The organism is Pseudomonas sp. NPDC089422 (assembly GCF_044749405.1).
Lineage (GTDB): Bacteria > Pseudomonadota > Gammaproteobacteria > Pseudomonadales > Pseudomonadaceae > Aquipseudomonas.
The window spans coordinates 224,977-390,248 of record NZ_JBIVHW010000007.1 but is presented as its reverse complement, the minus strand read 5'-3'; the positions used below and the strand labels follow the sequence as shown (position 1 = coordinate 390,248).

The 165,272-nt window shown below is 63.9% G+C and carries 156 protein-coding genes and 2 pseudogenes (1 of these 158 running past the window's edge); 82 read left to right on the top strand and 76 right to left on the bottom strand.

The window, feature by feature from the left end:
- Positions 1-395 precede the first annotated feature (395 nt).
- The 3 genes from mrdA (at position 396) to ACIPZ8_RS16220 (ending at position 4,968) form a co-directional block, all read left to right on the top strand.
- Entirely contained in the window at positions 396-2,288 is a 1,893-nt protein-coding gene (gene mrdA / locus ACIPZ8_RS16230; RefSeq protein ID WP_400725014.1) for a penicillin-binding protein 2, read from the top strand.
- Between the two features lie 262 nt (positions 2,289-2,550).
- Complete coding sequence (gene feaR / locus ACIPZ8_RS16225) at positions 2,551-3,465, top strand: transcriptional regulator FeaR (protein WP_400725011.1); 915 nt, start codon at positions 2,551-2,553, stop codon at positions 3,463-3,465.
- 183 nt (positions 3,466-3,648) lie between these two features.
- Complete coding sequence (locus tag ACIPZ8_RS16220; protein WP_400725008.1) at positions 3,649-4,968, top strand: hypothetical protein; 1,320 nt, start codon at positions 3,649-3,651, stop codon at positions 4,966-4,968.
- A gap of 166 nt (positions 4,969-5,134) precedes the next feature.
- On the opposite strand, the gene ACIPZ8_RS16215 is transcribed toward ACIPZ8_RS16220, so the two are convergent.
- A complete protein-coding gene (locus ACIPZ8_RS16215) occupies positions 5,135-5,647 on the bottom strand; it encodes a nuclear transport factor 2 family protein (RefSeq protein WP_400725005.1) in 513 nt (170 codons plus the stop codon).
- A gap of 7 nt (positions 5,648-5,654) precedes the next feature.
- A complete protein-coding gene (locus ACIPZ8_RS16210; protein ID WP_400725002.1) occupies positions 5,655-6,764 on the bottom strand; it encodes an amidase in 1,110 nt (369 codons plus the stop codon).
- Positions 6,765-6,938: 174 nt separating this feature from the next.
- Between ACIPZ8_RS16210 and ACIPZ8_RS16205 the strand changes: the two genes are divergently transcribed.
- Positions 6,939-7,418, top strand: coding sequence for a MarR family winged helix-turn-helix transcriptional regulator (locus tag ACIPZ8_RS16205; RefSeq protein ID WP_400724999.1), 480 nt, complete (start codon positions 6,939-6,941; stop codon positions 7,416-7,418).
- A 60-nt stretch (positions 7,419-7,478) separates the two neighbouring features.
- On the opposite strand, the gene ACIPZ8_RS16200 is transcribed toward ACIPZ8_RS16205, so the two are convergent.
- Genes ACIPZ8_RS16200 through iacA form a run of 7 tightly spaced genes read right to left on the bottom strand, consistent with a single transcriptional unit; the run spans position 7,479 to position 13,062 of the window.
- On the bottom strand, positions 7,479-7,976 hold the full coding sequence (locus ACIPZ8_RS16200) for a flavin reductase (protein WP_400724996.1): 498 nt from the start codon (positions 7,974-7,976) through the stop codon (positions 7,479-7,481).
- Between the two features lie 11 nt (positions 7,977-7,987).
- Positions 7,988-8,947: a PDR/VanB family oxidoreductase gene (locus tag ACIPZ8_RS16195; RefSeq protein WP_400724993.1), complete on the bottom strand. Its 960-nt coding sequence runs from the start codon at positions 8,945-8,947 to the stop codon at positions 7,988-7,990.
- 48 nt (positions 8,948-8,995) lie between these two features.
- Positions 8,996-9,727: an SDR family NAD(P)-dependent oxidoreductase gene (locus tag ACIPZ8_RS16190; protein ID WP_400724990.1), complete on the bottom strand. Its 732-nt coding sequence runs from the start codon at positions 9,725-9,727 to the stop codon at positions 8,996-8,998.
- 10 nt (positions 9,728-9,737) lie between these two features.
- Positions 9,738-10,214, bottom strand: a complete 477-nt coding sequence (locus tag ACIPZ8_RS16185) for an aromatic-ring-hydroxylating dioxygenase subunit beta (RefSeq protein ID WP_400725039.1) — start codon at positions 10,212-10,214, stop codon at positions 9,738-9,740.
- Entirely contained in the window at positions 10,214-11,497 is a 1,284-nt protein-coding gene (locus ACIPZ8_RS16180) for a Rieske 2Fe-2S domain-containing protein (protein WP_400724987.1), read from the bottom strand. The genes ACIPZ8_RS16185 and ACIPZ8_RS16180 overlap by 1 nt, the downstream gene beginning before the upstream one ends.
- A gap of 15 nt (positions 11,498-11,512) precedes the next feature.
- The gene (locus tag ACIPZ8_RS16175) at positions 11,513-11,875 is read right to left on the bottom strand and encodes a hypothetical protein (protein WP_060513271.1); all 363 of its coding nucleotides are present in this window, start codon (positions 11,873-11,875) and stop codon (positions 11,513-11,515) included.
- Positions 11,876-11,892: 17 nt separating this feature from the next.
- Positions 11,893-13,062, bottom strand: coding sequence for an indole-3-acetate monooxygenase (gene iacA, locus ACIPZ8_RS16170; RefSeq protein WP_400724984.1), 1,170 nt, complete (start codon positions 13,060-13,062; stop codon positions 11,893-11,895).
- Between the two features lie 485 nt (positions 13,063-13,547).
- Between iacA and ACIPZ8_RS16165 the strand changes: the two genes are divergently transcribed.
- The 8 genes and pseudogenes from ACIPZ8_RS16165 to ACIPZ8_RS16130 all read left to right on the top strand — a co-directional run bounded on the left by ACIPZ8_RS16165 (position 13,548) and on the right by ACIPZ8_RS16130 (position 21,664).
- Positions 13,548-14,504, top strand: coding sequence for a LysR family transcriptional regulator (locus tag ACIPZ8_RS16165; protein ID WP_400724981.1), 957 nt, complete (start codon positions 13,548-13,550; stop codon positions 14,502-14,504).
- A 230-nt stretch (positions 14,505-14,734) separates the two neighbouring features.
- Positions 14,735-16,018, top strand: coding sequence for a Rieske 2Fe-2S domain-containing protein (locus tag ACIPZ8_RS16160; protein ID WP_400724979.1), 1,284 nt, complete (start codon positions 14,735-14,737; stop codon positions 16,016-16,018).
- On the top strand, positions 16,018-16,494 hold the full coding sequence (locus tag ACIPZ8_RS16155) for an aromatic-ring-hydroxylating dioxygenase subunit beta (RefSeq protein ID WP_400725039.1): 477 nt from the start codon (positions 16,018-16,020) through the stop codon (positions 16,492-16,494). The genes ACIPZ8_RS16160 and ACIPZ8_RS16155 overlap by 1 nt, the downstream gene beginning before the upstream one ends.
- Positions 16,495-16,667: 173 nt before the next feature.
- Positions 16,668-17,912: an OprD family outer membrane porin gene (locus ACIPZ8_RS16150; RefSeq protein ID WP_400724976.1), complete on the top strand. Its 1,245-nt coding sequence runs from the start codon at positions 16,668-16,670 to the stop codon at positions 17,910-17,912.
- A gap of 22 nt (positions 17,913-17,934) precedes the next feature.
- Positions 17,935-19,233, top strand: a complete 1,299-nt coding sequence (locus ACIPZ8_RS16145) for an MFS transporter (RefSeq protein WP_400724973.1) — start codon at positions 17,935-17,937, stop codon at positions 19,231-19,233.
- 298 nt (positions 19,234-19,531) lie between these two features.
- Positions 19,532-20,701: a cache domain-containing protein gene (locus tag ACIPZ8_RS16140; protein WP_400724970.1), complete on the top strand. Its 1,170-nt coding sequence runs from the start codon at positions 19,532-19,534 to the stop codon at positions 20,699-20,701.
- Positions 20,702-20,806 (top strand): annotated as a pseudogene (locus ACIPZ8_RS16135) (HAMP domain-containing protein); the annotation flags it as partial.
- A gap of 102 nt (positions 20,807-20,908) precedes the next feature.
- A complete protein-coding gene (locus ACIPZ8_RS16130; protein ID WP_400725036.1) occupies positions 20,909-21,664 on the top strand; it encodes a methyl-accepting chemotaxis protein in 756 nt (251 codons plus the stop codon).
- Here the strand turns inward: ACIPZ8_RS16130 and ACIPZ8_RS16125 are convergent.
- From ACIPZ8_RS16125 to ACIPZ8_RS16095, 7 genes are all read right to left on the bottom strand, one after another.
- The gene (locus tag ACIPZ8_RS16125; RefSeq protein WP_400724967.1) at positions 21,626-22,642 is read right to left on the bottom strand and encodes a 3-hydroxybutyryl-CoA dehydrogenase; all 1,017 of its coding nucleotides are present in this window, start codon (positions 22,640-22,642) and stop codon (positions 21,626-21,628) included. The two genes, ACIPZ8_RS16130 and ACIPZ8_RS16125, sit on opposite strands and share 39 nt — an antisense overlap.
- The gene (locus ACIPZ8_RS16120; RefSeq protein ID WP_400724964.1) at positions 22,639-23,739 is read right to left on the bottom strand and encodes an NAD/NADP octopine/nopaline dehydrogenase family protein; all 1,101 of its coding nucleotides are present in this window, start codon (positions 23,737-23,739) and stop codon (positions 22,639-22,641) included. Before ACIPZ8_RS16120 ends, ACIPZ8_RS16125 begins: the two co-directional genes overlap by 4 nt.
- A 97-nt stretch (positions 23,740-23,836) precedes the next feature.
- Positions 23,837-24,796 carry an AraC family transcriptional regulator gene (locus ACIPZ8_RS16115; protein ID WP_400724961.1) on the bottom strand — a complete coding sequence of 320 codons (960 nt, stop codon included), beginning with the start codon at positions 24,794-24,796 and terminating at the stop codon, positions 23,837-23,839.
- A 1-nt stretch (position 24,797) separates the two neighbouring features.
- A complete protein-coding gene (locus ACIPZ8_RS16110) occupies positions 24,798-26,156 on the bottom strand; it encodes a spinster family MFS transporter (protein WP_400724958.1) in 1,359 nt (452 codons plus the stop codon).
- 198 nt (positions 26,157-26,354) lie between these two features.
- The gene (catA, locus tag ACIPZ8_RS16105) at positions 26,355-27,290 is read right to left on the bottom strand and encodes a catechol 1,2-dioxygenase (RefSeq protein WP_400724955.1); all 936 of its coding nucleotides are present in this window, start codon (positions 27,288-27,290) and stop codon (positions 26,355-26,357) included.
- 44 nt (positions 27,291-27,334) lie between these two features.
- The gene (catC, locus tag ACIPZ8_RS16100) at positions 27,335-27,625 is read right to left on the bottom strand and encodes a muconolactone Delta-isomerase (protein WP_152957509.1); all 291 of its coding nucleotides are present in this window, start codon (positions 27,623-27,625) and stop codon (positions 27,335-27,337) included.
- Between the two features lie 18 nt (positions 27,626-27,643).
- Positions 27,644-28,765, bottom strand: coding sequence for a muconate cycloisomerase family protein (locus ACIPZ8_RS16095; RefSeq protein WP_400724953.1), 1,122 nt, complete (start codon positions 28,763-28,765; stop codon positions 27,644-27,646).
- Positions 28,766-28,899: 134 nt separating this feature from the next.
- Between ACIPZ8_RS16095 and ACIPZ8_RS16090 the strand changes: the two genes are divergently transcribed.
- A complete protein-coding gene (locus ACIPZ8_RS16090; RefSeq protein ID WP_400724950.1) occupies positions 28,900-29,775 on the top strand; it encodes a LysR family transcriptional regulator in 876 nt (291 codons plus the stop codon).
- Here the strand turns inward: ACIPZ8_RS16090 and ACIPZ8_RS16085 are convergent.
- A complete protein-coding gene (locus ACIPZ8_RS16085) occupies positions 29,772-30,674 on the bottom strand; it encodes a LysR family transcriptional regulator (protein ID WP_400724947.1) in 903 nt (300 codons plus the stop codon). The genes ACIPZ8_RS16090 and ACIPZ8_RS16085 overlap by 4 nt on opposite strands.
- Positions 30,675-30,798: 124 nt before the next feature.
- On the opposite strand from ACIPZ8_RS16085, the gene ACIPZ8_RS16080 reads away from it, so the two are divergent.
- Positions 30,799-31,857, top strand: coding sequence for an AbrB family transcriptional regulator (locus ACIPZ8_RS16080; protein WP_400724944.1), 1,059 nt, complete (start codon positions 30,799-30,801; stop codon positions 31,855-31,857).
- A gap of 290 nt (positions 31,858-32,147) precedes the next feature.
- Here the strand turns inward: ACIPZ8_RS16080 and dddP are convergent, their stop codons facing one another.
- The gene (gene dddP / locus ACIPZ8_RS16075) at positions 32,148-33,494 is read right to left on the bottom strand and encodes a dimethylsulfonioproprionate lyase DddP (RefSeq protein WP_400724941.1); all 1,347 of its coding nucleotides are present in this window, start codon (positions 33,492-33,494) and stop codon (positions 32,148-32,150) included.
- A gap of 122 nt (positions 33,495-33,616) precedes the next feature.
- A complete protein-coding gene (locus ACIPZ8_RS16070; protein ID WP_400724938.1) occupies positions 33,617-34,843 on the bottom strand; it encodes an aromatic ring-hydroxylating dioxygenase subunit alpha in 1,227 nt (408 codons plus the stop codon).
- Positions 34,844-35,003: 160 nt separating this feature from the next.
- Between ACIPZ8_RS16070 and ACIPZ8_RS16065 the strand changes: the two genes are divergently transcribed.
- Entirely contained in the window at positions 35,004-35,990 is a 987-nt protein-coding gene (locus tag ACIPZ8_RS16065) for a LysR family transcriptional regulator (RefSeq protein ID WP_400724935.1), read from the top strand.
- A gap of 6 nt (positions 35,991-35,996) precedes the next feature.
- Here the strand turns inward: ACIPZ8_RS16065 and ACIPZ8_RS16060 are convergent, their stop codons facing one another.
- A complete protein-coding gene (locus ACIPZ8_RS16060) occupies positions 35,997-36,476 on the bottom strand; it encodes a VOC family protein (RefSeq protein WP_400724932.1) in 480 nt (159 codons plus the stop codon).
- Between the two features lie 43 nt (positions 36,477-36,519).
- Complete coding sequence (locus ACIPZ8_RS16055; protein WP_400724929.1) at positions 36,520-36,720, bottom strand: DUF2388 domain-containing protein; 201 nt, start codon at positions 36,718-36,720, stop codon at positions 36,520-36,522.
- Positions 36,721-36,772: 52 nt separating this feature from the next.
- Between ACIPZ8_RS16055 and ACIPZ8_RS16050 the strand changes: the two genes are divergently transcribed.
- Entirely contained in the window at positions 36,773-38,110 is a 1,338-nt protein-coding gene (locus ACIPZ8_RS16050; protein ID WP_400724926.1) for a hypothetical protein, read from the top strand.
- A gap of 87 nt (positions 38,111-38,197) precedes the next feature.
- Positions 38,198-39,409: an MFS transporter gene (locus ACIPZ8_RS16045; protein WP_400724923.1), complete on the top strand. Its 1,212-nt coding sequence runs from the start codon at positions 38,198-38,200 to the stop codon at positions 39,407-39,409.
- Positions 39,410-40,348: 939 nt separating this feature from the next.
- Here the strand turns inward: ACIPZ8_RS16045 and ACIPZ8_RS16040 are convergent.
- Together ACIPZ8_RS16040 and ACIPZ8_RS16035 are read right to left on the bottom strand one after the other, a co-directional pair.
- Positions 40,349-40,897, bottom strand: coding sequence for a TetR/AcrR family transcriptional regulator (locus ACIPZ8_RS16040; protein WP_400724919.1), 549 nt, complete (start codon positions 40,895-40,897; stop codon positions 40,349-40,351).
- A 136-nt stretch (positions 40,898-41,033) separates the two neighbouring features.
- Positions 41,034-42,377, bottom strand: coding sequence for an OprD family porin (locus tag ACIPZ8_RS16035; RefSeq protein ID WP_400724917.1), 1,344 nt, complete (start codon positions 42,375-42,377; stop codon positions 41,034-41,036).
- 281 nt (positions 42,378-42,658) lie between these two features.
- On the opposite strand from ACIPZ8_RS16035, the gene ACIPZ8_RS16030 reads away from it, so the two are divergent.
- Positions 42,659-43,309 (top strand): TIGR04211 family SH3 domain-containing protein, encoded by a 651-nt coding sequence (locus ACIPZ8_RS16030; protein WP_400724914.1) that lies wholly within the window; start codon positions 42,659-42,661, stop codon positions 43,307-43,309.
- A gap of 60 nt (positions 43,310-43,369) precedes the next feature.
- On the opposite strand, the gene ACIPZ8_RS16025 is transcribed toward ACIPZ8_RS16030, so the two are convergent.
- Together ACIPZ8_RS16025 and ACIPZ8_RS16020 are read right to left on the bottom strand one after the other, a co-directional pair.
- Positions 43,370-43,636 carry a hypothetical protein gene (locus ACIPZ8_RS16025; RefSeq protein ID WP_400724911.1) on the bottom strand — a complete coding sequence of 89 codons (267 nt, stop codon included), beginning with the start codon at positions 43,634-43,636 and terminating at the stop codon, positions 43,370-43,372.
- A 92-nt stretch (positions 43,637-43,728) separates the two neighbouring features.
- Positions 43,729-44,649: a LysR family transcriptional regulator gene (locus ACIPZ8_RS16020; protein WP_400724908.1), complete on the bottom strand. Its 921-nt coding sequence runs from the start codon at positions 44,647-44,649 to the stop codon at positions 43,729-43,731.
- Between the two features lie 123 nt (positions 44,650-44,772).
- Here ACIPZ8_RS16020 and ACIPZ8_RS16015 point away from each other — a divergent pair, with 123 nt between their 5' ends.
- Together ACIPZ8_RS16015 and ACIPZ8_RS16010 are read left to right on the top strand one after the other, a co-directional pair.
- Positions 44,773-45,507: an SDR family NAD(P)-dependent oxidoreductase gene (locus ACIPZ8_RS16015; RefSeq protein WP_400724905.1), complete on the top strand. Its 735-nt coding sequence runs from the start codon at positions 44,773-44,775 to the stop codon at positions 45,505-45,507.
- Positions 45,508-45,525: 18 nt separating this feature from the next.
- Entirely contained in the window at positions 45,526-45,732 is a 207-nt protein-coding gene (locus tag ACIPZ8_RS16010; RefSeq protein ID WP_400724903.1) for a 4-oxalocrotonate tautomerase family protein, read from the top strand.
- 87 nt (positions 45,733-45,819) lie between these two features.
- Here the strand turns inward: ACIPZ8_RS16010 and ACIPZ8_RS16005 are convergent, their stop codons facing one another.
- Positions 45,820-46,701 (bottom strand): LysR family transcriptional regulator, encoded by an 882-nt coding sequence (locus tag ACIPZ8_RS16005; protein ID WP_400724900.1) that lies wholly within the window; start codon positions 46,699-46,701, stop codon positions 45,820-45,822.
- Between the two features lie 114 nt (positions 46,702-46,815).
- Here ACIPZ8_RS16005 and argC point away from each other — a divergent pair, with 114 nt between their 5' ends.
- On the top strand, positions 46,816-47,751 hold the full coding sequence (gene argC / locus ACIPZ8_RS16000) for an N-acetyl-gamma-glutamyl-phosphate reductase (protein WP_400724897.1): 936 nt from the start codon (positions 46,816-46,818) through the stop codon (positions 47,749-47,751).
- 73 nt (positions 47,752-47,824) lie between these two features.
- On the top strand, positions 47,825-48,511 hold the full coding sequence (locus ACIPZ8_RS15995; RefSeq protein WP_400724894.1) for a GNAT family N-acetyltransferase: 687 nt from the start codon (positions 47,825-47,827) through the stop codon (positions 48,509-48,511).
- 33 nt (positions 48,512-48,544) lie between these two features.
- Here ACIPZ8_RS15995 and ACIPZ8_RS15990 read toward each other — a convergent pair whose 3' ends face one another.
- From ACIPZ8_RS15990 to ACIPZ8_RS15970, 5 genes are read right to left on the bottom strand one after another with little or no spacing between them, the layout of a single operon-like run.
- The gene (locus ACIPZ8_RS15990) at positions 48,545-49,300 is read right to left on the bottom strand and encodes an ABC transporter permease (RefSeq protein ID WP_400724891.1); all 756 of its coding nucleotides are present in this window, start codon (positions 49,298-49,300) and stop codon (positions 48,545-48,547) included.
- Entirely contained in the window at positions 49,300-50,505 is a 1,206-nt protein-coding gene (locus tag ACIPZ8_RS15985) for an ABC transporter substrate-binding protein (RefSeq protein ID WP_400724888.1), read from the bottom strand. The genes ACIPZ8_RS15990 and ACIPZ8_RS15985 overlap by 1 nt, the downstream gene beginning before the upstream one ends.
- Complete coding sequence (locus ACIPZ8_RS15980; protein ID WP_400724885.1) at positions 50,492-51,313, bottom strand: ABC transporter ATP-binding protein; 822 nt, start codon at positions 51,311-51,313, stop codon at positions 50,492-50,494. Before ACIPZ8_RS15980 ends, ACIPZ8_RS15985 begins: the two co-directional genes overlap by 14 nt.
- Positions 51,310-52,374, bottom strand: a complete 1,065-nt coding sequence (locus ACIPZ8_RS15975; RefSeq protein WP_400724882.1) for an acyl-CoA dehydrogenase family protein — start codon at positions 52,372-52,374, stop codon at positions 51,310-51,312. Before ACIPZ8_RS15975 ends, ACIPZ8_RS15980 begins: the two co-directional genes overlap by 4 nt.
- 48 nt (positions 52,375-52,422) lie before the next feature.
- Positions 52,423-52,983: a carboxymuconolactone decarboxylase family protein gene (locus ACIPZ8_RS15970; RefSeq protein WP_400724880.1), complete on the bottom strand. Its 561-nt coding sequence runs from the start codon at positions 52,981-52,983 to the stop codon at positions 52,423-52,425.
- A 103-nt stretch (positions 52,984-53,086) separates the two neighbouring features.
- Here ACIPZ8_RS15970 and ACIPZ8_RS15965 point away from each other — a divergent pair, with 103 nt between their 5' ends.
- Positions 53,087-53,992, top strand: coding sequence for an AraC family transcriptional regulator (locus ACIPZ8_RS15965; RefSeq protein WP_400724877.1), 906 nt, complete (start codon positions 53,087-53,089; stop codon positions 53,990-53,992).
- Positions 53,993-54,111: 119 nt separating this feature from the next.
- Here ACIPZ8_RS15965 and ACIPZ8_RS15960 read toward each other — a convergent pair whose 3' ends face one another.
- Complete coding sequence (locus tag ACIPZ8_RS15960) at positions 54,112-54,651, bottom strand: RrF2 family transcriptional regulator (RefSeq protein ID WP_400724874.1); 540 nt, start codon at positions 54,649-54,651, stop codon at positions 54,112-54,114.
- 39 nt (positions 54,652-54,690) lie between these two features.
- Entirely contained in the window at positions 54,691-54,921 is a 231-nt protein-coding gene (locus tag ACIPZ8_RS15955) for a hypothetical protein (protein ID WP_400724872.1), read from the bottom strand.
- Between ACIPZ8_RS15955 and ACIPZ8_RS15950 the strand changes: the two genes are divergently transcribed.
- The gene (locus tag ACIPZ8_RS15950) at positions 54,920-56,122 is read left to right on the top strand and encodes an NAD(P)/FAD-dependent oxidoreductase (RefSeq protein WP_400724869.1); all 1,203 of its coding nucleotides are present in this window, start codon (positions 54,920-54,922) and stop codon (positions 56,120-56,122) included. The genes ACIPZ8_RS15955 and ACIPZ8_RS15950 overlap by 2 nt on opposite strands.
- A gap of 233 nt (positions 56,123-56,355) precedes the next feature.
- The gene (locus ACIPZ8_RS15945; RefSeq protein WP_400724867.1) at positions 56,356-57,981 is read left to right on the top strand and encodes a methyl-accepting chemotaxis protein; all 1,626 of its coding nucleotides are present in this window, start codon (positions 56,356-56,358) and stop codon (positions 57,979-57,981) included.
- Between the two features lie 151 nt (positions 57,982-58,132).
- Here the strand turns inward: ACIPZ8_RS15945 and ACIPZ8_RS15940 are convergent, their stop codons facing one another.
- Positions 58,133-59,539, bottom strand: coding sequence for a purine-cytosine permease family protein (locus ACIPZ8_RS15940; RefSeq protein WP_400724864.1), 1,407 nt, complete (start codon positions 59,537-59,539; stop codon positions 58,133-58,135).
- 316 nt (positions 59,540-59,855) lie between these two features.
- Between ACIPZ8_RS15940 and ACIPZ8_RS15935 the strand changes: the two genes are divergently transcribed.
- The 10 genes from ACIPZ8_RS15935 (at position 59,856) to ACIPZ8_RS15890 (ending at position 69,388) form a co-directional block, all read left to right on the top strand.
- Complete coding sequence (locus ACIPZ8_RS15935; RefSeq protein WP_294323856.1) at positions 59,856-60,341, top strand: flavin reductase family protein; 486 nt, start codon at positions 59,856-59,858, stop codon at positions 60,339-60,341.
- A gap of 75 nt (positions 60,342-60,416) precedes the next feature.
- Positions 60,417-61,457: an LLM class flavin-dependent oxidoreductase gene (locus tag ACIPZ8_RS15930; RefSeq protein WP_027918587.1), complete on the top strand. Its 1,041-nt coding sequence runs from the start codon at positions 60,417-60,419 to the stop codon at positions 61,455-61,457.
- A gap of 274 nt (positions 61,458-61,731) precedes the next feature.
- Positions 61,732-62,328, top strand: coding sequence for an amino acid synthesis family protein (locus ACIPZ8_RS15925; protein ID WP_016715710.1), 597 nt, complete (start codon positions 61,732-61,734; stop codon positions 62,326-62,328).
- A gap of 68 nt (positions 62,329-62,396) precedes the next feature.
- Positions 62,397-63,230, top strand: coding sequence for an alpha/beta fold hydrolase (locus ACIPZ8_RS15920; RefSeq protein ID WP_400724860.1), 834 nt, complete (start codon positions 62,397-62,399; stop codon positions 63,228-63,230).
- Entirely contained in the window at positions 63,227-64,708 is a 1,482-nt protein-coding gene (locus tag ACIPZ8_RS15915; RefSeq protein ID WP_400724857.1) for an aldehyde dehydrogenase, read from the top strand. The genes ACIPZ8_RS15920 and ACIPZ8_RS15915 overlap by 4 nt, the downstream gene beginning before the upstream one ends.
- A gap of 13 nt (positions 64,709-64,721) precedes the next feature.
- Positions 64,722-65,207 (top strand): flavin reductase family protein, encoded by a 486-nt coding sequence (locus ACIPZ8_RS15910; RefSeq protein WP_152957679.1) that lies wholly within the window; start codon positions 64,722-64,724, stop codon positions 65,205-65,207.
- A gap of 119 nt (positions 65,208-65,326) precedes the next feature.
- Positions 65,327-65,716 carry a carboxymuconolactone decarboxylase family protein gene (locus ACIPZ8_RS15905; protein WP_060513326.1) on the top strand — a complete coding sequence of 130 codons (390 nt, stop codon included), beginning with the start codon at positions 65,327-65,329 and terminating at the stop codon, positions 65,714-65,716.
- A gap of 88 nt (positions 65,717-65,804) precedes the next feature.
- A complete protein-coding gene (locus ACIPZ8_RS15900; RefSeq protein ID WP_159411114.1) occupies positions 65,805-66,569 on the top strand; it encodes a GntR family transcriptional regulator in 765 nt (254 codons plus the stop codon).
- 1 nt (position 66,570) lies between these two features.
- Entirely contained in the window at positions 66,571-67,134 is a 564-nt protein-coding gene (locus ACIPZ8_RS15895; protein ID WP_400724854.1) for an NUDIX hydrolase, read from the top strand.
- A gap of 85 nt (positions 67,135-67,219) precedes the next feature.
- Positions 67,220-69,388, top strand: coding sequence for an ATP-binding protein (locus ACIPZ8_RS15890; RefSeq protein ID WP_400724851.1), 2,169 nt, complete (start codon positions 67,220-67,222; stop codon positions 69,386-69,388).
- Positions 69,389-69,403: 15 nt separating this feature from the next.
- Here the strand turns inward: ACIPZ8_RS15890 and ACIPZ8_RS15885 are convergent, their stop codons facing one another.
- Positions 69,404-70,018: a LysE family translocator gene (locus ACIPZ8_RS15885; protein ID WP_400724848.1), complete on the bottom strand. Its 615-nt coding sequence runs from the start codon at positions 70,016-70,018 to the stop codon at positions 69,404-69,406.
- A 111-nt stretch (positions 70,019-70,129) separates the two neighbouring features.
- Between ACIPZ8_RS15885 and ACIPZ8_RS15880 the strand changes: the two genes are divergently transcribed.
- Positions 70,130-70,582: an Lrp/AsnC family transcriptional regulator gene (locus ACIPZ8_RS15880; RefSeq protein WP_159411118.1), complete on the top strand. Its 453-nt coding sequence runs from the start codon at positions 70,130-70,132 to the stop codon at positions 70,580-70,582.
- Positions 70,583-70,874: 292 nt separating this feature from the next.
- Positions 70,875-72,287: a purine-cytosine permease family protein gene (locus tag ACIPZ8_RS15875; protein WP_400724845.1), complete on the top strand. Its 1,413-nt coding sequence runs from the start codon at positions 70,875-70,877 to the stop codon at positions 72,285-72,287.
- 109 nt (positions 72,288-72,396) lie between these two features.
- On the opposite strand, the gene ACIPZ8_RS15870 is transcribed toward ACIPZ8_RS15875, so the two are convergent.
- The 5 genes from ACIPZ8_RS15870 to glnT form a co-directional block, all read right to left on the bottom strand.
- A complete protein-coding gene (locus ACIPZ8_RS15870; protein WP_400724842.1) occupies positions 72,397-73,701 on the bottom strand; it encodes an ammonium transporter in 1,305 nt (434 codons plus the stop codon).
- A 148-nt stretch (positions 73,702-73,849) separates the two neighbouring features.
- Positions 73,850-75,175 carry an FMN-binding glutamate synthase family protein gene (locus ACIPZ8_RS15865; protein ID WP_110634240.1) on the bottom strand — a complete coding sequence of 442 codons (1,326 nt, stop codon included), beginning with the start codon at positions 75,173-75,175 and terminating at the stop codon, positions 73,850-73,852.
- 15 nt (positions 75,176-75,190) lie between these two features.
- On the bottom strand, positions 75,191-75,865 hold the full coding sequence (locus tag ACIPZ8_RS15860; RefSeq protein ID WP_400724840.1) for a protein glxC: 675 nt from the start codon (positions 75,863-75,865) through the stop codon (positions 75,191-75,193).
- Positions 75,866-75,891: 26 nt separating this feature from the next.
- The gene (locus tag ACIPZ8_RS15855; protein ID WP_400724837.1) at positions 75,892-76,797 is read right to left on the bottom strand and encodes a glutamine amidotransferase family protein; all 906 of its coding nucleotides are present in this window, start codon (positions 76,795-76,797) and stop codon (positions 75,892-75,894) included.
- Positions 76,798-76,863: 66 nt separating this feature from the next.
- Entirely contained in the window at positions 76,864-78,198 is a 1,335-nt protein-coding gene (gene glnT / locus ACIPZ8_RS15850) for a type III glutamate--ammonia ligase (RefSeq protein ID WP_400724835.1), read from the bottom strand.
- A 345-nt stretch (positions 78,199-78,543) separates the two neighbouring features.
- On the opposite strand from glnT, the gene ACIPZ8_RS15845 reads away from it, so the two are divergent.
- Both ACIPZ8_RS15845 and ACIPZ8_RS15840 read left to right on the top strand, forming a co-directional pair.
- A complete protein-coding gene (locus ACIPZ8_RS15845; protein WP_400724832.1) occupies positions 78,544-79,137 on the top strand; it encodes a helix-turn-helix domain-containing protein in 594 nt (197 codons plus the stop codon).
- Between the two features lie 295 nt (positions 79,138-79,432).
- The gene (locus ACIPZ8_RS15840; RefSeq protein ID WP_400724829.1) at positions 79,433-80,362 is read left to right on the top strand and encodes a DMT family transporter; all 930 of its coding nucleotides are present in this window, start codon (positions 79,433-79,435) and stop codon (positions 80,360-80,362) included.
- Between the two features lie 52 nt (positions 80,363-80,414).
- Here the strand turns inward: ACIPZ8_RS15840 and ACIPZ8_RS15835 are convergent, their stop codons facing one another.
- Positions 80,415-81,119: an NrtR DNA-binding winged helix domain-containing protein gene (locus ACIPZ8_RS15835; RefSeq protein WP_400724826.1), complete on the bottom strand. Its 705-nt coding sequence runs from the start codon at positions 81,117-81,119 to the stop codon at positions 80,415-80,417.
- A gap of 137 nt (positions 81,120-81,256) precedes the next feature.
- Here ACIPZ8_RS15835 and ACIPZ8_RS15830 point away from each other — a divergent pair, with 137 nt between their 5' ends.
- Together ACIPZ8_RS15830 and pncB are read left to right on the top strand one after the other, a co-directional pair.
- The gene (locus ACIPZ8_RS15830; RefSeq protein WP_400724823.1) at positions 81,257-81,907 is read left to right on the top strand and encodes a nicotinamidase; all 651 of its coding nucleotides are present in this window, start codon (positions 81,257-81,259) and stop codon (positions 81,905-81,907) included.
- Positions 81,904-83,103 carry a nicotinate phosphoribosyltransferase gene (pncB, locus tag ACIPZ8_RS15825; protein ID WP_400724821.1) on the top strand — a complete coding sequence of 400 codons (1,200 nt, stop codon included), beginning with the start codon at positions 81,904-81,906 and terminating at the stop codon, positions 83,101-83,103. The genes ACIPZ8_RS15830 and pncB overlap by 4 nt, the downstream gene beginning before the upstream one ends.
- A 25-nt stretch (positions 83,104-83,128) precedes the next feature.
- Here pncB and ACIPZ8_RS15820 read toward each other — a convergent pair whose 3' ends face one another.
- Complete coding sequence (locus ACIPZ8_RS15820; protein WP_400724818.1) at positions 83,129-84,019, bottom strand: LysR family transcriptional regulator; 891 nt, start codon at positions 84,017-84,019, stop codon at positions 83,129-83,131.
- A 111-nt stretch (positions 84,020-84,130) separates the two neighbouring features.
- Here ACIPZ8_RS15820 and ACIPZ8_RS15815 point away from each other — a divergent pair, with 111 nt between their 5' ends.
- The gene (locus ACIPZ8_RS15815; protein WP_400724815.1) at positions 84,131-85,192 is read left to right on the top strand and encodes a YeiH family protein; all 1,062 of its coding nucleotides are present in this window, start codon (positions 84,131-84,133) and stop codon (positions 85,190-85,192) included.
- A 63-nt stretch (positions 85,193-85,255) separates the two neighbouring features.
- On the top strand, positions 85,256-86,629 hold the full coding sequence (gene ppnN / locus ACIPZ8_RS15810; protein WP_060513345.1) for a nucleotide 5'-monophosphate nucleosidase PpnN: 1,374 nt from the start codon (positions 85,256-85,258) through the stop codon (positions 86,627-86,629).
- Between the two features lie 29 nt (positions 86,630-86,658).
- Here the strand turns inward: ppnN and ACIPZ8_RS15805 are convergent, their stop codons facing one another.
- Positions 86,659-87,825 carry a GGDEF domain-containing protein gene (locus ACIPZ8_RS15805; RefSeq protein WP_400724812.1) on the bottom strand — a complete coding sequence of 389 codons (1,167 nt, stop codon included), beginning with the start codon at positions 87,823-87,825 and terminating at the stop codon, positions 86,659-86,661.
- 250 nt (positions 87,826-88,075) lie between these two features.
- Complete coding sequence (gene pssA / locus ACIPZ8_RS15800) at positions 88,076-89,404, bottom strand: CDP-diacylglycerol--serine O-phosphatidyltransferase (RefSeq protein ID WP_400724809.1); 1,329 nt, start codon at positions 89,402-89,404, stop codon at positions 88,076-88,078.
- A gap of 160 nt (positions 89,405-89,564) precedes the next feature.
- Between pssA and ACIPZ8_RS15795 the strand changes: the two genes are divergently transcribed.
- Positions 89,565-90,560, top strand: a complete 996-nt coding sequence (locus ACIPZ8_RS15795; protein ID WP_400724806.1) for a GlxA family transcriptional regulator — start codon at positions 89,565-89,567, stop codon at positions 90,558-90,560.
- Positions 90,561-90,570: 10 nt separating this feature from the next.
- Here the strand turns inward: ACIPZ8_RS15795 and ACIPZ8_RS15790 are convergent, their stop codons facing one another.
- The 3 genes from ACIPZ8_RS15790 to katG all read right to left on the bottom strand — a co-directional run bounded on the left by ACIPZ8_RS15790 (position 90,571) and on the right by katG (position 95,804).
- Complete coding sequence (locus ACIPZ8_RS15790) at positions 90,571-91,905, bottom strand: MFS transporter (RefSeq protein ID WP_400724803.1); 1,335 nt, start codon at positions 91,903-91,905, stop codon at positions 90,571-90,573.
- Positions 91,906-92,085: 180 nt separating this feature from the next.
- Positions 92,086-93,297, bottom strand: a complete 1,212-nt coding sequence (locus ACIPZ8_RS15785) for a M24 family metallopeptidase (RefSeq protein WP_294324262.1) — start codon at positions 93,295-93,297, stop codon at positions 92,086-92,088.
- Positions 93,298-93,548: 251 nt separating this feature from the next.
- Positions 93,549-95,804, bottom strand: a complete 2,256-nt coding sequence (gene katG / locus ACIPZ8_RS15780) for a catalase/peroxidase HPI (RefSeq protein ID WP_400724800.1) — start codon at positions 95,802-95,804, stop codon at positions 93,549-93,551.
- A gap of 349 nt (positions 95,805-96,153) precedes the next feature.
- Between katG and ACIPZ8_RS15775 the strand changes: the two genes are divergently transcribed.
- The 3 genes from ACIPZ8_RS15775 (at position 96,154) to ACIPZ8_RS15765 (ending at position 98,185) form a co-directional block, all read left to right on the top strand.
- Entirely contained in the window at positions 96,154-97,062 is a 909-nt protein-coding gene (locus ACIPZ8_RS15775; RefSeq protein WP_400724797.1) for a LysR family transcriptional regulator, read from the top strand.
- A gap of 101 nt (positions 97,063-97,163) precedes the next feature.
- A complete protein-coding gene (locus tag ACIPZ8_RS15770) occupies positions 97,164-97,760 on the top strand; it encodes a hypothetical protein (protein ID WP_400724794.1) in 597 nt (198 codons plus the stop codon).
- 107 nt (positions 97,761-97,867) lie between these two features.
- Positions 97,868-98,185, top strand: coding sequence for a DUF2388 domain-containing protein (locus tag ACIPZ8_RS15765; protein WP_400724792.1), 318 nt, complete (start codon positions 97,868-97,870; stop codon positions 98,183-98,185).
- 363 nt (positions 98,186-98,548) lie between these two features.
- Here ACIPZ8_RS15765 and glcC read toward each other — a convergent pair whose 3' ends face one another.
- On the bottom strand, positions 98,549-99,313 hold the full coding sequence (glcC, locus tag ACIPZ8_RS15760) for a transcriptional regulator GlcC (protein ID WP_400724789.1): 765 nt from the start codon (positions 99,311-99,313) through the stop codon (positions 98,549-98,551).
- A gap of 195 nt (positions 99,314-99,508) precedes the next feature.
- Here glcC and glcD point away from each other — a divergent pair, with 195 nt between their 5' ends.
- The 5 genes from glcD (at position 99,509) to ACIPZ8_RS15735 (ending at position 105,972) form a co-directional block, all read left to right on the top strand.
- A complete protein-coding gene (glcD, locus tag ACIPZ8_RS15755; protein WP_400724787.1) occupies positions 99,509-101,008 on the top strand; it encodes a glycolate oxidase subunit GlcD in 1,500 nt (499 codons plus the stop codon).
- Positions 101,008-102,060, top strand: coding sequence for a glycolate oxidase subunit GlcE (glcE, locus tag ACIPZ8_RS15750; RefSeq protein ID WP_400724784.1), 1,053 nt, complete (start codon positions 101,008-101,010; stop codon positions 102,058-102,060). The genes glcD and glcE overlap by 1 nt, the downstream gene beginning before the upstream one ends.
- 10 nt (positions 102,061-102,070) lie before the next feature.
- Entirely contained in the window at positions 102,071-103,306 is a 1,236-nt protein-coding gene (gene glcF / locus ACIPZ8_RS15745; RefSeq protein WP_400724781.1) for a glycolate oxidase subunit GlcF, read from the top strand.
- Positions 103,299-103,697: a heme-binding protein gene (locus tag ACIPZ8_RS15740; RefSeq protein ID WP_400724779.1), complete on the top strand. Its 399-nt coding sequence runs from the start codon at positions 103,299-103,301 to the stop codon at positions 103,695-103,697. Before glcF ends, ACIPZ8_RS15740 begins: the two co-directional genes overlap by 8 nt.
- Positions 103,698-103,803: 106 nt before the next feature.
- Positions 103,804-105,972, top strand: coding sequence for a malate synthase G (locus tag ACIPZ8_RS15735; protein ID WP_400724777.1), 2,169 nt, complete (start codon positions 103,804-103,806; stop codon positions 105,970-105,972).
- 37 nt (positions 105,973-106,009) lie between these two features.
- Here ACIPZ8_RS15735 and ACIPZ8_RS15730 read toward each other — a convergent pair whose 3' ends face one another.
- Positions 106,010-106,591, bottom strand: coding sequence for a flavin reductase family protein (locus tag ACIPZ8_RS15730; RefSeq protein ID WP_400724774.1), 582 nt, complete (start codon positions 106,589-106,591; stop codon positions 106,010-106,012).
- 172 nt (positions 106,592-106,763) lie between these two features.
- Here ACIPZ8_RS15730 and ACIPZ8_RS15725 point away from each other — a divergent pair, with 172 nt between their 5' ends.
- Both ACIPZ8_RS15725 and ACIPZ8_RS15720 read left to right on the top strand, forming a co-directional pair.
- A complete protein-coding gene (locus ACIPZ8_RS15725) occupies positions 106,764-107,102 on the top strand; it encodes a hypothetical protein (RefSeq protein ID WP_400724772.1) in 339 nt (112 codons plus the stop codon).
- 39 nt (positions 107,103-107,141) lie between these two features.
- Positions 107,142-108,575 (top strand): PLP-dependent aminotransferase family protein, encoded by a 1,434-nt coding sequence (locus tag ACIPZ8_RS15720; protein WP_400724769.1) that lies wholly within the window; start codon positions 107,142-107,144, stop codon positions 108,573-108,575.
- On the opposite strand, the gene ACIPZ8_RS15715 is transcribed toward ACIPZ8_RS15720, so the two are convergent.
- A complete protein-coding gene (locus ACIPZ8_RS15715) occupies positions 108,568-109,764 on the bottom strand; it encodes a cyanate transporter (protein WP_400724766.1) in 1,197 nt (398 codons plus the stop codon). The genes ACIPZ8_RS15720 and ACIPZ8_RS15715 overlap by 8 nt on opposite strands.
- 202 nt (positions 109,765-109,966) lie before the next feature.
- Here ACIPZ8_RS15715 and ACIPZ8_RS15710 point away from each other — a divergent pair, with 202 nt between their 5' ends.
- A complete protein-coding gene (locus tag ACIPZ8_RS15710) occupies positions 109,967-110,404 on the top strand; it encodes a carboxymuconolactone decarboxylase family protein (RefSeq protein ID WP_400725033.1) in 438 nt (145 codons plus the stop codon).
- A 106-nt stretch (positions 110,405-110,510) separates the two neighbouring features.
- Here ACIPZ8_RS15710 and ACIPZ8_RS15705 read toward each other — a convergent pair whose 3' ends face one another.
- Positions 110,511-111,236 (bottom strand): hypothetical protein, encoded by a 726-nt coding sequence (locus ACIPZ8_RS15705; RefSeq protein ID WP_400724763.1) that lies wholly within the window; start codon positions 111,234-111,236, stop codon positions 110,511-110,513.
- Positions 111,237-111,315: 79 nt separating this feature from the next.
- Positions 111,316-112,059, bottom strand: coding sequence for a sulfite exporter TauE/SafE family protein (locus ACIPZ8_RS15700; protein ID WP_400724761.1), 744 nt, complete (start codon positions 112,057-112,059; stop codon positions 111,316-111,318).
- Between the two features lie 132 nt (positions 112,060-112,191).
- On the opposite strand from ACIPZ8_RS15700, the gene ACIPZ8_RS15695 reads away from it, so the two are divergent.
- The gene (locus tag ACIPZ8_RS15695) at positions 112,192-112,815 is read left to right on the top strand and encodes a glutathione S-transferase family protein (RefSeq protein WP_400724758.1); all 624 of its coding nucleotides are present in this window, start codon (positions 112,192-112,194) and stop codon (positions 112,813-112,815) included.
- Positions 112,816-112,891: 76 nt separating this feature from the next.
- Here ACIPZ8_RS15695 and ACIPZ8_RS15690 read toward each other — a convergent pair whose 3' ends face one another.
- Positions 112,892-114,061, bottom strand: coding sequence for an MFS transporter (locus ACIPZ8_RS15690; protein WP_400724755.1), 1,170 nt, complete (start codon positions 114,059-114,061; stop codon positions 112,892-112,894).
- A 95-nt stretch (positions 114,062-114,156) separates the two neighbouring features.
- On the opposite strand from ACIPZ8_RS15690, the gene ACIPZ8_RS15685 reads away from it, so the two are divergent.
- A complete protein-coding gene (locus tag ACIPZ8_RS15685) occupies positions 114,157-115,068 on the top strand; it encodes a LysR family transcriptional regulator (protein WP_400724752.1) in 912 nt (303 codons plus the stop codon).
- Between the two features lie 20 nt (positions 115,069-115,088).
- Here ACIPZ8_RS15685 and ACIPZ8_RS15680 read toward each other — a convergent pair whose 3' ends face one another.
- A complete protein-coding gene (locus ACIPZ8_RS15680; RefSeq protein WP_400724749.1) occupies positions 115,089-115,709 on the bottom strand; it encodes a TetR/AcrR family transcriptional regulator in 621 nt (206 codons plus the stop codon).
- 123 nt (positions 115,710-115,832) lie between these two features.
- Between ACIPZ8_RS15680 and ACIPZ8_RS15675 the strand changes: the two genes are divergently transcribed.
- The 3 genes from ACIPZ8_RS15675 to ACIPZ8_RS15665 all read left to right on the top strand — a co-directional run bounded on the left by ACIPZ8_RS15675 (position 115,833) and on the right by ACIPZ8_RS15665 (position 119,856).
- On the top strand, positions 115,833-117,512 hold the full coding sequence (locus ACIPZ8_RS15675; RefSeq protein WP_400724746.1) for an amidohydrolase: 1,680 nt from the start codon (positions 115,833-115,835) through the stop codon (positions 117,510-117,512).
- A 27-nt stretch (positions 117,513-117,539) separates the two neighbouring features.
- Complete coding sequence (locus ACIPZ8_RS15670) at positions 117,540-118,694, top strand: MFS transporter (protein WP_400724743.1); 1,155 nt, start codon at positions 117,540-117,542, stop codon at positions 118,692-118,694.
- 184 nt (positions 118,695-118,878) lie between these two features.
- On the top strand, positions 118,879-119,856 hold the full coding sequence (locus tag ACIPZ8_RS15665; protein WP_400724740.1) for a D-2-hydroxyacid dehydrogenase family protein: 978 nt from the start codon (positions 118,879-118,881) through the stop codon (positions 119,854-119,856).
- A 20-nt stretch (positions 119,857-119,876) separates the two neighbouring features.
- Here the strand turns inward: ACIPZ8_RS15665 and ACIPZ8_RS15660 are convergent, their stop codons facing one another.
- From ACIPZ8_RS15660 to ACIPZ8_RS15650, 3 genes are all read right to left on the bottom strand, one after another.
- On the bottom strand, positions 119,877-120,320 hold the full coding sequence (locus ACIPZ8_RS15660; protein ID WP_400725030.1) for an acetyltransferase: 444 nt from the start codon (positions 120,318-120,320) through the stop codon (positions 119,877-119,879).
- Between the two features lie 181 nt (positions 120,321-120,501).
- Positions 120,502-121,290 carry a formate/nitrite transporter family protein gene (locus ACIPZ8_RS15655; protein WP_400724737.1) on the bottom strand — a complete coding sequence of 263 codons (789 nt, stop codon included), beginning with the start codon at positions 121,288-121,290 and terminating at the stop codon, positions 120,502-120,504.
- 293 nt (positions 121,291-121,583) lie between these two features.
- A complete protein-coding gene (locus tag ACIPZ8_RS15650) occupies positions 121,584-121,841 on the bottom strand; it encodes a hypothetical protein (RefSeq protein WP_400725041.1) in 258 nt (85 codons plus the stop codon).
- 5 nt (positions 121,842-121,846) lie between these two features.
- Between ACIPZ8_RS15650 and ACIPZ8_RS15645 the strand changes: the two are divergent.
- From ACIPZ8_RS15645 to ACIPZ8_RS15625, 5 genes and pseudogenes are all read left to right on the top strand, one after another.
- Positions 121,847-122,047, top strand: a pseudogene (locus ACIPZ8_RS15645) (transcriptional regulator); the annotation flags it as partial.
- A gap of 73 nt (positions 122,048-122,120) precedes the next feature.
- Positions 122,121-122,603 (top strand): cell division protein, encoded by a 483-nt coding sequence (locus ACIPZ8_RS15640; RefSeq protein ID WP_400724734.1) that lies wholly within the window; start codon positions 122,121-122,123, stop codon positions 122,601-122,603.
- Complete coding sequence (locus ACIPZ8_RS15635; RefSeq protein WP_400724731.1) at positions 122,596-124,038, top strand: TIGR01777 family oxidoreductase; 1,443 nt, start codon at positions 122,596-122,598, stop codon at positions 124,036-124,038. Before ACIPZ8_RS15640 ends, ACIPZ8_RS15635 begins: the two co-directional genes overlap by 8 nt.
- A gap of 9 nt (positions 124,039-124,047) precedes the next feature.
- Positions 124,048-126,492: an alpha/beta hydrolase gene (locus tag ACIPZ8_RS15630; RefSeq protein ID WP_400724728.1), complete on the top strand. Its 2,445-nt coding sequence runs from the start codon at positions 124,048-124,050 to the stop codon at positions 126,490-126,492.
- Positions 126,492-126,812: a YceK/YidQ family lipoprotein gene (locus ACIPZ8_RS15625; RefSeq protein ID WP_400724726.1), complete on the top strand. Its 321-nt coding sequence runs from the start codon at positions 126,492-126,494 to the stop codon at positions 126,810-126,812. Before ACIPZ8_RS15630 ends, ACIPZ8_RS15625 begins: the two co-directional genes overlap by 1 nt.
- Here the strand turns inward: ACIPZ8_RS15625 and ACIPZ8_RS15620 are convergent.
- A complete protein-coding gene (locus tag ACIPZ8_RS15620) occupies positions 126,799-128,490 on the bottom strand; it encodes a SulP family inorganic anion transporter (protein ID WP_400724723.1) in 1,692 nt (563 codons plus the stop codon). The genes ACIPZ8_RS15625 and ACIPZ8_RS15620 overlap by 14 nt on opposite strands.
- 165 nt (positions 128,491-128,655) lie before the next feature.
- Between ACIPZ8_RS15620 and ACIPZ8_RS15615 the strand changes: the two genes are divergently transcribed.
- The gene (locus tag ACIPZ8_RS15615) at positions 128,656-129,672 is read left to right on the top strand and encodes a 5'-nucleotidase (protein ID WP_400724720.1); all 1,017 of its coding nucleotides are present in this window, start codon (positions 128,656-128,658) and stop codon (positions 129,670-129,672) included.
- 274 nt (positions 129,673-129,946) lie between these two features.
- Here ACIPZ8_RS15615 and trbK read toward each other — a convergent pair whose 3' ends face one another.
- A complete protein-coding gene (gene trbK / locus ACIPZ8_RS15610; protein ID WP_400724717.1) occupies positions 129,947-130,126 on the bottom strand; it encodes an entry exclusion lipoprotein TrbK in 180 nt (59 codons plus the stop codon).
- Between the two features lie 127 nt (positions 130,127-130,253).
- Here trbK and ACIPZ8_RS15605 point away from each other — a divergent pair, with 127 nt between their 5' ends.
- The gene (locus tag ACIPZ8_RS15605; RefSeq protein WP_400724714.1) at positions 130,254-131,024 is read left to right on the top strand and encodes an SDR family NAD(P)-dependent oxidoreductase; all 771 of its coding nucleotides are present in this window, start codon (positions 130,254-130,256) and stop codon (positions 131,022-131,024) included.
- 328 nt (positions 131,025-131,352) lie between these two features.
- Positions 131,353-132,123, top strand: a complete 771-nt coding sequence (locus ACIPZ8_RS15600; protein WP_400724711.1) for a class I SAM-dependent methyltransferase — start codon at positions 131,353-131,355, stop codon at positions 132,121-132,123.
- Positions 132,124-132,142: 19 nt separating this feature from the next.
- Here the strand turns inward: ACIPZ8_RS15600 and ACIPZ8_RS15595 are convergent, their stop codons facing one another.
- Positions 132,143-132,520, bottom strand: coding sequence for a DUF4440 domain-containing protein (locus ACIPZ8_RS15595; protein WP_400724708.1), 378 nt, complete (start codon positions 132,518-132,520; stop codon positions 132,143-132,145).
- Positions 132,521-132,657: 137 nt separating this feature from the next.
- On the opposite strand from ACIPZ8_RS15595, the gene ACIPZ8_RS15590 reads away from it, so the two are divergent.
- Positions 132,658-133,158 carry a GNAT family N-acetyltransferase gene (locus ACIPZ8_RS15590; RefSeq protein WP_400724705.1) on the top strand — a complete coding sequence of 167 codons (501 nt, stop codon included), beginning with the start codon at positions 132,658-132,660 and terminating at the stop codon, positions 133,156-133,158.
- 74 nt (positions 133,159-133,232) lie between these two features.
- On the opposite strand, the gene ACIPZ8_RS15585 is transcribed toward ACIPZ8_RS15590, so the two are convergent.
- Genes ACIPZ8_RS15585 through ACIPZ8_RS15575 form a run of 3 tightly spaced genes read right to left on the bottom strand, consistent with a single transcriptional unit; the run spans position 133,233 to position 137,324 of the window.
- Positions 133,233-135,491 (bottom strand): GMC family oxidoreductase, encoded by a 2,259-nt coding sequence (locus ACIPZ8_RS15585; RefSeq protein ID WP_400724702.1) that lies wholly within the window; start codon positions 135,489-135,491, stop codon positions 133,233-133,235.
- Positions 135,488-135,979, bottom strand: a complete 492-nt coding sequence (locus tag ACIPZ8_RS15580) for a sorbitol dehydrogenase (protein WP_400724699.1) — start codon at positions 135,977-135,979, stop codon at positions 135,488-135,490. Before ACIPZ8_RS15580 ends, ACIPZ8_RS15585 begins: the two co-directional genes overlap by 4 nt.
- Before the next feature lie 4 nt (positions 135,980-135,983).
- Positions 135,984-137,324, bottom strand: coding sequence for a cytochrome C (locus ACIPZ8_RS15575; RefSeq protein ID WP_400724696.1), 1,341 nt, complete (start codon positions 137,322-137,324; stop codon positions 135,984-135,986).
- A gap of 221 nt (positions 137,325-137,545) precedes the next feature.
- On the opposite strand from ACIPZ8_RS15575, the gene ACIPZ8_RS15570 reads away from it, so the two are divergent.
- Positions 137,546-138,280, top strand: coding sequence for a tellurite resistance TerB family protein (locus tag ACIPZ8_RS15570; RefSeq protein WP_400724694.1), 735 nt, complete (start codon positions 137,546-137,548; stop codon positions 138,278-138,280).
- Between the two features lie 16 nt (positions 138,281-138,296).
- Here ACIPZ8_RS15570 and ACIPZ8_RS15565 read toward each other — a convergent pair whose 3' ends face one another.
- Both ACIPZ8_RS15565 and ACIPZ8_RS15560 read right to left on the bottom strand, forming a co-directional pair.
- Positions 138,297-138,677: a DUF6632 domain-containing protein gene (locus tag ACIPZ8_RS15565; RefSeq protein ID WP_400724692.1), complete on the bottom strand. Its 381-nt coding sequence runs from the start codon at positions 138,675-138,677 to the stop codon at positions 138,297-138,299.
- Positions 138,678-138,748: 71 nt separating this feature from the next.
- Positions 138,749-139,261 (bottom strand): ProQ/FinO family protein, encoded by a 513-nt coding sequence (locus tag ACIPZ8_RS15560; RefSeq protein WP_400724690.1) that lies wholly within the window; start codon positions 139,259-139,261, stop codon positions 138,749-138,751.
- Positions 139,262-139,473: 212 nt separating this feature from the next.
- Here ACIPZ8_RS15560 and glsB point away from each other — a divergent pair, with 212 nt between their 5' ends.
- From glsB to ACIPZ8_RS15530, 6 genes are all read left to right on the top strand, one after another.
- Entirely contained in the window at positions 139,474-140,382 is a 909-nt protein-coding gene (glsB, locus tag ACIPZ8_RS15555) for a glutaminase B (RefSeq protein ID WP_400724689.1), read from the top strand.
- A 140-nt stretch (positions 140,383-140,522) separates the two neighbouring features.
- Entirely contained in the window at positions 140,523-141,179 is a 657-nt protein-coding gene (locus ACIPZ8_RS15550) for a Bax inhibitor-1 family protein (RefSeq protein ID WP_400724687.1), read from the top strand.
- 319 nt (positions 141,180-141,498) lie between these two features.
- The gene (locus ACIPZ8_RS15545; protein WP_400724684.1) at positions 141,499-141,882 is read left to right on the top strand and encodes a hypothetical protein; all 384 of its coding nucleotides are present in this window, start codon (positions 141,499-141,501) and stop codon (positions 141,880-141,882) included.
- A 137-nt stretch (positions 141,883-142,019) separates the two neighbouring features.
- Positions 142,020-143,720: an FAD-dependent monooxygenase gene (locus tag ACIPZ8_RS15540; RefSeq protein ID WP_400724681.1), complete on the top strand. Its 1,701-nt coding sequence runs from the start codon at positions 142,020-142,022 to the stop codon at positions 143,718-143,720.
- An 11-nt stretch (positions 143,721-143,731) separates the two neighbouring features.
- On the top strand, positions 143,732-143,914 hold the full coding sequence (locus ACIPZ8_RS15535) for a DUF2783 domain-containing protein (protein WP_294324408.1): 183 nt from the start codon (positions 143,732-143,734) through the stop codon (positions 143,912-143,914).
- Between the two features lie 43 nt (positions 143,915-143,957).
- Positions 143,958-145,304 (top strand): MFS transporter, encoded by a 1,347-nt coding sequence (locus tag ACIPZ8_RS15530; protein ID WP_400724678.1) that lies wholly within the window; start codon positions 143,958-143,960, stop codon positions 145,302-145,304.
- A 33-nt stretch (positions 145,305-145,337) separates the two neighbouring features.
- Here ACIPZ8_RS15530 and ACIPZ8_RS15525 read toward each other — a convergent pair whose 3' ends face one another.
- Together ACIPZ8_RS15525 and ACIPZ8_RS15520 are read right to left on the bottom strand one after the other, a co-directional pair.
- Positions 145,338-146,729, bottom strand: a complete 1,392-nt coding sequence (locus ACIPZ8_RS15525) for an amino acid permease (protein WP_400724675.1) — start codon at positions 146,727-146,729, stop codon at positions 145,338-145,340.
- 80 nt (positions 146,730-146,809) lie between these two features.
- Positions 146,810-147,634 (bottom strand): phytanoyl-CoA dioxygenase family protein, encoded by an 825-nt coding sequence (locus ACIPZ8_RS15520; RefSeq protein WP_400724672.1) that lies wholly within the window; start codon positions 147,632-147,634, stop codon positions 146,810-146,812.
- Between the two features lie 215 nt (positions 147,635-147,849).
- Here ACIPZ8_RS15520 and ACIPZ8_RS15515 point away from each other — a divergent pair, with 215 nt between their 5' ends.
- The 4 genes from ACIPZ8_RS15515 (at position 147,850) to ACIPZ8_RS15500 (ending at position 150,817) form a co-directional block, all read left to right on the top strand.
- A complete protein-coding gene (locus ACIPZ8_RS15515; protein WP_400724669.1) occupies positions 147,850-148,758 on the top strand; it encodes a LysR substrate-binding domain-containing protein in 909 nt (302 codons plus the stop codon).
- A gap of 261 nt (positions 148,759-149,019) precedes the next feature.
- Entirely contained in the window at positions 149,020-149,847 is an 828-nt protein-coding gene (locus tag ACIPZ8_RS15510) for a helix-turn-helix transcriptional regulator (RefSeq protein ID WP_400724666.1), read from the top strand.
- A gap of 359 nt (positions 149,848-150,206) precedes the next feature.
- Entirely contained in the window at positions 150,207-150,449 is a 243-nt protein-coding gene (locus ACIPZ8_RS15505) for a hypothetical protein (RefSeq protein WP_159411204.1), read from the top strand.
- A gap of 101 nt (positions 150,450-150,550) precedes the next feature.
- On the top strand, positions 150,551-150,817 hold the full coding sequence (locus tag ACIPZ8_RS15500; protein WP_400724662.1) for a DUF3077 domain-containing protein: 267 nt from the start codon (positions 150,551-150,553) through the stop codon (positions 150,815-150,817).
- 114 nt (positions 150,818-150,931) lie between these two features.
- Here the strand turns inward: ACIPZ8_RS15500 and ACIPZ8_RS15495 are convergent, their stop codons facing one another.
- The gene (locus ACIPZ8_RS15495) at positions 150,932-151,759 is read right to left on the bottom strand and encodes an HNH endonuclease (protein WP_400724659.1); all 828 of its coding nucleotides are present in this window, start codon (positions 151,757-151,759) and stop codon (positions 150,932-150,934) included.
- Between the two features lie 659 nt (positions 151,760-152,418).
- Here ACIPZ8_RS15495 and ACIPZ8_RS15490 point away from each other — a divergent pair.
- A complete protein-coding gene (locus ACIPZ8_RS15490; RefSeq protein WP_400724656.1) occupies positions 152,419-153,810 on the top strand; it encodes a tyrosine-type recombinase/integrase in 1,392 nt (463 codons plus the stop codon).
- A gap of 118 nt (positions 153,811-153,928) precedes the next feature.
- On the opposite strand, the gene ACIPZ8_RS15485 is transcribed toward ACIPZ8_RS15490, so the two are convergent.
- The 6 genes from ACIPZ8_RS15485 to ACIPZ8_RS15460 all read right to left on the bottom strand — a co-directional run bounded on the left by ACIPZ8_RS15485 (position 153,929) and on the right by ACIPZ8_RS15460 (position 162,343).
- Entirely contained in the window at positions 153,929-154,663 is a 735-nt protein-coding gene (locus ACIPZ8_RS15485; protein ID WP_400724653.1) for a transporter substrate-binding domain-containing protein, read from the bottom strand.
- A 56-nt stretch (positions 154,664-154,719) separates the two neighbouring features.
- Positions 154,720-155,973 carry an OprD family porin gene (locus ACIPZ8_RS15480; RefSeq protein ID WP_400724650.1) on the bottom strand — a complete coding sequence of 418 codons (1,254 nt, stop codon included), beginning with the start codon at positions 155,971-155,973 and terminating at the stop codon, positions 154,720-154,722.
- A 95-nt stretch (positions 155,974-156,068) separates the two neighbouring features.
- Positions 156,069-157,385 carry an MFS transporter gene (locus ACIPZ8_RS15475; RefSeq protein WP_400724647.1) on the bottom strand — a complete coding sequence of 439 codons (1,317 nt, stop codon included), beginning with the start codon at positions 157,383-157,385 and terminating at the stop codon, positions 156,069-156,071.
- A gap of 62 nt (positions 157,386-157,447) precedes the next feature.
- Complete coding sequence (locus ACIPZ8_RS15470; protein WP_400724644.1) at positions 157,448-158,500, bottom strand: lactonase family protein; 1,053 nt, start codon at positions 158,498-158,500, stop codon at positions 157,448-157,450.
- Positions 158,501-158,615: 115 nt separating this feature from the next.
- Positions 158,616-161,288, bottom strand: coding sequence for an aconitate hydratase AcnA (gene acnA, locus ACIPZ8_RS15465; RefSeq protein ID WP_400724642.1), 2,673 nt, complete (start codon positions 161,286-161,288; stop codon positions 158,616-158,618).
- Between the two features lie 149 nt (positions 161,289-161,437).
- Positions 161,438-162,343: a LysR family transcriptional regulator gene (locus ACIPZ8_RS15460; protein WP_400724639.1), complete on the bottom strand. Its 906-nt coding sequence runs from the start codon at positions 162,341-162,343 to the stop codon at positions 161,438-161,440.
- Positions 162,344-162,673: 330 nt separating this feature from the next.
- Between ACIPZ8_RS15460 and ACIPZ8_RS15455 the strand changes: the two genes are divergently transcribed.
- The gene (locus ACIPZ8_RS15455) at positions 162,674-163,909 is read left to right on the top strand and encodes a lactonase family protein (RefSeq protein WP_400724636.1); all 1,236 of its coding nucleotides are present in this window, start codon (positions 162,674-162,676) and stop codon (positions 163,907-163,909) included.
- A 39-nt stretch (positions 163,910-163,948) separates the two neighbouring features.
- Here ACIPZ8_RS15455 and ACIPZ8_RS15450 read toward each other — a convergent pair whose 3' ends face one another.
- Entirely contained in the window at positions 163,949-165,133 is a 1,185-nt protein-coding gene (locus tag ACIPZ8_RS15450) for a c-type cytochrome (RefSeq protein WP_400724634.1), read from the bottom strand.
- 35 nt (positions 165,134-165,168) lie between these two features.
- On the bottom strand, positions 165,169-165,272 hold the 3' portion of the coding sequence (locus ACIPZ8_RS15445) for a GMC family oxidoreductase (protein ID WP_400724631.1). 1,660 nt of this gene lie beyond the right edge of the window; the window shows 104 of its 1,764 coding nt (coding positions 1,661-1,764); its start codon lies beyond the right edge, outside the window; the stop codon is at positions 165,169-165,171.

Below are 165,272 nucleotides of genomic sequence, written 5' to 3'. Positions count from 1 at the left end.
GGCGCCTTCCGGGCCCGCGCGGCCTACGACTTGCTGCGCAAGTCTACATCTCGCGCCTTCGGCTGCGCCGAAGGGGTGCTGCGCACCCTGGCCCTACAGACGCCTGCGTTCGGCCTCCTGAAGTCGCAATTTGTGTCGCCTGAACTATCGCGCGCTTAGAAGCAACAGCAGAGCAAGAGCAAGAGCAAGAGCAAGCGTCGGAATGGGTGCTGGCATCGTGCAGCGGGAGCATGAACAAATCTTCATGTAAGCCGTTAACGCCCTGATGATGGGGGGCATGGCCGATCCGGGCCGATGGTCGCGCCGAGCCTGCCTTGAGGCGCGGGGCCGGGTTGCGTAGCATCGCCGGCCCTTGGGGCCGCCAGGCGGCCCATTCGCTACAGTACAGAGCCCCCATGCCGCAACCGATCCCCCTCAAGGACCACGAAAAGGAAAAACACCTGGTCAATCGCCGGCTCCTGGCCTGCGCCGCCCTGGTGTTCAGCCTGTGCGCCGTCCTCGTGGGCCGGCTCTACGTACTACAGGTGCTGCAGCACGACCAGCAGAGCGCGGTTTCGGAAAACAACCGCGTACACATCCTGCCCATCGCCCCCGAACGCGGGCTGATCTACGACCGCAACGGCGTGGTGCTGGCCGACAACAAACCCAGCTTCGACCTCACCATGACCCGCGAGCGCGCCGGCGACTCGGCCAAGGTGCTCGACAGCCTGGCCGAAATCCTCAGCCTGGGTGAAGACGACCGCAAGCAGTTCGACAAGGACCTGCGCCGCGGCCGCAAACCGTTCGAGCCAGTAACCCTGATGGTCGGCCTGACCGAAGAGCAGATCGCCCTGATCGCGGTCAACCAGTTCCGCCTGCCCGGCCTGGACGTCGAACCCCAGTTCATCCGCGAATACCCACTGGCCGAACACTTCGCCCATTCGGTCGGCTACGTCGGGCGCATCAACGAAAAAGAAGCCAAGACCCTCGACAGCACCGAGTACCGTGGCACCCAGTCCATCGGCAAGACCGGCATCGAGCACTTCTACGAAGCCCAGCTGCACGGCCACGTGGGCTACGAAGAAGTCGAAACCAACGCCCAGGGCCGGGTGATGCGCGTGCTCAACCACAAGGACCCGATCCCCGGCAAGGACATCATCCTCAGCCTCGACTCGCACCTGCAGGTGGCCGCCGAAAAAGCCCTGGGCGACCGCCGCGGCGCGGTGGTGGTACTCGACCCGGCCAACGGCGACGTGCTGGCGATGGTCAGCAACCCGAGCTTCGACCCCAACCTGTTCGTCAAGGGCATCAGCTTCAAGCAGTACGCCGCGCTGCGCGACTCGATCGACCGGCCCCTGTTCAACCGCGTGCTCCGCGGCCTGTATGCGCCCGGCTCGACGGTCAAGCCGGAAGTGGCCATCGCCGGCCTCGACAGCGGCGTGATCACCCCCGGCAGCCGGGTGTTCGACCCGGGCTACTACGAACTGCCCAACTATGACCACAAGTACCGCAACTGGAACCACAGCGGCGATGGCTGGGTGGACATGTACACCGCCATCATGCGTTCCAACGACACCTACTTCTACGACCTGGCACACAAGCTCGGCATCGACCGCCTGCACGACTACATGGCCGAGTTCGGCCTGGGCCAGAAGGTCTCGCTGGACATGTTCGAGGAAGCGCCCGGGCTGATGCCTTCGCAGGCGTGGAAGCGTGCCACCCGCCGTCAGGCCTGGTTCCCGGGCGAGACGCTGATCCTCGGTATCGGCCAGGGCTACATGCAGGTCACCCCGCTGCAGCTGGCCCAGGCCACCAGCCTGCTGGCCAGCAAAGGCGTGTGGCACCGCCCGCACCTGGCCATGACCGTGGGTGGCGAAACGCCGGTCGACCCCAACCCGATGCCCGACATCGTGCTGCACGACAAGCATGCCTGGGACCAGGTCAACGTCGGCATGCAGATGGTCATGCACGACCCGCGCGGCATCGCCCGCGCCGCTGCGGCCGGTGCCCAGTACCGCATCGCCGGCAAGAGCGGCACGGCGCAGGTGGTGGCGATCAAGCAGGGTGAGCGCTACAACCGCAACAAGACCCTCGAACGGCACCGCGACAACGCCCTGTTCGTCGGTTTCGCCCCGGCCGACCACCCAAGCGTGGTGGTGGCGGTGATGATCGAGAACGGCGAGGCCGGCGGCCGCGTTGCCGGGCCGGTGGTGCGCGAAGTCATGGATGCCTACCTGCTCGATGAGCAAGGCCACCTGAAGCCTCAATATGCCGGTACTCCGGCGGCCAAGGCCGTGCCGCACACCTGAGGAGGCGGTGGGAACACTGCGGTTTCACATTGCTACATTTCGAAGCGCCATCACGGCGCTTACGGCCTGCACGGTGCGCTCCAACCTCCCCAAGCGCACTATTTACTTGTTTTATATCAATGCCTTACTTGGCAAACAGGATGATCGCGAAGGTCTTCAGGCCTGCTTTTTGCTTGAATATTCAAGTGATTTGTAATGCATAGTCCAAAGACCAGGCGTTCGCCCGAGCGATCCGCGTCAATTCCTGTTGCGTGAGGCATCCATGACATCTGCAAGCCGCGTTTCCGACGACCACTTCCAGGCCTGGCTCAGCCAGGTCAATGAAGCCTGCGGCCATTTCAACGGTCGCAAGCTCGACCCCGGCTTCGTCGGCCAGCTGGAAAAGTGCCAGGCAGGCCAGATATCCATGAGTATCGTCGACATGACCCAGGTCAACCTGTTCCGTGGCCAGCGGGAAATCCGCGCGAGCAGTGCCGACCACTATTTCGCCGTGCTGCAGATGGCCGGCACCTCGCGCATCGAGCACCAGGACGCGTGCATCGAACTGCAGGCCGGCGACCTCACCCTGATCGATGCCAGCACCCCGCTGGACATGCACTTCCACCAGCGCTCGCGCCAGCTGTCGCTGATCCTGCCGCGCAGCCAGGTGCAAAGCGGCACCCGTGGCGTCGGCGTGGCCTGCGCCAGGCGGATCGAGGCCAATACGCCCCTGGCCAGCATCGCCCGGCTGATGATGCTCGAAGCCGGCCGCACCCAGCACATGGCCAACCACGAAAGCCAGGCGGTGCTCGATGCCCTGATCGCCGTGTTACGCCCAGCCATCGCCCAGGATGCCATCCCCGGCAGCCACGAGCGCATGTTCCGCAAGGCCCTGGCACTGATCGACCAGAACATCACCTGCGAAGGCCTCAGCCCCGAGTTCATCGCCCGCGAAGTGGGGATCTCGATGCGCAGCCTGTACCGCATCTTCGCCAAGCATGAGCTGGTCATCGCCCAGTACATCCGCAACCGCCGCCTGGACTTCTGCGCCGAAAGCCTGCGCAACCCGGCCATGGACCAGAAAGTCTCGTCGCTGGGCTATGCCTGGGGCTTTTCCGACTCGAGCTACTTCAGCACCGCATTCAAGGCCCGCTTCGGCATGACACCCGGCGAGTACCGCAAGCGCCACGCCAACTGATACGCCAGGCTCGAAGCAAAAGGCCCCCGCAACGGGGCCTTTTGCGTTTGCGCCCTTTTATCAGTCTGGCACAACACCGAAAAGATCTGGCAGCCAGCACAAAAGCCGGCGCCCGGGCTTCCTGCATGATCCTTGGCATGTCTTCGGAACTTCTGCCAAACCCATAACAAAGGAAGCCAGACCATGCACCACCGTCCTTTCCGCCTCACCCTGGCCGCAGTCCTGGCCGGGGTCTCGCTTGAGGCGTCCGCCCTGGAGCTCTACGGCGATGACGAGCGCCACCTCAATGCCAACGTGGAGGCCGTGTTCGGTGTGTTCCACAGTGAAGAACGCTACGCCATCGCCCGCGACCAGCCCGGCTCCACCGCGTGGCGCGAGGGCTACGTCAAGTACGGCCTGAGCGGCGACCAGCGCCTGGGCGGCAGCGGCTCGCTGTACGGCGCCTTCGCCCTGCTCAGTTCCGGCACCTGGGGCGATGGCGACGCCGCCGGTTTCAGCGACGGCAGCGAGCGCACCACCAAGATCGAGGATGCCTACCTGGGCTGGAAGTCCGGCAACCTGGTGCCAGCACTGGGCGAGGACGGCATCGACCTGTCGTTCGGCAAGCAGATGATCGCGGTTGGCGACGGCTTCCTGATCCAGGGCGACTCGCTCAACGTGGGCCACGGCCTGGCCGATGGCCAGTTCAACCGCGGTGGCGCCTACTACCTGGCGGCGCGCAAGAGCTTCGACAAGACCGCCGTGCTGCGCCTGGGCGGCAAGCAGGGCTGGCGCAGCGACCTGATGTGGCTGCAGTCGGACAACCGCGCCCAGGCCAAGACCGAAATGCACGTCGCCACCCTGGAGCACGTGGCCGATGCCGGCACCGTCGGCCTGACCTACATCGGCACCACCCACGTTGACGAGGCGTTCGCCTCGCCCCAGCAACTGGAACGCGACGGCATGAAGACCTACAGCCTGCGCGGCCAGGGCAATGCCGGGGTGGAGAACCTGTTCCTGTCCGGCGAGTACGCCAAGCAGGACAAACCGCACACCGCCACCGAGGATGCCTGGTACCTGGAAGCCGGCTGGACCTTCGCCGACGTGCCGTGGCAACCGAACATCAGCTACCGCTACAGCCGCTTCTCCGAAGGTTATGACACCTTGTTCTACGGGCTGGGCCGCGGCCTGGGCACCTGGTTCCAGGGTGAAGTGGCCGGCAACTATGCCGGGCCGTTCAACAGCAATGCGCGCATTCAGAAAGTCGGGCTGACGGTGAGCCCGACCCAGTCGCTCAAGGTCGGGATCCTGGGCTTCAACTTCGACACCATCGACCGCAATCTGGGCAATGCCGACGGGCATGAAGTGGATCTGTATGCGGAATGGACGATCAATGAGCACCTGATGATCGTGCCGCTGGTAGGCCTGTACCAGCCTGATCACAGTGCCGAGCAAGGCGGCACGCAGCTGGGCAATGACAACCGCAACCTCTACAGCCAGGTAGTGTTCGTCAGTACCTTCTGAAGTAGCCGCCCCGGGCGGTCACTGTAGGAGCGGCCTTGTGTCGCGAAAGGGGCGCGAAGCGGCCCCAGATTTTCAGCTTCGCAACTGATATTGCCGGGGCCGCTGCGCGGCCCATTCGCGACACAAGGCCGCTCCTACCTGGACCTCCAATCGGTTGAGTGTCGGATTACTGCTCAGGCACCGGCAACGGCGCCTCACTGTTCCAGGCCGTCACCGGCCGGCTGAACAGGTTCTCGGTCTGGAAATGCGCCATCCGCCACCGCCCTTCTTCCTCGGCGAAGCGCACCGTCAGGCGCGCCGCATTCAGGTGTGAGGCGCCATCGGCAAAGGTGCTGGTCTGCAGCATCACCCAACGTCCCAGCCCCTGCCCGCCGTCCACCTCGATGACCTCGCTGGTCAGGAAGTGCACGTTCAAGGCAAAGTGCGCCGGGGTCTTCATGTAGGTGGCGAACATCGCCCGGATCGCCTCCCGCCCCCGGTAGCCGCCAAAGCTGGCAGCATACTTGGCGCCCTTGCCTTCCCACACAGCCTCGCGGGTGAACAGCCCGGCCAGCTCGTCCAGCGGGGTGCCGGCGTCGAGCTGGTCGCACAACTCCATGTAGCGGTTGATGCACACGCGAATGGCCTGCTGGTCTTCGAAGCGTTGCAGGCGGGCCTGCAGTTCATGGTTATCGGTCATCGCTACCTCAGTACAGGTTCAGCAGCAAGCGCTCGGCCACCGCCAGCAGCTTCTCGTCGGCACCCTTGGCCCCCACCAGCTGCAACCCGACCGGCAGGCCGGCTTCGCTGCCCAGCGGGATACTCAGGGCCGGGTGCCCCGACAGGTTGAATGGCCGCACCAGCGAGGTCATGCCCAGCACGGCACGGGTATCGGCGGCGTCTTCCAGGCGCAGCGGGAAGTCCGGCATGGTTGGTAGCGCCAGCACATCGTAGCTGGCCAGGGCCTGGTCGACTTCGGCGGTGAAGCGCCGGCGCACTTCTTCGGCTTCGGCCAGCGCGCTGTCGCTGGTCTGCCCTGCTGCCGCCAGGCGCCCGGCGATATCGGCACCGACCTTGCCGGTGTCCAGCAGGTGGCCACTGCCGGCGAAGGTTTCGCGGTTGATCACCACCATGCCGGCCTCGTAAGCCGCACCGAAATGCTTGAGCTCGACATTGCCCAGGGCCAGGCCGCTGGCCGTCAGGGCGCCCTGTACCACCTTGTGGATCGCCGCTTCGGCGGTGACCCGCAGCACGCCGATACGGGCCCTGGTCGGGACCTGCGCCGGAGTAAAGGTCGGGTCGATCATGGTCATTGCCCGCACCAGCATCGGCAGGCTCGCGGCAAACGGGCCGACGCAGTCGAGGCTGGTCTGTGCCGGCATCACGCCTTTGCGGCTGACCCGGCCAAAGGTTGGCTTGAGGCCGAACACGCCGCAGCAGCAGGCCGGTACACGCACCGAGCCACCGGTGTCGGTGCCCAGGCTGAAGTCGGCCAGGCCAGCAGCCACCGCTGCCGCCGAGCCACTGGACGAGCCACCCGGAATGCGCCCAGGGAAACGTGGGTTGGCCGCCGTGCCGGTGTAGTGGTTGATGCCGGTGGTGCCGAACGCCAGCTCATGCAGGCTGACCTTGCCGGTCAGCCGCGCACCGTTGGCCAGCAACTGGCTGACCACTTCGGCATGCCGTTCGGCCAGCGGCGCATGCTCCAGCGCCTGGCTGCTGGCGCGGGTCGCGGTACCGGCGACGTCGAGGGTGTCCTTGACCACGACCCGGGGGCCGCTGCCGCCCAGGTCAAGGGTTTCAACTATGATTGTCATTTTCGTGGAGCCCTATTCAAGAATGAATGCCGGACCGTGGCCCAGCCATGAACATGCGTGTCAATTACTGGAAATGTCAACTGAACATTCCCGTATTTCCTGGTGCTGTTGCGGTGGTCAAATTCACGGAAAGGTCTATGATGTCGCGACTATTTCCGCACAAGTAGTGAATCGATGAGCAACTCGAAGAACAAAGGCCACAGCCACCACGACCCGGCCAGCGATGAATTTCGCAAGGAAGATTTCCCCTTCTACTGGCTGGCCCGTGTGCACGGCCGCTACACCCAGAACATGGAACGTCTGCTCAAGAAGGTCGACCTCGACGTGCCGCGCTGGCGCGTGCTGTGGATCCTCAACGAGAACGGTGAATCGAGCATTTCCGAGATCTCCACCCACGCCATCGCCAAGCTGTCGACCATCACCAAGATCGTCTACCGCATGAAGGAAGATGGCCTGGTCGACACCGCGCCCAGCCCTGAAGACGGGCGCGTGACCCAGGTGCGCATCACCGAGGTCGGCCTGCAGAACATCGAGCGCATGCAGGATGTGACTCGCGAATTGTTCCAGCGCAGCTTCAAGGGGTTGACCGAGGCGCAGGTGCAGCGGTTGAACAAGATGCTCGAAGTGGTGTTCCACAACCTTGAGACCTTGTAACCGCCGGGGCCGCTATGCGGCCCATTCGCGGCACAAGGCCGCTCCCACAACGACCGCGTTTCAGCAGGCTTTCGAAGATTCACAGACGCGGTGATAGGCCCGGTTGAAATACACCAGGCCGTCATCGGCGCCGCCGTGGCGGATGTCCTGGATCTCGCAGTAGAAGATGCTGTGCGAACCCACTTCATGTACCTGGGCAATCCGGCAATCGAAGTTCACCAACGCTTCCTGCATCACCGGTGCGCCACTCTCCAGCACCGTCCAGCCAGTGGTCGCAAAACGCTCGTCCATGTTCAGGTTGCGGTTGGCGAAGGCCCCCGACAGCTCCTGATGGGTACCTGCCAGCACGTTCACGCACAGCGCGCCATTGGCCTTGAACTGCTCGTTGGAATACGAGGCGCGGTTCATGCACACCAGCAAGGTGGGTGGCGAATCGGTCACGCTGCACACCGCCGAGGCGGTGAAGCCGAAGCGCCCGGCCGGGCCATCGGTGGTGATGACCGATACGGCGCCACCGAGCAGCGCCATTGCGTTGCGAAATTGCGATACGTCTACCATGGTCATGCTCCTCAGATATCCAGCACCAGCTTGTTCGACTTGGCCCGCGAGCAGCACACCAGGATCTGGTCGTTCGCGGCTTTTTCTTCATCGGTCAGGTACACATCGCGGTGGTCCGGCTCGCCTTCGAGCACTTCGCACATGCAGGTGCCACACACGCCCTGCTCGCACGAGACGTCGATCTTGATCCCCACCTGCGCCAGGGCGTCGAGAATGCTCTGGCCCTCGGCGACCTGCACGGTCTTGTTGCTGCGGGCGGCAACCACTTCGAAGCCTGCGCCGCTGGCGTCGACCTCGACCTGGAAGTACTCCTTGTGGATGTGCTCTTCGCTGTAGCCTTGCTGGCGCGCGCCGCCGATCACCCAGTCCATGAAGCCCGACGGGCCGCAGGTGTACATATGGGTGCCGGGCGTGCCGCTGCCGAGCACATCCGCCAGGTTCAGGCGCTGGGCCGCCTCCTCATCGTCGAAGTGGGTGAACACCTGGGCGGCGAACGGTGCGCTGGCCAGGGCATCGAGAAAGGCGCTGCGGCTGCGCGAGCGCCCGCAGTAATGCAGTTCGAACTCGGCGCCCTGCTGGTGCAGGGCATGGGCCATGGCGATCATCGGCGTGATGCCGATGCCACCTCCCAGCAGGATTGAACGGCGGGCGTCGGCTGCCAGCGGGAACAGGTTGCGCGGGGTGCTGATCTGCACCTCGTGCCCTTCCAGCAGGGTGTCGTGCACACTCACCGAGCCGCCACGGGAGGCCGGGTCTTTCAATACGCCCAGGCGATACACCGAGGCATCGGCTGGGTCGCTGCACAGCGAATACTGACGCACCAGGCCCGGGGCGACATGGATGTCCACATGCGCGCCCGCCTCGAAGGCCGGCAGCGCCGCGCCATCGGCCCGGCCCAGGTCGAGCACGACCACGTCGGCCCCTTGGATCTCGCGCTTGCGCACGACTACGTTCAACAGTTGTTCATTCATGGCCGGTGTCCCGCCTAACAGAGGGGCGCGTGGGCGCCCCGGAAAATATCAACGCATGAACAGGCCGCCGTTCACGTCCCAGGTCGCCCCGGTGGTGAAGTAGGCCTCGGGCCGCGCCAGTTGCACGATCAGGTCGCCCAGAAAATCCGCATCGCCCAGGCGCTGCACCGGGATATTGGCCAGCAGGCCCTGCATACGCTCGGCCGGCACTGCGGCATGGACCGCAGGCGAGTCGATCGGGCCTGGGGCGATGGCATTGACGGTGACGCCACGGGCGGCGAATTCCTTGGCGAAGATCTTGGTCAGGGTGACGATCGCACCCTTGCTCGCCGCATAGTGCGCGCCGGTGGCGGTACCGCCGTTCTGCCCGGCCAGCGAGGCCATGTTGATGATCCGCCCGTAGCCGGCTTCGGCCAGGTGCGCGCCGAGCACCTGGCAGCCGAGGAACACGCTGCGCAGGTTCAGGCCCACCACGGCGTCGAACTCTTCGGGGCTGATCTGCATCAGCGGCGTGGTCCTGGTCACCGCGGCGTTGTTGACTACCACATGCAAGGCACCGAAGTGCTCCAGCACCTGGGCCAGGGCCTGCTCGAAGTCAACCTTGCTGCCGACATCGAGTTTGACTGCCAAAGTCCGGCCACCCAGCTGTTTGGCGGTGGCCTGGGCCAGCGCCAGGTCTCGGTCCGAGACCACCACATCGAAGCCTGCGGCGAGCAGCCGGGCACAGAAGCGCTGGCCGAGTCCCTGGCCGGCGCCGGTTACCAATGCGACTTGGTTCATGGCACGCTCCTCAGAGGATGTAGCCGATGCCGGCGAGGGCATCGTCACTGTTGATCAGGCTGATCACCTTGCGGTGGATCTTGAAGCCGCCCTCGGCGCGGACCAGGGTGTAGGTCAGGTCGGCGCTGTAGTGCTTGAGGCTTTCCTTGCGGAACTCGCGGATGTTCTGCGCGGCGCGTACCGTGACGTTGACGCCGTCGTCGCCCAGTACCCGGAAGCGTGAAATCGTGCGCACAGTACGTGGCTGCGGGCTGGTGGAAATCGACTCGCCACCGATCAGCCGTTGCACGCGCAAGCCACGCATGTGGTGGTCGTCATAGGCGTAGTTCAGGGTGTTTTCGTAGTCGGTTTCTTTCGGGTTGATCGGGATGATGTACGTCCCTTTCTCGGTCCACAGGTTCAGCCAGGTGTCGTACTCGCCGTGGTCGAGCATGTCGCCTTCCTGCCAGATGAACGCGGTCACTTCGTTGAGCAGATTCAGGTTCATCATTTGGCCTCCGCCGCCATCATCTTCTTCCACTGCTGGTACGCCGCACGCATGCCGGTTTCGGCACTGACGTCGGAGACCAGGCCATCTTCGCTGGGCTTCTCGCCCGGCAGGCCGCGGTTGAGCATGATCCACAGGTTCTCGCCGGCATTGGCGCCTTTCTGCACGCGCTCCCAGGCCTCGGAATCGTCCGGGGTGCCAAAGCCCATCGGGCCCTGGAAGTGCTCGTGCAGGCGCAGGCGGTAGCGGTTGGCCGCCGCCGGGCCACCGTCCATGGTGATTACCGAGTGGTGGATTTCCGTTTCCGTGACCGAGATCGGTTGCAGCACACGGAAGAACGCCATCGAGCAGGCGACGTTGGGGAACAGGTTGAGGTTGAAGCCCGAGCCACCAACGGCGCGAACGATGCGGCGCACTTGCGGCTCCTCGATGCCTTCGTCACGCAATTCAGCGGCGAGGCTTTCGAAGCGCTCGGGGATCGGCTTGTCGAGGTCGGCTTCCAGGTCCACCAGCTCGGGGATCATCACCATCACGCTGTGGCCGTTGCCCAGGTCCTCGACGTAGCCGGGGCCTTTGACGAAGTCGAACAGCTCCAGGGTCTGTTCATCCACCGAAGACAGGAAGCTCTTGTGCACCAGCGGGAAGTGGTAGGCGTCGGTGGTGTTTTCCAGCTGGATCTTCCAGTTGCCGGGGAAGCGGAAACGGTGTTCGCCCGGGACCTTGATGCCGTAGCCGGCGCCCTGCTTCATGAACAGGTCCATCCACTTCTTCGCCGCACCGAGGAAGTCTTCCAGCGGCTCGATGTCGTCCTTGAAGGTGGCGAAGACCATGCCGGCGTAGCTTTCGGTGCGCAGGCTGACCAGTGGCAGCTCAGCCTTGTCGATGCAGTCGCCGTAGCTTTCCGGGTGCGGGATGCCGCGCAGCGAACCGTCGAGGGCGTAGCCCCAGCCGTGGTACGGGCAGACGAAGCTGTTGGTCTTGCCCTTCTTGTGCTCGCACACCGTGGCGCCACGGTGGCGGCAGCGGTTGAGCAGCACGTTGATGCCCTTCTTGCGGTCGCGCACCACGATCACCGGCTGCTTGCCGACGTAGGTGGTCTTGTAGCTGCCGGCGTCGGGGACTTCGCTCTCGTGGGCGACCCAGATCCAGGTGCTGTGGAAGATCTTTTCCAGTTCGGCGTCGAACAGTGCCGGGTCGGTGTACAGGGAGGTGTGGACGCGGTCGGGCTGCACCAGCTCGGCCGGGTCGACCGTCAGGTTGACGGCGGGGATCAGGTTGGTCATGGCAGGGTCCTCGAATCAGGCGCGCTGGATGATCAGTTCGCGGCCGACACGGGCCTCGACCTTGGCATAGCGCCACAGCTTGTACGGCCCCTCGCCCACTGCGGTGGTGCGGAACAGGTTGCAGGCGGCGTGCACGGTTTCGATGTCCGGCACGTCGGCCAGCAGGTAGGTGGTCCAAGGGAAGCCGTCGGACGGGCCGACCATGCTCTGGTCGTCATCCATGTTGCCCAGCACGTCGACCCCGGCCAGGTCGTGGATGCCGTTCCACATCGCGCTGAACGCGGCCCACACCTGCAATTGCTCCTCGCGCGGGGCGTCGAAGAAGTTCTGGTTGATGCCCATGCAGAACAGCACGCGCAAGGCTTTCTTATCGCTCATGTCAGTAATCCCGAAAGTTACAGGTAGCCCGGCAGGGGCTGTTTGCCGAAGAACATTGCCCCGGCGTTCTGGTAGGTGACGTCGCCCATGAAGGCATGCTGGGTGACCACTTGCGCGTCGTTGACGCAGCGGGCCAGCGGGCTTTCGTTGTAGATGCCGGTCATGCCCGAGAGCATCTGCGCGCTGCGCGCCACTTCGGCGGCTACGCGCGCGGCATGGGTGGAAGACAGGCGCAGCAGGTTGATGACCTCGACCGGTACCGGGTCGCCGGCCAGCACGTGTTCCCAGGCCTGCTCGATGGACTCGTAAAAGAACGCCCGCGCCGAACGCAGCGCCGCTTCGGCCTTGGCCACGTCGACCTGGGCCAGCGGGCGGTCGGCCAGCGCCGGGGCGCCGGTGACCGAGATGCGCCCGCTGGCCATGCCCGACAGCTCGTCCAGCGCGGCGCGGGCAATGCCTAAGCCGACCACCGAAAGCACCTGGGTGGCGAACGACAGCGACGGGTAGCGGAAGAACGGCTCGTCGAGGTTCGGCTTGCCACCGCGGACGAAGGTCCACTGCTCGCCGACCACCACCTCCTCGACCAGCAGGTCGTGGCTGCCGGTGCCGAGCAGGCCGACGGTGTCCCAGGTTTCCTCGATGCGCGCCTGGCTGCGCGGCAGCACCGCCAGGCGCGGCAGGTCGAGCTTGTCGCCATTGCGTGGGGCGATGCCGACTCCGACGATGTCGGCGCCCATGGAGCCGCTGGAGTACTTCCAGCGGCCGTTGACCTTGAAGCCGCCAGACACGATTTCGGCCGGCTGTGGAGGGAAGATGCCACCGGCGAACACGGTGTCGGGGCTGTTACCGTAGATTTCGGCGATGGTCTCCAGCGGCAGCGCCGCCAGGTACACCGGGCTCATGCCGAAGCTGGCGACCCAGCCGGCCGAGCCGTCGGCATGGGAAATGCGCTCGATCATTTCGCAGAAGGCACCCGGCGAGCATTCCAGCCCGCCAAAGCGTTTCGGGACCAGGGCGCGGTACACGCCATGGGCCTTGAAAGCATCAATCACGTCGCGGGAAATGTGGCGCTGGCGATCGAACTCACCCAGGCGGGCACGATCACGCACCCCGTCAAGCAAGGCCTCGAAGGCAGGGCCAGAGGCGAGCGCCGACACAGGCGCGGCACGCAGGCAAAGCGAATCCATGGACATTCTCCGTCTCAGGCGCGGTTTTTGTGTTGTTTGGCAGGCGGCGAAATGGCCAGGCTCGGCAAGGGCGAGCAGCGGCCACGCAGGGGGGCAAAAGCTGGGTCGGGCGGCATGGTTCTGTCTCTCTTGTTTTAGGTGCCGGTGACAAAAATTTGCGACCGATTACGTGAATTGTCAATTGAATTTTCACGCTAAAAATCGTCATATTTGCTTAGCGATACGCCATATGAGTCAAGAAAAATAGACTTATACCGTTGATTAATATCAATTTTCATCGTGATTTAGGGTTACGAAAAAACAGCGAAAAAACTAACCCCGCACGGCGATATTCCAAAAAATTTTTAGTCGACTTTTCACATGATTCCGGCGAGGAAAAAGCTGGTGTAGGATGGCCAGGCAAGGAGCGCCACAAGGCCGGCCACCCGCGCCGGCCCCATAAAAACAACAGCAAGCGCCCCGCCAGGATCGATGGGGACACGCCAATGCCTGCCGTGATTACCCCCGAGGTCGAGGCCATGCCCACCCGCCACATCGACTTGCAGGACCATCGCCTGCGCTATCTGCACCTGAGCCACGACAAGGGCTCCATGCGCGCCGCCGCCGAAGCATTGGGCGTCGCCACCTCATCGGTCAGCCGGCAGATCGCCCGGCTGGAAGAAGAACTGGACATCGAACTGGTCCGCCCCGGCACGCACCGCATCAGCCTGACGGCTGCCGGCGAGGCTGCGGTGGATTACTACGTCGAGCGCATCCGCCAGCACGCCCAGCTGGTCGATCGCCTGGCTCAGCTGCGCGGTCAGCAGCAGGCGTCGACCGTGATCGCCATTGGCGAAGGCCTGCTCGGTGCCCGGGCGATCAATTCGCTGCAGGGCTTTCTGCATGCCCATGGCGCGCACAAGGCCGAGATCATCAGCGCCCCCTCGCTGGAGGTGCAGCGCCGGGTGCTGGCCGATGAGGCGCACCTGGGCGTGATCTTCGCCCCCAGCGCTACCGCACGCCTGACGCGCCTGTACAGCCTGGCCCAGCCGCTGCGCATGATCGTGCACCGCGACAGCCGCCTGGCCGCGCGGACCACGGTCAGCCTGGAAGACGTGGCGCGTGAATCGCTGGTGCTGCCGGGCGCCGACTTCCGCGTGCGCGAACTGGCCGATGCGGCGTGCAAGGATCAGCCATTCGCCATCGTGCCCACGCTCACTTCCAATTCGCTGGCGGTGATCCTCGACTTCGTTCGCTCCGGCCTGGGCGCCACCTTGCTGGCCGAACTGCCGATCATCGATGAGCTCAAGAACGGCACGTTCAAGGCACTGACGATCGATTGCCCGGCGATGAATGCGACCGATATCCAGATCGTCACCCGCCGCGGGCGCACGCTGGATGGGTTGAGCCGCGAGCTGGCCACGGAAATGGCCCGGGCAGTGCGCATGGCGGCTTGCGCCTGAGAACGGCTTGAGATTGCTGGGGGCGCCTTGCGCCCCTTTCGCGACACAAGGCCGCTCCTACAAGAGACCGCGTTCCCTTGTAGGAGCGGCCTTGTGTCGCGAAAGGGCTGCAAAGCAGCCCCAGCTTTTGTTGCACAAAACGCAACGACATTGCCCACCGCTGTCATTGAGCCCCTCTCCCCTGCCCTTTACGTTGCTCCCATAAGAAATCGCCCTCCATAGGTGACCCCGTGAGCAACCTGATCCCCGCCGTCAACCTGACGGTCGACCCGGCCGAGCTGGTGCAGCCCGACCGCGTCCACACCTCCCTGTACACCGACCCGGCACTGTTCGATGCCGAGCTGGAAAAGATCTTCCACAGCACCTGGATCTGGGTCGCCCATGAGAGCGAAGTCCCCGACGCCGGCAGCTACAAGACCACCTACATCGGCAAGCAGCCGGTGATCGTGGTGCGTGACCGCAAGAAGGGCATCAACGTGTTGCTCAACCGCTGCCGCCACCGCGGCGCCACGGTGTGCGAGCACAAGAAGGGCAAGACCAACAGCTTCGTCTGCCCGTACCACGGCTGGGGTTACGCCCTCGACGGTTCGCTGCGCGGCATCCCGCACCCGGAAAGCTACGGCGACTGCATCGACAAGGCTGAGCTGCCACTGGTCAGCCTGCGCACCGAAAGCTACGCCGGCATGGTCTTCGCCACCTTCAAGGACGACATCGAGCCGCTGGAAGACTTCCTCGGTGCAGCGAAGAAGTGGATGGACCTGTTCATGAAGCAGGGCGCCGGCTACGGCATCAAGGTCCCGGGCGAACACCGTTTCCGCTTCCCCGGCAACTGGAAGATCCAGCTGGAAAACACCACCGACGCCTACCACTTCCCGCTGGTGCACAAGAGCTTCCTGTCTTCGGTGGATGAACAGACCCTGGAGCTGTTCGACTTCGTCAAAGGCCCCGGCTATGTCGAAGACCTGGGCAACGGCCACAGCGTGATGGTGATGATCCCCGAGCTGGTGGACCTGGAAGCCGACCTCGACAAGCCGATTCCTGAGCGCTTCGAGTCGTTGGCTGCCAAATTGCGAGATGAGGGCATCGAGGAACAGCAGGTGCGCCGCATCGTTCGCGCCGTTGGTGGCTCGGGCTTCAACCTCAACCTGTTCCCCAACGTCGCCTGTTCGATGGCGTTCTTCCGCGTGCTGCAACCGATCTCGGTCACGGAAACGGAAATCCACCACTCGGTGATTACCATGGACGGTGGCCCGGCGGCGGCCAACCGCTACCGCCTGCGCCTGCACGAGCACTTCCAGGGCCCGATGGGCTTTGGCACCCCGGACGATTCCGAGGCCTGGGAGCGCGTGCAGAAAGGCGCCAATGCCGGCGAGAACCTGTGGATCATGCTCAACCGCGGCCTGCCGGGCGAGAAGCCCAGCGAAGATGGCCTGGTCTCCGACGTCAGTGCCGAAACCGGCATGCGTGCGGCGTACCAGCAGTGGAAGAAGATGATGGCGGCGGAGGCCAAATGATGAACCTGAATCTGCTCAACGAAGTGACCGCGTTCATCTGGCAGGAAGGCGACATGCTCGACCATGGCGAGTACGACACCTGGCTGAACCTGTGGACCGAGAAAGGGACGTACATCATCCCGATCAACCCGAAAGAAACCGACTACGAAAACACCCTGAACTACGCCTATGACGACCACCATATGCGTGGCTTGCGCGTGCAACGGCTGATCGGTGGCGAGTCGATTTCCACCAGCCCGCAGCCACGTACTGTGCGCACGATTTCACGCTTCCGGGTACTGGGCGACGACGGCGTCAACGTCACGGTACGCGCCGCGCAGAACATCCGCGAGTTCCGCAAGGAAAGCCTCAAGCACTATAGCGCCGACCTGACCTACACCCTGGTCCGCGCCGAAGGCGGCTTCAAGATCCACCGCAAGGTGATCAGCCTGATCAACAGCGACGATGCCCTCGCCGGCATCGGCTACATCCTCTGAAGCGAGGCATTCACCTTGTGCTGTTCCCAGGCGCGGCAAGCGCCTGGTGCTGGATATCTAAAAACAACAAAAACAATACGTGACAGGCAAGCGGGCCACAGACCTGCAGAGCGCCTCTGCCCAGTTGAACGACTGCCCAGACCTTGTACTGATCACATTTCCAGGATTACCCCATGGAACTCAAATGGCCGTTGCGTGCGAAAACGTTGTGCTTGTGTGTGGGCACCGTGTTACCCCTGACCAGCTTCGCCGACATGGTGGATGACAGCCACCTGTCGCTGAACTTCCGTAACCTCTACCTGAACCGTAATTTCACCAACTCCAGTGCACCGGTGTCGAAGGTCGGCAACTGGTCGCAGGGCTTCGACCTGCAGTTCGAGTCCGGCTACACCAATACCCCGCTGGCTGTCGGCCTTGATCTCAATGGCCAGTATGCCTTCCGCCTGGACTCCACCGGCAACGATGGCTCGCTGCCGTTCAGCCAGCACCGCCAGCAGGCCGCCGACGACTACAGCCGTGGCGGCGCGACACTGAAACTCAAGTACGCCAAGACCCAGGTGAAGATCGGCGACCAGAAACCGTTCTACCCAGTCGCCTCCAACGACCCCAGCCGCCAGCTCGACACCATTTACCAAGGTGCAGTGATCGAGTCTCGCGACATCGACAACCTGACCCTGGTCGGCGGGCGCTTCTGGTCGATCGTCACCCGCGAGTCGTCCAACCACGAGCGCCTGTACCGTTATGGCACCAACGACAGCCTGGACAGCGACGGCCTGGACTTCGCCGGTGCCACCTACAACTTCACCCAGGATTTGCAGGGCAGCTACTTCCATGGCGTGCTCAACGACATCTACAAGCAGGACTACGGCGGCATCAAGCACACCCTGAAGTTCGCCGACGGCTACCAGCTGAAAACCGACGTCGGTTACTTCAACAACCGCGAAGACGGCGCCGCGCGCAGCGGCCCGGTGGACAACCGCGCCTACTTCGGCCTGGTGACACTGGAAAAGAGCGGCCACATGATCGGCGCCAGTTACCAGCGCATGACCGGCGACACGGTGTTCCCGACCCTGAACGGCTACGTGCCGCAGCTGTGGCTGCCGAACTGGGCGAGTATCCCCTTCATCCGCCCGGACGAGCGCAGCTGGTCGGTGCGCTACGGCTACAACTTCGTGGCCATGGGCATTCCCGGCCTCAAGCTGTTCACCCGCTACATCAAGGGCACTGACGTCGATCGGGGCCCGGGCCTTGCACGCGACCAGGAGAGCGAGCGCGACATCATGCTCAGCTATGTGGTCCAGAGCGGCCCGCTCAAGGACCTGTCGTTCGACCTGAAGAACATGCGGACCCAGCAGAAGTACGGCAACGACTACACCGAGTACCGTTTCATCACTTCCTACACCTGGAAGTTCTGGTGAGTGGCCCGCATGGAGATGGCTCATGACTAACCTCAACACCAGCATCACCGCTGATACCGACCCGCGCACCCTGCGCCGCATCGTCATCGCCTCGGTGCTGGGCAACGCTCTGGAGTGGTACGACTTCTTCCTGTATGGCACGGCCGCAGCGCTGATCTTCGCCCCACTGTTCTTCCCCGCCGGCACCGACCCGGTGCTGGGCACCATGGCCTCGTTCGCAGGCTTTGCCGTGGGCTTTCTCGCCCGCCCGCTGGGCGGCCTGATCTTCGGCCACATCGGCGACAAGGCCGGGCGCAAGAAGGCCCTGGTGATGACCCTGGCAATCATGGGCGCGGCGACCTTCGCCATGGGCCTGCTGCCCACCTTCGATCAGGTGGGTTACCTGGCCCCGGCATGCCTGGTGATCCTGCGCGTATTGCAGGGCGTGGCCTCGGGCGGCGAATGGGGCGGCGGCGTGCTACTGCTCAGCGAGAACGCGCCGAAGGACCGTGTCGGCTTCTATGCGGCCTGGAGCCAGCTGGGCGTATCGGGTGGCTTCGTGCTGTCGGCGGCAGCCTTCTACCTGGTGCAGATGCTGCCCCATGAAGCCATGATGAGCTGGGGCTGGCGTGTGCCGTTCCTGGCCAGCATCCTGATCTTCGGCGTCGGCGTCTACATCCGCCGGCGACTGCCGGAAAGCAAGGCGTTCGTCGAGGACCAGGCGCAACAGTCGCAGCCCGAGCACATGCCAGCCATGGAAGTGCTGCGCAACCACCCCAAGGCGGTGCTGCAGGCGATGGGCATCCGCATTGCCGAGAACGGCAGCGCCTACCTGTTCCTGGCCTTTACCATCGCCTACGCCAAGTTCACCGGGCTGGACACGCAGCTTGTACTCGCGAGTGTGATGGTGGCGATGATTGTCGAGGCCGGCACCATCGTGTTCTGGGGCTGGCTGTCGGACATCATCGGCCGGCGGGTGGTGTATGCGATCGGCTCGGTCGGTTTGATGGCGCTGGCGTTCCCGTTCTTCTGGATGCTCGACACCCACTCGCCGGTGTGGGTGTACCTGGCGGCTTTGCTCGGCATGGCCTTCTGTCATGGCGCGATGATCGGCACCCAGCCGGCGCTGATGGGTGAACTGTTCCCGCCCAAGGTGCGCTATTCCGGGTTGGCCATGGGGCACGAGATTGCTTCGATCTTCTCCGGGGGATTGGCGCCATTGGCGGCGACAGCGTTGTTCAGTTTGTACAAGGATGCCTGGCCGGTGTCGGTGATGCTGGTGGTGATGGGGGCGATTACTACCCTGGCGGTGATCAGCATCAAGCCGCAGGCCAAAGCCTAGTTCTGCTCCGGTTTTGCCTGGGCCTTTCCGTGCGGGGAGGGTTCGGGCTTTTTTTTGCGTTGGGGCGGACAGGTGCCTGGTTCGGGGTTCTCTGCGCCTGTGAGATCGAGCGCCGCCCGCGCGGCGCTCGGTCTCACAGGCGCTGAATATTTTTCGGCGGACACCCGCTACCCCACCCAATTGCCCACCCGTGCCAACCTCTTGCCCCTGCCTGCCAATCCACGCCCCAGCCATTCCGCCCTGCGCCAAGCCCCGGTAGCCTGCCGCGAGCCCAACTCGCGTCGCGGAAAACAACAACATGACCAACGCCTTGAGCATCCACAACAAGATCACCCTGCTCGCCAGCCTGTGCCTGGCTGCCGTCGTCGTGCTCCTCACCGCACTGGCCCTGGCCCAGCGCCAGAGCAGTGAAGACCAGGTCGGCAGCAGCGCCAGCGACATGCTGCTGGCCGCCGCACGCAGCAACCTGCGTGCCGAGGGTCAAGCCCAGGCGCTGCAGATCCAGCAGGGCTTCAATCGCGCCTACACCTTTGCCGAAGGCGTGGGCCGCCAGGTCATGCACCTGCGCCAGCGTGCAGACATGCCCCCGGCCGAGCTGCGCCGCGACCTCACCCAGGTGCTGCGCGATGCCTTGGCCGGACGCCCGGAACTGTTGGGTCTGTTCATCACCTTCAACCGTAACGCCCTTGACGGCCACGATGCCGACTTCCCCGGCCAGCTAAACCTTGGCAGCAACGATCAGGGCCGCTTCGCCCTGTACTGGCTGCAACCGGCGCCCGGCCAGCTGCAAGCTGTGCCTGGCGACGAGAAACTGCTCGCCGACGCCTCACCGGGCCCCAGCGGCGCGCCGTTCAATGCGTTTTTCAGCTGCTCGCGTGCCAGCGCCAAACCCTGCCTGCTCGAACCCTATGTCGACAGCTCCAGTGGCACCGCGCGGCTGGTCACCAGCCTGACCTTGCCGCTGATCGACCAGGGCCGCGTAGTTGCAGTGATCGGCCTGGACATCGACCTGGCGACCCTGCAGCGTGATGCCGAGAAAGCCGCCACAGCGCTGTACGACGGCCAGGGCGATATCGCCATCGTCAGCACGGCCGGGTTGCTCGCCGGTGACAGCCACCACCCCGAACGCCTCGGTACGCTGTTCAAGGCACGCCACCCCGAGCAGGCCGTTGCCATGCTCGACGCCGCCGCCGCAGGCCGCACGCAGGCCTTCGAGGATGCCGGGTACATGCGCATGCTGGTGCCGATCCAGCCACTGCCTGAAGCCAGCCCGTGGGCCGTGCTGGTCAGCGTCGGCAAGGACGTGCTCGGCGCGCCGGTGACCGCGCTGCAGGCGCAGATGCGCACCGAGCGCCTGCGCAGCCTGGCCCTGCAGATCGGCCTGGGCCTGGGCATTGCACTGCTGGGCGTGGCGATGATGTGGCTGACCGCGCGCAGCGTCAGCCGCCCGCTGCTGCAGGTCGCCTAACTGCTGGAGGACATTGCCGAAGGCGAAGGTGACCTGACCCGCCGCCTGGCCTACCCCGGCAAGGATGAACTGGGCCGCCTGAGCCGCGCCTTCGACCGCTTCCTGGAGCGCCTGCAACCGGTGATCGCGCAGGTCCAGGGCGGTGTGCGCGATACCCGCGACACCGCCGACCAGTCGGCGCGCATCGCCAGCCAGACCAGCGCCGGCATGCAGCAGCAGTTCCGCGAAATCGAGCAGATGGCCACCGCCTTGCACGAGATGTCCGCCACCGCCCAGGCTGCGGCCCACAGCGCTGCGCAAGCCGCCGAGGCGGCGCGCCATGCCGACCAGGCGACCGGCGCCGGCGTGCAGGTGATCGAGAGCACCACCCAGGGTATCCAGGCCCTGGCCACCGGCATGAGCGAGGGCATGCAGCGCCTGCAGGCCCTGGCCGCGAGCAGCGAGCAGATCGGCGCGGTGATGGGGGTGATCCTGTCGATTGCCCGGCAGACCAACCTGCTCGCGCTCAATGCGGCGATCGAAGCCGCACGCGCCGGTGACGCCGGTCGCGGCTTTGCCGTGGTCGCCGACGAGGTCCGCGGCCTGGCCCAGCGCACCCAGGCCTCGGTGGAAGAAATTGGCACGATCATCGACAACCTGCGCAACGGCACCCATGAGGTGACCGGCGCCATGCAGCACAGCTACCAGCAGGCCCAGGCCAATGCCGAGCAGGCGCGCCAGGCCCTGCAGGCACTGGCGCAGATTCGCCAGGCGGTCAGCGTGATCACCGACATGAACGTGCAGATCGCCTGCGCCGCCGAACAGCAGAGCAGCGTTGCCGAAGAGGTCAACCGCAATGTCGAGGCGGTGCGCGATGTCACCGCCTCGCTGTCCGGCCAGGCCGAGCGCTCGGCGGGGATCAGCCAGCAGTTGAACGACCTGGCGTCAGAGCAGCAGGGGCTGATCGAGCGCTTCAAGGCCTGAGGCAAAGCGCGGCGCCAGCCCGGCCTGGTGCAGGCGCTGCACCAGGCTTGCCAGGCGCGTGTGGCGGTAGGCGTCGATGTCGGTATCGCGGTAGTCGTAGAACCCCACGCCATCGCGCAGACCGTTGCGCCCGCTGGCCATGTTGTCCAGCACTGATGCCGGCGCCTGGTAGCGTTCGCCCAGGTGACGGCTGAGGTAGCGTGAGGCGTGGTGCAGGATGTCGCCACCACCCCAGTCGATGAACTCCAGCAGGCCCAATACCGAGAAGCGCAGGCCAAAGCCGGTCCGTACGGCCAGGTCGATCTGCTCGGCGCTGGCGACGCCCTCCTCGACCATGCGCGCCGCCTCGTTCATCACCAGCGCCTGCAGGCGCGGCACGATGAAGCCGGGGGTAGCGTTGCACAGCACCGGCACCTTGCCGATGGCCTGCAAGGTGGCCAGCAGGTCGGCGACCACGGCTTCGCTGGTTGCGGCGCTGCGCGACACTTCCACCAGCGGCATCAGGTGCGCCGGGTTGAGCCAGTGGGCGTTGACCATGCGCCCGGGCACGCTGACCATGGCGGCCAGTTCGGTCACCAGGAACGTCGAGGTGGTCGAGGCGATAATCGCGTCCGCCGCCACCTGCCGGTCGATCCAGGCAAACGCCTCTTGCTTGGCCTCGAGTACTTCAGGCACCGCCTCGAACACCAGCCGGCAACCTTGCAACGCCTTGCCGCCCTCCTCGCGTGTCAGCAGTTGAACCCGCGACAACAGCTGCTCGGCTTGCTGCGCACCGATCAGTTCAAGGGCCACCAGGCTCTGCGCCTCGACAGCAAGGTTGCGCCCGACCGCCTCGAAGTAGCTGGCCTGGGCTGGTACCTGCCGCGCCTTCAGGTCGATCAGGCTGACGTGGACGCCGGCCTGGGCGAAGGCCAGGGCGATGCCCTCGCCCATCCGCCCGGCACCGACCACGGCAATGTGCCGCAGCGCCCCGCTCATGGCGCGACACCGTCACGCAGCATGGCCGCCATCTGCTCGCGGTCGAGCTCAGCCAGCCCGAGGTTTTCCAGGGTGCGGCCTTCGCCATACAAGTCACGCCCGGTCACTGCCGAGGCCAAGGCCAGCAAGCCCTGCGCCACGGGGGTCGGCACGCCGGCCCAGCGCCCGACCGAGACCAGCAGCGACAGGCCCAGGCGCGTGTCTTCGAGCATGTAGCGGTGCTGCTGCAGGTCGATCTTCTCGCGCCAGTCGCCGCTGTCGGTGAGCTTGCCATGGGCGCCGCGGCCGTACATCCACTCATCGCCCTGGTCGGTGTTGTAGTGGTCGGCCAAGGGGAAGTGCGGCGCCGGGTAGCCCAGCGCCTCGCGTACGCGCATGCGTTCGGCATCCAGCGCGTTGGTCACCCGGCGGATCGACGGTTGGGTACCTTCGTTGTGGATGTCCCACGACTCGAAGTGCTCCAGCGGCCCGGCATTCATCAGGATCAGCGGCGGGTGAATGACCGGCCCTGCGTTCATCAATGCGCCGCTCAGGGCATCTTCGATCGGCTCGACACTGGGATAGGCTTCGCGCAGCACGCTGAAGGCATGGGCCGAAAGACGACTGGGCAGCACGCCGGTGGGCAGGCGCGTGGCGTAGGCGCTAATCACCAGCTGGTCGGCACCATGCTTGCGCACCAGGTACGGCAAGGTGCCGGTTTCGGCAAAGGCCACCTCGGCGTTATTGCCACAGTCGCCCATGGCCTTGGCGAACACATAGCTGCCAAAGGTGCCTGGCGGCAGGAACACCACTTGGCCAGCGCTGAGCAATGGCGCGACTTCAGCGGCCAGGGCCGCGTGGCTGGTCGATGGCAAGGGGATGATCACCAGGTCCGCGCCCTGCAGCGCTTCGGCCAGGTCGCTGACCAGGTGCAGGTTGTCGCCAAGGGCCAGTTGGCGGGTGCCGCGATAATCGCGCACGCTGAGGCTGCCAATCGCCTGCAGGGTTTTCAGGGCCGTAGCGTCACGGCGCCACAGACGGGTGGCATGGCCGCGCTCGGCCATCTCGACAGCCGCTGCATAGCAGCCATGGCCGCCGCCAAGAACAGTGATTTGCATGGGTGGAACTCCGCGTGTGTAAGGTAGGCCGATGCTAGCCATCACGCGTTTGGCCAGCGCTGCGGATCGCGCAGGCAGGCTACCGATTGCGCAGCTTTCAGCCCCTGAGCGTGTCGGAGGGGCGGCAACCGAAACGCTGCCGGTACTGCTGGGTGAAATGCGCGGGGCTGTTGATGCCGAAGCGCAGCAGCACCTCGGTCACGCTGCCCTCACCTTGCTGCAAGGCCTGGTGCACCGCCTGCAGGCGCCGGTCGCGGATGTACTCGACCGGCGTCTGCCCGAGGAACTGGCGAAAGCCGTTCTGCAGCGTGCGCACCGAAACACCACTGAGCGCGCACAAGGTGGCCAGCGCCAGCGGCTGGTCCAGGTTGGCCTCGATATGCTCGCGCGCCCGGCGCACATGGCTGGGCAATGGGGTGCCTGCCGGTTGCAGCAGCGCGGCGGAATAGTTGTGCGGCAACTGGGTCAGCAGCAATTGCACCAGGTGATCCACCAGGCCCTGGCGCAAGGGCGCCAGGCTCAGTTGCAGGGCGAACAGCCGGCACAGGTAATCCAGGGTCAGGCCCAGGGCATGGACGCCTGGGTGGTCAGCGGCGAGCGGCACATCGAACGCCAGCGGCTGCCCCAGGCTACGCCCCAGCAGCTGCTGCAAATGCAGCTCCAGCGCCTCGCGGGGCATGCTGAGCACCGCATTGCGGCAGGCGCCGCCAGTGACGATGCGACTGCTGGCGAACGGTGAACTGACGCTCAACCCGCCCGCCGCCACGGCCGCATGCTCGCGACCGTGGCTGACTTCGCACTGCCCTTGCAAGGTGGTGCGGAACAGGTACTGCGCACCGGTGCCCTCAAGGCTGACTTCCACCGGCGCATCGTAGTGCAACTGCAGCAAGCGCACGCCGGCAAACTCGACGCCGTTGACCTGCAACTGTGGCGTAGCACCGTCAAGCACCCGCAGTCGATGCGGGCAGAGATAGCGGGCCAGCTGCACCTGCATCTCGGCCACATCCTGCGAGTGAAACAGCGGAAAGCGCTCCAGCAGCTGGATGTCCGCCAGCATCTCAGGCCTCGGCGGGGTGTTCGCGGCGCATGCTGTCACCAAAGCACTTGCAGCCCTTGGCCAGCAGCACGATGGCCAGCAGCGAGGCACCGAAGCTGACAATCGACATCGACGAACCGACCGCAGCCGGGGCGCCGAAGTAACGGTCGGTGATCAACGCCACCAGCGTGGTGCCCAGGCCCAGCCCGAGCAGGTTGCTGATCAGCAGGAACACCGCCGACACCTGGGCGCGCACCTGGTTGGGCGAGAGGATCTGCATGGCGGCGGTAGAGGCCGGCATCGGGAACGAGGCAAAGAACATGGCCGGCACCAGCAAGGTCACCGACAGCCACAGCTGGTCGACCTGGGAATACAGCACCGCCGGCACGATCATGCCCACCGCGCCGATCACCCCGGTGCGCATGGCCGCATCGCTGCGCCCGCGCTTGGCCAGGTGGTCGGTGAGCCAGCCGCCGAACACCACGCCGGTGGTGTTGGCCAGCAGCAGGATGGTGCCGAGCATGAAGCCAGCCTGTTCGGGGCTCATGCCGAACTTACGGATATACAGCGCCGGGGTCCAGCTCATCATGCAGAACAGCGCCATGGCGTAGAACGAGAAGCCCAGGTAATGGCAGCCGAAGGTCGCCCGGTGGCGGCCGATGAAGCGCAGGCCATCGCTGAGCCGGACCTTGCGTACGTTGCCGTCGGCATCCAGCTGCGCGCCCTTGCGCTGCGGGTTGCGCACGGTGAGCCAGACCAGCAGGCCGACGATCACCCCGGGCAGGCCGACGATGAAGAACGCCAGCTGCCAGGCCTTCATCGCGCCGAGGAAGGCCACCTCGATGGTCTGCGCGTCCTTGAGCAAGGTGATCACGTAGCCGCCGACCAGGAAGGCGATGCCGCCGCCGACGAACGAACCGATCGAGTAGATGCCCACGGCGCGGCCGAGCTTTTCCTTGGGGAACAGGTCGCTGAACATCGAGTAGGCCGAGGGCGACAGGGCCGCCTCGCCCACGCCCACACCGATGCGCGCCAGGAACATCTGGGTGAAGTTCTTGCTCAGGCCGCAAGCGGCGGTGGCGAAGCTCCAGAAGATCACCCCCACGGCAATGATGCGCGGGCGCGAGAAGCGGTCGGCCAGGTAGGCAATGGGCATGCCCATGAAGGCATAGAACAGCGAGAACGCCAGGCCGTGCAGCAGGCTGAACTGGGTGTCGCTCAGTTGCAGGTCGGCTTTGATCGGCTCGATCATCAGGGCCAGGATCTGCCGGTCAACGAAGGAGAAGATGTAGGCCACCATGCACAGGATGACCACGTACCATTCGTAGAAATAGCGCTTGTTGTGCTGCTTGAGGTGTTGCTCTTGAGTGAGGGTATTCATGCTCGCGAATTCCTGATTGGGCAGCCTGGAAAGGGATTACAAGGCAGTGACCTGTCAGTAACAGGCGAGCGCACGCAGGGCGGGATTACGCATGACCAAGGACCTTTATTGTTATTGGAATGGTGTATGGCGGTAGAGCAGATTCAGCTTGCACCGGCCTCATCGCCGGCAAGCCGGCGATGAGGCCATCACAGGAGATCAGGCCTGCTGCAGCGCCCGTGGCCGGTGGCTGCGTTCCTCGGCTTCTGGCGCCTTGGCGGCCTGCAGCTGGAAGTCGAACGACAGCTCGGCAAAGCGCGCGCCCTGCACGCCACGGTCACGCGCCGCAGCGGCATCGTCGACAAACCGAAGGTCGCCGATCAGGCCATCGCGAGTGGCGTAGGCGAAGTCGTCCCACAGGTACTTGTCACCGGCGAAGTTGATCTGCGTGGTCAGGTGGCGATGGCCCGGTGCCGAGATGAAGAAGTGCACGTGTGCCGGGCGCTGGCCGTGGCGGCCAAGCAGGTTCAGGCATTCCTGGGTCGGGCCCTGCGGGTCGCAGCCATAGCCGGACGGCACGATGGAGCGGGCACGGTAGCGGCCTTCGGCATCGGTGACGATGCGCCGACGCAGGTTGTAGTCGGACTGGGTAGAGTCGAAATACGAGTAGGTACCCTGGGTGTTGGCGTGCCACAGGTCGACGGTGGCGCCGGCCAGCGGCTTGCCGTCGGCATCGAACACCTGGCCCTGGAGGAACATCACCACGCCGGGGTCGGTGCCGTCGTCCATGCGCGCGTCACCCTCGGACAACGGTGCACCGGCCACGTACAACGGGCCTTCGATGGTGCGCGGGGTGCCGCCGGTCAAGCCGGCTTCGGCGTCCTTGGCATCCTGCAGCAGGTCGAGGAAGTGCTCGATGCCCAGGCCTGCCGCCAGCAGGCCAGCCTCGTTGCGCCCGCCAAGGCGGTTGAGGTAGGCGACGGCATGCCAGAACTCGTCCTCGCTGACCTCCAGGTCTTCGATCAGGCGTGCGGTGTCCTGCAGTACACGGAGCATGATCTGCTTGAAGCGCGGGTTGCCTTCGGCCTGGCCAAGGCCGGCCACTTGCTCGAAGAAGGCCTGGATATCGGCGCTGTGGGAGATCTTCACGGTCATTTCTGCTTACCTCGAATTGTTCTTGTCAGGTAGTCGTGGGTGAATCAACGGTCGTCGCTGTGGATCGACGACGGGTGGCGGCACAGGCCGTCGACCTCGATGTCCATGTACGGGAACAGCGGCAGTTGCATCAGCGTGTCGTGCAACGCCTCGACGCTGGGCACGTCGAACACGCTGTAGTTGGCGTAGTGCCCGGCGATGCGCCACAGGTGGCGCCAGGTGCCTTCGCGCTGCAGGCGCTGGGCCAGTTCCTTCTCGTCGGCCTTCAGCTGCGCGGCCTTGGCCGGGGCCATGTCGACCGGCAGCTTCACGGTCATCTTCACGTGGAACAGCATGTTGTTTTCTCCTAGGTGTCAGCGGCGGGCAAAGCGCGCCAGGCGGGTTTCGTCGAGGGTCAGGCCCAGGCCCGGGCTGCGTGGCACGTGCAGCTGGAAGTCGTGGTACTGCGGCGGCTCGTTGACGATCTCTTCGGTCAGCAGCAGCGGCCCGAACAACTCGGTGCCCCAGGTCAGCTGACGCAAGGTGAGGAAGGCATGGGCCGAGGCCAACGTGCCGATCGAGCCTTCGAGCATGGTCCCGCCGTACAGGGCGATGCCGGCCGCTTCGGCGATCTGTGCGGTGCGCAGCACGGCGCGCGGGCCGCCGTTCTTGGCGATCTTCAGGGCGAAGATGCTGGCCGCGCCGTCGGCGGCCAGGCTGAAGGCGTCCTCGACGCTCTCGATGGATTCGTCGGCCATGATCGGCGCCGGGCTGCGCTGGTTCAGGCGCACCTGGCCGCCACGGTTGATGCGCGCGATCGGTTGTTCGATCAGGTCGATGCCGTTGTCGCCGAGCACCTGGCAGGCGCGGATGGCTTGCGATTCGTCCCAGTACTGGTTGACGTCGACCCGCACGCTGGCGCGCTCGCCCAGCTCGCGCTTGATTGCCACCACGTGCTTCAAGTCCTGCTCCAGCGGGTTGGCGCCGATCTTCAGCTTGAACACACGGTGCCGGCGGATCTCCAGCATGTGCTCGGCCTCGGCGATGTCGCGGGCGGTGTCACCGCTGGCCAGGGTCCAGGCCACTTCCAGGCTGTCGCGCACGCGCCCGCCAAGCAGTTCGCTGACCGGCAGGCCAAGGCGCTTGCCCTGGGCGTCGAGCAAGGCGCTTTCGAGGCCGGACTTGGCGAAGGTGTTGCCCTTGGCCAGCTTGTCGAGCTTGAGCATGGCGGCGTTGATGTTGTCGGCTGGCAGCCCGACCAGCGCGGGCGCCAGGTGTGCGTCGATGTTGGCCTTGATGCCTTCGGGGCTCTCGTAGCCGTAGGCCAGGCCGCCAATGGTGGTGGCCTCGCCGATGCCTTCGACGCCGTCGCTGCAGCGCAGGCGCAGCACCACCAGGGTCTGCTGCTGCAGGGTGTGCATCGCCAGCTTGTGCGGGCGGATGGTCGGCAGGTCGACGATGATCGCGTCGATGCGCTCGATCAGGGCGTTTGTCATGGTTCGAAGGTCCCGTCAAATCAGGCCGCAGGCTGCAGACCCGATACTACATTTACTTGATTATTCAAGCATTGCGCGAGACCCTGAGGGCCGTCCAATATCAAATGAATCTCCCACCATACCCAGGAGGTCTGATGGAGCTGCGCCACCTTCGCTACTTCAAGGTCCTGGCCGAAACCCTGAATTTCACCCGCGCCGCCGAACTGCTGCACATCGCCCAGCCGCCGCTGAGCCGGCAGATCAGCCAGCTGGAAGAACAGCTCGGGACCGTGCTGGTGCTACGCGAACGCCCGCTACGGCTGACCGAGGCCGGCCGTTTCTTCTACGAGCAGACCTGCACCCTGCTGCAGCAACTGGAGAACATCAGCGACAACACCCGGCGCATCGGCCAGGGCCAGCGCCAGTGGCTGGGCATCGGTTTCGCCCCCTCCACCTTGTACACGGTACTGCCGGAGCTGATCCGCGAACTGCGCAAGGACAGCGAGCTGGAACTGGGCCTGAGCGAGATGACCACCCTGCAGCAGGTGGAAGCGCTGAAAAGCGGGCGCATCGACATCGCCTTCGGCCGCATCCGCATCGACGACCCGGCGATCCAGCAGCAAGTGCTGCGCGAAGACCCGCTGGTGGCGGTTTTGCCCAAGGGCCATGCCCTGGCCGGCGCGCCGCTGACCCTCGAACAACTGGCCAGGGAAGCGTTCATCCTCTACCCCGCCAACCCCAGGCCAAGCTACGCCGACCACATCCTCGCGCTGTTCGCCCACCACGGCATGAGCCTCAAGGTCAGCCAGTGGGCCAACGAACTGCAGACCGCCATCGGCCTGGTTGCCGTCGGGCTGGGCGTGACCCTGGTGCCGGAGTCGGTGCAACAACAGCACCGCACCGATATCGAGTACGCCAGCCTGCTCGACCGCAGCGCCGTCAGCCCGATCATCCTCAGCCGGCGCAAGGGCGACAGCAGCCCGATGGTGCAGCGCTGCCTGGCGCTGATTTCCCAGCAGGCAGCCAGTTAGCCACGTTCGAAAAAGCTGCTGCCCTTTTCCTTGAGCAGCGTCACCAATGCCCCTGCTGCTGGCGACAGGTAGCCGTCCGTGCGCACCGACACTGCCACGGTCCGACGCATGGTGGTCTGCTTCAGCGGCACCTCGCGCAGCCAGGACATGCCCAAGCCATGTTCGAGGGTTTCCCGGGCGGCGAAGCTGAGCAGCTGTGTACGCGCGATCAGGCGGGGCAGCAGCGAGATGGCGTTGGTCTCGATCTGCACCTGCGGCGCTGGCAGCTGGTGGGCGATGAACACGTTGTCGATCCAGCGCCGGGCGGTCACCATCGGCCCCGCCAGCACCCAGCGGTACTGGCAGAGGCGCTGCAGAGTGATGGGGCCGGCGAAGATCGGGTGTTCGGCGCTGGCCACCACGATCGCTTCATCTTCGAGGATGGGATAGGTGGTGAACTCGGGGTCCATGGCGATCTGCGGTGAAATGATCACATCCAGCCGCCCGGCGCGCAGGGATTCCTTGAGCACATCGTCCTGGGCAATGGAAAGCTTCAAGGTCACTTCCGGTGCCCGTTCCAGCAACGCTGCGGTCAGGTGCGGCAGCAGGTGATCGGCCATGCTCGCCGCACAGCCCAGGCGGATGTTGCCGACCAGCCCACTGGCGAAGTCGCGCACCTCGCGTTCGGTTTCGGCGATGTTCAGCTGCAGTTGCTTGCCGCGGGCCAGCAGCAGCTTGCCGACATCGGTGAGCTTGATGCGCCGGCCATCGCGCTGGAACAACCGGGTACCCAGCGATTCTTCCAGGCGCTGGATGCTCTTGCTCAGCGCCGGCTGGCTGCGGTTGAGCTTCTCCGCCGCCCGGCCCAGGTGCCCCAGCTCGGCGATGGTTTCGAAATAGGTAAGATCACGCAGGTCCATGATTCATGAATTTCAGTTATGGATTCATCGAAAGTAGAAAATAGACTTGATCGATTGCGCCGTCGATAATTTTCTCCGCTGGCGCTGCCAGCCCCGCGTTATCGCTGCGCAAGGAGTATCCACGTTGCAGACCGCCCTACCCGCCTCTTTCAGACCCCTCTGCCAATGGCTCGCCCTGCTGCTCTGCGCCGGTGCCTTCGGTCAGTTGCTGCATGCCCTGGCCGTACCGGCCGGGTTGTTCCTCGGCCCCATGCTGGTGGCCATCGTCTTCGGCGTCGCAGGCGCGCAACTGCACCTGCACCGCCAGGTGTTCCGCTTCGGCCAAGGTTGCGTCGGCCTGCTGGTCGCGCACTCGGTGAGCTGGGCGGTGCTGGTGTCGATGGCCCAGTCCTGGCACCTGATGTTGGTCGCCACCTTCATCACGGTGGTGCTCAGCGCCCTGGTCGGCCTGGGCACCGTGCGCTTCGGCGGCATCCCCGGCAGCACCGCCGCCTGGGGTACCGCGCCAGGCGCAGCGTCGGCGATGGTGTCGATGGCCGAGGAAAATGGCGCCGACGGCCGCGTGGTTGCGACCATGCAGTATGTGCGGGTGGTGTGCGTGGTGATGATCGGCTCGCTGGTCAGTCACCTGCTCGGCGCCACGCCGGGTGCGGTGGCTCATGCGCCGGCGATGTTGGAAGGCCCGCATCTGCTCGATACCCTGCTCAGTCTGGGCGTGGTGCTGGTTGGCATCACCCTGGGTAATCGCCTGCCGGCCGGTGCGTTGCTGACACCGCTGCTGCTAGGCGGTGCCCTGCAACTGAGCGGGCTGCTGACCATCCGCTTGCCCGAGCCCTTGCTGGCCGTTGCCTACGGCGCCATCGGCTGCTACATCGGCCTGCGTTTCGACCGGCCGACCGTGCGTTATGTGTGGAAGCGTCTGCCGACCATGATTGCCGGGGCGGTGGCGTTGATCGTGCTGTGCGCCGCGTGCGCCTACCTGCTGGCCCTGGCGATGGGCACGGACTTTCTGTCGATGTACCTGGCTACCAGCCCGGGCGGGCTGGATGCGATGGCGATCATCGCCGTCGAGACCCATGCCGATGTCGGGTTGGTGCTGGCGATGCAGACGTTGCGGTTGTTCGGGGTGATTCTGACCGGGGCCTTCTGTGCGCGGCAGATCATACGCCTGACCCGGGGGTAGGGGGTGCAAGCGCATGTCTGATGAGTTGTGCCGCCTGAGAGATCGAGCGCCGCCCGCGCGGCGCATCGCAGGCAAGCCTGCTCCTACATCTGTTTCGGGCCAGTGAAGCCTGTGCCATTGGCGCGCGTACCCTTGTAGCATGACTCGATATTGCGTCGTACAAACAAGGGGCCGCGCGCCAATGCCTCAGGAATAATTGGCCCGAAACAGATGTAGGAGCAGGCTTGCCTGCGATGCGCCGCGCGGGCGGCGCTCGATCTCCCAGGCACCACACGCCTCAAGGCAGGCACCTAATCCCGCAGGAAGCTGTCTTCGAACGGGTAATGGGTCAACAGCTCGAACCCGCTCTCGGTCACCAGCAACTGGTTCTCCAGCTTGATCCCGTCACGCCCGCCCACCTCGCCGACATAAGCCTCGACACACAGCGCCATGCCCGGCTGCAGCTCACCTTCATAGCCATAGGACTCAAGGTCTTCCGGGTAGCGAATGCTCGGGTATTCGTCGCACAGCCCCACCCCATGGAACATCACCCCATAGCGCTGCGCGCGACAGCTTTCCGGCAGGCGGTGGCCATTGCGGGTGAGTTCGGTGAAGCGCACCCCAGGCTTGACCATCTCGGCGTTGACGTGGATGTGTTCGTGGGCAATGCGATACAGACGCTTCTGCTCGTCGGTGGGCTCGACATCACCGCAGATCCAGCTGCGCGACATGTCCACGCAGAAGCCATACACACCGATCAGGTCGGTGTCGAACGACAGCAGATCACCGTCGCTCAGTACCCGTGGGCCGGACTCCTGATACCAGGGGTTGGTGCGCGGGCCCGAGCTGAGGATGCGGGTTTCGATCCACTCGCCGCCACGGCGAATGTTGCCCGCATGCAGCGCGGCCCAGACATCGTTCTCGGTAGCACCCGCGCGCATGGCCTGGCGCATCTCGGCGATCGAGGCTTCGCAGGAGGCCACCGCGCAGCGCATGGCGAGGATTTCGTCCGGCCCCTTGATCAGGCGGGCGAACTCGGTGACTTCCTGGCCGTTGTGCACCTGCACGCCCAGCGCATCGAGGGCGCGCAAGCCGGCGACTTCGATGCGGTCCACGGCCAGGCGGCGGTTGTTGCCGGCATGGGTGCGCAGCAGTTCATCGACCTGGGCGCAGAAGCGCCTGGCATGTTCCTCGGTGCGGTCGCCCGTCTCGAAATAGAAGAACGACGCACCGCTGCGCAACTCGCTGACCAGCGGCAGGTGCGCGGAAAGGTGATCGCAGCCATGGAAGTCCCACAGCACCACATGGCCGCTGGCGGCGACGAAGCAGGCGCGGGCCGGGTTGTGGGTGGTCCACAGCTGCATGTTGGTGGTGTCGGTGGCGTAGCGGATGTTCAGCGGGTCGAACAGCAGGATACCGCCGAGGTCGCGGGCGATGAGCTGCTCGCGGATGCGTTGCAGGCGGTACTCACGCATGCTCGGCAGGTGCGGTGCCTGCAGGCCGAGGTTGGCCCATTCGGCGAAGGCCAGCGGGGTCGGGCCGATTTCGGTGCGGTCGTTGTCATCGACCGAGCCATCGGCCTTGAGCGCGGCGGCGCGCTGGCGGGACGGGTCAATGCGGCGGGCCTGGGCGGGGATCGAGAACGGTGATGTCATCATGGCGTGCGGTTTTCCCTGGTCTTATTGTGTGGAAACAGCGGTATTGATGATGTGCGATTGCGGGCAGGCCAGCGCCCTCAAAGTCGTCAGGACAATGCCCGAAAGCGGCGCTGGCCCAGGGCTCATGCGAGGCGCGGCGAAACTTCGCTCAAGCGCCGGGTCATCAGCTCGCAATACCAGTCGACGAACTGGCAGACGCCGTTCTCCACCAGGCCCGAATAGGGGCCCGGCTGGTAGGCCGGCGAAGTCACACCGACCTGGGTGCCCTCCACCAGCCGGCGATCCTGGTCGTTGGTGGCCATCCACACCTTGGTCAGGCGCTCGAGGTCGTAGTCCACGCCTTCCTGGGCATCCTTGGGCACCAGCCACTTGGTGGTCACCAAGGTCTGCCCCGGCCCCTGCGGCAACACGCGGAAGCTCAGGGCGTGGTCGCCGAGAAAATGGTTCCAGGTCGAGGGGTAGTTGAAGTACAGCAGCGCGCCGATGTTGGCCACGCCGCTGCGGTCCAGGCGGCGGGCAACGGCCGGCTTGCCGTCCATGGTGTAGCTGGTTGCGCCGTTGTTGAGCGGGATGCGCGTCATGCGGTACTGGCCACCCGGGTCCATGACCAGGCGGCTGGCCATGCCGTTGGCTTCGCAGACGTTCCAGTGCGCGGCCAGTTCCGGGTCTTCCTCACCGCCAATGCCCTGCACCGATACGTTCTCGACGAACGAGTTGAGCAGCTCGGGGTGGGTACCGTCGCAGTGGTAGCACTCGCGGTTGTTCTCGAACACCAGCTTCCAGTTGCCCTGCTCCACCAGGTTGGCCTCGAAGGCGACCTTGCAGTCTTCCAGGTAGTGCGGGCCGATGAAGGGCGACACGGCGCTGCGAAACGGCTCGAAGTCTGGCGCGACCTTGGCCACGCACACATAGATGTAGCTGTGCACCACTTCGCAGTGGGCCGGCAGCAGGCCGTGCTCGGCGGTGTTGAAATCGGGGCCCATGTTGCCGGCGAACAGCAGGCGACCATCGAGCTCGAAGGTCCATTTGTGGTAAGGGCACACCAGCTTGGCGACCTTGCCCTTGGCCTCGGTGCACACCTTGGAGCCGCGGTGCCGGCAGGTATTGTGAAAGGCGCGCACCTGGCCATCGCTGCCGCGTACCACGGCCACCGGGTAATCGCCGACCTGCAGGGTGATGTACTGGCCGGGCTTTTCCAGTTCGAAGGTGTGCCCGGCAAAGATCCACTCGCGGTGCCAGATCTGCTCCAGGTCCTGCCGGTACAGACCGGCATCGCTGTAGGCGGCGCCGGGCAAGCCATGTTGGGGTTTGCGTTGCTTGATCAGGTCCAATACATCAGTGTGCTGCATTATTGTTGTTCTCCCGCGTGGGACTTCAATGCAGGGATTCGTTCGGTTAGTCTCTGAAACGAATAACAAAGCGTCATCGCTGCTGCCTGATCACAGTCTATTGCCAGTGTTTTGCCGCAAAGAATCGACATTTTCTGAGGCTAATTGATTACCAAAACGTATGGTCAAGCACACCGAACCCGATCAGACCTTGATCAAGATGCCCTCGCTGCGCGCGGTCAAGGCCTTCGTCGCCGCCGCCCGCTACCAGAACTTCACCCGTGCGGCCGAAGCGCTGTGCGTGACCCAGGCGGCGATCAGCCGGCAGATCCGCGACCTTGAGGAGCACCTGGGAGCCGAACTGTTCAACCGCGCCGGGCGTGCGGTCGAGCTGACCCCGGCCGGTTCGATCTTCTACGACGCCGTGCAGCTGTCGTTCACCAACATTGCCCAGGCCGCCGACCGCATCCGCCACAGCGAGTCGCCCAAGCAGCGCGTCACCCTGTGCTGCTCACCGGCATTCGCCAACTTCTGGCTCGGGCCGAAGTTGCCGGCATTGTTCGCCGCCTACCCCGAGATCGACCTGAACATCGTGACGATGCAGAACTTCCTGACCCTCGAAAACGGGGTCAATCCGGACATCATCATCTGCAAGATGGCCAAGAGCGGCCAGGGCTACTTCAGCCAACCGCTGGTCTGCGACGTGATCTACCCGGTGTGCTCACCGCAGTACCTGGAACAGCACCCGCAGATCTGCACGCTGGATGGCCTGCGCAACACCGCCCTGCTCAACCTCAGCCCGTTCGGCCGCTCGCAGGTGGCCGAACACGTGGACTGGAAAGTCTGGTTCGCCTATCAGGACATCGACCTCGACCGGCGCGACGCGGATGCACCGCAACTGTTCAACGCCAACGACTACAGCCTGCTGATGCAGCTGGCGCAGCACCATCAGGGCGTGGCCCTGGGCTGGCACTATCTGGTCGCGCCGCTGGTGGAACAGGGCTTGCTGGTGCGGCCGGTGAGCGACACGCTGGTCCACCGCGACACCCGCCATTACCTCAGCCTCAGCGAAGCCAAGAGCCGCGATGCCAGTTGCTGCAAGTTGCGCGACTGGTTGATCGATCAGTTCGACTGGTCGCTGCATGAAGAGGTCGACACCCAGGCGTGATCGGCCCTAGCCTTTCAATGCTGCCTCGATCTTCGCCACGTCGATCTTGCCCATGTTCATCATGGCGTCGAACGCCCGCTTGGCGGCGGCCTTGTCGGGGTTGGCGATGGCTTCGATGAGAATGCGCGGGGTGATCTGCCAGGAGATGCCCCACTTGTCCTTGCACCAGCCGCAGACGCTCTCGCTGCCGCCGTTGCTGACGATGGCATGCCAGAGCCGGTCGGTCTCGGCCTGGTCCTCGGTGCTGACCTGGAAGGAAAACGCCTCGCAGTGCTTGAACGTGGTGCCGCCATTGAGCCCCACACAGGGTATGCCCATCACGGTGAACTCGACCGTGATCACGTCTCCAGCCTTGCCCGACGGGTAGTCACCGGGTGCCGGATGCACCGCCACCACCTTGCTGTCGGGGAAGGTCCTGGCATAGAAATTCGCCGCTTCTTCGGCATCCTTGTCGAACCACAGGCAGATCGTGTTCTTGGCAGTCATGGCAAGGCTCCATGGGGGAACAGAAAGCCTTGAGTCTAGCCCTTCAGCCCTGGTTGGCGATGGCCACGGCCAGTTCAGGGTCGCTGACCGTCGATTGCAGATAGGCCTGGCGGTCGTCGCGCAGCGCCTGCTGCAGGCGCGGGCCGCACAGGCGACCATGGGTCGCGACGTAGGCCAGGGCAACGCTCAGAAGCAGCCTACCAACCGCAGAGAAATATCCTACAACCCACGGATTCCGAGGCACTGCATCATTCCTGACGAACCTCACAAGCGACTTTTCGCAGGGAGATACAGGTTTGTCGGATTTCAAATCAAGGTTACAGCACCTCAGCGCCGAACAGATCGAGGCGCTGTACAGCGAATACATCGGCGGTGAAAAGATCGCGGTACTGCTCGAACGCTACGCCATCGACATCGCCCCCAGCAGCCTGATCAAGGCTTTTCCCCCGGTGCCTTGCGCCGAACTCGAGTGCCCTTACTGCGAAGTCAGCCTGTACGAGCGGCGCAAAAGCCGCTCGGCCAACAGCTGGAACGACAACCTGGCCTACTGCCCGAACTGCGCCCACCGCCATTACTTCCCGGGGCGCAACCAATGGCAACGCGATTGCGCCTGCCAGCCCTGCCTGGCGGCACGTGAACGGGCCAGGCAGGCAAAGGCCATCGAGCAACGCAAGCGCATCAACGAGCACTGGTCATTGGCAAAGCGCCAGCCTGTGCCGTTGCACACGCTGTCGATCACCCGCCAGTTGCAGTTGCTGGCCGTGCTCGAAATACGCATGGATACGCAAAGGGATTTCATCCTCGCTGCGGAAAAAACCACCGGGGATGCGCGTGTCAGCCCATCCCTGGGCATGGATTCAACCATCCTGCTGGCGCTGCACGAGGACCAGATTCTGCTGGTCGACCCCGATTCGCCGCTGGATGCCTTCAGCGACGACCCCACACCGAAGGCCTGGCAGAACAAGGTGCGCTGGATCGCCAATGTCAGCCTGGATGATCCACAGCGGGCCGGCCTTGGCCCGCTGTATCGCGCGCTGCACAGGGCACTGTCCGAAGGCCCGCAGCCGCAATGGCATGACGAACTCGTCGCGGCCATCAAACAGCTTTGCAGCGAAGAAGTCTGCGCCTACATCGCCACCCGGAGCGCAGAACACGGCCTGCCCTTCGAGGCCAGGAAGAAAGCCGCCGAAGTCGCAGCGCAGCTGCTCGACACGCACCCCGTGCGGCACATCTGGTCGCTTGTCAATACCGCCATCCGTGGGGCGTTGTCATTCCTGGCTCGCGCCCAGGTCAACAAACTCCATGCTGCCAACACCATTCCCGGGAGCATGCTGTCGCTGAGCGAACGCGCCATCCGCGAGGACTGGCAGTTCACGGTATCGAGCTACGACACCCACGCCCCGCGCTCAGGCTTCAGCCAGGCGCTGTTCGACGTGCTGTTGCAACAGCATGATCACGGCCTGTGCCGCAAGGTCAGCGACTACATCGCCGAACTGCCGGGGCATGCCGATAGCAACGGCTGTACGCTGTTCTGCGCGATGTGCGGTTCGAACCTGGTACACGTGCAGGCAGGGCCTCGGGAAACCATCGTCAATTGCAAGGACTGCCTGGCCAGGACCTTGGTGTCGACCTGAGCGAGACCGGCAACAGGCATTGACCAATACCTCGTACGCCCGTACGATTTTTCCGTACAGCCGTACGATAAACCTGACGAGCCTCAAATGCCTGCCACCATTACCCACCGGTCCCGCCATGTGCTTTACCTGTTGTTCCTGCTCCCCGGGTTGACCCTGGCCACCTGGGTGACCCGCACCCCCGCCCTGCGTGACGGCCTGCAGGCCTCCACCGAGCAGATGGGCATGATCCTGTTCGGGTTCTCTTCGGGGGCCATGCTGGGCATCCTCAGCGCCGGTCGCATGATTGCCCGCCAGGGTGCCAACCGCACGCTTCGCCTGGGCCTGCTGGGCCTGTCGGTCGGGCTGTGCGTGTTGGCGGCGAGCAGTGACCTGAACAGTGCCTGGTGTGCCTTTGCCGGTTTGCTGGTGTTTGGCTTGGGCATGGGCTGGGCGGATATCGCAGCCAACATCGAAGGTGCTGCGGTAGAGCGCGCCATCGATGCGCCGATCATGACCACGCTGCATGGCTTCTTCAGCCTCGGTACCCTGCTCGGCGCCTTGATCGGCATGGCCATGACCGCTGCCGAAGTGCCGCTGGATGTGCATTTGCTGGCCATGGCCGGCCTGTCGGCGGTCGCTACCCTGGCGCTGATCGGGCACGCGCCCCGGGCCAGCGAAGCGTCTGGTGAACGACAGGGCAGCGGCGCTCATGGGTTGCACTGGGCGTCTTTGCTGAAGGACCGGCGTTTGCTGCTGATCTGCCTGGTGGTGCTGGCCATGGCCCTGGCTGAAGGCGCGGCCAATGACTGGCTGCCGCTGCTGATGATCGATGGCCACGGTTTTGCGCCAACCACCGGCACCTTGATCTACCTGGTATTCACCATTGGCATGACCCTTGGGCGCTTTGCCGGGGCGCCGGTGATCCGTCGTTTCGGCCGCGCCTTCACCCTGCGTGCCAGCGCGCTGATCGGTACCTTGAGCCTGGCCCTGGTGGTGTTCTGCGATGTGCAGTGGGTGGCCGCTGCCGCCGTGGTGCTCTGGGGCATCGGCGCTTCGCTGGGTTTCCCGCTGGCCATTTCGGCAGCAGGCGAAAGCGGCGCGGGCGGCGATCAACGGGTGCGCCTGGCCGCCACGGCGGGTTACCTGGCCTTCCTGGTCGGCCCGCCGCTGCTGGGCTTCATCGGCGAACATTGCGGCCTGCGCCTGGCGATGCTGCCGGTGCTGACGCTGGTGGCCGTCGCCTACGTGCTGGCCTCGTCGCTGCAGGAGCGCAATCGCCTGCAGGGAGAGACGCAAGCCAGTAACCAAGTTGGCTAACGCTGTTGCTGTTGCTGTTGCTGTTGCTGTTGCTGTTGCTGTTTGCTGTTGCTTCTAAGTGCGCGGTAGTTCAGCAAACGCCGAATGCGACTTCAGGAGGCCGAGCGCAGGCGTCTGGAGGGCCAGGGTGCGCAGCACCCCTTCGGCGCAGCCGAAGGCGCGAGATGTAGACTTGCGCAGCAAGTCGTAGGCCGCGCGGGCCCGGAAGGCGCCGGAGCGAGGGGACCCCGGAGCGCAGCGCAGGGGCCGGATGATGGGAGCCAGCGTTTTTTGGTTACTTTTTGTCGCGTTTGACAAAAAGTGACCCGCCGTAAGGGCGGAAAGGTGACTGTGCGTCGCCATCGCAAATGAATGTACTCGTCATAATTAAAACCCGCGCATTTTTGCTTTTTGCTTTTTGGAGTGGGCTTTCAAATCAGGTCTACATTCATTCGCCATGGTGGCGCTGAATCACCCTTTCGCCTTTACGGCGACCTACTTTTTGACTGGGCAAAAAGTAGGCAAAAACCCCCGCTCCCATCATCCGGCCCCTACGCTGCGCTCCGGGGTCCCCTCACTCCGGCGCCTTCCGGGCCCGCGCGGCCTACGACTTGCTGCGCAAGTCTACATCTCGCGCCTTCGGCTACGCCGAAGGGGTGCTACGCACCCTGGCCCTCCAGACGCCTGCGTTCGGCCTCCTGAAGTCGCACTCTGCGTCGCCTGAGCTACCGCGCGCTTAGAAGCAAGAGCAGAGCAGGAGCAAGAGCAGAGCAGGAGCAAGAGCAAGAGCAAGAGCAAGAGCAAGAGCAAGAGCAAGAGCAAGAGCAAGAGCAAGAGCAAGAGCAAGAGCAGTAGCAGTAGCAGTAGCAGTAGCGGTAGCAGTAGCGGTAGCAGTAGCGGTAGCAGTAGCGGTAGCAGTAGGTTGCGTGGCTGGTTCGGCTGTCGATGCCAGCGCTGTCTTTACGCAATCGCCTCGATCAACGCCAGTATGTCGGCCCGGCTGACCGTGGTCTTGCTCAGGGCATTGTGGATGGTGAAGCCTTCGATCAGCGCATCCAGCGCCCGAGCAGTCTTCTCGTCGAAATGGATCTGAAGGGCCTGGCGCGACCGGGCCATCCAGTCATCCATCACGTAGGTGTACTCGGGATTGCGCGAGACGAAGGTGTACAACTCGAAGATCAGCAGCATCTGCCCCGAGGCCTTCCACAGATCACCGCAAATCAGGTCCGCGACCAGTTCTCGGGCGTGAGCCGTATCACGGGCTTCGCCGAGCTGGCGGAAGTACTGGTCGGCGATGCCGTTGCTCATCTTCACGAAGGCCGCCGCGACTATTTCGTTGATGTTGCTGAAGTGGTAGGTCATGGTCCCAGGCGAAACCCCGGCCTGGGCAGCGATACGCCGGTAGGTCGCGCAGCCGGCACCTTCCTGGCGGATGACCTGCAACGCGGCATCGATGATCACCGCCTTGCTGTCTGCGGTGGTGAGGTCGTGCTTCTTCGGTCTTGGCATGCTCGGCTCGCTGCGGTGAGTGCCGGCGAGGATAGCAAGGTTGGGCAAGGGGCAAAAATCAAAAAAGGCGCCCCGACCGGGGCGCCAAACCATTCACCTCTTTACCAAAGGAGCTGACAAGCTTCTAAAGGTGAATTCACAGCACCGACAGCGGGTACTCGACGATCAGCCGCACTTCGTCCAGGTCCGATTCGAACGCAGTGGCCCGGGTGGTCGCCTGGCGCACCCGCAATGACAGGTCCTTGGCAGCGCCGCTCTGCACCACATACTTGACCTCGATATCCCGCTCCCAGCGCTTCTGATCGGTCAACGGGTTGCCGTCCGCGTCGCGGCGCATGTAGAAGGCGTTGGCGTTGGAGTAATCCGCATCGGTGCCTCTTGCGTACCGGGTCATGAACGACAGCCCCGGTACTCCATAGGCCGCCATGTCCAGGTCATAGCGCAGCATCCACGAGCGCTCCTTGGGCGAGTTGAAGTCGCTATACTGGATGGAGTTGTCGAGGAAGATCGAGTCGGACTGGCGCAGGTAGTCGAAGTCATCGTCACCATTGTTGCGCTGGCGGCTCAGCGCCAAGGTATGGGCGCCGAAGCGCACCCCGACTTTCGCGCTCCAGATATCGTTGTCGAACGCACCCAGCCGCTGCCGGCCTTCATCGACGGCCTTGTAGTAGTTGAGGCCACCGATCAGGGCGAGGTCATCACTCAACGGCCAGCTGGCACGGGTGCCGGCATAGTACTGGTTCCACACATCCTTGAGCCGGCTGCTGAACAGGCTGACGCTGATGTGCTCGTTGAGGTCGTAGTCGCCACCGCCATAGGCGATCCAGGGCGAGTCCACCGGGCCGCCGTAGAAGGTCACGAAGTTCTCGCGCAGGTCGCTGGAGACCGGCTGGCTCATCGCGTGCAAGCGGCCGGCCTGCAAGGTCAGACCCTTGAGGCTGGTGTTCTCCACCGTCACGCCGCGAAAGCTCTCCGGCAACAGGCGCGAATCACCCGCGGCCACGACCGGGTTGGCCGGGAACACATCGCCCACTTTCAGCACGGTATCGAACAGTCGCACCTTGGCGGCACCGCCCAGCTTGGTGTATTGGTCACGCGCCTGGCCGTCGTGGTCCACCGGCAGCACATCGAACGAACTGCGCCCGCCGTTGCGCCCACCGCCGGTGTCCAGCTTGAGGCCGAGCATGACGAAGGCGTCCAGGCCAAAACCCACCGTGCCTTGGGTGAAGCCGGATTCGTATCGGGTGATGATGGCGTGCGCCCAAGCCTCGGAATAACCATTGCTGGCCGGCTTGGTACCGTTGCGCACCGGGGCTGGCCCGTCGCGGTTGTCGCGGTTGAAGTAGAAGTTGCGGTTGAGCACGTTGAGCGTGCTGCCCTCGATAAAACCTTCGGCTGATTCTTCGGCGGCGCTTGCCAGTGCACTGACGCCAGACAGCGCCAGGCATGCAGCCAGGGACAGGGGTGCGGTTCGGGTCATCCGAAGCTCCTTGGGGGACGTTTTTGTTGTGTCAGCGGAGTCGGAGAGTGGGGCCTGGCGGATAACGCCAAGGTGATCACAGCATTACAATCGTGTCATGGGCGTGCAGCGCCTCTAGCCCGGCACTTGCAACATTCTGTAGGTAATTCCTACATCTAGCAGTGAACCTGCTTACAAAAATGCGGTCTGTCCCTGACGGTCAATTCACCGACCGGTTCGCCGGCCCCGTCGCTGATCTACAGTGACCGAGCCTATTTTTCCTGTTGCAGCGAAGACCCAACATGCCTGAATCCCGCCCAGCCTCTCTTGCCCTCCCTGCCCTGCGCGGCAGCCTGCTCGCCGCCCTGATGGTTCTTGCCATCCCCGCGCATGCCGAAGAGCCGGCCAGCGATGCGCGCTGGGTCAGCGACAGCTTGAGCACCTATGTGCGCAGTGGCCCGACCGATGGCCACCGCATCGTCGGCACGCTCAAGTCCGGGCAGAAACTTACCCTGATCGGCAGCCAGGGCAACTACAGCCAGGTGCGTGGGCAGAATGGCGACCTGGTGTGGATCCTCACCAATGACCTGCAGTCGGTACCGGGCCAGAACGAGCGCCTGCCGCAACTCGACGCCCAGGTGGCGGAGCTGTCCGGGCAGCTCAAGACCATCGATGACAGCTGGAAGAACCGCGTGCAGGGCATGCAGGAAACCCTCGACTCGCGCAAGAAGCTCATTGATGAACTGGAAGCCCGCAACCAGGCGCTCAACGAACAGCTCGACCAGAGCCAGTCGAGCCTGCGCGACACCCAGGCCCGCCTGGGCGACGAAAACAAGCAGGTGATGATGCGCTACATGGTATATGGCGGCAGCATCGCCGGCGCTGGCCTGCTGGCGGGGCTGATCCTGCCGGCGCTGACCCGTGGGCGGAAGAAGAACGACCGCTGGTTCTGAAGACGGCCATACGGGCCTCTTCGCAGACTCAACTGCGCAGAGGTCCGCATGAAAAGGGCGTTACGGGCGCGCTTTGTTATAGATACTTTTGGCCTGCTCAGCGGCGGATTGACATTCGGCCCATTTCCCCGCATCCCGAGCTTTTTTGGCTTGTTCCCATTTCACTTTGAAATCATGCGCCATACCGCCGTGCATGGCCTGACCACTGGCTTTGTGATCGGCTTCCAGTTCCTTGATCTTCGCATCACAATTGATCTTGGCCTCATCAGCGGCGTGGGCACCCAAACTCACCAGACAGGCAGCCACCAGCAGTGTCACGTATTTCATGTCGCGTTCTCCTGGGTTATCGGAATGGTCATCGAGATACATTTGGCTCGACGCAGGGAGAAGCATAGTCGGCGATCACCCCCTTTGTCGGTTCAGCTCCGCGCTCGTCCAGTCTCGGCAAACAGGAAGTCGATGAACGCCCGCACCCGCAATGGCATGTGCCGAGCCTGGGGGTAGATCAGCATGAAGGGGCGCGAGGTACCGCCGTAATCGCCCAGTACCTCGACCAGCTCACCACGGGCCAGCGCGTCCTGCACGGTGAAGCGGTAGGCCTGCATCAGGCCACCTCCATGGCACACCAGTGTCGTTGTCGCCAGAAAGTCACCCAGGCAGGTGAAGCCACCGTCGGTATCCATTTCAACCTCGCGGCCTTCGATGCGAAAACGCCAAGGCGAACGGCGACCGTTGCTGGCCAGCTCGAACTGGATGCACTCATGCCCGGCCAAATCCTGCGGCACCTTTGGCGTACCCATGCGGGCCAGGTAGCCCGGCGTCGCCACCACCACCAGTTCGGCATCCTCCAGGCGCCGCGCCACCAGCCGCGAATCGGCGGGCTCGCGGCCACGGATGGCGAGGTCGAAGGGCTCTTCGGCGAAGTCGACGTTGCGATTGCTGACATGCACGTCTACCTGCACCTGTGGATAGCGCTGGCGGAACGCCGGCAGCAACGGCAGCAGACGGTGATGCGCATAAGGGGTGGGCGCGCTGATGCGCAAGCGGCCACTGGGCACGGCTTGGCCACCGGTGGCCTGGCGCTCCGCCTCGACCAGTTGCCCGAGCGCCTGTCGGCATTGCTGGTAATAGGCCTGGCCGGCGTCGGACAGGCGCATCTGCCGTGTGGTCCGCACGAAGAGGCGCACGCCCAGGCGTTCTTCCAGGCGCGCCACGCTGCGGCTCACCGCTGCCGGCGTGACGCCGGCCTCGCTTGCTGCAGCGGTGAAGCTGCCGGTATCGGCTGCCAGGCAAAACAGTTCCAGGCTGCCCAGTTGCAGGTCGTCGAAGTGGCGGGTCATGGCAGCTCTATTGATTACATGATGTATCGATTGAAATGCCATCCGGCTCATTTTTCAAGCCGGCGTTGCGCCCTACAGTGAGTTCCACCACGAGCCACCGGCTCACTTCCGGAGAACGCAACCATGAGCAAGCCAAGAACCGTCATCATCACCGGGGCCTCCAGCGGCCTGGGTTTCGCCCTCGCCGAGGCCTTCCTCGAACGCGGCGACAACGTGGTGGGCAATGCCCGCAGCCAGGCACGCCTGGACCAGGCCGCCGCCCGCCTCGGTCATCCGCAGCGCTTCGTCGGCGTGGCCGGCGACATCGCCGAGGGCGAAACTGCCCAGCGCCTGATCGCCACGGCCCAGGCGACCTTCGGCGGCGTCGACATCCTGATCAACAACGCCGGGATCTTCATCCCCAAGCCCTTCACCGAGTACAGCGAGGCCGACGTCGACGCGCTGGTCGGCACCAACCTCAAGGGCTTTTTCTATCCGTCGCAGGCAGCGGCACGGGTGATGGCTGCGCAAGGCCATGGGCAGATCATCGCCATCACCGCGTCCATCGCCCTGCAGCCAGATACCCGCGTGCCGGCGCTGTTGCCGGTGCTGGTCAAGGGTGGGCTCAACCAGGCGGTCAAAGGCCTGGCCCTGGAGCTGGCCGCCAGCGGCGTGCAGGTCAATGCGGTGGCGCCCGGGATCATCGATACGCCGCTGCACAGTGGCAACGTCGAAGGCCTTGGCGGGCTGTCACCGAGCGGTCGCACAGGCAAGCCGCAGGATGTGGTGGATGCCGTGCTGTACCTGACCGATGCGCGCTTCGTCAGCGGCGTCATCCTGCCCGTGGACGGTGGTAGCACCGCCGGCACCTGGCACTGAACCGAGGAGCGAGCAGCCATGCCTTACGTGCATATCCGGGTGACCGATGAAGGGGTGACCCAGCAACACAAGCGCCAGCTGATCGAGGGCACCACGCAGTTGCTGCAACAGGTGCTGGGCAAGCCACCGGCCAGTACCTTTGTGGTGATCGAGGAAGTGCCGACCGACAACTGGGGGGTTGGCGGCGAGACCGTGACGGCGGTGCGCCGGCGAGAGCGGGGCTGAATTCTGGGCGGCGCTCTGCACCCCTTTCACCGGCAAGCGCGGCTCCCAAAGGTACAGTGTGGGTCTTGAGACGGGTGATAGCAGCCCCTACTGCCGCAAGCGCTCCAGCGCCTCCAGCACAAACCCGGTGGCCCGCTCCACTTCCCCCTCCCGGCAGGCAATCCCCAGCTGGCGCCACAACCCGGGGCGCAGCGGCCGGCGCGCAATGCGCCGGTCCAGTTCGGCGGCCTCACCTTCCTGCGGCAACAGCGTCGCGCCATAGCCAGCCCCCACCAGGCTCTTGATTGCATCGTTGTAGTTCAGCTCGATCCGCGGCTCGGGATACAAACCCGCCGCCGCGAACCACTCACCCGTCACCCGCGACAGCTGGGTGCTGTTGTCATTGAGGATCAACGCACGCTGCGCCAGCCAGGCGGGGGTGACCTTGGCGGGCGGCTGCCAGTCGGCCGGCACATACGCCAGGATCGGGTCACGCCGCCATGGCGTGAGCCTGACACCCTTGCCAGCCACCTGCGGCAGCGCCACCAGGCCGATATCCAGGGTGCCTTCGCGCAAACGCGCCAGGGAGGCCTGGGAGGTCAGCACCTGAACCTGCACGTCAATACCGGGGTGCGCCCCCCGCAGGTGCTCGAGGGCCTTGGGCAGCAGGTGGGCAATGGCACCCGTGGAGGCCCCCAGGCGTACTCGCCCGGTCAGGCCTTCGACCTGACGGCGCACTTCGTCCAGGGCCAGGTCGGCATCGGCCAGAAGGCGGCGGGCCCGGTTCAGCAAGGTCTCGCCGATGGTCGTGGGGCGCACCTGGTTGCGGTTACGGGTCAGCAGCGGTGCGCCGACTCGCGCCTCCAGCTCGGCCACATGCAGGCTGATGGTGGGCGGCGCCAGGTTGAGCTGGCGGGCGGCTTCGGCAAAGGAACCCTGGTCGGCGATTACCACCAGGGTGCGCAGGCGGTCGAGGCTGATTTCGCGCATGAGCAGCGATCCTTGATTCATCAGAACTGAACGTCAGCATCATGATATTCAAATTTTCTTTCTCAAGGCCACAGGCGAGCATAGGTCATCCCCTCCCCTGACCGGACCCCGACCATGCACACCCCAGTTGTCTTCATCGACGGCGACCAAGGCACCACCGGCCTGCAGATCCACGCCCGCCTGCAAGGCCGCAACGACCTGCGCCTGCTGACCCTGCCCGAAGCCGAGCGCAAGGACCCACAGCGCCGCGCCGACGCCATCAACAGCGCCGACATCGCCCTGCTGTGCCTGCCCGACGACGCCGCCCGCGAGGCCGTGACGGCCATCGCAAACCCGGCGGTGCGGGTCATCGACGCCAGTTCCGCGCACCGCACCGCGCCAGGCTGGGTCTATGGCCTGGCGGAACTGGACGGGCAGCAGGCCGAGCGTATCGCCCAGGCCAAGCGGGTCAGCAACCCTGGCTGCTACCCCACTGGCGCCATTGCCTTGCTGCGCCCGCTGGTCAAGGCCGGCCTGCTGCCGGCCGACTACCCGCTGAGCATCCATGCCATCTCCGGCTATTCCGGCGGCGGTCGCACGGCCGTCGAGCGGCACGAGACGCCGGACGCTGAACACGCCCCGACCTTGCAGTTGTATGGCCTGGAACTGGCGCACAAGCACGTGCCGGAAATCCAGCAGCACGCCGGCCTGTCGGCACGGCCGATGTTCCTGCCGGGTTACGCGGCCTATCGCCAGGGCATCGTCCTGAGCATCCCGCTGCAACTGCGCCTGCTGCCGGGCCAGGCCACCGCCGAACAGTTGCAGGCTTGCCTGGAACAGCACTATCAGGGCGCCCGCCATGTGCAGGTGATGCCCCTGCACCAGCAAGGTCCGGCCACCCCGCTCGACCCTGAGGCGCTGAACGACAGCAACGACCTGCGCCTGGCGCTGTACGCCAACCCCGAGCACGGCCAGGTAGTACTGACGGCGGTGTTCGACAACCTCGGCAAGGGGGCCTCGGGCGCGGCGGTGCAGAACCTCGACCTGATGCTCGCCGCGATGCGCGGCTAAAAAGGGTTTAGACTGTTCACCCCGCGCCAACCCGGCGCGGGGTGAGCCAACCGCAGCCGGAGCCCGTTTACCGATGTTCATCCTGAGCCGCCTCGACAGCGTGCCGCCCGAATCCTTCCAGAACCAGATCCGCGAGCTGGTAATCCACAACGTCGGCGACCTGAGCAGCGTCGCCATTCGTGCCGAAAACCCGCTGTATCCGCTGTATCAGTACGGTGTCGGCATGGAGGTGCACCAATACCTGCAGGCCATGGACGGCACCCGCGGCCTGGCCGTGGAACTGACCCTGGCCCTGGATGCCGACGCCCCCGACCAGTTGCTTGGTTTCGCCCTGACCTTGCCGGCCCAGGACAACCCCCAGGCCTGCGCCCTGGCGTTTCTGGCCGTGGCGCCCAGCCACCGCCGCCAAGGCATTGCCCGTGCCCTGCTGGGTGATGCGCAAGCGCGCCATGCCAGCGTCGAGCTGAATGCCTTTGCCAGCCAGGTGCCCTGGTTCGAAAACATGGGCATGCAGGTGGTCGCCGCCAGCGGGCCGCAGGTGCTGATGAGCAGCACTGGCCAGGCCAGTGGCGCGCTGATCGGGCGGCTGGACATTGCGCCGATCTACCAGACGGCCGAGGTGCTGCAGATTCACACCTACCTGCTCAATCAGCAGGGTGAGGATGCCATGCTCGATGCCGAGCAGCAGCGCGATGAATGGCTGGACGAGTTGACGGTGCAGGCCAAGGAATGTGCGCGGCAGCGCAAGTCGGTGCATTGATAATCTGGGGCTGCTTTGCAGCCCCGGCAATTTTCAGGCATGCACCCAGCGCCGATGCAGCCCACGGGCCAAAGCGTCGAGCATGAACCCCAGCACGCCGATCAGCAGCACCATTGCCATCAGCTCCGAGTACGCCAGGCGGTCGCGGGTATCGAGAATGAAATACCCCAGCCCCGCACTCACCCCCAGCATCTCGCACGGCACCAGCACGATCCACAGGATGCCGATGGCCAGGCGCACGCCGGTCAGCACATGGCCGATCACCCCAGGGAAGATCACCTTGCACAAGGTTTCCCAGCGCGTGGCACTGAGGCTGCGGCTCAGCTGCAGCCAGCGCGGGTCGAGCTGGCGCACGCCAGCGGCGGTGTTGAGCAGGATCGGCCACAGTGCGGCAAAGGCCAGCAGGAAGTAGATCGGCTGGTCACCCACGCCCATCAGCATCACCACCACCGGCATCCACGACAGTGGCGAAATCATCCGCAGGAACTGGAACGCCGGTGTGGTCGCCGCCTCCAGATGCCGGTAGCTGCCGACCAGCAGCCCCAGCGGCACGCCGATCAGCAGCGCCAGCAACAAGCCGACCAGAATGCGCTTGAGGCTGACCCAGACATGCCCGTAGACCTCGCCTTGGCCAAGCAGCTCGACCAAGCTGGCCAGGGTCGCCTGGGGCGAGAAGCGCGCCGACAGGCCGTCGGCCTCGCCGAACAGCCGCACACCCAGCCACCACAGCAACAGCAACCCCAGCAGGCCGGCCAACCCCAGGCCGGCATGGACGACGTGCTTGCGCATCAGACCGCGAACTCCTCGCTGCGCTGGAAGTTCTCGGCGATGCCAAACACCGAAGGCCCACCGACTGCCGCAATGGCATTGCGCACGAAGCGGTCATCGACCAGGTCGCGAGCCGTCTGCGCCGGGTCCAGATTGGCGAGGAAGCCACTTTCGCCCTCGATCAGGGTGTGCTTCAGGCGCTTGACCAGTTCCTCGGTGTAGCTGGGGTATGGGTAGGGCTGGAAGTCGATGCGCTTCTCATCCCACTGCTGATGCTGAATGGCGCCACTGGCAATGTAGCTGGCACGGTCTTCGGCGGCCGGGGCCAGAACCTTGGTCAGCACTGCCGGTTCATGCGGGGTGTACTTGTTGGGGCCCGCCTTGGACAGCAGCGCCGCCGCTTCGGCACGGTGGTCGCGGGTCCAGTGCTGGGCCTTGACGATGGCGTTGACCACCTTCTGCGACCATTCCGGGCGGTTGTTCAGGTCGTGCTCGTGCATGAACACCACGCAGCAGGCGTGGTTGCGCCAGACATCACCGGTAAAGCGCTGCACGCGGCCGACCTTGAGGTTCTCGGCCAGGGCATTGAACGGTTCGGCGACGATGTAGCCGGCAATGCGCTTGCTGGCCAGGACTGGCGGCATGTCCGAAGGCGGCAGCACCAGCAGGTTGACTTCGTTGGCCGCCAGCTGTGCATTGGCGGGCTTGGACACCGGGGTCAGGCCGTTGTCGTCGAGCATCTGCTGCAGCACCACGTTGTGGATCGAGTACCAGAACGGGATGGCCACGGTCTTGCCGCCCAGCTGCTTCATGTCGGTGATGTCCGGCGCCACGGTCAGGCCCGAACCGCCAACATGGTTCCAGGCCACCACCTTGGCCGGCACCTTGCTGCCGTAACGTGCCCAGACGGTCATCGGCGACAGCAGGTGAATGACGTTGACCTGGCCGGAGATGAACGCCTCGATCACCTGCGCCCAGCTGCGCAGCAGCACCGGGCGCTCGGCCTTGATGCCTTCGGCCTCGAACAGGCCGTTGTTGTGCGCCACCAGCAGCGGCGTGGCGTCGGTGATCGGCAGGTAGCCGATGCGCACCGGCGCGTCGGGTTCGGCGGCGGCGCGGGCCTGCAGGCTGGAAAGCAGCGGCACGGCACCGGCGGCAGTGAGCATGGCGCTGAGCTTGAGGAAATCACGACGTGAAGTGGCGGAACAGCAGTCATCCATGCACATGTGCAGGCTCCGAAGGCAACGAGGTAGGGGAAGGTTCAGCCGTGCGGCTTGCCCGCCGAAGGGTTTTCAGAATCTCGATTCGCAACGCGCCCAGCTCCTCGACCCGGTGCGTGCGCGGTTGCGGCAGGTCGATGTGCCATTGGCCAAGGATGTGCGCCGGGTGGTTGCCCAATAGCAGCACCCGGTCGGACAACAGCAGGGCTTCGTCGATATCGTGGGTAATCAGCACCGCCGCCGTGTTGTGGGTGGCGATCAGTTGCAGCAGCAATTGCTGCATGTCGGCACGGGTCACTTCATCGAGCGCACCGAACGGCTCGTCGAGCAGCAGGACTTCAGGCTGGCGCGCCAGGCAGCGAGCCAGCGCGGTGCGCTGGGCCATGCCGCCGGACAACTGCGCCGGATACTGGTTGCGCGCATGGGCCAGGCCCACCGCGCTGATGGCATGGTCGATGCGCGCACGGCGCTCGGCAGCAGCCAGCCTGGGCTGGCGGGCGAAGTCCAGGCCGAAGGCGACGTTCTTTTCCAGGCTCAGCCAGGGCAGCAGGCTCGGGTCCTGGAAGGCCACCGCCAGGCGCGGATGGGGGCCCTGCAGCGGCTCGCCGTGCAGGGTCACGCGACCGCCGCGCGGTAGCTGCAGACCGGCCAGCACCCGCAGCAGGCTGGACTTGCCTACACCACTGGGGCCGAGGATGGTCACCACCTCCCCTGGCGCCAGTTGCAGGTCGAAGCGCGCCAGCACGTCCTGCCAGCCGCCCTCGCGCGGGTAGCCCAGGCTGATCTCGCAGGCTTCGAGTAACGCCTGGCTCATGCGCTGGCGGCCTGGCGATGCAGCTCGGCGCGCAGTTGCACCAGGCTTGGGGTGACGATCGGCACGAACGCCGACTCGCGCCAGCGGCGGGCGAAGCCGGCACCGAACTCATCCAGGTATGCCTTGCCGCCGCTGGCCTGCAGCTCCAGCTGCACGGCGTCGGCCGCACTTTCGGCGAGGGTGATGCGCAACTTGAACAGTGCCGCCGGCTGGCTCTGGAAGCGCCCTTCGAGCAGGCCTTGCTTGAGCTCGGCCACGGTATTTTCCAGGCGTTCCTTGAGCACCTGGCGGTGTTCTTCGAGGAACGACAGGCGCCCGTGCAGGTGTTCGTGTACTTCGTGCAACGAGCGCCGCGCCAGGCCGATGGCCATGCCGCACTGCAGGGCGAGAAACGCCGGGCGCACCTTGGGCAGGAATTCGCGGGCGTTTTCGTGCAGCAGCCAGTCGCGGCTCAACTCGACCTGGTGGAACGCCAGCGCTGCCGTGTTGCTCGATTGCAGGCCCATCAGTTCCAGGTCGTCAGAGCGCTCCAGGCCCTGGCTGTCGGAGGGAATGGCCATCACCAAAGGCGAACCGCCGGCGTCGTCCTCGATGGCCGCTGCCACGACGAAGCCACTCTTGCGCAGGTTGGTCACCCAATGCAGGCGGCCCTCCAGTGTCCAGCCCGCCGCGCCGGGGCGGCCACGCACCTGCAAGGCCTCGATCCCGGAGAGAAACTTCATGGCGTTGGACAAACCGGTGGCACCGGCCAGTTCGCCGGTCAGCAGGCTGGGCAGCAAGCGCTCGCGCAAGGCCTGGTTGGGGCTTTGCAGCAGGTATTCGATGAATGCGCGCTGGCCCCAGCAGACGAAGGCTGCGGCCAGTGAGCGGCTGGCGATGGCGGCGATGGCTTCGACCGCATGGGTGACCGCGCCCCCGCTGCCCCCCAATGCCGGGGCGACGCCGACGCGCAGCAGCTGCGATTCGGCGATGTGCGCCAGCACCTGTTGCGGGTCGCATTGGCCCTGGTCGATTGCCTCGGCATTGGCATCCAGCCATTGACGAAATGCAGCATCAAGCATGTCCCTACTCCTTTTGAAATCGCAGGCGCCACCAGCGCCAGGCGTCAATTACGCAGTTGGCTGCCAGCGGTACTTGCTCAGCTCGTCGTTGAGCGGCGTCTGGGCGAACACATTAGCAAAGTTGCACAGGGTTGCGAGGCTCACGCCAAGAATCACTTCCAGGGCGTTGCCCTCGGTAAAACCGGCTGTGCGGAACGCCTGGTAGGTGGCGTCGCTGACATTGCCGCGGGTGGCAATGACTTCACGGGCGAATTCGGCCAGGGTCTCGAAGCGGGCATCCGGCAGTTCGCCACGGGCACGCAGGGCGTCGACCACCTCGGCGGGCAGCTTGGCCTTGTTCAGGGCCACGGCGGTATGGCCGGCGACGCAGAAGTCGCAACCGTGCTTGGTGGCGGCAATCAGTTGTACCACCTCACGCTCGGCCAGGGTCAGCTCGGATTTGCCGTTCAGGGCGGAAACGGTGACATAGGTTTCCAGCGCTGCCGGGGCGTTGGCCAGCACGCCGAGCAGGTTGGGAATGAAGCCGGAGTTCTTCTGGGCGTTTTCCAGGAATGGGCGGGCCGCTTCCGGGGCGCTCTGCAGAGTGTGTAGAGTAATGCGCGAGGACATGGAGTGGTCTCCTTTTGATGTGTGTCGCTACAGTCTGTTGGTTATAAGAATTACCCTCCATATTCATCAGTCGCCTTTCCTTGCTCCTGAGTCTTTGCATTAGATGATTTCATCCAGCCATCTTGTCGATTGGTTATTAGAAAGCCTCGAACTCGACGCCAGCCTGTTCCATGTCGGCCGCTACTGCGGCGGCTGGCATGCCAGCACCCAGGGCATGGGCCGCGCCAGCTTTCACGTGGTGGTGCAGGGCCATTGCTGGCTGCACCTCGATGGCCAGAGCGAGGCCGTGCGACTGGCAACCGGCGATGCCGTGTTTCTGCTGCGCGACCTGGGCTATCGGCTGTCCAATGACCAGGACCCGATCGCAGCCTGCGAGCAGCCACGCCAGCAGATGCAGTCGCTGGATGCGACGGCAAGCGATGGTGTGGGCCTGGTCTGCGGGTTCTTCGACTTCCGTGCCGGGTTATCGTCACTGATCGTCGAGGGGCTGGCCGACTGGATCGTGCTACGCGCCGATGAGCCGGCCGGGCATGCGGCGCGGGCGTTGTTCGGGCTGATTCTGGAGGAGTGCCAGCGCTCGCCCTCGCAAACGCTGCTGGAGCGCCTGACCCACTTGCTGTTTCTGTACGTGCTGCGCCAGCAGGCACATGGCGGGCAATTGCTGGGCGGGCTGGTCGCCCTCGCCCGCCAGCCGGCGTTTGCCGGGTTGCTGGAACAATTGATCGAACAGCCTGGGCAGGCCTGGACACTGGAGAGCATGGCAGCCTGCACCGGGTTGTCGCGTTCGGCGTTCTTCAAGCGTTTCAATGAACTGGCCGGGCAATCGCCGGGGCAGGTACTGCTGGCGCTGCGCATGCGCCATGCGTGCCGGTTGCTGCAGGCGGGCAAAACCGTGGAGCAGGTGGGGGTACAGGTGGGATACCAGTCGGTGGCTGCGTTTACCCGGGCGTTTGCCAAGGCCATGGGGGTGCAGCCTGGGGCCTATCGTCGCCAGCACGAAGGCCGTTGACCTATCCTGGCCCTTTCGCGGTGTACGACCGCTCCCACAGGTACATCACAGCTTCTGAATACTGTGCAGTCCCTGTGGGAGCTGGCTTGCCCGCGAAAGGGCCGGGACAGGCCGCAGAATCAGACCTGGCTGACCGGAATGTCCCCGGCACCCTTGCCATCACGTCGCTCGCTCATCCACTCATTGACCTGCTGCCCGAACTCGGCCGGCGCCTTGCGCCCAAACCGCCGCGACAGGTCGAGGATGGTCTGCTGCGCCAACGCCTCTTCCATGCGCTTCTGCGCCCCCAGCATCACCGCATGAATGGCGCAGGTGCCCTCGGTCGCCCAACCCGGTGCTGATCCTTCGAACAAGGTGCAACGTTCGCGGATCTCGCGACAATCGAAGATCTTCTTCGGCCCGTCGATGGCATTGACGATATCCAGCACGGTGATTTCGTCCGACGGCCGTGCCAGGCGAAAACCGCCGCGCACGCCTTCGGTGGCCACCACCAGCTTGGCCCGGGCAAGCTTGGTGAAGACCTTGGCCAGGTATTCCTGCGGCACGCCCTGCAGTTCCGCCAGGTCGCGCACGCTGGACTCACGGGTATCACCTCGTTCATCCACGAGGTACAGCAGGCAATGGATGCCGTATTCGACGCCAGCACTGTAGAGCGACATATAAATCTCCGACCAACTTTGTCGTAAATACTACGCTGATCATTGGCACAGCGCAAAGCTGCCCTGCGCCATTCGTCGCCATTTCACGCCCATGCTCTGCCCGCTAAAGCCATGAATCACAGGCATCCACCCGGTTTCTGCCGGGCGTCGACCGCTACCCGCTGAAAAAAAACACTTGCCGATTAAAACTACGATCAATACAGTCGTAGTTATTCGAGCAGCCCAACCAACGCCCTCGAAGCCCTCTTCAACCTTGCGGAGCTCTTCCATGAAATCGAACATCCTGATCATCGGTGCCGGCTTTGCCGGAGTCTGGAGCGCCCTGAGCGCCGCCCGCCTGCTCGACCAGGCCCAGCGCGACGACCTGAGCATCAGCGTGCTCGCCCCGCAACCGGAACTGCGTATTCGCCCACGCTTCTACGAGGCCGACGCGCACAACCTGAAGGCACCGGTCGGTGAACTGTTCGATGCAGTCGGTGTGCGCTTCATCACCGGCAATGCCGAAGCCATCGATGCCGAAGGCCGCAGCGTCAGCTACAGCGATGTCGATGGCCAGCGTCAGCAGATTGCCTACGACCGCCTGATCCTCGCCGCCGGCAGCCAGGTGGCGCGCCCGGCGATTCCAGGCCTGGCCGAACATGCCTTCGATGTCGACCAGATGGAGTCGGCCGTGAAGCTCGAGCAGCACCTGTTCGGCCTGGCCGCCCTGCCCGCATCAAAGGCGCGCAACACCGTGGTGGTCTGCGGCGGTGGCTTCACCGGCATCGAAACCGCCACGGAAATCCCCGTCCGCCTGCGCACCATCCTCGGCAACGACACTGAGGTACGAGTACTGGTGATCGATCGTGGCACCCGCGTCGGTGCTGCACTCGGTGCCGGCATCACCCCTTCGATCGTCGCAGCCAGTGAACAGGCTGGCGCAGAGTGGCTGACCGGCACCTCGGTGGTGGCGGTGGATGCCGGCGGCGTGACCCTGGACAGCGGTGAGTACATCGCCAGCAAGACCGTGATCTGGACCGCCGGTGTCAAGGCCAGCCCGCTGACCGCCCAGGTCGCCGGCGAGCGTGACAACTTTGGCCGCCTCAAGGTCGACGACCACCTCAAGGTAATCGGCCAGGACCACATCTATGCCACCGGCGACACCGCCTGGGCCGCCGTCGACGAACTGGGCAACCACGCCCTGATGACCTGCCAGCACGCCATCCCCATGGGCCGCCACTCCGGCAACAACGCCATGGCCGACCTGCTGGGCGTAGCACCGGTGGTCTACCGTCAACCCAAGTACGTCACCTGCCTGGACCTCGGCGAATGGGGCGCGGCCTTCAGTGAAGGCTGGGAGCGCGAGTTGAAGCTGCAGGGCCAGGAAGGCAAGGCGCTGAAGCGCCAGATCAACGGGGTATGGATCTACCCACCGGCCGCCGATCGCGCCCTGGCACTGGCTGCTGCCGACCCGCTGATCGCGATCGTTTAACTGCAAAATCCTGACAGATCCGTCAATAAATGACGGATTTGTCAGCATATGTCGTTACATTGAATGACTGGTCAATATTAATGGCCATATGGCATCATTCAAATCAAAAAACATTCAAGAGGGTGAGGCACACACTTTAATCCGCAGCGCATCGAGAGCCTGGCGCCATCCCCGGTGACCCGGCCATCCGTCCATGCTCTTGACGCCTGCACGCCAACGTCAAGGAGCATTCCATGCAGTTACGGAATATGAAGATCGGCACCCGCGCTACCAGCGTTTTCGCCCTGTTGGGCGCATTGGTCCTGGCCATGGGCCTTATCGCGATCTATGAAACCCGGCAGATGGACTCGGCCACGGACGAAATCCGTGTCACCTGGATACCCGCCGTGGTCGCCCTCAGTGAAATCAGCACCAACCTCGGCCGCGCCCGCGCCGTCACCCTGCGCGCCGCGCTGGACGACAACGCCAGCGAACGCGCACGCAACATCGAGCTGGCCAAAGGTATCAACGAGCAGCTCAACGGTGGCCTCAAGGACTACGAGGACACCATCATCGCCGCCGATGACCGAGCCCTGTTCAACGCCTTCAATGCTGCCCACCAGCAATACCTCGACCTCCAGGCACGCGTACTGCAGGACCTCGCGGCAGGTCGCATGGACGAGGCCAAGCAGCAGATCAGCGGCCCGCTCACCCAGTACGCCGACGCCATGATGAAGGCCATGGCCGCGCTTATTGCCTACAACGGCAAAGGTGCCGACGATGCCTCGCAACGCAGTAGCGATGTGGCCGATCAGGCCTTAACCGCCATCATCGCTTCGCTGGTGATCATCATGCTCGCCCTGGCCGCCATCGCCACTGTGCTCACTCGCAGTATCGTGGTGCCGCTGGCCGACGCGGTCGCCGTGGCCGAGCGTGTGGCCACAGGCGACCTGACCCAGGACATCCGTGTCGTCGGCCGTGATGAACCGGCCCTGTTGCTGCGCGCCCTGAGCCGTATGCAGAACAGCCTGCGCGAGACCATCCGCAAGATTGCCGCGTCCTCCGACCAACTGGCCTCGGCCTCGGAAGAGCTGCACACCGTCACCGAAGACACCAGCCGTGGCCTGCACCAGCAGAGCGCGGAAATCGACCAGGCCGCCACCGCCGTCAACCAGATGACCGCGGCGGTGGAAGAAGTGGCGAACAACGCGGTGAGCACGGCCGACGCCTCGAAAGGTGCCGACCAGAACACCCGCGATGGCCGTGATCAGGTCAACCAGGCCTTGGCCTCGATCCAGCATCTGGTCAACGACGTGACGGGCACCTCGACCGAGATCGAACAGCTGGCCAGCAACGCCAACGAGATCAGCCGCGTGCTGGACGTGATCGGCGCGATTGCCGGGCAGACCAACCTGCTGGCGCTCAACGCGGCGATCGAAGCGGCCCGCGCGGGTGAGGCAGGTCGCGGTTTTGCCGTGGTGGCCGATGAGGTGCGCGCCCTCGCCCACCGTACCCAGCAGTCGACGGCAGAGATCGAGCAGATGATCGCCGGGATCCAGAACGGTACCGAGCGGGCGGTGTCGGCGATGCACAGCAGCCGCGGCCGGGCCAACGGCACGCTGGAAGTGGCACAGGGTGCGGGCCAGGCGCTGGAGGTGATTGCCGAGGCGATCGCTTCGATCAACCAGCGCAACCTGGTGATCGCCAGTGCTTCCGAGGAGCAGGCGCAGGTGGCACGGGAGGTGGATCGCAACCTGGTGAACATTCGTGACCTGGCGATGCAGACGTCGGCAGGGGCAAACCAGACCAGTGCGGCGGCGCAGGACCTGTCGCGCCTTGCCGTGGACCTGAATGGCATGGTGGCGCAGTTCAAGGTCTGATCTGAAAGTGCTGGGGCCGCGTTGCGGCCCATCGCAGGCAAGCCAGCTCCCACAGGGATTGCGCAATGCCCAAGGCTTGCGCTGTACCTGTGGGAGCTGGCTTGCCTGCGATGGGCTGCAAAGCAGCCCCTGTCAAAGCAACAACAATCTATCAGTCGTTAACGCTTACCACCCGCCCCGCCCGCTCGCCAGCCTTGCCGCGAGTCGCCAGGCAGTAGTACAGCGGCACCGTCACCAGCAGGCCGAACAGCCACGACAGGTCAGCCCCTTCGACAATGTTCGAGTACGGCCCCACATACAGCGACGTGTTGGCAAACGGCAACTGCACCAGGATCCCGCAGGCATAGGCAATGATCGCGTGGTGATTGAAGCGGCCATAGATGCCGCCGTCCGCACGGAAGATCGACGCGATGTCGTACTGGCCCTTCTTGATCAGGTAGAAGTCGATCAGGTTGATCGACGCCCACGGCACCAGCACCAGCAGCAGCGCCAGGATCAGGCCGATGAACTGGCCGATGAACCCGGCCGACGCATTCAGCGCCACCATCCCGCAGCCCACCAGGATCACCGAGGCGAGGATCACCCGCACCTTGATGCTCGGCGTCCACTCGGCGACGAAGGTCTGGATCGCGGTAACGATCGACAGCACCGCGCCATACAGGTTGAGGGCGTTGTGGCTGATGATGTTGAGCAGGAACAGCACCATCAGGATCGGGCCCAGCCAGCCGGTGGCCTGCTTGACCGCATCCATCGCGTCGGTGCCGTCCGGCACGCACAGCACCGCGATCGTACCGAAGCTGAAGCACAGGATGGTGCCCAGGGTGGCGCCGAAGTAGGTGGCCCAGAACGGCTTGGCGATGCCCACTTCACGCGGCAGGTAGCGCGAGTAGTCGGAGGTGTACGGCGAGAAGCTGATCTGCCAGATGATGCCCAGCGACACCGTGGCGATGAAACCCGACAGGTTGAACGCGCCACGGCTGAAGAAGTCGGCCGGCAGCTCCTGGACGAACATCATGATGAACCCGGCCAGCAGTGCCGAACCCATCACCCAGGTACCGATGCGGTTGAGGATGTGGATGAAGCGGTAGCCGATCACGCCGATGGCCGTCGCACTCAGGGCGCCGATCACGATTGCGCCTGGCATCGGCACGCTCGGGGCGATGCCGTGGATGGTCTTGCCCGCCAGGACGATGTTGGAAATGAAGAAGCCGACATAGATCAGCGCAGTGAAGAACACGATCAACAGCGCGCCGTATCGGCCGAACTGGCCACGGCTCTGGACCATCTGCGGAATGCCCAGCTGCGGTCCCTGCGCAGAGGCCAGGGCAATGAACACGCCCCCGACAAGATGACCCAGCACGATTGCGATCAGCCCCCACAGCAGGTTCAGGTGGAACACCTGGACCACCATGGCGCCGGTGACGATAGGCAGTGGCGCGATGTTGGTACTGAACCAGAGGGTGAACAGGTCGCGCGCCTTCCCATGGCGCTCGGCAGGTGGAACGTAATCGACCGTGTGATTCTCGACAAACTGGTGTTGCGACGACGGTTGGGACATAGGATTCAGCTCGAAAGGTCGTTTTTATCTTTGTAAGGAAACCGCATCAAGGCGGCCTCTCAGCTGCGGACCATATTATGGTATTCCAAACTTTTGACAACACTGATCCGTAGGAAAAAACGCCCGCTGATCTGCTCGCACAACCCCTGCGACAAACCGTCTCACCGCTCGAACCCACGGTTTACGTGGCCTTGCGCCGTTCATCGTGAAAAACCAGGGCTGAAAATTCCGCTTGCAAAATAGGTATTACGGTATACCATCAGACACATCAACGATAAAAACCGCGGACCACCGCAGCCCTTTAGAGGTACACCAGATGATCGACGCAAGCATCTACAAGAACGTCCTGGGCTCCTTCCCGTCCGGAGTGACCGTCATCACCACCCTGGACGACGACGGCTCGGTCGTCGGCCTGACCGCCAGCGCCTTCTCCTCCCTGTCGATGGACCCACCGCTGGTGCTGTTCTGCCCCAACTACACCTCCGACTCCTACCCGGTGCTGATCAAGAACAAGCGTTTCGCCATTCACCTGCTCTCCGGTGGGCAGCAGGCCGAAGCCTACGCGTTCGCCAAGAAAGGCAAGGACAAGGCTGCCGGCATCGAATGGACCCTGAGCGAACTGGGCAACCCGATCCTGGCCGGCGCCACCGCCGTCATCGAATGCGAACTGTGGCGCGAATATGAAGGTGGCGACCACGCCATCATGGTCGGCAAGGTGCACAACCTGATCGTCCCCGAGGAAGCGCCTCGGCCGATGGTCTACTGCCGCGGCAAGATGGCCAGCCTGCCGGCCTTTGCCTGAAGCCTATTCTGAATCGAGACACCTGGCGCCTGCGCAGCCTGGCGACAGACCCTTTCAAGCGTTGAGGAAAGCCCCATGAAATTTTCGTTGTTCGTGCACATGGAACGTTGGGATGAACAGGTCAGCCACCGCCAGCTGTTCGAAGACCTGACCGAACTGACCCTGATGGCCGAGCACGGCGGTTTCAGCACCGTGTGGATCGGCGAACACCACGCCATGGAATACACCATCTCGCCAAGCCCGATGCCGCTGCTGGCCTACCTGGCTGCCCGCACCGAGAAGATCCGCCTGGGTGCCGGCACCATCATCGCGCCGTTCTGGAACCCGATCCGCGTTGCCGGTGAATGCGCCCTGCTCGACGTGATCAGCAACGGCCGCATGGAAGTTGGCCTGGCCCGCGGCGCCTACCAGTTCGAATTCGACCGCATGGCCGGTGGCATGCCGGCCACCGACGGCGGCAAGGCCCTGCGCGAAATGGTCCCGGTGGTGCGCAAGCTTTGGGAAGGCGACTACGCCCATGACGGCGAAGTCTACAAGTTCCCGACCTCCACCAGCGTACCGAAGCCGTTCAACGCCACCCCGCCGATGTGGATCGCTGCCCGCGACCCGGACTCGCACAACTTCGCCGTGGCCAACGGTTGCAACGTGATGGTCACCCCGTTGATGAAGGGCGACGAGGAAGTGCTGGACCTGAAGAACAAGTTCCAGGCCGCCCTCGACAACAACCCGGACGTGCCACGCCCGCAACTGATGGTACTGCGCCACACCCACGTGCACAGCCCGTCGGAGCCTGAAGGCTGGAAAATCGGCGCCCAGGCCATCTCGCGCTTCTACCGCACCTTCGATGCCTGGTTCGGCAACAAGACCACCCCGGTAAACGGCTTCCTGGAGCCGAGCCCGGAGTCGAAGTTTGCCGAAGTGCCGGCGTTCCAGCTGGAGAACATCCGCAAGAACACCATGATCGGCACCCCGGAAGAGATCATCGCCCGTATCAAGTACTACCAGGAACTCGGTGTCGACGAGTTCAGCTTCTGGTGCGACAACAGCCTGCCCCACGCCGAGAAGAAGAAGTCGCTCGAGCTGTTCATCAAGGAAGTGGTGCCGGCTTTCGCCTGAATTCCCATTGCCTGAGTCATTGCGGGACGCGCCCGCTCCCGTGGGCCCTCGTGGCCTGCGTGAGCGGGCTTTTTTTTAGCCTGCACCGGCCTCTTCGCGGCGGTGCGGCGATCCGACAAGCCCGCGAAGAGGCCGGTGCAGACAGCGCAAAAATCAAGGGATCAGGCCACCTTTCGTCCCCCAGCGAGAGAAATTTCAAGCCACCTCTTGCACAACAAATATTATGGTATACCATCAGACAACAAGAGCTGATAACCCTCACCAGGAGCCACCCATGAGTTTCGAAATCCGCAAGATCGTCACCTACTCCGAAGAGACCCGCATCGAAGGCGGCAAGGCCACCGACAAGCCGGTGACCATGGTCGGCCTGGCCGTCGTGATCAAGAACCCATGGGCCGGTCGCGGTTTCGTTGAAGATCTGAAGCCGGAAATCCGCGCCAACTGCTCGGACCTGGGTGCCCTGATGGTCGAGCGCCTGACCGCAGCCATCGGCGGTGCCGACAAGATCGAAGCCTACGGCAAGGCTGCAGTGGTCGGCGCCGACGGCGAGATCGAGCACGCCTCGGCAGTGATCCACACCCTGCGCTTCGGCAACCACTACCGCGAAGCGGTACAGGCCAAGAGCTACCTGAGCTTCACCAACAAGCGCGGCGGCCCAGGCACCTCGATCCAGATCCCGATGATGCAGAAGGACGACGAAGGCCTGCGTTCGCACTACATCACCCTGGAAATGCAGATCGAAGACGCCCCACGCGCCGATGAAATCGTCGTGGTCCTGGGCGCAGCCGACGGCGGCCGCCTGCACCCGCGCATCGGCAACCGCTACATCGACCTGGAAGAACTGGCTGCCGAAAAAGCCAACGCTCAATAACAACAACCAAGACGGGCCGGGGCGTGGCGTGCTTACCCGCCGCGCCCGACCTTCAAGGAGCGCCCTCCATGATTCAGCCTGTCGCTGAACGTACACCTGCCGGCACCAGCTACCTGTCCGTCGGCCAGGGCCAACCCGTGGTACTGATCCACGGCGTGGGCCTGAACAAGGAAATGTGGGGCGGTCAGATCGTTGGCCTGGCCAACGACTACCGCGTCATCACTTACGACATGCTCGGCCACGGCCAGAGCGCGTTGCCGGCCGCCGACACCGGCCTGGAAGGCTATGCCGCCCAGCTCGCCGAACTGCTCGACCACCTGCAGATTCAACAAGCCACCGTGATCGGCTTCTCCATGGGTGGCCTGGTCGCCCGTGCCTTTGCCCTCAACTACCCGCAGCGCCTGGCTGCGCTGGTCGTGCTCAACAGCGTGTTCAACCGCACCCCCGAGCAGAGTGCCGGCGTCATCGCCCGCGCCGCCCAGGCTGCGGAGCTCGGCCCCGACGCCAACGTCGACGCCGCCCTCGACCGCTGGTTCAGCCGTGAATACAAGGCTGCCAACCCGGCGCAGGTCGCCGCCATTCGCCAGGTGCTGGCGAACAACGACCCGCAGGGCTACCACACCACTTATGCGCTGTTCGCCACCCAGGACATGTACCGCGCCGGCGACCTGGGCAACATCCAGGTGCCGACGCTGATCGCCACCGGCGAACTCGACTCGGGCTCCACCCCGGCCATGACCCGCCAGCTCGCTGCCAGCATCCCTGGCGCGCAAAGCGTGGTCCTCGCCGAGCAACGGCATATGATGCCAGTGGAAGCACCGCGTGAAGTCAACAAGATGCTGCTGGACTTCCTCGCCCAAGCCCGCACCCTCACCGAATCCGCCAAGGGGATTGTTGCATGACCCTCGTTCGTTTCCAGATGTGCATCGACGGCCAATGGCTCGATGCCCAGAACGGCAAGACCTTCGACAGCCTCAACCCGGCCACTGCCCAGGCCTGGGCGCAACTGCCCGACGCCGACGAAGCCGATGTCGAGCTGGCCGTACAGGCCGCCCAGCGTGCCTTCGACAGTAAAGCGTGGCGCAGCATTACCGCCACCGCACGCGGCAAGCTGCTGCGTCGCCTGGGTGACCTGATCGCCGAGAACAAGGAACATCTGGCCCAGCTGGAAAGCCGTGACAACGGCAAGCTGATCCGCGAAACCCGCGGCCAGGTCGGCTACCTGCCGGAGTTCTTCCACTACACCGCGGGCCTGGCCGACAAGCTCGAAGGCGGCACCCTGCCCCTCGACAAGCCAGACCTGTTCGCCTACACCGTGCACGAGCCGATCGGCGTGGTGGCAGCGATCATCCCGTGGAACAGCCCGCTGTACCTGACAGCGATCAAGCTGGCGCCGGCGCTGGCCGCCGGCAACACCATCGTGATCAAGCCGTCCGAGCACGCCTCGGCAACCATCCTCGAGCTGGCTCGCCTGGCCCTGCAAGCCGGCTTCCCGGCGGGCGTGGTCAACGTGGTCACCGGCTACGGCCCAAGCACCGGCGCGGCGCTGACTCGCCACCCGCTGGTGCGCAAGATCGCCTTCACCGGCGGCGCCGCCACGGCCCGCCACGTGGTGCGCAGCAGTGCCGAGAACTTCGCCAAGCTGTCGCTGGAACTGGGCGGCAAGTCGCCGAACATCATCTTCGCCGACGCCGACCTGGACAGCGCCATCAACGGCGCCGTAGCCGGCATCTATGCCGCCTCCGGGCAGAGCTGCGTGGCCGGCTCGCGCCTGCTGGTGCAGGACGAGATCTTCGACGAATTCGTCGAGCGCCTGATCGCCCGCGCCAAGCGCATCCGCATCGGCAACCCGCAGGACGACGCCAGCGAAATGGGCCCGATGGCCACCGCACAGCAGTTGGCCGTGGTCGAAGGCCTGGTCGCTGCGGCCAAGGCCGAAGGTGCCAAGCTGCACATGGGCGGCAAGCGTGCCGACGTCGAGGGTGACGGCTGGTTCTACGAGCCGACCCTGTTCGAGTGCGACAGCAACTCGATGACCATCATGCAGGAAGAGGTGTTCGGCCCGGTCGCCGCAGTGATCCGTTTCAAGACCGAGGAAGAGGCCCTGGAAATCGCCAACGACTCGCAGTTCGGCCTTGCTGCCGGCATCTGGACCCGCGACCTGGGCCGTGCCCACCGCCTGGCCCGCGACGTGCGTTCGGGGATCATCTGGGTCAACACCTACCGCGCAGTGTCGGCCATGGCGCCGATCGGCGGTTTCAAGAACAGCGGCTACGGCCGCGAGAGCGGCATCGATTCGGTGCTGGCCTATACCGAGCTGAAGACCGTGTGGATCAACCTGTCCACCGCGCCGATGCCCGACCCGTTTGTGATGCGCTAAGAGGTAGCACGAGATGATCGAACCTGGCATCTACAAAGACGTGATGGGCTCGTTCCCGTCCGGCGTCACCGTGGTCACCACCCTGGACGCCGATGGCGGCATCGTCGGCATCACCGCCAGCGCGTTCAGCGCGCTGTCGATCGAGCCGGCGCTGGTGCTGTTCTGCCCCAACTACGCATCGGACACCTACCCGATCCTGCGGGACAGCAAGCAGTTCGCCATTCACCTGCTGTCCGCCGACCAGACCGCCGAGGCCTATGCCTTCGCCGGCAAGGGCAAGGACAAGGCCAAGGGCATCGAGTGGCAGCTCAGCGAGCTGGGCAACCCACTGCTGACCAAGGCCACGGCGATCATCGAGTGTGAACTGTGGCGCGAATACGACGGCGGTGACCACGCGATCATCGTCGGCGCGGTGAAGAACCTGGTGCTGCCGGCCGAGCCGGTGACGCCGATGGTCTATCACAAAGGCAAGCTGGGCGCCCTGCCGCCCTTGGGCTGATCTTTGAAATTTGGGGGCTGCTTTGCAGCCCCAGAACTTCAAGCAACACCCCCTTTTCAGGGGCCGCACTAATCGTCTCACCCTCGGTTGCGGCCCCTTTTTATTCCGGAGTACTGCGCATGAGCAACGAAAAGTACGAAAAAGGCCTGCAGATCCGCACCCAGGTGCTGGGCGAGGAATACGTCAACCGCTCGATCCAGAACGCCGACGACTTCACCAAGCCGCTGCAGGAACTGGTCACCGAATACTGCTGGGGCCACGTCTGGGGCCGCGAAGGCCTCTCGCTGAAAGAGCGCAGCATGATAAACTTGGCCATGATTTCCGCGCTCAACCGGCCCCACGAGCTCAAACTGCACATTCGCGGCGCATTGCGCAATGGCCTGAGCCGTGAACAGATTCGCGAGATCCTGCTCCAGGTCGGCATTTATTGCGGCGTACCCGCGGCGGTGGACAGCTTCCGCCTGGCCCGCGAGGCGTTCGCCGAAGCCGATGCGGAGTCAACCCGTTAACAACGGGCTGTTCGAACCACTGCAAGGAGTGCCTCGGTTCAGGGGGCTCCGTGATGTTGGCGCAACAGCCTCATAAAGAGCGCACCTGATGAAACGCCAGCCACTCGACGACAGCTTCAAGGTCAACCGCAACCCCGTTACCCTGCGCGAAATCGTGCTCGACAAGCTGCGCGGCGCGATCATGAACTTCCACCTGCTGCCGGGCGACCGCCTGGTCGAGCGCGACCTCTGCGACCGCCTGGGGGTCAGCCGCACCTCGGTGCGTGAAGCCCTGCGCCACCTGGAATCCGAAGGCCTGGTGGAATTCGCCGACGCCAAGGGCCCGCGCGTGGCCATCATCACCCTGGAAGACGCCCGCGACATCTACGAGCTGCGTTGCGTGCTCGAAGGCCTGATCGTGCAGCTGTTCACCCTCAATGCCAAAGCCAAGGACATCCGTGCCCTGGAGCGCGCGCTCGAGGTCAACCGCGAAGCCCTCGAAGAAGGTGAACTGCAGCAGGTGCTGGACTCGGTGCAAGGCTTCTACGACGTGCTTCTGGAAGGCTCCGGCAACCAGGTCGCCGCCCAGCAGCTGCGCCAGCTGCAGGCACGCATCAGCTACCTGCGCGCCACCTCGGTGTCGCAGGAAAACCGCCGAGGTGCCAGCAACCGTGAAATGGAAAAGATCGTCGAGGCGATCAAGGGTGGCGACCCGCTGGTGGCCCACCAGGCTTCGGTCGACCACGTCCGCGCCGCCGCCAAGGTAGCCCTGGACTACCTGCGCCAGAAGCAGGACGACAACAGCAAGGTGCGCGACATGGTCGAGCCCCTGGCCCTGAAAGAGCCACGCATAGAACCCCGCATAGGCCGCTGACATGCCCAACGCCCCGCGCTTCTGCCCGCACTGCACCACGGAACTGGCCCGGGGCGTTCCCACTGGCGACACCCACGAACGCCTGCACTGCACCGCCTGCGGCTACATCCACTACATCAACCCGAAGATCATCGCTGGCTGCATCATCGAGCGCGATGGCAAGTACCTGCTGTGCCAGCGCGCCATCCCGCCGCGCCCCGGCACCTGGACCTTGCCGGCCGGGTTCATGGAAGCCGGCGAGACCACCGAACAGGCGGCCCTGCGCGAGGTCTGGGAAGAAAGCGGCGTGCGCGCCGACATCGTCTCGCCCTACTCGATCTTCAGCGTGCCGAAGATCAGCGAGGTGTACATCATCTTCCGCGCCATCGCCACCGAGGAAACCGGGCAGTACGGGCCTGAGACCCTGGCGTACAAGTTCTTCGAACCTGAGGAAATTCCCTGGGATGAAATCTATTACCCGGCGATCCGGCAGATTCTCGAGCGCTACATCCTCGAGCGCCAGGCCGGGGTGTATGGCATCTACATGGGCAATGACGACACCGGCAAGGTGCATTTCATGCGCTGAGGCACCGTCGGCGCCGCAAGCCTCTCGCCAACCGTCTATTCTCGGTGCAATCTAGAGGCCTCAAGCAAACGGACCGGCACTGCACATGGCAAACTGGCTAGACGGCGGCGGGCTGATGGCCGAGCGCATTCGCAAACACGACTGGGCTGCCACCCCCCTGGGGCCGCTTGGCCAATGGTCTGAAACACTCAGGACCAGCGTCGCCCTGTGCCTGGACTCGCGCTTTCCCCAGGCCGTGCTCTGGGGGCCGGAGCTGATAACCCTGCACAACGACGCCTTCGCCCGGATCCTCGGCGACAAACCGTCGGCCCTGGGCAGCCCGTTCAGTGCGGTATGGCAGGAAGCCTGGCACGAGATTGGTGACATGGCCAAGCGGGCACTCGCCGGCGAGGCTGTGTTCATCGAGGACTTCCCCCTGCTGATCGACCGCAGCGGCAGCCCGGAAAAAGCCTATTTCACCTTCTGCTACAGCCCCATCCGCGGTGAGGATGGCAGTGTGCTGGGGATGCTCGACACGGTCACCGAAACCACCGCCAGCGTGGTCACCAACCAGCGCCTGAACTTTCTCGACAACCTGGGCCGCGCCGTGGCCAATGCCACCGACCCGGACCACATCATGGCGATCACCACGCGCATGCTGGTGGAGCACCTGGCGCTGTCGAGCTGCGCCTATGCCGTGATGGACGCGGACGAAGATGGCTTCACCATCTGCGGCGATTGGGTCGCACCGGGCTCGCCGCGCCTGCTCGGTCATTATCGCCTGGCCGATTTCGGTCGCCTGGCCGTCAGCCGCCTGCGCGCCGGGCTGCCCCTGGTGGTCAATGACAACCTCAACGAACTGGCCGGCGAAGAGTCTGCCACCTTCCAGGCCATCGGCATCACCGCCACCGTCTGCATGCCGCTGATCAAGAATGGCCGGCTGACAGCGCTGATGGCCATCCATGACCGTCAGCCACGGGCCTGGACACTCTACGAGCAAGCGCTGCTCAGCGAAGTCACCGAGCGCTCCTGGGCGCACATCCAGCGCATCCAGGCCCACGCCGAAGTGCGCGAGGCGATGGCCGCCCTGGAAGCGCTCAACGCCACCCTGGAACACCGGGTCGAAGAGCGTACCGCGCAGCTGCTGCACACCGAGGCCGTGCTGCGCCAGACGCAAAAGCTCGAAGCCATCGGCCAGTTGACCGGCGGCGTGGCCCACGACTTCAACAACCTGCTGACCATCATCCGTTCGTCACTGCACTTTCTGCAGCGCCCCAATCTGGACGAACAGCGCCGCGAACGCTACCTCAAGACCATGGCCGACACGGTCGACCGGGGCGCCAAGCTGACCGGTCAGCTGCTGGCCTTCGCCCGCCGCCAGGCCTTGAGCCCGCACGTGTTCGAGGCCGGCCCGCGGCTGGAGGCCATGGCCGACATGCTCGACACAGCCACGGGTGCGCGGGTCCACGTCGAGCTGCAGCTGCCGGCCACCCCGTGCCATATCCGCGCCGACCTCAGCCAGCTGGAAACCGCCGTGATCAACCTGATGCTCAACGGTCGCGATGCCATGGCCGGGGAAGGCACCTTGCGCCTGCGCCTGCAGGCCGACCAGCACATGCCCGGCCAGCCGGGAACGTTCGCGGCGATTGCCGTGTCGGACAGCGGCATCGGCATAGCCCCCGAATTGCTGGAGCGTATCTTCGATCCGTTCTTCACCACCAAGGCACCCGGCGAGGGCACCGGGCTGGGCTTGTCCCAGGTGTTCGGCTTCGCCAAGCAGTCAGGTGGCGACGTCAAGGTCAGCAGCGTGCAGGGCCAAGGCACCACGTTCACCCTGTACCTGCCGCAGGAGCCTGCGCCCCCTGCCGGGCAGCCGCAGGATGGGCCATGCGCTGGCGATACACAGCCGGCCGGCGAGCGCCGACGCATCCTTGTGGTCGAGGACAACCCCGATGTTGGCAGCTTCACCGCGCAGTTTCTTGAAGACCAGGGTTACCGGATCAGCTGGGCCAGTTCGGCTGAAGACGCACTGGCGCAGCTGAACGGCCCGAGCGGCGATTTCGACGCGGTGTTTTCCGATGTGGTGATGCCAGGCATGGGCGGCCTGGCGTTGGCCAGGGAATTGCGCCGACAACGGCCGCAATTGCCAGTGATCCTCACCTCGGGGTACAGCGAAGCGATTGCCGAAGGGGGTCACCAGGGCTTCGCCTTCCTGGCCAAACCATACTCCGCGGAGCAGGTGTGCCAGATGCTCGGCAAGGTGCTCGGCGGTTGAAGGTCGATCAACGGGTCAGACCAGTTGCCCGTAGATCAACCCTGCAGCCACCATGACCATCGCCATGCCTGACACCCGCCCTACCCATTTCGCCGCGTCCGGCCGGGTGCTGAGCACCGCCTTGGCGCCATAGCCAACCAGCGAATAGATCACCAGCGAACTGCACAGGTGCACCAGCCCCAGCAGGAGGATCTGCAGCGGTACCGGCCAGCTCGAATGCGGGTCGGTGAACTGCGGCAGCAAGGCCAGGAACAGCAGAAACACTTTCGGGTTGAGCCCGCTCACGCAAAAGCCCTTGAATGCCCAGCGCGACCCCGACTCGCCCACGCTGGCCTGCCCCGCCTCCGGCGCCGCCGGGCTCAGCAGCAGGTTGCCGCCCAACCACAGCAGGTAGACGCAGCCGGCCAGGGTCAGCAAGGTCATTGCCAGCGGATGGCCGGCCAGCAGGCTGCCCACCCCTGCCGCCACCACCAGGGTGGCAAGGAAATGCCCCGACAACATGCCCGCCACGGCAGGCATCACCCAGCGCCCGCGCATCCCTGCGGAGATGGCATAGGCCCAGTCGGCACCGGGGGTGATCACGAACAGCAACGATACGGCCCAGAACGCCGTCAGCAGGCTGATTGCCACTTGAGTCTTCCTTTCACACAGTTTGGGGGTGAAGAAAGCCTACGGATTCCGCCGGGGGATTTTCTTTCGTATATTCCCTCTCACGCCATGCCTACTGGAAGATTCTTCTCAATGGACAGAACAGACCGAAAGATCCTTGCCGAGCTGCAAAAAGACGGTCGCCTCTCGGTGACCGAACTGGCCGACCGCGTGGGCCTCAGCCTGTCGCCCTGCCATCGCCGCTTGAAGGCGCTGGAGGAGTCCGGCGCCATCCTTGGCTACCACGCACGCCTGGCCCCCAGCGCGTTGGGGCTGAACTTTGCCGCGCTGGTGTTCGTCACCCTGCGCGAAGTGACCCGCCAGCCCGTGGCGGATTTCGAGGCGGCGCTGGCGGAGATACCACAGATCGTCGAAGCCCAGCGGCTGTTCGGCGACCCGGATTACCTGCTGCATGTGGTGGCCAAGGATTTGCCGGCATTTCAGAAGCTGTATGACGAACACTTGACCAGCATTCCCAATGTGAAGCGCCTGAGCTCGACCCTGGTGATGAAAGAGGTCATTCAGGACCGGCTGCTGCCCATGTAGATTTCCAACCTGCACTGTCATTGCGCACAACGCACCAGTGCAGTCCATCTCATCCAGCCCTGCCAACAGCAACCCCCTCTAGCCCGGCCCCTCCGGCCAACTGGCACCCTCCTTGCTACCGTCCACCGCTTAAGCTTTTGTCAGCCTTAGGTTTTTTAAGGTTTATGGGCACATATTTACTAATTTCTCGTTATCCCCGCGCCCCGCATCATCGCTCCAACAAGAACGCGTCGCCCTTCGCCGGCACGCACCCGGGCAGCACCCGATGCCCCACCTTGCCTTGGAGTCAGTCATGACCAGTGCAGCCAATTCGGCACCCCTGATAGAAAAACACACGATCGGCTATGTGCCGCCGGAAGACCGCCATGGAAAGGTGAGGGATCTGTTCACACTGTGGTTCGGCGGCAATATCGCGCCGTTGCCCATCGTCACCGGCGCGCTGGGCGTGCAGCTGTTCCACCTGAACCTGGTGTGGGGCATCGTCGCCATCCTGGTCGGCCACCTGGTCGGCGGCGTGCTGATGGCGCTGCACTCGGCCCAGGGCCCGCAAATGGGCATCCCGCAGATGATCCAGAGCCGCGCCCAGTTCGGCACCCTCGGTGCGTTGCTGGTGGTGGTGATCGCCGGGGTGATGTACATCGGCTTCTTCGCCTCCAACATCGTGCTGGCCGGCAAGTCGCTGCATGGCGTGGTCGAGGCCGTTCCGGTGCCGGTGGGCATCGTCATCGGTGCGCTGGGTTCGGGCATCATCGGCATCATCGGCTACCGCTTCATCCATGTGCTCAACCGCATCGGCACCTGGGTGCTGGGCATCGGCATCGTGGTCGGCTTCGGCTACATCTTCAGCCACGTGCAAAGTGACGATTTCCTTACCCGCGGCGGCTTCAACCTGGCCGGCTGGCTGGCCACCGTGTCGCTGGCGGCGCTGTGGCAGATCGCCTTTGCCCCGTACGTGTCGGACTACTCGCGCTACCTGCCGGCCGACGTGAAAGTCAGCTCGACCTTCTGGACCACCTACCTGGGCTCGGCCCTGGGTTCGAGCCTGTCGTTCATCTTCGGCGCCGTGGCGGTGCTGGCGATCCCGGCCGGCATGGACACCATGGACGCGGTCAAGCTGGCCACCGGCACCCTCGGCCCGGTCATGCTGGTGCTGTTCCTGCTCAGCGTGATCAGCCACAACGCCCTCAACCTGTATGGCGCAGTGCTGTCGATCATCACCCTGGTGCAGACCTTCGCCTACCGCTGGATCCCGACCGCCAAGAGCCGTGCGGTGCTGTCGCTGATCGTGCTGGCGGCCTGCTGCGTGGTGGCGGTGTTCGCCTCGGCGGACTTCATCGGCCACTTCGTCGACATGGTGCTGGTGCTGCTGGTGGTGCTGGTACCGTGGACGGCGATCAACCTGATCGACTTCTATGCCATCCACAAGGGCGACTACGACATCCAGTCGATCTTCCAGGTCGATGGCGGCATCTACGGCCGTTACAACCCGCAGGCGCTGATTGCCTATGCGGTGGGTATCGTGGTGCAGATCCCGTTCATGAACACGCCGCTGTACGTCGGGCCGATCTCCGAGCACATCAACGGTGCCGACCTGTCGTGGCTGGTAGGCCTGGCGGTGACCTCGCCGCTGTACTGGTGGCTGGCCAGCCGTGACAGTGCCTACCGTCGTCGGCAGACCAGCGCCAAGCTGGCCATGGGGCACTGATCACACCTGCACCGGCCTCATCGCGGATAAATCCGCTCCTACAGGGGGATACGCGCCCCCCTGTAGGAGCGGATTTATCCGCGAGAGGCCCGCACAGGCGAAACACTTGTCAGAGGTTGTAAGCCCGCTCATTGTGCTCAGCCAGGTCCAGCCCCTGCTCTTCCTCTTCCCGACTGGCCCGCAGCCCCACGGTCAGCTTGATGGCCCCGAGAATCGCCCAGCTCACCACAAAGCAATAGACGAAGGTGAACGCCACCCCCTTGAGCTGCACCAACGCCTGCCCGATCGGCGAAGCCCCTTCCACATACCCGCCCAACGACGGCGCGGCAAACACCCCGGTCAGCACCGCCCCGACCATCCCACCCACGCCATGCAGCCCGAACACATCCAGGCTGTCGTCATACCCCAGCGCCTGCTTGAGCCGGGTGACGGCAAAGAAGCAGATTGCCCCAGTCAGCAAGCCGATCACCACCGCGCCCAACGGCCCGACGAAGGCACAAGCGGGCGTGATGCCCACCAGCCCCGCCAATGCCCCCGAAGCGGCCCCCAGAGCAGTGGGCCGGCCATGCATGACCTTCTCGGTCAGCAACCAGCCGACAACCCCGGCACACGCCGCCACCATGGTCGCCAGCATCACCACCCCTGCCCCTTCGTTGGCTGCAAGCCCGGAACCGACGTTGAAACCGAACCAGCCGACCCACAACAGCCCCGCGCCCACCAGGGTGAAGCCGAGGTTGTGCGGCGGCATGGCCGTCTGCGGGTAGCCCTTGCGCTTGCCCAGCATCAACGCCGCCGCCAGCGCTGCCACACCGGAATTGATATGCACGGCAGTGCCGCCGGCAAAGTCCAGCACGCCCCAGTTGACCATCAACGCGCCTGGCCCGCCCCAGACCATATGCGCAATCGGTGCGTACACCAGGACGAACCAGGCCGCCATGAACAGCAACGAGGCACTGAACTTCATGCGCTCGGCAAAGCCACCGGCGATCAGTGCCGGGGTGATGATCGCGAAGGTCAGCTGGAACACCGCGAACACCCCTTCCGGGATGGTGCCCACCAGGCTGTCGTGGCCGATGTTCAGCATCAGCGCCTTGTCCAGCCCGCCGATGAAGCTGTTCAAGGTCAACTGCCCTTCGACCATGCCGCTGGTATCGACCACCAGGCTGTAGCCGAACAGCACCCAGAGGATGCCGATCACCCCGGCCACGGCGAACAGCTGGGTGAATACCGAAAGGAAATTCTTCGCCCGCACCATGCCGCCATAGAACAGCGCCAGGCCCGGGATGCACATCATCAGCACGAACATCGCGGCGCAGATCATCCAGGCGGTGTTGCCGGTGTCCAGGGTGGGGCCGGCGGCATGGGCCCGGGAAGTCAGGGCTAACAACATTACAGCGAGGGTGAGATGCTTCATGGAGTCACTCCTGTGTGAATGTGGGGGGGCCCTGGGGCTGCTTTGCAGCCCTTTCGCGACACAAGGCCGCTCCTACAGGAGATCGCGGTCCCTTGTAGGAGCGGCCTTGTGTCGCGAAAGGGCCGCAAAGCGGCCCCCGATGGTTAACTCAATACTGCGCCTGGCCCGGTACCCAGGCGGTGCCGGCCAGCGGCACCCGGGCCATGGCGGCGGCCTCGACGGTCAGTGCCACCAGGTCCTCAGGGTCGAGGTTGTGCAGGTGCGACTTGCCGCAGGCGCGGGCCATGGTCTGCGCCTCCAGCACCAGCACCCGCAGGTAGTTGGCCAGGCGCCGGCCCGCCTCTTCCGGGTTCAGGCGCTTGGCCAGTTCCGGGTCCTGGGTGGTGATGCCGGCCGGGTCGCGGCCGTTCTGCCAGTCGTCGTAGAAGCCGGCGGCCGAGCCGATCTTCTTCAGCTCGCCGTCCAGCCGCGGGTGGTTGTCGCCCAGGGCGATCAGCGCCGCCGTGCCGATGGCCACCGCGTCGGCGCCCAGGGCCATGGCCTTGGCCACGTCGGCACCGTTGCGAATGCCACCGGAGACAATCAGCTGCACCTTGCGGTGCATGCCCATTTCCTGCAGCGCCTGCACCGCCTGTGGAATGGCCGGCAGAATCGGGATGCCGACATGCTCGATGAACACTTCCTGAGTGGCCGCGGTGCCACCCTGCATGCCGTCGAGCACGATCACGTCGGCACCGGCCTTCACCGCCAGCTTGACGTCGTAGTACGGGCGGCTGGCGCCGATCTTCACGTAGATCGGTTTCTCCCAGTCGGTGATCTCGCGGATCTCGGCAATCTTGATCGCCAGGTCGTCCGGGCCGGTCCAGTCCGGATGGCGACAGGCACTGCGCTGGTCGACGCCGATCGGCAAGGTGCGCATGCCGGCGACGCGCTCGGTGACCTTCATGCCCAGCAACATGCCGCCACCGCCGGGCTTGGCGCCCTGACCGAGGACGATCTCGATGGCGTCGGCCTTGCGCAGGTCATCGGGGTTCATGCCATAGCGCGACGGCAGGTACTGGTACACCAGGTGCTGCGACTGGCCGCGCTCTTCCGGGGTCATGCCGCCGTCGCCGGTGGTGGTGCTGGTACCGGCGATGGTCGCGCCACGGCCCAGGGCCTCCTTGGCGTTGGCCGACAACGCGCCGAAGCTCATGCCGGCAATGGTCACCGGGATCTTCAGGTGGATCGGCTTCTTGGCGAAGCGGTTGCCGAGTACCACGTCGGTACCGCATTTTTCGCGGTAGCCCTCCAGCGGGTAGCGCGACACACTGGCGCCGAGCAGCAGCAGGTCGTCGAAGTGCGGCACGCGGCGCTTGGTGCCGCCGCCACGGATGTCGTAGATGCCGGTTTCGGCGGCACGCTGGATTTCCTGGATGGTCAGGCGATCGAAGGTGGCCGATTCACGCAGTACCGGGGGGAATTGCTCGCTCATGGGAATGCTCCTGGATCAGTACGCGCTGGCGTTGTCGACTTTGAAGTTGTACAGCTGGCGGGCCGAGCCGTAGCGTTTGAAATCGGCGGCCTTGTGCTCCAGGCCCGCCGTGTTCAACAGCTCCTGCAGCTCTTGCAGGTGTTCGGCGCGCATCTCTTTTTCGACGCAGTCCGAGCCCAGCGACTGCACCGAACCCTTGACGTAGATGCGTACCTCGTACAGCGAATCGCCCAGTGCATCGCCGGCGTCGCCACACACCACCAGGCGCCCGGCCTGACCCATGAAGCAGCTCATGTGGCCGATGCTGCCGCCGACCACGATGTCCACGCCCTTCATCGAGATGCCACAACGCGCGCCAGCATCACCCTCGATCACCAGCAAGCCACCATGGGCGGTGGCGCCAGCGGCCTGGGATGCGCTGCCCTTGACCCGCACCGAGCCGGACATCATGTTCTCGGCCACGCCCACGCCGACGTTACCGTGCACGGTGACGCTGGCCTGCTGGTTCATGCCGGCGCAGTAGTAGCCGGCATGGCCTTCGATATCCACCGACACGGCGGCGTTGATGCCCACCGCCAGGTTGTGCTTGCCGTCGGGGTGGGTCACCCGCCATTCAAGGTCTTGCACCTCGCCATGCAGGGACTGGTTGAGTACGCGCACCGAGGCGCTGGAAAGGTCGATCGTCTTCATGAATGTCTCCAGTGATTCGGTGGGGGTCAGGCGCTTTCGCGCTCCCAGACGTACAGAGTGGCCGGCGCCGGTTCCCAGACCTTGGCCTTTTCGATACCTGGCAGGCTGGCCAGGGCCTGGTATTCGGAGGCCATGGCCACGTAGTCGTCGGTCTCGGCCAGCACAGCCGGTTTGCAGGCGATCGGGTCACGGATCACGGCAAAGCCGTTGCGGGTGCCGATGGCGAAAGTGAAGAAGCCGTCCAGGTCTTGCAGCGCGCCATCCAGGGCCTGGGCCAGGGTGTCGCCCTGTTGCAGGCGCCAGGTCAGGTAGCCGGCCGCCACCTCGGTGTCGTTGTCGGTCTCGAAGCTGATGCCTTCACGCTTGAGTGCCTGGCGCAGGCGGAAGTGGTTGGACAGCGAGCCGTTGTGCACCAGGCACAGGTCGGCGCCGGTGGAAAACGGGTGGCTGCCCTCCATGGTCACGGCGCTTTCGGTGGCCATGCGGGTATGGCCGATGATGTGGCTGCCCTTCATGCCGGCCAGGCCGAAGCGGCTGGAGATTTCCGCCGGCAGGCCCATGCCCTTGAGGATCTCGATGCTCTGCCCGGCACTCATGATGCGCACGTCGGGGGCCAGCTCGGCCAGCGCGGTGCGGGCGGCAGCTTCATCGGTGTGCACCTTGAGTACCGCCGCGCTGGCGTTCTGGAACCAGTCCAGCGAGCAACCCAGGCGCCCTTCCAGCTGGCCCATCAGGGCCGCCCAGGGGTAGTTGATATCCGCGGCCTGCAGGGTCAGCTTGACCCAGCCATCGGCCACTTCGTCACCGTAGATGGCGAAGCCGGCGCTGTCCGGGCCACGGTCGGTCATGGCTTCGAGCATGGGCTCGAAGAGCTTGCCGAGCTGGTCTTGCAGCGCCGGCTTTTTCAGGTACAGACCTACGATTCCACACATGGTGATACTCCTTCTAGGCAGTGGGTAGCCGCTGCTGTTGCCGCTACCCAGGGATAGGGTTGGCGGTCAGAAGAATTCGGTGTAACGCTGGATTTCCCAGTCGGAGACGTGGCGGCAGTATTCCACCCACTCCATGCGCTTGAGCTTGATGAACTCGTCGACGATCTCGGCACCGAGCACCTCACGGAACAGCGGGTCGGCCTCCAGCGCATCGGCGGCTTCCTTGAGCGACTGCGGCAAGGTCTTGATGCCGCGTGCGGCGATCTCCTCCAGGCTCAGGTTGTAGAGGTTCTCGTTGCACATCTCGCCGGGCTCCAGCTGGCGGTCGATGCCATCGAGGCCGGCGGCGATGATCGCGGCGGTGACCAGGTACGGGTTGCAGCCGGCGTCCGGCAGGCGGAACTCCAGGCGGCCATAGGGGATGCGCACCATCGCCGAACGGTTGTTGGCGCCATAGGCGACGAAGGCCGGGGCCCAGGTGGCGCCGGACAGCGAGCGGCCGACCACCAGGCGCTTGTACGAGTTGACCGTGGGTGCGGCGAAGGCACACAGCGCCGGGCCGTGGGCCAACAGGCCGGCGGCGAAGTGGTAGGCCAGTTTCGACAGGCCCATGCCGCTGCTGTCGGAGGGGTCGTGGAACAGGTTCCTGTTGCTGCTGCTGGCCAGCGACAGGTGGAAGTGCATGCCATTGCCGGCGCGCTTGGGATCAGGCTTGGGCATGAACGAGCAGATCATGCCCAGGTCGTTGGCGATCTCGCCGGCGGCCATGCGGAAGAAGGTGAAGCGGTCGGCCGACTCCATGGCGTCGCTGTAGGTGTAGTTGATCTCGAACTGGCCGTTGGCGTCTTCATGGTCGATCTGGTAGATGTCGAAGCCGACTGGCTGCAGGGCCTCGGTAAGCCGTTCGAGAAACAGCCGCGAGCGCGACAGGCCCTTGTAGTCGTAGCAAGGCTTGTCGAGGTTGTCGGAGGCGTCCACCAGTTGCAGCTTGCCGCCTTCGTCACGGCGAAACAGGCTGAACTCGGGCTCAAGGCCGGTGTTCAGGGTCCAGCCCTTGTCGGCCAGGCGCTGCACTTGCTGCTGCAGCACGTAACGGCTGTCATAGGGCCAGGGCTGGCCGTTGACGTGGCCGACGCACACCACCCGGCCATAGCCTGGCTGCCACGGCACCGGGATCAGCGTGGACAGGTCGCCACGGGCCATGAAATCCGGGCCATGGGGCTCCATGCCCATGCCGCAGATGGCGAACCCGGCAAAGCCGGCGCCCTCTTCAGCCACCATCTTGAGGCCCGATACCGGCACCGACTTGGTCTTCGCCGAACCGTGGATATCGACGAACTGCGCCAACACATACTTGATGCCGTACTGGTCGAGGGTGCGCTGGGTTTCTGCTGGCAACATGGGTTGATCACTCCTGGGTGAGGGGCACTAATTCCACATGGGAAACTTACTTTCTTCACAGGAATGCAATGGGCTTGCCAACTTCTGATCAACCTGGGTCCTCTGGCGCCTGTGCAGGCCTCTTCGCGGCTAAAGCCGCTCCTACGGGGACCGTGCAAAGCCTTGTAGGAGCGGCTTTAGCCGCGAAGAGGCCCGCACAGACTGCACAAAACCCATGCAGGTTTTTATGCTCTATTTATGGGAAACTTGTTTTCACCTGAGGAAAGCCGCAGCCAAAGCAGCTGCGCCTCGCACTTTCACAGTGCGAAAAATTTATTCTTGAACTGAAACCGTGCAGGACATTCGATGCCAACCGAAACCCAACCGCGCCTTCGCCTGGAGCAATACCTGGGCCTGCAGATCAAGCGCCAGCGCCAGGCCCAGTCGCTCAAGCTCGCCGATGTGGCGCGCATCGCCGGCATCAGCCAGGGCATGCTCAGCAAGATCGAGAACGCCCAGGTGTCCACCAGCCTCGATACCCTGAGCCGCCTGTGCGATGTGCTGGGCATGCCGATGGCCAAGCTGTTCAGCCAGTATGACCAGCCCGATGGCAATGCCTTGCTGGTCAAGGCCGGTGAAGGGCTGGAGGTGGTGCGCCGCGGCACCGAGAAGGGCCATACCTACCATTTGCTCAATCACGCCAGGGGGCCGAAGAAGCACTTCGAGGCCTACATGGTGACCATGGACGACGCCAGCGAAGAGTTCCCGACCTTCGCCCACCCCGGTACCGAGTTCCTTCATCTGCTGGAGGGGGAACTGGTCTATCGCCATGGCAACCAGCTCTACCACATGCAGGCCGGCGACAGCCTGACCTTCGATGGCGAAACCCCGCACGGCCCCGAACAGCTGGTACAGGTGCCGATCCGCCTGCTGTCGATCATGAATTACGGTGAGGAGTAGGAAGGCGCTACAAGGCAATAACCGATGTCGCGATCAGACAAGCACACGTCGCCCGCAATCGGCTTGCAAACTGTGTCTACAAAAATAATACACACATCGACCAGCCCCGCGCCGTGGGCTGATCGGTGTGGTATTCGCGAGTAAAACAGCCTCGCTTCACAATTCCAACGCTGTGGCGCCTTTTTGCACCGGGCAGTTCGTCCGGGCTCATAACGATAAAACTCCCAGTATTAAAGACCCGCGTCGCGCTGATCGGGAGTGTTTGCGCGCGCCACATTGTGAAGACTTGACTGCCATGATCGCGACTTCAATCCCCGTAGCCGGTGCTGCCACCGGCCACCGTAACGCCCTGTGCGTTGCCCACATCGCCGCTGTGCTGTTCGGCCTGACCGGTATCCTCGGTCACCTGATCGAGGCCGACGCCAGCATCATCACCTTCGGCCGCGCCACCTTCGCCTTCATCGCCCTGGGCTTCGTCGCCGGGCTCAAGGGCACCCGCCTGCTCGACGCGCTGACCCTGCGCAACCTGCCGGTGCTGGGCCTCACCGGCGCCCTGCTGGCGACCCACTGGGTGACCTTCTTCATCGCCGTCAAGGTCGGCGGCGTGGCCGTGGCCACCCTCGGTTTTGCCAGCTTCCCGGCGTTCATCGCCATGATCGAACGCGGCGTGTTCGGCCAGCGCATCGGCGCCGTGCAAGGTTTGCTGCTGCTGATGGTGACGGCGGGCCTGGTGCTGGTGGTGCCGACATTCGACCTGCTCGACAAAGGCACCGTCGGCCTGCTCTGGGGCCTGGGCTCGGGCCTGGCGTTCGCCCTGCTGACCGTGGCCAACCGCCGCAACGGCTCGAGCATGAATGCCATGCAGGTGGCGTTCTGGCAGAACGTGGTGGTGGCTGCGCTGGTGGCGCCGTTCGCCTTCAGCCACCTGGGCAACACCAGCCTGGGCAGCAATGACTGGGTCAACCTGGCGCTGCTGGGGGTGTTCTGCACCGGGCTGTCGCAGTTCCTGTTCGTCAAGAGCCTGGAAGGGCTGGAAGCGCGGACTGCTGGCATGATCATCGCGCTGGAGCCGGTCTACGCGATCCTCGGGGCGTGGTGGCTGTTCGGTGACCAGCCTAGCCTGCGCATGGCAGCCGGTGCTGCCCTGATCGTGCTGGCGACAATTCTGGCCGCGGCGCGCAAGGCACCGGTCGAGCAAGGCGATACCAGCCGCTGCGCGCAGTGATCTGACTGAACGCGAGCGAATGGGGGAGCCGCGCCCACAAATGAAACGTCGCTCAGGCGCCTTCGGGTAGAAGGCTGCGGTCGAACATGAACACCCGCTCGCCCTGCGGCGTGTACTGATACAACTGCTGCGGCCGGCCGAGCCTCGGCTGGTTCTTCTCCCCGGTATCCCGCACCCACCCCAGCTCGCGCAAGCGTTCCAGACGCTTGCGCAGCGAGGTGTTGTTCACCGCCTGCCCCAGGCACGCCTGCACCGCCCCCAGCGCATCGAGTACGGTGAACTTCTGCGCCAGCAGGTACAGCGGCAAGCTGCTGTACACCGTCTTCGAAGCCAACCGCTCGCGCGCGCGCTCAACCAGTAGGTTGTGGTCGAACGGCAGCAGCACCTTGCGGTCAATCACGCTGTCCAGGTCGAAATACGCCAGCTGCTCACCTTCGACCTGCTGCTGCGGGTCAAGCAACGCCAGGTAGTAGGTACTCAACGACCAACCCCGCGGGTCGCGGAAAGCGTTGCCTTCGGTACCCACCTGTTCGAGGTAGCGCGGCTGCACCAAGGCTTTTTCGCGCAGGGCGCGTTCGGCAGCGCCCTCCAGGCTGGTGTCCGGGGTGCGGCCATTGACGATCACGCCGGGCAAGGCCCACTGGCCGACATGGGGCTCGCGCTCACGACGGTGCAACAACACTTGCAGATGCTGGGCATCAGGGGCCAGGCGCAGGGCGACAATATCGACACTGGCCAGGACTTCGACTGTACTCACCGGAGACTCCTTGTTCATCGGCACAATAATCCACCAGAGCTTCTAAGTATGGCAATCCACAAGTCCGTAAAAATTGTCACTTGACACACTTATTACACCAGGTGAATTATATTGCCATTCCAGCGAGGAGACCCTCCATGAAGATCGCCAGTTTCGATGTCGACGCGCAGAACGGCTTTACCGCCAACGCCCCTCAAGAGCTGCCAGTGCCGGAAGGCAACGAGATTGCGCCGGACCTCAACGCCATGGCCTTGCGCGCCGACCTGCGCCTGGGCAGCAAGGACGCCCACCCGGCCAACGCAGCCTGGGTGGTGGCCGAGCCCGGCCAGATGCTGCAACCGCTGCCCCTGGCCAACGCCGACCTGACCTGGGTCAGCCACTGCGTCCCCGGTACCCCCGGCTTCGAGCTGCTGCCCGGCCTGCCCGCCCCGATCGACTACGACTACTTCGTCTGGAAAGGCGTCGAACCCGACCTGCACCCCTACGGCGCCTGCTTCCACGACCTCGCCGAGCGCCGCTCCACCGGGGTCATCGAGTTTCTCAAGGTGCAGCAGGTCGGCGCCGTAATCGTTGGCGGCCTGGCCCTGGACTACTGCGTCAAGACCACCGCCCGGCAATTGCGCCAGGCCGGCTTCCAGGTGCTGCTGTACCTGCCGGCCTGCCGCGCCCTGACCCAGGAAGGTGCCATCAGCGCCTGCGGTGCGCTGGCCGCCGAGGGCGTGATCCTGTGCGGCGATGAAGCCGCGCTCGACTACCAGCTCTCTCTGATCAAGGAAGACCGCCCATGAGCGAAAGCGTTTTTGGCCCACGGATCATCCAGAACCTGCTGGACACCGACTTCTACAAGATCACCATGATGCAGGCCGTGCTGCACAACTACCCCAACGCCGAGGTGGAGTGGGAGTTCCGCTGCCGCAACAATGAAGACCTCTCCCCTTACCTGGCAGAGATCCGCTACCAGATCGAGCAACTGAGCGAGGTCACCGTCACCCACGACCAGCTGGCCTACCTGGAAAAGATCCCGTTCCTCAAGCCGGACTTCATCCGCTTTCTCAGCCTGTTCCGCTTCAACCTGCGCTATGTGCAGGTCGGCCTGGACGCGGCCGGGCAGTTGGCGATCCGCGTACGCGGGCCGTGGCTGCACGTGATTCTCTACGAGATCCCGCTGCTGGCGATCATCAGCGAAGTGCGCAACCGCTACCGCTATCGCGACGTGGTGATCGAACAGGTGGGCGAGCGCCTGTACCAGAAGATGGACTGGCTCAAGGCCGAGGCCAGTGCCGACGAGCTGGCCGGCTTCCAGCTGGCCGATTTCGGTACCCGGCGGCGCTTTTCCTACCGGGTGCAGGAAGAAGTGGTGTACCTCCTCAAACACGATTTCCCCGGCCGCTTCGTCGGCACCAGCAACGTGCACCTGGCACGCGAGCTCGAACTGAAGCCGCTCGGCACCATGGCCCACGAATGGTTCATGGCGCACCAGCAACTCGGCCCACGGCTGGTCGACAGCCAGGCCGCCGCACTGGAAGCCTGGGTGCGCGAGTACCGTGGTCTACTGGGCATCGCCTTGACCGACTGCATCACCATGGACGCCTTTCTGGGTGATTTCGACCTGTACTTCGCCAAGCTGTTCGACGGCCTGCGCCACGACTCAGGGGACCCGCTGGCGTGGGCGGAAAAAGCCATCGCCCACTATGAACGGCTGGGGATTGACCCGAAGGGCAAGACGCTGATCTTCTCCGACGGCCTGGATTTCGCCAAGGCGCTGGGCCTGTATCGGGCGTTGCACACGCGGATCAACGTGAGCTTCGGCATCGGTACCCGGCTGACCTGCGATATCCCGGGGGTGGAACCGATGAACATCGTGATCAAGATGACCGACTGCAATGGCGCTCCCGTGGCGAAGATCTCCGATAGCCCAGGCAAGACCCAGTGCCGGGACGAGAACTTCGTGGCCTACATGAAGCATGTGTTCAAGGTGAATTGACCCCGCCTGGGCAGGCAGGGGCGGGTTACGTGGCCCCGGTGACCTGGCCCACGCACAGCTCCATGAACCGCGCTGCCGCCCGCGACGGTGTGGCGGCATGGGGCAAGAGGATGGAAAAGCGCCGCACCAGCGGTTCAGGTGCAATTCTCAGTTGTCGCAATACGCCATCCTCGTGACGGATCGACATGGCCGAGACAAAGCCAATCCCCATCCCGGCCCGCACCGCCTCCTTCACCCCTTCCACGCCGGCAATCTCCAGCGCCACGCGCATGGCCACACCGTGCCGGGCAAAGGCCCGCTCGACGATCTGGCGCACCCCCGAACCACTCTCACGCAGCACCAACGGGTAAGCCCCCAACGCCTGCAAGCCTTGCTGCTCGGCTCCGGCCAATGGATGGTCGCGCGGCACGATGGCCACGATCTCGTCCTCGCGCCACGCCGTCACCCCGGTGCCCAAGGGCAACTCCTGCCCTGGCGGGCCTTCGATCAGGGCAATATCGACGCTGTCCAGCGCCGCGATGATCTCCGCCGTGTTGCCGTGGGACGTGGTCACCAGCACCTCCGGATAACGCCCATGGAAGTCGGCAATCAGGTACGGCAGCAGGTAGCTGGCCGGCGTGGTGCTGGCGCCGATGCGCAAGGTGCCGCGCTCCAGCCCGCGCATGGCCTCGCACAGGGCCTGGGCCTGGTAAAAGGTGTCCCGCAGGCGCTGGGCATGGGCCAGCAGTTGCTCGCCGGCAGCGGTCAGGCGCACGCCACGGCCGGCACGCTGGTACAGGGGTTCGCCAAAGTCTTCCTGCAGCAACTTGAGCTGGCCGGACACCGCCGGTTGCGACAGGTGCAGGGCCTGGGCCGCATGGCTGATGTTGCCGTGCTCGGCCACGGTGGCGAAGGTTATCAGCTGTTCTGGGGTCATTTGTTGAAAGTATCAGCTAAACGGATATTTTCCATCCTAAATTACGATTTTTTATAAGCTTATAACCAGATTAACGTAGGCCATGTCGAAACACTTTCCCGGAGGACTCACATGGCCACGGCAACGTCCAACCCCGCGCTAGCGCCCACCCTCTCCACCCGAGGGCGGCTCAACGGCATCCTGTTCGTCGCGCTGTTCGCGCTCGCCGTCACCCAGCTGGCGGCCCTGCCCGCCATCGCCAACCTGGGCATCAGCCCGCTGATCGTCGGCATCGTCGCCGGCGCCCTGTACGGCAACGCCCTGCGCGATGGCGTGCCAGCCAGCTGGGCGGCCGGCATCAACTTCTCGGCCCGCGGGCTGCTGCGCATTGCCGTGGCCTTCTTCGGCCTGCGCGTAAGCCTGCAGGAGATCGCCGAAGTCGGCTGGTCCGGCCTGACCGTATCGCTGCTGGTGGTGACCAGCACCTTGCTGATCGGCCTGTGGTGCGGCACCAAGCTGTTCAAGCTGGACCGCGACACCGCCCTGCTCACCGCCGCGGGCAGTGCCATCTGTGGTGCCGCCGCCGTACTGGCATTCGAATCGGCGCTGCGCAGCGCCCCGCACAAGAGCGCCATGGCCGTCGGCAGCGTGGTGCTGTTCGGTACCTTGTCGATGTTCCTCTACCCGCTGGCGATCAATGCCGGCTGGCTGCCCCTGGACACGATGGGCGCCGGCCTGTTCCTCGGTGGAACCATTCATGAAGTGGCCCAGGTGGTAGGCGCGGCCAGCAACGTCAGCCCCGAAGCCACGCACATCGCCACTATCGTCAAGATGACCCGGGTGATGCTGCTGGTACCGGTGCTGCTGGTGGTCGGCCTGTGGATCAGCCGTTCGCGCCAACCCGGCCAGGCTCAAGGCAATGGCCGCATCGCCATGCCCTGGTTCGCCTTCGGCTTCCTCGCCCTGGTGCTGGTGAACTCGCTGCAGGTGCTGCCGGGCAGCGTGACCCAGGCGGTCAACAGCCTGGACACCTTCGCCCTGACCATGGCCATGACCGCGCTGGGCATGGAAACCCGCTGGAGCCAGATCCGCCAGGCCGGGCCCAGGGCACTGATCACCGGGGCGCTGCTCAACCTGTGGCTGGTGGCTGGCGGCATGGCGATCACCCTGGGTGTGCAACGCCTTTTAGGTTGACGTGCAAGGATCGGTATGGTGTTGTCTTGCAAGGATGTTTTTACCTGCACAGGAACGACTTAGATGCCTCAACGCCATGTCATCAATGCATCCGTCAGCCCCAAAGGCAGCCTGGAGACGCTGTCGCAACGTGAAGTCCAGCAACTGAGTGAAGTCGGTACCGGTAGCCTCTACACCTTGTTCCGCCAGTGCGCCCTGGCCATTCTCAATACCGGCGCCCATGTCGACAACGCCAAGACCATTCTCGAGGCGTACAAGGACTTTGAAGTCCGTATCCATCAGCAAGACCGCGGCGTGCGCCTGGAGCTGCTGAACGCTCCCGCCGACGCCTTCGTCGATGGCGAAATGATCGCCAGCACCCGCGAGATGCTGTTCAGCGCCCTGCGCGACATCGTCTACACCGAAAGCGAGCTGGCCAGCCAGCGCATCGACCTGGAAAGCTCCCAGGGCATCACCGACTACGTCTTCCATCTGCTGCGCAACGCCCGCACCCTGCGCCCAGGCGTGGAGCCGAAGATGGTGGTGTGCTGGGGCGGCCACTCGATCAGCAGCGAGGAGTACCAGTACACCAAGAAGGTCGGCCACGAACTGGGCCTGCGCAAGCTGGACATCTGCACCGGCTGCGGCCCGGGCGTGATGAAGGGCCCGATGAAGGGCGCGACCATCGCCCATGCCAAGCAACGCATGCACGGCAGCCGCTACCTGGGCCTGACCGAACCGGGCATCATCGCCGCCGAGGCGCCGAACCCGATCGTCAACGAACTGGTGATCCTGCCGGACATCGAGAAGCGCCTGGAAGCCTTCGTCCGCGTCGGCCACGGCATCATCATCTTCCCCGGCGGCGCCGGTACTGCCGAGGAATTCCTCTACCTGCTCGGCATCCTCATGCACCCGGACAACCAGGCCCTGCCCTTCCCGGTGGTGCTCACCGGGCCACGCAGCGCCGAACCGTTCCTGCAGCAGCTGCATGCCTTCGTCGGCGCCACCCTCGGCGAGGCAGCGCAGCGTCACTATCAGATCATCATCGATGACCCGGCCGAAGTGGCCCGGCACATGGTCGAGGGGCTCAAGGAGGTCAAGCAGTTCCGCCGCGAGCGCAACGACGCCTTCCACTTCAACTGGCTGCTGAAGATCGACGGCGGCTTCCAGCACCCGTTCGACCCGACCCACGCCAACATGGCCGAACTGGCCCTGCGCCGGGATTTGCCAGCGCACGAGCTGGCGGCCAACCTGCGCCGGGCGTTTTCCGGGATCGTCGCGGGCAACGTGAAGGACAAGGGGATCCGCCTGATCGAGGAACACGGGCCGTATCAGATTCGTGGTGATGCGGCGGTGCTGGAGCCGCTGGGGCGGCTGTTGCAGGCGTTTGTCGACCAGCACCGGATGAAGTTGCCGGGTGGGGCGGCGTATGTGCCTTGCTATCAGGTTGTGACCTGAGACTGCTGGGGCCGCTTTGCGGCCCCCCGCTATTTCACTGGACTGACCAAAGTCCGGTCCACCAGGCGAATGCTGTCACGCCCGCCGCGCTTGGACTGGTACAACGCCACATCCCCCTGCTCGATCAACGCCGCCAGGCTGGCCGGCGGCTGGTCGAACAGGTTGGCGCCGATACTCAAGGTCACCGCTTGCGGGGTCGGCATCGCCTCCCGGGCAAATTGCTGGAACTGGTCGCGCAGCTGGCTGCCCAGTTCCACCACCTGCTCGCTGCTGGCATCGCTGAGCAGGATCACGAACTCATCGCCGCCCAACCGCGCGGCCAACGACCGCTCCGGCAGCACCGCGCGGATCATCTCGCTCAACGCGACAAGCAAGCGGTCACCCGCCGCATGGCCATGCAGGTCGTTGACCAGCTTGAAGTTGTCGATGTCGATCAGCAGCAGCGCCCCAGGCTGGGCCGGGCTGACCGCCTTGAACAGGTGCGTGGCCCGCACTTCCAGGGCCCGGCGGTTGTACAGCGCGGTCAGGGGATCGCGGGCGGCCAGCCGGGCAATCCGTTCTTCACGGCGATAGCGCACGGTGCCGGTCATCGACAGCGCGATCAGCATGATCGCCATCGCCCCTTCGACCAGGGAAACCTGGATGATCAGCCCGCCAAAGGTCGCCAGGTCGATCAGCGAGCCCGGCGTCACTGCCACGATCGCCTTGGCCACATAGAACAGCCCATGGATCAGCAGCACGTAACGCAGCTGCACCGCGCCCACGCTCAGCGACTTGCCATGGGGGCGCAGCAGGTAGCTGGCCTTGAGCGTGAGCAACGCCACCAGCAGCGAGTTGACCATCAGCATGACTTTCGACCACTGTGGCCCCACGGGCAGCAGCAACAAGCCGAACCATACCAGCACGATCAGCAGCCACGCCCGTGACAGCCGGACCTGGGTGAAACGCACCACGCCCAGCAGGAAGAACGCATGGGCGACCACCAGCAAGCCGTTGGCGAACCAGATGCCGATCAGCAGCAGGCCGATCCCGCGCAGCAGGGCCAGGGTCGAACCGACCGTGATGGTGGCGAAACCGGCGCTCCAGCACAGCAGTGACGATTCGCGGACACTGCGCCACTCGATCGCCAGGTACAACGCAGCCGCTGCGGCCAGGGCGATGGAGATCGTCAGCATCGTGGGTGGATCAAGCGCCATAGACGGATTGGCCTGTCTGGTTAACGTGGAAAAGGCGTGATTGTATGCGCTTGAGATGACTTTTCAGAGGGGCGAACCGTCGCGATGCATGCAAATGAATGCATCCGTTCAAGGTACGACACGCTCCGTGGTCTTCCCGGCATCCCTAAAAAACGCAATCACGCCCGGTTCTCCACCGGGTTACCCAGGTTGATGATAGCCTTTACACACTACGGCAACTGCTGTTTTTGCCCGGCAAAGGGGCCGGGGCTCAGAGCACCCGCTTGATCAACGGCTCCAGCCGGCTATAGCGCAGGCGCCGCAAAAACTTGCGCACTTCCTTGGGATGCTCGGCCTTCTCGCCCAGTTCATCCGCCGTGCCGATCTGCGGCGCATGCCGGCGAATGCCCTCCAGTTCCACCGCCCGCGGCACCAGCCACTGCCCTTGCGGGTCATCGATCAGCAGCCCGTTTTCCAGGTCCAGGTTGAACCCGCGTGGGTTGAGGTTGTTGCCGGTCAGCAGCGAATAGCGCTGGTCGACCCACACCCCCTTGGCGTGGAAGGTATGCCCTTTATCGTTCCAGATCCGTATCTGCAACTGGCCGCTGACAATGGCGGCGTGCCGCCGCCGGGCGAAGGCACGCAGGTTGTCCTCGTACAGGTAGGGCAAGGCACCACTGGCGCTGAACGGCTCGCCCGGAGCGATGTAGAAGTCGTTGGCGGTGCGGTGGCCGACAATCAGCTCGATACGCACGCCTCGGTCCAGGGCATGGTCGATCTCGCGCATCACCACCCGTGGCGGGTTGAAATACGGCGTGCTGATGATGATCTGCGCGCGTGCCGCCGCCAACAGCGCGCACAACGTGCGGTTGAGCGGGTTGCCACGGCCGACGCCGAGCAGCGGAATCACCCGCAGCCCCTGCCCCGCCATGGCGGCCGGTGCGTCATAGGCCATGCGCCGCAAGCGCGCGCGCAGGCGCCGGATATCGCCGCGCAGGCTGCGGGTGGCCGGTGGCGCGGGCAGGTCCAGGCGCGGTGTGGCGGTGTGGTGCAACAGGCGCCGGACCAGGTCGACCATGGCGTCGGCCAGGGCCGGCGACTGGAACAGGTGGTAACGGTCCAGCCGGTAGCGGTCGAAGCGGTGCAGATAGACGTTGTTCAGGCTGGCGCCGGTATAGATCACGCAATCATCGATCACGCTGCCCTTCAGGTGCAGCACGCCGAACAGCTCGCGGGTCTGCACCGGCACGCCATGGATCACCACGTCGAGCCCACGCAGCTGGCGCTGGGCCTGGTACCAGGCCGCGTTGCCCGGCTGGCGCCCGGCCCCCAGCAGGCCACGGCGGGCACGGAACCAGTCGACCACGATGACGATCTCCAGGCCCGGACGCTCGGCCTTGGCCTGGTACAGGGCATCGAGCACCTCCTGGCCGGCCTCGTCCTCCTGCAGGTACAAGGCGACGATGACGATACGCCGGGTCGCGGTGGCGATGCGTTCGAGCAGGCAGGTACGGTAGGCCGCGGCATCGGGCAGTACCTGGATCGCCTCAGGGGCGATGGCGAAACCTGGCAGCGCCGCCAGCATGGATTCGGGGTTCACGTACGATCACCTTCTTATTCTGCAATCAGGTCCATTCCTGGCCGTTGCGCCCGGGGTGTAAGATCAGCCCGGCAACGACCCATAACAACAAGAAACACGCGAGGCCTGTTTTGCCACTGCCCCTGACGAACTACGCCTCAGCTTGCACAGGAAGATCGCAATGGTCCACCCCGCCTCCATCAGCGTCACGCCTTGCCCAACCAGAACCTTCGGTTTTCTGGTGTTGCCCAACTTCACGACCATCGGCCTGGCATCGGCGGTGGAAACCCTGCGCATGGCCAACCTGGCGGCGCGCCACCCCTTGTACCGCACCGTGCTGATTGCCGCCAGCCCGGAGCCGGTGGTAGCCAGCAATGGCATGCGCGTGTTGCCCGACCACAGTATCGCCGACGCTCCGGCGCTGGACGCCCTGTTCGTGGTCGGCGCCAACCCGATCGACCGCAGCCGCGCTGGCACCCGGCCGCTGATCGACTGGCTGCGCCAACTGGCGCGCCAGCGCCTGCCACTGGGCGGGATCTGCACCGGCAGCTACCTGCTGGCCAAGGCCGAGCTGCTCAATGGCTACCGCTGCACCATCCACTGGGAAGACCTGCAGACCCTGCAGGAACACTTCCCCGACATTGTCATCTCCAGCCAGCTGTTCGAGCTGGACCGCGACCGTTTTACCTGTTCCGGCGGCGTGGCGGCCATGGACATGATGCTGCAACTGGTCGCCCGCCAGGCCGGTGGCCAGGACATCGCCGCCAAGGCCGCCGAGCTGTTGCTGTGTGACCGCGTGCGGGGTGAGCGCGAGCGCCAGCGAGTGCCGTTGCGCACCTTGCTCGGCAGTGCCCAGCCCAAGCTGAGCCAGGTGGTGGCGATCATGGAGGCGAACCTGGAGGAGCCGCTGGGGCTGGACGAGCTGGCCAGCCTCAACGAAGTGACCGTGCGCCAGCTGGAGCGTTTGTTCCATAAGTACCTGCAGCGTACCCCCAGCCAGTACTACCTGGAGTTGCGCCTGTCACGGGCACGGGAACTGCTGTTGCGCAGCGATGTGCAGGTGCGCGAGGTGGCGCTGGCCTGCGGCTTCAGCTCACCGGCGCATTTTTCCAAAAGCTACAGTCGCTTCTTCGGCCTGTCGCCGTTGGGCGAACGGCGCCAGGCCTCGTTGCATTGAAGGAAGCGGCTCAGTCCTGCAGGGCCGCATGCGCCGTTTCCCGGCACATCAGCATGGCCAGCAACGCAACCAGCGCGGCTGCCAGCAGGTAGCCCGCCGGGGCCAGCTTGCTACCCGTGGCCTGGATCAACCAGGTGGCGATGAACGGCGCGGTCCCGCCAAACAGCGCATTGGCCAGGTTGAAGCTCAAGGCAAAGCCGCTGAAACGCACCTGGGTCGGGAATATCTCCGCCAGCAGGCACGGCAAGGTACCGTCGTTCATCGCCAGCATGGCACCGAAGAGAATCTGGATGGCCAGGATCACCAGCAACGGCTGCCCGTCGAGCAATTTGAACAAGGGTACGGTCAGGCCGAGAAACAGCAACGAAGCCACCACCAGCATGGTCTTGCGGCCGAACTGGTCGGACAGCCGTCCCATCAGGAAGATCAGGCCGATGTAGGTTGCCAGCGATACCGTGGAAGCAATGAACGAGTCGCGCTCGCTCATGCCCATCTCGTTGGACAGGTAGGTCGGCATGTAGCTGAGCAGCAGGTAGAAAGCCACGGCGTTGAGGCAGGTGACGCCGAGGCCGATGGCCAGGCTGCGACGATGCCGCGCCAACAGCTCGCGGATCGGCGCCGGGGTCATGCAGGCCTTGTGTTCCAGGCGCTGCTCCATTTCCAGGAACTTCGGTGTGTCTTGCAGGCTCATGCGGATGTAACGGCCGACCAGACCGAACGGTGCGGCCAGCAGGAACGGCAGGCGCCAGCCCCAGCTGTGCAGGTCTTCGCTGCTCAGCAGCTCATGCAGCACCGCGACGAATGCCGCACCGAACAGCAGCCCGGCCGCCGTGCTGGCCGGGACGATGCTGGTGTACAGGCCACGCCGGCCGGGCGGTGCATATTCGGCAAGAAACGCAGCGGCTCCGGCATATTCACCCGAGGCGGAAAACCCCTGGACCAGGCGGATCAGCAACAGCAGGCCGGGCGCCCACAGGCCGATCTGCGCATAACCTGGCAGCAGACCGATGCAGAACGTTGAAATCGACATGATCAGGATCGACCAGGACAGGGCGTTGCGCCGGCCATGGCGGTCGCCAAAATGCCCCCAGACCACGCCGCCCAGAGGGCGGACCAGAAATGACAGGGCAAACACTGCGAAGGTCGCCAGCAGGCCGCTGGTCTTGTCGGTCTGTGGGAAGAAGGTGGCGGCAATGATGGTGGCGAGGTAGCCATAGGCGGCGTAGTCGAACCATTCGACAAAATTGCCCATGAAACTGGCGCGCGCGGCCTTGCGCAGGGCCTGGCGTTCGGCGTCGGGTGCGGCGCCGTCGAGGGAGGGAGCGTTGAAGGTGGTGCTGGACATGACGGGTACCCTCTGATTCTTCTAATTGGCGGCAGGGTCTGGTGGTCATACAGTGGTTTTTTTGTTGTCGGGGCCGGCCTCTTCGCGGCTGAAGCCGCGCCTACAGGTATTTCACCGGCCTTCAGGGTGGTGGTAACGCTGTAGGAGCGGCTTCAGCCGCGAAGCAGGCGACGCCAATGCTTATTTGCGAATGATGTTGTGCTCCGGCCCATAGGGGAACTTGGTGATGTTTTCGGCGCCGTGTTCATTGACGATCAGGATGTCATGCTCGCGGTAACCGCCCGCCCCTGGCCGCCCTTCGGGCAGCATGATCATCGGCTCGATCGACACCACCATGCCCGGCTCCAGTACCGTGTCGATGTCCTCGCGCAGTTCCAGCCCGGCTTCCCGGCCGTAGTAGTGGCTCAGGGTGCCGAACGAGTGGCCATAGCCGAACGTGCGGTACTGCAGCAGGTCGTGACGCAGGAAAATCTCGTTCAGTTCACGGGCGATGTCGCAGCAACGCATGCCCGGGCGCACCAGCTTGAGGCCCGCCTCATGCACCTCGACGTTGGCCTGCCACAGGCGCAGGTGATCGTCCGGGCAATGGTCGAGGAACAAGGTGCGCTCCAGCGCGGTGTAGTAGCCGGCGATCATCGGGAAGCAGTTGAGGCTGAGGATGTCGCCCTTGTTGACCTTGCGGCTGGTCACCGGGTTGTGCGCGCCGTCGGTGTTGAGCCCGGACTGGAACCAGGTCCAGGTGTCCATCAGTTCGCTGTCAGGGAAGCTTCTGGCGATTTCGCGGACCATCGCCTGGGTGGCATGCAGGGCCACTTCATATTCCGGCACCTGGTCGCGCAGGGCCTCGACCACCGCCGCCCCACCGATATCGGCAACCCGTGCGCCATGGCGGATCAGCGCCTGCTCCTCGGCCGACTTGATCATGCGCATGCGCATGCACGGTGCGCCGATGTCCAGCAGTTCGGCCTTGGGGTAGCAGGCCGCGAGCTTGGCGTGGTTCTGCAGGTTGAGGTGGTCGTATTCGACGCCGATGCGCGAGGCCAGTGGTAGGGCCTGCTGGATGGCGACGAAGTAGTTGTCGCGCTGCCAGTCGGTGTAGACGATGTTGTCAGTGCCCACCGTGCGCCGCCAGGGCTGGCCACCGTCGATGTTGGCGCTGATCGACACCACCTTGTCCTGGGTGACCACCAGCGCATAGGGGCGGCCGAACGAGCAGTAGAGGAAGTCGCTGTAGTAGTTGACGTTGTGGTACGAGGTGAAGATGGCCGCCTCGATATCCTGCTCGGCCATGTAGGCCCGCAGGCGGGCATGACGGGCGGCGTACTCCTGTGCGGAGAAGGTCGGCTTGACCTTGTCGCCGTTGCGGATTTTCAGGGTCTGGGGCATTTGCATGGTCGGTGTTCCTTGTCGTTGTGAGCACGCTGTTCAGGCCGGCCGCCTGAGAAGCATTGCAACAGAACGAACGAGGACGCTTTTGTATCTATCCGACCTGGAATTGGCGCTATGGCCACTGGCCGTGGGGCAGCTTTGCAGCCCTATCGCGACACAAGGCCGCTCCTACAAGTATCGCGCCGCCTGCAAAACTGGCGCTGTACCTGTAGGAGCGGCCTTGTGTCGCGAAAAGGGCGCAATGCGCCCTCAATTCACTTCAGATCAAAGCGATCGAGCTCCATGACTTTCACCCAGGCTGCGACGAAGTCTTTGACGAACTTGTCCTTGCCATCGCTGCTGCCATACACCTCGCTCAACGCCCGCAACTGCGCATGGGAGCCAAACACCAGGTCGACCCGGCTGCCCGTCCACTTCACCTGCCCGGTCTTGCGATCGCGGCCTTCGAAGCTTTCGTTGTCCGCCGAAGTCGGCCTCCACTCCACGCCCATGTCCAGCAGGTTGCGGAAGAAGTCGTTGCTCAGGGTGCCGGGCTTGTCGGTAAACACACCGTCCTTGCTGCCACCATGGTTGGCACCGAGCACGCGCAGGCCGCCGATCAGCACGGTCAGCTCGGGCGCGGTGAGGGTCAGCAGCTGGGCCTTGTCCAGCAACAGCTTCTCGGCCTTGACGCTGTAGCGGGCCTTGCTGAAGTTGCGGAAGCCATCGGCCAGCGGCTCCAGCACGGCAAACGACTCGACGTCAGTCTGCGCCTGGGAGGCATCGACCCGGCCCGGGCGGAAGCCCACGCTGACGTTATGACCGGCGTCCTTGGCGGCCTTCTCCACGGCGGCTGAGCCGGCCAGGACAATCAGGTCGGCCAGGGAGACCTTCTTGCCACCGGCGTTGAATTCGCCCTGGATCTTCTCCAGCGCCGCCAGCACTTTGCCGGTGCCCTGGTTCGCCACCCAGTCCTTCTGCGGTGCCAGGCGCAGCCGGCCGCCGTTGGCGCCACCGCGCTTGTCCGAGCCACGGAAGGTCGAGGCCGCCGCCCAAGCGGTGGAAACCAGTTCGGCGACGCTCAGGCCCGAAGCGAGAATCTTGGCCTTGAGCCCGGCGATGTCCTGCTCGCCCAGCACTGGCTGGTCGGCTTTGGGCAACGGGTCTTGCCACAGCAGTTCTTCGTTGGGCATTTCCGGGCCCAGGTAACGCGCCAGCGGGCCCATGTCACGGTGGATCAGCTTGTACCAGGCACGGGCGAAGGCGTCTGCCAACTGGTCCGGGTTGTCCTTGAAGCGCTTGGCGATCGGCCCGTAGATCGGGTCGAAACGCAGGGCCAGGTCAGAAGTGAGCATCGAGGGCGCGTGGCGCTTGCCCGCGTCATGGGCATCCGGCACGGTGCCTGCGCCCTTGCCATCCTTTGGTCGCCACTGGTGGGCGCCGGCCGGGCTCTTGGTCAGTTCCCAGTCGAAGTTGAACAGGTTGTTGAGGTACTCGTTGCTCCATTGGGTGGGCGTCGAGGTCCAGATCACTTCCAGGCCACTGGTGATGGCGTCGCCACCCTTGCCAGTGCCGAACTTGTTGGCCCAACCCAGGCCCTGCAGCTCCAGGCCGGCAGCCTCAGGCTCAGGGCCGACGTTGTCGGCCGGGCCGGCACCGTGGGTCTTGCCGAAGGCGTGGCCGCCGGCGATCAGTGCCACGGTTTCTTCGTCGTTCATGGCCATGCGGCCGAAGGTGTCGCGGATGTCCTTGCCCGACGCCACTGGGTCTGGGTTACCTTCCGGGCCTTCCGGGTTCACGTAGATCAGGCCCATCTGCACGGCGGCCAGCGGGTTTTCCAGGTTGCGCTCACCGCTGAGGTCGCGGCTTTGTTCTTCCGGGCGCTTGGCCGGCTCGGCGACCAGATCACCCTGGCCTGGCGGCTGCGCCTTGACCTGATCCTTGCCGTAGCGGGTGTCGCCACCCAGCCAGACCTTTTCCGAGCCCCAGTACACATCTTCGTCCGGTTCCCACACATCGGCGCGGCCGCCGGAGAAGCCGAAGGTCTTGAAGCCCATGGACTCCAGGGCGACGTTGCCAGTGAGCACGATCAGGTCGGCCCAGGAGATCTTGTTGCCATACTTCTGCTTGATCGGCCACAGCAGGCGCCTGGCCTTGTCCAGGCTGACGTTGTCCGGCCAGCTGTTGAGCGGCGCGAAACGCTGCTGGCCGGAGCCGGCACCGCCACGGCCATCACCGATGCGGTAGGTACCGGCGCTGTGCCAGGCCATGCGGATGAACAGCGGGCCATAGTGGCCGAAGTCGGCTGGCCACCAGTCCTGGGAGTCGGTCATCAAGGCGGTCAGGTCTTTTTTCAGGGCCTGGAAGTCGAGGCTCTTGAACGCCTTGGCATAGTCAAAGTCCGGGTCGGGGCTGGACTTCGACGAGTGTTGATGGAGAATCCTGAGGTTGAGCTGGTCAGGCCACCAGTCACGGTTGGTGGTGCCGCCACCTGCGGTTTGATGGAACGGGCATTTCGATTCGTTCGACATCTGCTGTTACCTTTGGGTCGGTTATCCAGATTTCCGGTCTATGCCAGGTGTTCTTTCAGCCGAGCACATGGGCTCATGCCTACCCCTCATCAGGTCAGGTCGGTCACGTACCGACACGGGGCTTGCGAAGCTGTCACGCCACGTGCCGCGCGGTCTTGCACCCAGGTGCTGACGCGCCGCCCGCAGCTGGATTTCGCAGGGCCAGGGGAAAGACTAGTCGAGCTTGGGCAGAGGTCTAATAGAGTGGCTCTTGCGGGCTGATAGCCCCGGCACATCCATACAAGGCACAACCGCCTGCGTCGTGCTTCAATACACCGCCAACCCCTACAGCCCCGGTGAGCCAAGCCCCATGAACCGCAACGACCTGCGCCGCGTCGACATGAACCTGCTGGTGCTTTTCGAAGCCCTGATGATCGAACGCAACCTGACCCGGGTCGGCGAAAAGCTGTTCATCACCCAGTCCACCGTCAGCGCCGCCCTCGCCCGCCTGCGCGAGCTGTTCGACGACCCGCTGCTGATCCGCAGCGGCCGGGCCATGGAACCGACGCCGCGGGCCATGCAGATCTTCGCCGAGCTGGGCCCGGCCATGGATGTGATTTCGTCCGCCATCAGCCGCGCCCGCGACTTCGACCCGGCCAGCAGTTGCAACCAGTTCCGCCTGGGCCTGTCGGACGACGCCGAGTTCGGCCTGTTCCCCGCCTTGCTGCAGGCGCTGCGCGAGGAGGCGCCGGACATCAGCGTGGTGGTACGCCGCGCCAACTTCCTGCTGATGCCGGGCCTGCTGGCCAGTGGCGAGATCTCGGTGGGCGTGAGCTACACCACCGACCTGCCGGCCACCGCCAAGCGCCGCAAGCTGCGTGATATCGGCGTGCGGGTGCTGCGCGCCGACAACCGCCCGGGCCCGCTGACCCTCGACGAGTACTGCGCCCGGCCCCATGTGATGGTGTCGTTTTCCGGTGACATGAGCGGCAACATCGACCTCGACCTCGCCCGCATCGGCCGCTGCCGCAAGGTGGTGCTGGCCGTGCCGCAGTTCGGCAGCCTGCGCGCGCTGCTGCGCAACACCGAAATGATCGCCACCGTGCCGGACTACGCCGCCTGTGCCCTGGCCGACGACGGTAGCCTGCGCGCCGACCCGGCCCCCTTCGAGATCACCGAGGCCGAACTGTCGATGGTGTGGAGCGGCGCCCACGACAACGACCCCGCCGAGCGCTGGCTGCGCGAGCGCATCCTGCAGTACATGGCCCGCCCGAGCTGATTCATCGACCTCATCGATAGCCACCATGAATGCCATCAAGTTCCGCCGCAGCCGCTGACGGCGGAACATGGCCGCATTCACTGATCGATGAGGCCCTACCCATGAAAACCGGCATGCTCGCTGCGCTGCTCGCTCTGTTCGCTGCCCTTGGCGGTTGTGCCGCGCCAGGCCAGCAGGCTGCCCAGCCCTACGGGCATTTCTACTCGGCCACCGCCCTTTCCAGCGTCGCCCTGGCCCCGGGGCAGCACGTGGCCGTGCTGCTCGGGCGCAACGCCGACAGCACCCTCAGCTACCTGCAGCAGCACCGTGGCGACGGGGTGGCCAAATCACAGCCGCGCAGCATCCCAGTGGCCACCCTGCGCGGTGGCAGCCAGGCCTACGACTGGCTGGCGCATTCACTGGCCCAGCAGTTCGCCGAGGTGACCTTCTATGAAGACCTGGACAGCCTGCTCGCCGACCATCCGGACGTGATCGTGCTGCTGGACAGCGAAAGCCGCCTGGCCACTGCGGACGTTGAAAGCCGGGTGGTGGCGCGCTTCTTCGACAGCCAGCTCACCTACATCGGTCGCGCCGAGGGGCGTGCGCGCAAGGATGTCAGCAATGTGGCGCGCATGCTCGAAGACGAACAGGCCGCCAAGGCCGATGCCCTGCGCGATTTCGACGCTTCGCTGCAGCGCTTGCTGGGCAGCAAGGTGTAAGGCGCAACGACGCTCTGGCAGAAAACAGGGAACTACCTCCACTCGCCCGCTTTCTTAAACACTGAGTGGTTTATTTCCTTGTGCTTCACGTTACTGGAGAACACGACATGCGCCACCTACTCCTCGCCCCTGCGCTGCTGCTCCTGCTGCCTGCCGGTGCGGCCCTGGCCCGCGTCGATGCGGGCGACGTCGCCACCTCGGCCGGTATCTCCGCCTCGCTGTATTCGACCTTCAAGGATGACAAACGGATCATCCCCGCTCGCGACGAGCTTTCTGCGTTCGTCGCCAGTGGCGGGACCATCCGTGGCGCCTATGTGGAGTCGGCGCTGGAACAGGCCCGCAAGGACAACCCTGGGCTGCAGGCCAGTGACGAAGAGCTGGCCCGGGCGATTTTGTCCCAGGATGATCCGGTTGCCCATCATTGAAACTGTGTATTTGTGCGAGCGCCTGTGCTGAGATTGCATGAGGGCCACCAGGTGCCAGTCACAACAGTTGTAGCGCCTGTGAGATCGAGCGCCGCCCGCGCGGCGCATCGCGGGCAAGCCCGCTCCTACATCTGTTTCGGGCCAGTCCCTCCTGTGAAGCCAACAGGGACCGCCTTGGTGCATGACAGGAGACAGGTGGAGCCCACCGAGATGTACCGCCATGCCAACAAGGCGGATCCTGTTGGCGGCACAGGAGATACTGGCCCGATACAGATGTAGGAGCGGGCTTGCCCGCGATGCGCCGCGCGGGCGGCGCTCGTTCTCATAAGCGCTGCAAGACCGCAGCCATGCACCTGTGTGCCCTCACCCCCACCCATCCATCCGCATGGTCGCCCTGACCAACCGCTGCTCTTCCTGCTCGATCTCCCGCAAACTGTCGCGAATCCCGTTGATATGCTCGCGCGCCGCCCGCTGCGCCTGCTCGGGCAACTGTTCCATCACCGCGTGATACAACCGCGCATGCTGGCGATCGATCTGGCGCTTCTGCGCCGGCCGGCAGTAGAGGTTGTTGACCGAGGCGAACACCGTGCTCAGGGTCAGGTCGCTCAGTGACTGCAAGGTATGCACCAGCACCGGGTTGTGTGACGCCTCGCTGATTGCCCGGTGGAAAGCATGGTCACGCCGGGCATGCTCGCGTGGGTCCAGCGCTTCGACAGAAGCATGGGCGTCCAGCATGTCTTCATAGCGCCGGCGGATCAGCAGGCGGTCGATATCGGTGGCTCGCAAGGCCGCAAGGCGTGCCGACTCGGCCTCCAGCAAGGCCCGCACCTCCAGCAGGTCGAACAGCGTGCGCGGCTGAGAGCTGAACAGGTGCATCAACGGCGTGGTACTGGCCTGCCCAGCAAGGTCGGCGACGAACGAGCCGCGCCCCTGCTCGGTATCGATGATGCCGCGCCCACGCAGAATGCGCAGGCCTTCACGCAGTGCCGAGCGCGAACAGCCAAGTTTTTCCACCAGGCGCCGCTCCGAGGGCAAGGCCTGGCCGACCTTGAGCACGCCTTCGACGATCAGCCGCTCGACCCGCTCGGCCACCTGGTCTGCGACCTTGGCCTTGCCTTCAATCCCCATGCACGGACTCCAACTGGTAGGACCACTGCTGTCGATGGCTCCAATCTAGCCGCTTGAACTCAGCAATAACCAGTGCTTCCCTGAAAAACTGGTAGGACCAGTGCCCCACACCCTCGACCGACCCCACTCAAGCGCGCAGTCTGCAAGGGTGATCGGTTTGCCAACAACAACAAAAACTGCCGCTGAGTGAGCCTGATGAACATCCTCTACGACGAACGTGTCGACGGCGCGCTGCCCGCCGTGGATCTGCCCGCGCTGCTGCAGGCGCTGGGTGATGCCCTCCCGGACCTTGAGGTCCTGCACCGCGCAGAAGATCTCAAGCCTTATGAATGCGACGGCCTCTCGGCCTACCGCACGGTGCCGCTGCTGGTGGTACTGCCCGAACGCCTGGAACAGGTGCAGACCTTGCTCAAGCTCTGCCACTCGCGTGGCGTGCCAGTGGTAGCGCGCGGCGCCGGTACCGGCCTGTCGGGCGGTGCGCTGCCGCTGGCCAAGGGCATCCTGCTGGTGATGGCGCGCTTCAACCGCATTCTCGAAGTCAACCCGCAAGGCCGCTTCGCCCGGGTGCAGCCCGGTGTGCGCAACCTGGCCATCTCCCAGGCCGCCGCCCCCCACGGCCTGTACTACGCACCCGACCCTTCTTCGCAGATCGCCTGCTCGATCGGCGGCAACGTCGCCGAAAACGCCGGTGGCGTGCACTGCCTGAAATACGGCCTGACCGTGCACAACCTGCTCAAGGTGGAGATCCTCACCGTCGAGGGTGAACGCCTGACCCTGGGCAGTGACGCCCTCGACAGCCCAGGCTTCGACCTGCTGGCACTGTTCACCGGCTCCGAGGGCATGCTCGGCATCGTCACCGAGGTGACCGTCAAGCTGCTGCCCAAGCCCCAGGTGGCGCGGGTGCTGCTGGCCAGCTTCGACAGCGTCGAGGATGCCGGCCGTGCGGTGGCCGAAATCATCGCCGCCGGTATCATTCCCGGCGGCCTGGAGATGATGGACAACCTGGCGATTCGCGCCGCCGAGGACTTCATCCACGCCGGCTACCCAGTCGACGCGGCCGCCATCCTGCTGTGCGAGCTGGATGGCGTCGAAGCCGATGTGCAGGATGACTGCGAACGGGTAGACGAGGTGCTCAAGCAAGCCGGCGCCCGCGAAGTGCGCCTGGCCTGTGACGAAGCCGAGCGCGTGCGCTTCTGGGCCGGGCGCAAGAACGCCTTCCCGGCGGTGGGGCGGATTTCGCCGGACTACTACTGCATGGACGGCACCATCCCGCGCCGCGAATTGCCCCGGGTGCTCAAGGGCATCAGCGAACTGAGCGAGGAATACGGCCTGCGCGTGGCCAACGTGTTCCACGCCGGCGACGGCAACATGCACCCGCTGATCCTGTTTGATGCCAACCTGCCCGGCGAACTGGAGCGCGCCGAGGCCATCGGCGGGCGCATCCTCGAACTGTGCGTGGCGGTGGGCGGCAGCATCACCGGCGAGCACGGCGTGGGGCGCGAGAAGATCAACCAGATGTGCGCGCAGTTCAACAGTGACGAAATCACCGTGTTCCATGCCGTGAAGGCGGCGTTCGACCCGCAAGGGCTGCTCAACCCGGGCAAGAACATCCCCACCCTGCACCGCTGCGCCGAGTTCGGCGCCCTGCACGTGCATCACGGGCAACTGCCCTTCCCCGAGCTGGAGCGCTTCTGATGAGCATGGACCGCGACATGAGCCAGGACCTGCTCGAACAGGTCAACCAGGCCCTGAACCTGGGCACGCCGCTGCACATCCAGGGCGGCAACAGCAAGGCCATGCTCGGCCGCCCGGTGGCCGGCGAGATCCTCGATACCCGCAACCACCGGGGCATCGTCAGCTACGACCCGACCGAGCTGGTGCTCACCGCCCGCGCCGGCACGCCGCTGCTGGAGATCGAGGCGGCGCTGCACGAGGCCGGGCAGATGCTGCCCTGCGAACCGCCGCACCTGGGTGCCGAGGCAACCCTGGGCGGCATGGTCGCGGCCGGGCTGTCCGGGCCGCGCCGGCCCTGGGCAGGGTCGGTACGTGACTACGTGCTCGGCACGCGCGTGATCACCGGGCACGGCAAGCTGCTGCGCTTTGGCGGCGAGGTGATGAAGAACGTTGCCGGCTACGACCTGTCGCGACTGATGGCCGGCAGCTTTGGCTGCCTGGGGCTGCTGACCGAGGTGTCGCTGAAGGTACTGCCGCGTCCGCGTGAGTGCCTCAGCCTGCGCCTGCCGATGGACCGCCACCAGGCCCTGGCCGAACTGGCCGAATGGGGCCAGCAACCGCTGCCGATCAGTGCCGCCTGCCATGACGGCGAAGCACTGCACCTGCGCCTGGAGGGCGGTGAAGGCTCAGTGCAGTCGGCCCGCCAGCGCCTGGGCGGCGACGTGCTCGACAGCCGTTTCTGGAGCGACCTGCGCGAACAGCGCCTGGCCTTCTTCAACGACCCGGCGCCGCTGTGGCGGCTGTCGGTGCCGACGGCCAGCGGTGAACTCGACTTGCCGGGGCAGCAACTCATCGACTGGGGTGGCGCGCAGCGCTGGCTGAAATCGACGGCACCGGCGCAGCTGATCCGCGAACAAACGGCCAGGGTTGGCGGCCACGCCACCCGCTATGCGCCCGGCGACGACAGCAGCGCGCCGCTCCCGGCGGCGCTGATGCGCTACCACCTCGCGCTCAAGCAGCAACTCGATCCCCAGGGCGTGTTCAACCCTGGCCGCCTGTACCCGGACCTGTGAGGCCACGCCCATGCAAACCAACCTGAGCGAGAGCGCCAAGCGCCTGCCCCGTGGCGAGGAAGCCGAAAGCATTCTGCGCAGCTGCGTGCACTGCGGTTTCTGCACGGCCACCTGCCCGACCTACCAACTGCTCGGCGACGAGCTGGACGGGCCACGTGGGCGCATCTACCTGATCAAGCAAGTGCTCGAAGGCGCGCCGGTCACCGCCAGCACGCAACTGCACCTGGACCGCTGCCTGACCTGCCGCAACTGCGAAACCACCTGCCCGTCGGGGGTGAAGTACCACGACCTGCTGGACATCGGCCGCGCCGTGGTCGAGCAGCAGGTACCGCGCCCGCTCGGCCAGCGCCTGCTGCGCCAGGGCTTGCGTGCCGTGGTGCCACGCCCGGCGCTGTTCAAGGCCCTGACCCGCACCGGCCAGGCCCTGCGGCCGGTACTGCCGGCCAACCTCAAGCGCAAGCTGCCGGCCCAGGTGACGCCTGCCGGCGAACGGCCCGCACCCCGCCATGCCCGGCGCATCCTGCTGCTTGAGGGTTGCGTGCAGGCTGCCTTGTCACCCAACACCAACGCCGCCACCGCGCGCCTGCTGGACCGCCTGGGGATCAGCGTGGAACCGGCGTACGAAGCCGGCTGTTGCGGCGCGGTGGATTACCACCTCAATGCCCAGAAACAGGGCCTCGATCGCGCCAGGCGCAACATCGATGCCTGGTGGCCGGCCATCGAGGCCGGTGCCGAGGCCATCGTGCAGACCGCCAGTGGCTGTGGTGCCTTTGTGCGTGACTACGGCCACCTGCTGGAAAAAGACCCGCACTACGCCGCCAAGGCCGCACGGGTCAGTGCGCTGTCGCGGGACCTGGTCGAAGTGCTGCGCGACGAACCGGTCGAACAGCTCGGCCTGTGCGCCGAACAGCGCCTGGCCTTCCATTGCCCGTGCACCCTGCAGCATGCGCTCAAGCTCGGCGGCCAGGTGGAAAGCCTGCTGACGCGCCTGGGCTTCACCCTCACCCCGGTGCCGGACGGCCACCTGTGCTGCGGCTCGGCCGGCACCTATTCGCTGACCCAACCCGAACTGTCGCGGCAATTGCGCGACAACCGCCTGAACGCGCTGGAAAGCGGCAAACCGCAGGTCATCGCCACCGCCAACATCGGTTGCCAGACCCACCTCGACGGGGCCGGGCGCACGCCGGTGCGGCACTGGATCGAAATCGTCGAAGCAGCCTTGAGCCAGGAGAACAACCATGCATAGCAAATCCGTGATCGGCCAGGCGGAAGTGACCCGCCTGCTTGCTGCCGCCCGCCAGGAAGCCCAGGCGCAACAGTGGAACGTGACCATCGCCGTGGTCGACGACGGCGGCCATCCGCTGGCCCTGGAGCGCATGGACGGCTGCGCGCCGTCCAGCGCCTACATCGCTGTGGAAAAGGCCCGCAGTGCCGCCCTGGGGCGCAAGGAAACCCGTGACTTCGAACAGATGGTCAATGGCGGGCGCACGGCCTTCGTCACCGCGCCGCTGCTGACCAGCCTGGAAGGCGGCGTGCCGGTGCTGGTCGATGGCCAGGTGGTGGGCGCCGTCGGCGTGTCCGGGGTCAAGCCCGAGCAGGATGCCCAGGTGGCCAAGGCGGGCGTGGCCGCCCTTTGAAAGGCTGCGCGGTCCCTGTAGGAGCCGCGCTTGCCGGCGCCCACAAATACAGCGCACGCCTGGACGCTGCATATTTTCTAAAACCTGAACACCGAGCGAGAAGACAATGACCCATCCCCTCAAGGTCGCCCCGATCCTGCAACGTTTCATCGAGGATGAAGTGCTGCCTGGCACCGGCATCGACGCCGCCAGCTTCTGGCAAGGCTTCAGCACCCTGGTCCACGACCTCGCCCCGCGCAACCGTGAACTGCTCGCCGAACGCGACCGCCTGCAGCACGAACTGGACGCCTGGCACCGCCAGCACCCCGGCCCGATCAGCGACATGGCCGCCTACCAGGCTTTCCTGCGCAGTATCGGCTACCTCGTTGAAGCCCCGCAGCAGGTGCGCATCAGCACCACCCAGGTCGACCGCGAAATCGCCGAGCAGGCCGGCCCGCAACTGGTGGTCCCGCTGAGCAATGCCCGCTACGCGCTGAACGCCGCCAACGCCCGCTGGGGCTCGCTGTATGACGCGCTCTACGGCACCGATGCTATCCCCGACAGTGACGGCGCCGAGCGCGGCCTAGGCTACAACCCGGTGCGCGGCGCCCGGGTGATCGCTTTCGGCCGGGACTTTCTCGACCGTTCGGCACCGCTGGCAGGCGCATCCCACACGGACGCCCAGGCCTACGCGATCCATCAGGGCAAACTGCAGGTGACCTTGAGCGATGGCCGCCAGGTCGGCCTCGCAGCGCCTGCACAACTGCGCGGCTACCAAGGCGAACCCGGCCAGCCAGCGGCCATCCTGCTGCAACACCATCGCCTGCATTTCGAACTCCAGATCGACCCGGCCAGCACCATCGGCAAGGCCGACCGCGCCGGGGTCAAGGACATCCTCATCGAAGCCGCGCTGACCACCATCATCGACTGCGAAGACTCGGTGGCGGCGGTGGATGCCGAGGACAAGGTCAACGTCTACCGCAACTGGCTGGGCCTGATGAAAGGCGACCTCAGCGAACAGGTCAGCAAGGGCGGCAAGACCTTCACCCGCGCACTGGCCAGGGACCGCGAATACCATGGCGCGAATGACCAGCCCCTGACCCTGCCCGGCCGCTCGCTGCTGTTCATCCGCAACGTCGGCCACCTGATGACCAACCCGGCGATCCACGACCGCGATGGCCGGGAGATCCCCGAAGGCATCCTCGACGCCGTGGTCACCAGCCTGATCGGCCTGCACGACCTGAAACGCCGCGGCAACTCCCGCGAGGGCAGCGTGTACATCGTCAAGCCGAAGATGCACGGGCCGGCCGAAGTGGCCTTCGCCGACCAGCTGTTCGGCCGTGTCGAGGACCTGCTCGGGCTGCCTCGACACACCTTGAAGATGGGCATCATGGACGAAGAGCGGCGCACCAGCGTCAACCTCGCAGCCTGCATCGCCAGCGCGGCAGCACGGGTAGTGTTCATCAACACCGGTTTCCTCGACCGCACCGGCGACGAAATGCACAGCGCCATGGAAGCCGGCGCCATGCTGCGCAAGGGCGACATGAAAGGCAGCGCCTGGATCCAGGCCTACGAACGCAGCAACGTACTGGTGGGCCTGGCCTGTGGCCTGCGCGGCAAGGCGCAGATCGGCAAGGGCATGTGGGCAATGCCCGACCTGATGGCGGCCATGCTCGAACAGAAGATCGCCCAGCCCCGCGCCGGCGCCAACACGGCCTGGGTGCCCTCGCCCACTGCCGCGACCTTGCATGCGCTGCATTATCATCAGGTGGACGTGCCGGCGGTGCAGGCACAATTGGAAAGCGTCGACCTGGGCGCCGAGCGCGCGCAACTGCTGCACGACCTGCTGAGCATTCCGGTGAGCCCGGACCGACCGTGGAGTGCGGACGAAATACAGGCCGAGCTGGACAACAACTGCCAGGGCATCCTGGGTTACGTGGTGCGCTGGGTGGAGCAAGGCGTCGGTTGCTCGAAGGTGCCGGACATCCATGACGTAGGGCTGATGGAGGACCGCGCCACCTTGCGCATCTCGGCCCAGCACATCGCCAACTGGCTGCACCATGGGGTGGTCACCCTTGACCAGGTCGAGGCGACCTTGCAGCGCATGGCCACGGTGGTGGACCAGCAGAATGCCGGGGATCCGGCGTACCGGCCGATGGCCGGGAATTTCGCGGGTTCGCATGCGTTCCGTGCGGCGCAGGCGCTGGTGATCAAGGGGCGTGAACAGCCTAGCGGTTATACCGAACCGTTGCTGCATGGCTGGCGCTTGAAGTTCAAGCAGGAGGTTAAACCCTGACACCGCTCCTACAGGAATGACGCCAGCACGGGCAATTTCAAGCCTGCGGGTCGACCACCACCGGCTCGCCAATCGCATAGAAATGCCCACCCGCCACATAGTGCAGGCTGCGCCACTGCGGGTCGGCATTCTCGTACGCCCAATGCCCGTCGCGGAAAACCTGGTCATCTGCCCAGGCCGCCACCACTTCACCGATGAACAGGTCATAGGTGTTCTGGTTATGCGGCTCATCGATCACCCGGCACATCAGCCAGGCCGAGCAGCCCTGCACCAGTGGCGCCACATGCCCCTCCACCCGCGCCAGCTCGACGCCGATGCTGGCCAGCTTGTCCGGCTGGTCGAACAGGCTGCGGGTACCCACCTGATGGGTCAGCAGCGCCTGGGCGGCAGTGGGTACCTGGATCACGAACCAGCCACTGCCCTCGACCAGCTGCCGGGTGCGGGCACTCTTGTCCAGCACCACGGTGACCTTGGGCGGGTCGAAGTCCAGTGCACACACCCAGGCAGCAGCCATGACGTTGTCCACCCCCTCATGACTGGCCGAGACCAGTACGGTCGGCCCATGGTTGAGCAAGCGGTAGGCCTTTTGCAGGTCGACGGCTTGGAAGTGGCTGTTCATCGGGGGCCTCGCTCAGCACAGAAATCAGGCGAAGCATTGTGCCGCATCGCTGCAACGCAAGCACCCTCCTCGTAGTTTCAGAAAATTCCCACAGCCAATTCTGACGCGTCTTACTTGCCGCCGAGGGCCAGTAAAAACAAGTATGCAAACCTGCGACCAGAGGAGGCTGCGCATGTACCCAGATACCCGAACCACCGCCGAACTGCGCAGTACCCTGCGCGAACTGCTGGCGCACGAGATCAGCAACCCGGACGACGACCCGCACCTGTCGGGCGTGCTGTTCTTCTGTGCCACCGACGAGCGTACTCGGCAACTGATCGAGCGCATCGAGCTGCTGGCCAGCGAAGTCTTCTTCGACCCGTGCGGGCGGGCCATCAGCCAGCGGATGCGCGCCATCGGCGTCAAAGGCGTGTGCATCAAGCAGAAACGCAAGGCCGCGGAAGATGAAACGGTGATCCGGATTACCCTGAACGACAAGGGCTACATCACGGTGAGCACCGCCCGGCTCTGATCCGCTATCCTCAGCACTCTTGTGCTTCGGACAGTGATCATGGAACTGCATATCCGCCTGGACGGCCGCAAAGGCCTGGCCGACCAGCTCTACCAGCAACTGCGCGCCGGCATAGACAGCGGCCACCTGGCCGCCGGCACGCAACTGCCGCCGACCCGGCTGCTGGCCGAGCAACTGGGCGTGTCACGCAAGACCGTGGCCGAAGCCTACTCGCGACTGACCTACGACAACCTGCTCAGCGGTGTGGTTGGCCGTGGCACGTTCATCACCCCGCGCCAACCGTTGCACACCGGTGAAACGCAAGCCGTGCCCCTGGCCGCTGCCGCATCACTGCAGCGCTGGCAGCAACGCGCCACGGTGCTCGCCAGGCGCACCCAGGAAGCCCCTTCGCGCTATGACTTCGTCGGCGGTGCCTCGAGCAAGGCGCAGTTCCCCTTCGACCAGTGGCGCAGCTGCCTGAACTACGCCCTGCGCCGTAGCCAGCGGCACCCCGAACGGCAGTTTGCCGCCCAGGGCCTGGCCGAACTGCGCGAGGCCATCGCCCACCACATCGCCTACGCCCGCGGCGTGCATTGCAGTGCGGCGGACGTGCTGGTGTGCAACGGCGCCCAGCAGGCCCTGGACCTGATCGCCCGGGTGCTGGTCGAGCCCGGCTGCCAGGTGGCCATGGAAGACCCCGGCTACCCGCCGGCACGCCAGCTGTTCCTCGCCTTGGGGGCAAAGTTGCAGTCAGTACCGGTGGACGATGAGGGGATGTGCGTGGCACAGATCGCCGAGGGCACCCGGCTGATCTACGTGACGCCTTCGCACCAGTTTCCGCTCGGCATGCCGATGAGCGAAGCCCGCCGCCATGCCCTGCTGGCGCGGGCCGCCGAGCTCGGCGCGTTGATCATCGAGGACGACTACGACTGCGAATTCCGCTACCAGGGCCCGGCCGCCGATGCCCTGCAGCGCCTCGACCGACAAGGGCTGGTGGCGTATGTCGGGACCTTCTCCAAGACCTTGCTGCCGGAGCTGCGCCTGGGTTACGCGGTGCTGCCACAGGCGGTGCTCAGCGCCGCCTGCGTGGCCAAGCACCTGAGCGACTGGCACAGCCCGACCTTGCTGCAGTGGGCGCTGGCGCGGTTCATTGGCGAGGGCCACCTGAACAAGCACATCCGCCGCTGCCATGACATCTACAGCGGCCGCCGCGAGCGCATCCTGGCGCGCCTGGACGGCGACCTGGCGCCCTGGTTCAGCGCCGTGCCCGCCAGTGCCGGGTTCCACCTGAGCGCCCTGGCGCGGCCAGGGGTGGACGTCGAGTTGCTGGCCAACCTCGCCCGCAAGGTCGAGGTCGGGCTGTACTCGCTGGCGCCGTTCTTCAGCGAAGCCCCCGTGCGCCAGGGCTTGCTGCTGGGCTTCGGCGCCATCGAGCTGCTGGATATCGACCCGGCGCTGGACCGGGTCCGCGATACCCTGCAACGCCTCAGTTGACCAGCGCCGCCTGGCCACCCTGCTTAGGCCGGGCGATGGCCGCTGCATAGCCGCGCGGGGCGAAACAGGCGGTCACCACCAGCATCGCCAGCACGGTGACGGTCAGCAACGTCCAGGATGCCTGGAAGTCACCGCTGACATCGCGCAGCCAACCGGTGATGTACGGGATGATGCCGGTGATGATGAAACCGATGCCCTGCACGAATGCCGCCAGGCTGCCGGCTTCAGCGGGCGTCCTGAGGTGCTCCAGGGTCAAGGTCAGGCTCAGGCTGAAGCAGGCGCCCAGGCCAAAGCCGATCATTGCGACCCACAGGCCCATGGCCAGCGTCGGCGCCAGCAGCAAGCCGAGGAAGCCCGCCAGCTGGATCGACAGCGCCAGCCACAAGCCCGGGCGACGGTCGGCCAGGCCGCGTAGCAACAGGGGCAGGCCCAAAGCACCGCAGACTTGGAAAATGGTCATCAGGCCAACCAGGTCGCCACCGCCTTGCGCGGTGCCACCGTGTTCCAGGTGGTAGGCCGGTAGCCACGCGACCATGCTGGTATAGCCGCCATTGATCAGGCCGAAGTACAGCGCCAGCAACCAGGCCCGGCGCGTGCCGAACCAATGCCCGCCAGCGGCGCCGGCCAGCTTTGGCGCAAGCTCCCGAGGGCGCAGCGCGGCCCAGGCCAGCACCGCCAGCACGGCCGGAATCGCCCACACGCCAAGCCCGGCCTGCCAGTGGCCGAAGTGCCCACTGATGTGCGGGCCGAGCACCGCCGCCAGGCCACCGCCACTCATCAGCGCCGCCGAATACAGGCCCATGGCCCCGGCCAGGCGACTGGGGAACCAGCGATTGACCAGGCCCGGCATCATGCCCTGCACCACCGCCACGCCCAACCCAGCCAGCACCGCGCTGGCGATCAGCGCCCAGGCGCTGTCCAGTTGCAGCCGCCACAGGCAGGCCAGGGCAATGGCGCCGAGGCCGCCGAGCATGCCGCCGTGCTCGCTGATCCAGCGCCGCAGCCAGGGCTGCAGCAATGGCACCAGCCCCATGCACAGCACCGGCAACGCCGTCAGCAGCGCCGCCTGCTGGTAACCCAGCCCGGTGCTCGCGCGCATCGGCTCGAGCAACGGGCCGATGCTGGTCAGGATCGGTCTCAGGTTCAATGCCAGCAAGATCACCAGCAACAGGTTCAACGCCCCTCTCATCACGAATCGATACTCCCCAGGCAAGACCCGGTCATTATCCTGTCCAGGCAGTCAGGGTAGAAATGAAGAGATTGGATGCAGGTCAGTGGCCACCTTAATGGCCCGATTGGCCTCCCGGCAAAGCGCGCGATTGGCTATCGGGCCAATGGGCGGTGGGCGCTAAGGTAGCGCCATGTCCACCACACATTCCCTGGAGCACAGCATGCACAACCGTATCGAATGGGCCAAACACTCGCCGGAAGCCTACAAGGCCATGGTCGGCCTGGAGCAGGCCCTGGCCAAGAGTGGCCTGGAAAACTCGCTGCTGGAGCTGGTGCGCCTACGGGCTTCGCAAATCAACGGCTGCGCCTACTGCGTGAACATGCATGCCAATGATGCGCGCAAGGCCGGCGAAACCGAGGCGCGCTTGCAGACCCTGTGCGTCTGGCAAGAGACGAATTACTTCACCCCCCGTGAACGTGCCGCACTGGCCTGGGTGGAGTGCCTGACCCGGCTGCCCGAGCGGGGCGCCCCGCAAGCGGAATACGAAGCGCTGCAGCAGCACTTCGAGCCGGCCGAGGTGGCCAACCTGACCTTGGCCATCGCCACCATCAATGCCTGGAACCGCTTTGGCGTGGGGTTTGCCATGGTGCCGGCGTGATCGGTGCGGTGGGCCAGATCTGAGAGTTTTGGCGCCTGTGAGATCGAGCGCCGCGCGGGCGGCGCTCGATCTCACAGGCGCTGCAAGAACAAAGACGAGCCCCAAATCAAACCACAACCCGCCGCCGGGCGAGGCAGGCGTACCCCATGCCCAGCACGGCGAGCAGCAACACCCCCAGCAGCCCCACCAGCTCGCTGCTGTAGCGCGCCACCAGCGCCGGGAACCCGGTGAACTCGCGGTAGACCCGCACATTGGCCTCGCCACCGGCAAAACTGACAGCAATGCCGCCCTGGCGAATCTGCGCATAGTCGGCGTCGAAATACACCCAGACCCTGCACTCGCCGCCCTTCTCGATGGCCGGTATTTGCACCTGCGCCGTCGCCGCCTCGTAAAGGGTGTCGTTACCTGCCGCATCGCGCACCTGCACCAGGCCCTTGGCCGGCAGGCGGATCTTCACCTCACGCACATCACTGTCGCCACGGTTGTGCAGGTCGATGAGCAAGCCGGTTCGGTGGTCCACCAAGCCGGCTTCGAAGGGCTTGGCGAACAGCTGCACATAAGGTGCCTGGGCAAGTTCGATCAGCTTGTCGACCTGATACGGGTTCAACGTCCCGCCGCTGATGGTGTTGACGCGCGGTTGCAACTGCTCGTACTTGAGCTGCTCGTTGGCCCTGCTGATGCGCTCGCTGAACTGGCTGGGATAGGTGAGGTAGGCGTAGGTCAGGGTCGCCTCGAGCCGTGGCGGGGCCTTGAGCAGCCCATAAGCCACCAGCATGACCATCAGGCCAAGCAGCATGGCGACCAGGCGTTTGCCGACTTTGTCCCAGTTCAACGGTGCAATTCCTTCTGTTACGGCACGGAAGATCGAAGCGGCGCAAAGGGTGCCAAGTTCAGGGCCGCCAGGCAAGCACTCAACGGCTCAACAACAGCGGCAATGACGCCATCAGCATGGCCACCCCCGAGGCCGTGAGCAAACCCAGCACCACCCGGCGAAACGCCAGCTCGCTGATCCCCAGGTACACCCGTGTCCCCAGCAGCGCTGGCAGTGCCATGGCCAGCAGCACCACGCCAAACGCGGGCAGCATGTCGCGAGTCACCACCCCGGTGCCAAGGTAGGTGAGCAGAGTCACCAGCAGCATCGACAGGTTGAAGTTCTGGATCACCGCACGCTGGGTGTCCCGCTGGAAGCCGCGCAAGGTACACCACAGTGTAGGCACTGTGCCGGTAAAGCCACCGATTCCGCCCAGCGCCCCACCCACCAGGCCCACCGCGCCATCGGCCAGGCGGTTGCCCGGCAGCCGTGGCAGGCGCGGCGCCAGCAGCATCAGCGGGCACCACAGCACCAGCAGCGTGCCGAACACCGCCTTGAACCAGAGCATGTCCAGGTACGGCAGCACCCACACCCCCAGCGGGATGCCGGCCAGGCCGCCGAGCACGAACGGCCACAGCAGCGCCCAGCTGAAGCCGCGCCGTACGCTGAACACGGCGATCAGCTGGCCGGCGAGGCTGCCGAACACGGTCAGCGACGCCGCCAGCCGCGGTTCCAGGCCCCAGGCCCAGAACGACATGGCGACCATGCCGAAGGCAAAGCCGGAAAGGCCCTGGACGAAACCGGCGACCATGGCGCCGAGGGCGATGAGGTAAAAGGCATCCATGGGGCGATTCGAGCCTCGCGTGTTCGGCGTTCCACCTTGCCAGAGCCGGGGGCGAATGTCTGCTTCAGATCTGGCTTGACCCAAAAGACAACGTCGTCGACGATCAGCGTTCACCCCATCAAGGACGACCGCATGTTACGGATACTCGGCAGGGCCTCTTCGATCAACGTACGCAAGGTGCTGTGGGCCTGCGCCGAACTCAACATTCCGTTCGAGCGTGAAGACTGGGGCAACGGCTTCAAGCCTACCGACGCCCCTCAATTCCTCGCGCTCAACCCCAACGCCATGGTCCCGGTAATCCAGGACGGCGACTTCACGCTGTGGGAATCCAATAGCATCATCCGCTACCTGGCGAACCGTTACGGCGATGCGGCCATCTACCCAGGCGAAGCGCAGGCACGAGCACGTATCGATCAGTGGATCGACTGGCAGGCGTCGGACCTGAACCGGGCGTGGAGCTACCCGTTCATGTCGCGGGTGCGCCAGTCGCCTGCGCACCAGGATGCCCAGGCGCTGGCCGCCGGTTGCGCAGAGTGGGCGCGCTACATGGGCATCCTCGACCGGCAACTGGCTGCGACCGGCGCGTTCGTCGCCGGGGGGCGCTTTACCTTGGCCGACATCCCCATCGGCCTGTCGGTGCAGCGCTGGTTCGCCACGCCGATAGACCACCCCCGGTTACCTGCCGTTAGCGCCTATTACGAGCGCCTCAGCCAACGCCCGGGGTACCTTGCCCACGGTCGCAACGGCCTGCCTTGATGGGGATGCAGGGTGATTGCCTTATCGGGGCTGGGCAACTCTACAGAAAGGGGGCTGCTTTGCAGCCCACTGTCAGTTATATCGCCGCCTGCTGCACCGGCACCTGCGGCCGCGTCCGCCAGACGATGGTCAGCACCAGCCCCAGCACCGCCATCCCTGCCCCGGCATACGACACTGCCGAATACCCCAACCCCGCATTGATCACTGCGCCACCCAGCGCCGCGCCAATCGCGTTGCCCAGGTTGAACGCGCCAATGTTCACCGCCGACGCCAGGTTCGGTGCGTCCTTGGCGGCTTCCATCACACGCATCTGCAGCGGTGGTACCAGGGCGAAGCTGGCGATACCCCACACCAGGATCGCCACCGCGGTCGGCAGCGCCCCGCCCAAGGTGGCCGGGAACACCAGCAGCACGGCGATCAGCACCGCCAGCGACACCATCAAGGTCCGCTCGATCGAGCGGTCCGCCGCCTTGCCACCCCACATGTTGCCCAGGGTCAAACCAATACCGAACAGCACCAGCATGGCCGTGATGAAGGTCGTCGAAGCCTGTGCCTGGGCGTGCAGGATCGGCGCGATGTAGGTGAATACGGTGAACATCGCACTGGAACCGACCACGGTCAGCGCCAGCGCCGACAATACCGGCCCCCGGCCGAGCACACGGATTTCGGCCATCGCACCGCCACTTTTAGGCAGCGGCAGGTTGGGCAGCGCGAACCACAGCGAGACCATCGCCACCAGGCCCAGGCCGGCAATACCCCAGAATGCCGTGCGCCAGCCCAACAGCTCACCGAACCAGGTCGCCAGCGGCACGCCGCCGATGGTCGCCAGGGTCAGCCCCATGAACATCGCCGCCACCGCGCCAGCCCGCTTCTCGGGTGGCACCACGCTGGCCGCGACCACCGAGCCGACGCCAAAGAACGCACCATGGTTAAGCGAGGTGACGATGCGTGCGACCATCAGGCTTTGATAATCGCTCGCCATCGCCGACATCAGGTTGCCCAGGGTAAAGATCGCCATCAGCCCGATCAGCAGGTAGCGCCGCGGGATCTTGCCGGTGGCCAGGGTCATCAGTGGGGCGCCGAGCAGCACGCCGACGGCGTAGGCGCTGACCAGCAGCCCGGCGGCAGGGATGGACACGCCGAGGTCGGCGGCGATGCTGGGCAGCATGCCCATGGGGGCAAACTCGGTGACACCGATGCCGAAGGCACCGATGGCGAGTGCCACGAGCGGGGGATTGATACGCATACAAAGGCTCCTTATCTATGACGGGAATGCTACGATCCATCTTTTGAATGCACTAGACCGGTTTTTCGGCAATCACCTTTGCGCTGGAGGCACAGATGGACTACCACGGGCGATCCGGGGAGATGGAGGTGTTTGCCAAGGTGGTGGATGAAGGCAGCCTGTCCGCCGCCGCGCGGGTGCTGGGCCTGACGCCCTCGGCGGTGAGCCGTATCATCGCCCGCGCCGAGCAGCGCCTGGGCACGCGCCTGCTGTTGCGCACCACCCGGGCGCTCACCCTCACCACCGAGGGCGAGGCCTACCTGCGCGGGGCTCGGCGCATCCTCGCGGACCTGCTCGAAGTCGAAGAGGCGATCACTGACCAGGGCGTACCGCGCGGGCGGTTGCGGGTCAGCGCGGCACTGGGGCATGGGCGACTGACGGTGGTGCCGTTGCTGACCGCGTTCAGCGCCCGTTACCCACAGGTGCTGGTCGACCTGACGCTGAGTGACGAAATCGCCGATATCCATGGCGGTCAGGCCGATGTGGCGCTGCGCTTTGGCCCACTGCCGGACAGCTCGCTGAGCGCACGCTGCATCGGCCATACCGGCCAGGTAGTGGTGGCATCGCCCGAATACCTGGCACGCTGTGGCACGCCGCAAGTGCCGGAGGACCTGGCGCAGCACAACTGCCTGCGCTTCAACTTCCGGCGGGCAGCACCGGACTGGCCGTTTCGACGGGCGGGGGAAGACTTTTCACTGAAGGTAACGGGGAATATCGAGTGCAGCAGTGGCGAGGCGCTGGCGCAACTGGCCAGGCTGGGGGCGGGGGTTGCGCGGATCGGGACCTTTACCGTAGTTGATGAGCTGAAAAACGGCCAACTAGTAGCGCTATTGGAAGACTACAACCCGGGCGACCGCGAGCCGCTGCATGCGGTGTTCGTCGGCGGGCCGGCGATGCCGGCGCGGGTGCGGGTGTTTGTGGACTTTCTGGTGGAGCATCACCAGAACTGGCCGCTCAACCAGCCCTGACACATTACCCCTGCAACCGCTTAACCCTGCATCCCGGCCAGCAGGAAACCCATGAACCGGCGCACATCTTCGCGGTGCGCCACCAGGTCCAATGGCTCGCAACTGCACAGCCGCAGCAGCTGCAGATGCCCGTAGTCGTTGATCAGAAACGCGGCATAGCCCACATCGAGATCGGCGCGCAACTTGCCGCTGTCGCACAGGTCCTGGAGCAGGTGCTTGAGCTCCTCGACCAGCGCGTCGTTGACCCGCTTGTAGGCCTCGGGCACCTCCCGCTGATGGCTGCCCAGCAACGGCAGCAAGGGCGGCAGAATCTCCCGCCACAGCGGTGCCGGCAGCACCTCGAAGGCGTAGTCGGTCAGGTGCGCTTCGTAGAAGCACAACGCATCCAGCGCCTGGTCGAATTCCGCCAGGCGCCTGCGCGCCTCCGCTACCGCGCGGTGGTCGGCCTCGCGCAGCTTCTCCAGCAGGATCTCCTGCTTGCTGCCGAAATAGGCGAACACCGTGGGCACCGACACCGCCGCCAGGCGGGCGATCTGCTCCATGGTGGTGGTCTGGAAGCCCTGGCTCTCGAACAGGCCCAACGCCGTACGGCTGATCGTCTCCCGGCGCAGCGCCTTCTGCTGCTCGCGCAATCCGCTCACTTCGCAACCCCTTGTCAAAACCGGTGGCCAGCATACAGCAAAGCCAATTCGTAAAAATATTTTATTGACTAAAACTTTTAATCGACACAAAACTAGCGCGGCATTTTACCCCAGGGAGCCGCCATGACCACCGCCGCCGATCTCATCATTCACAACGCCCGCATCTACACCGTCGACCCGCACCTGCCATGGGCCAGCGCCGTTGCCGTGCAGGGCGAGCGCATCCTCTGCGTTGGCGACCACGCCAGCGTCATGGCCCATGCCGGCCCCACCACGCGTTTGCTGGACGCCGCCGGCAAGCTGGTGCTGCCGGGTTTCGTCGAATCGCACTGGCACTTCTCCAGCACCGCCTTCGCCTTCCAGGCACTGGTCAACCATGAAGACCCGCACGAAGTGCTGGCCCTGCTCAAGCGCTACGTGGCGGCCAACCCAGGCGAAAAAGCCATCACCGGCATGGGCTGGATCCAGCCGCTGATGCCGGCCGACATACTGCGCCGCGAAGTGCTCGATGACATCTGCCCGGACAAGCCGGTATGCCTGCTGTCCACCGACTACCACACCATGTGGGTCAACACCTACGCGCTCAAGGTCGCCGGCATCGACCGCGACACCCCGGCCGTGGAAGAAGGCGCCAGCTGGTTCGAAAAGGACCCGGTCAGCGGCGAGCCCACTGGCGTGATCATCGACTGCGCGGCCTACTCGCTGCTGATGCAGCGCCTGAGCGAAGCCGGCTACCTGCCGACCGGGATCGACCTCTACCTGCGCTCGATCCCGTTCTGGCAAGAGAAGCTGGTCGCCGCCGGTATCACCACCGTGTTCGACGCCGGCTTCCTCGACCCGGCCGGCGACCAGACCTTGCTGTACGAAACCCTGCAGCAGCTGGAACGCGAACAACGCCTGAAACTGCGCGTGGTCGGCAGCTACATCAACATGGGCACCGAGGATGACCCGGTGAGTATCCTGCAAGGCATGCGCAGCCGCTATGATTCGCCGCTGGTGAAGGCGCAGACCCTCAAGCTGATGCTCGACGGCACCGAGCTCAACCACACCGCATTCCTGCTCGAACCTTACTGCGACAAGCCGCACTGCGGTTCGACGACCATGCCGGAAGCCGTCTTCGAGCACCACGTACGCCAGGCCGATGCCGCCGGTATCGATGTGATGGTGCACGCTGTGGGCGATGCCGCCGTGCGCATGGCGCTGGACGTGTTCGAACGGACCTTCGCCAGCAACCCGCCGCGTGACCGCCGCCATGTGATCACTCACGCCTTCCTCACCCACCCCGACGACATCCCGCGTTTTCGCCGCATCGGCGTCATGGCCAACACCCAGCTGCAATGGGGCGTGGTCGATGCCTACGCCGAGGCGATCCAGCAGTCGTATGGCTTCAAGCGCTGGGCTTCGATGTACAAGTTCCGCACCTTCATCGACCAGGGCGTGACCGTGTCGATCGGCATGGACGGCCTGGTCTGCCAGTGCCGCTGCCAGCACAAACCGGTGGAACACATCGAGTCGGGCCACACCCGCCAGCTCAGCGGCGAGCCGAATGCGCCGGTGATGCCCGATGCCGACGAACGCCTGAGCATCCCGCAACTGATTGCGGCCTACACCCTCAATGGCGCCTACCAGCTGGGGCTGGAAAAGGAGATTGGCTCGATCACTGCCGGCAAGCGCGCCGACATCATCATCCTCGAACAGGACCTGTTCGAGCTTGATCGCTATGAGATCGGCAAGACCGATGTGGCGCTGACCGTGATGAACGGCCGCATCACCCACGACGCAGGCACCCTCCCCCACGCCTGAACCTGAAGCGCCACCCGGGAAACTCCAATGCACAACAACAAGAACAACCTGCTATTGCGTGCCGCCCTGATCTACATCGCCGCCACGGCGCTGATCATCATTGGCGTGCAACCGATCTTCATCGGCCTGGTGGCCGAACGGTTGAACCTGGACCTGAGCCAGCAAGGCTGGATCCTGTCCAGCGAAATGACCGGGACCTTGCTCGGCAGCCTGCTGCTGCCGCTGCTGGGCCGGCGCTTCGGTGGCCGCGACCTGTACCTGGCAGGCGCGTTCGCCGCCCTGGCACTAAATGTGCTCAGTGCGACGCTGGACTCGCTGACCACGCTGGTGCTGTGTCGCCTGGCCTGCGGCATCGCCACCGGTTTGCTGTATGCCGGCGCGATCAGCGGGCTGGGGCGCTTGCCGGGGCAGGATCGCTCGTATGGTTTGTCGCTGCTGATCCAGACCGCCGTGTTCGCCCTGTACGCCACCTGCATGCCACAGCTGGCGGAGGTGCTTGGCAACCGTGGCGCCGTGGCAAGCATCGGCTTCTGGTTCGTGCTGATCGCCCTGGTCGCGCTGGCCGCTCCCCGGCGCTTGCACCACGAGGCGCCGGTACCCGTGCCCCAGAGCGGCGTCGGTTGTGCCACCCTCGGGCGTTATGCCCTGCTGGGGATGCTGTGCCTGCAACTGGCGATCTATTGCATCTGGGGCTTTGTCGACCAACTGGCCCGCGAGCGCGGCATCAGCCCGGTGGACGTGGGCTGGGCGTTCGGTCTGGGCATTCTCGGCGGCTTGCCCGGCGGGGCCTTGCCCAGCGTGCTGGGCGCACGGGTGAGGCGTGGGCCGATGATCGGCTTCGGCTCGCTGCTGGTGCTGCTATCGATCGCGCTGCTGGCGCGCCATGCACAGGATGCCGAGCAGCTGTGCGTGGCGCTGTTCCTGATGAACGTTGGCTGGGTGCTGGCGCTGACCTACTACATGGGCGCAATCGCCAGCAATGACCCGCGTGGGACGTTGACGCCGTGGGTGAGCATCCTGCAGGTGACGGCGGCGGCAGTGGCGCCGGCGTTCGTGGCCTTGCAGCAACAGAGCGCCGGGCATGAGACGATCTTCGTCAGTGCCGGGGTGGCGGTGGTGCTGGGGGTCGCGTTCAAGAGCATGGCCGGGGTGATGCGGCGCCAGACCCGGTCGATCTATTGACACACCTGCCTGTAGGAGCGGCCTTGTGTCGCGACAGGGCTGCGAAGCAGCCCCAGCAGTATCTGCTTTGTCGCCAATATTTTGGGGCTGCTTCGCAGCCCTGTCGCGACACAAGGCCGCTCCTACAAAGACCGCGTTATGCTTAGTCGCAAACTCAAGATAATCACCTCCAGAGCCGACCACCATGCGCATTGCCATTCCCGATGACTACCAGGATGTAATCCGCTCACTCGACTGCTTCAAGCGCCTGGCCGGGCACGAAGTGAGCGTGTTCCACGACAAGCAGCCCGCCTCGCTGGACGAGCTGGCCGCCCGCTTCGCCGACGCCGAAGCCCTGGTCCTCACCCGCGAACGCACGCGCATCGATGCTGCCCTGCTCGACCGGCTGCCGAACCTCAAGCTGATCAGCCAGACCGGTAAGGTCGCCGGCCACCTGGACCTTGAAGCCTGCACCGCCCGCGGCATCGTCGTCACCGAGGGCCGCGGCTCGCCGGTGGCACCGGCCGAGCTTGCCTGGACGCTGATCCTCAACGCCCGGCGCCAGCTGGTACCGGCGATCGAAGCGTTCAAGCAAGGCCAGTGGCAGGTCAACCTGGGCCAGGCGGTGGCCGGCCAGGTACTGGGGATCTGGGGCTACGGCAAGATCGGCCAGCGCCTGGCGCGCTATGCCCAGGCATTCGACATGCCGGTGCTGGTATGGGGCAGCGACGGCAGCCGGGCAGCGGCCGAGGCGGATGGGCACCGGGCGGCGACATCGCGCGAGGCGTTCTTTGCCGAAGCGGATATCGTCAGCCTTAACCTGCGGCTGTCAGATACCACACGCCATGGAGTGACCTTCGACGACTTGTCGCGGATGAAACCTGATGCCCTGCTGGTGAATGTCAGCCGCGCCGAGCTGATTGCACCCGGGGCCCTGCTGCAGGCACTCGACGCCGGCAGGCCGGGCTTCGCCGCAGTGGATGTATTCGAACAGGAGCCGGTACTCGAGCCGAACCACCCCCTGCTCACGCACCCGCGGGTGCTGAGCACGCCGCACCTGGGCTATGTGGAAAAGAACGGCTATGAGCTGTACTTCGGCGATGCCTTCGACAATGTGGTGGCCTTTGCCCAAGGCATTGCGAAGCGCGTTGCCAACCCTCAGGCGCTGACAGTGCGGCGCTGATCTGGATTGCGCGTTATTGCTTACGCCTTGTCAGGCAAAGCCATATGCAACAACGGGAACGGCCGGCCTTCGCCATCCAACGGCGAACGCCCGGTCTGCACGAAGCCGTAGTGGAGGTAAAAGCCTACTGCCTGCGGATTCTGCTCGTTCACATCGACACTGAGGGTATCGCGCGAGCCTCGGCAGAAATCCAGCAGTGCGCGGCCAATACCCTGGCCATGCAGGTCAGGGTCGATGAACAGCATTTCCACGTGGTTCTCGTTGAGCCCAATAAAGCCCAGTGGCTTGTCTTCAGCGTCAACAGCTACCCATAGCTCGACGGCATGCAGGTAGACATCGCGCAGTTGTGGCAGCAGTGCGTCGATGTCGGACGCCTGCAGGAATTGATGCGTCGCGCGCACGGCGCGCAGCCAGATGTCGAGCAGCCGAGGATGATCGGCTGCGAGCGCTTGGCGAATGATCATGGAATCATCCTGATATTTGCTTGATGACGGATTATCGGTGCGCCCTGGCAAGGCGACCATACTCATGTCGGCATCATGTATGCCCGCTTCGCGAATCAACGCCTGGGCGGTGCACGGCAGAACCGCCGTAAAGGAAGGAGGCGCCAATGCTACCCCTCCCTTGGCGGCGAGGTAAAGGCGCTTACGGCGCCGCTACCTGCTCCTGGGCCGCAGCGCCGAACGACACGTAGTACGCCAGGCCGACAAAGATCGCCCCGCCCACCGCATTGCCGAGGAACACCGCGACCAGGTTGTGGACCAACGCGCCCCAGCTCAGGAAACCGGCAAAGATCGCCGCCGGGATCAGGAACATGTTGGCCACCACGTGCTGGAAGCCGATGGCGACGAAGGCCATGATCGGGAACCAGATACCGAGGATCTTGCCGCTCATCTCACGGCTGGCAAAGGCCAGCCACACCGCCAGGCACACCAGCCAGTTGCAGCCGATGCCGGAGACGAAGGCATGGACGAAGTCGGCGCTGGCCTTGCTGGTGGCGGCGGCCACGGTCTTGTCCAGATAGGCGCCCTCGGTCAGGCCGAGCAGGTGGCCGAAGAAGTACGCCACGAACAGCGCGCCCAGCAGGTTGGCCAACGTCACCAGCAGCCAGTTGCGCGCCACGGCGGCCAGGCGAATGCGCCCGGCGAACATGGCCAGCGGCAGGCTCATCATGTTGCCGGTAAGCAACTCGCCGCCCGCCAGAATCACCAGGATCAGGCCAATCGGAAACACCGCGGCGCCCAGCAGGTTGCCCAGCGAGGCCCATTGCCCGGGAATCATCGCGCTGACATGGATGGCCAGGATGAAGCCCATCGAGATGAAGCCGCCGGCGAGGAAGCCGAGGATGAGCAGCGCGCGGGCAGGCAATTGGGCTTTCTTGGCACCGGCCTCGATGACGAGCTCGGTGATCCGGGAGGGGGCATTGACAGACATTTGAGAAACTCGAGCGCAGGGACGACAGCCATGCCCAGAGGCACGCCGGAAGTCAGGAATTTAGGGGTTGCGGGGTAATGCGGGGGGGTGTCAGGGGGAAGGCAAAACGGGTGGTCTCTGGGGCTACAACGAAGAGCCGCGCACGTTACTGAGGCAGAATGTCGCAGTCAAATTGATAGGGTGGATGGGTTGATAGATGGGGTCGATGAGGGACTGGCTTGCAACCCTTTAGCATCTGACGCGATCCCTGTGGGCGCGGGCTCGCCCACCCGTTATGAAGATCTGCTTGGGCGTCAGCGGAAGATCAAGGAGTGATGTGCCGCCAACTCGACCACGCGGCCGCTGGCGAGGGTCACATTGGCACGGTCCCCTTCCACGGCTACAACGCCTTCCCGCTCCAGCTGAGCAGCCGAAACCGCTGACTGCGTCAGCCACTGCACCGTCGGGTAAGCAAGCAGCTGGTCACGCGCCTCGTCGGCAATCGCACCGGGATTTCGGCCATCCTGGCCCAGGAAGCCATGGGAGCTGTGGGCGAAACGGCTGCGACGCACGCCATATCCATAAGGCCTTGGGCGGCGCATCGATCTTTGCCATCGGGCTGTCCACCGACCATCCGCAGTGCCTGGTGGAACAGGCGGTGAATGCGGCGCTGACCGATGCTTTCGAGGCGGCGCAGGCGTTGCTGCTGGAGCGCCTGGGGAGCGTGACGCTGGAGCAGCTGGCGAGTGACTTTGAGGGGCGCTACCAGGCGTTGTAGCCTGCCTGGTGCGCCGCTGCTTCGGCAAATCAAGGTACACTGCCGGCCGACATGGACGCCGACAGGACAGGGAATGCTCTTCTCTTCGACAGCGCACCCCGGTGTGCGCCGTGCATTAGTGCGCTGGTTGCAAGCCGCAGCGCTGATGCACTTGCTGATTGGCCTGGGCCTGACCTGGGCCGGCCATAGCCCGCTGCTGGGCAACTACCAACTGAGCATCGAGCAGGCCTTCTGGGGGCAGGCAGCGCCAGCCCCTGCCCGCGAGCAACAGGTGTGGTGGCTCGCGCTGTTCGGCGCCACCTTGCAAAGCTACTCGCTGTACATGCTCGGCCTGATCCAGATCGGCGACCGCCTGCGCAGCCACAACGCCTGGGCCTGGCTGGCATTCGGCATCGTGCTGTGGGCACCGCAGGACATGCTGGTGTCGCTGCAGGCCGGCATGTGGTCGCACCTGGTCATCGATGGCCTGGCCCTGCTCGCCCTGCTGCCGCCGTTGCTGTGGCTGTATCGCCACGACCGCCCCACCACCACTTTGAAAGGACTTGAACGTGGCTGAATTGCCGATCCTGACCTGGGCCCTGAACCTGTTGCTGATCCAAGGCCTGCTGGGCGCGCTGGACACCCTCTACCACCATGAACTGACCGTGGCCCTGCCCCAACGCTACAGCGCGCGGCTTGAGCTGGCGATCCACGCGGTGCGCTCGTGCTGCTACGGCATCCTGTTCCTGGGTATCGCCCACGTGGCCTTCCAGGGCACCTGGGCGATCATCGTGGCGGTGGTCTTCACCCTGGAAATCGGCCTGACCCTGTGGGACTTCGTGGTCGAGGACCGCAGCCGCAAGCTGCCGGCCATCGAGCGCATCATGCACACCGTGCTGGCGATCAACGCCGGCGCCTTCTTCGCCTTGTACGGCCTGCAGCTGCTGCAGTGGTCGAGCCTGCCCAGCGGGCTGGTGGCCATCGACCTCGGCTGGCGCGGCTGGCTGCTGACCCTGTTCGCCCTCGGCGTGACCGCGTCGGGCATTCGCGATGCGCTGGCGACACTGCGCATGCAGCGCCAGGGGCAGCCGGCCAACCCGTTTGCCGGGGGGGCCTACCAGCAGGTGCTGGTCACCGGTGGCACCGGTTTCATCGGCGAGACCCTGGTCAACCAGCTGCTCGATGCCGGCCACAGCGTCACCGTGCTGGCCCGTGACCCGCTGCGCGCCGCCTACCTGTTCGACGGCCGCGCCCGTTGCCTGCGCAGCCTCGACAAGCTCGGCCATGACGAGCGCTTCGACGTGGTCATCAACCTGGCCGGCGCCCCCGTCGCCGGGCCACGCTGGACACCACGCCGCAAGGCCCAGCTGCTCGCCAGCCGGGTCGGGACCACCGAGGCCTTGCTGCGCTGGATGCGTCAGGCCCGGCACAAACCGGCGCTGTGGATCCAGGCCTCGGCCATCGGCTATTACGGCGTGCGCGACGGTAACCAGCAACTGGACGAAAGTGCCAGCAAAGGCCACGGTTTCATGGCCGAGCTGTGCGACCGCTGGGAGGCCTCTGCCAGCCCGGCCAGCGCCCTCGGCGCCCGCCAGGTGGTGCTGCGCCTGGGCGTGGTGTTCGGCCCGGGCGGTGCGCTGACGCCCCTGCTGATGCCGTTTCGCCTGGGCCTGGGCGGGCGCATGGGCGATGGCCAGCAGATCATGAGCTGGGTGCACCGTGACGACGTACTGGCGGTGATGGCGTGCGCCATGGCCGACAGCGACATGCAGGGCACCTACAACCTGGTTGCCCCCGAGCCGGTCAGCCAGGCCACCTTCGCCCACAGCGTCGGCCAACTGCTCAAGCGCCCGGTGTGGCTGCATATCCCGGCTGCACCGGTACGGGCCCTGGCCGGCGAAATGGCCGAGCTGTTCTTCGATGGCCAGCGCGTGTTGCCGAGCCGTCTGGAGCAGGCCGGCTACCGCTTCCGCTACCCAACCCTGGACAGCGCGCTGCGCGACCTGGCCTGAGGAGCATCGATGAGCAAGCCTCTGCTGTACCTGCTGGCCGGCAACGGCAGCGCCGCCGACTGGTGGGACGATGCCCTGCCGCACTTCCGGCATTACCGGGTGCAGGCGCTGGAGCTGCCCGGCTTCGGCGACAACCCCACGCCGCCCTGCGCCAGCCTGGAGGAATACGCGCAAGCCCTGCTCACGCTGACCGAGCGCGGCCACGCGATCATGGCCGTGGGTGTCAGCGCGCTGATCGTCCTGCATGCCTTGCAGCGCAGCCCCGGTCACTTCAGCCGCAGCGTGCTGCTGGCCCCGGTCGGGGCCTTCCTCTGGCAACGGCGCCTGCCGGCACTAATGTCGCCGCTGCCGCTGCGCAAGGCCATCCACGGGCTGCTCAGCCACAAGCCGCACTGGTTCGCCCACAAGTTCTCCAGCCAGCGCTGGACGCCCGCGCAATACCAGCGCATGGGTGCCGGTTACGCCCGCTGCCGCGCCTTCGTGCCCTCCTGGGCGCAACTGCGCGCCGACACCGCGCTGCCACTGTTGGAGTGGGTCACCGACCCGATCGAGCTGGTGTGGGGCGACCACGACCGCCTGCTGGGGATCGCCCAGGCCGCTGCCTGGTCAGCGATCCTCGCCCGCGCCGACCTGCGCATCAGCCTGCAACCCGATTGGGGCCATTACCCCTGGATCGACGCGCCTGCGGCATTCGCCGCCTGGCTGGAGTCGGGCAGCCAAGGCTTCGTCGCCCACACCAAAGGCGGCCGCCTGCAACTGGCAGCACTGGCCGGCCAAGCCGTGCCCGAAGCCCTGAGCCTCAACGACAGTAATGACCCGCGCCTTGCAAGATTGCTTGCCTCGGCCCCGGATGCCCTATGGGCCGTGCGCTCCTCCAGCTACGCCGAAGACCAGGCCGATGCCGCCAATGCCGGCCTGAGCACCACCTACCTGCGCGTACCCAGTGGGGCCGTCGCCGGCCGCGTCAGTGAACTGCGTGCAGCCGGCGTCGAGGAAATGGTGGTGCAGCGTTTCATCCAGCCGACGGTGTCCGGCATCGCCTTCGTGCGCCATCTCTCGGTGGAGCTGGAGTGGCTCGAAGGCCACCTGGAAGCCCTGGCCGACGGCCAGGCCACACCCCAGCGTGCCACGCTGTCGCGCCTGGGCCCCGCTTGGCAAAGCGGCCAGTTCGCCGACCTGCGTGGCCTGACAGCCAAAGCGATCTGGGGCTTCCTGCAAGCCGTGCTGAAGGTGTTCCACTACGTTCCCGGCGATATCGAATGGGCCTGGGACGGCCAGCAACTGTGGCTGCTGCAGTACCGCCCGATCAGCGAGCACGGCTGGCGCCGCCACCTGACCTCGGCCAACATCGCCGAGATCCTGCCGCCGCAACCCAGCCGCTTCGTCGAATACGCCCAGCGCCGCGCCGCCGCCAGCATTCCGGCGATCATGGCGCGCTGGGACAGCCGCGTGCTGCAGGACAACGAACCGTTTACCGCCGTATTCGGCGGCGCGTCCTACATCAACAACGACCTGTTCCTCGCGCGCCTGGCCGACTGGGGCATCTCCGCTGCCAACTACGCGGGTGAAGTCGGCGGTGCCACACCCGCCCTGCCCTGGCGCCCGCTGCGCCTGCTGCGCTCGCTGCCCCGCCTGTGGCGCATGCAGCACGCCGCGCGCAGCCACCTGCAAACCCTGGCCGCGGGCCTGCAACGCTTCGACGCGGAACTGGCGCAGCTGCAGGCCGCCGGCGCCAGCGGCCAGCAACTGGCCGACTGGTTCAGCCGCTTCTACGTCTTCGTGGTGCAAGGCAACCTGTGCATCGCCACGGCCCTGGCCAGCAGCGGTGGCGCCTGGCTGGGCCGACCGCCGACCGCCTACGACAACCTGCAGCACAGCCCCCACCGCCTGCCGTGGGAAACCGACCCCGGCACACCGCGCCCGGCGCCAACCGAATTGCCCCAGCAGCCACTGCCTGCCTGGCCAGGCGCCGTCACCCTGGCACATCGCCTTGGCCTGCCCGGCTTGCGGGGTTACTACCTGCAAGTGCGCGAATGGTACCGGGACAACCTGATGCGGATTTTCTTCCGCGTGCACCACGCCATGCCTGAGGCCGAGCGCGCCCATTGGTTCGCCCCGCATCCGGATGTGCGCAGCCGCGACGGCAGCTTCTGGCAGGACGGCAGCCAGGGCTGCGAACAAGCCACCGGTTTCATGATCTACCCCGGCCAGGTGCAAGGCATCCTCGGCCAGGACATCCTCCTCGAAGACAGCCTCGACCCCGGCCGCCACGCCCACTATCAGGCCGCGCGAGCCGTGATCGCGCGCATGGGTGGGCGGTTGTCCCATGGTTCGACCTTGTTGCGCGAACTGCGCAAGCCCTCGGCGGTGCTGCCGCAGGTCAGCAGCGAGTGGCTGGGGCGCGAGGTGCAGTACCGGGATGGCGAACTGCGGCTGGTTGAAGGGCCGCGCTGATGAACGACAAGGAACGTATGACAGCGCTTGTGAAAAGGATTGCCAAGTACCTGACGCTCACGCTGCCGCTGATGCTGAGTGGCTGCTGGAGCACGCTCACTCACCTCGATGGCGAGCGCTGTGTGTATCCGGGCACGCGCTTTGGCTGGAACTTTGCCACGCAGAACGGCCCTGGGGGCTGGGTTGGCCTGATCGACGTGCCGTTCTCTCTTGCCCTGGATACGGTGCTGCTGCCTTATGACCTGACGGCGTTCCTCCCAGAGAACATGGGTGGGGATGACCGCGAGTGCAACCTGGAGGGTACGATCAAGGTGATGTAGCCCGCTCGTAGGCCGCAAGCAGATCATCCAGCTGCGGGAAGATCGCCTGCTCACCCAGCAGTTGCTTGATGTAGTAGCGGGAGTGGTGTGCCACATCCGACATGACATTGACCAGCACCAGGCGCACATCCTGGGCCTTCAACGTGGCCGCCAGGCTGCGGAGGGTTTCCGCGGCCGAGTAGTCGACATCATCGATCGCCGAGCAGTCGATACAGAACCAGCGCAAACCGGGCGTTGCCTGCTTCACCAGTTGCGTGACTTCTTCACTCAACTGGCGGGTATTGGCGTAGTAGATGCTGTGGGTGAAGCGATAGATGAGCAACCCCGGCCGCGCCTGGGCACCACTGGATAACACGGCCGGGTGCAGCTTCCCGGACTCGGCAGTGGCCAGCAGCACGTTCTTCGGGTGATAGCCCCTGCGCAGGTGGTCAATGATGGACAGCAGCATGGCCAGAATGATGCCCTCCTTCACCCCCACCAGCACCACGGTAACGAGGGTTATCAGGGCGACCCAGAACTCATTGCGGCGCTCCCTGTAGATGTTCTTCAGATGCTTGAAGTCGGTCAGTTCGATACCGATCATGAACACCACCGTAGCCAGCACCGACTCCGGCAGATAGGCAAGCGGCGCGGTGAGGAACAGCAGCACCATCAGCACGACCAGTGCGCTCACCAGCAACGACAGCTGGCTTCGCCCGCCCGAGCTGTCGACCATCTGCGTCTTGGTCGGACTGCCATTGACCACGAAGGTGCCCGACAGCGCGGCACCGACATTGGCGATGGACAAGCCGACCAGGTCGGTGTTTTCACTGAACGTCTCGTTGTAGCGGCAGGCGTAGGCGCGCGAGGTCGCCGCGCTCTGGGCCAGGATCACCACAAACATGGCAAACGCCGTAGGCAGCAACTGATTGAGCAGATCCAGGCTCCACTGCACCTTGGGCAAGCCGAAGTGCGGAAGCCCGCCGGGCACTGGGCCAAGCACCGGCATATACGCGGCAAAGTCGAGCATCCAGCTGAGCGCGATGGCGCCCACCACGGCAATCAGCGCCCCGGGTATCTTGCGCGAGCGCTTGCGGCTGGCCAGGATCACGGTCAGCACCAGCGCTGCCACGGCCATGGCATGCCAATTGAGCTGGCCCAGCCGCTGCAGCGTCGACCAGAGTTTGCCAGGCACGCCATGGCCCGCTGCTGGCAGGCCAAGCATGCCGTCCAGCTGGCCGAGGGCGACCTGGAGCCCGACGCCGGTAAGAAAGCCGACGAGCACGGTGCGTGACAGAAAGTCCGCCATGAAGCCCAGGCGCACCAGCCGGGCCAACAGCAGCAAGCCGGCAGCCATCAGGGCGAGCAGCTGGGCAAGCGCCAGGTAGTGGTCCGACCCGGTTGCAGCGACCCCGACCAATGCTGCCGAAAGAATGGCAGCGGTCGCCGAGTCGGCGCCCACCACCAGATGCCGCGATGAGCCAAAGAAAGCGAACAGCACCATGGGCACCAGCATGGTGTAGAGGCCGGTGACCACGGGTGTGCCGGAAATCTTCGTGTAACCCATCACCTCTGGGATCGCGAGTGCGGCCAGGGTGAGGCCTGCGACCACCTCAGCGGGGATCTGCTTCGGGTTCAGCGGCAGCAGGCCCTGCAGAATGGGGAGACGAAAGCGTTTGAACTTGTTGGTATTGGCCATCTTACGATCCCGTTGCAGATACACCCTTCACGCGCCCTCGATCAATGCCTTCATCGCCAACAGCGGCACCGGTTGCCATCCAGCATGACGCCTAGCGGTCTCCTGGGGTTTGGCCCGCCTGGCTATTTACCGTACATTGACCGATACCGGTTCAGGAATATAGCCATGCCCTACCCCATCGAACAGAAACTCGTCGTCGGCGTCGCCTCCAGCGCTCTGTTCGACCTGACCGTCTCCGACAACATCTACCAGGCCGAAGGCGTCGAAGCGTATCGCCTGCACCAGGAAAAGAACCTCGACGTGCCGTTCCCCCGGGGCGTGGCCTTCCCGTTCATCCGCCGCTTCCTCAGTATCAACAAGGCCTTCCCCGAGCAACTGCCGGTGGAAGTGGTGCTGCTCTCGCGCAACTCGCCGGAAACCGGGCTACGGGTGTTCCGCTCGATCAGCCATTACAACCTGGACATCACCCGCGCGGCGTTCATGTCCGGCCGTTCGCCGTACGAATACATCCCGGCGTTCAATGCCTCGCTGTTCCTCAGTGCCCATGAAGGCGACGTGCAGCGTGCGATCGACGCCGACTACCCGGCGGGCCTGGTGCTGCCGTCGAAGATCTACGATGACGAGATCGACACCGAGCTGCGGGTGGCTTTCGACTTCGATGGCGTGATTGCCGACGACGAGGCGGAGAGCGTGTATAAACAGCGCCTGAACCTGGATGAGTTCCAGGCCCATGAACGGGACCGCAAAGCCATTCCGCACCAGCCGGGGCCGCTGGCGGATCTGTACCGCAAGCTGTCGCTGATTCGCAAGCTGGAAGACCGCAAGTTGGCGCAGGACCCCGCATACAAGCGCATCCTGCGTATCGCGATCGTCACGGCGCGCAATGCACCCGCCCATGAGCGGGTGGTGACGACGCTTAAGAACTGGGGGGTTTCGCCGGATGAATCGTTCTTCCTGGGCGGGATGGAGAAAAACCGGGTGCTGCAGATTCTCAAGCCGCATATGTTTTTCGATGACCAGCGCAGTCACTTGTTCTCGGCCGCGGGGGACCTGCCGATGGTCCATGTGCCCTTTGGAATAGCGAACAAGGTGCGCACACCACAACCGGCAACGCCAGCAACAGTGAACGATGATTCGATCACAGAGGTAACACCTGAAGACCGACTGTCCGGAGAGGCATAAGCATTTGTAGGTCTGTATACACAGGGATAACTGCTGCGCCTGCTTCGCAACCAACCTCGTCCTGATCGTGCCGATGGCTGTGAAGAAAGGCTCGACACTGAGTTTTTCACGTTTGTGTGGACGTTCGCCAGAAGGTCGGGCCGCAGGTGGCGGTGCTGCATTTGCGGGGAAAACGGGAAGTCAGGGCATTTCTCGAAGGTTTACCCGTAGCCAAGTGCGCCCCGTTACCCATGCTGAAAAGCGTTTGAACATCCTGCTGCCCATCGCCGCGGTCTCATGGGGATTGTCGAGGCATGCACTTCTCGACCAGCGTATCCCGGTTGGCATTGTTGGGGAGTGTTTTCAAACGATCGGGCTGGCAGTGTTCATCAGACACCGCGTAGTGGGAGGAGTCGTCGCCACAGGCCGCCAGAAGGACAACGCTGACAATCACAAGAAGGGCTTTGCGAATCATCTGCTCACTCCATTGACGGGCGGAGGTCTGGCAAAAAAGAGTTTCCTGCCCAAAGCGTAGCGCGTCACAGGACGAGTTCAATGCCAGACTTGCACTGAGCGCCCCCTACAGCCGCATGAGGTACTGCATGAGCCTGATACCCGGCCTGAATGGCAAAGCCGAAGTCCTGATAGGCGGCGCAAGCCGAGGCATCGGCCTGGCACTGTGTGCGGCATTGCTGGCCCGCGATGATGTGGCCAAAGTCTGGGGCGTTTCACGCAATGCCAGAGGCAATGACGACCTCGCGCTACTCGTCAGGCATCACGGTGAGCGGCTGGTGCTGGTGGATTGCGACGCGCGTGATGAGCAAGCGCTCGCAGCACTGGCGGCAGAGCTCGCACAGACCTGCGCTCGCCTCCACCTGGTCATCAGCACCTTGGGCATCCTCCATCAGGATGGCGCCAAGGCAGAAAAATCTTTGTCACAGCTGGACCTGGCCGGCCTGCAGGCAAGCTTCGCGACCAATGCCTTCGCGCCAATACTGCTGCTCAAGCATCTGTTGCCCTTGCTGCGCAAGGGGCCCGCCACCTTTGCGGCGCTCTCAGCCAGGGTGGGATCGATCGGCGACAACCGCCTGGGGGGCTGGTACAGCTATCGGGCCAGCAAAGCGGCGCTCAATCAGTTGCTGCACACCGCCAGTATCGAACTGAGGCGCCTGAATCCGGCAGCCACCGTGCTGGCGCTGCATCCCGGGACCACTGACACGCAGCTGTCGCGGCCGTTTCAGGGGAATGTGCCAGCGCAGAAACTGTTTGACCCTGCCTTCGCAGCGCAATGCGTCATCGATCAGGTGGGACGGTTGGGGCCCACGGACAGCGGCGGGTTCTGGGCGTGGGATGGGCAAACGATCGAATGGTGAACGCATCACCCAACCCACTCCCCGCCAGCACCACGCTTGAGCTGGTTCAACCCGTTCAAGGGGTGGGCGTTATAACAAAAAAACCACGGGGGCAAAAAGCGCTGCGCGCCAACGCCGGTCTCTATCTAGTGGCTCGCGCCAACCTCATCCAACATAACGGAACACCGTGCCGCTACCCGATAACCCCTGGCTGTTGCTGGCGACGGTGAATCGACGATTGGGCAAACGCGCGCACATATCAATCAAGCTATCCATAACCCTCGTGCCTTCACGTGACATTCCATTTCAGACAGCCGAACATTATCCGAATCATCAGGAGCCAGCCAACATGCCACCTGTTCATGACGCCGCCCAGACCGGATACTCCCGCCAGGCCCACACCTACACCCAGGGCCGGCCAACCTACCCCGAGGCCCTGTCCACCTGGCTGCAGCAGAGGCTGATAATCGACGGGCAGACCCGTGTGGTCGATCTTGGCGCTGGCACCGGCAAGTTCACGCGCTTGCTGCTGCCGCTGACGGACCGGCTGACGGCCGTCGAGCCCGTCGATGCGATGCGCCAGGAGTTCGCCAAGTGTGTGCCCGGCATCGAGGTGCTTGCCGGCACAGCCCAGGCCATACCGTTGCCCGCTGCCAGCGCCGACGTGGTGCTGTGCGCCCAGGCCTTCCACTGGTTCGCAGACGCCCAGGCACTGGCAGAGATCCATCGGGTGCTCACGCCTGGCGGGCGCCTGGGGCTTGTGTGGAACGTACGGGATGAATCGGTCGATTGGGTGGCGGCGATTACCCGGATCATCACCCCTTACGAGGGTGATACACCGCGCTTTCATACCGGCCAATGGCGCACTGCGTTCGACGGCTCAGGCTTCTCGGCGCCTGAACTGACCTGCTTCGCGCACACTCACTGCGGCAGCGCCGAGACGGTGATCATGGACCGTATTCTGTCCGTCAGTTTCATCGCCAGCCTGCCGCCTGCGGACAAGGCCGAGGTCACCCGGCAATTGCGCGAACTGATCCAGACGCACCCGGCGCTGCGGGGCCAGGTCACCATCGCGTTTCCCTATCAGACCCAGGCGTACCTCTGCCATCGACTTGGCTGAGGCTCAGCCTGGCACCCGCTCACGCAGCCCAGGTTTCATGCAGATGACGCCATAGAACGCGATCGCCCTGAGGACTGAGCACTGCAGTCGAAATGCGTGTCTTGGCGTCCTGGCTGGGCTGCCGATGTGTCTCTCGATAGCGGACCACGGCACCCTGCGGCCATTGCGCCAAGGTTTCCAGCCCGGTGAGTTCGATGGTCAACCCTGGCTGGCTACCTGCGCGCGTTGCGAACAGGGTGGCGACATCCTGCAGGCACACCTGAACGCCAGTCGGCGTGATCATGGAGAAGTCCGGCGTGAAGCGCTCGATCATGGCCTCGACCTGGCCTTCCCCTCTAGCGAAGAGCGCCTCGATCAGTACGTGCAGGTCGATGACTTCTTGTAGGTAAGGATTCATGGCGTTTCAGTCCTGGTTCGGTAGCCGATTATGACTGATTACCTGAAACGGTGGAGGAACCGGGAGCATTGCAAATACGCCTGAGGGTGCCATAGGCTGCCTCTTCATCAGTCGATGCTACTGACGCGAGGAAAACGATGATCGAATTACAAGGATGTGCAGCATTTGCCGGTCTGGAGTGCCGACCTGTTGGTCTCTCTGACGCAGAAATGATCTGCTCGCATCGCGAGCAGATGTTTCTTGAGGCGGGTGGGAATCCTGAAGAACTACGCGTCATGACTGAGCACTTTCGCCCATGGCTGGAGGAGCGGCTCGGTGACGGCCGGTATTACGGATTCAAACTCCTCGATGGCGAGCAAGCGGTCGCCGCCATTGGCCTGATGAGCATTGATTGGCCTCCCCATCCCTCGCACCCGACCCTGGACAAGCGTGGGTACGTGTTGAATGTGTACGTCCAGCCGGCCTACCGCCGCCGAGGCCTGGCTTCGGCCTTGATGCAGGCGGCTGACGCCGAGTTCGCTCGCCGAGGCATCACATTCGCGGTGCTGCATGCCACCGAGACGGGCAAACCGGTCTATGCGCAAAGCGGTTGGGCTGGCACGTCGGAAATGGCCAAGTCCATTGCTGCGAAACCCTGATTCACCAAGGCTGAGAGAGCAACCCCACAATGCTGCGGCATTGCCGCAGCATTGTGGGGTTGGTATGACAGCGCTTACACCGCGCCGAAACGCACCTCCACCGTCAGGCTTCCCAGATTATCCCTCAGGCCAACGCCATAACGCCCAGTCAGGTCATCATTGATGCACAGCTGCAACTCACCCTGCTGGCCACGCGGCAACTGCACCTGATTACCGACCAGGAACGGCACACCGTTGCTGCCGATGCGCCCAATCAACGCCCCTTCGTTCTGCCCCGGCAGGGTGTAGCCCGGCTTGGCAATCAACCCTGAATTGCCCCGTGCACCCACCATGCCGGTGGCCGGGTTGGCCGTCCACTGCCCGCCCGTACATACCGCCAACTGCCAGCTCTGCCCATTGACCTGCATGCCCGTGCCTTGCCATGCCTGGTTGGCTTGCACCTGCACCGTGCGCTTGAGCAAGTCGCTGGCCACCACGTCGGCTGCCTGGAAGGTCAGCGCGGTGATGGTCAAGGTCGGGTTTGCGGTGCCGGTGGTGGGGAACACGCCGTCGCCAACCAGGAACAAGTTGGGGTGGTCCCAGCTGCGCTGGTCTTTGTCCACCACCGACTTGCTGGGGTCCGAGCCCATGCGATAGGTGCCCATCAGGTGACCTGCGCCGAAGAACGGGTAGGTCTGGCCGTCGTACTCGAACACCGTTTGCGAGCCGGGCTCGAGCTTAGGGTTCAGGTCGGTCAGCTCGGTGGCGCCCATCAGCTCGGTGATGATATGCGTGGCGGCCAGGCGCGCCTGCTTGAAGCCTTCCTTGGTGTAGTCCGACAGTTCGTAGGTGATTTGAGGCCGAGGCAGGCCCAAGCCATCGGTGAGTTCCGTGCTCCTCTCCACCCGGCACAGCGCATTGTCGGGGTCTTTCTCCACCTGCTCGATCAAGAAGCCCAGACGGAACTGGCGGGTCAGCACGCTGTTGAGCTGCTGCACCAGCGCTTGGCCGGACAACGCCAACTTGTTGGGGTTAGCGCCACCGTTGTTGGTACCGTCGATGAAATCGCAGACCGAGGTGTAGGGGTCGTTCACCGACCAGTTCCAACCCTCGTTGCCGATCTCGATACGCCAGGCAGCACGCTGGCGGCGGAACGGGCCATCGCGCATGTCCTCGATCCCCGAGGTGGACAACGGCCCGCGGAACGGGAACAGCGGCTTGCCTTCGGGCATCAGGCCCCAAGCCAGGTACACCGGGTGGTCGGCCAGCGCCTGGCCGACCTGGCCGCTGCTGTTGGCAACCCCCTTAGGGCTGTTCGGGCCGATGGAGTTGAGCAGCAGCTTGGGCGTTTCGATCGCGTGGGCGGCGATCACGTAGCGCTTGCCCTGGGCCGTGCCGTTCTGGCGCGTGCCATCGTTCTGGTACTGGATGAAATCGATACCCGTAACCCCATTGGCATCAACCTGGACCTGGCTGGCCACGGCCTGGTAAAGGATGCGCACGTTGCCGGTATCCAGTGCCTTGGCCATGGTCACGGTGGCGTCGTACTTGGCCTGGATCGGGCAGATTGGCGTGCAGCTGGTATTGCCAGCGCACACCCGGCGGCCGTTGTCGTTCTGCGAGTTGCGCCCGGCCGGGGTCTGCCGGACATTGAGGGTGACACCTGGGTACGGCCTGCCGTCGGGCGCCTTCTCCGCGCTCTGGTACACCGTGCCCGTGACGTTCTTGGCCAGGCCCTGGTCGACCATCGACGGCGGGATGCCGTGCATGCTGTATTCATAGCCCTGCGGGAAGGTCACGCCCAGGTAGGTCTGCGAGGCGACATCGGCAGACACACCCATCTCCTCCTCGGCGCGACAGTAGGCGGTCTGCAGGTCGTCGTAGCTGATAGGCCAGTCGACCCCGACGTTGTACGCAGTGCGCATGCGAAAGTCGTTGGGCAACAGGCGCAGGGCCGTGCCCATCCAGTGCCACATGGTACCGCCGCCTACCCGCTCGTAGGTGCTGGCGAACAGTTGCGGTCCCTTTTGTACCAGGTAGCTTTTCTGCACCTTGTGCGGGTCGTTGCTGCCGGCGGTGATCAAGTCCTGGATAGTTGCTCGCGGGGCGAACTGCGTGGCCGGGGTCTGCTCGGTCTGCTCTGGTGGGTATGGCGACTCGGGCGACTTGAGCACGGCGGTGTAGAAACGCTCCAGGTACTCACTGCGATTCGGCGGAATTGCCGGGCCCGACTCGAGCACCAGCACTTTCAAGCCGGCCAGGCCCAACTGGTAGGCCATGACGCTGCCGGCCATGCCGGCGCCGACAACGATCACATCGGCGGTTTCGATGTTCTGGGTTGGTAGGTTGCTCATGGCTGCTGCCCTTCCTTGGCGTCAACACCGGTGAATTGCTTGAGGGTCGGTGGCTGCTCGGCCCAGTAGCCGAAGTGGTACTGGCTATAGCCCATGGGGTGGGATTGGGCGATCTTCCACGCCCAGCTTTCCTTATAGGCCTGGTCAGAGACCACGCGGGTGTCACCCGTGTGGGCGTTGCCTTGGTCATACGGCTGATACCAGCTGCCAAGCAGCCACAGCTTCATGATCGAGCGAGCGCCCTGGGCGATCTGCGGGTCAGCGTTACCGAGCACGGCGCTGGCGATCTGCGCAGGGGGTTGGCTGCTGATACTGGCGTACAGCTCCAGCAGGTTGCTGAACGCGGCGGTGCCCATGCCTTGCTGGGCGGTGGCGAAGAACAGCGGCGGCAGGTTGATCGGGTCGACGGCAGGCGCCAGCAGGTTGGCTGACAGGCCAGTGAGCACCGCGGACAGGTTGATGAAGTTCTGCAGGTTAGGGTCGCTCATGGCATCACTCCTTGGCGCCGGTGGATTGGGCACGTTCAAGCAGGAAGGTGAAATCGGCGAAGCTGGTGCGCGGTGACTGGGTCACGCGGGTGGTCGCGTTGTTGTGACACTCCATGCAACTGGACGAAGCCTGGGGCGTCGTGCCCTGGTTGTAGGTTTCCAGCGTGGCGTTGGCCAGGAAGTTCGGCGCAGGCGTGCCCAGCGGGTTGGTTGGCGACGGTACCTCGCAGTTGTCGGCGGGGTCGGTCGGCCACTGGGTGCTGATCAACTGGTAGTTTGCCCACACCGTTCCCTTGAGCGCGCCTTGCCACTGTGCGTTGAGCTGGTGGGTTGCGGCGGTGAGCGGAATTTCCCGCACGATCTGCGAAGGCGTGGCCTTCTTCGACGGGTCCCACGGTTGCGCGGGTGGCTCGTTCACCGGGCGGTCGCTGGCCTGGGCGTCGTAGAACAGGTAGGGGCCTTTGCGCTCGTTGATCGGCGTGGTCTTTTCCGGCACGTTGCGCACGTGCTCGAAGCTCGACCACACCCACTGCGGCGCACCTTGGGTCTTGTGAACGATGTGCAGGCCGATCAGCCCGACCTTCTGTGCACTGCACGACTCGGGGATTAGCGCGCCCTTGTTCGGGTCGGCGTTGCCGGGGGTGTAGACCAGCGCGTCGACGGCGTGGAAGTCCTCGGGCTTGTCGCTGCCATCGAGCACTTTCCAGGACGACTTGACCATGATCGCGCCGACCTGCTGGGCCTTTTGCGAACCGCAGGCGAAGGCGATGCGGTTGTCGGCCTTGCTCAGGAACGCTTGCTGGCCTTCCTTGCTGTACAGGCCATGATTGACGATGTCATCGAACATGGGCTGGTTGACCATGATCGCGTTGCGCGTGTAGGTGCCGCTCTGGTCCACCAGTGGGCCGGTCTTGAAAGGCTGGATGAATTCATCGAGCACACCGGCGACCTTGCCCATCTGCTGCAGCACGGGCAGGTCACCCTTGCCTTGGCAGGCGGCGGGTAGCGGCGCCTTCTGATTCCAAGCGACTGGTTTCTGGCCTTTGGGCAGGAAAATCTCGTAGCTCTCCTTCCACGACTCCCAAACCGTTTGCCCCGGCGCGCCGATCCTCGCCGAGGTATTGGCGCTGCCGTCGGCGTTGGCGGGCCAGTTCAGCGCGACGAATGTCTGCCACGACAGCACGTCGAAATCGTGTTGCAGGGTGTCCAGGTTGAAGGGGGGATTGGCGGTGACGTCGAAGGGAATCGCAGGTGACAGCACCGGTGGGCTGGCCGCATCGGCCATGGCGAGCGCGCTGGTGAAGCTTGCTCCCAGGTACGCCAAGCGTTTCAGGGTTTTTCTCATTATCGTCTCCTCAGCAGATAAAGCGTCGGGACGACGAGGCGTATTGGCCCTTCCTGGGCAGAATGTTCAGCGTTATCCCTGACGCTAAGCTGCAGGCTAGTTGTCGCGACAGAACCCTTAAAAATATCCGACTAGCGGTTCAGCCAGACGGTCATGACGCTTCACCTTCGGGGGGCTATCGTTGCTTGTCTGGGCAACGACTACTGATCGAGGTTAGCGCCATGAACACCAGTGACTTACTCGAACAGCTGCTTCGTGCCGGGCAGCGTTCGCAGGCGCAACAAGGCAGCGGCGGCATGTCAGCGCAAGACGGCCTGGGCGGACTGGGTGGCTTGCTGGGCGGTCTGCTGGGCGGCGGTAGCGCAACGGGTGGCGGCGGTGGCCTTGGTGGACTGCTGGGCGGCCTGTTGGGTGGCGGTGGCAGCAGCAACGCTGGCGGCTCTCCCCAGGGCCGCGCCGCCGGCGGCATCAATTACGCGGCCCTGGCGTCGTTGGGCATGATGGCATTCCAGGCCTATCAGAGCTGGCAGCGCAGCCAGGCGGCAGCCCCGCAACAGGCGGTGCGTACAGTCGACCAATTGTCCGGCCCCGAGGCCGAGGATCACAGCCATGCGATCTTGCGCGCACTGATTGCCGCCGCCAAGGCGGACGGGCGTATCGACGAGCAGGAAGAACAGCTGATCTACGCGCAAATCAAACGCCAGACCGACGACCCGCAACTGCAGCAGTGGCTGGATGAAGAAGTCAGCAAGCCACTCGACGCTGCCGAAGTGGCGCGGTCGGCCAAGGACCCGGCCATGGCGGCGGAAATGTACCTGGCCAGCGTGATGCTGGTGGATGACCAGCAGGATGCAGAGCGGGCCTACCTGGATGAACTGGCCAGCGCGCTGCAGATCGACCCGACATTGCAGGTGCACCTGGAGCAGCAGGCCAAGGCGGGCTGCGCGACGGGCTGAACTTCTGCTATGGCTCTCAGCGCCCTCGGTGAGTACTGGGCGTCAAGATGGCCAAGGCGATTGCCACGATGAACAGCGCTGGCACGTCACCTGCCAAGTGCCCCATTTGCCCCGGCTGGGTGACGGCCTGGACAGCCATGATTGCGCCATGTACGGCGCTGGACCACGCGGTGAACCAGATCAGGCTCAGATTGGCCAATGGATCTCGTGCGGCCAGGATCAGGAACACGCCGAGCGTGGCGTAGAGGCCAACGATCATCATCGGGTAGTCGGAGTGGCCGATGTGCCAGGCCCAGCCGGACGGCCAGAACAGCATGAGGGGATAGAGAGCAAGGCACGCGAGGCCAGCCAGGACTAGAACGACGCGCAAATACCTGAGGCGATCGACCAAGCTCATGACGGGCTCCTCTAGATACGCCAGGCCCTGCACGCGCCATCTGAATGCGGCAGGGCCAAGCGTGACTGGACTCAGTCTGCAGTCTGCTCCACTGCGCTCTCGGCAGCAGGGGCCGGGGCGGCCGCTTTTGCCTTCGCACGGTCCTTACGGCCTTTGCCGCGCTGCCGCGAAGCTTGCTGCTTGGCATACAGCGCCTGACCGGCGGTGACAACGCCCGCAGGCTGGCCATTCAGGTCCAGGCGCGGGGCGTTCTCCACCATGCTGGCCCAGTAGCGGTTGCCCCGGCACCAGGTCGAGATACCCAGCTTGAGCTGTTCACTGGTGATGCCCAGCAGCTCCAGGTGTTGCTCGGCATCCTTGAAGATGCCCTCTTTGAGCGGGACCTTGGGGGCCGGGTTGACCGGGAAGGCCAACGGGAAATGCTTCTGCAATGGCCAGATCGCTTCGACCGCCGGGTCCTGCTCACGCGCCTTGGCCTGCGGGGCGGGCTTGCGCTTGGCAGGGCGCGGGGTTTCGGCCTTTGCCTGCTGCTCTTTTTCAGACCGCAGGCGGTCACGTAACTCAGCTAGTTGTTCAAAACCCATCGTTAATCACTGCTTCTACGTTGATTGCGTGGCGCAAGGATAAGCCATGCAGCGCTTGGGAGCAGCAGAAAGAGGATGAATCGCTGTGGTTTTTGCCGATTCGGCATGCCCACCTGCATCATTTCGGTGCAAACCTGTGATCTGCCCTGCCCGGCTTTCGTCACAAACGCGACCCCCTCGCTGTCGTCCGGGGACTGATGACAAGGCCTTCCATGCAAACGCTGTTGAACGAGATTCTCGACCAAGTGCGCCCCTTGATCGGCAAGGGCAAAGTCGCTGATTACATACCTGCACTGGCCGACGTGCCTGCGCAGCAGCTGGGCATCGCCGTGTATGGCAACGATGGCAGCTACTACTGCGCAGGCGACGCTCTGGTGCCGTTTTCGGTGCAGAGCATTTCCAAGGTGTTCAGCCTGGTCCAGGCGATTGGCCACTCCGGTGAAGCCATCTGGCAGCGGCTGGGCCACGAGCCCTCGGGCCAGCCGTTCAACTCGCTGGTGCAGCTGGAGTTCGAACGCGGGCGCCCGCGCAATCCCTTTATCAATGCCGGTGCGTTGGTGATCTGCGACATCAACCAGTCGCGCTTTGCCGCGCCCACCTTGTCGATGCGCGATTTCGTCCGCCGGCTGTCGGGCAACCCGCACATCGCGATCGATGCCCGCGTCGCCGATTCGGAATACCAGTTCCGCGCGCGCAACGCGGCCATGGCTTACCTGATGCAGTCCTTTGGCAACTTCCACAACGAAGTCGAGACAGTACTGCGCAGCTACTTCAGCTACTGCGCGCTGCAAATGAGTTGCCTGGACCTGGCGCGCGCCTTCTGCTTCCTGGCCAACGACGGGTTCTGCAAGCACAGCGGCGAGCAGATCCTGAGCCGACGCCAGACCCAGCAGGTGAACTCGATCATGGCCACCAGCGGGCTTTATGACGAGGCCGGCAACTTTGCCTACCGCGTCGGCTTGCCCGGCAAGAGCGGCGTGGGTGGCGGGATCGTAGCGATCGTGCCGGGGCAATTTACCGTGTGCGTGTGGTCGCCGGAACTGAATGCGGCGGGCAATTCCCTCGCAGGCATGGCAGCGCTGGAATTGCTCAGTTCACGGATTGGATGGTCGGTGTTCTGATCAGGCCGCAATGACCAGGCTGGTCTCTTCAATAGTGATGCGGCCATGTGCCATCATGATTGATCATCGACAAAGACATCGTGCACTACCTGTGTCGACTTTGTCGTGGTACGGACATTCAGCAAAGGAAAGCCCAGCACATGATTGAAAACGATACCTTCAGCCGGGTCGGGACCAACCACCAGATCTCGGCCAACACCTACAACCTCATACTCGGTGCCGTGCTGCTGTGGGGTTTTGCGGTGAACTGGTACCTGGTCACCACGGTACCGGCCGAAGTCATGCTGGTCATTTCCCCGATAGTGTTCTTCATTGGCTACTTCATCCTGGCGATGTCCGGCGTCGCCCTCCTCTCCGGCTCGCAAGAGCCAATGTACAGCTTCCTCGGCTACAACCTGATCGTGGTACCGATCGGCCTGCTGCTGGTGGTGGTGCTGCCGAAGTACTCGCACGAGCACATCATCCAGGCGGTGCAGACCACCATCCTGCTCACTGCGGGGATGATGATACTGGGGACCGTGTTCCCGGCATTCTTCAAACGGATCGAGTCGTCACTGTTCATCGCTCTGGTGGTGTCGATCGTCGTCGAGCTGGGCCAGGCTTTGTTGTTCGGCACCCACCTGGCGGCCATGGACTACATCGTCGCCGCGATCTTCTGCGGTTACATCGGCGTGGACTGGGGGCGTGCCAACCAGATCGAGCGCACCGTCGACAATGCGATCGACAGTGCCGCTGCGCTGTACCTGGACATCATCAACCTGTTCCTGCGCATCCTGCGGATCATGTCCAAGAAGTAACAGGCGCCAAGCTGCGCAGCCAGCTTCTTCAACATCGTCGGCCGCCCCCGCCGGGCACCGGAGATCGGCGTGAGGGGTGCAATGTGCTGGAGTTGGAGAAGGTACAGGGCCAGACCCAGTTACGTGGGGTCAGGCTGCTGGATGAATCGCTATGGCGCTGGATCGACTGATACATGAACGGTGCAGGGGTGGACCGTGTTGATGACACGCACATTCTGGCCAGCGTTTCACTGGTGTAGAATGCGCCCCGATTTTGTGCCCCAGTCCGTCATCACAGTGCTGCGGCATCATTCGCCAATTTCATCTTTCGGGGTCACGGGTGTCGTTCTTCAAGAAGCTGGTTGCTTTGGTCATTCTGCTTGCTGGATGCGGGTATGTAGGCGTTGCATGGAATGAACATCTGGCATTCGAAAAAACCGGGGAGAGCCTGATCCGCCAACTGGGCTCACAAATCGTTACCGACCTTGGGCGGATGAACAGCCAATGTAGAGCCGTGGCCAAAATTGATTCGATTGCCATCGAACCGGACGGGCTATTCGGGAAGAAGGGCTCGGCCGTTCTGTACATTTCCGGGAAGAACGACAGCGGTATTGCCATTGATTACGGTATGAAAACCGTGGGTGACAAGGTTTGGGTCCAACCTGTGAATCAAGTTTCCGCGCAGTTGTCAGTCATGCAATTTGGCTTGAAAAGCTGCAGCTAGAAGCGCTACGCGAGCTGTTCTCGCCTTACTTGCCATCTCGTCCAGCGTTGTCCCCTACAGGGGACATCGCGCCGCGCCACCTCAAGTACAGTCATTTGCACACCTGAATACCTACAAGAATTAGGATGTGCACCGCCATGCATCACCCCCACAGCGCGCCGCGCCGCTCCCTCTATTTCAACTACCAGGTCTTCCCGGCCCACACCGCCAGCGTCGGCGCTGCCCGCCCTGAGCGCAAACCTGTGGTGGTGGCAGGTGCCGGCCCGATCGGCCTGACCACTGCCCTGGACCTGGCCCGACATGGCATCGCCTGTGTGGTGCTGGCTGCAGAGCGGCAAGTGAGCGAAGGCAGCCGGGCGATCGTGTTCACCCGCCGCTCGATGGAAATCCTGCAACAGGTGGGTGTCGCCGACCGGGTTTGCGCGCTGGGCTTGCCGTGGAGCTGTGGCAATTCGTTCTATCGCAACCGGCTGGTGTTCCGTATGGAAAACCCGCACGACCCAGACGACCGCTTCGCGCCCATGACCAACCTGCAGCAGCCCTGCCTGGAGCAGTTTCTGGTCGAGGCCGCCGAGGCCAACCCGTTGATCGAGCTGCGCTGGGGCAACCGTGTGACCGGTTTGACGCAGCATGACGACTTCGCCCGGCTGAGCATCGACACCCCCGCCGGCAGCTACGCGCTGGACGCGGATTGGGTAGTCGCTGCAGACGGCGCCCGCTCGACACTGCGCACGCTGCTCGATTTGAAACTTGAAGGCACCGCCTACGAAGGCCGCTTCGTGATCGCCGACATCAAGATCGACCTCGGCCTGCCCACCGAGCGCCTGGCCTACTTCGACCCAGCCTGGAACCCGGGCAACACCGTATTGATGCATCGCGAACCGGGTGATATCTGGCGCATCGACTACCAACTGCCGCCAGACGAAACCGCGGAACAGGCGTTGCAGCCCGAATCCTTGCGCGAACGCATCAATGCCCAGCTGCAGATGCTGGGTGTGGAAGACCCGCAATGGGAAATGGACTGGAGCTCGGTCTATTCGGCCCGCGCCCTGACCCTGCCGGACTACATTCACCAGCGCGTGATATTCGCGGGCGACGCGGCCCACCTGTTGCCGATTTTCGGCGTTCGCGGCGCCAATACCGGTTTCCAGGACTGCCATGATCTGGTGTGGAAACTGGCCCTGACCCTCAAGGGCCTGGCCGGCCCCAAGCTGCTGCCGTCCTATTCCAGCGAGCGCGTGAGTGCCGCGCGGGAAATCATCAGCGAGGCCGGCAAGAGCACCCGTTTCATGGCACCTCCCACAGTGGGCTACCGGCTGGTACGCGATGCGGTGTTGTCGCTGTCGCTGAGCCAGGCGTTCGTCCGCCCGTTGTACCACTGGCGCACCTCGCGGCCCCACGACTATGCCGACTCGGTGCTCAACTGTGCGGCTGACGACAACGCGCGTTTCACGGCAGGGCCGCGCAACGGCGCGCCGCTGCTGAATATCCGGCTGGCCGAGGATGACTACCTGTTCGACCGCCTGGGCGCCAGCTTCTACCTGCTGTGCTTCACCGACAGCGATTGCATCCCGAACGACCTGGTCGAGCAAGTGAAGGCCATTCGCAGCAGCGGCGTGCCCCTGCAGATCATCGCAATTGCGCAAGGCGCCCAAGCCGCCATCAGCGGCGCAGACCAGCTGATCGACGATGCCAACGGCCACATGGCCGCCAAGTATGGCATCACCCGCAACGGCGCCTATCTGGTGCGTCCGGACCAGCACATCTGCGCCCGCTGGCTGCAGCTGTCTGCTGCACAACTGCACACCGCCGTCGATACCGCCCTGGGCAAACACTGAGAGGAAGCGCCATGAACACCCTGACCGCAGCAGACCTGGAAGTGGTTTACGACGTACTGGCAGAGGCCCTGGACCAGGCCACGCCGGCCAAGGCCGAGCTGTTTCTGACCAAGCTGGCGTTGCTCAGCGCCCATGCCCTCGGCGATGCCCAGGCCTTCACTGCACTGACCCAGTCGGCGCTACACGACTTGTAAGCCCTGGCGTTGCCGCTTAAACCAATAATAATCAGGCGCCCCCATGCACCCGAACACTGCCCCGCTTGCCACGCTAGAAACCGCCAGCAACCTTCAGCACGCCGTGATGCGCAAAGTCTCCAGGCGCCTGCTCGGCTTTCTGTTCCTGTGCTTTGTGCTGTCGTTTCTCGACCGGATCAACATCGGCTTCGCCGGCCTGACCATGATGGGCGACCTGGGCCTGAGCAGCACCCAGTTCGGCATGGCCACCACGCTGTTCTACATCGCCTACGTCGCCTGCGGCATCCCCAGTAACATGGCCTTGGCCCGGGTTGGCGCACGCAAATGGATTGGCAGCCTGATGATCGCCTGGGGGCTGGCGTCTACCGCGACCCTGTTCGCGACCGATGCCAGCAGCCTGTACCTGTTACGGATGCTGGTCGGCATCACGGAAGCCGGCTTCCTGCCTGGCGTACTGCTGTACCTAACGTTCTGGTTCCCGGCGGCGTACCGCGCACGCGCCAATGCCCTGTTCATGATCGCCATGCCGTTTACCGCAGGCTTCGGCTCGGCGCTATCGGGGCTGATACTGAGCCTGGATGGGGTGTGGGGGCTGCACGGCTGGCAGTGGCTGTTCCTGCTCGAAGGCATGCCTTCGGTGATCATGGGCTTTGTGGTGTTCGGCTACCTGAACGACGCGCCAGCCCAGGCTCATTGGCTGAGCGCTGAAGACAAGCAACAGCTGCAGCAGGCCCTGGCCGCCGATAAGCCGCCTGCAACCTCCACAAAAGACGCTGCCCCCCGCAGCCTGCTGCGCGAAATGCTCTCGCCCACCGTGCTGCTGTTCAGCCTGGTGTACTTCTGCCTGGTCAACACGCTGGCGATGATCGCCGTCTGGACGCCGCTGATCATCAAGAGCATCAGTGCCGCCGACAGCAGCAACAGCACCATTGGCTTTCTGGCGATGATCCCGCAGGTGTGCACCATCATCGGCATGCTGGTGTGGGGGCTGCATTCCGACCGCAGCCAGGAGCGCCGATGGCACCTGGTGCTGCCGATGCTGATGGCGGCTGCCGGCTGGCTGTTCGCGGCCTATGCCGGTAACCCGTTAGTGCAGCTGTGCGGTATCTGCATGGCTGCCACCGGGTCCTACACCGCCATGTCGATTTTCTGGACGACTCCGGACCAGGCGCTGACGTTCAAGGCACGGGCCATTGGCATTGCGGTGATCAATGCATTCGGCAATATCGGTTCAGCGCTGAACCCGCTGGTGGTTGGCTGGCTGAAGGACCTGACCCAAAGCTTCACGGCAGGGATCGTGTATGCCACGGCGCTGTTGGTGATCGGTGCGCTGTTGACCTTCCTGCTGCCGCTGCGCCCGTCTACATCGGTATCCAAGCAGGCTCGGTAGGAGCGGGCTTGCCCGCCCCTACCGATAAATACCTCAAGCGCTCGCGGACACTGGCCGCGGCGCACGCTCACCCCACAACCAGTAACCCAGGGAAAGCAGGACCAACCAGCCAACACCGACATACAGGGCGGTGCGGCTGGCCGGGAACCAACCCAGCACACCAAAGATGAACACCATGAACGCAATCGCACAGGCTGGGCCCACCGGCCACAGCGGCACCCGATAATCCAGCGCCGCCACCTGCTCCTTGCTCATGCCGCGACGCATCGCCACTTGCGACAGCAGTATCATCAACCAGACCCAGACAATCGAGAACGTGACCACCGCCGCCAACACCAGGAACAAGTCTTCAGGCACCAGATAGTTCAATACCACGCCCAACAGCAGCGCCACACCCATGACCGCAACCGTCATCCACGGCACACCGAAACGCGACAGCGCTGCAAACCCAGCAGGCGCCTGGCCGTTCTGCGCCATGCCGTACATCATGCGCCCGGCGCTGAAGATATCGCTGTTGATCGCCGAAACAGCCGCAGAAATCACCACGATGTTCAACACCGTTGCCGCTGAACTGATGCCCAGGCCACTGAAGATCTGCACGAACGGGCTACCGTGGCTGCCAATGCTGGTCCACGGGTAAATGGCCATGAGCACGAACAGGGTCAGGATGTAGAACAGCAGGATGCGCAGCGGCACCGAGTTGATGGCCTTCGGCAACACGCGCTTAGGGTCCCTGGCCTCGCCTGCAGTGATACCGATCATCTCGACCCCGCCAAAGGCGAACATCACCACCGTGAAGGAAGCGATCATCCCCCCGATGCCATTAGGGAAGAACCCGCCATGGCTCCAGAGATTCGAGACGCTGGCCACAGTACCTGCGTCGTTGTTCAGCTGAATACCCATCAGCAGCACCGCCGCCCCTGCCACGATCATGGCAATGATGGCGGCCACCTTGAGCAACGACAGCCAGAACTCCATCTCGCCAAACACTTTCACGCTGCACAGGTTCAGTGCCCCGATGAAGAACACGATCCCAAGCACCCAGATCCACGCGGGTGTATCCGGGAACCACAGCCCCATGTAGACGCCAAAGGCCGTCACGTCTGCCAGGCACACCACCAGCATCGAGAACGCATAACTCCAACCTGTCAGAAAACCCAAATAGCGCCCCAGATATTGGCTGGCATAGTGGCCGAACGAACCGGACACCGGGTTATGCACCGCCATTTCGCCAAGGGCGCGCATCATCATGTAGATGGCCGCGCCCCCGATCAGGTAGGCCAGCAGTACCGAAGGCCCTGCCAGTTTTATCGCCGATGCCGAGCCATAGAACAGCCCCGTACCGATAGCAGAACCTAACGCCATGAAACGAATATGCCGGGTCGACAGCCCCCGCTTGAGCTGGTGTGAGGATTGAGCGTTCATAGATACCTTCTTGATCTTATTATCAGGTCCGCACAACGCAGATGCCGTGCGGTTTCATCAGGCACGCATCACTTCAATCATCAAGCCCTTGGCCACAGCACCGGGAACAGTTCATGGTCCATCGGCGCACCGCTGGCCAGTTGCGTTTCGAGCCCGGGGAACTGTGGCGAGGTTTTCCACTGGCGCGGCGCGTGGGTAATGTCGTCACCCAGGAAGCGCACCGAGAAAGCACGACGCCGGCGATTGCCACCGACACCACCCGAGGCATGCAAGGTCAGCATGTGGAAGAACACCGCATCGCCCGGGGAGAGTTCCCAGCCGAGGATATTCCAGGCGCTGCGATCAGCCTCGATATCCGGCAAGTCCGCCAGGCTGCCCTCCGGGAACCATTGCGCCTGGCTGTCGAGGAAACTGCGCGGCATCAGCCACGGCCCAAGGTGCGAGCCGCCGACAAATTCCAGGGTCGATTCCCGCGCAACAGGGTCGATGGGCATCCACATGCTGCAGTTCTGGCGCCCGTCGATGTTGTAGTACGGCTGGTCCTGATGCCAGGGCGTGCGCTGGCGCGTGTTGGGTTCCTTGACCAGCAGGTGATCGTGATAAAGCCGGGCTGTTTCGCTGTTCATGAGTTGAGCGGCAACACTGCCCACCCGGCTTTCCAGGATGAACTGGCGATAAGCCGAAATATCACGCCAGTTGCAGAAGTCCTCGAAGAACCAACCCGGGTCATCCGGGCGGCTGGCCACTTTGGCGCGCTCGCTGGGGGTTTTCAGGTTCTGTTCGATGCCGGTTTCGAGCAGTGCAACTTCTTCCGGCGTGAACAGGTTACGCACACAAACGGCACCATCACGCTGGAACGCCTCGATGGTTTCATTATCCAGTTGAAATTCAGCGGACTGTTTCATGAAGGACCCTTTAGTCTTTTTATTGGGGCCGGCGCATACAAGTTGCCCTGTACTTCTTGCGCCAAGTAAAAACAAGGCAACAAACTGGGTGCACCGCCTATATCAGTTAACGGGCGATCTGGTTTTTAACTGAAGTAAGCAAGGTGCAAGGCGAGTATTGCTTTTCGGTACCAATAGGAAAAGAATATATTTCCTAATTTCGAGTATAGGAAAACATGATAGGGTTCTCCTTCAGGCAGCTCGAGTACTTCGTCGCCGTGGCCGAACATGGCAGCATCAGCGCTGCAGCGAGAGCCCGGCACGTCTCACAGCCCTCGGTTTCGGTGGCGATCGCCCAACTTGAAGATGCGCTGAACGAGCGCCTTTTCCGCCGCCAGGTCAGCCGCGGGCTGGAGCTGACATCAGCCGGCACGCGCTTGCTGGCCCAGGCCCGCGAAATCATCGGCATGGCCATCGCCATGAATCAAAAGGCCGACCCCACCCAAGGCACGCTGCGCGGCAACCTGTCGCTGATCTGCTTTCAAGACCTGGGCCCTTACTACGCGCCACGGCTGCTATCGAGCTTTCGCAAGCAGTACCCCGAAGTCGAGGTGACCCTGTTCGAGACCGACCTGGCAGGCGTACACCGCCACCTGAGCGCCGACAAAGCCGAACTCGCGCTGACGTATGACATCGGCCTCGACCCCACGATGCCGCGCCAGGTATTGGCTGAGTTGAAACCCTACGCGCTCATCGCCACCGACCATCGGCTGGCGCACCTGGCCGCGATACCGCTGCAGGAGCTGGCGCAAGAGTGCGTGATCCTCGAGGACATCGCCCAAACCCGTGAGTATTTCCTGTCACTCTTCTGGGCGCATAACCTGCAACCACGCACCCAGCAATATACCCAGACCTTCGAGATGCAAAGAGGCCTGGTCGCCCACGGCTACGGCGTCGCCCTGTCCTGCACCCGCCCCGCGGGTGACCACTGCTATGACGGTACGCCGCTGCTATGCCGGCCACTGCTGGAGGACGTATCACCGCAGAAAGTGGTGCTGGCGCAATCAGGCGCGATGCACCCATCGCCAGTAGCGGAGGCGTTCAAGGCCTGGGTCACCCGGGAGATATCAGCCCAGACAACCTGAGCTTGCACGCCCTCACAGATTTAGCGCCGCACTCAAAGGCAATGCAGTACCTGTGGGAGCTGGCTTGCCTGCGATGGGCCGCAAAGCGGCCCCATTTACCCAACTCACTGACATCATGGCCTGCCTGCATACACCAAAACAGCCGCCTCCATCCACCGCACCACCGGCCACGCGCCGCATCCACAAATTAGGTATCCTGCCCAATAGCCCTAAGGGGCCACCTAAAACAATAAATCATGCCTTTTCCCCAGGGAGCACAGCATGGAATTCTGGCCACTACGCCCCTCCACGACCGACTTCCGCCTGAGCATCGAGCAAACCGCCACCCTGCTCTCCCGCACCCGCGAAAGCCACGGCAAGCTGCTGGCCGCCGACATGCTGAAACTGGTCAGCGCCCAAGTCCCCTTGGCCCAGTGCACCATCTTCGCCTACAGCCCCAACCGCAGCCCGCAGATCATCTCCTTCGCCGACCGCGCCCGGATGATCGAGCTGCCCAGAATCTCCAGCAACTACGCCGAACGCTTCTACAGCATGGACGGCAACCAACAGGCCATGACCGCACGCCCTGCCCTGTCGACCACCGATCGGATCATGGTGCAACGCCAAGGCATCGAAGACATTGCCCACCGGGAATATCGACGCATCTGCTACGAGCTGCCGCAAATATCCGAACGCGTTGCGCTGCTGACCCATTGCGAGGGTAATCGCTGGCTGTCGGTGAACTTCTATCGGGGGCGTGAACATGGGCGTTTTTCAGCCAATGAGATCAATGTCATCGAAACAGCGGCGCCGCTGATCGTACAAATCTCCCGGCTGCATTACCGCGCTTATCTCGAAGCCAATGAAATGTCGGCGCTGCTCAGTGAGCGGGTTGTCAGCCTGTACCCGGAACTGACTCGGCGTGACCAGGAGCTGCTGCAGCTGATGCTGGCTGGGTGTGAGGTTGAGGGTATCAGCGCGAGCATGGGTATTCAGCTGTCGAGTGCGGCTACGTATATCAAGCGGCTTTATCGCAAGTTGGGGATTTCCGGGCAGCGTGAGTTGTTGGCGCTGGCTACACAGCGTAAGTGGTCGAGTCAGGTTCACTGACGCTTATGGCCGTTACAAGTTGTTACGGCGAACGGCTAAAAAATCAGATTTAACCCCTTTTCTGTAGGACGTTTCCCAAAGATACTCGCTGCGGCTGTTATTCGTTGCATACGCTAAAAGTGGACTCTAGTCTCGGCATGTCGTTGCCATTCAACGACCGGGTTTAGCCGCCCGAACACGTCCGACACCACAGCCGTGCAATACCGAGTCATCGGCAGTTGCGCCTTTATGGCGGCTGTACGTGGGGCACCTTCGGGTGCGCCGGGTGCCTGACGTCCCGGTCGGCTAACCCGCGTACAGCTGCCACCCATTCGTTTAGCCGCGTTTGGTGGCTGCTCCACTACGACAGGAGCCACACCATGCTGAAGATCGTTCCCGATCCGCCTCACAATCTCCACTCCCTCGAAGACACGCTGATGATGGCGGCTGACTACGCACTCTGTGCCGAAGTCGTTGCCCAGCAGGCGATGCTGATGCAGCCCAAGTCACCGGTGTCCTTGTTGATCATGACGTCAATGCACGAGCTTGATGCTCTGCGCAAATTGCTCGAATCGGCGCTGGTTCAAATACAAAAGCCAGCGGATCCGCAGACGCTGCATTAATCCGCATCATGATTTGCCTGGCCTGGCGATTTCGTCTGTAGGAGCTGGCTTGCCGGCGATAGGGCCAGCCCAGGCAGTTACAACTTCAGGGAGATGAACCAATGGCCACCGAAGAAACCAAATTCACAGTCGGCAAAACCACCTTCTACCAAGGTGATGACCAGACCCATCCCCTCTTCCGCATCGAACCCGGTATCCCTTGCCAAAGCGCCCGCGAACAAGCCTCTGAACTGATGGGCTACGTCCGCGACCTGACCATCGACGGCCTGATGGAAGACAAACCCCAACTGCTCTGGGCCTCGCACTACCTCAGTGCGCTGGCCAAGGCCCTGCTTGATGATGCCGAACTGGGCATGATGAAAGATTGAAATAACCCCTCCAGCAGCACCTGCACCGCCCACCCAGTCGGAGCCTCGCTTGCCGGCGATGGGCCGCAAAGCGGCCCCAACAACCTAAGCCCCTGCGCCCAACTCCAGGAGAACTCACTGCTGGGAGTCAGTCTGCGCTAAAGGCTCGAATACCCATCGCCCACGCACTATCCCTCTCAATTGATCGATGCTAAGAGTCATATCCCGCTTGCGGTGGACGACTGCATGACAGTTGGCGCACAACGTTACGAGATCAGTCTCAGGATCAACAGCTTTCTCACCACCTAACTCCGAAATCGGTACTACATGGTGAACATGAATGAAGCCCTTCGCGTGTTCACCATAAGCCTGTTCGAAATCAAATCCACATCCTTTGCAGTCAAGGCCATGGATAGCAATAGCCTTCATTCTCAGATCTTTTCGGCGCTCATAGCGTGTTCCAAAGTAGCTGGACTTGCTACCTTCATTGGCAGATTCGAAGGTAAATGGATCGCCTTCCACATTTGACACATCTGCCTCTGCTTGCGAAGGCTGGATCGTCGCATGGCTTAAAATGGTATCGAAATCGGCTTGGGATATGGGCCGAACCCCGTCACGCCAATAGTTTTTTACGCGGGTGGCAGGGATAGTCTCTAGGTATGCCCCATCAATTTTCGAAGGAACAGCACCTTCAAACAGCGCGAAGTTCTCGATCAGCGCGTAAAGGTCCCCCTTATCACTACCAGTATCTGCGTAGACCTTACCGATGCGCGCCTTACCAAAATAATGCGGATCAGCACTCAGGCGAACGGAGGCAAACGTTTTGTCCTTTATGCGCCCTTTGTAGTAGATCACTTCGGTGCCCGGCACGAGCAAGGCTTGGTAGCGCTTCGGGAAGTGGTAGACAGCGCCTGTTTCGTCTTCCCACTGCGAAGTGTCATTCTCAACTATGACGACGGACATCTCTTTTCCTCTCGAGTGATGGCAAAAGCCTATCAAAAAAGAGGAAAATTCCTACCGCATTTGTAAAAAATGGACCACTCCATTAGGTCGATGGCTTATCCCGTAATGATTGATAACTCCAAAGAGCGCCGGCCATATGAAAGTCCAAGAGGCACCACCCCCTCATGCGTATAAGGCAGAAAAGGGAGTTGGCTTATAACGCATCGATGATCTTTGCTACCTATGGTGCACTCACGCAGTGCTAACCCTTAACTCAACTTCGTTGGACGCGGGTTCAAATCCCTCCGGCAAATCAGAATCCAAAGCCATACGCCCGATCTCGCCCTAACCGACCCCCGGAATAGCGCGACCAGAAAACGAAGCCGTTGAGAATCACCAACTCCAGAAACAAAAAAGCCACCCGAAGGTGGCTTAGTTGTTTAAATAATGGTCGGGACGGAGTGATTCGAACACTCGACCCCTTGCACCCCATGCGCATTCTACGTGGATCTTCATGGATGTCAATGGCCATCCTTGGCAGGCCCAGGCCCAGTAAAATCGGGCACTCCAGCCCCGCCCGACTACCACCTCAATCCGCCAGAATCCACCGACAGCCGAGTCACCCGGTGGGGTAAAAGTGGGGTAAAATTCGAGCTAACTTGTTCAAGCTGGGGTGAGACATGGCCAAGCTGACTGCCAAAAAATTGGAAGCTTTTACGGCTGACGATCACGGCACTATCCTCCGAGAAGACGGTGGGTTAGTCGCAAAAGTCCGCGCTGGAGTGCGTGGCGTAACCATACTCTTTCGCTTCGAGTTCAAGCACGAAGGCGTGAAACGCGACTTGAGCTTAGGCAGCTGGCCAAAAAAATCGCTAGCCCAGATCCGCGCCGAACGCGACGAAGTGAAGGCCGTTACCACCAAAGGCATTCTTCCCGCAGCTGCTCGCAAGGCCGCCAACATAGAAGCTCAGGCAGCCGTAGCCGCCACCATTGCTCAAGCCGAGAAGAGCATTGCCGAAAATAAGACCGTTTCTGAACTCTTCGAGGATTGGATTCGCGACGGTGTGTCTCGCGAGGATGCAAACGCAGAGCTCCGTCGGAGCTTTGCCAAAGATGTACTCCCTATAATCGGGAAGAAGCCACTACGGAGTCTCACCGAGAAGGACCTGCTCACAGTTCTGCGCTCAGTGAAAGCCCGCGGGCTGAACCGCACCATCGTGATTCGCAGTAACGATATCGGCCAGATGCTGCGCTGGGCCGAGAAACGCAAGCCATGGCGGTCGTTAATGGTCGATGGCAACCCCGCAGACCTGATAGATGTGAAACAACTGCTAGATCACGATTATCAGGAGGAGCGCAACCGCCTGCTCTCTCCGGACGAAATTCGCGAGTTGCGTGATATTTTCGCCCGTTTGGAGCTCGACTACGAAGCTCTGGATCCAGGCCAGAAATACTCAGGCGTCCGCCCGGCCAACAAACGTGTGCAATGTGCCGTATGGATTTGCCTTGGTACGCTCTGCCGCATCGGTGAACTGCTGAAAGCCGAATGGAAGCACCTGGACCTCGAAAAGGGGAACTGGTTCATTCCGGCCGAGGCCACCAAGGGGCATAAGGGGAAACGCCAAGATCATCACGTTTTCCTATCCGCTTTTGCTTTAGAGCAATTTAAGTTGTTGCAAGCACATACCGGGCATACGCGTTTCTGCTTCCCCAGCAGAGACGAGAATAGTCACGTCGATACAAAGACTATCAGCAAACTGATAGGCGACCGGCAGTGCAGCCTAAAAAATCGCAGCAAACCGCTGCCTGGCCGCCATCACGATGACTCGCTGGTGTTAAGTCAAGGAACAAAAGGTGAATGGACACCGCACGACTTACGTCGCACTGGAGCGACTCTGATGCAGAAATTGGGCGTTAATCTGGACATCATCGACCGCTGCCAGAATCACCAACTTGGAGGTTCAAAAGTCCGTCGGCACTATCTGCATTATGATTATGCGAAAGAAAAGAGCGAAGCATGGCACGTCTTAGGCGTGCACCTTGTAAATATTCTTTCGAGCTCAAGCAAATGATCAGTGACGCGGGAAACGAGACTCGCATCGGGTCTGCGAGGCTCTAGAATAAAAGTGCCGCAGCTATCCCTGAAACAGAGATAGCTGTGATTCTGAAGACATTTTTTGGCTTTACAGATCAGTCGTGTGGATCTGCACTGACGTCAGTTTGCCCCGTAGCCAACAATGCTCCACGCACGAAACCACTGCGTAGGCTGCGCTCGACATAATCACGCACATACGCCGCTGCTGTATCTTTACCTCTGGGCACAGCCATAGCCTGACGAATAGCAGTGAACGCGCCATCGAGCACCCGATAAGCAGCATTGCCATCAGCAACCTTCTGCAAAGGTTGGCGCACGCCTGCGGCAGCATCCAGGCCTTGTTCAATGAACAGATCGACAGCACCCGCAGAAGTCTCGGCGCGGACCAGTTCGGCATGCTTCAGGGTACGGCTGAGATACAGATCGTAAGCGGCGCCCTTCCCAACGCCCAGACGTAATCCGGCTTCATCCAGATCGTCGACATGGATGAACGGAGCTTCATCCTTGACTAGGTAAGTGCCCTCAATCAGGACGTAGGGCTCGCTGAAGAAGATCTGCTCTTCGCGTACTGGTTCGATAGCGAGAAAAGCGAGGTTCCATGCCCCCTCCTCCAGCGCGGCGAACACCTTGCCCGCCGCATCGAAAGTTCGCATGCTCAGCGCGACGCCCAGCTCTTCAGCCAGGGCTTTTGCCAAAGCGACCGAAACCCCTTGAGGATCACCATCTGGGCCGCGCTGGGCAAGGACTGGGTTACCATAGTTGATCGCGGCGGTGAGTACACCATCAGGAGCAAGTTCGGCCAGGAGTTGCGGGGTGATAAGGGTGGACATCAGTTGTTCTCCATTTTCCAGGCGGCCCCATCGGCGGATGGGACCCCGATTGGGTATCACCAGATAGGCAAGGTGTAGGACACGATCAGGCGGTTTTCGTCAACGTCACGGGTGAAGCTGGAGCGGTAAGCAGCATTACGCCAGCGAATGCCGACATTCTTCAAGGGGCCGGCCTGAATCACGTAGGCGATGTCAGTGTTGCGTTCCCATTCGTGCCCTTCATCTGCCTGAGTCGAAGGGTTGGCATGGTCCCCACGGATGTAGCGCGTCATGAAGCTGAGGCCCGGGATACCAAGCGCGGCGAAATCATAGTCGTAACGCAACTGCCAGGAACGTTCACCCGGCTCGGCAAAATCGTTGATCTGGATGTAGTTCACCAGGTAGGCGTCGGCACCGTTGAGGAAAGGAATCGAGGTGTCGCCGTTCATCTTCTGTAGCCCCAACCCGAAGGCATGCCCGCCCAGGCTGTACGTGAACATCCCGTTGAGCGCTCCACTGTCAATCGCACCGCCCCGCGCCCGGCCGGCGTCGTCACTGCGCATGTAGCGCAGATCGCTTTTCAGTTTGCCTGGACCGAGGTCCAGCGTGTGAACCACACCGAAGAAATGCTGCCGGTACACATCTTGCAATTCCGCGTACTGATAGCTCAGGTTGAGCTGTTTGCCGATGGCATAGTCGGCGCCACCGACCCAGTAGTCGTCAGCCTCGACGCTGCCGGCGAAACGCCGGTTCTTGTTGTTCAGGCTAAGTTTGACGGGGTTGGTCGAGTCGCGGTCAGTCACCCGATCAAACCGAGCGCCAGTCAAGGTCAACCCCTGGATTTCCTTCACACTCAGCACACCACCTTCAAATGTCTGCGGCAGGATGCGTCCGGTGTTGGCCTGCAGGGTAGGCAACTTGGGGATGAACGTACCGTACTTGAACTCGCTGGCCGAAACGCGAACCTTGGCGGTCAGGCCAACGCGACTGTACTCATCGGCCGCGCGGCCGTCGTCATGTACCGGCAGCAATCCCGAGCCAGCCCGATCAGGGCTCGAGTCGAGCTTCACGCCAAGCATGCCCAGCGCATCCAGGCCAAAACCGACGGTACCCGGTGTATAACCTGAGCGGAAATCGAACAGGAAACCTTGCGCCCACTCAGCGCGCTTGGACTGCCCATTGCCATCGCGGAAGTCGCGGTTGAAATAGAAGTTCTGCAGTTGCAGGTTGGCTTTACTATCTTCGAAAAAGCCTTCGGCATTGGCGGCGCAAGCGGCCAGGCAAGGAGACAGAGTGAGCAAGGTTCGCAGGATATTTTTGTTGTTGTGCATCTGACGTTTCCGTTTTTCAGGCGTGCGGATGCCGTGGCCCATCAAGAGCCAGGCGTTAGCGGAGGTAACGGGGGCTGCACAGCAACCCCAAAGGTTCAATGCGCGGAGGCGGCCATTGGTTGCCCAGGTTCCTTGTTGCTGACCCGCATGAACAAGGTCATGACGAAGGCCAACAGCAACAGCCCACTGAGGAACATCAGGCCGGTCGCAGCACTACCAGTTTCGCCCTTGACCACGCCGATCAGCGACGGCCCGGCAAAGCCGCCGAGGTTGCCGATGGAGTTGATCACTGCGATGGAAACCGCAGCGGTGGCGCGGTCGAGGAACAGCGTGGGCAGCGCCCAGAATGGCGACTTGAAGCTGTACAGGCCGGTGAGCGCGACGCAAATCATGGCCATCGAGGCGACCGGGCTGGGTAGCATCGCCGCACCTACCAGGCCCATTGCGGCCACAGCCAAGGGAATGGCCGAGTGCAGCTTTCGCTCATTGCGTCGATCGGAGCTGCGCGACCACGCAACCATCAGGATTGTCGCGACGATGTAGGGCACCATGGCGATCAGGCCGATCTGCGTATGAGTCAGGCTGCTGGAGAAGCCCTTGATGATCTGCGGCATCCAGTAGCCGACACCGAGGCTGCCACATTGGTAGACGAAATAGATGAACGCCAGGTACAGCACCTTAGGGTTGACCATGGTCTTGAACACACTCAGGCGCTTGACGTTCTTGCGGCTCTGACGGTCGCGCTCAAGCTCTGCTAGCAGCCACACCTTCTCCGCCTCGGTCAGCCACTTCGCCTGCTCGGGTTTGTCGGTCAGGAAGAAGAAGCACGCCACCCCGAGGAACACTGCCGGCACACCTTCGAGGAACAGCATCCAGCGCCAGCCGCTCCAGTCGAGCCACTTGATGTTGTCCATGATCCAGGTCGAAAGCGGCGCGCCGATGATATAACTGACCGGGATCGCCGCGGTGAACAGGGCTACGGTGGTGGCCAGCTCTTTGGAGCGGAACCAGTAGGTCAGGTAGACGATGACACCGGGGAAAAAGCCGGCCTCGGCCACACCCAGGAAGAAACGCAGCACATACAATTGATTGGCGGTCTGGGCAAATGCGGTGGCGGCGGCAATCGCCCCCCAGGTTACCAGGATGCGGGCGATCCACACCCGTGCACCGTACTTGTTGAGCATGACGTTGCTGGGTACTTCGAACAGGAAGTAACCTATGAAAAATATCCCGGAAATGAAGCCGAAGGCCTCGCTGGTCAAGGCGAGGTCCTTGTTCATTTCCAGTGCGGCGTAGCCGATGTTGGCTCGGTCCAGGTAGGACACGATATAGAGCAGGAACATGAAGGGGATGATGCGCAGGGTGATCTTTCGGACCGTGGCCTGTTCATCGACAGTCTTATTGTTGTTCATGGCGTCCTCACTGTGGAGCGGCGCTGGGCCGCCCCTTTTCATTGTTATCGTTGCAGAACGGTTCAGGCAGAGAAAACCATGCATACCGGACTACCGGTCGAGACCGAAAAGTCCGTTCTGCTCAAGCGTCCATGCTGCGCATCGACTGCCAGGGCTACGATGCTGTCGCTGTCTTCGTTGAGGGCGAAGACGAAGCGTTGGTTGGGGGTCAAGGCAAAGAATCGTGGTGTGCGCCCGGCAGTGGGCGCCACATCGACCAGCGTCAGCAGGCCGCTATTGGTGTCGATGGCGAACACCGCGATGCTGTCGTAACCACGATTGGAGGCGTAAAGAAAACGGCCGCTACGGTCGACCTCGATCTCAGCAGCGCGACTGTTGCCGGTGAAGGTCGAGGGCAGCGACGACAGCACTTGCAGCGGTTGCAGCGCACCGCTTGCGGCATCGAAGCGATAACTGGTCACGGTCGAATCCAGCTCATTGACTGCGAAAGCCAATGGCGCACTCGGGTGCAGCGCGATGTGCCGAGGCCCCGCGCCTTCGCGGCAGGCCACGAAAGGTTGCTCCGCCGGCAGCAACCTGCCATCGGCGAAGCGGAAGCTGAATATCCGGTCCAGGCCCTTGTCAGGAACCAGCACGAACTGGCCCGAGGCATCGAACGGATTGAAGTGGGGTTTGGCGAAGGACTGCTCGATTCGGTGAGGACCGACCGGTCCCTCCAGTTGTACTAGCTGGCTGACCTCACCCAAGCTGCCGTCGGCGTTAACGTCAAGCACGGCCAGGGTGCCAGTAATGTGATTGGATACAACCAGATACCGCTCGCTAGGGTCCAGCGCCAGATGCACCGGATTGCGCCCTTCACAGGTCTGGGTATTCAGCCAGCTCAACGTGCCATCCTGGGCACTGACCTTGAAGGCGCTCACCTCACTGCGGTCACCATGCACGGCGTATAGGCGGTCGCCGGCACGATTGAGTGCAAGAAAAGACGGGTTGACCAGGTCGCCCAGTACCTGGACGAGGTCCAGGGTGCCCAACTGCTGGTCCACACGGTAGACCGAGATGCCATCGCCCCGCGCGTTGCGCTCGCGGGTGGTACGGGAACCGACATAGGCATACATAGATTGTTCTCCGGTTTAGAGGTGCGTGACAGGCACACGGTGACCTTCGTCCACGCAAGCGCCGGCCATACGGTGGCATCACTGCCACCGCCGATGATCTCTGGGTCCCTACGCCTTATTGGCGGGTACGCTTGACGACCTTGCGAATGACATAGGGCAGCACGCCACCGTTGCTCAGGTAACGGATTTCCTGCAGCGAATCGATGCGGGCGACTAACTGGATTTCGTCGCGCTGGCCACTGGCCCGGTGAACGATCATGCCGATACGGTTATCACCCACGCCCAGTTCGTCGAGCCCAATGAAGTCGAAGTGCTCACTGCCATCAAGGCTCAGGTCTTCCACGCCCTGCCCTGCTTCGAACAACAACGGCAACACGCCCATCCCGATCAGGTTGCTGCGGTGGATGCGCTCGATGCTGCGCGCTACCACTGCACGCACGCCAAGCAGGGCTTGCGCCTTGGCCGCCCAGTCGCGACTTGAGCCTGCGCCGTAGTTGATGCCGGCGAAGATCACCATGGGCGTTTCGGCGTAGCTCTTGGCGGCATCGTACAGTGGCTGGCGCTGACTGCGGTCGGCATTCCAGGCCCAGGCGCCGGGGCCAGGCTGCTCATCACCGAGCAGGCGGTTCTTCACCGATTTGTTGGTGAAGGCACCGCGTAGCATGACCTCATGATTGCTGCGCCGGGTGGAGTACTGGTTGAGGTCCTGTGGGTCCTCACCCCGCTCAAGCAACCATTCGCCGGCCTGGCTGTTGGCCGGGATCGCGCCAGCGGGTGAGATGTGGTCGGTGGTGACGTTGTCGCCCAGCACCATCAACGGCCGCGCGCCCTGGATGGCCAGGCTGGCCTTGGGCTCGGCCTGGATGTCGGCCAGGTACTGCGGCCGGCGCAGGTAAGTCGAACGGGCGTCCCAAGGGAACTGCACGCTGCCTTCGGCCGACAGCGCCTGCCAGTGATGGGTACCGTCCCACACTGTGGCCAGCCGCTGGCGGAAGAACTCTGGCTTGACTACTCGGGCTACCAGCGCGGCTACTTCCTCATCGGAAGGCATCAAGTCGTGCAGGTATACCGGATTGCCCTGCGCGTCGTAGCCGAGCGCATCCTGGGTGAGGTCGGTGTCGATGTTGCCGGTGATGGCGAACGCCACGCACAGGGCCGGCGAAGCCAGGTAGCCGGCCGGCACCTTGGGGTTCACCCGACCTTCGAAGTTGCGGTTGCCAGACAACACCACGACGCCCCTCAAACCCTGGTCGGCGAAGGCCTCGACATGCTCTTCGAGCTTGCCGGAGTTACCAATGCAAGTCATGCAGCCGAACCCTGCCAGCTCGAAGCCAAGCGCAGAAAAATCCTGTAGCAAGTCGGCTTCTGCGAGGTAATCGGCTACCACTTGCGAGCCTGGCGACAGCGAGGTCTTGACCCAGGGTTTGCGCTGCAGGCCAAGCCGGCGGGCATTGCGCGCCAGCAGGCCGGCCTGGATCATCTGCGCCGGGTTGGCGGTATTGGTGCAACTGGTAATCGCCGAGATCACCACGGCGCCGTGGCTGATCGGCTGGCCGAAGGAGGGTTCGAAGAATTGTTCGGCCTTCGGTCCCGCAATCAGGTTGCCGCCGCCAAGTACTTCGTCCTTGAACGAGGGGCCCGAACGCGACAACGGCTGGCGCTGGTGTGGTTGATACGGCCCGGCGACGCTCGGCTCGATGCTTGCCAGGTCGAGTTCGATGAGTTCGTCGAACTCGGGCTCAGGCAATACGTCGCGCCGATGCAGGTTTTGAACATGCATGTAGCTGGCGGCCTGCAGGCACAGTGCCTCCGAGCGACCCGTCAGCTTGAGGTAGTCCAATGTCTGGTCATCGAATGGGAAGAACACTACGGTGGCGCCATACTCCGGGGCCATGTTGGACACCGTGCCACGTGCTGCCCAACTCAGGGTAGTCAGCCCTGGGCCTGTAAATTCCACGAACTTGCCCACTACAGAGCGTTTACGCAGGATCTCGGCAACATGCAGCGACAGGTCGGTCGCCGTGACACCGGGGCGCAAGGCGTTGGTGACCCTGAAGCCAATGACCTGCGGGAAATTGATCGGTACCGGCTCACCAACCATCGCAGCCTGCCCTTCCAGACCGCCTACGCCCCAGCCCAGGACACCAATGGCATTGATCATCGGCGTATGGCTGTCGGTGGCAACCATGTCATCCGGGTGCAGCAGGCGCTCGCCGTCTTCAGTGCGGCTTTCCCACACCACCTTGGCCAAGGCTTCCATGTTCATCTGGTGAATGATGCCGGTACCCGGCGGGATCACGCCGAAGTTATCCAGGCTTTTTTGCGCCCATTTGATGAAGCGATAACGTTCACTGTTGCGGCGAAAATCGATGTCGAGATTCTGCTCGACCGCCTCAGGCTCGGCGTAACGTTCAACGATTACCGAGTGGTCGATGGTCAGCACCGCCGGAATTTGTGGGTTCATCGCAGCCGGATCGCCACCCAGCTCGGCGACCACGTCACGCATCCCGGCAAAGTCGGCCAGCGCAGGCAGGCAGGTGGTGTCATGGAACATCAAACGGTTGGGCTGGAACGGCACTTCGCAATCCGGCCCCTGGCCGATGGCGCGCGCCAGCACGGGCTCGAGAGCCTCGGGCGTACACCGGGCGACGTTCTCCAGCAGGATGCGGATCGAATAAGGCAAGCGCTGCAATTGGCTTGGGGTCAGCAGCTTCTTCAGGTCAACGTAGGCAAATCGCACCTGGTCGATTTCCAGGTGACTCATCAGGTCGCGGGCAGTCTCGGTCATGCTCGGTTCGCTCGGCTTCTTATCGTTTTAACAGCACTGGCATTGCAATCAGTCCTGTCGATGAACCGATACTAAAAGCAGCCTGCCAGGTTGAAAATTGGTCATTCGCCACGACAGCGTTCGTCAACCGAGAACGCTCGGAATCAGACCTATGGGGTCAGCCGCAAATGATCGATGAAGGTTTTCAGTGTGGCGGAGGCTGCGTCATATTTTTTCACCACCAGCAGCAGCATTCGCTTGGCCCACGGCTCGTCGAGTGTTACCGCCTTGAGTTTGTGGCTGCGCAGATACTGACTGATCACGCTGCGTGGAAGCACGGCTATGCCCAGCCCGTTCGACACCATCCTGCACATGCAATCGAAGCTGCTGACGCGGATACGCAACTGGGGCGTCATGCCGAGCTTGGCAGCCTCGGCGGTCAGCAGGGTATGCATTGAGCTGTCCAGGTGAGGCCCCACCATTTCATGGGCCAGCACTTCCTTGAAGGTCACACGCTCGCGATGTGCCAACGCATGCCCAACGGGCACTGCCAACGTCAGTTCGTCATGGCGGTACGGATAGGTTTCCAAGCCTTGGGTCGGGGTTTGCTCGGCGATGATCCCGAGCTCGGCACGCCCATCGGCGACCGCACGCACAACCGCTGAGCCGACGCGCTCCTCGATGTCGAATTTTATCGCGGGGTAGAACCGGGAAAAGCTCGCCAGATCCTGCGGCAGGAACTGGGACAGGGCTGAAGTAATGGCATGCAAGTGGATATGCCCTTTGACACCACTGGCGTACCCGCTCAGTTCGATGTCCAACTGGGCCATCGTTTGCTTGATCTGGCGGGCATGAAACAACAGCGACTGGCCTGCTGGCGTCAGCTCCACGCCCCTCGCGTTGCGCACCAGCAACGGCGAGCCGATCTGTGCCTCTAGCTCGGTGATGCGCTTGCTGATTGCTGAGACCGCCATGTGCTTGATGCGACTGGCGCGGGTGAGGTTACGCTCCTGCGCGACCGTGATGAAAAGATCAAGGCTGGTAAGGTCGTAGAGCACGGCATGAGTCCTCGTCATAGCCCACACAACTCCGGGCCGGCCATTCAAAACAGCCTCATTATTGATCTTTAGGTCACAAAAATACAGTCCATTACACTCTCACCGCCCCCTTTCCATGAGTCGAGAGTGGCACTGTGATGAGTGCACTCGCAGTGAAGCTGATAAATCTGGTTGGCTGTTTCCGTATCGCTTGGTGATACCGATCCGTATGCAGCAAATTGTGGGGAGCGCTCGCGACCCGCTTGCAAGAAACTGAGACACCTTTCATTATTGCTTTTGTGCAATCTCAAATACAATTAAAGCAGCCATCTTCACGCTGGCACTGCACAATCAGGAAAGCTGAATTCCATGAAAAAGAACATGATTACCCTGCTGCTGGCAGCCGCCCTGCCAACCGCGACTCTGGCTGGCTCCGCCCCCAAAGAACCAGAGTTGCTCTATGCGAGCCTTGGTGAGCGTATTCTCGCCTATCGAGTGGATCCCGACGCCGCAGAACTGCACCCGCTTGGAGAAACGCTGGCCCCGGCAAACTTGCAGTTCGCGGTGAAAAACTCGACAGGCAGCATGTTGTACGTAGTTTCCAGCAACGCTGGCAACGGTACCCTTGGCGCCAAGGGTGATACCCATGTGCTCCAGGCCTATCGCATCGACGCCGCCTCCGGCCGCCTGGTGCAGGTCGGAGAGAATGTGAAACTTCCAGAACGCCCCATCAATTTGGGGCTTGATCGCGGCGATCGGTTTGCCATCGTGGCTTACAACCAGTCAGCGACCCTAAGCGTCCACCCGATCGGTGCCGATGGCGGCGTCGGGAACGCCGTGGCTCAGGGCCAGGTTCCTCAGGCAGGCATTTTCACCCATCAGGTGACCTTCACTCCCGACGATCGATACGTGATAGCACTCGCCCGCGGCAACGATGCTGTCAAGCAAGTCCCGGATCAGCCTGGCAGCATCAACACCTTCTCGCTCGACGCACAGGGCTTGTTGCACAAGGTCTCCAGCCAGGCGATCGACCGGGGCATCGGCCCTCGCCACCTCGCTTATCACCCAAGTCAACCCTGGGTCTACATGGCGATGGAAAGGGGCAACAAGCTCTACATGTATTCACGCGACGCCGATGGTCGGCTGGCGGAGCGCCCCACTTATGTGAAAGACACACTGAAAAGTCTCGACAACATGGAGTTTCCGCGTCAGCGCGGTGGCGTGATCCAGGTGTCGCCAGACGGGCGCTTCCTCTACGTGAGCAACCGCGCCGACGCCGCTACCGAGCGAGACGGCAAGCGCGTCAACAATGGGGGGGAGAACAATATCGCAGTCTTCGCTATCGACCCCCTCACCGGCGAACCGCGTCGCATCCAGATTGTCGACGGCCACGGCATCGAAGCCCGCACCATGCAGGTGGACCCGTCCGGCAAGTTGCTGATCGTGGCCAACCAGCTGACCCAGTGGGTCAATGACCACGGCACGCTGCGCAAGGAACATTCGAACCTTTCGGTATTCCGTATCGAAGATTCAGGCAAGTTGCAGTTCGTGCGCAAATACGACATGGATGATGAGAGCAAATCGCTGCTCTGGATGGACATCTGAATCACGCCGAGCCCCGCATTGCGCGGGGCTCGATCGTTTTCAGTGGCCGGCAGCCAGGTCTTCGCGCACAGCGCGGGCCTGGTCGGCCGTCACGGCAGGCGCAGCGTTATCCCAGGTGTTACGAATGTACGTGGCCACCGCCGCCACCTGGCTGTCGTCCAGGCGCCAGGCAAAGGACGGCATGGACGGGCCGGTCGGCGCGGCATCGGTGGCAACCGCCTGAGCCCCTTCGAGCACCACACGCAGCACCGTGGCGGGGTCGTCCGCCAGTACCGCACCGGCATTGCGCAGAGACGGGAAAATCTTCTCCACACCTTCACCATTGGCCATGTGACAGGCCGAACAGTTGTCAGCGTACAACGCCTTGCCCGCCACCATCGCCTGGGTTTTCGAGTCCACGGACTTGGGCGATTTGAGTCCAGTGTCCAAGCTCTTGATGTAGGTGGCTATCGCGTTCAGGTCTTCGTGCTTCATGAACTGGGTGGAATGCATCACCACTTCGCCCATGGGCCCGGAGGCGGCCGAAAAGCGGTTGCGCCCGGTCTTCAGGTACTCGACCAATTCGGCATTGCTCCAGCCGCCGACGCCCCGGTATGCATCGCCCGTGATGGTTGGCGCCACCCAACCTTGCAAGGTGTAACCCTGCAGGTGACCGTCGGCGGTATCGCCGCCCAGCAGGTTTTTCGAGTTGTGGCAGGTGCCGCAATGAGCAAGGCCTTCGGCCAGGTAGGCGCCACGATTCCATTCAGCGCTCTTGCCTGGGTCGGGCTTGTACTCACCCTCCTTGAAAAACATCATGTTCCAGCCATACAGACTGGTCCTGACGTTGAACGGGAATGGCAACTGGTTGGCCACCACTTTGTTGTGGACCGGCGGCAAGGTGGCCAGGTAGGCACGGATCGCCAGCAGATCCTCGCGCTTGACCTTCGTGTAGGCCGTGTAGGGAAACGCGCCATACAGCAGTTCACCGTGGTGCCCAACGCCTTTCTGCAGGGCCTGCACGAACTGCTCGTCGGTCCAGGCACCAATGCCTGTTTCGCGGTCTGGGGTGAGGTTGGGCGCGACAAGCTTGCCGAACGGCGTCTCGATGGCCTTGCCGCCGGCCATCACTGGGCCGTGCTCGCTGGTATGACAGGCCGTGCAGTCACCCACAGTGGTCAGATAGCGGCCTTTTTCGATATCAGGGAAGAACGCGCTGTCCGCGTGGGCGGCAGCGGATAGCATGAGCGAAGCAGCCATTGCTGCGGTGGCTGTCCTAATCATGCGTGCACCAGCGGGCCAGGGTTCTTCAGGTACTGAGTGCGGATCGCATGCGCGGCCCAGTAAGCCAGTGCGCCCACCGTCGCGGTGGGGTTGTAGCCGG

Bases quoted from the DNA above. Each gene is read 5' to 3' on its own strand.
- acnA (WP_400724642.1), bottom strand. From the start codon at position 161,288: ATGACCGAGACTGCCCGCGACCTGATGAGTCACCTGGAAATCGACCAG.
- ACIPZ8_RS15855 (WP_400724837.1), bottom strand. From the start codon at position 76,797: ATGTGTGGAATCGTAGGTCTGTACCTGAAAAAGCCGGCGCTGCAAGAC.
- pncB (WP_400724821.1), top strand. From the start codon at position 81,904: ATGAGCGAAAGCGTTTTTGGCCCACGGATCATCCAGAACCTGCTGGAC.
- ACIPZ8_RS15600 (WP_400724711.1), top strand. From the start codon at position 131,353: ATGCCACCTGTTCATGACGCCGCCCAGACCGGATACTCCCGCCAGGCC.
- ACIPZ8_RS16190 (WP_400724990.1), bottom strand. From the start codon at position 9,727: ATGAACCAAGTCGCATTGGTAACCGGCGCCGGCCAGGGACTCGGCCAG.
- dddP (WP_400724941.1), bottom strand. From the start codon at position 33,494: ATGATGACATCACCGTTCTCGATCCCCGCCCAGGCCCGCCGCATTGAC.
- glcE (WP_400724784.1), top strand. From the start codon at position 101,008: ATGAGCATGGACCGCGACATGAGCCAGGACCTGCTCGAACAGGTCAAC.
- ACIPZ8_RS15725 (WP_400724772.1), top strand. From the start codon at position 106,764: ATGTACCCAGATACCCGAACCACCGCCGAACTGCGCAGTACCCTGCGC.
- ACIPZ8_RS15495 (WP_400724659.1), bottom strand. From the start codon at position 151,759: ATGTCCGTCGTCATAGTTGAGAATGACACTTCGCAGTGGGAAGACGAA.
- ACIPZ8_RS15935 (WP_294323856.1), top strand. From the start codon at position 59,856: ATGATCGACGCAAGCATCTACAAGAACGTCCTGGGCTCCTTCCCGTCC.
- ACIPZ8_RS15840 (WP_400724829.1), top strand. From the start codon at position 79,433: ATGATCGCGACTTCAATCCCCGTAGCCGGTGCTGCCACCGGCCACCGT.
- ACIPZ8_RS15740 (WP_400724779.1), top strand. From the start codon at position 103,299: ATGCATAGCAAATCCGTGATCGGCCAGGCGGAAGTGACCCGCCTGCTT.
- ACIPZ8_RS15625 (WP_400724726.1), top strand. From the start codon at position 126,492: ATGAACGACAAGGAACGTATGACAGCGCTTGTGAAAAGGATTGCCAAG.
- ACIPZ8_RS15790 (WP_400724803.1), bottom strand. From the start codon at position 91,905: ATGTCCAGCACCACCTTCAACGCTCCCTCCCTCGACGGCGCCGCACCC.
- ACIPZ8_RS15665 (WP_400724740.1), top strand. From the start codon at position 118,879: ATGCGCATTGCCATTCCCGATGACTACCAGGATGTAATCCGCTCACTC.
- ACIPZ8_RS16200 (WP_400724996.1), bottom strand. From the start codon at position 7,976: ATGGTAGACGTATCGCAATTTCGCAACGCAATGGCGCTGCTCGGTGGC.
- ACIPZ8_RS15845 (WP_400724832.1), top strand. From the start codon at position 78,544: ATGCCAACCGAAACCCAACCGCGCCTTCGCCTGGAGCAATACCTGGGC.
- ACIPZ8_RS15530 (WP_400724678.1), top strand. From the start codon at position 143,958: ATGCACCCGAACACTGCCCCGCTTGCCACGCTAGAAACCGCCAGCAAC.
- ACIPZ8_RS15520 (WP_400724672.1), bottom strand. From the start codon at position 147,634: ATGAAACAGTCCGCTGAATTTCAACTGGATAATGAAACCATCGAGGCG.
- ACIPZ8_RS15775 (WP_400724797.1), top strand. From the start codon at position 96,154: ATGAACCGCAACGACCTGCGCCGCGTCGACATGAACCTGCTGGTGCTT.
- ACIPZ8_RS15955 (WP_400724872.1), bottom strand. From the start codon at position 54,921: ATGGAAGAGCTCCGCAAGGTTGAAGAGGGCTTCGAGGGCGTTGGTTGG.
- glcF (WP_400724781.1), top strand. From the start codon at position 102,071: ATGCAAACCAACCTGAGCGAGAGCGCCAAGCGCCTGCCCCGTGGCGAG.
- ACIPZ8_RS15590 (WP_400724705.1), top strand. From the start codon at position 132,658: ATGATCGAATTACAAGGATGTGCAGCATTTGCCGGTCTGGAGTGCCGA.
- ACIPZ8_RS15485 (WP_400724653.1), bottom strand. From the start codon at position 154,663: ATGTCCACCCTTATCACCCCGCAACTCCTGGCCGAACTTGCTCCTGAT.
- ACIPZ8_RS15560 (WP_400724690.1), bottom strand. From the start codon at position 139,261: ATGGGTTTTGAACAACTAGCTGAGTTACGTGACCGCCTGCGGTCTGAA.
- ACIPZ8_RS15585 (WP_400724702.1), bottom strand. From the start codon at position 135,491: ATGAGCAACCTACCAACCCAGAACATCGAAACCGCCGATGTGATCGTT.
- ACIPZ8_RS16125 (WP_400724967.1), bottom strand. From the start codon at position 22,642: ATGAGCGGGGCGCTGCGGCACATTGCCGTGGTCGGTGCCGGGCGGATG.
- ACIPZ8_RS15660 (WP_400725030.1), bottom strand. From the start codon at position 120,320: ATGATCATTCGCCAAGCGCTCGCAGCCGATCATCCTCGGCTGCTCGAC.
- ACIPZ8_RS15675 (WP_400724746.1), top strand. From the start codon at position 115,833: ATGACCACCGCCGCCGATCTCATCATTCACAACGCCCGCATCTACACC.
- ACIPZ8_RS15535 (WP_294324408.1), top strand. From the start codon at position 143,732: ATGAACACCCTGACCGCAGCAGACCTGGAAGTGGTTTACGACGTACTG.
- ACIPZ8_RS15865 (WP_110634240.1), bottom strand. From the start codon at position 75,175: ATGAGCGAGCAATTCCCCCCGGTACTGCGTGAATCGGCCACCTTCGAT.
- ACIPZ8_RS16085 (WP_400724947.1), bottom strand. From the start codon at position 30,674: ATGGACCTGCGTGATCTTACCTATTTCGAAACCATCGCCGAGCTGGGG.
- ACIPZ8_RS15945 (WP_400724867.1), top strand. From the start codon at position 56,356: ATGCAGTTACGGAATATGAAGATCGGCACCCGCGCTACCAGCGTTTTC.
- ACIPZ8_RS15630 (WP_400724728.1), top strand. From the start codon at position 124,048: ATGAGCAAGCCTCTGCTGTACCTGCTGGCCGGCAACGGCAGCGCCGCC.
- ACIPZ8_RS15985 (WP_400724888.1), bottom strand. From the start codon at position 50,505: ATGTGCATGGATGACTGCTGTTCCGCCACTTCACGTCGTGATTTCCTC.
- ACIPZ8_RS15820 (WP_400724818.1), bottom strand. From the start codon at position 84,019: ATGACCCCAGAACAGCTGATAACCTTCGCCACCGTGGCCGAGCACGGC.
- ACIPZ8_RS16065 (WP_400724935.1), top strand. From the start codon at position 35,004: ATGGTCAAGCACACCGAACCCGATCAGACCTTGATCAAGATGCCCTCG.
- ACIPZ8_RS15735 (WP_400724777.1), top strand. From the start codon at position 103,804: ATGACCCATCCCCTCAAGGTCGCCCCGATCCTGCAACGTTTCATCGAG.
- ACIPZ8_RS15570 (WP_400724694.1), top strand. From the start codon at position 137,546: ATGAACACCAGTGACTTACTCGAACAGCTGCTTCGTGCCGGGCAGCGT.
- glcC (WP_400724789.1), bottom strand. From the start codon at position 99,313: ATGGGGATTGAAGGCAAGGCCAAGGTCGCAGACCAGGTGGCCGAGCGG.
- ACIPZ8_RS16145 (WP_400724973.1), top strand. From the start codon at position 17,935: ATGACTAACCTCAACACCAGCATCACCGCTGATACCGACCCGCGCACC.
- ACIPZ8_RS15980 (WP_400724885.1), bottom strand. From the start codon at position 51,313: ATGAGCCAGGCGTTACTCGAAGCCTGCGAGATCAGCCTGGGCTACCCG.
- ACIPZ8_RS15720 (WP_400724769.1), top strand. From the start codon at position 107,142: ATGGAACTGCATATCCGCCTGGACGGCCGCAAAGGCCTGGCCGACCAG.
- ACIPZ8_RS15715 (WP_400724766.1), bottom strand. From the start codon at position 109,764: ATGAGAGGGGCGTTGAACCTGTTGCTGGTGATCTTGCTGGCATTGAAC.
- catA (WP_400724955.1), bottom strand. From the start codon at position 27,290: ATGACCGTGAAGATCTCCCACAGCGCCGATATCCAGGCCTTCTTCGAG.
- katG (WP_400724800.1), bottom strand. From the start codon at position 95,804: ATGTCGAACGAATCGAAATGCCCGTTCCATCAAACCGCAGGTGGCGGC.
- ACIPZ8_RS16025 (WP_400724911.1), bottom strand. From the start codon at position 43,636: ATGAAATACGTGACACTGCTGGTGGCTGCCTGTCTGGTGAGTTTGGGT.
- ACIPZ8_RS16030 (WP_400724914.1), top strand. From the start codon at position 42,659: ATGCCTGAATCCCGCCCAGCCTCTCTTGCCCTCCCTGCCCTGCGCGGC.
- ACIPZ8_RS15960 (WP_400724874.1), bottom strand. From the start codon at position 54,651: ATGTCGCTCTACAGTGCTGGCGTCGAATACGGCATCCATTGCCTGCTG.
- ACIPZ8_RS16120 (WP_400724964.1), bottom strand. From the start codon at position 23,739: ATGCAAATCACTGTTCTTGGCGGCGGCCATGGCTGCTATGCAGCGGCT.
- ACIPZ8_RS15950 (WP_400724869.1), top strand. From the start codon at position 54,920: ATGAAATCGAACATCCTGATCATCGGTGCCGGCTTTGCCGGAGTCTGG.
- ACIPZ8_RS15515 (WP_400724669.1), top strand. From the start codon at position 147,850: ATGATAGGGTTCTCCTTCAGGCAGCTCGAGTACTTCGTCGCCGTGGCC.
- ACIPZ8_RS16115 (WP_400724961.1), bottom strand. From the start codon at position 24,796: ATGCTGGCGGACATCCAGCTGCTGGAGCGCTTTCCGCTGTTTCACTCG.
- ACIPZ8_RS16215 (WP_400725005.1), bottom strand. From the start codon at position 5,647: ATGACCGATAACCATGAACTGCAGGCCCGCCTGCAACGCTTCGAAGAC.
- ACIPZ8_RS16150 (WP_400724976.1), top strand. From the start codon at position 16,668: ATGGAACTCAAATGGCCGTTGCGTGCGAAAACGTTGTGCTTGTGTGTG.
- ACIPZ8_RS16155 (WP_400725039.1), top strand. From the start codon at position 16,018: ATGAACCTGAATCTGCTCAACGAAGTGACCGCGTTCATCTGGCAGGAA.
- ACIPZ8_RS15870 (WP_400724842.1), bottom strand. From the start codon at position 73,701: ATGAAGCATCTCACCCTCGCTGTAATGTTGTTAGCCCTGACTTCCCGG.
- ACIPZ8_RS16165 (WP_400724981.1), top strand. From the start codon at position 13,548: ATGCCTGCCGTGATTACCCCCGAGGTCGAGGCCATGCCCACCCGCCAC.
- ACIPZ8_RS15930 (WP_027918587.1), top strand. From the start codon at position 60,417: ATGAAATTTTCGTTGTTCGTGCACATGGAACGTTGGGATGAACAGGTC.
- ACIPZ8_RS16035 (WP_400724917.1), bottom strand. From the start codon at position 42,377: ATGACCCGAACCGCACCCCTGTCCCTGGCTGCATGCCTGGCGCTGTCT.
- ACIPZ8_RS16015 (WP_400724905.1), top strand. From the start codon at position 44,773: ATGAGCAAGCCAAGAACCGTCATCATCACCGGGGCCTCCAGCGGCCTG.
- ACIPZ8_RS16090 (WP_400724950.1), top strand. From the start codon at position 28,900: ATGGAGCTGCGCCACCTTCGCTACTTCAAGGTCCTGGCCGAAACCCTG.
- ACIPZ8_RS15640 (WP_400724734.1), top strand. From the start codon at position 122,121: ATGCTCTTCTCTTCGACAGCGCACCCCGGTGTGCGCCGTGCATTAGTG.
- ACIPZ8_RS15510 (WP_400724666.1), top strand. From the start codon at position 149,020: ATGGAATTCTGGCCACTACGCCCCTCCACGACCGACTTCCGCCTGAGC.
- ACIPZ8_RS15895 (WP_400724854.1), top strand. From the start codon at position 66,571: ATGCCCAACGCCCCGCGCTTCTGCCCGCACTGCACCACGGAACTGGCC.
- ACIPZ8_RS16005 (WP_400724900.1), bottom strand. From the start codon at position 46,701: ATGCGCGAAATCAGCCTCGACCGCCTGCGCACCCTGGTGGTAATCGCC.
- ACIPZ8_RS15905 (WP_060513326.1), top strand. From the start codon at position 65,327: ATGAGCAACGAAAAGTACGAAAAAGGCCTGCAGATCCGCACCCAGGTG.
- ACIPZ8_RS16175 (WP_060513271.1), bottom strand. From the start codon at position 11,875: ATGAGCGATAAGAAAGCCTTGCGCGTGCTGTTCTGCATGGGCATCAAC.
- ACIPZ8_RS15505 (WP_159411204.1), top strand. From the start codon at position 150,207: ATGCTGAAGATCGTTCCCGATCCGCCTCACAATCTCCACTCCCTCGAA.
- ACIPZ8_RS15785 (WP_294324262.1), bottom strand. From the start codon at position 93,297: ATGCAAATGCCCCAGACCCTGAAAATCCGCAACGGCGACAAGGTCAAG.
- iacA (WP_400724984.1), bottom strand. From the start codon at position 13,062: ATGGATTCGCTTTGCCTGCGTGCCGCGCCTGTGTCGGCGCTCGCCTCT.
- ACIPZ8_RS15460 (WP_400724639.1), bottom strand. From the start codon at position 162,343: ATGACGAGGACTCATGCCGTGCTCTACGACCTTACCAGCCTTGATCTT.
- ACIPZ8_RS16045 (WP_400724923.1), top strand. From the start codon at position 38,198: ATGCCTGCCACCATTACCCACCGGTCCCGCCATGTGCTTTACCTGTTG.
- ACIPZ8_RS15890 (WP_400724851.1), top strand. From the start codon at position 67,220: ATGGCAAACTGGCTAGACGGCGGCGGGCTGATGGCCGAGCGCATTCGC.
- ACIPZ8_RS15695 (WP_400724758.1), top strand. From the start codon at position 112,192: ATGTTACGGATACTCGGCAGGGCCTCTTCGATCAACGTACGCAAGGTG.
- ACIPZ8_RS15830 (WP_400724823.1), top strand. From the start codon at position 81,257: ATGAAGATCGCCAGTTTCGATGTCGACGCGCAGAACGGCTTTACCGCC.
- ACIPZ8_RS16040 (WP_400724919.1), bottom strand. From the start codon at position 40,897: ATGCCAAGACCGAAGAAGCACGACCTCACCACCGCAGACAGCAAGGCG.
- ACIPZ8_RS15770 (WP_400724794.1), top strand. From the start codon at position 97,164: ATGAAAACCGGCATGCTCGCTGCGCTGCTCGCTCTGTTCGCTGCCCTT.
- ACIPZ8_RS15615 (WP_400724720.1), top strand. From the start codon at position 128,656: ATGCCCTACCCCATCGAACAGAAACTCGTCGTCGGCGTCGCCTCCAGC.
- ACIPZ8_RS16210 (WP_400725002.1), bottom strand. From the start codon at position 6,764: ATGACAATCATAGTTGAAACCCTTGACCTGGGCGGCAGCGGCCCCCGG.
- ACIPZ8_RS16195 (WP_400724993.1), bottom strand. From the start codon at position 8,947: ATGAATGAACAACTGTTGAACGTAGTCGTGCGCAAGCGCGAGATCCAA.
- ACIPZ8_RS16070 (WP_400724938.1), bottom strand. From the start codon at position 34,843: ATGCAGCACACTGATGTATTGGACCTGATCAAGCAACGCAAACCCCAA.
- ppnN (WP_060513345.1), top strand. From the start codon at position 85,256: ATGCCTCAACGCCATGTCATCAATGCATCCGTCAGCCCCAAAGGCAGC.
- ACIPZ8_RS16110 (WP_400724958.1), bottom strand. From the start codon at position 26,156: ATGAATACCCTCACTCAAGAGCAACACCTCAAGCAGCACAACAAGCGC.
- ACIPZ8_RS15480 (WP_400724650.1), bottom strand. From the start codon at position 155,973: ATGCACAACAACAAAAATATCCTGCGAACCTTGCTCACTCTGTCTCCT.
- ACIPZ8_RS15710 (WP_400725033.1), top strand. From the start codon at position 109,967: ATGCACAACCGTATCGAATGGGCCAAACACTCGCCGGAAGCCTACAAG.
- ACIPZ8_RS15915 (WP_400724857.1), top strand. From the start codon at position 63,227: ATGACCCTCGTTCGTTTCCAGATGTGCATCGACGGCCAATGGCTCGAT.
- ACIPZ8_RS16205 (WP_400724999.1), top strand. From the start codon at position 6,939: ATGAGCAACTCGAAGAACAAAGGCCACAGCCACCACGACCCGGCCAGC.
- ACIPZ8_RS15900 (WP_159411114.1), top strand. From the start codon at position 65,805: ATGAAACGCCAGCCACTCGACGACAGCTTCAAGGTCAACCGCAACCCC.
- ACIPZ8_RS15700 (WP_400724761.1), bottom strand. From the start codon at position 112,059: ATGGATGCCTTTTACCTCATCGCCCTCGGCGCCATGGTCGCCGGTTTC.
- ACIPZ8_RS15880 (WP_159411118.1), top strand. From the start codon at position 70,130: ATGGACAGAACAGACCGAAAGATCCTTGCCGAGCTGCAAAAAGACGGT.
- ACIPZ8_RS15910 (WP_152957679.1), top strand. From the start codon at position 64,722: ATGATCGAACCTGGCATCTACAAAGACGTGATGGGCTCGTTCCCGTCC.
- ACIPZ8_RS15580 (WP_400724699.1), bottom strand. From the start codon at position 135,979: ATGAGCGACCCTAACCTGCAGAACTTCATCAACCTGTCCGCGGTGCTC.
- catC (WP_152957509.1), bottom strand. From the start codon at position 27,625: ATGCTGTTCCACGTGAAGATGACCGTGAAGCTGCCGGTCGACATGGCC.
- ACIPZ8_RS15765 (WP_400724792.1), top strand. From the start codon at position 97,868: ATGCGCCACCTACTCCTCGCCCCTGCGCTGCTGCTCCTGCTGCCTGCC.
- ACIPZ8_RS15925 (WP_016715710.1), top strand. From the start codon at position 61,732: ATGAGTTTCGAAATCCGCAAGATCGTCACCTACTCCGAAGAGACCCGC.
- ACIPZ8_RS15575 (WP_400724696.1), bottom strand. From the start codon at position 137,324: ATGAGAAAAACCCTGAAACGCTTGGCGTACCTGGGAGCAAGCTTCACC.
- ACIPZ8_RS15965 (WP_400724877.1), top strand. From the start codon at position 53,087: ATGATTTCATCCAGCCATCTTGTCGATTGGTTATTAGAAAGCCTCGAA.
- glsB (WP_400724689.1), top strand. From the start codon at position 139,474: ATGCAAACGCTGTTGAACGAGATTCTCGACCAAGTGCGCCCCTTGATC.
- ACIPZ8_RS15450 (WP_400724634.1), bottom strand. From the start codon at position 165,133: ATGCTATCCGCTGCCGCCCACGCGGACAGCGCGTTCTTCCCTGATATC.
- ACIPZ8_RS15970 (WP_400724880.1), bottom strand. From the start codon at position 52,983: ATGTCCTCGCGCATTACTCTACACACTCTGCAGAGCGCCCCGGAAGCG.
- ACIPZ8_RS15455 (WP_400724636.1), top strand. From the start codon at position 162,674: ATGAAAAAGAACATGATTACCCTGCTGCTGGCAGCCGCCCTGCCAACC.
- ACIPZ8_RS16220 (WP_400725008.1), top strand. From the start codon at position 3,649: ATGCACCACCGTCCTTTCCGCCTCACCCTGGCCGCAGTCCTGGCCGGG.
- ACIPZ8_RS15655 (WP_400724737.1), bottom strand. From the start codon at position 121,290: ATGTCTGTCAATGCCCCCTCCCGGATCACCGAGCTCGTCATCGAGGCC.
- ACIPZ8_RS15595 (WP_400724708.1), bottom strand. From the start codon at position 132,520: ATGAATCCTTACCTACAAGAAGTCATCGACCTGCACGTACTGATCGAG.
- ACIPZ8_RS15975 (WP_400724882.1), bottom strand. From the start codon at position 52,374: ATGCTTGATGCTGCATTTCGTCAATGGCTGGATGCCAATGCCGAGGCA.
- ACIPZ8_RS15685 (WP_400724752.1), top strand. From the start codon at position 114,157: ATGGACTACCACGGGCGATCCGGGGAGATGGAGGTGTTTGCCAAGGTG.
- ACIPZ8_RS16130 (WP_400725036.1), top strand. From the start codon at position 20,909: ATGCAGCAGCAGTTCCGCGAAATCGAGCAGATGGCCACCGCCTTGCAC.
- ACIPZ8_RS15475 (WP_400724647.1), bottom strand. From the start codon at position 157,385: ATGAACAACAATAAGACTGTCGATGAACAGGCCACGGTCCGAAAGATC.
- ACIPZ8_RS15860 (WP_400724840.1), bottom strand. From the start codon at position 75,865: ATGAAGACGATCGACCTTTCCAGCGCCTCGGTGCGCGTACTCAACCAG.
- ACIPZ8_RS15875 (WP_400724845.1), top strand. From the start codon at position 70,875: ATGACCAGTGCAGCCAATTCGGCACCCCTGATAGAAAAACACACGATC.
- ACIPZ8_RS16010 (WP_400724903.1), top strand. From the start codon at position 45,526: ATGCCTTACGTGCATATCCGGGTGACCGATGAAGGGGTGACCCAGCAA.
- ACIPZ8_RS15940 (WP_400724864.1), bottom strand. From the start codon at position 59,539: ATGTCCCAACCGTCGTCGCAACACCAGTTTGTCGAGAATCACACGGTC.
- mrdA (WP_400725014.1), top strand. From the start codon at position 396: ATGCCGCAACCGATCCCCCTCAAGGACCACGAAAAGGAAAAACACCTG.
- ACIPZ8_RS15920 (WP_400724860.1), top strand. From the start codon at position 62,397: ATGATTCAGCCTGTCGCTGAACGTACACCTGCCGGCACCAGCTACCTG.
- trbK (WP_400724717.1), bottom strand. From the start codon at position 130,126: ATGATTCGCAAAGCCCTTCTTGTGATTGTCAGCGTTGTCCTTCTGGCG.
- ACIPZ8_RS15990 (WP_400724891.1), bottom strand. From the start codon at position 49,300: ATGCGCAAGCACGTCGTCCATGCCGGCCTGGGGTTGGCCGGCCTGCTG.
- ACIPZ8_RS15550 (WP_400724687.1), top strand. From the start codon at position 140,523: ATGATTGAAAACGATACCTTCAGCCGGGTCGGGACCAACCACCAGATC.
- ACIPZ8_RS15470 (WP_400724644.1), bottom strand. From the start codon at position 158,500: ATGTATGCCTATGTCGGTTCCCGTACCACCCGCGAGCGCAACGCGCGG.
- ACIPZ8_RS15540 (WP_400724681.1), top strand. From the start codon at position 142,020: ATGCATCACCCCCACAGCGCGCCGCGCCGCTCCCTCTATTTCAACTAC.
- ACIPZ8_RS15565 (WP_400724692.1), bottom strand. From the start codon at position 138,677: ATGAGCTTGGTCGATCGCCTCAGGTATTTGCGCGTCGTTCTAGTCCTG.
- ACIPZ8_RS15995 (WP_400724894.1), top strand. From the start codon at position 47,825: ATGTTCATCCTGAGCCGCCTCGACAGCGTGCCGCCCGAATCCTTCCAG.
- ACIPZ8_RS16140 (WP_400724970.1), top strand. From the start codon at position 19,532: ATGACCAACGCCTTGAGCATCCACAACAAGATCACCCTGCTCGCCAGC.
- ACIPZ8_RS16185 (WP_400725039.1), bottom strand. From the start codon at position 10,214: ATGAACCTGAATCTGCTCAACGAAGTGACCGCGTTCATCTGGCAGGAA.
- ACIPZ8_RS15525 (WP_400724675.1), bottom strand. From the start codon at position 146,729: ATGAACGCTCAATCCTCACACCAGCTCAAGCGGGGGCTGTCGACCCGG.
- ACIPZ8_RS15500 (WP_400724662.1), top strand. From the start codon at position 150,551: ATGGCCACCGAAGAAACCAAATTCACAGTCGGCAAAACCACCTTCTAC.
- ACIPZ8_RS15795 (WP_400724806.1), top strand. From the start codon at position 89,565: ATGGTCCACCCCGCCTCCATCAGCGTCACGCCTTGCCCAACCAGAACC.
- ACIPZ8_RS15815 (WP_400724815.1), top strand. From the start codon at position 84,131: ATGGCCACGGCAACGTCCAACCCCGCGCTAGCGCCCACCCTCTCCACC.
- glnT (WP_400724835.1), bottom strand. From the start codon at position 78,198: ATGTTGCCAGCAGAAACCCAGCGCACCCTCGACCAGTACGGCATCAAG.
- ACIPZ8_RS15490 (WP_400724656.1), top strand. From the start codon at position 152,419: ATGGCCAAGCTGACTGCCAAAAAATTGGAAGCTTTTACGGCTGACGAT.
- ACIPZ8_RS16060 (WP_400724932.1), bottom strand. From the start codon at position 36,476: ATGACTGCCAAGAACACGATCTGCCTGTGGTTCGACAAGGATGCCGAA.
- ACIPZ8_RS16020 (WP_400724908.1), bottom strand. From the start codon at position 44,649: ATGACCCGCCACTTCGACGACCTGCAACTGGGCAGCCTGGAACTGTTT.
- ACIPZ8_RS16095 (WP_400724953.1), bottom strand. From the start codon at position 28,765: ATGACAAACGCCCTGATCGAGCGCATCGACGCGATCATCGTCGACCTG.
- feaR (WP_400725011.1), top strand. From the start codon at position 2,551: ATGACATCTGCAAGCCGCGTTTCCGACGACCACTTCCAGGCCTGGCTC.
- argC (WP_400724897.1), top strand. From the start codon at position 46,816: ATGCACACCCCAGTTGTCTTCATCGACGGCGACCAAGGCACCACCGGC.
- ACIPZ8_RS16180 (WP_400724987.1), bottom strand. From the start codon at position 11,497: ATGACCAACCTGATCCCCGCCGTCAACCTGACGGTCGACCCGGCCGAG.
- ACIPZ8_RS15605 (WP_400724714.1), top strand. From the start codon at position 130,254: ATGAGCCTGATACCCGGCCTGAATGGCAAAGCCGAAGTCCTGATAGGC.
- ACIPZ8_RS15620 (WP_400724723.1), bottom strand. From the start codon at position 128,490: ATGGCCAATACCAACAAGTTCAAACGCTTTCGTCTCCCCATTCTGCAG.
- ACIPZ8_RS15670 (WP_400724743.1), top strand. From the start codon at position 117,540: ATGCACAACAACAAGAACAACCTGCTATTGCGTGCCGCCCTGATCTAC.
- ACIPZ8_RS15805 (WP_400724812.1), bottom strand. From the start codon at position 87,825: ATGGCGCTTGATCCACCCACGATGCTGACGATCTCCATCGCCCTGGCC.
- ACIPZ8_RS15690 (WP_400724755.1), bottom strand. From the start codon at position 114,061: ATGCGTATCAATCCCCCGCTCGTGGCACTCGCCATCGGTGCCTTCGGC.
- glcD (WP_400724787.1), top strand. From the start codon at position 99,509: ATGAACATCCTCTACGACGAACGTGTCGACGGCGCGCTGCCCGCCGTG.
- ACIPZ8_RS15730 (WP_400724774.1), bottom strand. From the start codon at position 106,591: ATGAACAGCCACTTCCAAGCCGTCGACCTGCAAAAGGCCTACCGCTTG.